Annotated in this window: 201 protein-coding genes and 2 tRNA genes (1 of these 203 only partly in view); 103 read left to right on the top strand and 100 right to left on the bottom strand. The window is 59.4% G+C overall.

Going from position 1 to position 230,686, the window contains the following annotated elements; all coding sequences use genetic code 11:
• Positions 1-43: 43 nt before the first annotated feature.
• The 8 genes from AU182_RS03025 (at position 44) to AU182_RS02990 (ending at position 9,218) form a co-directional block, all read left to right on the top strand.
• A complete protein-coding gene (locus AU182_RS03025; RefSeq protein ID WP_153039097.1) occupies positions 44-526 on the top strand; it encodes a DUF6795 domain-containing protein in 483 nt (160 codons plus the stop codon).
• Positions 527-556: 30 nt separating this feature from the next.
• Positions 557-1,717 (top strand): lipase family protein, encoded by a 1,161-nt coding sequence (locus AU182_RS03020; RefSeq protein ID WP_066960419.1) that lies wholly within the window; start codon positions 557-559, stop codon positions 1,715-1,717.
• 154 nt (positions 1,718-1,871) lie between these two features.
• Entirely contained in the window at positions 1,872-3,974 is a 2,103-nt protein-coding gene (locus tag AU182_RS03015) for an AsmA family protein (RefSeq protein ID WP_066960416.1), read from the top strand.
• 92 nt (positions 3,975-4,066) lie between these two features.
• On the top strand, positions 4,067-5,191 hold the full coding sequence (gene mutY / locus AU182_RS03010; protein ID WP_066960413.1) for an A/G-specific adenine glycosylase: 1,125 nt from the start codon (positions 4,067-4,069) through the stop codon (positions 5,189-5,191).
• A gap of 8 nt (positions 5,192-5,199) precedes the next feature.
• Positions 5,200-5,481 carry an oxidative damage protection protein gene (locus AU182_RS03005; protein ID WP_066960409.1) on the top strand — a complete coding sequence of 94 codons (282 nt, stop codon included), beginning with the start codon at positions 5,200-5,202 and terminating at the stop codon, positions 5,479-5,481.
• A 110-nt stretch (positions 5,482-5,591) separates the two neighbouring features.
• A tRNA-Phe gene (locus tag AU182_RS03000) sits at positions 5,592-5,667 on the top strand.
• 242 nt (positions 5,668-5,909) lie between these two features.
• The gene (locus AU182_RS02995) at positions 5,910-6,689 is read left to right on the top strand and encodes a hypothetical protein (protein ID WP_066960406.1); all 780 of its coding nucleotides are present in this window, start codon (positions 5,910-5,912) and stop codon (positions 6,687-6,689) included.
• Positions 6,690-7,058: 369 nt separating this feature from the next.
• The gene (locus tag AU182_RS02990; RefSeq protein WP_193754276.1) at positions 7,059-9,218 is read left to right on the top strand and encodes an Ig-like domain-containing protein; all 2,160 of its coding nucleotides are present in this window, start codon (positions 7,059-7,061) and stop codon (positions 9,216-9,218) included.
• A gap of 100 nt (positions 9,219-9,318) precedes the next feature.
• On the opposite strand, the gene AU182_RS02985 is transcribed toward AU182_RS02990, so the two are convergent.
• The 6 genes from AU182_RS02985 to AU182_RS02960 all read right to left on the bottom strand — a co-directional run bounded on the left by AU182_RS02985 (position 9,319) and on the right by AU182_RS02960 (position 15,519).
• Positions 9,319-10,479 (bottom strand): DUF3570 domain-containing protein, encoded by a 1,161-nt coding sequence (locus AU182_RS02985; RefSeq protein WP_227718097.1) that lies wholly within the window; start codon positions 10,477-10,479, stop codon positions 9,319-9,321.
• On the bottom strand, positions 10,466-10,663 hold the full coding sequence (locus AU182_RS02980; protein WP_153039129.1) for a DUF4266 domain-containing protein: 198 nt from the start codon (positions 10,661-10,663) through the stop codon (positions 10,466-10,468). Before AU182_RS02980 ends, AU182_RS02985 begins: the two co-directional genes overlap by 14 nt.
• Positions 10,664-10,699: 36 nt before the next feature.
• On the bottom strand, positions 10,700-11,185 hold the full coding sequence (locus AU182_RS02975) for a TlpA disulfide reductase family protein (RefSeq protein ID WP_066960394.1): 486 nt from the start codon (positions 11,183-11,185) through the stop codon (positions 10,700-10,702).
• Positions 11,186-11,233: 48 nt separating this feature from the next.
• Entirely contained in the window at positions 11,234-11,797 is a 564-nt protein-coding gene (locus tag AU182_RS02970) for an outer membrane beta-barrel domain-containing protein (protein WP_227718096.1), read from the bottom strand.
• Between the two features lie 188 nt (positions 11,798-11,985).
• The gene (locus AU182_RS02965; protein ID WP_082859173.1) at positions 11,986-12,816 is read right to left on the bottom strand and encodes an SH3 domain-containing protein; all 831 of its coding nucleotides are present in this window, start codon (positions 12,814-12,816) and stop codon (positions 11,986-11,988) included.
• Between the two features lie 3 nt (positions 12,817-12,819).
• Positions 12,820-15,519, bottom strand: a complete 2,700-nt coding sequence (locus AU182_RS02960) for a PD40 domain-containing protein (protein ID WP_082859172.1) — start codon at positions 15,517-15,519, stop codon at positions 12,820-12,822.
• 335 nt (positions 15,520-15,854) lie between these two features.
• Between AU182_RS02960 and AU182_RS02955 the strand changes: the two genes are divergently transcribed.
• The 15 genes from AU182_RS02955 (at position 15,855) to AU182_RS02885 (ending at position 33,761) form a co-directional block, all read left to right on the top strand.
• Positions 15,855-17,075 carry a hypothetical protein gene (locus AU182_RS02955; protein ID WP_153039096.1) on the top strand — a complete coding sequence of 407 codons (1,221 nt, stop codon included), beginning with the start codon at positions 15,855-15,857 and terminating at the stop codon, positions 17,073-17,075.
• A 4-nt stretch (positions 17,076-17,079) separates the two neighbouring features.
• Positions 17,080-19,596, top strand: a complete 2,517-nt coding sequence (locus AU182_RS02950) for a LamG domain-containing protein (RefSeq protein ID WP_066962054.1) — start codon at positions 17,080-17,082, stop codon at positions 19,594-19,596.
• A gap of 33 nt (positions 19,597-19,629) precedes the next feature.
• Positions 19,630-21,201 carry a general secretion pathway protein GspF gene (locus tag AU182_RS02945; RefSeq protein ID WP_066962051.1) on the top strand — a complete coding sequence of 524 codons (1,572 nt, stop codon included), beginning with the start codon at positions 19,630-19,632 and terminating at the stop codon, positions 21,199-21,201.
• A 29-nt stretch (positions 21,202-21,230) separates the two neighbouring features.
• Positions 21,231-22,235, top strand: a complete 1,005-nt coding sequence (locus AU182_RS02940; protein WP_066960390.1) for an FAD:protein FMN transferase — start codon at positions 21,231-21,233, stop codon at positions 22,233-22,235.
• Positions 22,236-22,385: 150 nt separating this feature from the next.
• Entirely contained in the window at positions 22,386-22,883 is a 498-nt protein-coding gene (locus AU182_RS02935) for an AraC family transcriptional regulator (protein ID WP_227718095.1), read from the top strand.
• 22 nt (positions 22,884-22,905) lie between these two features.
• A complete protein-coding gene (locus AU182_RS02930) occupies positions 22,906-24,972 on the top strand; it encodes a hypothetical protein (protein ID WP_153039095.1) in 2,067 nt (688 codons plus the stop codon).
• Complete coding sequence (locus tag AU182_RS02925) at positions 24,969-27,884, top strand: tetratricopeptide repeat protein (protein ID WP_227718094.1); 2,916 nt, start codon at positions 24,969-24,971, stop codon at positions 27,882-27,884. Before AU182_RS02930 ends, AU182_RS02925 begins: the two co-directional genes overlap by 4 nt.
• The gene (locus AU182_RS16170; protein ID WP_082859170.1) at positions 27,871-28,536 is read left to right on the top strand and encodes a tetratricopeptide repeat protein; all 666 of its coding nucleotides are present in this window, start codon (positions 27,871-27,873) and stop codon (positions 28,534-28,536) included. Before AU182_RS02925 ends, AU182_RS16170 begins: the two co-directional genes overlap by 14 nt.
• A 3-nt stretch (positions 28,537-28,539) precedes the next feature.
• Entirely contained in the window at positions 28,540-28,830 is a 291-nt protein-coding gene (locus AU182_RS02915; RefSeq protein ID WP_082859169.1) for a hypothetical protein, read from the top strand.
• 44 nt (positions 28,831-28,874) lie between these two features.
• Entirely contained in the window at positions 28,875-29,561 is a 687-nt protein-coding gene (locus tag AU182_RS02910; protein ID WP_066960381.1) for a MotA/TolQ/ExbB proton channel family protein, read from the top strand.
• A gap of 64 nt (positions 29,562-29,625) precedes the next feature.
• Positions 29,626-30,165, top strand: coding sequence for a biopolymer transporter ExbD (locus tag AU182_RS02905; protein WP_066960378.1), 540 nt, complete (start codon positions 29,626-29,628; stop codon positions 30,163-30,165).
• Positions 30,162-30,683: a biopolymer transporter ExbD gene (locus tag AU182_RS02900; RefSeq protein ID WP_066960375.1), complete on the top strand. Its 522-nt coding sequence runs from the start codon at positions 30,162-30,164 to the stop codon at positions 30,681-30,683. Before AU182_RS02905 ends, AU182_RS02900 begins: the two co-directional genes overlap by 4 nt.
• 18 nt (positions 30,684-30,701) lie before the next feature.
• Complete coding sequence (locus AU182_RS02895; protein ID WP_227718093.1) at positions 30,702-31,739, top strand: AgmX/PglI C-terminal domain-containing protein; 1,038 nt, start codon at positions 30,702-30,704, stop codon at positions 31,737-31,739.
• A 339-nt stretch (positions 31,740-32,078) separates the two neighbouring features.
• The gene (locus tag AU182_RS02890) at positions 32,079-32,864 is read left to right on the top strand and encodes a LuxR C-terminal-related transcriptional regulator (RefSeq protein WP_193754275.1); all 786 of its coding nucleotides are present in this window, start codon (positions 32,079-32,081) and stop codon (positions 32,862-32,864) included.
• A 93-nt stretch (positions 32,865-32,957) separates the two neighbouring features.
• Positions 32,958-33,761 carry a LuxR C-terminal-related transcriptional regulator gene (locus AU182_RS02885; RefSeq protein WP_066960366.1) on the top strand — a complete coding sequence of 268 codons (804 nt, stop codon included), beginning with the start codon at positions 32,958-32,960 and terminating at the stop codon, positions 33,759-33,761.
• A gap of 353 nt (positions 33,762-34,114) precedes the next feature.
• Here the strand turns inward: AU182_RS02885 and AU182_RS02880 are convergent, their stop codons facing one another.
• Positions 34,115-34,504 carry a DUF2237 family protein gene (locus AU182_RS02880; RefSeq protein ID WP_227718091.1) on the bottom strand — a complete coding sequence of 130 codons (390 nt, stop codon included), beginning with the start codon at positions 34,502-34,504 and terminating at the stop codon, positions 34,115-34,117.
• A gap of 2 nt (positions 34,505-34,506) precedes the next feature.
• A complete protein-coding gene (locus tag AU182_RS02875) occupies positions 34,507-35,121 on the bottom strand; it encodes a DUF2939 domain-containing protein (protein WP_066960363.1) in 615 nt (204 codons plus the stop codon).
• Positions 35,122-35,342: 221 nt separating this feature from the next.
• On the opposite strand from AU182_RS02875, the gene AU182_RS02870 reads away from it, so the two are divergent.
• The 7 genes from AU182_RS02870 (at position 35,343) to AU182_RS02840 (ending at position 43,312) form a co-directional block, all read left to right on the top strand.
• Positions 35,343-36,095: a hypothetical protein gene (locus AU182_RS02870; RefSeq protein ID WP_066960360.1), complete on the top strand. Its 753-nt coding sequence runs from the start codon at positions 35,343-35,345 to the stop codon at positions 36,093-36,095.
• A 112-nt stretch (positions 36,096-36,207) separates the two neighbouring features.
• Positions 36,208-36,972 carry an RDD family protein gene (locus tag AU182_RS02865; protein WP_066960357.1) on the top strand — a complete coding sequence of 255 codons (765 nt, stop codon included), beginning with the start codon at positions 36,208-36,210 and terminating at the stop codon, positions 36,970-36,972.
• On the top strand, positions 36,969-37,976 hold the full coding sequence (locus AU182_RS02860) for a stage II sporulation protein M (protein ID WP_066960353.1): 1,008 nt from the start codon (positions 36,969-36,971) through the stop codon (positions 37,974-37,976). Before AU182_RS02865 ends, AU182_RS02860 begins: the two co-directional genes overlap by 4 nt.
• Positions 37,973-39,553 (top strand): DUF4129 domain-containing protein, encoded by a 1,581-nt coding sequence (locus tag AU182_RS02855; RefSeq protein ID WP_066960350.1) that lies wholly within the window; start codon positions 37,973-37,975, stop codon positions 39,551-39,553. The genes AU182_RS02860 and AU182_RS02855 overlap by 4 nt, the downstream gene beginning before the upstream one ends.
• Positions 39,550-40,959 (top strand): DUF4350 domain-containing protein, encoded by a 1,410-nt coding sequence (locus AU182_RS02850; RefSeq protein ID WP_066960346.1) that lies wholly within the window; start codon positions 39,550-39,552, stop codon positions 40,957-40,959. Before AU182_RS02855 ends, AU182_RS02850 begins: the two co-directional genes overlap by 4 nt.
• Positions 40,956-41,975 (top strand): MoxR family ATPase, encoded by a 1,020-nt coding sequence (locus tag AU182_RS02845; protein ID WP_082859168.1) that lies wholly within the window; start codon positions 40,956-40,958, stop codon positions 41,973-41,975. Before AU182_RS02850 ends, AU182_RS02845 begins: the two co-directional genes overlap by 4 nt.
• Positions 41,972-43,312 carry a DUF58 domain-containing protein gene (locus AU182_RS02840; RefSeq protein WP_066960343.1) on the top strand — a complete coding sequence of 447 codons (1,341 nt, stop codon included), beginning with the start codon at positions 41,972-41,974 and terminating at the stop codon, positions 43,310-43,312. The genes AU182_RS02845 and AU182_RS02840 overlap by 4 nt, the downstream gene beginning before the upstream one ends.
• Positions 43,313-43,475: 163 nt before the next feature.
• Here the strand turns inward: AU182_RS02840 and AU182_RS02835 are convergent, their stop codons facing one another.
• The 5 genes from AU182_RS02835 to cysK form a co-directional block, all read right to left on the bottom strand.
• Positions 43,476-44,060, bottom strand: a complete 585-nt coding sequence (locus AU182_RS02835) for an outer membrane protein (RefSeq protein WP_066960340.1) — start codon at positions 44,058-44,060, stop codon at positions 43,476-43,478.
• A 100-nt stretch (positions 44,061-44,160) separates the two neighbouring features.
• A complete protein-coding gene (locus AU182_RS02830; protein ID WP_066960338.1) occupies positions 44,161-44,436 on the bottom strand; it encodes a type II toxin-antitoxin system HicB family antitoxin in 276 nt (91 codons plus the stop codon).
• Between the two features lie 309 nt (positions 44,437-44,745).
• Positions 44,746-44,964 (bottom strand): hypothetical protein, encoded by a 219-nt coding sequence (locus tag AU182_RS02825; protein WP_153039094.1) that lies wholly within the window; start codon positions 44,962-44,964, stop codon positions 44,746-44,748.
• Between the two features lie 134 nt (positions 44,965-45,098).
• Complete coding sequence (gene cysQ / locus AU182_RS02820; RefSeq protein ID WP_066960336.1) at positions 45,099-45,935, bottom strand: 3'(2'),5'-bisphosphate nucleotidase CysQ; 837 nt, start codon at positions 45,933-45,935, stop codon at positions 45,099-45,101.
• Between the two features lie 111 nt (positions 45,936-46,046).
• The gene (gene cysK / locus AU182_RS02815; RefSeq protein WP_066960335.1) at positions 46,047-46,964 is read right to left on the bottom strand and encodes a cysteine synthase A; all 918 of its coding nucleotides are present in this window, start codon (positions 46,962-46,964) and stop codon (positions 46,047-46,049) included.
• 162 nt (positions 46,965-47,126) lie between these two features.
• Between cysK and AU182_RS02810 the strand changes: the two genes are divergently transcribed.
• The 11 genes from AU182_RS02810 (at position 47,127) to AU182_RS02760 (ending at position 58,021) form a co-directional block, all read left to right on the top strand.
• Positions 47,127-47,816, top strand: a complete 690-nt coding sequence (locus AU182_RS02810) for a lysoplasmalogenase (RefSeq protein ID WP_066960334.1) — start codon at positions 47,127-47,129, stop codon at positions 47,814-47,816.
• 62 nt (positions 47,817-47,878) lie between these two features.
• Entirely contained in the window at positions 47,879-48,541 is a 663-nt protein-coding gene (yrfG, locus tag AU182_RS02805) for a GMP/IMP nucleotidase (protein WP_066960333.1), read from the top strand.
• Between the two features lie 214 nt (positions 48,542-48,755).
• On the top strand, positions 48,756-49,136 hold the full coding sequence (locus tag AU182_RS02800) for an RNA-binding S4 domain-containing protein (RefSeq protein WP_066960330.1): 381 nt from the start codon (positions 48,756-48,758) through the stop codon (positions 49,134-49,136).
• A 281-nt stretch (positions 49,137-49,417) separates the two neighbouring features.
• Positions 49,418-50,938 carry a serine protease gene (locus AU182_RS02795; protein WP_066960328.1) on the top strand — a complete coding sequence of 507 codons (1,521 nt, stop codon included), beginning with the start codon at positions 49,418-49,420 and terminating at the stop codon, positions 50,936-50,938.
• A gap of 52 nt (positions 50,939-50,990) precedes the next feature.
• The gene (locus AU182_RS02790) at positions 50,991-51,425 is read left to right on the top strand and encodes a DUF4124 domain-containing protein (RefSeq protein WP_066960325.1); all 435 of its coding nucleotides are present in this window, start codon (positions 50,991-50,993) and stop codon (positions 51,423-51,425) included.
• A gap of 184 nt (positions 51,426-51,609) precedes the next feature.
• Positions 51,610-52,488, top strand: a complete 879-nt coding sequence (gene hslO, locus AU182_RS02785; RefSeq protein ID WP_066960315.1) for an Hsp33 family molecular chaperone HslO — start codon at positions 51,610-51,612, stop codon at positions 52,486-52,488.
• Positions 52,489-52,859: 371 nt separating this feature from the next.
• Positions 52,860-54,407: a phosphoenolpyruvate carboxykinase gene (locus AU182_RS02780; RefSeq protein WP_066962035.1), complete on the top strand. Its 1,548-nt coding sequence runs from the start codon at positions 52,860-52,862 to the stop codon at positions 54,405-54,407.
• A gap of 268 nt (positions 54,408-54,675) precedes the next feature.
• The gene (locus AU182_RS02775; RefSeq protein WP_227718090.1) at positions 54,676-55,272 is read left to right on the top strand and encodes a D-Ala-D-Ala carboxypeptidase family metallohydrolase; all 597 of its coding nucleotides are present in this window, start codon (positions 54,676-54,678) and stop codon (positions 55,270-55,272) included.
• A 41-nt stretch (positions 55,273-55,313) separates the two neighbouring features.
• Positions 55,314-56,048, top strand: a complete 735-nt coding sequence (locus tag AU182_RS02770; RefSeq protein ID WP_066960309.1) for a D-Ala-D-Ala carboxypeptidase family metallohydrolase — start codon at positions 55,314-55,316, stop codon at positions 56,046-56,048.
• Positions 56,049-56,123: 75 nt separating this feature from the next.
• The gene (locus AU182_RS02765; protein ID WP_066960291.1) at positions 56,124-57,257 is read left to right on the top strand and encodes an AI-2E family transporter; all 1,134 of its coding nucleotides are present in this window, start codon (positions 56,124-56,126) and stop codon (positions 57,255-57,257) included.
• A gap of 224 nt (positions 57,258-57,481) precedes the next feature.
• Positions 57,482-58,021: a DUF3833 domain-containing protein gene (locus AU182_RS02760; RefSeq protein WP_066960289.1), complete on the top strand. Its 540-nt coding sequence runs from the start codon at positions 57,482-57,484 to the stop codon at positions 58,019-58,021.
• A 95-nt stretch (positions 58,022-58,116) separates the two neighbouring features.
• Here AU182_RS02760 and AU182_RS02755 read toward each other — a convergent pair whose 3' ends face one another.
• From AU182_RS02755 to glnA, 5 genes are all read right to left on the bottom strand, one after another.
• Positions 58,117-58,452, bottom strand: coding sequence for a zinc ribbon domain-containing protein YjdM (locus AU182_RS02755; RefSeq protein ID WP_066960288.1), 336 nt, complete (start codon positions 58,450-58,452; stop codon positions 58,117-58,119).
• 181 nt (positions 58,453-58,633) lie between these two features.
• The gene (gene glnG, locus AU182_RS02750; protein ID WP_066960286.1) at positions 58,634-60,046 is read right to left on the bottom strand and encodes a nitrogen regulation protein NR(I); all 1,413 of its coding nucleotides are present in this window, start codon (positions 60,044-60,046) and stop codon (positions 58,634-58,636) included.
• 49 nt (positions 60,047-60,095) lie between these two features.
• Positions 60,096-61,181 (bottom strand): nitrogen regulation protein NR(II), encoded by a 1,086-nt coding sequence (gene glnL, locus AU182_RS02745; RefSeq protein ID WP_066960277.1) that lies wholly within the window; start codon positions 61,179-61,181, stop codon positions 60,096-60,098.
• 238 nt (positions 61,182-61,419) lie between these two features.
• Positions 61,420-62,082, bottom strand: a complete 663-nt coding sequence (locus tag AU182_RS02740; protein ID WP_066960265.1) for a DUF4124 domain-containing protein — start codon at positions 62,080-62,082, stop codon at positions 61,420-61,422.
• Positions 62,083-62,321: 239 nt separating this feature from the next.
• Positions 62,322-63,728, bottom strand: coding sequence for a glutamate--ammonia ligase (glnA, locus tag AU182_RS02735; RefSeq protein ID WP_066960262.1), 1,407 nt, complete (start codon positions 63,726-63,728; stop codon positions 62,322-62,324).
• Between the two features lie 360 nt (positions 63,729-64,088).
• On the opposite strand from glnA, the gene thiI reads away from it, so the two are divergent.
• Positions 64,089-65,555: a tRNA uracil 4-sulfurtransferase ThiI gene (gene thiI / locus AU182_RS02730; protein WP_066960259.1), complete on the top strand. Its 1,467-nt coding sequence runs from the start codon at positions 64,089-64,091 to the stop codon at positions 65,553-65,555.
• 15 nt (positions 65,556-65,570) lie between these two features.
• On the opposite strand, the gene AU182_RS02725 is transcribed toward thiI, so the two are convergent.
• From AU182_RS02725 to AU182_RS02715, 3 genes are all read right to left on the bottom strand, one after another.
• Positions 65,571-66,572, bottom strand: coding sequence for a hypothetical protein (locus AU182_RS02725; protein WP_153039093.1), 1,002 nt, complete (start codon positions 66,570-66,572; stop codon positions 65,571-65,573).
• Positions 66,573-66,659: 87 nt separating this feature from the next.
• Complete coding sequence (locus tag AU182_RS02720; protein ID WP_066962030.1) at positions 66,660-67,589, bottom strand: glycosyltransferase; 930 nt, start codon at positions 67,587-67,589, stop codon at positions 66,660-66,662.
• Positions 67,590-67,594: 5 nt separating this feature from the next.
• A complete protein-coding gene (locus AU182_RS02715) occupies positions 67,595-69,262 on the bottom strand; it encodes an alkaline phosphatase family protein (RefSeq protein ID WP_066960253.1) in 1,668 nt (555 codons plus the stop codon).
• 796 nt (positions 69,263-70,058) lie between these two features.
• Here AU182_RS02715 and AU182_RS02710 point away from each other — a divergent pair.
• The 3 genes from AU182_RS02710 (at position 70,059) to AU182_RS02700 (ending at position 73,863) form a co-directional block, all read left to right on the top strand.
• A complete protein-coding gene (locus AU182_RS02710; protein WP_066960250.1) occupies positions 70,059-71,405 on the top strand; it encodes an oligosaccharide flippase family protein in 1,347 nt (448 codons plus the stop codon).
• Between the two features lie 45 nt (positions 71,406-71,450).
• Entirely contained in the window at positions 71,451-73,346 is a 1,896-nt protein-coding gene (locus tag AU182_RS02705) for an acyltransferase family protein (RefSeq protein ID WP_066960247.1), read from the top strand.
• 133 nt (positions 73,347-73,479) lie between these two features.
• Positions 73,480-73,863 carry a VOC family protein gene (locus AU182_RS02700; protein ID WP_066960245.1) on the top strand — a complete coding sequence of 128 codons (384 nt, stop codon included), beginning with the start codon at positions 73,480-73,482 and terminating at the stop codon, positions 73,861-73,863.
• A 107-nt stretch (positions 73,864-73,970) separates the two neighbouring features.
• Here AU182_RS02700 and ppc read toward each other — a convergent pair whose 3' ends face one another.
• The gene (gene ppc / locus AU182_RS02695; protein WP_066960238.1) at positions 73,971-76,628 is read right to left on the bottom strand and encodes a phosphoenolpyruvate carboxylase; all 2,658 of its coding nucleotides are present in this window, start codon (positions 76,626-76,628) and stop codon (positions 73,971-73,973) included.
• Between the two features lie 225 nt (positions 76,629-76,853).
• Between ppc and AU182_RS02690 the strand changes: the two genes are divergently transcribed.
• A tRNA-Leu gene (locus AU182_RS02690) sits at positions 76,854-76,940 on the top strand.
• Between the two features lie 175 nt (positions 76,941-77,115).
• Here the strand turns inward: AU182_RS02690 and AU182_RS02685 are convergent.
• The 4 genes from AU182_RS02685 to AU182_RS02670 all read right to left on the bottom strand — a co-directional run bounded on the left by AU182_RS02685 (position 77,116) and on the right by AU182_RS02670 (position 87,685).
• On the bottom strand, positions 77,116-77,616 hold the full coding sequence (locus AU182_RS02685; RefSeq protein ID WP_066960231.1) for an energy transducer TonB: 501 nt from the start codon (positions 77,614-77,616) through the stop codon (positions 77,116-77,118).
• Positions 77,609-79,684, bottom strand: a complete 2,076-nt coding sequence (locus AU182_RS02680) for a S9 family peptidase (protein ID WP_066960230.1) — start codon at positions 79,682-79,684, stop codon at positions 77,609-77,611. Before AU182_RS02680 ends, AU182_RS02685 begins: the two co-directional genes overlap by 8 nt.
• Positions 79,685-79,753: 69 nt before the next feature.
• Complete coding sequence (locus AU182_RS02675) at positions 79,754-82,543, bottom strand: TonB-dependent siderophore receptor (RefSeq protein ID WP_066960229.1); 2,790 nt, start codon at positions 82,541-82,543, stop codon at positions 79,754-79,756.
• Between the two features lie 96 nt (positions 82,544-82,639).
• On the bottom strand, positions 82,640-87,685 hold the full coding sequence (locus AU182_RS02670) for a hypothetical protein (RefSeq protein ID WP_066960228.1): 5,046 nt from the start codon (positions 87,683-87,685) through the stop codon (positions 82,640-82,642).
• 422 nt (positions 87,686-88,107) lie between these two features.
• On the opposite strand from AU182_RS02670, the gene AU182_RS02665 reads away from it, so the two are divergent.
• From AU182_RS02665 to AU182_RS02650, 4 genes are read left to right on the top strand one after another with little or no spacing between them, the layout of a single operon-like run.
• A complete protein-coding gene (locus AU182_RS02665) occupies positions 88,108-88,962 on the top strand; it encodes a MipA/OmpV family protein (RefSeq protein WP_082859164.1) in 855 nt (284 codons plus the stop codon).
• Between the two features lie 2 nt (positions 88,963-88,964).
• Positions 88,965-89,330 carry a DUF3019 domain-containing protein gene (locus AU182_RS02660; RefSeq protein WP_066960224.1) on the top strand — a complete coding sequence of 122 codons (366 nt, stop codon included), beginning with the start codon at positions 88,965-88,967 and terminating at the stop codon, positions 89,328-89,330.
• 11 nt (positions 89,331-89,341) lie between these two features.
• The gene (locus tag AU182_RS02655) at positions 89,342-90,094 is read left to right on the top strand and encodes a response regulator transcription factor (RefSeq protein ID WP_193754274.1); all 753 of its coding nucleotides are present in this window, start codon (positions 89,342-89,344) and stop codon (positions 90,092-90,094) included.
• Positions 90,094-91,293 (top strand): ATP-binding protein, encoded by a 1,200-nt coding sequence (locus tag AU182_RS02650; protein WP_066960222.1) that lies wholly within the window; start codon positions 90,094-90,096, stop codon positions 91,291-91,293. Before AU182_RS02655 ends, AU182_RS02650 begins: the two co-directional genes overlap by 1 nt.
• A gap of 23 nt (positions 91,294-91,316) precedes the next feature.
• On the opposite strand, the gene AU182_RS02645 is transcribed toward AU182_RS02650, so the two are convergent.
• From AU182_RS02645 to AU182_RS02635, 3 genes are read right to left on the bottom strand one after another with little or no spacing between them, the layout of a single operon-like run.
• Entirely contained in the window at positions 91,317-92,438 is a 1,122-nt protein-coding gene (locus tag AU182_RS02645) for a radical SAM protein (RefSeq protein ID WP_066960220.1), read from the bottom strand.
• Positions 92,438-92,992 carry a hypothetical protein gene (locus tag AU182_RS02640; RefSeq protein ID WP_066960218.1) on the bottom strand — a complete coding sequence of 185 codons (555 nt, stop codon included), beginning with the start codon at positions 92,990-92,992 and terminating at the stop codon, positions 92,438-92,440. Before AU182_RS02640 ends, AU182_RS02645 begins: the two co-directional genes overlap by 1 nt.
• Positions 92,993-92,997: 5 nt before the next feature.
• The gene (locus tag AU182_RS02635) at positions 92,998-94,176 is read right to left on the bottom strand and encodes a TIGR03032 family protein (protein WP_066960217.1); all 1,179 of its coding nucleotides are present in this window, start codon (positions 94,174-94,176) and stop codon (positions 92,998-93,000) included.
• Positions 94,177-94,617: 441 nt separating this feature from the next.
• Here AU182_RS02635 and typA point away from each other — a divergent pair, with 441 nt between their 5' ends.
• A complete protein-coding gene (gene typA / locus AU182_RS02630) occupies positions 94,618-96,426 on the top strand; it encodes a translational GTPase TypA (protein ID WP_066960216.1) in 1,809 nt (602 codons plus the stop codon).
• Positions 96,427-96,494: 68 nt separating this feature from the next.
• Here the strand turns inward: typA and AU182_RS02625 are convergent, their stop codons facing one another.
• The 3 genes from AU182_RS02625 to AU182_RS02615 all read right to left on the bottom strand — a co-directional run bounded on the left by AU182_RS02625 (position 96,495) and on the right by AU182_RS02615 (position 101,151).
• On the bottom strand, positions 96,495-99,029 hold the full coding sequence (locus AU182_RS02625) for a TonB-dependent siderophore receptor (protein WP_066960215.1): 2,535 nt from the start codon (positions 99,027-99,029) through the stop codon (positions 96,495-96,497).
• 636 nt (positions 99,030-99,665) lie between these two features.
• Positions 99,666-100,229, bottom strand: a complete 564-nt coding sequence (locus AU182_RS02620; protein WP_066960213.1) for a glutathione S-transferase family protein — start codon at positions 100,227-100,229, stop codon at positions 99,666-99,668.
• A 163-nt stretch (positions 100,230-100,392) separates the two neighbouring features.
• Entirely contained in the window at positions 100,393-101,151 is a 759-nt protein-coding gene (locus tag AU182_RS02615; RefSeq protein WP_066960211.1) for a VIT1/CCC1 transporter family protein, read from the bottom strand.
• 343 nt (positions 101,152-101,494) lie between these two features.
• Between AU182_RS02615 and AU182_RS02610 the strand changes: the two genes are divergently transcribed.
• Entirely contained in the window at positions 101,495-102,595 is a 1,101-nt protein-coding gene (locus AU182_RS02610) for a diguanylate cyclase (RefSeq protein WP_066960208.1), read from the top strand.
• A gap of 26 nt (positions 102,596-102,621) precedes the next feature.
• Here the strand turns inward: AU182_RS02610 and AU182_RS02605 are convergent, their stop codons facing one another.
• A complete protein-coding gene (locus AU182_RS02605; RefSeq protein ID WP_066960206.1) occupies positions 102,622-103,011 on the bottom strand; it encodes a thioesterase family protein in 390 nt (129 codons plus the stop codon).
• A 271-nt stretch (positions 103,012-103,282) separates the two neighbouring features.
• On the opposite strand from AU182_RS02605, the gene AU182_RS02600 reads away from it, so the two are divergent.
• Positions 103,283-104,962: an NAD-dependent malic enzyme gene (locus tag AU182_RS02600; protein ID WP_066960202.1), complete on the top strand. Its 1,680-nt coding sequence runs from the start codon at positions 103,283-103,285 to the stop codon at positions 104,960-104,962.
• Positions 104,963-105,041: 79 nt separating this feature from the next.
• On the opposite strand, the gene AU182_RS02595 is transcribed toward AU182_RS02600, so the two are convergent.
• The 6 genes from AU182_RS02595 to AU182_RS02570 all read right to left on the bottom strand — a co-directional run bounded on the left by AU182_RS02595 (position 105,042) and on the right by AU182_RS02570 (position 113,663).
• Complete coding sequence (locus AU182_RS02595; protein WP_066960200.1) at positions 105,042-105,926, bottom strand: polyphosphate kinase 2 family protein; 885 nt, start codon at positions 105,924-105,926, stop codon at positions 105,042-105,044.
• Between the two features lie 390 nt (positions 105,927-106,316).
• Positions 106,317-107,093: an outer membrane protein gene (locus AU182_RS02590; RefSeq protein ID WP_066960198.1), complete on the bottom strand. Its 777-nt coding sequence runs from the start codon at positions 107,091-107,093 to the stop codon at positions 106,317-106,319.
• A 234-nt stretch (positions 107,094-107,327) separates the two neighbouring features.
• Positions 107,328-109,217: a DUF885 family protein gene (locus AU182_RS02585; protein ID WP_066960196.1), complete on the bottom strand. Its 1,890-nt coding sequence runs from the start codon at positions 109,215-109,217 to the stop codon at positions 107,328-107,330.
• Between the two features lie 179 nt (positions 109,218-109,396).
• Positions 109,397-110,251 (bottom strand): mechanosensitive ion channel family protein, encoded by an 855-nt coding sequence (locus AU182_RS02580; protein ID WP_227718088.1) that lies wholly within the window; start codon positions 110,249-110,251, stop codon positions 109,397-109,399.
• Positions 110,252-110,463: 212 nt separating this feature from the next.
• Entirely contained in the window at positions 110,464-111,477 is a 1,014-nt protein-coding gene (locus AU182_RS02575; protein ID WP_066960192.1) for an NAD-dependent epimerase/dehydratase family protein, read from the bottom strand.
• Positions 111,478-111,524: 47 nt separating this feature from the next.
• Positions 111,525-113,663, bottom strand: coding sequence for a prolyl oligopeptidase family protein (locus tag AU182_RS02570; protein WP_066960189.1), 2,139 nt, complete (start codon positions 113,661-113,663; stop codon positions 111,525-111,527).
• Positions 113,664-113,759: 96 nt separating this feature from the next.
• Between AU182_RS02570 and dtd the strand changes: the two genes are divergently transcribed.
• Positions 113,760-114,206: a D-aminoacyl-tRNA deacylase gene (dtd, locus tag AU182_RS02565; RefSeq protein WP_066960186.1), complete on the top strand. Its 447-nt coding sequence runs from the start codon at positions 113,760-113,762 to the stop codon at positions 114,204-114,206.
• On the opposite strand, the gene AU182_RS02560 is transcribed toward dtd, so the two are convergent.
• Positions 114,137-115,219, bottom strand: a complete 1,083-nt coding sequence (locus AU182_RS02560) for an aminopeptidase (RefSeq protein ID WP_227718087.1) — start codon at positions 115,217-115,219, stop codon at positions 114,137-114,139. The genes dtd and AU182_RS02560 overlap by 70 nt on opposite strands.
• Positions 115,220-115,313: 94 nt before the next feature.
• Here AU182_RS02560 and AU182_RS02555 point away from each other — a divergent pair, with 94 nt between their 5' ends.
• A complete protein-coding gene (locus tag AU182_RS02555; protein ID WP_066960184.1) occupies positions 115,314-115,547 on the top strand; it encodes a hypothetical protein in 234 nt (77 codons plus the stop codon).
• A gap of 18 nt (positions 115,548-115,565) precedes the next feature.
• On the opposite strand, the gene AU182_RS02550 is transcribed toward AU182_RS02555, so the two are convergent.
• The 9 genes from AU182_RS02550 to ubiE all read right to left on the bottom strand — a co-directional run bounded on the left by AU182_RS02550 (position 115,566) and on the right by ubiE (position 122,422).
• The gene (locus AU182_RS02550) at positions 115,566-116,399 is read right to left on the bottom strand and encodes an alpha/beta fold hydrolase (RefSeq protein WP_153039091.1); all 834 of its coding nucleotides are present in this window, start codon (positions 116,397-116,399) and stop codon (positions 115,566-115,568) included.
• Between the two features lie 69 nt (positions 116,400-116,468).
• Positions 116,469-117,209, bottom strand: coding sequence for a twin-arginine translocase subunit TatC (tatC, locus tag AU182_RS02545; RefSeq protein WP_066960181.1), 741 nt, complete (start codon positions 117,207-117,209; stop codon positions 116,469-116,471).
• A complete protein-coding gene (gene tatB, locus AU182_RS02540) occupies positions 117,206-117,952 on the bottom strand; it encodes a Sec-independent protein translocase protein TatB (protein ID WP_066960179.1) in 747 nt (248 codons plus the stop codon). The genes tatC and tatB overlap by 4 nt, the downstream gene beginning before the upstream one ends.
• Positions 117,953-117,994: 42 nt before the next feature.
• Positions 117,995-118,246, bottom strand: a complete 252-nt coding sequence (gene tatA, locus AU182_RS02535) for a twin-arginine translocase TatA/TatE family subunit (RefSeq protein WP_066960177.1) — start codon at positions 118,244-118,246, stop codon at positions 117,995-117,997.
• Between the two features lie 64 nt (positions 118,247-118,310).
• Positions 118,311-118,658, bottom strand: coding sequence for a phosphoribosyl-ATP diphosphatase (locus tag AU182_RS02530; RefSeq protein ID WP_066960174.1), 348 nt, complete (start codon positions 118,656-118,658; stop codon positions 118,311-118,313).
• A gap of 8 nt (positions 118,659-118,666) precedes the next feature.
• Entirely contained in the window at positions 118,667-119,065 is a 399-nt protein-coding gene (gene hisI / locus AU182_RS02525; RefSeq protein ID WP_066960171.1) for a phosphoribosyl-AMP cyclohydrolase, read from the bottom strand.
• A gap of 81 nt (positions 119,066-119,146) precedes the next feature.
• Positions 119,147-120,784 (bottom strand): ubiquinone biosynthesis regulatory protein kinase UbiB, encoded by a 1,638-nt coding sequence (gene ubiB, locus AU182_RS02520; protein ID WP_066960168.1) that lies wholly within the window; start codon positions 120,782-120,784, stop codon positions 119,147-119,149.
• Between the two features lie 4 nt (positions 120,785-120,788).
• On the bottom strand, positions 120,789-121,451 hold the full coding sequence (locus tag AU182_RS02515; RefSeq protein ID WP_066960164.1) for an SCP2 domain-containing protein: 663 nt from the start codon (positions 121,449-121,451) through the stop codon (positions 120,789-120,791).
• Between the two features lie 221 nt (positions 121,452-121,672).
• Positions 121,673-122,422: a bifunctional demethylmenaquinone methyltransferase/2-methoxy-6-polyprenyl-1,4-benzoquinol methylase UbiE gene (gene ubiE, locus AU182_RS02510; RefSeq protein WP_066960161.1), complete on the bottom strand. Its 750-nt coding sequence runs from the start codon at positions 122,420-122,422 to the stop codon at positions 121,673-121,675.
• A 339-nt stretch (positions 122,423-122,761) separates the two neighbouring features.
• Between ubiE and AU182_RS02505 the strand changes: the two genes are divergently transcribed.
• Positions 122,762-125,644 carry a TonB-dependent receptor domain-containing protein gene (locus AU182_RS02505; RefSeq protein WP_066960160.1) on the top strand — a complete coding sequence of 961 codons (2,883 nt, stop codon included), beginning with the start codon at positions 122,762-122,764 and terminating at the stop codon, positions 125,642-125,644.
• Between the two features lie 115 nt (positions 125,645-125,759).
• Here AU182_RS02505 and AU182_RS02500 read toward each other — a convergent pair whose 3' ends face one another.
• From AU182_RS02500 to hslV, 5 genes are all read right to left on the bottom strand, one after another.
• Positions 125,760-127,379, bottom strand: coding sequence for an alkaline phosphatase (locus AU182_RS02500; protein ID WP_066960158.1), 1,620 nt, complete (start codon positions 127,377-127,379; stop codon positions 125,760-125,762).
• A gap of 14 nt (positions 127,380-127,393) precedes the next feature.
• A complete protein-coding gene (locus AU182_RS02495) occupies positions 127,394-128,953 on the bottom strand; it encodes an alkaline phosphatase (protein WP_066960156.1) in 1,560 nt (519 codons plus the stop codon).
• 123 nt (positions 128,954-129,076) lie between these two features.
• On the bottom strand, positions 129,077-129,457 hold the full coding sequence (locus AU182_RS02490) for a gamma-butyrobetaine hydroxylase-like domain-containing protein (RefSeq protein WP_066960154.1): 381 nt from the start codon (positions 129,455-129,457) through the stop codon (positions 129,077-129,079).
• Between the two features lie 113 nt (positions 129,458-129,570).
• Positions 129,571-130,884, bottom strand: a complete 1,314-nt coding sequence (gene hslU / locus AU182_RS02485; RefSeq protein WP_066960152.1) for an ATP-dependent protease ATPase subunit HslU — start codon at positions 130,882-130,884, stop codon at positions 129,571-129,573.
• Between the two features lie 208 nt (positions 130,885-131,092).
• Positions 131,093-131,632 carry an ATP-dependent protease subunit HslV gene (gene hslV / locus AU182_RS02480; protein ID WP_066960149.1) on the bottom strand — a complete coding sequence of 180 codons (540 nt, stop codon included), beginning with the start codon at positions 131,630-131,632 and terminating at the stop codon, positions 131,093-131,095.
• Positions 131,633-131,752: 120 nt separating this feature from the next.
• Here hslV and AU182_RS02475 point away from each other — a divergent pair, with 120 nt between their 5' ends.
• On the top strand, positions 131,753-131,992 hold the full coding sequence (locus AU182_RS02475) for a DUF2798 domain-containing protein (protein ID WP_066960147.1): 240 nt from the start codon (positions 131,753-131,755) through the stop codon (positions 131,990-131,992).
• A 55-nt stretch (positions 131,993-132,047) separates the two neighbouring features.
• Here AU182_RS02475 and AU182_RS02470 read toward each other — a convergent pair whose 3' ends face one another.
• Together AU182_RS02470 and AU182_RS02465 are read right to left on the bottom strand one after the other, a co-directional pair.
• On the bottom strand, positions 132,048-132,614 hold the full coding sequence (locus AU182_RS02470) for an SPOR domain-containing protein (RefSeq protein WP_066960144.1): 567 nt from the start codon (positions 132,612-132,614) through the stop codon (positions 132,048-132,050).
• Between the two features lie 76 nt (positions 132,615-132,690).
• On the bottom strand, positions 132,691-134,901 hold the full coding sequence (locus AU182_RS02465) for a primosomal protein N' (RefSeq protein WP_066960142.1): 2,211 nt from the start codon (positions 134,899-134,901) through the stop codon (positions 132,691-132,693).
• A gap of 283 nt (positions 134,902-135,184) precedes the next feature.
• Between AU182_RS02465 and AU182_RS02460 the strand changes: the two genes are divergently transcribed.
• From AU182_RS02460 to AU182_RS02405, 12 genes are all read left to right on the top strand, one after another.
• Positions 135,185-135,760: a hypothetical protein gene (locus AU182_RS02460; protein ID WP_066960139.1), complete on the top strand. Its 576-nt coding sequence runs from the start codon at positions 135,185-135,187 to the stop codon at positions 135,758-135,760.
• Complete coding sequence (locus AU182_RS02455) at positions 135,757-136,071, top strand: transcriptional regulator (protein WP_066960136.1); 315 nt, start codon at positions 135,757-135,759, stop codon at positions 136,069-136,071. The genes AU182_RS02460 and AU182_RS02455 overlap by 4 nt, the downstream gene beginning before the upstream one ends.
• 146 nt (positions 136,072-136,217) lie before the next feature.
• Complete coding sequence (rpmE, locus tag AU182_RS02450; RefSeq protein ID WP_066960134.1) at positions 136,218-136,430, top strand: 50S ribosomal protein L31; 213 nt, start codon at positions 136,218-136,220, stop codon at positions 136,428-136,430.
• A 23-nt stretch (positions 136,431-136,453) separates the two neighbouring features.
• Positions 136,454-137,302 (top strand): thermonuclease family protein, encoded by an 849-nt coding sequence (locus tag AU182_RS02445; RefSeq protein WP_082859161.1) that lies wholly within the window; start codon positions 136,454-136,456, stop codon positions 137,300-137,302.
• A 165-nt stretch (positions 137,303-137,467) separates the two neighbouring features.
• Positions 137,468-138,721, top strand: coding sequence for a malic enzyme-like NAD(P)-binding protein (locus AU182_RS02440; protein ID WP_066960130.1), 1,254 nt, complete (start codon positions 137,468-137,470; stop codon positions 138,719-138,721).
• A 123-nt stretch (positions 138,722-138,844) separates the two neighbouring features.
• On the top strand, positions 138,845-139,315 hold the full coding sequence (locus tag AU182_RS02435; RefSeq protein ID WP_066960127.1) for a hypothetical protein: 471 nt from the start codon (positions 138,845-138,847) through the stop codon (positions 139,313-139,315).
• 180 nt (positions 139,316-139,495) lie between these two features.
• A complete protein-coding gene (gene gshA, locus AU182_RS02430; protein ID WP_066960123.1) occupies positions 139,496-141,088 on the top strand; it encodes a glutamate--cysteine ligase in 1,593 nt (530 codons plus the stop codon).
• 155 nt (positions 141,089-141,243) lie between these two features.
• Entirely contained in the window at positions 141,244-141,852 is a 609-nt protein-coding gene (locus tag AU182_RS02425; protein ID WP_066960120.1) for an ACP phosphodiesterase, read from the top strand.
• A gap of 4 nt (positions 141,853-141,856) precedes the next feature.
• Complete coding sequence (locus AU182_RS02420) at positions 141,857-142,357, top strand: disulfide bond formation protein B (RefSeq protein WP_066960117.1); 501 nt, start codon at positions 141,857-141,859, stop codon at positions 142,355-142,357.
• A 13-nt stretch (positions 142,358-142,370) separates the two neighbouring features.
• Positions 142,371-142,769, top strand: coding sequence for a CidA/LrgA family protein (locus AU182_RS02415; protein WP_066960114.1), 399 nt, complete (start codon positions 142,371-142,373; stop codon positions 142,767-142,769).
• A complete protein-coding gene (locus AU182_RS02410) occupies positions 142,759-143,505 on the top strand; it encodes an LrgB family protein (RefSeq protein WP_227718086.1) in 747 nt (248 codons plus the stop codon). Before AU182_RS02415 ends, AU182_RS02410 begins: the two co-directional genes overlap by 11 nt.
• A gap of 184 nt (positions 143,506-143,689) precedes the next feature.
• A complete protein-coding gene (locus tag AU182_RS02405) occupies positions 143,690-144,157 on the top strand; it encodes an Rsd/AlgQ family anti-sigma factor (protein WP_066960111.1) in 468 nt (155 codons plus the stop codon).
• 80 nt (positions 144,158-144,237) lie between these two features.
• Here AU182_RS02405 and AU182_RS02400 read toward each other — a convergent pair whose 3' ends face one another.
• Entirely contained in the window at positions 144,238-145,026 is a 789-nt protein-coding gene (locus AU182_RS02400) for an FKBP-type peptidyl-prolyl cis-trans isomerase (protein ID WP_066960108.1), read from the bottom strand.
• A gap of 482 nt (positions 145,027-145,508) precedes the next feature.
• Here AU182_RS02400 and AU182_RS02390 point away from each other — a divergent pair, with 482 nt between their 5' ends.
• Positions 145,509-146,507, top strand: a complete 999-nt coding sequence (locus AU182_RS02390; protein ID WP_066960102.1) for a hypothetical protein — start codon at positions 145,509-145,511, stop codon at positions 146,505-146,507.
• Position 146,508: 1 nt separating this feature from the next.
• Here AU182_RS02390 and AU182_RS02385 read toward each other — a convergent pair whose 3' ends face one another.
• Positions 146,509-147,072 (bottom strand): TIGR02444 family protein, encoded by a 564-nt coding sequence (locus AU182_RS02385; RefSeq protein ID WP_227718085.1) that lies wholly within the window; start codon positions 147,070-147,072, stop codon positions 146,509-146,511.
• 78 nt (positions 147,073-147,150) lie between these two features.
• Here AU182_RS02385 and AU182_RS02380 point away from each other — a divergent pair, with 78 nt between their 5' ends.
• A complete protein-coding gene (locus tag AU182_RS02380) occupies positions 147,151-149,067 on the top strand; it encodes an ATP-binding cassette domain-containing protein (RefSeq protein WP_066960099.1) in 1,917 nt (638 codons plus the stop codon).
• 19 nt (positions 149,068-149,086) lie between these two features.
• On the opposite strand, the gene AU182_RS02375 is transcribed toward AU182_RS02380, so the two are convergent.
• The 7 genes from AU182_RS02375 to ftsY all read right to left on the bottom strand — a co-directional run bounded on the left by AU182_RS02375 (position 149,087) and on the right by ftsY (position 155,829).
• Positions 149,087-149,938: a porin family protein gene (locus AU182_RS02375; RefSeq protein ID WP_066960096.1), complete on the bottom strand. Its 852-nt coding sequence runs from the start codon at positions 149,936-149,938 to the stop codon at positions 149,087-149,089.
• 89 nt (positions 149,939-150,027) lie between these two features.
• A complete protein-coding gene (gene trmB, locus AU182_RS02370; protein WP_066960093.1) occupies positions 150,028-150,765 on the bottom strand; it encodes a tRNA (guanosine(46)-N7)-methyltransferase TrmB in 738 nt (245 codons plus the stop codon).
• Positions 150,766-150,978: 213 nt separating this feature from the next.
• A complete protein-coding gene (locus AU182_RS02365) occupies positions 150,979-151,356 on the bottom strand; it encodes a DUF423 domain-containing protein (RefSeq protein WP_066960090.1) in 378 nt (125 codons plus the stop codon).
• Between the two features lie 268 nt (positions 151,357-151,624).
• On the bottom strand, positions 151,625-152,479 hold the full coding sequence (rpoH, locus tag AU182_RS02360) for an RNA polymerase sigma factor RpoH (RefSeq protein WP_066960087.1): 855 nt from the start codon (positions 152,477-152,479) through the stop codon (positions 151,625-151,627).
• 299 nt (positions 152,480-152,778) lie between these two features.
• Positions 152,779-153,792: a permease-like cell division protein FtsX gene (gene ftsX / locus AU182_RS02355; RefSeq protein WP_066962010.1), complete on the bottom strand. Its 1,014-nt coding sequence runs from the start codon at positions 153,790-153,792 to the stop codon at positions 152,779-152,781.
• On the bottom strand, positions 153,776-154,459 hold the full coding sequence (gene ftsE, locus AU182_RS02350) for a cell division ATP-binding protein FtsE (RefSeq protein ID WP_066962007.1): 684 nt from the start codon (positions 154,457-154,459) through the stop codon (positions 153,776-153,778). Before ftsE ends, ftsX begins: the two co-directional genes overlap by 17 nt.
• Positions 154,460-154,662: 203 nt before the next feature.
• On the bottom strand, positions 154,663-155,829 hold the full coding sequence (gene ftsY / locus AU182_RS02345; protein ID WP_369802049.1) for a signal recognition particle-docking protein FtsY: 1,167 nt from the start codon (positions 155,827-155,829) through the stop codon (positions 154,663-154,665).
• 267 nt (positions 155,830-156,096) lie between these two features.
• On the opposite strand from ftsY, the gene rsmD reads away from it, so the two are divergent.
• The 3 genes from rsmD (at position 156,097) to ggt (ending at position 159,141) form a co-directional block, all read left to right on the top strand.
• Positions 156,097-156,693, top strand: coding sequence for a 16S rRNA (guanine(966)-N(2))-methyltransferase RsmD (rsmD, locus tag AU182_RS02340; protein ID WP_066960082.1), 597 nt, complete (start codon positions 156,097-156,099; stop codon positions 156,691-156,693).
• A 119-nt stretch (positions 156,694-156,812) separates the two neighbouring features.
• Entirely contained in the window at positions 156,813-157,292 is a 480-nt protein-coding gene (gene coaD / locus AU182_RS02335) for a pantetheine-phosphate adenylyltransferase (RefSeq protein WP_066960078.1), read from the top strand.
• Positions 157,293-157,362: 70 nt separating this feature from the next.
• Positions 157,363-159,141 (top strand): gamma-glutamyltransferase, encoded by a 1,779-nt coding sequence (gene ggt, locus AU182_RS02330; protein WP_227718084.1) that lies wholly within the window; start codon positions 157,363-157,365, stop codon positions 159,139-159,141.
• 90 nt (positions 159,142-159,231) lie between these two features.
• Here the strand turns inward: ggt and AU182_RS02325 are convergent, their stop codons facing one another.
• From AU182_RS02325 to radC, 6 genes are all read right to left on the bottom strand, one after another.
• A complete protein-coding gene (locus AU182_RS02325; protein WP_227718083.1) occupies positions 159,232-159,804 on the bottom strand; it encodes a disulfide bond formation protein B in 573 nt (190 codons plus the stop codon).
• A 47-nt stretch (positions 159,805-159,851) separates the two neighbouring features.
• On the bottom strand, positions 159,852-160,010 hold the full coding sequence (locus tag AU182_RS16610) for a DUF5993 family protein (protein WP_193754273.1): 159 nt from the start codon (positions 160,008-160,010) through the stop codon (positions 159,852-159,854).
• A 61-nt stretch (positions 160,011-160,071) separates the two neighbouring features.
• Positions 160,072-160,887, bottom strand: coding sequence for a bifunctional DNA-formamidopyrimidine glycosylase/DNA-(apurinic or apyrimidinic site) lyase (gene mutM / locus AU182_RS02320; RefSeq protein ID WP_066960075.1), 816 nt, complete (start codon positions 160,885-160,887; stop codon positions 160,072-160,074).
• Between the two features lie 234 nt (positions 160,888-161,121).
• Positions 161,122-161,277, bottom strand: a complete 156-nt coding sequence (rpmG, locus tag AU182_RS02315) for a 50S ribosomal protein L33 (protein ID WP_066960071.1) — start codon at positions 161,275-161,277, stop codon at positions 161,122-161,124.
• 32 nt (positions 161,278-161,309) lie between these two features.
• Complete coding sequence (gene rpmB / locus AU182_RS02310) at positions 161,310-161,546, bottom strand: 50S ribosomal protein L28 (RefSeq protein WP_010132080.1); 237 nt, start codon at positions 161,544-161,546, stop codon at positions 161,310-161,312.
• A 400-nt stretch (positions 161,547-161,946) separates the two neighbouring features.
• A complete protein-coding gene (gene radC, locus AU182_RS02305) occupies positions 161,947-162,621 on the bottom strand; it encodes a DNA repair protein RadC (RefSeq protein ID WP_066960067.1) in 675 nt (224 codons plus the stop codon).
• A 142-nt stretch (positions 162,622-162,763) separates the two neighbouring features.
• Between radC and coaBC the strand changes: the two genes are divergently transcribed.
• From coaBC to slmA, 4 genes are all read left to right on the top strand, one after another.
• Complete coding sequence (coaBC, locus tag AU182_RS02300) at positions 162,764-163,978, top strand: bifunctional phosphopantothenoylcysteine decarboxylase/phosphopantothenate--cysteine ligase CoaBC (RefSeq protein WP_066960063.1); 1,215 nt, start codon at positions 162,764-162,766, stop codon at positions 163,976-163,978.
• Positions 163,979-164,095: 117 nt separating this feature from the next.
• On the top strand, positions 164,096-166,423 hold the full coding sequence (locus AU182_RS02295) for a phosphomannomutase/phosphoglucomutase (protein ID WP_066960061.1): 2,328 nt from the start codon (positions 164,096-164,098) through the stop codon (positions 166,421-166,423).
• 39 nt (positions 166,424-166,462) lie between these two features.
• Positions 166,463-167,386 carry an acetylglutamate kinase gene (gene argB, locus AU182_RS02290; protein ID WP_066960058.1) on the top strand — a complete coding sequence of 308 codons (924 nt, stop codon included), beginning with the start codon at positions 166,463-166,465 and terminating at the stop codon, positions 167,384-167,386.
• 242 nt (positions 167,387-167,628) lie between these two features.
• Positions 167,629-168,240: a nucleoid occlusion factor SlmA gene (gene slmA, locus AU182_RS02285; protein ID WP_066960055.1), complete on the top strand. Its 612-nt coding sequence runs from the start codon at positions 167,629-167,631 to the stop codon at positions 168,238-168,240.
• A gap of 44 nt (positions 168,241-168,284) precedes the next feature.
• Here slmA and AU182_RS02280 read toward each other — a convergent pair whose 3' ends face one another.
• Complete coding sequence (locus AU182_RS02280) at positions 168,285-168,881, bottom strand: hypothetical protein (protein WP_066960051.1); 597 nt, start codon at positions 168,879-168,881, stop codon at positions 168,285-168,287.
• Positions 168,882-168,977: 96 nt separating this feature from the next.
• Positions 168,978-169,634: an orotate phosphoribosyltransferase gene (pyrE, locus tag AU182_RS02275; protein ID WP_066960048.1), complete on the bottom strand. Its 657-nt coding sequence runs from the start codon at positions 169,632-169,634 to the stop codon at positions 168,978-168,980.
• A gap of 123 nt (positions 169,635-169,757) precedes the next feature.
• Here pyrE and AU182_RS02270 point away from each other — a divergent pair, with 123 nt between their 5' ends.
• Entirely contained in the window at positions 169,758-170,525 is a 768-nt protein-coding gene (locus AU182_RS02270; protein ID WP_066960044.1) for an exodeoxyribonuclease III, read from the top strand.
• Between the two features lie 92 nt (positions 170,526-170,617).
• Here the strand turns inward: AU182_RS02270 and AU182_RS02265 are convergent, their stop codons facing one another.
• Both AU182_RS02265 and rph read right to left on the bottom strand, forming a co-directional pair.
• A complete protein-coding gene (locus AU182_RS02265; protein ID WP_082859159.1) occupies positions 170,618-172,375 on the bottom strand; it encodes a hypothetical protein in 1,758 nt (585 codons plus the stop codon).
• A 103-nt stretch (positions 172,376-172,478) separates the two neighbouring features.
• Complete coding sequence (gene rph / locus AU182_RS02260; protein ID WP_066960041.1) at positions 172,479-173,198, bottom strand: ribonuclease PH; 720 nt, start codon at positions 173,196-173,198, stop codon at positions 172,479-172,481.
• Between the two features lie 161 nt (positions 173,199-173,359).
• Between rph and AU182_RS02255 the strand changes: the two genes are divergently transcribed.
• Complete coding sequence (locus AU182_RS02255; protein ID WP_066960037.1) at positions 173,360-174,244, top strand: YicC/YloC family endoribonuclease; 885 nt, start codon at positions 173,360-173,362, stop codon at positions 174,242-174,244.
• A gap of 110 nt (positions 174,245-174,354) precedes the next feature.
• Here AU182_RS02255 and AU182_RS02250 read toward each other — a convergent pair whose 3' ends face one another.
• Genes AU182_RS02250 through AU182_RS02240 form a run of 3 tightly spaced genes read right to left on the bottom strand, consistent with a single transcriptional unit; the run spans position 174,355 to position 177,619 of the window.
• Complete coding sequence (locus AU182_RS02250; RefSeq protein WP_066960034.1) at positions 174,355-175,269, bottom strand: SDR family NAD(P)-dependent oxidoreductase; 915 nt, start codon at positions 175,267-175,269, stop codon at positions 174,355-174,357.
• Between the two features lie 56 nt (positions 175,270-175,325).
• On the bottom strand, positions 175,326-175,784 hold the full coding sequence (locus AU182_RS02245) for a MaoC family dehydratase (RefSeq protein ID WP_066960031.1): 459 nt from the start codon (positions 175,782-175,784) through the stop codon (positions 175,326-175,328).
• 32 nt (positions 175,785-175,816) lie between these two features.
• Complete coding sequence (locus AU182_RS02240) at positions 175,817-177,619, bottom strand: acyl-CoA dehydrogenase (protein ID WP_066960028.1); 1,803 nt, start codon at positions 177,617-177,619, stop codon at positions 175,817-175,819.
• 169 nt (positions 177,620-177,788) lie between these two features.
• Between AU182_RS02240 and AU182_RS02235 the strand changes: the two genes are divergently transcribed.
• From AU182_RS02235 to AU182_RS02220, 4 genes are all read left to right on the top strand, one after another.
• Positions 177,789-178,622, top strand: coding sequence for a helix-turn-helix domain-containing protein (locus AU182_RS02235; RefSeq protein WP_066960025.1), 834 nt, complete (start codon positions 177,789-177,791; stop codon positions 178,620-178,622).
• 86 nt (positions 178,623-178,708) lie between these two features.
• The gene (locus AU182_RS02230; protein ID WP_066960022.1) at positions 178,709-179,947 is read left to right on the top strand and encodes a glycosyltransferase; all 1,239 of its coding nucleotides are present in this window, start codon (positions 178,709-178,711) and stop codon (positions 179,945-179,947) included.
• A gap of 36 nt (positions 179,948-179,983) precedes the next feature.
• Complete coding sequence (locus AU182_RS02225) at positions 179,984-181,204, top strand: MFS transporter (RefSeq protein ID WP_066960019.1); 1,221 nt, start codon at positions 179,984-179,986, stop codon at positions 181,202-181,204.
• Positions 181,205-181,497: 293 nt separating this feature from the next.
• Positions 181,498-183,579, top strand: a complete 2,082-nt coding sequence (locus tag AU182_RS02220) for a S8 family peptidase (RefSeq protein WP_066960016.1) — start codon at positions 181,498-181,500, stop codon at positions 183,577-183,579.
• Between the two features lie 96 nt (positions 183,580-183,675).
• On the opposite strand, the gene AU182_RS02215 is transcribed toward AU182_RS02220, so the two are convergent.
• Entirely contained in the window at positions 183,676-184,683 is a 1,008-nt protein-coding gene (locus AU182_RS02215; RefSeq protein ID WP_066960013.1) for an NAD(P)-dependent alcohol dehydrogenase, read from the bottom strand.
• 171 nt (positions 184,684-184,854) lie between these two features.
• Between AU182_RS02215 and AU182_RS02210 the strand changes: the two genes are divergently transcribed.
• The 5 genes from AU182_RS02210 to AU182_RS02190 all read left to right on the top strand — a co-directional run bounded on the left by AU182_RS02210 (position 184,855) and on the right by AU182_RS02190 (position 190,276).
• Positions 184,855-186,099: a sterol desaturase family protein gene (locus tag AU182_RS02210; RefSeq protein WP_066960010.1), complete on the top strand. Its 1,245-nt coding sequence runs from the start codon at positions 184,855-184,857 to the stop codon at positions 186,097-186,099.
• Positions 186,100-186,317: 218 nt separating this feature from the next.
• On the top strand, positions 186,318-186,938 hold the full coding sequence (gene gmk / locus AU182_RS02205) for a guanylate kinase (RefSeq protein ID WP_066960007.1): 621 nt from the start codon (positions 186,318-186,320) through the stop codon (positions 186,936-186,938).
• Between the two features lie 297 nt (positions 186,939-187,235).
• Entirely contained in the window at positions 187,236-187,499 is a 264-nt protein-coding gene (gene rpoZ / locus AU182_RS02200; RefSeq protein WP_066960004.1) for a DNA-directed RNA polymerase subunit omega, read from the top strand.
• Positions 187,500-187,567: 68 nt separating this feature from the next.
• Positions 187,568-189,685: a bifunctional (p)ppGpp synthetase/guanosine-3',5'-bis(diphosphate) 3'-pyrophosphohydrolase gene (locus AU182_RS02195; protein WP_066960001.1), complete on the top strand. Its 2,118-nt coding sequence runs from the start codon at positions 187,568-187,570 to the stop codon at positions 189,683-189,685.
• 207 nt (positions 189,686-189,892) lie between these two features.
• Positions 189,893-190,276, top strand: a complete 384-nt coding sequence (locus AU182_RS02190; protein WP_066959998.1) for a RidA family protein — start codon at positions 189,893-189,895, stop codon at positions 190,274-190,276.
• Between the two features lie 87 nt (positions 190,277-190,363).
• On the opposite strand, the gene AU182_RS02185 is transcribed toward AU182_RS02190, so the two are convergent.
• Together AU182_RS02185 and AU182_RS02180 are read right to left on the bottom strand one after the other, a co-directional pair.
• Positions 190,364-191,242, bottom strand: a complete 879-nt coding sequence (locus AU182_RS02185; protein WP_066959995.1) for an NAD-dependent epimerase/dehydratase family protein — start codon at positions 191,240-191,242, stop codon at positions 190,364-190,366.
• A 209-nt stretch (positions 191,243-191,451) separates the two neighbouring features.
• Positions 191,452-191,709, bottom strand: coding sequence for a GlsB/YeaQ/YmgE family stress response membrane protein (locus tag AU182_RS02180; protein WP_066959993.1), 258 nt, complete (start codon positions 191,707-191,709; stop codon positions 191,452-191,454).
• 236 nt (positions 191,710-191,945) lie between these two features.
• Between AU182_RS02180 and AU182_RS02175 the strand changes: the two genes are divergently transcribed.
• The 4 genes from AU182_RS02175 (at position 191,946) to lptE (ending at position 196,912) form a co-directional block, all read left to right on the top strand.
• A complete protein-coding gene (locus AU182_RS02175) occupies positions 191,946-192,869 on the top strand; it encodes a hydrogen peroxide-inducible genes activator (protein WP_066959990.1) in 924 nt (307 codons plus the stop codon).
• Positions 192,866-194,971, top strand: a complete 2,106-nt coding sequence (gene recG / locus AU182_RS02170) for an ATP-dependent DNA helicase RecG (protein WP_082859158.1) — start codon at positions 192,866-192,868, stop codon at positions 194,969-194,971. Before AU182_RS02175 ends, recG begins: the two co-directional genes overlap by 4 nt.
• 252 nt (positions 194,972-195,223) lie before the next feature.
• Positions 195,224-195,898, top strand: a complete 675-nt coding sequence (locus AU182_RS02165) for a hypothetical protein (RefSeq protein WP_066959987.1) — start codon at positions 195,224-195,226, stop codon at positions 195,896-195,898.
• 339 nt (positions 195,899-196,237) lie between these two features.
• Positions 196,238-196,912, top strand: a complete 675-nt coding sequence (gene lptE / locus AU182_RS02160; RefSeq protein ID WP_066959984.1) for an LPS assembly lipoprotein LptE — start codon at positions 196,238-196,240, stop codon at positions 196,910-196,912.
• A gap of 109 nt (positions 196,913-197,021) precedes the next feature.
• On the opposite strand, the gene AU182_RS02155 is transcribed toward lptE, so the two are convergent.
• Entirely contained in the window at positions 197,022-198,332 is a 1,311-nt protein-coding gene (locus AU182_RS02155; RefSeq protein ID WP_066959981.1) for a dicarboxylate/amino acid:cation symporter, read from the bottom strand.
• Positions 198,333-198,551: 219 nt separating this feature from the next.
• Here AU182_RS02155 and AU182_RS02150 point away from each other — a divergent pair, with 219 nt between their 5' ends.
• From AU182_RS02150 to phoR, 4 genes are all read left to right on the top strand, one after another.
• Complete coding sequence (locus AU182_RS02150; RefSeq protein WP_066959978.1) at positions 198,552-199,127, top strand: chorismate lyase; 576 nt, start codon at positions 198,552-198,554, stop codon at positions 199,125-199,127.
• 19 nt (positions 199,128-199,146) lie between these two features.
• A complete protein-coding gene (gene ubiA / locus AU182_RS02145; protein ID WP_066959975.1) occupies positions 199,147-200,028 on the top strand; it encodes a 4-hydroxybenzoate octaprenyltransferase in 882 nt (293 codons plus the stop codon).
• A 133-nt stretch (positions 200,029-200,161) separates the two neighbouring features.
• Positions 200,162-200,866: a phosphate regulon transcriptional regulator PhoB gene (gene phoB, locus AU182_RS02140; protein WP_066959972.1), complete on the top strand. Its 705-nt coding sequence runs from the start codon at positions 200,162-200,164 to the stop codon at positions 200,864-200,866.
• A gap of 140 nt (positions 200,867-201,006) precedes the next feature.
• Positions 201,007-202,320: a phosphate regulon sensor histidine kinase PhoR gene (gene phoR / locus AU182_RS02135; protein WP_066959969.1), complete on the top strand. Its 1,314-nt coding sequence runs from the start codon at positions 201,007-201,009 to the stop codon at positions 202,318-202,320.
• A 23-nt stretch (positions 202,321-202,343) separates the two neighbouring features.
• On the opposite strand, the gene AU182_RS02130 is transcribed toward phoR, so the two are convergent.
• The 3 genes from AU182_RS02130 to AU182_RS02120 all read right to left on the bottom strand — a co-directional run bounded on the left by AU182_RS02130 (position 202,344) and on the right by AU182_RS02120 (position 204,197).
• Positions 202,344-202,703 (bottom strand): hypothetical protein, encoded by a 360-nt coding sequence (locus AU182_RS02130; protein ID WP_066959965.1) that lies wholly within the window; start codon positions 202,701-202,703, stop codon positions 202,344-202,346.
• A gap of 130 nt (positions 202,704-202,833) precedes the next feature.
• Positions 202,834-203,613 carry a peroxide stress protein YaaA gene (gene yaaA / locus AU182_RS02125; RefSeq protein ID WP_066959962.1) on the bottom strand — a complete coding sequence of 260 codons (780 nt, stop codon included), beginning with the start codon at positions 203,611-203,613 and terminating at the stop codon, positions 202,834-202,836.
• A 92-nt stretch (positions 203,614-203,705) separates the two neighbouring features.
• Entirely contained in the window at positions 203,706-204,197 is a 492-nt protein-coding gene (locus tag AU182_RS02120) for a DUF4265 domain-containing protein (protein WP_066959959.1), read from the bottom strand.
• 101 nt (positions 204,198-204,298) lie between these two features.
• Here AU182_RS02120 and AU182_RS02115 point away from each other — a divergent pair, with 101 nt between their 5' ends.
• The gene (locus tag AU182_RS02115) at positions 204,299-205,591 is read left to right on the top strand and encodes a M48 family metalloprotease (protein WP_066959957.1); all 1,293 of its coding nucleotides are present in this window, start codon (positions 204,299-204,301) and stop codon (positions 205,589-205,591) included.
• Between the two features lie 84 nt (positions 205,592-205,675).
• Here the strand turns inward: AU182_RS02115 and AU182_RS02110 are convergent, their stop codons facing one another.
• The 6 genes from AU182_RS02110 to AU182_RS02085 all read right to left on the bottom strand — a co-directional run bounded on the left by AU182_RS02110 (position 205,676) and on the right by AU182_RS02085 (position 212,367).
• Positions 205,676-206,476 carry a putative porin gene (locus tag AU182_RS02110; protein WP_066959955.1) on the bottom strand — a complete coding sequence of 267 codons (801 nt, stop codon included), beginning with the start codon at positions 206,474-206,476 and terminating at the stop codon, positions 205,676-205,678.
• A gap of 344 nt (positions 206,477-206,820) precedes the next feature.
• Complete coding sequence (phoU, locus tag AU182_RS02105) at positions 206,821-207,516, bottom strand: phosphate signaling complex protein PhoU (protein WP_066959952.1); 696 nt, start codon at positions 207,514-207,516, stop codon at positions 206,821-206,823.
• 24 nt (positions 207,517-207,540) lie between these two features.
• A complete protein-coding gene (pstB, locus tag AU182_RS02100) occupies positions 207,541-208,281 on the bottom strand; it encodes a phosphate ABC transporter ATP-binding protein PstB (protein ID WP_255359339.1) in 741 nt (246 codons plus the stop codon).
• A 207-nt stretch (positions 208,282-208,488) separates the two neighbouring features.
• Positions 208,489-209,775 (bottom strand): phosphate ABC transporter permease PstA, encoded by a 1,287-nt coding sequence (gene pstA, locus AU182_RS02095; RefSeq protein ID WP_066959949.1) that lies wholly within the window; start codon positions 209,773-209,775, stop codon positions 208,489-208,491.
• On the bottom strand, positions 209,768-211,147 hold the full coding sequence (pstC, locus tag AU182_RS02090; protein ID WP_066959945.1) for a phosphate ABC transporter permease subunit PstC: 1,380 nt from the start codon (positions 211,145-211,147) through the stop codon (positions 209,768-209,770). Before pstC ends, pstA begins: the two co-directional genes overlap by 8 nt.
• Before the next feature lie 152 nt (positions 211,148-211,299).
• On the bottom strand, positions 211,300-212,367 hold the full coding sequence (locus AU182_RS02085) for a PstS family phosphate ABC transporter substrate-binding protein (protein ID WP_066959942.1): 1,068 nt from the start codon (positions 212,365-212,367) through the stop codon (positions 211,300-211,302).
• Between the two features lie 234 nt (positions 212,368-212,601).
• Between AU182_RS02085 and AU182_RS02080 the strand changes: the two genes are divergently transcribed.
• Together AU182_RS02080 and AU182_RS02075 are read left to right on the top strand one after the other, a co-directional pair.
• Complete coding sequence (locus AU182_RS02080; protein WP_193754271.1) at positions 212,602-213,222, top strand: TRAP transporter small permease subunit; 621 nt, start codon at positions 212,602-212,604, stop codon at positions 213,220-213,222.
• The gene (locus tag AU182_RS02075) at positions 213,219-214,580 is read left to right on the top strand and encodes a TRAP transporter large permease subunit (protein WP_066959939.1); all 1,362 of its coding nucleotides are present in this window, start codon (positions 213,219-213,221) and stop codon (positions 214,578-214,580) included. The genes AU182_RS02080 and AU182_RS02075 overlap by 4 nt, the downstream gene beginning before the upstream one ends.
• Before the next feature lie 44 nt (positions 214,581-214,624).
• Here the strand turns inward: AU182_RS02075 and AU182_RS02070 are convergent, their stop codons facing one another.
• From AU182_RS02070 to AU182_RS02050, 5 genes are all read right to left on the bottom strand, one after another.
• Positions 214,625-215,599, bottom strand: a complete 975-nt coding sequence (locus tag AU182_RS02070; protein WP_066959936.1) for a lysophospholipid acyltransferase family protein — start codon at positions 215,597-215,599, stop codon at positions 214,625-214,627.
• Between the two features lie 78 nt (positions 215,600-215,677).
• On the bottom strand, positions 215,678-218,818 hold the full coding sequence (locus tag AU182_RS02065; RefSeq protein ID WP_066959933.1) for an efflux RND transporter permease subunit: 3,141 nt from the start codon (positions 218,816-218,818) through the stop codon (positions 215,678-215,680).
• A complete protein-coding gene (locus AU182_RS02060; RefSeq protein WP_066959930.1) occupies positions 218,815-220,389 on the bottom strand; it encodes an efflux RND transporter periplasmic adaptor subunit in 1,575 nt (524 codons plus the stop codon). The genes AU182_RS02065 and AU182_RS02060 overlap by 4 nt, the downstream gene beginning before the upstream one ends.
• An 18-nt stretch (positions 220,390-220,407) precedes the next feature.
• Positions 220,408-221,712 carry a TolC family protein gene (locus tag AU182_RS02055; protein ID WP_066959927.1) on the bottom strand — a complete coding sequence of 435 codons (1,305 nt, stop codon included), beginning with the start codon at positions 221,710-221,712 and terminating at the stop codon, positions 220,408-220,410.
• Positions 221,713-221,793: 81 nt separating this feature from the next.
• Positions 221,794-222,165, bottom strand: coding sequence for a hypothetical protein (locus tag AU182_RS02050; RefSeq protein WP_066959924.1), 372 nt, complete (start codon positions 222,163-222,165; stop codon positions 221,794-221,796).
• Between the two features lie 223 nt (positions 222,166-222,388).
• Between AU182_RS02050 and AU182_RS02045 the strand changes: the two genes are divergently transcribed.
• A complete protein-coding gene (locus AU182_RS02045; RefSeq protein ID WP_066959920.1) occupies positions 222,389-222,778 on the top strand; it encodes an acyl-CoA thioesterase in 390 nt (129 codons plus the stop codon).
• A gap of 191 nt (positions 222,779-222,969) precedes the next feature.
• Here the strand turns inward: AU182_RS02045 and AU182_RS02040 are convergent, their stop codons facing one another.
• Positions 222,970-225,852 (bottom strand): hypothetical protein, encoded by a 2,883-nt coding sequence (locus AU182_RS02040; RefSeq protein WP_066959917.1) that lies wholly within the window; start codon positions 225,850-225,852, stop codon positions 222,970-222,972.
• A 258-nt stretch (positions 225,853-226,110) separates the two neighbouring features.
• Positions 226,111-226,707: a hypothetical protein gene (locus AU182_RS02035; protein ID WP_066959914.1), complete on the bottom strand. Its 597-nt coding sequence runs from the start codon at positions 226,705-226,707 to the stop codon at positions 226,111-226,113.
• 232 nt (positions 226,708-226,939) lie between these two features.
• Between AU182_RS02035 and groES the strand changes: the two genes are divergently transcribed.
• Both groES and groL read left to right on the top strand, forming a co-directional pair.
• Positions 226,940-227,260, top strand: coding sequence for a co-chaperone GroES (gene groES / locus AU182_RS02030; RefSeq protein ID WP_066959911.1), 321 nt, complete (start codon positions 226,940-226,942; stop codon positions 227,258-227,260).
• A complete protein-coding gene (gene groL / locus AU182_RS02025; protein ID WP_066959908.1) occupies positions 227,257-228,885 on the top strand; it encodes a chaperonin GroEL in 1,629 nt (542 codons plus the stop codon). The genes groES and groL overlap by 4 nt, the downstream gene beginning before the upstream one ends.
• An 89-nt stretch (positions 228,886-228,974) precedes the next feature.
• On the opposite strand, the gene AU182_RS02020 is transcribed toward groL, so the two are convergent.
• Complete coding sequence (locus AU182_RS02020; protein ID WP_066959905.1) at positions 228,975-229,886, bottom strand: hypothetical protein; 912 nt, start codon at positions 229,884-229,886, stop codon at positions 228,975-228,977.
• A gap of 146 nt (positions 229,887-230,032) precedes the next feature.
• Positions 230,033-230,686, bottom strand: the 3' portion of a protein-coding gene (locus AU182_RS02015; protein ID WP_066959902.1) for a hypothetical protein. Its footprint extends 54 nt past the window's final position; the window shows 654 of its 708 coding nt (coding positions 55-708); its start codon lies off the right edge, out of view — the gene reads right to left on this strand; the stop codon is at positions 230,033-230,035.

The following is a 230,686-nucleotide window of genomic DNA, read 5'->3' as shown; positions in this document are numbered from 1 at the left end:
CTTACAATCAACCGCTCAACCTGAAACCAAGGACGCGGAATCAGTGCAAAAATTTCTTATCGCCTTGCCTGCTGCACTTCTGATTCTTTCACTGCCCTGGCCTGGAGCTGCCATGTCCAAAATGAATCCATTGAAAGCCTGCACTTTTTCCGAAATGGAAATTTCCATTCTATTCAAAGGTGAGCCCGCCAGAGGAGCAAAAATCACCCGAACCATTGAGTGGAAAGAGGAACGCACAGATCAGTTCACTACTGATGACAATGGCCACGTAACCTTACCGGCGGAATTCGAAAATCACTTTCTTAAAGCCTTCCCCATGGAGTTTGTCTCGGCGCAACATGTGACGGTGCAATTTGAGGGTGAGGAGTATGAAATTTGGAATTACGCAAAACGTGATGCCGATCTCAATAGTGAAATGCAGGGGGCGCCCCTGCAGCTTACCTGCGAACTGACCAGCGAATCGAGGACCCAGCGAGCATTTGGTTCTATCCTCGGGACACGCTGCATCTGGCAAAACAACGAATAACCCTACAACCTACGCTGAAAAGGAATTCACGTGACGCACCTTACTCCAGAGCTCAGCGCCAATATTGCCAACGATATATATCTGATCAAGAACCAAAACACTCGAAAACTGTTCTTTGACCTCTACTCCGACCAATTCAATTTCGATACAAACAGTGAACTCAATGGAAAGACAGGCGCGTTTATTCTGCTCAAGAAAGAGCAGTCGCTGGGGCTTGCAGCCACCGGGATTAAACAGCGTACGGGAGAAGCCCTGATTGCCCTGAAGGGCACCTCCAACGGTTACGATGCACTTACTGATCTGAATGCAGGCCTTAAACAGTTCAAAACAGGCGGGCTTGTACATCAAGGTTTCTTTTACACTTTCCAGACATTTCTGCCGGATCTGGATCGTTTCCTAGGCAGTATCCCCGACAGCGTCCACACGATTCACTGCGTTGGCCATAGCCTGGGTGGTGCCCTCGCCACGCTCACGGCGGATTACCTGAAATCGGCAAGCGGCCGTACTGTAAAGCTGTACACTTTCGGCAGCCCACGCGTAGGCTTGAACTTCTTCTCTGACGGCGCCCGTCGACGCCTGGGAAATCAAAACATCTTCCGCGTATATCACCGCACCGATCCGGTTCCCATGGTGCCCACCTGGCCGTTTATTCATGTCCCAGATAGTGGCCTGGGAGACCTGCTGCTCGACTCCAGCGCAGCACTCAATCCGGCGGAATATCATAAAATGGCCAACTACATTGCCTCTCTGTCGGGCACCGAGGAAAAGCACAATTGGGAGCTAGTGAGAAGGAAAAGGCCACCTACACCCGTTCAGCGCAGCATTCAGAGTTGGCTCGAGTCAGATGGACCGCTCTCGTTAACCCTTAACACTGCCTGGGTAGCCGCAGAGGCGGTTATGTGGGTGCTGAAAAAAGTGGTCGAGCTGGCAGGTATCGCGCTGGTGCTCGGCGGTGCCACGACATTTACTTTGATGGATCAACTGGCAATTTTTCTCAAAAAAGCCCGCGACTTCGGCAAGAAGGTTTCTCATTGGGTCACCCGACTGCTGATCCGACTCGGCAGAATGATCGGTATCGTGGTTGCCGATGGCACCAATATCACCATCGCGCTCATCCGGACAATTTTTATTCGCATGCACAATGCTGTGTCTGAATTGGTGCTGCGTGCCGGACGCCACACCGAGCACTGATCCGCTCATCCGGGGTGGCGCCTTCAAGGTCCTCGCCGGATGAGGTTTCATTTCCTACCGGCAACTGCTTCAATAGTCGCATCCGCGGCGCCCGGGTAATTTGAGACCCGGGCGCCGCCTGTTCTCGCCAACTCCCGTTAAGGATGCGCTCTTTATGGCTTGGATCAAACGCGGTCTTATTACCCTCGTTGTTCTCTTCGTGCTTTTTGCCGGCATCATTGCCTGGTTCCTTTCCGGCCTCGACGCCAACCAGTACAAGCCCAAAATCGTGCAACTGGCTGCGGACCAGGGGATCGCCCTGACACTCGACGGCGATATCGGCTGGCAAATCTGGCCCAACATCGCCCTAAAGCTCGAAGGCGTAAAACTGGCACCGCTGGCCTTGCCCAGTGAATCTCTGCTGGAAGCCGATAAGGTCGCGGTCGGTGTGGCGCTGATGCCGCTGCTGGACAAACGCATCGAAGCCCAGGAGATTGTTCTGCTCGGCCCCCAGGTCGCACTCACCGTCGACAAAAACGGCAAGGGCAACTGGGAACTGATTACCGACGCGATGGAGGCGAAAGCCGCCCAGGACGCTAAGACCCAGCGCGAAACTCCGCCCACACTGGATGTTCCCAAGGAGAAAGAGGCCACAGCCGGTGGCCTTGAGCTGGCACTGGAACAGCTGCGCCTGGAAGACGGCGTGCTGCGTTACACAGACAAGCAAACTGGCACCGAGTACGCCGTAAGCAAGCTGCGCGTAACCGCCGACAACCTGGTGCCTGGCGGCAAGCCCGGCGACGTGCGCGTAACCGCTGAGCTTGCGGGCAGCGATCTTCCCGAGCCCATCCAACTCGATATCCACAGCAGCCTCGCCATCGACAAAGGGCTGAACGGGCTGCGCCTGCAGCCGGCCAACATCAAGCTTACCGGCGCCGACGGCGCGACTGCTGAAGTCAACCTGCGCGGTAACGTGCGCCGCCCCAAAGCCGATGCCCCCTGGCAGATCCAGCTCAACCTCAAGGTCGATGTAGACCCGATTGCCGGCTGGCTTGCGAGCGTTGGCAGTGATTACAAGGCCCAGAGCAGCAGCGCCTTGCAGAGCCTCACGATCGAGTCCGATATCAGTGGCACCGACAAGCAGATGAGCCTGCAACCACTGGAACTGTCACTGGACGGCCACAAGTTCAACGGCAGCGCGAGCTATCAGGCCGGTGATATTCCCAGTGTTTCCCTGAGGCTCAAGGGCGGCGAACTCAACGTGGACGACTACCTGCCGCCCCCCGCCGCAACCCCAGAGCAAAGTGAGCTCAGCGCCGACATGGCCGCCGCACAACCAGTGCCGCTACCCCTCGAGTCCATGCGCGGCTTCAATGCCAAGCTGGACCTGACCCTAGAAAAACTGCACGCACTGGACTTCGAAATTGACCAGCCGCAGCTGGCGGTGAACGTCAACAACGGCCTGTACCAGCTGAACAAGCTCGCCGCCGGGCTCTACGGTGGCAACCTGAACAGCACCGGTGTATTCAATGCCCGCGGCAACACCGCCCGCGGCGAATTGAGTGGCGGCCTCAGCGGCGTCGAAATATCCAAGGTTCAGGAAGCACTGTTCGCCAGCGACGAGCCGGAAGCCGCAGACCAGAAAAAGGTCACCCTGTCCGGCAAGACCGATCTTACCTGGGTAGCCCAGACCAGCGGTGCTGACACCCTGGCGCTGCAGAAAAACCTGCGCGCCGCAGTGCAGCTCAACGCCAAGGAGCTGGCGCTGGCGCCATTCAATCTGGAAAAAGGCATGTGCCAGCTGGTGAGCTACGCCGAGAAAACACCGCTGCCAGAAAGAGAGTGGCCCGCACAAACCCGCCTGCAAGACCTGCGCACCAGCGTGAACCTGAATGGTGACGTGGCCAAGGTGGAAGGCATCAATGCCGGCATCGAAAATATCGCGCTCAGCGGCGACGGCACCGTCAATCTGGAACAGCAAAACTTCGACTTTGCCCTGGGCCTGGCGCTGGTGGGCGAGAAGACATCCGGCAACGGCTGCTCGGTACAGAACAGTCGCTGGCGCAACCGCCCGCTGCCACTGCGCTGCAAAGCCAAGTTTGACGAAGCCGGCGCCACCACCTGCAAGCCGGACAGCCGCCGCCTCGACGACCTGATCCGCGATGAACTGAAATACCAAGCGGAGAAGAAGTACGGCGACAAGGTAGAGAAGAAAACCGAAGAGCTGAAAGACAAGCTCAAGGACCGGTTCAAAGGCCTGTTCAACCGCGGGGACTGACTGGCCAGAACGACAGCGACGCCGGGCTATCTCTCCCGATTCGATCCCGTTAGCATGGGCACCCTTCGCGGTGCCCATTTTCGTTGATATCTATGCCTTCCAAACCGATTGCCAAACCCAAGACCCCAGCCCGCTTCCAGCAGGCCCTGCTCAAATGGTTTGACCAGCACGGCCGCCACGACCTGCCGTGGCAGCAGAAGATCACCCCCTACCGGGTATGGGTCTCAGAGATCATGCTGCAGCAGACTCAGGTCAGCGCCGTCATTCCTTACTACCAGCGCTTTATGGAGTCCTTCCCCACCGTGGACGCCCTCGCAGCCGCCAGCCAGGACCAGGTGCTGGCCCACTGGAGCGGCCTCGGTTACTACGCCCGCGCGCGCAACCTGCACAAGTGCGCGCAGACGGTGGTTGATGAGCACGGCGGCAAGTTCCCGCGCAGTGTGGAGGCACTGGAAGCGCTGCCCGGCATCGGCCGCTCCACCGCCGGCGCCATCGCCAGCATCAGTATGGGCGTCAAGGCCGCGATTCTGGATGGCAACGTCAAGCGCGTACTGGCCCGCATCCACGCCGTCGAAGGCTGGCCGGGGCAGACCGGTGTGGCCAAACAGCTGTGGGCGATTGCCGAGCGCTACACCCCCGACGCCCGCACCGGCGATTACACCCAGGCAATGATGGACCTGGGGGCCACCCTGTGCACCCGCACCAGGCCCGCCTGCGAGCACTGCCCCTTCGCCGATCACTGTGTCGCCCGCGCCCAGGGCAACCCCACCGATTACCCGGGCAAGAAGCCCAAAAAGGAAAAGCCGGTACGCCAAACGACACTGTTACTGATGGAGCACGATGGTGAACTGTACCTGGAACAGCGTCCGGCCAGCGGCATCTGGGGCGGGCTGTGGATTCCCCCGCAACTGGAAGGGGACGACGGCGGCGAAGCCAGCGCGCAAGAGTGGCTTGCCGCCCAGGACCTGCACGCCAGCGAGGTACAGGCGATGCCCGCCCTACGCCACACCTTCAGCCACTTCCACCTGGACATCCATCCGGTGTGGATCCGCCTGCCCAATAAGCCCGGGCAGGTGGCGGAAGCAGCCAGCGGCTGGTATAAACTGCGCCAGCTCGACCGACCGAGGTCCGCCCAGGATCTCGGCCTGCCCGCCCCCATCGCCAAGCTGGTCAAACAGCTGGTGGCACTGCGGGCCCCACTATTGGCACCCTGTTAGGAGAAACCATGTCCCGTACCGTCTTCTGCCGCAAATACCAGGAAGAACTCGAAGGCCTCCCCAACCCGCCCTTTCCCGGGCCCAAGGGCCAGGACATCTACGACAACGTCTCCGCCAAAGCCTGGCAGGAATGGATGGCCCACCAGACCATGCTGATCAACGAAAAGCGCCTCAACATGATGGAGCCCTCCTCCCGCGCCTACCTGGCCGAGCAGATGAGCAAGTTCTTCGCCGGTGAGGACTACGACGACGCGGAAGGCTACGTGCCGGAGCAAGACGGCGACAAGTAAGCGGCCACTCACAAACCGCAAAAACTATTTATCAATCAAGGGGTTGACTCCCCCCGGAAGAGCAGGTTTAATACGCGCCTCGCTGCCGGGGACAACCCGAATCAAGCGAAGCCCAGATAGCTCAGTCGGTAGAGCAGGGGATTGAAAATCCCCGTGTCGGTGGTTCGATTCCGCCTCTGGGCACCATACAAAAAAAGCCCCATCCGCAAGGATGGGGCTTTTTTTGTATTCGTTGCCTGGAGGCCGGATGAGAACCACCGATGTGGTTCGACTAATCGCGCCAGCGATTTGCAACGAGCGCGCGAGCGCGATGCCCGCAGGGTCGCAATAGCCCCTAGGCTATTGCGATTCTTCCGTCCACCACCAAAGCCTCATATCACTCCTCCTCGACTATCCTGCACTTAAGCCGCCAACTCCAAAGTGCACTCATGAACAAGTTCACCCAAGTTCTGCTGTTCCTCTGCTATCCCCTTCTGACCCAGGCAGAAAACCTGTTCCAACAAGTAACTCCAGAAGAGGAGGCAAGGATATATCTCTACAACCAACCCTCAATAGACCGTCAAATCTACTACGCCTCTCGATACCGAATAGTCCGGGTCAACACGAAACTACTAGAAACTGAAAACTCCGAATTCACCATCAATCCATTCCAAGATATACAAATGGACGTGGTAACGCTCAATGTCGACAACAGCGGGCCATATTCGGTGCGCTGGCAGGGAATTTGGAATGAGTGGCAAGTGGTAACCGGCAGGCGCCGACCATCAGCCGATGATCCGGCTGGAAGAGCTCTCGGGAAAGAAGAAATCCGGCGTGCGCTTCAATTTGAAATCGATCTTCAATCTTGGCACCTGAATCCAAATACTGGAGAAGCAATTGCTTCAGGCAATATGCCAGGCAAATACAATTCACTAGCAGAAGATGATTTAGAGGGTATCCAGAGGCTGGGTGAATTCAAATCCGACGCATTTAAATCGGCGCGGGGGAGGTTCTTTATATTCGGTAGCGGAAGCTTTGTGTTAACTCCCCTTCAATACACACCAAAGTATCATTTGATTTATATACCACACCCAGATCGGCACCAAGGATTTGATACACCCCACGATCGATTAAGCGATGAGAATAAACGCAGACTGCGAGAACAACAGGCATTCATCAACAGCCTTCCCCCTGAAGCCCCGGAGAAAAGAGTCCTGGGAGACATCTAAAAGATGGCGTAAGTTTTTATCTTCTAAAGAACACTCTTTCGCGAGCATTCTCCGCCAGCAGGAAAGACGTCAGAATTGCCGACCGGCAAATCGAGGGAGCCTGATTGTTGAGATTAAGTCCCTGCAAGACACCGCCTGCGGCCATAGAGCGTCAAAAAAGTCAGCTTAGTTACGTATTGTAGATTTATCACTCTGCGGGACTGTTTAGTGCAACGCTAAGTTCGCTGAATCACGAGTAGCTCACACCATCGAACTTCCATCCATACCCAAACACTTTCGGGTACCGCCTTTGGTCTACCTTCCCTGGCGGCAAAAACCCCATATAATCGTTCGACCATTAACAACAAAATAGTCATGAAGAAAAACATAATGATCAAGCAACAAAAGTTCTGCGCAGTGCTACTTGCGAGTATTGCGCTGCCGCTATTTCTCTCCGGTTGTGGCGGCGGGGGAGGCGGTAACGATACCCCGGCACCACCGAGTGCAATTTCGCTAAGCATTAGCCTGGATGAAGACACCACTATCGACGGCCAGGTTGCCGGTACTGCGCAAGCTGGTGGCGCCCTGTCGTTTGAGCTTCAGCAGGCGGCGGACAATGGGCAGGTTACCCTGAACGGAGCCGCCTTCACTTATACCCCTAATCCCGATTTCGCAGGCCAGGATAGCTTTCGCTTTACCGCGTTAGAAGATGGCCGACGTTCAACACCGGCGACCGTAACCATCACTGTCAACCCGATTAATGACGCTCCAATTGCGACAGGTGGCAACTTCTCCACGGACGAGGATATTGCGTTAACCGCGATGCTGCCTATTGAGGACGTAGATGGGGACCAGCTGACCTACTCGGTAACCGTAGAGCCTGCAAATGGTGAACTGCAGATTTCCGCCACTGGCGAATTCAGCTATCAGCCTGCGAAGGATTTTTTCGGCGCGGATGAGTTCCGCCTCACCGCCAGTGACGATGAATTTGAAACCGACGAAGTCACCATCACACTCAATATTACAGCGGTGAACGACGCACCGGAAGTGCCCGAGCAGATTTCCGCGAGCCTGGTGGCGGGTGCCACACAAGGGTTCGATTTACAGATTGTTGATGTGGACAGCACGGATCTAACCACCACGGTGATCGAGCAGCCGGAAGTGGCTAGCTTGGCGAGTATCGACAACGAGCTGGGTAATATAAACCTATCCGCGACCTACGGTACCTGGGGCGTAGATCAACTGTCGTTTATCACCAACGACGGTGAGCTGGATTCCAATACCAGCGTAATGACCATCGACATTGCTGTTGGCCAGACCACGACCGAGGAATCCGTAGTGACCCTGAGTTCCGCAGGCAGCACGACGGTCGATCTGCTTGCTGATGGTCCGGAAGGTTTGGTGGCCATGACCGGCCTGTCCCACGGGGAACTGGGTAGTACTGGATCTGGCCTGCACCAGCAGTTTATAGCGTTTGCCGATACTGCGGGCGAACCAGCGGCTGCCGGCTATATTCAGGCGGCCAACGGCATACCCATCCCACTTGCGCTGGGGGTAAATGACAGTACCGCCTTTACCATTGCCATGGACGGTAGTAACCAACTCCATTTTGGTGCGCTTTCCGCGGCCGGTGCGTTTACCACCAATTCGGCACTACCGTCATTTGAAGGCGACAACCACATCCAGGTTACCGCCCGCTATGTGCCTGGTAGCGGGTTTCTCCTGTTCAGTAACGACGGCGTTATCCGCTACTACGATCAGCAGGGTAATACGCGCTGGAGCAAGCCGGTTACTCACAACCTCGGCTTTGAAATTGGTGCTTGGCACAGCCATGACATCAAAGTGGAAGGGAACACGGCCCACCTGGTGGGCATGTTGATGTCATGTGGCGATGACGGTTGTGGATCCATGACGAGCTCGGGAAGCTTTTCCTTGAAGCTCAACCTGATAACCGGAGATATCACGGAGCTGTATCAACCGAAGACCAGCAGTATGGCTGGCTATCATCTGCAGATCACCAGCGATGGTCGCGTTTTGATGGCGCACCGCCACCAGCTTACGCTGTTCGCAGCCGACGGCACCACCGAGTGGGAGCAGAGCGTCAATTCTGCCAACCTGTCACGCATCGGCCTGACGGAGTCGGAAGACATCATGTGGTGGAGTCATGACACCAATAATGACTTCTCCACCATGACCCGTTTGAGCATCGACAGTGAGCTGCAGGCGCAGAGCACGTATAGCCACGGTATTTCTTACCCATGGGCCGAGGATATTATCGTCGACAAATACGGCAACACGTTTATCAAACTGACCGACCGATACAATGATCCGGACTATAACGGGGACCATGTAGTTCTACATTACGACTACAGCACCGGGGCGCAGTGGGTACAGCGCAGCAATGGCCAGTATCAACCACAGTCGAACATCCCTGCGGTGATGGTGCTGAAAGACGAACGGCAGTTGTTTTCGGGGTTTTATGACTATTACGGTGTTTCCCCTGGCGATGCCTACCTGCAGAAGCTCACCATAGACCGAAATATTCCTTAATCCGCTATCAACAAAAAAGCCCCCGCATTGTGCGGGGGCTTTCGCGAACCGGTGCCCAAGCGTCTGGGCTACGACCTTCACTTCTGCCAGAGCAGTCCCGTCAGAACCACATAGACCAGAACAGGCGCACGACGTGTGCATTGAAGCTATACGAGGGCTCCTCTCCCGGGAGAATACTGGCATCACTGGAGTGTACGCGCACATCGCGGAAGTCGTCGTAGTCGAACAGGATGTAATCCCAGTACAGGTTCAATGTGTTCTTGCGATCAAACAGCGCCCAGCGCTCGGGTAACTGATAGGACGCGCCAATGCCGATGGCGGTACTGGCGAAGTCGCTCAGCTCCTTATCACGCGCGAGAAAGGTGCTGGCGTCGGCGTAGGGAAACAGGTCGCTGTAGAAATCCGCACCATTCTGTTTGTAAAAACGCAGCTTACCCTCAAGGATCAGGTTTTCCTGCTCCAGCGGGTGGGTATAGCGCAGCTCCAGGTTGTCGGAATCAATTCCCCAGCTATCGGCGTAGCGCCGGTACTCAGTCTTGATGGCGGCGCGGTAGGGGAGCATGTATTTAGCCCGCAGGGCGACCGCATCACTGTTGCGGGTGCGCGGGTATCTTTCCAGCTGATAGGAAAAACCGAGCTCGGTGGCCGGATTGACGTAGCGCACGCTGCGATACGGGTTATTCAGGAAACCCTCGTCGGAGACTGTTTCAACGCTGAGTTCGGCGATCAGTTTGGTGGTGAGAATCTGGCTCCAGCCAAGGGAGTAACGGCGGTGCTCGGCGAAGTCCGAGAAGTCGCTGTCATCATTGCGCATCACCGTGTCGCTGCCGAAGCTCACCCGCATGGACAGGTTGCTCAGGTCACCGAAGAAGTCCTGGCTGATACCGAAGCCTACCGTCTCCGCCTGGTAATCACTTTCACTGGAGTTGGTGTAGTTCAGGCTCATGGTGGTCTTGTCCACCAGATAATCGACACCCAGAGAAAACTCGTCCCGCTGCTCTTCATACGGGCTGGCGGTGGCCTGTACGTCAATGGACGCACCGGAAATCATGTCGACATAGTAATTGGCAGACAGCGAGACGGTGTTGCCAATATTCTTGCGCACCAGTACGGAGGGACCATCGATGGTGACCCCGCCGCCGCTGTAGGCGTGGTACATGGTATCCGCACGCTCTTCGGGCAATACGGCGGCGGCTGCGTTGCCGGCACTCAGCGAGGCCGCGAGCAAGCCCAGCCATTTTTTACACTCAGTTACAGCCACAGCCGCCTCCGGAGCCACCCTCTGCACCACGGGCGGCCTCACGCGCTTCGTACACATGGTTCATATATCCGGCCGCGACCGGGTCCCGTTCAAAGCCCATAATCGGGTCGGCAAGATAGTGCCGTTCGTAGGGCTGCACCCAGGGTTCCGGCATCAGGGTTTCACAACCGCCGAGGAGCAGCATTACCGGCAGCAACAGAAGCGCGCGTTTGCTCATGATTTATTCCCGGATGAGTTCCTTGATAATTTTTTTGTACTCGGCCTCATCGCCACTGCGGTATCCCTTGTGCACATAGCGCACATTGCCGTCGCGGTCGATGAACACAGAGCTGGGCATGGCCTGTACGCCAAACATTTTGCTCACCTGGCTTTGGGCGTCGAACAGCACCGGGAATTCCACCGGGATTTTATTCAGCATGGCCTGCGCGTCTTCACGATTGGCATCCACATTGACACCCCAAACCTGGAAACCGACGGGCTCGTAACGGGCGTGCAGGTCATTCAGCAGTGGCATTTCTTCACGGCAGGGGCCGCACCAGGAAGCCCAGAAGTTGAGCATGATCACTTCACCGCGCTGCTCGCTCAGCTTGAGGTTGCCGTCTTTCAGGGAGGCGAGGGTGAAGTCTTCAGCGGGCACTTTGGCGGAAGCTGGCGCGCCCGCCAGCAAAGCGGCACTGGCACAAAGAGCGGCAATCAGTTTACGCATGAAATTTCTCCGGTACTTTCTTGTTGAAATTTTATTGGAATTTATTATTCAGAAATAAATAGAAACACCCAGCTGAGCAGAAAGATTATTGGTGACGATCGGCTCACCAAAAATCTCATGCTCAAAAATGTGGTCGCGCACGTCCAGACGCACAGCCAGCCAGTCTTGTGCCAGCATGCGCACACCCACCCCCACGTTGTAGGTGAAGTGCTCTGCGTCCGCAAAGCTGGTGTTGCCCACACCACCGATCAGGTACAGGTTGCTGTTCAGTGCCCACTTGTCAAAAATGAAGATTTCACCGGGCAAAAAATTCCACGCCAGTGACAGGTTGTACATGGAGAGCTCGCGCTCTTCATCGGTGAGCAGCGGTGCGGAACCACTGAGGCGTTCGTAACTGGACTCCCCCAGGGTGGTCTGGCCGTAGGCCGCTTCCATAAAGAAATCTTCGTTGATGTGGTACGCCAGGCTGCCGCCATACAATGCGTTGCTGCCGAAATCTTCCACATTCATGATACCGCCCAGATAGGCGGTAAACTCGAAATCTTCCGTATCGATGTTGGCCTCGCGGATTTCGCGGCGCTCAAGATCCGGAGAAATAATTTCGTCAATCACTGCATCGCCCTGGGCAATTGCGATCGAGGAAAACCCAGCGAAGGACAAGGCGCAAGCGATACTTCTAAAAATCGTAGCGAGCGGGTGGCTGGTGGTGGCCGCCGGAGCACAGGAAGCGGAGTGTATATGTGATACATGAGCATTCCGAGCACCGCCGGACGCCGCCAGGCGCACGCGCAGTAGATTTTTCACATGAATACGTCGAATCCGAATTTCCATTCGACTATCTCCTGGTTATTTTCCCGCGAGGTCAGCAGGTAATGATTGGCAACTTCCGCGCGCAGCGCAAAGCGGCGGGATAAATAGGTGGTAACACCGATGCCGGCCAGCATGGTGGTGTCCTGGCGGTCTTCGGTGGCGACAATAGTCGCGTTGGGCGAGGTGATGTTTACGCCGCTGCCGAGCATGAAATACGGTGCAATCCGCCACTCGGGAAAGGGTTTGTGCAGCAGGGCCAACTGGTAGGTCTGGCTGTCGGAGTAGGCACCGATGGTCTGGGTAGCACGCAGTTCGGCGGAGATATTGCCGGTGAAGCGGTAGCCGAGGGAAAGGCCGAGGGCGTTGGCACCTTCGAAATCGCCGTAGGCGAAGCCGAGGCGGAAGCCCTGCTCACGGTAGTCGTCGATGCCGGGGGTGGGCACGGCGACCTGCTCGCCCTCTGCGGCGAAGATTTCGTCCAGATCGGAAATCTTCGCCCAGCCGGTTTTTCCACTGCGGGTCATGACTTTGACCCAGTCGGTGCGGCGCTTCAAAAGCCACAGAGGCTCACCGTATTCCACCACCTGGTCGATTACATAACCACGCCCGGGGCCGGTGTACAGGTTGAGGTACTCGGCACCGTTGACGACCTGCTCGGCATCCTTCGGCAGATTGTCCGGGATGTGCTCGCCAAATTGACTGGCGGAGAAGCTGTCGACCACCGGCGCTTGTTGTGCGGTCACCACAGGCGCAACCATCAGCAGGCTGGCAAGCGCCGCGGCCCTCAGGCTGATCGAATATTTTCCGGGCTGGCAATTCATTATCTAGTCGACCGGTGCTTCAAAGGGATTGTTGTAATACTGCGCACCGATATCCAGCCATTCTGAAATCAAACGCAATTCTTCCGCGGACAGCGCGCCCTCGTGGAACCCGCCCGCCTCAAAGATACTGAAGAAACGGCTGGCGTTGGCCCCGTTGGGGTTCATGATGCGCTGAATATTGACGGTAACCATAACAGGAATCGGGTTGCCATCGGCATCCAGAATCAGCTCCCCGTTTTCATCGGTCTCAAACAGCGGGTTGCCATCGTCGTCGGTGTCCTGCACCAGCACATCCTGCACCGCCCCGTCGCGCAGTTCTTGGGTCGGGTTGTCGAACAGCAACTCCACATACGAGGTGCTGAAATTGTTGTTCACGCCGGACTGGTCGCCGCGCAGGTCCAACTGGCCAGGCGGGACCTGGGTCATGCCGGCCGCGTCGCGGTTGGTGTGGCAGGCCGTGCAGGTGTGATCTTCCAGTACCGAACCGTCGACAACGTCGGTGACTTGGCGCGGCAAATCCCAGATCGGCTGGATATGGGCCTGATAGTGGATCACGGTGCGACAGGTACTATTCCACTCGCTCTGGCAAGCGAGACTGGTGGGTGCCATTTCCGGCACGGGCAAGTCGCTGATACGCAGGGCGGTGGTCGGGTCTTTTGCCCGCAGGGCCGGATCTGTCCAGAAATCCGTGAACAGGAGATCCCCTTCCAGCGCCGGGTGTCCGGCCACGCGCGCCAGCACTTGCGCCATGGTTTCTCCCATTTGCGCCTGCAGTGCCGGCTCGGTATTGGCAAACGGGGCCGCGCTGGTGGGCGCACCGGCCCATGCGGATTCAGGTTCTTTATCGGTACGTCCGTGGGGCACTTCACTGTCGCGGCTGTGGCACCCCTGGCAGTTGCGCACCTCACCGGCGCGGAACTGCAGCCAGTTGCGGTGGCGACCGACAATGCGACGGCCATTGGCATCCACCACGGAAATGGCCAGGGGCATGTCCGCTGGCACTTTGACACGCACGGAGCCGTCCGGCTGGATCGGGGTATAACCAATGATCTCCCGCATCAATTGCGAGCGGTTGCGGCCGAAGGCGGAGCGGTCGAAATCACGGATATCCTCATCGGGAATGCCCACCGCTTTCACCACCCGCAAAAATCGCGCGGGGCGCTCGGCGGCGGTGGTCTGCAGCGGGTCTGCCAAGGCGGCAATATCCAGGGCCGCGCTGCCATCGAAGTCGTACACGCTGCGAATATCCAGCACCGCCATGCCCTCATCAAACAGGTCGCGGTCGATGTCAATTCCGGGGATGGGCTGGGGGATAAATTCCGGCACCGGGCGGGTGTCGGCGGTGACCGCTTCGCTGATCATCTCACCCTCGACCGGCTGGATGATCGGGCGTTGGGTGCCTTCGACGTAATCGTAGATCCACAGACCGTATAGCGGGTCGGCGGGCACAATATCCGGGGTCGCCAGCCACTCGTCGGTGCAGGGTTGCGGCAGCTCGGTTGCCGGGTCGATTACGCGGCATTCGCTCCAGCTCACCAGCAGGCGGCTGGTGCCATCGTGAAACGCCCAGGCATTGGCGAACAGGCCATGGGGCGACAGCCCGCCGTCGATAATCACTTGCTCGACCGACAGCGACTCCTGCCCCTGCAGGACACCCTGCTGCTCCGGCTCGCTGTAGGCCTCGGTGAAATTCTCTGCATCGATCACCACCATGTCGCCACCGTAGGTGATGCCCTCCGGGGCGCGCAGAGTGACGAGTATGCGGCCGTCCGGCATCTGCTGCGGCTTGGCAAAAGCGGCGGGTACCGGATCGGTGCCGGCACCCGTGCCGGTTGCCTGGCTGTGGTAACCGTAATGGAACTGCAAGTCGCTGCCATCCGGCTTCACGGTATACAGGCTCAGGCGATCAACACCACCCATGTTGTCCCAGCGGGTAAACAGGATACGACCGTTGAACAGCACCGTGGGCGAGAGATCGTGGCTCTGGTTGTAGGAAATCTGCTGGATTTCGCTGCCATCCGCTTCCATCACGTGCAGAACAAATGCGGGCTCTTCCAGATCTTCCGCGAGGGCGGAAAACTGGGGTTTGTTGTCGTCGAGCAGCAGCGCACGGGAGCGGCGCTGGCGAGTAGAGGTGAATGCGATGCGACCATCCGGCAGGAATGCCGGGGCAATATCGTCACCCTCCTCGGCAATCAGATCGGATGCGATGACACGCGTTAGCTCGGCAGACTCGAATTCGTAGAGCCAGATATTCCAGCTGGGCTGCTCATCGTCATCGAGACCCTCAATATTCGGGGCGCGCATGGCGAATGCCAGCTGCGTGCCATCCGCGGAGACGGCAAGGTCTTTTACATCGTAGCCGCCTTCAAAGACGATACCCGCCTCTTCATCACTGACAAACAGGTCTTCCGTCAATACCCGTTCGGGAGCGGTGGCGGTGGCGCGATCGCGCAGCACCAGCTCCGCACCGGGGTTGAACGCCGACGGTGCGTAAAGGTCGTCCACCACCAGCATCTCGTCTTCGTCACGGTTCAGGGTGCGGCGCACATAGACCACCGGGTAATCCACTACCACCGGATCTTCCGCCTGCTCACCCCCACCGAGACTGGAACCTTCACCGCTGCCCGCCGAGCAACCAGCAAGCAAAAGCAGCGACAACAGCCCACCAGCGGTGGCCGCCAGCGTACAAAATTTATTCAAGGGAAGTCCTCATCTCAGTTACCTCCGCGCTACCACAGGCCACTTTGCTACAGCGCTATTGGTGAAGAAAGTGCTTACTCACGTTGTTGGTGGCGGATTGACTGAATCTGTGTCCGGCGAATTTACCGTCGTATTATGCTCTGATTTTCGCGATTGCCCCGCTCAGGCTCAAGCTGCGCACAAGGTTTTTGCCAACCAGTCCTCGCTTTATCTTATTGCCGCTGGCGAATCATGCCGCTTTCTTTAGTATCACTGGTCGGTCTATAGGCATCATAAAACGCGCAGCGCGGAGTTTCTTCCCTATTGCGCGACGAGAACCCAACGCGAACCTGCCCATGAAAATAAAATCGTCCGCTGCGCGCCTGCTGCTCGCGGCGACCACCTGCGTCACTGTCTCGCTGTCTGCACCCGCATTTGCCGGCCCGGAAGAACAGGCGGCCCGAATGCACAGTCGGATTACCGGCGTGAAGCCCAGTGTCGATGTGCTCAAGCAAATGGCCGCCGAAATCGCCAATGGCAATGCGGATGCCGCGGCCGAAATGGCCATGCAGCACGACGCCTTCTACGACGTCACCCTGAAAAACCTGGCAACTCCCTGGACCAACCGCGACGGCGACAACTTCGCACCGCTCAACGATTACACCGCGACGGTGATCGGCATGGTGCGCGACGATGTGGATTTCCGGGAGATTCTTTCTGGCGACATCATTTACACCGGTGCTTCCGGCTTGGGGCTGCCCAGCTACAGCAACAGCAACAACAGCCATTACGAAGCGCTGGAGCGCAGCGACTATCCGCTGCAGACAGCGCTCGAACAACGTGCCCAGTCCTCGGTCACCGGCCTCCCCAGCGAGGCAACCGCCGGCGTGATGACCACTCGCGGCGGTGCCAAGGCGTTCTTTTATGCCGGCACTAACCGCGCCATGTTCCGTTTTACCCTGATGAATCACCTGTGCCGCGACCTGGAGCAGGTGCACGACACCTCCCGGCCACCGGATCGCATCCGCCAGGACGTCAGCCGCAGCCCCGGTGGCGACAGCCGTGTGTTCCAGAACAACTGCGTGGGTTGCCACAGCGGTATGGACCCGATGGCCCAGGCTTTTGCCTATTACAACTTCGAATACGACGTTGAGAACGATCCCACCGGCGAAAACGGCCAGCTCGACTACAACCGCAGCGGCGATAGCGACCCGCTAACCGGCACCCGCGTTCAGGCCAAGAACCACATCAACAGCGCCACCTTCCCCTACGGCTACGTCATTCCCGATGACAAGTGGGACAACTACTGGCGCGAGGGGCCGAACATGCACCTGGGCTGGAGCGGGGAACTGCCGGGCTCCGGCTACGGCGCCAAATCCATGGGCCGCGAGCTGGCCAACAGCGAGGCCTTCGCCCAGTGCCAGGTCACCAAGGTGTTCGAACAGGTGTGCCTGCGCTCGCCGGAAGATGGCACCGACCGCAATCGCATCGCCAGCATGACCGACCGCTTTACCGGCAACGGTTACAAGTTGAAACAGGTCTACGCGGATGCCGCAGTTTACTGCGCGGGGGAATAACACCATGAAACAGACAAATACGCGCTGGCAACAAACTGCACTGCTCTCCACCCTGTTCGCTTCCGTACTGCTGGCAGCCTGCTCTGGTGGCAGCGGTCAGTCCACGGAAGATCTGCCCAATACCAATCCGGATTCCGGTGATACCAGCTACACCGGGCCGGCCCCGGAAAGCGAAGACGTACAGAACTACAAACGCTATATCTGGGACAACCTGGCGGCGGAAAATCGCTGCGGCAGCTGTCATATTGAAGGCAATCAGAGCCCGCGCTTTGTGCGCAGCGACGATATCAACCTGGCCCACGGCGAAGGTCGCGACCTGGTCAACCTGGGCAGCCCGGAAGATTCCCGCCTGGTCACCAAAGTCGCCAGCGGCCACAACTGCTGGTTGGCCAATGCCAGCGCCTGCGGTGAGATCATTACCAATTACATCCAGGAGTGGGCCGCAGCCGCGGGCTCGGTGGCCAGCACCATTACCCTGACACCTCCCACCGAACGGGACGTGGGCGCCAGCAAAAGCTTCCCCGCGTCCAGCGGTAACTTTGCCACCACCGTCTACCCGCTGCTGGAACAGTACTGTGCGAGCTGCCACAGCGAAGACGCAGACACCGCCCAGCAGCCCTATTTCGCCAGTAGCGACATCGATCAGGCCTACGAAGCGGCAAAGGCGCGGATGGATCTGGACACTCCGGAAAACTCGCGCTTTGTGGTGCGCCTCGGCAATGACTTCCACAACTGCTGGAGCAACTGCACCCAGGACGCCGACACCATGGCAGCGGCGATCCGCAACTTTGCCGACGGCATCACGCTCACCGAGGTGGACCCGAACTGGGTAATCAGCAAGGCGCTGTACCTCACCGACGGCGTGGTGGCCAGCGGCGGCGGGCGTATCGAAAATAACGCCATTGCCCTGTACGAATTCAAGTCCGGCAGCGGCACCATTGCCTACGACACCTCCGGTATCAATCCGGCCATCGACCTCAACCTGTCGGGGAATGTGGAATGGCTGGGCTCCTGGGGCATTCAGCTCAATGGCGGCAAGGCGCAGGCGGCCACCGCCACCAGCAAGCGTCTGTTCGACACCCTGACCGGTACCGGCGAGTACTCCATCGAAGCCTGGGTGGCGCCGGCCAATGTGGTACAGGAAGGCCCGGCGCGGATCGTGACTTACTCCGGTAATAACGACACCCGCAACTTTACCCTCGGCCAGGCTATGTACAACTACACCTTCCAGAACCGCAACGATGCCAGCACCGACGCCAATGGCATGCCGGCGCTGATTACCGACGATATGGCAGAGCGCGCACAGGCGACCCTGCAGCATGTGGTTGCCACCTTCGATCCGATCAACGGGCGCCGCCTGTACGTCAACGGCGTATTCACCGATGACCAGGACCCGGTCGCGGCGGGCCTGCTCTCTACCTGGGATGATTCTTTTGCCCTGGCGGTGGGCAGCGAGGTCTCCGGTGATAATGTGTGGCAGGGGTCGATGCGACTGCTGGCAATCCACTCCCGCGCACTCACCCAGGACGACATCCTCACCAACTACGAAGCCGGTGTCGGGGAAAAATTCCTGCTGCTGTTCAAAGTGGAAGCGCAGACCGATGTACCCCAGGGCTACGTGATGTTTGAGGTACAGCAGTACGACAACCACGGCTACCTGTTCAGCGAGCCCAAGTTCATCACCCTGGAAGACGGCGTGACTCCGGATGGTGTGATCATCCAGGGCATGCGTATCGGCATTAACGGCCGCGAGGCAGTGGTGGGCCAGGCCTGGGCGAACCTCGATACCACGGTGACGGCCAGCGAATACGACCCGGAAAGTGGCCAGAAGCTCTCCCCGCTGGGCACCATTATCACTCTGGAAAAAGGCCCAACGTCCGACGAGTTCTTCCTGACTTTCGAGCGTCTCGGCAACGAAGAGTTCGTGCGCGTGGAAGCCACTCCCGCAGCTCCTGCCGCGCCGGCGGACCTGACCCCGCAACCGCGCATCGGCATCCGCCGTTTCGAGCAGATTAACGCGGCGCTGTCGGCCACCACCGGTGTGCCTCGCTCACATCCGGCAGTGGCCGATACCTGGGAGAAGATCAAGCAGCAGCTGCCAGTGGAAGCGGATGTGCGCGGCTTCCTCGCAGCCCAGCAAATGGGGATTACCCAGCTGGCGGTGAAATACTGCAACACCCTGGCCAATGACGAAGTGGCCAGAGCCAACTTTTTCCCGGGTTTTGATTTCAGCGCAGGCGTGACCGAGGCGTTTGATACTGAAGCCAAGCGCGATCAGATTATCAACCCGTTGCTCGACCGCTTGCTCGGCCGTCCCATCGACTGGCCGGCAATCATTGGCCATGGCGAGCAGCTCGACAGCGCGCCGGATGCCAGTATCGTACGCAACGAGTTGAGCACACTGATCGACAAGGCATCCGTCTGCACGGAAGGCGACTGCAGCAAGCCCGCCACCACGATCAATACCGTTACCGCCACCTGCGCCGCAGCCATGGGCAGCGCGATGATTCTGATTCACTGATAACCGGCGCTTTTGCACCGGGGAATGGAAAAAATGAGCAAGAAGAAACATTTCGAACTGGATCAGCCCCTGCGCCACCCGGATCATCACCGCCCGGTCAGCCGGCGGGATTTTCTTGGGCAGGGTTTTCGCGCGGGTATGGCGACGGTGCTGGGTGGTTCAATATTCAGCCTGTTTGCCAATCCACGCTCGGCGCAGGCAGCACTGTCGTCCGACCTGGAGGCCATGCGCGAATTGTGTGGTGTGAGTAAATTCGGCGCAGGCAAGATTCCGTTTATCTGTTTCGACCTGGCCGGCGGCGCCAACATTGCGGGCTCCAACGTGCTGGTCGGCAAACAGGGCGGTCAGCTGGATTTCCTCAGCACTGCCGGTTACAGCAAGCAGGGCCTGCCCGGGGACATGGTGCCCTCACTCACGGACGCCATGGGCAACAGTTTCGTCAACAACGAGCTGGGGCTCGCCTTCCACAGCGACAGCCAGATGCTGGCCGGCATTCTGGAAAAAGTGGCCATCGGCAACCGCGCCGCCATTAACGGCGCCGTGATTCCGGCGCGCTCCGAAAACGATACCGGCAACAATCCGCACAACCCCATGTACGGCATCAACCGCGCCGGCGCCAATGGCTCTTTGCTGGCACTGATCGGTTCGCAAACCAGCGAATCCGGCGGTAATTCCATGGCCCCCGCCGACCTGATCAACGCGGAAGTGCGTCCCACCAAGGTGGATCGCCCGAGTGACGTGACCGGCCTGGTGGATGTGGGCGATCTGGTGGGATTGCTTAACCAGGAAGATACGGTTCAGGTCATGGAATCCATGTACCGGATTTCCAACGCCAAGCTGGGCAAGGTCAACACTCGCGTGACCAATGATGCAGTGATCAAAGATCTGGTGAAGTGCGGTTACATGAAAAGTGCCGATCTCGCCGACCGCTTCGGCAATCCCACTGCGCTCGATCCGGCGCTGGACCCGGATATCGTCGGCCCCAATGGCATTTTCTCCACCGCCGAGTTCGAGAGCGATCGCGAATTCCGCAAGGCGGCCTCCACCATGAAACTGGTGATCAACGGCTACGCCGGTGCCGGCACCATCACCATGGGCGGCTATGACTATCACACCGGCGACCGCGCCACGGGCGAAATCCGCGATCTGCGCGCCGGCCGCTGTATTGGCGCCTGCCTGGAATACGCCGCGCGCGTCGGCCAGCCACTGATGGTTTATGTATTCAGCGACGGCTCGGTATTCAGCAACGGTATGGTCGACGACTCTGTCGAGGGGCGCGGCAAGGGTGTATGGACCGGGGACAACCAGCAGACCGCTGCGTCTTACTTTCTTGTTTACAATCCGACTGGCCGCCCGCAACTGCTCGGCGGCACCGCGGATGAGCAGGCACGCCACCAGCAGCTGGGCTATATGCGCCCCTCCGGTGACGTTGAGACCGCCGGTAGCCCCGCCGCCAACAACGTTAACCAACTGGTGCAGACGGTGGTACTGAACTATATGGCGTTGCACGGCGAGCAAAATAACTTTGCCAGCCTGTTCCCCAATCATGGCCTGGGTAACGCCAGCTTGATGGACAGCCTGACCGCCTTTGCGCCGATTCGATAACCCAGTAGCTGCCGATAAAAGAAACTCCGATGTACCTTGTGCGCCCCCTCGTGTTGTTGGTCAGCCTGTTCAGTTCCGCGCTCAGCTACGGTGACTGGCACTACCACAAGCAGTCCATTATGGGCACCGAGGTGCACCTGCAGTTCTGGCACGAGGGCAGCGCAAAGGCCGACGAAATCGGTGCATCGGTGATGAACGAATTCCGGCGCATTGATGCGGCGCTTTCCCCCTACAAGGAAGACAGTGAGCTGTCGCAGGTCAACCGCACCGCCGGTCTTGGCCCGGTACCGGTCACGCCCGAGCTGACCTCAATCATTGAAAAGTCGCTTTGGTACAGCGACAAAACAGCCGGGGCTTTTGATATCACCTATGCCTCTGTGGGCAGCCTGTACGATTTCCGCAAGGGCCAGCGCGCAGATCAGGCAACCACCGAGCAACTGCTACCGGCGGTGAATTACCGCCACCTTCAGCTGAACCCCAAACAGAATACGCTGGCGTTCGCCGATCCGCGCACCAAAATTGACCTCGGCGGAATTGCCAAGGGCTATGCGGTCGATCGCGCGGTGGCCATCCTGCAACGGTACGGCGTCACCCACGCCAGCGTCAGCGCCGGCGGCGATGCCCGCCTGCTCGGCGACAAACGCGGCAAGCCCTGGCTGATCGGCATTCGCCACCCCCGCGATAAATCAAAAAATGCCGCGGTCATTCCGCTGGAGAATACGGCCATCTCGACGTCCGGGGATTACGAGCGCTTTTTTATCGATGACGACGATCACCGAGTACACCATATTTTCAATCCGTCCACCGGTAGGCCCGCGGCAACCGATCCCGATGGCGATGCGTCTGACAACCAAAAATTGATCAGCGTCAGCGTCATCGGCCCGCGCGGATTTGATACAGACCCGCTCTCCACCAGCGTGTTTGTGCTTGGCAAGCAAAAAGGTTTGGCGCTGGTCGAGGAACTGGACGGGTTTGAAGCGATCGTGATCGATGCGAATCACCGGATGTTCTTTACCAGCGGACTACAGCAGTAATTGCCAACTGGATCACATCGGAAACGCGGTACCCTGACATAATTTCAGGGCATACTGTGTACACCGTTACACAATAAATTTATCGCTCACAAACTCTCAGGCTTTAGCATGTTTTCCCCCCGTCGCCCCCGATCCCTCAGTGCCCCGTTAATGGCATTCACTCTGACGTTGACCGGCAGCGTGTTCGCGCAGAGCGGCGACTTCCCCGGCGCAGACCTCGAAGACCTGAAGCAGGAAGTGCTCAAGCTGAACCGGGACCTGCTGGTGCTGGAAGAAGACCTGCTGTTCCCCGCCCAGAGCCAAGTGGCCGTGTACGTGTCCATGGATGTGGGTCACTTTTTCAACCTGGACAGTGTCAAGCTGCATATCGACAACAAACTGGTGGAAACCCACCTGTATACCGAACACCAGAAAAAAGCCCTGTTCCGCGGCGGTATCCAGCCGCTGTTCAAGGGCAACCTCAAGTCCGGTGAACATACCGTGACCGCCTACTTCACCGGCATCGGCCCGGAGCAGCGGGAATTCAAGCGCGCCGCCACCCTCGAATTGAAGAAAACCGACGAGCCCGCGGTAATCGAGCTGCGCATTTCCGATTCAAGCAGCAAGCAGCAGCCGGAGTTTACCGTCGTGCAGTGGCCGGCTCCCTGAGCGCACCATGTGGTTTTCCGCTGTGAACAAGATAACCCCCGCACAACTGGCTCTGACACTGGCCGCCGCGATTGCCGCTGCCGTATTGCCGGCTGCGGCTGATACATCCGCAGCCGCCGCACCGCAGTCTTTGGGGGAGGTAAGCCAACCGCCCCCGCTAAAGCCCGGTGAACAATTTCAGCAAGCGCAGGACATGCGCTACGGCGCGGCGCTGTACCACTATTTCCAGGGCAATACCTTCGATGCCCTGAGCACCCTGATGGTATCGGACCTGCGCGGCGGCATTGCCTATCATGCGGACAATGCCGATCTGATTCGCGGCGGCATCAGCCTGGCGTTCGGCCTGGAGCGACAGGCGGCGGAACTGTTTGAAAAGCAATTGCAGAAAGCGGCGGATACCGACAACCAGCAACGTATCGCACGCTTTCGGGAAATTGCCTGGCTCAAGCTGGCGGAACTGAATTATCGCCACCAGAACTGGGATACCGCTGCGCTGCAGCTGCAAAAATCCGGCGCCATCCACCAGTCCACCCTCACCCTGAATCTGGCGATCCGCGGCGGCGACCTGGTCCAGGCGCGGCAACTGCTGGCGATGGCAGACCTGCCGCTCGCCGAGCGGGTGCTCGGGCACAACAATCTTGGCGCGGCGCTGGCGCGGCAACAGCAATTGCCCGCCGCTGCAGAAGAATATCGTCGCGCAGCCGCGCTGGTAGAAGAGCATCTGGACGCGGGCGAGGAGCTGCGCATCCTGCGCGACAAAGCGCGTATCGGTGCCGGGTACGCATTGGCACTTGCCGGAGACCACGCCGGCGCCGCGCAGGAATTCCGCGGGGTGCGCCTGGATACGCCCTGGTCCGCGGATGCGCTGCTCGGCCTCGGCTGGGTGTCGGTCAACGGTGGCCAGCATCAGCAGGCGGTGGACGCGCTCGGTTACCTGATCAACCGCAACCCGCTGTCCCCCCAGGTCCAGGAAGCACTGCTCGCACTGCCCTACAGCTATGAAGCCCTGCAACGCCCGAAACTTGCCCTGCAGTCCTACCTGCACGCGGAACAGCGCTACCAGCAGGCACTCGACGATCTCCAGGCACTGGAGCAGGCCTCGTATCGCCTGCAGTTCCCGCTGCCACCGGAAAACGAAACCCTGGACCTGCAGCGCTACGGATGGCTCGAAGATGCGGAAACCCCCGCATTGATCCGCGACAACCAGCGTTATCTGCTGCGTATGATGCAGAGCGACCGCCTGCAATTGCAGCTTGCGGAACTGCGCGACCTGCAACAGCTCACGCGAGTACTCGAGCGCTGGCAGCAGCGGCTACCGGAATTCCACAACCTGATTGACGAACGCGAGCAGCGGCATACGGCCATCGTGCAACAACACGACAGTGCCCAGTACGACCAGCAGGTACAGATCGCCGAGCAGGAACTGCAACGGCTGAAAAATTCTCTGGTGCGGATCGAGGCAGACCAGGACGGCCTCGCGATGCTCGCCAGCAGCGATAGCGCAGCGTCCGAGTACCTGGAAATGGTGCGCGCCGCCGAAGCGCGCTATCAGCGTCTGAGCAAGGCCGGCAAAACCAGCCGCTACCAGCAGCAGACACTGGCGCGCGCACGCGGCCTTCTTCAATGGCAGGCGGCGGACCAGTATCACCAGAACCTGTGGCAAACGCGCAAAACGATCGCTGCACTGGAAGAGCAACTGGCCGAGGCCGCGCGCCGCCAGCGCAGTGTGGCCCGTATCGCCGCGGAAGCACCACAGCTCAACCTGCTGGCTGGCAGTGTGGATGACGCCGGGCAGCGTCTGGCGCAACAGCAAAATGCCATCGAACGCGCTAGCAGTGCCCTGCAGAACCAGATTCGTCAGGACCTGCGTGACGCGCTCGGCGCCGCCACGCAGCGGGTCGCGCAATATATGGCGCATACCCGCCTCGCCATTGCCCGCATTCAGGATGCGACGATACAGGGTGCTTACGAGGTGCCCACCCCGGCACAGCCTGAGGCCACACCTGAGACCGCAACGGAGACCACTCCCGAGCCAACCCCTGAGCCCGCGGTTGAAACCATCCCGCAAGCAGCGGAGGTGCAATCGTGAAGCCAGGCTGGCCGCGTATAAAACTCCTGACCCTGGCAATTTGTGCCAGCGCTACCCTGGGCGGTTGCGCCACGCAGTTCGATCCGGGCACCACGCTGGCAGACCTGCCAGCCGCTACCCTGCCACCGGAACCGCAGGTAGAGCTGCCGAAAGTGGCGCTGCCGGTGTTGATCCAGAGCTATGAAAAGGCCCTGGCGGCCAACCGCGACCCGAAAACCCGTCGCCAGATCCAGTTGCGCCTTGCCGATCTGGAAATGGAGCGCCTGGAACAGCTGCAGGCGGATAGCCCGGAGATGGTCGTCGCTTACGGTGAAGCCGTGCGGCACTACGAAGCCCTGCTGCAAACCTCCGCCGATGACGACTACCTGGCCTATCGACTCGCCCGCGCCCGCGCCCTCGACGGCAATCTGTCCGGCTCCCTTGCCGCGCTGGAAAACATCGTCGAGACAGCGCCGCAGTCCCCGTTTATTGCCGAGGCCCTGTTCCGCCGCGGCGAAGCGGCCTTCAGCCAGAAAAAATACCGAGCCGCAGAGCGTGACTTCCGCGCGGTGCTCGCGCAGGGGGAGTCTCCCTTTGCGCAAAACGCGCGTTATATGCTCGGCTGGAGCCAGTTCAAGGACGCGCGCTACCGGGACGCGAGCAATACCTTCCTGTCACTGATGGATCTGCTGTTGGCGGAAGACCAGGTAGAAAAGCGTCCGCTGGAAACACTGCAGAAAGGCGAGCGCCGCCTCGCCGACGATACCTTGCGCGTGCTGGCGCTCGGGTTTAACTATCTCGGCGGTGCCGAGGTGATCGAATCCTTCAGCGTTGCGACCGACACCGGCGTCAGCGACGACACCGAAACCCGTCACACTCGCAGCTATCAGCATCTGCTGTACCGCGCCCTCGGTGACTGGTACGCAGAAAGTGAACGCTACCGCGATGGGGCGCAGACCTTCCTCACCTTTGTGGCACAGAATCCGCAAAGCCCTGAGGCACCGGGCATGCATGTGCGCGCGGTGGAGATCCTGCAGCAGGGCAACTTCCCCAGTGAAGTGGTGCCGGCAAAACGGGAATTTGTTACCCGTTATGGCATTCGCAGCCTCTACTGGCAGAACGCCGACGATACGCTGCGGGGAGAGCTGCGCAGCCAGCTGAAACCCTGGCTGGAAGAACTGGCCCGCTTCGATCACGCCCGCGCCCAGGCACTGCGGAACGAAGTGCGCAACCCCGGGAACAGCAAACGGGCCGCAGCGCGCGCCGAGCGTGAATCGCGCAGCGCATTCCTCGCCGCGGCCGCGCTCTACGCAGAATTTATCGAGACCTTCCCCGGCGACGAAAAGGCACCACCGCTCACCTTCCTGATGGCGGAAAGCCTAAACGATGCCGGCGACCATGCGCGAGCCTTCGACGCCTATACCCGGGTCGCCTGGGAGTTCACCGAAGAAACCGGCAAGACCCCGGCCAATGCCACCGAGGCAGGCTATGCGGCCATCCTGATGGCAGGGGAAATGCACAAGTCCGAGCGCAACCCGGAACTCGCAAACCTCTGGCTCGATCGCAAAACGGAAACCAGCCTGCGCTTTGCCGACACCTGGCCCGGCGACCAGCGCGCACTTGCGGTACAGCTGGCTGCGGCCCAGAACCTGTTCGCCCAGTACCGCCACGCGGAAACCATTGCCGCCGCGGAAAAAGCCGCAGGCTGGCAACCACCCCCCAATCTGGCGCAGCGCCGCAACATCCTGATGCTGCTGGGACACAGCCATTTCGAGACGAATAATTTTTCCGCGGCGGAAAGCGCCTACGCACAGCTGCTTGCGGGTATGGCCACCAATGACCCGGAGTACGTGAATACCCGCGACCGGCTGCAGTCGTCGATCTACAAGCAGGCGGAGCAGATTCTCAAGCAGGTGCACCTCACCACAGACAGCCTGGAATTTGTCGCGCCCACCGAGGAAGCCATTGTGCTTCTGCTGCGTGTGCGCGCAAGCGGCCGTTCGGCAATCGCAGCCACCGCCCAATACGATGCCATCAACCAGTTGATGCGCCTGCAGCGCTGGCCCCAGGCACAAGCGGAACTGGCTGACTTCCGTCAGCACTATCCAGAGCACAAGCTCACCCCATCGCTGACCGCCAAGGCCGTGGCCATCTATCAGGGGCTGGATATGCCGGAGGCGGCCGCCAACGAGCTGATGGCACTGGCCAACAGCGACCCGGACCCGCGCGTGCGCCGCGATTCGCTTTACCTGGCGGCGGAACAATTTGAGCAATCTGGCAACACCGCCCGTGCCATTGAGGCCTATCGCCAGTACGCCCGCGATTGGCGCGAGCCCGCGCTGCAGAATCTGGAGGCCCAGTACCAGCTGGTTTCCCTGTATGAAAAGGTGGGCAACCCCCGCGAACGGAATCTCTGGATCAACAGCCTCGCCGGCAACCGGGTCTCCGAGCCGCGGGGTCGCTATCTGGCGGCTTACGCCAGCAATGAGCTGGCCGCACAGAGTTACGCGCGCTTCGAACGGCAGAAGCTGAACCTGCCACTCAAGCAGAGCCTCAAGCGCAAAAAGCAGGCCATGGAAGAGACCGTATCCGACTACAAAAAAGTGCTGGATTTCGGCATTGCCGAATTCACCACTGCTGCCAATTTTCGTCTGGCAGAAATCTATCGCCAGCTCAGCCGCGACCTGATGGACTCACAGCGCCCCAACGGACTGAATCCGCTGGAACTGGAGCAGTATGAAATCCTGCTGGAAGAGCAGGCCTACCCGTTCGAGGAAAAAGCCATCGAACTGCACGAAGCGAATGTAAAACGCACCGCAGACGGCGTGTACGACGACTGGGTGAAGAGCAGTTTCTCGTCGCTGGAAAACCTGTTGCCGGCGCGCTATCGCAAACCGGAAACCACAGTGGAGTGGAGCGATGCGGCTTACTGATCGAAATTTATTTAGCAAGCACGAAAAGCTGCTAGTGGTTTTTGCACTGGCGGCCACGCTTCTCGCCGGCTGTGCGGGCACCGCGACTGACCCGGGGACCGCAGGTGACACGCCAGTGACCAGCGACGCATCCGGCAAGCGTGTGCCCGGCCCCAATCCTTATCTCACGGAAGCCAGCAGCGTACCCGCCGGCGCCCAGCAGGGAATCAACCGGGCGCGCGACTACTTTATGCAACAGCAGTACACGGCCGCAGAAACGGAATTGCAACAAGTAGTCACCCAGTGGCCGGCACTGTCCGGCGCCTGGCTTAACCTGGCAAAGGTACAACTGAAGCTCAACAACCTGGAATCGGCAGAAGCCAGCCTGAACCAGGCGATAACCGTCAATGCAAACAATGTTTTTGCCTGGAATGCCCTCGGCGTATTCCTGCGCGACCAGGGTCGCTTTGAGGAAGCGCAGTTCGCCTATGAAAACGCGCTGACGCACTGGCCCGATTTTGCCGCGGCACATCGCAACCTGGGGATTCTTTTTGATCTTTACCTGCACCAACCGGAACGGGCTTTGCATCACTACCGCGAAGCGCGCGCACTGGAGCCTGAAGAAGACCGCGTGCTGGCGGGCTGGATTGTGGACCTGGAGAGGAGACTGTAGCCGGTGAATATATTACGCAATGCGATTCCGGTGTTTGCGGCGCTGCTCGTCTCCAATCTGTGCATCGCCCAGGAAGAGGGCGGTGAAGTAATCACCTTGGAGTCCACCATCATCGGCAGCCAGGAACAGCCCAAGGTGCTGTACATTATTCCCTGGAAGCAGGCCAACAGCCTGGAAAAAATTGACAGCACCCTGCCCAATGCCATCAACCACACGTTCCAGCACCAGGAATACTCGGAGCTGCAACGAGAGATAAAACTGCTCGAGCAAAAACGCTCAGATCAGCAACCGTAAGCCATTTTTATAACCAGAAATCTTTACGTCCCGGAGATTTGACCATGGAATTTTTCAATACACTGCTGCGTTTTTTCCAGAACGGCGGCCCGTTCATGTACCCCATTGCGCTGGTGCTGGTGATCGGCCTGGTACTGGTTATCGAGCGCTGGGTATTCCTGTCCCGCGCCAAACTGGCCAACCGCCGCGCCTACGGGCAAGTACTGCCGATGATGCAGCAGCGTAACTTTGCCGCCGCGCTCAAGTTCTCACAAAACGAGAAAGCACCGGTGAGCCAGATTGTCGCCGCTGGTATTTCTACCGCCCAGCACGCGCGCAAAGACGAAAACATCGCCATGGCCATCGAGGAAAGTATTCTTGAAGCGGTGCCGCGCCTGGAAAAGCGCACAAATTACCTGGCCACCCTGGCCAACATCGCCACACTGCTGGGTCTGCTGGGTACCATTATCGGCCTGATCGCAGCCTTCACCGCGGTCGCCAATGCGGATCCTTCAGAGAAAGCATCCATGCTCTCCTCCAGTATCTCCGTGGCCATGAACACCACCGCGTTCGGCCTGATCTCCGCCATCCCGCTGCTGCTGGCCTACTCCATGCTGCAGAACAAAACCAATGAAATCATCGACAGCCTGGAGATGGCCGGGGTCAAGTTCCTCAATCTGATTACCCTCACACGCGGCCAGAAAGCCGAAGCCGCCGCACGCCCCGCCGCCAAGGCTGGCGCTACCGCTTGAGCCGCGGCGTGCACGTATACCAGTGTGTAACAACCGAATAAGAGTCAGATAACAAGAGAGAGCCATGGCTATCCGACGCAGGCTGGAAACCGACCCGGATCTGGACATCACCTCGTTTATGAGCCTGATGACCGTACTGGTCCCCGTATTGCTGCTGAATATGGTGTTTTCCCATATCTCCGTGCTGAACCTCAACCTGCCCGGTCTGAGCGACCCCAGTGTGGCGGATCAGAAAGAAAACCGGCAGCTGGAACTGGTGCTGCGCAAGGACTACATCGACATCAACTATCCGGCGGGAATTCGCGTAAAGCGCATTGCCAACCGGGACGGACAGCCGGATTTCAAGCTGGTGTCGGATGTATTGCAGGAGGTGAAGCGCAGCCTGCGTGAGAGGGATATCGACAAGAAAGACCTGGTAATCCTCTCTGAGCCCGGCACCCCATACCGCACCCTGGTGAGCGCCATGGATACCGCACGCTCTTTCCGCGCGGTGGTGGCCGCCTCGGTGGTGGATGCGGAACTGTTCCCGCAAATTTCCCTGGGGGATGCGCCCGTGGCAGACGCACCGGCAACAGACAATCAGCTGGCAGGCAACGGAATATGAAAGCGACGATCGGCGGAAAGCTGAAAGGGCGCAAACAGCGTCGGCACAAACAAACCAAGCTGAATCTGGTTTCACTGATGGATATTTTCACCATCCTGGTGTTCTTCCTGCTGGTGAACTCTTCGGATGTTGAGGTACTGCAGGCAGACAAGACCATCACGTTACCGGAATCCACCTCGACAGAGAAACCCGACACCACAACCGTGGTACGGGTAAATGGCGACCAGTTGCTGGTGGGCAATCGCATGATCGCGAAGGTGGCGGATATCCCCGCGGACCAGGAACAGATTCAGCCCCTGCTAAATGAACTCGAGTACCTGGCCAGCCGCGCCGAGCCGCTGCCAGAAGAAAAACAGGCAGTGGGCCGCCCGGTAACCATTCTCGGGGATGAAGAAGTGCCCTACGCGCTGCTCAAGCAGATCATGAACACCTGTGCCGCAGCGGACTATCGGGATATTGATCTCGCTGTCACGCAGACGACACCCCAGGACCCGGCCACTGCGGCCGCCGGTCGCTAACGGGAGGGGCAAAACATCATGACTACAGCCACCTTCCATTCAGCAGCTACCAGTGCACCGGGTCGAACGGCCTTGATGCCGTGGCACTACTACAACTCCACTCTGCCGTGGACGTCCAGCGAGGAAGAAGACCAGCGCTTTCAAAAATTCCTCAAGAGCGGCATCGCCGCCTTTGTGGTGGTGGGCGCCCTGTTTACGTTTATCCCCGCGCCGGAGCTGACCCGGGAGCAGGCGGAAAAACTGCCTCCGCAGCTGGCACGGGTCATCCTGGAGAAGAAAGAGCTCCCCAAACCGGTGGAGAAACCCAAACCAAAGCCGGTTGAGAAAAAGCAGGAAAAACCCAAAGAAGTTAAGCCGGAAAAACCGAAGCCCATCGAAAAGCCCAAGCCGGAGCCCATCAAAACCGTAAAGCCGAAACCGCTCAGCGAGAAGGCACCCGCCGCGGAAGTGGCCAAGGCCCGTGAGAAGGCAGCCAATAGCGGCCTGATGCAGCTTCAGGACGACCTGATGGATATGCGGGACAGCCTGGATGTGTCCGCAGTGGCCAGCGCCAACAGCCTTGCCAGTGGCGCGGCCAAGGCGCAGAAAATTGACCGCTCACTGATTAGCGACAAGTCCAAGGCGGGCAGTGGCGGCATCAATACCGGCCAGCTGAGCCGCAACACCGGTGGCTCGGCACTATCTGGTCGCGAGACCACGCAGGTGCAGGTCGCAGAAGCTACGGCAGCAGCACAATCCAGTGGCAAAGAAGCGCGAAGGGAGCGCGGCACCCGCGGTGAGGAGTCGATTCGCCAGGTCATGGAGGCCAATAAGGGGGCCATTTTTGCCATCTACAACCGCGCATTGCGCCGCGACCCGACCCTGGCCGGCAAGGTCACCGTGAAACTGGTCATCGAGGCCAATGGCACCATTTCCGCGGTGACTTTGGTCAGCAGCGAGCTGGACAGCCCGGACCTCGAGCGCAAGCTGCTGGCCCGTATCCGCCTGATCAACTTTGGCTCTGCCAACGTGGAGAAGTCCACGCTCAACTACTCCATCGATTTTCTGCCCTCCTGAGGGCAGGCGTTAGCACGCTGTGTGAAAAACCGCAGTCTCCGTTCAAAACCTGCCCGGGTATTGAACGGAGGCTGCACCGCCCTCGCCCTCGCCCTCACCCTCGCCTACAACCCACTTCAACGTCCCTTCAAAACATTCAATGCTGACTAAGCTGCACCGCTGCGGCGCGAATAGGCACATTCGTACCAAATAACATTGGAAAATGGCGTCAAAGCTGATAAAAAAGTCTCAATTGTTTTGTGATAGCAGTCACATATTCCGGGTGCCGGCGGTGTCCCTGGATCATTCGAGCCAATGCTCCCTAAATTTGGCATTAAAAACGTAGAAGGACTTCCAGGCGTGGCCGAACAGACCCCTCAGACCCAGTTGTTGAAGAACGTCTGGCAGAGCCGCAAGGCGCTGTTCGCCAAGCACCAGACCGAGCTGGGGAAGTTCAGGGTAGATGCGCTGGTTAGCTCTATTTTCAGCAATGGACCGTTTTATCACTATGTGTTTGATCTGTGTGACCTCAACCTGCTGTACTGCAGCGCGGAAGTGGAGCAGATTCACGGGCTGAAGCTGGAGTCCCTCACCTTCCAGGATATTCTCGATCAGGTGCACCCGGAGGATATGGATTTCGTCTCCCGCGCCGAGGCGACCGCCATCCGCCTGTTCCAGGATAAAATCGGCATGCACAAGATTACCGATTACAAGATTTCCTACTGCTTCCGGTTTCGCGTCAAGGACGGTGACTATCACCTGTTCAATCACCAGGCCATCGTGTTAACCACCGATCAACAGGGCAGGGTGGGCAAGGCGCTCAACGTGCATACCGACATCTCCCACCTGACCGACAGCAACAATCGTCGCCTTTCACTGATCGGAATGAATGGTGAGCCCTCCTACCTGGACCTCAGTGTCGACGGCGAAGTCACCAATCCCGTGCCTCAGCCTCCCAGATTCACCCCGCGCGAGGTGACCGTTATCCAGCGGATCGCCAAGGGCATGACCAGTGCAGAGATCGGGCGCGAATTGCTGCTCTCGGAGTACACCATCAAGAATCACCGCAAGCGAATCCTGAAAAAGGCCGGCTGCCAGAACATGAGCCAGCTGATTGCTCTGTGCATCACAGAGGGCCTTATTTAACCTGTGCAAACCGCCAGTTACCGATAAATTCGTACGCTGAAAATAACAAATGCCAACACAGGCAATAATGAAATACCGACTGGGGCTGGCCGAATGGCAGACGATGTTTTACAACCGGAAGAAATCCTGACGCAGCAGGCGTCGCCCACCATTCCCGAGCTCTTCACCAGCGGCCGCTTTGGCACACTGCATCAGCGCAGTGAGCTGGACCGCTTTGTTGCTACCGTCTTTGGATCGGGTGGCACTTTTTACTATGCCATTGATCTGTCTGTGCAGGAGCAACCGCTACAAGCAAGCCCATCTATGGAGGCCATTCTTGGCCTTGCGCCGAGTGCAACCACGATCGAGGCCATTCTCGACCGAATCCATCCGCAGGATATGACATTTGCAACGCAAGCAGAAAAAGCGGCGCTGGTAGTTCTGCAGCAAAAAATTGGTCCGCAGCAGATAAAAGACTACAAGGTCTCGTTTACCGCCAGGATGCAAACCGCCGATGGACGTTACCGCCTGTTCAATCACCAGGCGATTGTGCTGGCCACGGACAATTGCGGCACACCCGTCAGACTACTCCGTATCCACACGGATATTTCTCACCTGGCCAGTCACAATAATTACAAAGTGTCTTTGCTAAGCCTTCTCGGCGGTGAAGATTATTTAAATTTGGATGTGCCCGCCAAAGCGGAGCATTCTGCAGAGATGCACGCAAAATTCACCAGGCGGGAACTGGAAATCGTGGACCTGCTAGCCGCAGGAAAAACCAGCCTGGAGATCGCCAGGCTCATGAACATTTCTCCACATACGGTAAAGAATCACCGGAAAAACATTCTCCGCAAGGCCAACTGTAAATCCACCAGCCAGCTTGTTTCCCGATATATCAGCGAGGGAATGGGGGAGTGAGGAACGCGCAGAACGTGACCAGCACCACACGCATTATGAATAAAAAGGCGCAACCCGGTCACAGATTTTCACGCAATGCAACCATTTTGGCTTGAAAGAGCTATTGTTTGCCCGCCGCTAAACGCGCACTCTTGGTACTGAGCAGGCTGACGTCTCAATCAGGGATGCCAGCCGGTACGGACACTGCGCTCACCAACAATGTTCATCCTGTGAGTTGGTTATCAGTCGAAAGGCTGGCTCTGAGCAGGCCAGGACGGCTTGCTTCAGGGCACTTTGACTGCCGGGCTCTAGTGCCGGATTCTAGTGCCGGGCACAAAATACTACCGCTTTTTTCACCGCCTCACCGGTGGTTCCTAGTTCAAATCCACCGCGTACTGGCGCAGCAGCTCTAAAGGAACAATTTCCAGCGCGCGCTGGTGGGTGCGCTGCAGGTAAACCCGCGGCGCCATGTCCGCCTGCTGTGCCTCGAGCCAACGCGCGGCGCACAGGCACCAGCGATCGCCCGGATTCAGGCCGGGAAAACCGAACTCTTCCACCGGCGTGCTCAGGTCATTACCGCGCTCGCTGGAAAACCGCAGAAAATCCTTTGTCACCTCCACACACACCGTGTGCGACCCCATATCCTGATCATTGGTATTGCAACATCCATCGCGGAAAAAACCGGTCAGGGGATCGCGGCTACAGGGGATCAGCGCCTCACCAAAGACGTTTTTTGATTCGTGCATTTCCAGTGCTATCGCCATTGTCAAATTTCCCCGTTTTCTGTATCGATCAAAACCATATCCACCAATTGCCAGCGCCAACCATTCCGTTGCAGTGACAGTTTTACACCCGTTTCATCCACTTTGTTGCCACAGATTACCGACACGGTATTGGGCCCGCTGAAGTACCAGCGGCGCAGTTGCCAGTGATGGTCATGTTCAGCGGCTGTCGTGTCTTCGACCACTTCCTCGCGGCGCTGCGGCGGGGGCGTTTGTGGCTGCCGGCCGGTGCCGCCAAATACCCGCTCCAGATCCCGCTCGAACGCCCGCCAGTCCTTCTGCCCCTGAATCAGGTCGGCAATGCCTTGGGCGCTGATCAGCCGGTCCACCAGCGGCCCCAGCAGCAGATCAGCGCCGGCCGCAAACAGACCACCCAGATCCGGGGGGATATCTTCACCCATGGATTGCTGCAGTTTCGCTTGAATACGCGCGCGTATGTTCGCCCGCAACACCGGGAAATCTACATACCGCTCGAGTGCCGCGGTGTCTTCGTGATGGGCGGCCTCGATCAGCCGGTGCGCGGAGTACCAGGGCAACGCCGCATATACACCGCCCACTAGCACTACCGCCAGCCCGGTACGCAACAACCACTTTCCCATTCCCTTCTCACCATCGCCATCGGATAACTGGAGGCAATAGTAGCGTTGCGCCGCTCGCAATTACAGACGCTTACACCAAGGGGTTTATGACGCCAATACCCGCTGCGCCTGTGGTATTGTTGCAGGTCCTGTTGCCGATACCGGCGTATCGCAGGAGAAACCGGGTTCTGGATGTAGCACCGGCAACAATAAGGTAAAAATTAGATCAAGGAATTTCGACCATGAGTAGTGATATTTACAGCGCGCCAAAATCCGAGCTGGCGGGGGATCAGGGTGACAACCCCAAGATGGGTTCGATACCCGGTGCGCTGGCGGGGGACTATCAGGTCGCCATCGGCGATACCCTGAATGAAGCCTGGGCCAAGACCAAGGGCAACAAGGGCACCGTTTGGCTGGGTGTGCTGCTGTATTTTGTGGCCTCGATCGCCATTGCCATTGTGGCTTCACTGATTTCCGGGCAGTCCCTCACCGACCCCGAAACCAACCCGGGTATCGGCAGTATCGTGTCGGACCTGATTGTTCTCGTGGCCTCCGCACCACTGGCAGCGGGCATGATCATGATCGGCGTGAAAATCGCACGGGATGAAACAGTCTCCGGCACCGAGGTTTTCGCCCACTTTGACAAGATCCTGCCGCTGGCTCTGGGTATGATCCTGATGTACCTGCTGATCGGCATTGGATTTATTCTACTGGTGCTGCCCGGTATCTACCTGATGATCGGCTATTTGATGATGATGCCGCTGATCGTGGACAAGAATATGGGCCCCTGGCAGGCTCTGGAAACCTCTCGCAAGGCGATCACCAAACACTGGTTCCCGGTATTTGGGTTCTTTATCGTTATTGCGCTGCTGTATATCGCGGGTTTCCTGGCGCTGTTGATTGGCCTGATCTGGGCTATTCCAACCCTGAGCATTGCCTACGGCATCCTGTACCGCAATATGTTTGGCGGCCATGAAGCCAATCCGGAAATTTGATTTTCCCACCGGTATAAAGGCGGACTTCTTCTGCCTTTATGCCGGCGTTCATTTTGCAAAAGCCAAAGATTCTCTGCCGCCCAAGCGGTAGCTCTGCCCGATGCACAAGACTATGCCAGCCACGTCCCAAATAGCGGCCGATATCCAGGGTCTCGACACCCTGTTCGAGATCGAAACGCCAGAAGGGATCGACCTCACCTCCCGCGTTGCGGGGCCTTTGCCGCGTATACTCGCCTACTCCGTGGACCTGTTCTACCGCACGCTGATTCTGCTGATCCTCGGTATAGCAATGAGCGTGGCCGGCGATGCGGGTGTGGGCATGTGGCTGCTGGTGTCGTTCTTGCTAGAGTGGTTCTACCCGGTTTTGTTTGAGGTGTTGCGCGGTGGACAAACCCCGGGCAAGCGCGCGTTTTCCATTGCAGTGATCAACGACAACCTCACCCCCATCGGCTGGGGGCCGTCGATCATGCGCAACCTACTGCGGTTCGCAGACTTCCTGCCATTCGGCTACTTCGCCGGTATTATCAGCATGACCTGCAGCCGGGATTTCCGGCGCCTGGGCGACCATGCCGCTGGCACCCTGGTGGTGTACCGGGAATCCCCCGCGGCATCCACCGATTTGCCCGCGGTGCCGCCGGTGCCCCCACCCCGGGGGCTGGCACTGGAAGATCAGCAGGCCATCGTAAGCCTCAGCCAACGTCACCGCGCACTGAGCCGCCCGCGGCAACAGGAGCTGGCAGACCTGCTGCAGCCGATCACCGGCAAAACCGGTGACGCGGGGCTCGGCCGGTTATACGGTATTGGCCGCTGGCTGCTTGGCGAACGTGCCGCAGAAGAGGTTGCGCCGCGCGCAACAAGACAGGCAGGTGACCAGTGAAGCAACGGGATTTCGAGCAGCGCCACCAAAACCTGTGGCTACAACTTGAAAATACACTCGCCGGCTACCGCAAGCATGCGGTGGTAACAACCACCCAGCAGGCGGACGTGGACGACCTGCCGGCCAGTTACCGGCGGCTGTGCCAGCACCTCGCAGTGGCGAAGGAGCGACAGTACACCAGCCAGCTGATAGGCCGCCTCAACCAGCTGGTGATGGACTGCCACCAGCGGCTCTATCGGCAGGAGCCGGTTTCCAGAAGCCGCTGGCTCGATTACCTGTTTGCCGGCTTTCCCCAGGCCCTGCGCCAGCAGGCGCGCTTCGTGTGGCTCGCCTGTGCGCTGTTTCTCGCCCCCGCACTGGTGATGGGCTTTGGCAGTTACTCGAACGACGCGCTGATTTACGCGGTGATGTCGCCGGAGCAGGTGCTGCAAATTGAATCCATGTACGACCCGGCCAACCGGGTGCTGGGGCGTGAACGCGGATCAGACACCGACCTGCAGATGTTCGGGTTCTATATCAAGAATAATATCGGTATCGCCTTCCGCACCTTTGCTGCAGGCATACTGTTCGGGCTGGGCTCCATCTTTTTCCTGGTGTTCAACGGATTATTTCTCGGTGCGATTTTCGGCCACATCACCCGCGTGGGATTTGTGTCCACCTTCTATCCGTTTGTTATCGGTCACGGCGCTTTCGAACTGACCGCCATTGTGTTTGCCGGCGCGGCCGGGCTGCACCTGGGGCACTCCCTGATCAACCCCGGCAATCAGCGCCGCCGGGATTCCCTGCGCGGGGCCGCGCGTGAGTCAATGAAAATAATGTACGGCACCTTCCTGATGCTGGTGATCGCCGCCTTCCTCGAAGCCTTCTGGTCGTCGAGCACCCAGGTGAGCATTGCGGTGAAGCTCGCGGTGGGGAGTTTTTTCTGGCTACTGGTCATCAGCTACTGCGTGTTTGCCGGGCGCTCTCAGCGACCCAGCCCCGCCATCGCTGGAGGTAAACCTTGAACCTCGACCGTCTCGCCGTGCGCGCACGACCGCGCTCCGGCTGGGAGTCGGTTGACCTCGGCATCCTGCTCGCGCGCCCGCTGTGGTGGCAACTGGCGGCACTCTGGTTGCTGCCGGCCGCTGCCCTGTTTTTACTGCTGGGGCTCATCTTTCCGGGCAGCCCAAACTGGGTAATTTTTGCGGTCTGGTGGATGAAGCCGGCGTTTGAGCGGCTGCCGCTGCTGGTGGCAAGCCGCAAGCTGTTCAACGAACCCATGCGTAACCGCGCAGCGTTGGCACAGTTTCGCGCTGCCAATCGCCACGACTGGCTTGCCTGGCTGACCTGGCGACGACTCAGCTTTACCCGCGCCTTCGATCTACCGGTGACGGTGCTGGAGCATGCACAGGGAAAGACACGCGCGACCCGCATCGCCCTGCTGCACCGCAATGCCGCCAGTACCGCCAGCTGGCTGCATATCGTCGGTGTGCATGTGGAAATGATCCTGGTGATGGGCCTTGCGGCCTTGTTTTACCTGATGCTGCCGGCACAGCTGGAGATTGACTGGATACCCCTCGTCAGCGACAACAGTGTGCTGTCTGCCTGGATCGCCAATGGCCTCACCCTGCTGGTGATGGCCGCGGTCGCGCCGTTTTATGTGTGTGGCGGGTTCATGCTGTATATCGGCCGGCGCGTTGAGTTGGAGGCCTGGGATATCGAAATCCAGTTCCGAAAATTGCGCGCCCGTCTCGACGCACAGCAGAAACGCCCGCGCAAAGCCCCCACTACCCGCGCCGCGACCGTCGCATCGCTCGCCTGCGCTGTGACCCTGGTATGGATGAGCGCAATGCTCGTACCACAGCCGGCGCACGCGGATATCGTCACCCCCGGCCAGGCAGAAACCGTGATCGACGAGGTGCTGGCAGACGAGGATTTTCACCAGCGCGAGCAGGTCAGCCACTGGCGCTTGAAAACCTTTGAATCCCGCGAGTATCCCATCCCCGCCTGGTTTATCGCGTTTATCGAGTGGCTGGAAGGGCTGGGCGGTGATGAAGAGGTTGGCAGCGAGAGCGCATTCTGGCCCTTGCTCGCCGGTATTATTGAAGTGCTGCTGTGGACCACGGCCATCGCCCTCGTGGCCTACTTGCTGTGGCGTTACCGCGATCACCTGCGCGCACTGCTCGGCTACCGCGCACCGGAGCAGGCCGCCGCGCGTCCGCACCCACAAACCCTGTTCGGGCTGGATGTGCGCCGCGAGAGCCTGCCGGAAGATGTGACCCGCGAGGTACTGGCTCTGTGGCAGGCCGGCCACCAGCGCGACGCCATGGGGCTACTGTACCGCGCCAGCCTGTCGAACCTGATCTCGCAATTCGATTGCGCCTTCCGCGATCACCACACGGAAGCGGAGTGTGCACAACTGGTGCGGGATGAAGCCGGGCAGGACCCGCGTTTGCAGCCGGCACTTGTGCATTTTTTCAGCCAGCTTACCGCTGTCTGGCAGCGCCAGGCTTACGCACATCAGCCACCTGCGCGCGCGCAACTGGAATCCCTGTGCACACAGTGGCAACAGGTTTTCCGTGAGCGGGAGGCAGCATCGTGAAACTGAGCCGGCTCGCTATCTTCATCACCCTGCTGCTGGTCGCCGTTGCCAGTGGCCTGTTTTTGGTTTTTTTCGAGCGACACACCGAGGAGGTGGATCGCGGGTTTGGCCCCGAGGCACGGCGCAACCCCTATCTCGCCGCTCATCGCTTCCTCGACCGGGTCGGCATTCACCATCGCCGCGCCGACAATATTTCCGTGCTCGCCACCCTTAACGACGGCGATGCCCTGTTTCTCGCCAGCTCCAGCCAGATCTACAATGCTGATCGCCTGCGCGAATTCTTGGACTGGATCGAATCCGGTGGCCACGCCATCGTCATCGCCCACCAGGGCACCGGCGACCACGAGCAGGATCTGTTGCTGCAGGCTCTGGAGCTGGAAGTCACCGAGGGCGACCTGGATCTCTACTTTAACCGGCAACTGCGGGAAGTATTCGGCGAAGAGGCCAGTGAGCTGCAGGGCAAAACGGTGAGTGAACTCATGCGCGAGCACAACCGCAAACTCCGCGCAGAGCAACGCAGCAACGGTGACAGCGGTGGCAACGGCAACGATAAGAGCGAACACAGCAGCGCGCCGCAGGAGGGAGCCGCATCCTTCGAAGCTTCGTCTGCTGGCTCCGAGCCGCACGACGCTCAGCCACACGAAGCGGAGCCGCGCAACCCGGATATCGACCCCGAGCGCCTGATCAACCTCACCAGTGACGGTGGCAGCAGCTACGCGCTCTATTTCAATCCACGCACCGCGCTCACCCACGAAATGATGGGCCAGACCAGCGATGTCGATGTAGACGGAGAGCCTCTGCACTGGGTGGCATTCCAGAATATTCCCACCCTGTCACCGCTGGTGTACTACGAGCGTGGCCGCGGCCGACTGACACTGATGACCGACGGCAGCCTGTGGCAAAACGATCGTATCGGGGAATTTGACCACGCCTATTTTCTCGCCCATCTAGTCGGCGAGCGCGACCTGGTGATGGTCACCCGGCCGCGCTTCGACACGCTGGGCACCCTGATTCAGCGCTATGCCCTGGAACTGCTGGTTGCCGGGCTACTCGCACTGGCGGCGTGGATCGCCAACCGCAGCCGGCGCTTCGGACCGCTGGCACTGGCGCCCGCCAGGGAGCGGCGCTCCCTGCTGGAACACATCCGCGCCTGCGGACAATTTTACTGGCGCCAGAACCGGGGTGAGCGGCTGTTCGAGCGCGCGCGTACGCCGCTGCGTACAAAGCTCAGCGGAAGCCGCCCGTGCGATGGCACAGAACAGCAACAAGTTGCTGCCTCTGTGGCAGAAAAAACCGGCCTCGCCGCAGCAGAAATCATCCACACCCTGTGGGGGCCCGCACCCCGCACTCAGGAAGACTTTACCGCGCGCCTGCGCAGCATTCAGATCATTGAGGCCGCCCTATGAGCGAAACCACTCTGGAAACAACACCCGCCCATCACGCAGACACTCGCCCCGCTGGTGTCGATCACTGGCAGCGTGCCAGCGACCAGGTCAACACCTTGCGCGCACGTATCAACCAGGTGGTTATCGGCCAGCAACCGGTGGTGGATCAGGTGCTGATCGCACTGCTCGCCGGCGGCCACGTATTGCTGGAAGGAGTACCTGGGCTCGGTAAAACCCTGCTGGTGCGAAGCCTGGCGCGCGGCTTTGGCGGTGCATTCCGTCGCATCCAGTTCACCCCCGACCTGATGCCCGCGGATGTCACCGGCCACGCCATTTACCACATGGCAGAGAGCCGCTTCGAAGTGCGCCGCGGCCCGGTGTTCACCAACCTGCTGCTGGCCGACGAAATTAATCGCGCGCCGGCCAAAACCCAGGCGGCGCTGCTGGAAGTCATGCAGGAGCATCAGGTCACCATCGACGGCGAAACCCATGCCACCCCCCGACCGTTCATGGTGCTCGCCACCCAGAACCCGGTAGAACAGGAAGGTACCTATCCACTGCCGGAGGCTGAACTGGACCGGTTTCTGCTCAAGGTCCTGATTGATTTCCCCAGCCAGCAGGCGGAAGAACAGCTTGCGGCCGCCGCCAGCGGCGGTCATATCGAGCGCACCCTGCGGGACTCGGTACAGCCGGTGTTTGACGCCGATGCACTGCAACAACTGCAGGCGCTGGTACCGCAAATCCAGGTGGATCAACAGGTGCTGGCGTACGCCGTGCGCCTGGTACGGGCCACCCGGGAATCCTCGCAGTTGCGCCGCGCCGCCGGGCCGCGCGCCAGTATCGGCCTGATCCTCGCGGCCCGCGCGCACGCCCTGCTGCAGGGACGTGACTTCGTGCTGCCGGACGACATCAAGGCCATGGCTATCCCCGTGATGCGCCATCGGGTCGCGGTCTCCCCAGATATGGAGATCGACGGCGAAACTGCCGATTCGGTGCTGAGCCAGATCATCGAATCCGTGGAGGCCCCGCGGCTGTGAAGCCCTCGCCACTGCTCATCCGCTTGCTGCTGATTGCCGCCGCCTGTGCCCTGCTGGTCAGCGCCGCGCGCATCTGGTGGCCGGCGGCCGCGGGATTGCTCAGCAGTGCCTGGTGGTTTGGATTGGCCGCGCTGACACTCGCTGCGCTGCTGGACTTTGCCACCGGGCGACACATAGATGGCCTCAGCGATGGCCTCAGCGGGCACCGCCACCTGCCGGGCAATCTCGCCCTGGGTGTGGAGCAGGTGATCGGTGTGCGGCTGCACAACCGCGGTACCCGTCCACTTAGCCTGCTGGTATCCGACCAGCTCCCCGCGCAGCTGCGCAGCAGCGACTTACCCCTGCGGGTTATGCTCAACCCGGGCCAGGATATTCACACCCACTACCACGCCACGCCGGTGCAGCGTGGGCGCGCGGGTTTCGGGTATCTGGAACTGCTCGCCAGTTCGCCGTGGAAATTGTGGCAACGCCGGGTGCTGCTTGGGGAACCGCAGGAGGTCAAGGTCTACCCGAACTTCCTCGGCATCTCCTCGCTGCAGGCATTATCCACCGAGCAATCCCTGCGCTATCTGGGCGTACACCAGCAACAACGCCGCGGCGAAGGTCTGGATTTCCGTCAGCTGCGGGAGTACCGCCGTGGCGACAGCCAGCGCCAGGTGGACTGGCGGGCCAGCGCGCGTATGCAGAAGTTGATCAGCCGGGAGTATCAGGACGAACGGGACCAGGAAATCATTTTCCTGCTGGACTGTGGCCGGCGTATGCGCGCGCGAGATGGCGAGCTGAGCCATTTCGACCACGCACTGAACGCGCTGCTGCTGTCTGCCTACGTGGCCATTCGCCAGGGCGATGCGGTTGGCCTGCAGTGTTTCGCCGGCACGCACAGCCGCCTGCCACCGGTGAAGGGCGAGGGTGGTATCAACCTGCTGCTAAACCACGTTTACGACATCCACTCCGGCACCGCACACAGTGATTACACCGCCGCCGCCGAACAGCTTTTGGCTCGTCAGCAGCGGCGCGCACTGGTCATCCTGCTGACCAATGTGCGGGACGAAGACAGCGAAGACCTGACCAGCGCCGTGCAACAGCTTTCCCGCCACCATCTGGTGATGGTGGCCTGCCTGCGGGAGCGCGCGCTGGATCAACTGCTGGAACAGCCGGTAGCGGATTTCGACAGCGCACTGCTGTACAGCGCGGGGCGCGACTTCAGTGCGTGCCGCGAGCGCCTGCTGCAGCAATTGCGCGCGCGCAACACCATTCTGGCGGACGCCCTGCCATCGGAGATGCATCTGTCGCTGGTGGAAGCCTACTGGCAATTGAAACGCAGCGGCCGCTTGTAGCCGCGCGACCGCATGACTCTGTGACTGCGTAATGGAGGAATGCAACCGGCAAAGGAGAACCGGGGAGGGGGAAGTGGTGCGAGCGGGTGCCCGGACCGGGGCGTGCGGGAGTAACACCCTGTCCGGCGCCACTTCAGCGCCGGGTGGCATTTACCCCAGGCGGTTAAAACCGATAACTGAAGTTGACGGTGAGCGTGCGCATATGACCGAAGTTTAAGCGCACATCGGACACGCCATCGTTGACCCACAAACGGGCATCCACGTCGTTGTAGTTGTATTCGATGGAGGTATCAAAGTCCTGGGTCCACTTGTAGCGGTAACCCACGCCAGCGTTCCAGTAGTTGTCATCCGTGTCGTCATCGATCACATACAGGACATCGCGCTTTTCAATGGTGTCGACGTCGAAATTACCATAGTTCCAGCCCACCATCCAGTAGAAGCACTGCACGTCACAGGTCATGGTGAAATCGACCTTGGCGCCAATACCCCACTGGTCCACGGAAATACTGCCGTCGTCAAAACCGGTATAGCGCAGCTCTACCTGCCAGATACCCGCATCCGGGGTCACGCCGATACTGGCATAACCGGCAAAATCCTGTTCATCGTTGATTTGCAGTTCGCCGACGCCCAACCCAACCGTGCCGACGATGCGATATTCACCGTTGCAGTAGCCGTCGATGGGATTGTTCCACTGGGCCAGTGCGGCACTGGAAGCGAACAGAGCCAGAAGGAATACCAGGCCTTTCATTGTCACCGTCCTTGGTTTCTCAATTCGGAATTTTTCTTAGGGTTCTCAAACCCTGTTGTCACTCGATGGAAGCGGGTGGTGGAGACTGCGCTCACGCCATTTAAGGTTTCGGGCTCATCGCATTTTGCTCGATGTCGATGATTGCCCAGACGCCGCCGGCAAACGCAGGATTTTTTCGCAGCAAATCCAGCTCGCCCGCTTGTGGTGGTGGATCGCCGGCGGCTTGCAATTCATCCAGTCGATCCACAATGGTTTCCGCCATTTTTTGCAGCGCGCCTTCGAGCGTTTCGCCCTGGCAATGGCAGTGCGGTAAATCCGGCGCGATGGCACCGTAACCGGCAAATTCGATGTTGTGGACCACGACCGGATAGCGCATGGGGATTTCTCTTTTCAGTTAACTTTTATCCCACCAAGCGTAGACCCAATTGCCAGAAAAAGAACAAAATTCTCGGGCAGGGAAATATTTACGCGACGTTTAGCGGCATCGTTCCGATTTTGCGTTTTTTCACAGTCCACGTAAAAAGACGAACATGGCGGTAATCGCCAGATACGCCACCGACGCAGCTGTCTCGTCGGTGAAACTTCGAGGATGAAGCTTCGAGGGTAGAAGTTTCATGGGTGAAATTTTGGGACCGCGAGGGTGCCCGCTTGCGCGGTTATCGCAAGAGTGCCGGTGGGTCGAGAATCAGCGGGGAATTCGCCCGAGGAGGGCGCGGCGGGAAAAAATCATTTCCCGGTAGGTCTGGACGAGAGAGAGGTCAATCGACTCATGCGCCCCCTGCAGTTCCTGCATTTGCCGGGACAGCCAGGTAATCTCGATTTCCAGGCGATGGCGCAGGTGGCGGGTTTCCAGCTCGCTGATATTCACATGCGAACATCTGGCGGGGCTTTGAGCTCTGGTCATAGGCGTCGCCTCTCAATCGCTTGGCCAATTCCTGAAACAGGGTGGCGCATTGGATGGCGTCGGCCGTCGTCAAAAGCAACACGACGACCGAGGCATAAGGTTAAGCCTAGACCATATTGGGGACTTTGCCGGACTCAGCCCAGCAGCAGGGATTTCCAGTCGAAGCTGCGATCGCCAATCACATAGAAAAACGGGTTCAGCAGCGCTTCCTTCTGGTTGTAACGCAACAGCGCGAACTGGTCATCCACCACCGTACCGCCGGCGGCTTCCACCACCGCCTGGGCGGCAGCGGTATCCCATTCGCAGGTGGGCGCGAGGCGCGGATAGAGGTCTGCAGCGCCCTCTGCCACCAGGCACAATTTCAGCGAGCTGCCCATATTCTTGAGCGCGGTCTCGCCCAGGCTGCCCTCGATACGCGACAACAGGGTATCGACGGCACCGGCACCGTGGCTGCGGCTGGCCACGACTTCGATCGGCTGCTTGGATTCCAGACGCGGCTTCATGCTGCGCACGGAGATGGAGGTTTCTCCAGCGCTGTCGCGCTTGAACGCACCGAGGGACTTGGCCCCGGCGTAGGTGATATCCAGCACCGGCACATGCACCACCCCCAGTACCGGCTCGCCCTGTTCGATCAGCGCCACATTGACGGTGAACTCGCCGTTGCGGCGGATAAATTCCTTGGTGCCATCCAGCGGGTCAATGATCCAGTAACGCTGCCACTGGCTGCGCTCCTCGAAGGAAGGCATTTCGCCCTCTTCCGACAATACCGGAACGCCCGGCACGAGGGCTTCCAGCGCCGGCGCGAGAATTTTGTGCGCCGCAAGATCCGCCGCGGTAACCGGGGAATCGTCAGATTTGGTATCGACTTCGATATCGCCGTTGGCGTTGTACACTTCCAGAATGGCCTCGCCGGCAGTAACCGAAACAGCGATGACCTTATTCAGCAGTTCCCTGCTCACTACATTTTCCATGATTCCCCCACTAAGCACTGATACGTATCGAAAGACGATTGAAGCGGGAGATTATACGCAGCTCGCGGCGGAATTTGTTGCCGGATACCGCCGCCAGCTCCGGTCAGCGGATCAGGCGCTGAACAGATCCTCAATGGAGAGGTAACGCTCGCCGGTATCGTAGCTGAACACCAGCACGCGGCTGCCCGCTGGCAGATCGCTCTCCCGCTGCTTGAGCGCTGCCAGGGAAGCGCCGGAGGAAATGCCCACAAAGATGCCCTCTTTGAGGGCGCACTGGCGGGCCATTTCAAAGCTGTCCTCTTCGGTCACGGGGATGGTGCCATCCAGCACCTCCCTGTTGAGCACCTCCGGCACAAAGCCGGCACCAATGCCCTGCAGCCGGTGCATCCCTTTTTCCTTGCCGGCAATCACCTGGGATTTTTCCGGCTCCACCGCGTACACCTTCAGGTTGTCCATGGACGCTTTCATCACTTCGGCACAGCCGGTGATGTGGCCACCGGTGCCCACTCCGGTAATCATGTAGTCGAGGCCCTCCGGGAAATCGGCGAGGATTTCCCGCGCGGTGGTATTTCGGTGGGCGCTGACATTGGCGGGGTTGGTAAATTGCTGGGGCATCCAGCTATTGTCGTGTTGCGCGAGAATTTCCTCGGCCCGGGCAATGGCACCCGGCATACCATTTTCCTTGGGAGTGAGCACCAACTCCGCACCCAGCGCCTTCATGATCTTGCGCCGTTCGACGGACATGGATTCCGGCATGGTCAGGATCAACCGGTAGCCCTTCACCGCGGCAACCATGGCGAGGCCGATACCGGTGTTACCGGAGGTGGGCTCGACAATCACCCCGCCGGGCTTGAGCGCACCACTGGCTTCCGCATCCTCGATCATGCTCAGGGCAATCCGGTCCTTGATACTGCTGCCGGGGTTGAAGCGCTCCACCTTCATCCACACCTCGATATCATCCCGAAACAGGTGATTGAGTCGCACATGGGGGGTATTGCCGATGGTTTCGAGAATGTTATTAGCCTTCATCTGTCGCTCCGTGAAGTGATGGTGTGGTCAGTATTGTTATCGCCTGTCGGGGGATTGCAAGCCAGTCGATTGAACCGCCAGCCGCTTTGACGAATACTCGGGGAAGCATACTCGCAAGATCGACAAACCCGAACATCCAGAACAATAAATCCGGAGAACACTATGTCCGACACCGCGATGACCACACCGCCTGAGGCCTCCCTGCCGCGCCTCGCTCCCGCCGCACTGTTCGCTGCTGGCTGCATCCTGTATATGGCCCTGGACGCATCGGGCGTGGAAGCCCTGTGGATGGCGGCGTTGAAAATTGTGCCGATCGCCATCCTGATGTGGCTCGCGGCGCAGTCCCTCACCGGCGGCACGCGCACACTGACTCTCGCCGCATTGGCGCTGTCCGCCACCGGCGATGTACTGCTGGCGGTGCCTTTCGACAACCATTTTGTGTTCGGTCTGGGTGCCTTTTTACTGGCACAACTGACCTATGCGGGCAATTTTCTGCGCGCCGCCGAGTTTGGCAGCCGGCACTTTGCACTGCGCGGGATTGCGGTGGTGGTGGCGGCACTGTTTCTGGCCGGGCAGGTCTTACCGGGAGCCGGGGCGCTGGCGATGCCGGTGGCGTTCTACATCATCGCCATCGTGGTTATGGCGCTGTCTGCCGCCGCCCACCGCAGTGGTTCGTCCCTGCTATTTGCCGGTGCGGTGACGTTTATGGTGTCGGACGCGCTGATCGCCATCAACCGGTTTGTCGACCCGATTCCCCTGGCGGGGACCTGGATTATGCTGACCTACTACGGCGCGCAGGCACTGCTGGTGATTGGCCTGGTGCGCGCGGATTTGGTGCTGCGCCGGGCTTGAGGGCATAATGGCCGGCCATTTTTTGTGCAATTGCGGGCCTGAGCCCGCGGAATAGGTTGGATATGCTGGACTGGAGCCGGATCGATACGGTGCTGCTGGATATGGATGGCACCCTGCTGGATTTGCATTACGACAATCACTTCTGGATGGAACATCTGCCGCAGCGCTATGCGGAGGCGAATGATATCTCCCTGTCGGAAGCGCAGCAGCTGGTGATCCGCATGACCGACGAGTTGCGGGGCACCCTGGACTGGTACTGCCTGCGCTACTGGTCCGATGTGCTGAAGCTGGATGTGCTGGCGATCTACCGTGAAATCGAGGATCGCATCGCGGTGCGCCCGCACACCGACCACTTCCTGCGCAGTCTGCGCACGATGCAAAAGCGGGCGCTACTGGTGACTAACGCCCATCCTGATGGGTTGAGCCACAAGCTGGCCATTACCGGCATCGACCAGTGGCTGGACGAAATCGTTTCCTCCCACGACCTCGGCCACGCCAAGGAGAGTTCACTGTTCTGGCACTCGCTGCAGGAGCGCCAGCCATTCGACCCGTCGCGCACCCTGTTTGTGGATGACAACCTGCACGTACTGGGTGCGGCGCGGGAATACGGTATCGAACACCTGCTGTGCATCCGCCAGCCAGACAGTAAGAATCCAGCACGGGAGATTACCGAGTTCCCGGCGATTCATGACTTTGATGAGATTGTTGGGCCCCGGGAACGCTGAGCCCAGCTAAGTGCTACTAGGAAGTTCCGTGGCGGAAGAGTGCCGGGTGCGGGTTTTCAGGACCGCTGTGTATACATCCCTGTACGCTGCGTCGGCGGCGTCCATGCCGCCGACGCTCCTGAAAACCCGCACCCGGCACTCTGCCTTCACATCAACTATTTACTTCGGAATAATCCATTGGTCTTTTCACGTTCATCATTGATGTAGGGTTTTGATGGAAAAAGTACGTATCGACAAATGGCTGTGGGCCGCACGCTTTTTTAAAACCCGCAGCCTTGCCAAGCAGGCTATCGAAGGCGGCAAGGTGCATGCCGAAGGCCAGCGTGTAAAAGCCAGCAAGGAAATCGCGACCGGCACCCTGCTGACCATTCGCCAAGGCTGGGATGAAAAAGTGGTGGAAGTGATCGCCCTCTCCGACCAGCGCCGCGGTGCCGACATTGCGCAGACGCTGTACCGGGAAACCGAGGACAGCATCGCCAAGCGGGAACAGTTTGCCGCGGACCGCAAGGCCAACAACGCAAACATTTCCCACGAACGCCCCAACAAGAAACAGCGACGACAAATCCACCGATTTATCCGGGAGTCGCAGGACTGACTTCAAACAAATCCAAAACTCCTAACGAAGTATCAATCTCAGAATTGAAGCCCGGGCGCTGGGTGGAGCTTTTCAGGAGCGTCGGCGGCATGGACGCCGCCGACGCAGCGTACAGGGATGTACTCGCAGGGGGGCGCCTAGCTCGGTCCTGAAAAGCTCCACCCAGTGTCCGGGCGCCACCATGGGCCCGACGGAGCGCCGATACAACTAACTCCCGCCCGGAGCATTTACCGGCCAAAGTGCTAAACTGCCCAAAACCAACGAATAACCAAGACGCCGCGATGAAACTCCTGCTGAAATTCTGCCTGCTGATCCTCTGCTTCTCCCAGCTCGCCCACGGCGACAGTCGTGAACGGGAGCAGCTAAAGCGCTCGATCATCAAGATCTACACCACCGCCGCCGCCCCAGACTATTTCAATCCCTGGGCCCTGCTCAACGCCCAGCAGCTGTCCGGTTCCGGCGCGGTCATCAAAGGCCAGCAGATTCTCACCAACGCCCACGTCATCGCCAATGGCAGCTTTATCCAGGTCCAGCGCCACGGCGATGCGCAGAAGTTTCGCGCCAGGGTGAAGTTCGTATCCCACGACGCCGATCTCGCGCTGCTGGTAGTGGAAGACGAAAGCTTTTTCGACGACACCCGCCCGCTGGCCCTCGGCGAACTGCCGGACCTGCAGGAAGAAGTCACCGTGTACGGGTATCCAATCGGTGGCAAATCCCTCTCCATCACCCGCGGTGTGCTGTCGCGGGTAGAGCACCAGTATTACGCCCACGCCGAAAGCTACCTGATGGCCGGCCAGATCGACGCCGCCATCAACCCCGGCAACAGCGGCGGGCCGGTGATTTCCGACGGGCGCATTGTCGGCGTAGCCATGCAGACCAACCACAGCAAGGGCGCGGAAAACCTGGGCTATTTCGTGCCGCCCAGTGTCATCAGCCACGTGCTGGAAGATGCCGAAGACGGCGTGCACCAGGGGTTCCCCGAACTCGGTGCGGTGACCCAGAGCCTGGAAAGCCCCTCCATGAAAGCAGCCGCCGGCCTGAGCGAAGACCAGCAGGGCGCGCTGGTGGTGCGCGTGTTTGAGGATGCCCCGGCGGCGCTGGTGCTGCAGCCCGGCGATGTACTGCTGCAGGTGGACGGCTTCGATGTGGCCGCCGACCGCACCATCGAGTGGCGCCCGAACCAGCGCACCAACTACCACTACGCGGTGGATCAGTATCACGTTGGCGACCGGCTGCCGGTGCGTATCGCCCGCGACGGCGAAATCCTCGAGGTCGAAATCACCCTCGCGGCCACCCCGCCGTCGCGCTCGCTGGTACAGGGCGAGAAGTTCGACCAGCGCCCGCGCTATTACATCTACGGCGGCGTGGTGTTTGTGCCATTGAACATGAACCTGATCAAACGCTGGGGCAACAACTGGCACTCCAAGGCCCCCATCGAATACCTGTACGCACGCAACCAGTGGTCCAGCCCGGAGCAACAGGAACTGGTGGTGGCGCTCAAGGTACTGCCGGCACCGGTCAACCTCGGTTACCACGACTGGAAGAACTGGATTATCGAGTCGGTCAATGGCGAGAAAATCAGTGACTTCCAGCAGTTCGCCGAGCTGATGGAATCCTCCCAGGCAGGCTATGTGGATATGCGAGACAGCGCCGGCTACCGCATGGTGCTGGACGCCGCCGCCGCCGGAGAACAGCAGCCGTTTATCCTGCAGACCTACCAGATTCCCGAGCGCCACTCACAGGGGCTGTTCAGCACCCTGGCAGAGCGCGATGCGCAGGAAGCCCTGGGGCAGGTGCCGTAGCCGGCATCGCAGCGGCGATCATTCACACAACAGGAGTTTCGGGGGGACACGGATGCCGGGCAGATTGTTGATTCTGGGCCTTGCCCTGCTGGCGGCAAATGCCGGTGGCGGGGAGCTATACCGCTGGGTGGATGCCGATGGCAAGGTGCACTTCGGTGACCGTCCGCCACAGGAGGCTCAGGCGGAGTCCCTTGATAACAAGCTGAAACCCATCAACAGCGCCGAGCCCACCCGCCAGCAGGGTTTCCCTAACCGCCGCGGCGCCGAGCAGATCGAACAGGATTACGCCAAGCGCAAGCAGAAGGAGCAGCACAAGCTCCAGCGGCAACAGCAGCAGGCCTGTGCCCGCGCGCGCAAGCAACTCAACATCCTCAAGGGGCCGGTGTACTTCGTGGATGCCGATGGCAACGAATCCACCATCAGCGAGCGCCAGCGGGTGATCGAGGCGCGCAAGCTGGAACAGCAGATCCACCAGCACTGCGGCTAGCCGGGGCCACCCGCTGACCATCGGCCGCCCGGGGGCACTATCCTGTATGTCCTGCCCTGCAAGACCTGGCCTGCAAGACCAGCCCTACAAGAACTGGCCTGCAAGACTTGGGTAAAGGGGCGCGACAGGGTGGGCAACAGGCACTAAAATCGCCCTCCCCAGATTTTCAGTGAGGCAGTCACTCATGTCGGACCAGTTGGAACGCTTCATCTTCTCCAAGCACGATATTCGTGGCCAACTGGTCACGCTGACCGATGCCTACCGGGAAGTGCTCGAGCACAACCCCTTGCCGCAACCGGTGCAACGGCTGCTGGGCGAGTTCCTCGCTGCTGCCTGCCTGCTTTCCACCACCCTCAAGTTTGACGGCCTACTGATGTTGCAGGCCCGCGGAGAGGGGGATGTACCACTGCTGGTGGCCGAGTGTACCCATCACAGCGATGTGCGCGGCCTGGCGCGTGTGGCCGAGGGTGTGGAGATTGCCGAGGGCGCCACCCTGCGCGAGCTGGTGGGCGATCGCGGCGCTCTGGTAATCACCGTGGACCCACAGCAGGGCGAACGCTACCAGGGCATTGTGCCGCTGGAGAAAGACACCTTGGCGGAGTGCCTGGAAGACTACTTTACCCAGTCGGAGCAGTTGCAGACCCGCTTCTGGATCGAATCCAGCGCCGATACCGTGGGCGGCATCATGCTGCAGGTGCTGCCGGGTAATAACGCCGCCACCGAAGTGGAGAACGAGGACGCCTGGGAAACCGGTGTCCACCTGGCCTCCACCGTCACCGCCGACGAGCTGCACAACCTGCCCCACGAAGAGCTGCTGGTGCGGCTGTTTCACCAGATGGAACCGGCCAGTCTCGGCACCGCCAATATCCGCTTCAAGTGCAGCTGCACCAACGAGCGCAGCGCCCGTGCACTGATCGCCATGGGCCCGGAAGAGGTTTATCAGCTGCTGGAAGAGCAGGGTGGGGAAATCACCGCGGACTGCCAGTTCTGCAACAAGACCTACCGTTTTGACCGCGACATGATCGAAGCCCTGTTCAATGCCCCCCCACACACCCTGCACTGAACGACACATGCCCAAATAAACAAAAGCGCGCCACTCGGCGCGCTTTTTTATGTCTGCGCGGCTACCCGCACACCCCGCCCATCCCCAGGACGCTGACTGTAGTAAAAACTACAGAACACCCAATATTCCCCAAAATTATGAAGTAAAAAAACTACATCATCATTTTGAATAAATTTAAGTGAAAAATTTCCCTCACAAAGCGAATTTCGATCAAAAATTATACGCTTTTTCCTGTGATCGGCATTTGAAGTTTGCCATAATGCGCCCGCCAGCAGGCCAGTCGCGCATTTTGCCGCGGCAGTTTGTCGCGTTATTAGGCGGCACCCCCTACTATTTATTTCAGTGATACAACTTTCATGGGTAATAAGCGAATGGCACAGCAACACGAGACGGTGCAGGCGTTCTCCAACCTCTCAGCGGCACAATTGGTGGAGCAGGCGCTGCAGCGCGGCGAAGGTCACCTCACGCATACCGGTGCACTGCTGGCGGTAACCGGCGCGCGCACCGGCCGCTCTCCCGCAGACCGTTTTGTGGTGGAAGAAGCCTCCACCGCCGACAGCATCGAATGGGGCAGCGTGAACCGCCCCTTCTCGGCAGACAAGTTCGATGCCCTGTGGAACCGTGTTGAGGATTTCGTTGCCAGCCACGACAGCTTCGTGCAGCAGCTGCATGTGGGCCAGGACGAAGACCACTATATTCCCGTGAAAGTGACCACCCAGACCGCCTGGCACAACCTGTTCGGTCGCAACATGTTTATCCGCGCAGAAAAGTACAACCCCAAGGGCAAGGAAGAGTGGCGCATTCTGCACGCGGCCAACTTCGAGTGTGACCCGTCCCGCGACGGCACCAACTCCGAGGGCTGCGTGATCATCAACTTTGCCCAGCGCAAAGTACTGTTGGCGGGCATGCGTTACGCCGGCGAGATGAAAAAAGCCATGTTCTCCGTGCAGAACTTCCTGCTGCCGGAAAAAGACGTGATGCCGATGCACTGCGCCGCCAATGTGGGCAAAGACGGCGATGTATGCCTGTTCTTCGGCCTGTCCGGCACCGGCAAGACCACCCTGTCTGCAGACCCAGCACGCTACCTGATCGGCGACGACGAGCACGGCTGGGCCAAGGGCGGCGTGTTCAATATGGAAGGCGGCTGCTACGCCAAGACCATCAACCTGAGCCAGAAGAATGAGCCGGTGATCTGGGACGCCATCCGCTTTGGCGCCATCGTCGAGAACGTGGTGACCGACGATGCCGGTGTGCCGGACTACGACGACACCAGCCTGACCGAAAACGGCCGCTGCTCCTACCCGCTGGAACACGTGGAAATGCGCCAGCTGGAAAACCGCGCCGGCGAACCGAAAAACGTGATCTTCCTGACCTGTGACGTGACCGGCGTTCTGCCGCCCGTCTCGATCCTGTCCAAGGAAGCGGCGGCGTACCACTTCCTGTCCGGCTACACCGCCCGTGTGGGCTCCACCGAGCTGGGTGCGGAAGCGGGCATCCACCCCACCTTCTCCACCTGCTTCGGCGCCCCCTTCATGCCGCGCGCGCCCCGTGAGTACGCGGACCTGCTGATGAAGCGCATTGAAGACTTCGACTCCAAGGTCTATCTGGTGAATACCGGCTGGACTGGCGGTTCCGGTGAAAAAGGCAAGCGCTTCCCGATTCCGGTTACCCGCGCAGTGGTCGCGGCCATCCAGAGCGGTGCCCTGGAAAATGCCCCCACCGAACACCTGGACATCATGAACCTGGATATTCCGGTGGAAGTGCCGGGTGTGGACAAGTCCTACCTGAACCCGCGCAATGCCTGGGCGGATGCCAGCGCCTACGACGCCGCGGCCAGCAAACTGGCGGCTCTGTTCGCCGACAATATCGAGAAGTTCGCTGTCAGCGACGAGATCAAGGCCGCCGGCCCCAAGGCGTGACGGATTGATCTCCCCAGCGGTGGCAACGCCACCGCACGAAGGCGGCCCACGGGCCGCCTTTTTTGTGCCCGACGTTCCTGCCGCAGCTGGCTCAGGTGGCTATAGTCTTTAAAAGGCCATTTTTTTCCGTGCAGGGAGAACCGGCCTAGCGCACGCAACCGGGCAAGGACAAACAGGCACAGGCATGCCGTTAGGCAACCCTTTTTCTATTTTCAGGCGACGCTACGAGCACCTCCCCCCGAACCAGCAGACCAACTGGTGGGTCATCGTGGGAGTAGCGCTCCTGCTGTTGCTGTTGCTGTTCCTGCTGTGGCTCTACCTGTTCCTCAAGGAGCGGGAAAAACCCTACTACGAATTGCAGGGCTACCGCGTGGCCTCGCAGGCAAGCCTCAAACAGTTCTTGCGGCAGCGGGAAAACCGGCGCGCGTTCGGACAGCTGGCGGATTTTATGCAGGAAGCCAAGGTCGCGGATGCGATAGAGCCGCAAAACCTGCTGCGCCAGGGATCGGACTGGCTGGACATCAACGAGCCGCCTTTTGCGATACCGCCCCGGGATTACTGGCCCAACATGGTCCCCACCCTGCAGCTGATCCGCGACGAGCTGGTGCCGAATATTGGCCCGGTGGACGTGGTGTCTGCGTTCCGCACTGACCATTACAACCGCAAGGCCGGTGGCTCGGGCAAGAGCAAGCACAAAACATTCTGTGGGGTGGACCTGGTGCCGCGTTCCAATATCAGCCGCAAAGAGCTGGTGGAGGAACTGCGCAATCTCCACGCGCGCCTGGGCCCGGAAAGCCACATGGGCCTCGGTATTTATAGCGGCGTGCGCTTTCATGTGGACACCTGCGGGTTTCGCAGCTGGTAGCCCGAGTCCCCGTTTATCCGGAGTTAAGCGAGCAGTACACAATGGATATCAAGGAAACGCCCGATCACGAATTTGTCGACATCCACATTGAACGCCGCCGTGTAATCTGGATTGTCGCCCTGCTGCTCATCCTGTCACTGGTGTTGATCGTACTGACGGTGGAAAAAGTGCGTGAGCTGGCGGAGCGCATCGTCAGCCCGGTGGAATACATCGAGCCGGAGCCAGAACCCATTCCCGTTGACCCCGATGTGCCCCTGATCTATCGCATCAAGGGCTATACCGCGGCCAGCGCCATCGCGTTTGACAAGTTTCTCGACGAAGGCGACCACCGCGCGCACTTTGAGAAACTGGAACACTTTCTCAAGATCAACGATGTGGACGATGTGGTGCCATCGTTCGAGCTGATGCGCCAGGGCACGGACTGGCAGAAAATCGGTGAGCCCCCGTTTGCGATCCCCCCGGAAGACACCTGGGAGACCATGGTCGATACGCTCAAGGTACTGAAAAACTACATCATTCCGGAAATCGGACCGGTGGTGGTACTTTCCGGCTGGCGCACTGCGCGCTACAACGCCAAGGCGGGCGGCGCACGCACCAGCAAACACATGCACTTCTGCGGCCTGGATATGATTCCGGAGGACGAATACACCCGCAAGCAGCTGCTACCCAAACTGCGCCGCATCCACCGCAAAGTGGGTCGCAAATGGAACATGGGCCTGGGGATATACAGCGGTATTCGCTTTCACGTAGACACCTGTGGCTACCGCCGCTGGTAAAGCATCCTGCTATCTGGTTTCATAGCCGCTGGTTCCAAAACGCTCGACCAAATAACAACAAACAAGGACGCTCCGGTGCAGGAAAGACTGGAAAGACGCTCGTTTATCTTCACCCTGTTGCTGGTGACCATTGCCTTTGGCTTTTTGCTGAAGCCATTTTTCACCGCTATTTTCTGGGCCTGCGCGGTGGCGCTGATCTTTCACCCGCTGTACCACTATTTGCTGAAGCGCTTTCCCAAGTGGCCCAACCTCACGGCACTGGGCACCTTGCTGCTGTGTATCGTGGTGGTGGTAATTCCGGTGCTGGCGGTGGCAAGCTCATTTGTCAGCGAGGTCGCCAACCTTTATCAAAAAGTGCAGTCCGGAGAAATTAATCTCGGCGCCAAGGTAGAGCAGGTACGCGCGGCCTTCCCGGGCATTAACGCTGCACTGGAACGCGTCGGAATGGATTTTGACGGAGTCAAGGAACGCCTGCTGGGCGGCCTGATGACCGCCGGCAGCCTGATTGCGAAAAATGCCCTGGCACTGGGCCAGAACACACTCAACTTTTTCGTCAACCTGGGCCTGATGCTGTACCTGACCTTTTTCCTGATCCGGGATGGCAATTCGCTGACGGCGCTGCTGATTCGCGCCCTGCCTCTGGGGGATGAGCGGGAAAAACTGCTGCTGGCGAAGTTTGCCGAGGTCACCCGCGCAACCATCAAGGGCAACCTGGTGGTTGCCGTCACCCAGGGCACCCTGGGGGGGCTGATATTCTGGGCGCTGGGGCTGCCCGCCCCCTTGCTGTGGGGGGTGGTGATGACGGTGCTCTCGCTGCTGCCGGCGGTGGGTGCGGCAATCATCTGGTTCCCCGCCGCCCTCTACCTGTATGCCACCGGGGATGCAGTCAAAGCCACGGTGCTGATGGTCTTCGGCGTCGTCGTGATTAGCCTGGTGGACAATATCCTGCGCCCTATCCTGGTAGGCCGCGACACCAAGCTGCCGGACTACATCGTGCTGTTTTCCACCGTCGGCGGCCTGTTTATGTTCGGCATCAGCGGCTTTGCCATCGGGCCATTGCTGGCGGCGCTGTTTATGGCGTTCTGGGAGATCTTCATGCGGGAATTTATCAGTGGCGACCAGCCCCTTGTTCCACCGCCGCTCGAGTCACCGCTGGATGACTTGCACGACGAGAGGCACTCCGCAGAGCCGCGCCAATCCGGCGACTAGGTACGCCAAAGCCGGCGGCTCGTGGCCGAGCTGTTAATAGCCAAGCAGCGACAGGCAGGCGGACATGCCACACCGCAAATCCGTCTGCCTGAGCCGTTCGCTCACAAGTGCATGGGCCTCTAACGTTCCTCATGTCCGGACAGCTTTATACACATCCAATTCCAAGCCTTTTTCGTATTCTTCGTATACTCACTGTGCGTACACCCGAACATCAAAGGCAGTCCATGAAAAATTCCGTGTTACTGCTGCTGGTTATTGCATTTATATGTTCTGCCTGCAGCGCCCCCACTATCGAAAACTATGCCAACAACACGCCGCGTTTTGTGGCGGAAAACTTCTTTTCCGGGCCCATGAAGGCCTACGGAGTGGTGAAAGACCGCGGCGGTAGTGTTACCCGCCGCTTCGTCGCCGAGATCGATGGCAGCTGGGAAAACGGGCGCGGTGAGCTTCGCGAGAAATTCGAGTTTGACGATGGGGAAATACAGTACCGCACCTGGCAGATGGTGCCGATGGCGTCCTCCGGGACAGGCCTGCGCCAATACGCCGCCACCGCCGGCGACGTTGTTGGTACATCCACCATGTCGGTGGCCGGCAATGCGGTATTCATGAAATACGTTTTGCAGGTGCCCTACAAGGGCCGCACCATTAATGTGAATGTGGACGACCAGATGTTTCTTGTGGCGCCAAATGTGCTGATCGCCGAGTCGAAGCTGAGCAAATGGGGATTCAATGTGGGCGAGATTCAGCTCACCATCGTGAAGTAACTCACCGGCGCGGCCAGCCCATAGGCTGCCGCGCCCCGCCCGCAGCGCCTCACGTCACTCCGAGCAACTGGCGCAGCTTTTCTGCCAGACATACGTCAGGCCTTTTTCACAAACTCCGACTTCAATTTCATCGGCCCGATACCGTCAATTTTACAGTCGATATCGTGGTCGCCTTCGACCAGCCGGATATTCTTCACCTTGGTGCCCACTTTCACCACCAGGGAAGAACCTTTCACCTTCAGGTCCTTGATCACCGTTACCGTATCGCCATCGGCGAGCGGATTGCCATTGGCATCGTTAATCTTCAACCCTTCCTCTTCCGCGGTTTCTCCCGCAGCCCATTCATTGCCACACTCCGGGCAGACGAAAAGATCGCGATCTTCATAGGTATAGGTGGATTGGCACTTGGGGCAATTGGGGAGATCACTCATGGTCGCTGTCACTGATAATGATTGTTACGGTTGGCTGTTGCCGATCATCGTTTTACCGGGAATACAGGCAGTAAAGCAGAGTTGAAGTTGACGCTGGCTGATCAGGGTCAAAAATTGCGCGTACTATAACGAAAATGGGCACCTGCAGGTGCCCATTTTGGTCGTCGACATCAGTCAGCACTCAATCATCGGCGCCGTTCATCCCCAGCTCTTTCAGCTTGCGGGTCAGGGTGTTGCGCCCCCAGCCAAGCAATTCTGCCGCATCACGCTTGCGACCCGCTGTGTGCTTGAGTGCAATCTCGATCAGGGCGCGCTCAAACGCCGGCACTGCTTCGCTGAGAATTTCCCGCTGGCCGGTGGCCAGCGCCTGATCGGCCCACAGGCGCAGGGCCTTCTGCCAGTCCTGCGGGGCCTCGCTCGCGGCACCCTGCTGGTGCAGCTCCGGCGGCAGGTCGTCGACCAGCACTTCACGGCCGGAAGCCATTACCGTAATCCAGCGGCAGGTATTTTCCAGCTGGCGCACGTTGCCCGGCCAGTCGAGTCCAGACAGGTATTCCTCGGTCTCCTTCAGCAGAATCTTGGGCTCGACGCCGAGATCCTTGGCGGCACTGTTAAAGAAGTGCCGCACCAGGCGGGGAATATCTTCGCGGCGATCCGCAAGCCGTGGAATGTGGATGCGGATGACGTTCAGGCGATGGAAAAGGTCCTCGCGAAATTTGTGCTCTTCCACCAGGCGTTCAAGATCCTGGTGGGTAGCGGCAATAATGCGCACATCCACCTTGACCGGAGTGTGGCCACCGACGCGGTAAAACTCGCCGTCCGCCAGTACCCGCAACAAGCGGGTCTGGGTTTCTGCGGGCATATCCCCAATCTCATCCAGGAACAGGGTGCCGCCGTTGGCCTGCTCAAAGCGCCCGGCGCGCTGCGCGCTGGCACCGGTAAAGGCACCCTTCTCATGGCCAAACAGTTCGGACTCCATCAGGTCCTTGGGAATCGCCGCCATGTTGAGCGCGATAAAGGGTTGGTTCTTGCGCGGACTGTGATTATGTAGGGCCGCCGCCACCAATTCCTTACCGGTACCGGATTCACCGTTGATCAGTACGGTGATGTTGGAATGGGAGAGACGCCCAATCGCGCGAAACACTTCCTGCATCGCCGGCGCTTCACCGATGATCTCCTTATTGGCAGTACCGTTTTCGACGATCACCGGTTCTTCGGGCTGCTGCTCGTTGGCGTGGGCCAGGGCACGGCGGGTGACGGCCACGGCCTCATCCACATCAAAAGGTTTCGGCAGGTACTCGAAGGCACCGCCCTGATAGGCAGCGACAGCACTATCCAGGTCCGAGTGTGCCGTCATGATAATGATGGGCAGGGATGGACGCTCTGCCTGAAAGCGTTGCAGCAATTTAAAACCGTCGGAGCCCGGCATGCGGATATCACTGATCACCACATCCGGTGACTCGCTATAAAAGTCATCCAGGGCGCGGTCCCCGTTTTCGTAGCAGGTGGTATCGATCCCCGCCCGGGAAAGGGCGCGCTCCAGCACCCAGCGGATGGAGCGGTCGTCATCAATGATCCATACGCGATTATTCATAATCTCTTTCCGGTTCTGTTATTACGTTCTAATAATTTTTCTCTGCCGCTCAACCGTCATTGGCCAGCGGCAGGTATATCTGAAATTCTGTCTGTCCGGGCCGGCTCTCGCATTTGATCAGCCCGCGGTGCTGATTGATGATGTGCTGTGATATCGACAGCCCCAAACCCGAGCCTTCAGCGCGGCCGGAAATCATCGGGTAAAAAATGCGCTCGCGAATGTCTTCCGGAATACCCGGGCCGTTGTCCACAACATCGATACGGCATACCAGCGGGCAGTGCCTGCGGCCGATGGTAAACTGGCGCTGCACCCGGGTGCGGATGGTCAGGTCTCCGTCTGCGAGGCCCACGTTTTCAGCAATGGCCTGCATGGCATTGCGGGCAATATTCAGCACCGCCTGTATCAACTGCTCGCTGTCGGCAGGGATATCCGGGATCGACGGGTCGTAATCGCGCTTGATCTCCAGCGCCCCATCGCACTCCGCCTCGATTAACTGTGCCACTCGTTCGGTAATCGTGTGCACATTCACCGACTGCAATCGCACCGGCTGACGCGGACCCAGCATGCGGTCCACCAGGTTGCGCAGACGATCGGCCTCTTCGATGATGATCTGGGTGTATTCCGCCAGATCTTCGCCACCGGACTGCTCCAGTTCTTTCAATTCCCTTTGCAGCAACTGTGCCGCCCCGCGTATGCCGCCCAGTGGATTTTTCACTTCGTGCGCCATACCCCGCACCAGGTTGCGGGTGGTCTCCTGGGCGGAGATCAGCGCGTCCTCGCGGGCAATACGCAGCAGGCGATCCATGGACTGGACCTCCAGCAATAACAGGCCGAGCTCGGTGAGCGGCGTCACCGAGTAATCCACCGTGCACTCTTCCAAGTTGTGCAGCAGCCATAACGCACGCCGCACGGTGTACTTCTCCCCGCTTTCCAGCGCCGAGCGCAACGCCTGCTGCGCAGAGCGAGACTCGCGGACCACGTCTTCCAGAGGCAAGCCAATGGAGCGCGCACTGGACGCCGCCACCAGGTCTTCGGCCGCCGAATTCAGGTAGCGCAGGGACAGATGCTCATCCAGCACGAGAACGGCCGAGGTCAGGTTGTCGAAAAGCAGGCGTAACTGGCGATCATTGAGCATTCGGGGGGATCCGACTTCATTCATTTCTTCGGGTCGCCTAATGGCAGTGCAAAAAGCAAACCAAAATGGCGCAAAAAACCGGACTCTTTCGGGGCTTAGAATTCGAGGAACGGCATTTCAGTACAGAGGATGCACCAAATTTGTGCATAGATCAAAATATGCGCTGCCTGAGGCCCAGAATAGGGCTCGCGGGAGAGGAAGAGAGGGGCCACGCCTTATGGTGGCCCGCGCAGAAAGATTACCGCTTCGGCTTGGGCGTGAAACCCGGTGCCTGCTGAGCCTTGGGCATCGCCGGTGCCTGACCCGCGGGGAAGTCCGGAACCTGACCACCCGGACGCTTCACGTACACCTCGATTGCCTGAGAGCGGGCCAGTGGCTGCCCCCGGGAACCCAGCAGCACCGCCTGTATCGTATGTGCCCCCCGCTCCAGCGCAGAAATATCCAGGCTGGTACCGGAGGAGCTGCCCGACCAGCGCTGGCCGTCAACCACCACAAAAAACTCGTAGCCATCCCGTGGTACCGGGTCCAGCGCTACCTGCAACACGATAAACCGCTGGCCCGGAGGGATGGTGGCCCCATTGACCGGGCTCACAATCGAGAAATTCACCGGCCCGGTGTCGTCGCCAGCGCGGTTTTCGTCTCGGTCGCGGGGAGACAGTCTGCGTGTCGGCAGGGGCTGCCGGGGTGCAATGGGCTGCACGTTGATGGGACCAATCTCCACCTTTTCGGCCTTGCCGTCCGGCGGTGGGCTGTCACTGAAGGTGATACGGCCGTCCGGGCCGACGATCTTGTACACACTGCCAGGGGCGCTGTCCTTCTGATTCTCGCTGGCGCCCGAGTCCTGCTGCGCCAGGACCGGCACGGCGAGCGTAAGCGCCAGCGCTGCTATCCACCTGTTCATGGGCTTTCCTGCCTCTCGCATTCTGTTGGAGGTTGCTTGTTAAAGGCTAGTGTACTCCGGTCTGCGCTACCGGCATAAAAAAAGCCCACACCGCAAGGTGTGGGCTTTCTCGTCATCTTTGCACCGTTCTCACCAGACCTTGCAGATGCATGGGCCGGCGGCGGCGCTCCGATGATACTCCGTTTTAACCCCAAATAGGATTTTAAAAGGAGGCGCCTGCGGCGTCTTTATACTGATCTTTATACTGAATAGTACAGTTCGAACTCAACCGGGTGAGTGGTCATGTTCACACGCTGTACTTCTTCGCGCTTCAGCTCGATGAACGCATCGATAGCGTCGTCGGTGAATACGCCACCTTCGGTCAGGAAGGCGCGGTCCTGATCCAGTGCGTCCAGGGCCTGCTCCAGGCTGGAAGCCACGGTCGGGTACTCGGCCAGCTCTTCCGCCGGCAGGTCGTACAGGTCCTTGTCGGCTGCGTCGCCCGGGTGGATCTTGTTCTTCACGCCGTCGAGGCCAGCCATCAGCAGGGCTGCGAAGGCCAGGTACGGGTTGGCGGTCGGATCCGGGAAGCGAGTCTCGATGCGCTTGCCTTTCGGGCTCGGCACGAACGGAATGCGGATAGACGCAGAGCGGTTGCGCGCAGAGTAGGCCAGGATAACCGGCGCTTCGAAGCCCGGAACCAGACGCTTGTAGGAGTTGGTGGAAGAGTTACAGATCGCGTTCAGGGCGCGCGCGTGCTTGATGATACCGCCGATGTAGAACAGGGCAGTTTCAGACAGGCCAGCATAGGCGTCACCGGCGAACTGGTTCACGCCATCCTTGCTGAAGGACTGGTGCACGTGCATACCGGAACCGTTGTCACCCACCAGCGGCTTGGGCATGAAGGTAGCGGTTTTGCCGTAAGCGTGGGCTACGTTGTGTACCGCGTACTTCAGGATCTGTACTTCGTCCGCTTTCTTGGTCAGGGTGTTGGCGCCAACGCCGATTTCACACTGGCCCGCAGTACCCACTTCGTGGTGGTGCACTTCGATTTCCAGGCCCATGGCTTCCATGGCGGAACACATGGCAGCACGGATGTCGTGCAGGGAGTCGACCGGCGGAACCGGGAAGTAACCGCCTTTCACGCCCGGGCGGTGGCCCATGTTGCCGTCAGTGAAAGAGGCACCGGAAGACCAGGCTGCTTCTTCAGAGTTGATCTTGTAGAAGGCGCCGCCCATTTCGGCACCCCAGGTGATGTCGTCGAATACGAAGAACTCGGGCTCCGGACCGAACAGCGCGGTGTCGCCGTAACCGGTGGACTTCAGGTATTCCTCAGCGCGCAGTGCGATGGAACGCGGGTCGCGCTCGTAGCCCTGACCGGTGATCGGGTCAACGATGTTACAGCGAATGATTACAGTCGCTTCATCGGTGAAGGGGTCCAGGAAAGAGGTTTCATCGTCCGGCATCAGGATCATGTCGGATTCGTTGATACCCTTCCAACCTGCGATGGAGGAACCGTCGAACATCTTGCCTTCTTCGAAGAACTCGCCGTCAACTTCCTTGGACGGAAGAGAAACGTGTTGTTCCTTACCTTTGGTATCGGTGAAGCGCAGGTCTACCCATTTGGCTTCGCTCTCTTTGATCAGTCCGAGCGTTTTCGCTGACATTGCAGTCCTCCAAGAATGAAAAATTATGTTTCGCGCCAATTCGCGTTGTCTTGTGGCAACAGTAAAAGCAAGGAGTGTGCCAAATTGGGGCAAACCGGCATAAGGCGGCCTCGGGCCCACGAAATCCGGTGGCAACCACGGGTTCTCGGCGATTAACCAGCAGTGAACCCTCACGATAGTCACAATATTGGTGCCCGCCAACACAGGAATGCACCAATTTGGGGCCATCAGGTCACCGCAAGCACCAAACTGGTGCCGCAAGCAAAATCCGGATAGCGAGTTTATAATTCGCCACCTTTGCCGGAAAGGCTATAACTCCTTTCCTGGCCTCACATTCAACCGCGGTTCCGGCACACTCCCATGCACTTTGTCGTCAAGTTTTTCCCAGAGATCACCATCAAAAGCAATCCCGTGCGCAAGCGCATGTCGCGGCAGCTCGCCGACAACCTGCGCAAACTGATGCGGCAGCTGGATGACCGCATCAAGGTGCTCAAGGACTGGGAAAAAATCGACGTGATTGCACCGGATGCAGTATCCCACCTTTCCGAGCGCATTGAAGAGGTACTGGCGCACACTCCAGGCATCGCAAATTTTGCCCGGGTGCAGCAGTTTCCCCTCGGCGATCTGGACGACATCTACCAGAAGACCCTCCCGATCTGGGGACCGCAACTGGCGGGCAAGACCTTTTGTGTGCGCGTCAAGCGGACCGGTAAACACGATTTCCAGTCACTCGATGTGGAGCAGTACGTGGGCGGCGGGCTGAACAAAAACACCGATGCCATCGGGGTGAAACTGAAAAATCCCGATGTCACCGTAAAACTGGAAGCCCGCCACGACAAACTCAACGTGATCGAGGAACTGCATCAGGGTCTGGGCGGTTTCCCGCTGGGCACCCAGGATCCGGTGCTATCGCTGGTTTCCGGTGGCTTCGATTCCACGGTTGCCAGTTACCTGACCATGAAGCGCGGCATTCGCACCCACTTCCTGTTCTTCAACCTGGGCGGCCGCCAGCATGAGCTGGGCGTCAAGGAAGTCGCCTTTTACCTGTGGGAAAAATACGGCGCTTCCCATCGGGTAAAATTCATCACCGTACCGTTCGACGAGGTGGTTGCTGAAATACTCGAACAGGTCGATGACTCCTATATGGGTGTCACCCTGAAACGCATGATGCTACGCGCCGCCTCGGTGGTTGCCAAGGAACTGGACGTGGACGCAGTGGTGACCGGCGAGGCCATTGCCCAGGTTTCCAGCCAAACCCTGAAAAACCTATCGGTCATCGACAGTGTTACCGATACGCTGGTGCTGCGCCCACTGATTACCTCCGACAAAACCGACATCATTCGCACCGCTCGCGCCATCGGCACAGAAGAGTTTGCAGCGAACATGCCGGAGTACTGCGGGGTAATTTCCGTGAAGCCCACCACGCGGGCAAAAATGGAGAAGGTGGAGCACGAGGAAACCCGCTTCGACTTCACGGTGCTCGATCGCGCTATCGGCAACCGCGTGATGCAGAACATCGACGAAGTAATGCAAGATCTGGGTGAAGATGCACCGCCGGTAAATATTGTTACCGAACCGGGCGATGCCATCGTCATCGATATCCGCCACCCCACAGAAGAGGAAGTGAACCCCCTGGAACTGGAAGACACCGCGGTGGAGACCATTCCGTTCTTCCGCCTCAGCACGGCCTTCCAGAAACTGGACAAGGAAAAGCACTATCTACTGTATTGCGATCGCGGCGTAATGAGCCAACTGCATGCATCGCACCTGCTGGATGAAGGGTATCGCAACGTTGGGGTCTATCGGCCGGAGAAACCGAAGCATTGACACTGAAGAGCGCGCTTAGCTTACCCGCTCCAGAGAGCTCGTCGATCGCTTCGCGGTCGACTTGGATCTCTGGATGACCCGACGAGCCGCATTATCGCGGGTGGCCCCTGCATCTGGGGACCCGGGTATTCCCTGAAGCTCATCATAGAAACTTGCGGGATTTTTTATCAAGTCCTGTCGAATAGTCCGGTATAACCACGCATTCCGCTTCGCAATCCTGTCAGGAAAAATTTTCTCCAGCCAGAACACAATACGCTTTGCCTGCCTTGAAAGCAGCGGAATCCGACCAAGCCATTCGCCGAATTTCTTGGTCCAATGCCTGCCTTCTGCTCTGAACCTCTTTACACGCGAAGAGGAACCCATATGGAAAATCAAGCCGCCGTATACACCACCCATCAGGAAGTGATATTCCACAGCGTTGGAACGCAGCAGCTTCAACCAGGGTACCCCACGCTTCCAAAGCTTGTAGCCCACGCCTATACCCGTATCAAACGGCTGCTTTGTTGCCTCAGAAAACTGCGCAAACTCAACTGCATCAGCCTCCTCCATAGGCTCACCAAAGCGCAAATCCGCATGGCGGTAAAGCTGTGCGGACGCAAATATGAACGAGGGATGCGGCAAATAGGTATCACCGTTTTCCTCCCTCTGAATCGCCATCAACTCCACGTTGTGCTCTTTGAGTAATGCCAACGCGCGATCAAAAACGTCCCATGAGATAGGCCAACTGTCGACATCCAGTGTACAGATGTAGTCGCAGCCATCATCCAGTGCGACAGATTTTAGCTGATCGAGATACCAGATATGCTCCAGGCTCCCCCGGAGATCGGTTCCCTCCACAGGTACCGGCTGGAGATACTCCCTTTCGGAGAGGTAGTGCCGCAACTCTGGGGCTAACCGGTTGAACGCCGCATAGATTTTAAACTGGTTTTTGTAACACGCCTCTAACCTACGAAAATGCTCCTGAATTACCCACTCTTCTTCTGGGTCCAGGTAATAAACAACCAGAATACCGATCATAACTTTCCTGCCTCGCATATTTGCCTTCCTTGAGCCCCATTAGCCTTTGGCTAATGAGGGGACATCAAAATTTATGACCTACCCTGTTCACCCAAGTGCACGATCATGCGTCGACTTTACCGACCCCCTGAGGACACATGCGAGAAGCTTCCACGCATCCCGTGAGAGTATATTTCCGGCAAGTACCCTTGCCGTATAATGTCGGGCAGTTGCCAAATGGCCGGCAGACAACGCCCACCATGCCCACTTTGAAAACACCATCCGCTCGGTAACAGGCTCTGCATCCTCAGGCTCATACACGATAGCGTCCGCAATACCCCTTCGTGTATATGCATCCTGGATTGCATTGAGTGTCGAGCGCCGTTGTTGCAACCTGTTCGAATACCCAATGCTACTGAAGTGCTGCCGGTAACGAAGCAACGTTAACGGTAGATTGGCAAGTCGGCCGAGCTCCGCCAGTCTGAGAAAAAGATCGATATCTTCCGCGTGCGTGTATTTTTTTCTATAGCCACCCACCGTTTTGAAGGCGCTCGCGCGTATGATGCTTGCAGGGTGAATAATGGCACCACCTGCCCCAGCGAGGTGTGCGGCATCAATCTTTTCATGCATCCATTTTTCACCCATTTTTCGCAGTGGGCGATCACAGGGATCAATAAGTAGAACCTCACTTCCACACGCTACGCAGTCATCATTCTTCTGCATAAACTCAACAAGCTCGGCGAAGCGCTGGGGTTCACAGATATCATCTGCATCCATCCGAATCAGATAACTTGCGCCGGTCATTTCCGCCAACTCGTTGAGGGTGTCAATCAACCCTCTATTTTCACGTGAACGGAACCGGATGCGAGAGTCTTTCGCGGCATACCTCTCCAGCACGCTACGGCTTCCATCAGTGGACCCGTCATCAATGATACAGAACGTGAAATCCGCATGTGTCTGGCTGAGAACACTCTGCATCGCAGCATCCAGATAATGCCCCGCATTGTAGACCGGCAAAATGACCGCAACGTCTTCCACCGGCCTCACTCCGAAGTTGCAACTGCAGCAGCCGTGCTGACAAGAGATATCCCTTCCGTATCACCGCTCGGCGCACCATTGACCAGCGTTATAAACGTTTCGCCAAGATCGATAACATGCCCACTATCGCGGAAAGCGACGCCATCCGTGTTATCGCCGTATAGAACCGCAAACCCGTTGGCACGGTGGCTCCCTGTCCGCCAAAAGGGAACCGGACCAATTTCCCCCACGGAGCCACAGGCTGCATGATTTGACACAACATCCTCACTCCAAATAACCACCAGATCGGCATCCGGAAGATTGGGGTCCGCATCCAATGGATTGCTTCGTGTCTTGACTACTCGATCAACCAGCTTCGCTTGCGTATTCACATCCTTCAACTCAGAAAGCTCTCTGATCAGCTCATTGCAGAGTTCTTCATACTCGTCCGGGGAAACTATTCCATTGCGATCTCGACCGATCAGATTAATTCGAATATAGCCTTCCGAAAAACTGGGAAGTGAAAACGCCTTCATTTCAGGACGTAGATTTTCATACCAATTTGGACACTGAAAAGGCTCATCACGGCCAGCTTTTCGCAGAAGCACAGGATCGAGAATTGAGTCAGATAAGGTGTTGAGCGACAAATACGATTCAATTTTTCGATAGGTATTCGGAGCTGCCAAGCGCTTTATCCAGTTCTTTAGCCAACCACTTTCCCTTGTTGCAGACCACAGCGCGCTAGCCATCCCGTATTTTTTCTGGAATTTCTGGCTTATGGATCTTCGATTTACTTTTGACGAGATCCCACCAATTGCTTTCTTACCGGGAAAGTTCCATCGGTAAAGAAACTCCGGCAAGAATACGATACTTGGAAGGTCCATCGTATTCGGACCCATGCCATGGGCCGAGAACAGTACCAGCCTTCCATTCTTGGGAATTACGTCAAGAATCCGGCCTACCGCCGTGTCGATCTCCTTGAAAGCCTCCAGAAGGAGATTCCGCGGTGCCGCTTCTATCAAAAACTCATTGATCGGATGGCTATTGCCTAGATGCCAGAAATAATGTCCGGCTACGTGACTCTCGCCAAAGATTGTCAAAAAAAAGTCCCACCGATTATTCTTGATGAGATCTACGCAGGCGTCGGCGCGACGCCGAATGCCGGTCTTCATGTCTTCGAAGAGCTGTAACATTCGTTCGTAGTTGTAACAATTGCCGCCGTCGTTATTAAGTAGCGGATGCGGGCCGTACTTTCGAACGATATCGTCCCAAAGCTGCGGAGGTTCAGAAACACTATCGGTCTGCCCCGAATGTGTCCCCCACGCCAACACCTGAATACCATCCACGGACTTGTCAATTGCGGTCTGTGGCATATCAAATACTGCTACTTTTTTTCCCGGCATCTTTGCGTAAAACGGACGATGCTTTTTAAAATCAAAACTATGAATAAGTTTCGTTTTGTAGGCATTAGCGTCATATTTAATCGGCGACCAATATCCTGTAGCGGCAGGGGAGGCGCCCGTGAGAAACGTCGTCCAGGGGGTTTCTGCTCGATACCAGTCATAATTTCGCAATGCGCAATATTTACCTGCACGGTAGATCTTGGCGATATTGGGCAGCTCTCCACTTTCGACCCAGCGCTCAATAGCCACTGAATCGGCGGAATCTAACCCCAAGGCGATAACCGGATGCATCACTAACTCTCCCTGTTTCGTGATTATTTGATGAGATTTCTCAATAGCACTGGCACGTATTGAAGTAGAATCGCGTACGCCCTGAACTCTTAGCGGGGCTCTTTGCGGCACACTTTGCGTGTTAGCGCGGGCAGAAAATCGGCAACCCAAAAGGGTGACGAAAACCGGGCAACCGGTTCAGCACCTCCCTTGAAACTTCCTTGTCGCCGAGATATTACCCACCATGGTACGGTCATGCCTGTTGAATTTGAAGAAAAAATGTGACGTAATTCGCCTCAATTTCGGGCGGTGGATAGGAAGCCCTCAGACTTCAGGCTGTTCAATCGAGTGGTGCGCGCTTTTTAAGAACCGGTATTTGCGGAGCAATGCAGTAACCTTGCCCCGCTTGGCGCGGCCTGCATCTTTTTGGCGCTCTTTTTCTCCAGGTGGCCATTGGGGGGATTGCGCACAAAGGAGGCGTACGCCTTTTCTGTTGGCTCACTTCTTGCTGGCGATTCTTTTACTGACCTCCGGTGACCAGAACATGGGGAGCCTAAGGTCTTTGCATTCCGCACTAATCCCGTAAGTACGCGCTCTTTTCAAGCCGATCTGCTTGCTGGCAACCAGGCCAATGATGCTTCAGCGATAACCTGGAAGTTATCGCGGCATCGCGGCCAGGCGAAAAGCGCTGGATAGAAGCCCGCGCTGTCCGTACCCGATACGGACGAATCATATGTAGGCCGGACGGACTTCACGTGGGCTTGCCAAGCACAGCTCTACTGGCCCATCAGGCAGTTGAGATAACAAGGACGTTTTCATGTTAATTGCCAATCGTGGCTCGGCGCTTCTACACAGCCTGAGGCACAGCAACTCGACCAAGGTTCGCGGTATTCGCAGTGCGGGCTGGACCTTTATTGGCTATGGTTCGGGACAACTTATCAGGCTACTCTCCAACCTGATACTCACTCGCCTGCTTGCACCTGACATGTTTGGGTTGATGGCGCTCGCACAGGTGTTCATTACCGGCATGGTAATGTTTAGCGACATCGGAATAAAAACCTCCATAGTTCGGCACAAATCAACCAGCGACGACGACTTCCTCAATACCGCCTGGACGGTTCAGATTATTCGGGGAGGCTTTATATTTCTGATTTGTCTGCTGCTAGCCTATCCGATTTCGGTTGTTTATGAAGAGCCCACGCTTTTCCCAGTGCTGGCGGCACTCGGTATTAGCGCATTGATTCAGGGCTTCCAAACCACCGCATATGCGACGGCAGAGAAAAATCTTGCCATCGGCAAGCAGACCGTAATTCAAATTTCGACGCAGATCTTTGCCACGCTGGTTATGGTTGTCTGGAGCTATTTTTACCCCACAATTTGGGCGCTAGTCGCCGGAAGCATTCTGAGCACAATGCTTTCGGTCATTCTTAATCACGCTTATCTAAATGCCGAACACAGGCACAGAATCCGTGTCAGTGGACCACACCTCAAAGAAATAGTCCGGTTTGGCAAATGGATATTTATCTCGTCCATTATCGGATTTTTTGCCAATCAAATGGATAAGCTTTTCCTGGGCAAGGTTTTGACAATGAGCGAACTTGGCGTGTATGTAATCGCCTTTACCTTGGCCCAGCTTCCGGAGAGCATTTCCAACACGATCAGTAACAAGGTGATGATGCCTCTATACTCCAAGGTTCAGGATGCAGACATCGAAACCATCCGTTCTCATGCATTTAAAATGCGCCTGAATCTCGGAAGCTTTTGCCTTTTTATAACTCTATTTTTTGTGATTTTCGGAGAGAAAATAGTATCGTTTTTGTACGATGAGCGATATATGGACGCGGGGTGGATGCTAGAGGCGCTTGCTCTGGGCGTTGCCATCCGTGTTGCGACAAAGGTAGGGCCCTTTCTTTTGAGCAGAGGTGACTCAAAGACCTTTACCACAATTGTCGCCATGAAAACCGTAGTCGTATTTACATCAATGCTTATCGGATGGATTAACTTTGGTGTACCGGGTGTCATATATGCGACAGTCGTTGCCAGTATTGCCAACTATTGCCTCGAGACCTTGATCTATCGCCGCCACAATCTGTGGCTATGGAAACTAGATTTTTCATTTTTCTCGGTTATCGCCCTATGCTTTGCGCTTTCCAGGCTGATCTAAAAAATCTTTAAACGAAAAACGGTTTTCATGCGGGGAGGTTAAACGTTGGCTAGCAGTGGGTTCCGATTCGACATAAACGGTCTGCGCGGCTGGGCCGTTATCGCCGTTGTCCTGTTTCATTTTCTGCCCGACCTATTGCCCGGCGGATTCGCTGGCGTTGACGTGTTCTTTGTAATCTCTGGCTTTCTAATGACTGGAATCATCCTTTCCGGCATCGAGAATCGCACTTTCAATATCATCGGATTTTATGTCGCACGCGCCAATAGGATAATCCCGCCACTTGCTATACTTTGCATTATCATGCTTTCTTTGGGGTACTGGTACCTGTACCCCCCCGAGTTTGAGACGCTCGCTAAACATGCAATAGCCAGCCTGGGATTCTTTTCGAATATTTTATACTGGGGCGAGTCTGGATATTTTGAAGCGGCCTCGCATAAAAAATGGTTGCTGCATACCTGGTCACTGTCCGTTGAATGGCAGTTCTATATTCTGTATCCGTTAATACTCGCGGGGTTAGGCAGCTTTCTATCTCTGTCGAAAATCAGGTGGGCGCTACTATTCTGCACATTAGCTGCATTCGTCTCCGGCTGCGTTGCCACGTTCAGCTGGCCAGATGCGACCTATTTTCTCCTGCCCACCAGAGCATGGGAACTGATGCTTGGCGGCCTTGCCTATGCGTTCCCGGCCAATTTTTCACTGCTTTTTCGGCGCTCTCTGGAGGCAGCCGGGCTTGCGCTCATCGCACTAACGTACCTTCTGGTGGATAGCGACATTCCGTGGCCAGGCTACCATGCCGCAGCTCCCGCGCTGGGAGCGTATTTGCTCATACTGGCCAACCGGCAAGACAGCCTGTTTACCAACAACGTCGCATTGCAGTTTATCGGCAAGCGGTCCTACTCGGTTTATCTTTGGCATTGGCCTGTTGCTGTTCTGGGGCTGCACCTCACCGTGGCGCACTGGTGGGTCCCGGGTTTCGCTCTAACGCTATTACTGGGCTGGCTTAGCTATCGATACGTGGAGACGATACGGCTCCCCAGCTATCAGCAATTACACAAGGCAGCCGTGTCCAGGCCGACACTGATCTTGTTAGCGTCTGGCTGTTTTGCGCTTGCGGTTTTCAGCACTGGTGGCGTAGAGACTCGCTTCCCGCAGACATTCATGGATTTGCACAAGCAGGCGGGCCTGACCAGTCCACACCGCTCACAATGCCATATTTCGGAATACCGCCCACCAGAGGATTCTTGTGAGTATTTTGTAGAAAACATCCGGTGGGCGACCCTGGGTGATAGCCATACCATTGAACTCGCGCACGAGCTCGCAAAGCGATTGCAAGACAAGGGAGAAGGGCTGAAGCACTTTAGTTTCTCTGGTTGTCCGCCGTCGTTTCAGCTCAGGAATGTCGTCAGTGAGTGCGCCGAGTGGTACGACGCTTCGCTGCAATATATCGTTGAGCACCCGAGTATAGAAAATGTGGTCGTCGGGCATCGCTGGTCTTTTGCCTTTTGGGGGGACAATGTCGATGCCTATCCGGACCTCCCGCCGCAACCCGTCTCACCTGCGGTCACCGCCATGACCGAGTCCCTGGAAAAGATTATTCGCACCCTGGCCAGCAACAAGGAAAATGTGTTCGTCGTCTATCCCATGCCAGAGCTCGGCACTAGCATCCAAAGTTTGATCAATAAGGCGATGGACGACGACAGGTCACTTTCTGAGATTCCAGGCATCACCGTGGATTATTATCGGAGTAGAAACAGCTGGATATTGCGTCATTTTGATACCACTGAGTATCCGGAGAACGTGCATTTTATCGAGCCCGAGAAATTATTTTGTGACAGCACTTTCTGCTACGCGGTCAAGGACAGCGAGCCACTGTACTACGATGATGACCATCCATCCCTGGCAGCAGCGAAGATTCTGTCGCGCGAAATCATCAGGCAGTAACCGGGCTCATTTCACTCGCGGTGCCTCGTATGGCTTCACTGGGCGATTTTCCGTTGATGCCAGATTGCGGTTTTCCTCTTCCCGGGTTTCCACTAAGCTCAACGGCACAATCTTTCAGCCAAAAGGAATGACGATGTTCAGTCACATCATGCTCGGCGCAAACGATATTCAGGAATCCAAGGCGTTCTACGATGCCATTCTCGGAGCGCTTGGCTACAAGCCCGGTGTAATCGATGAGAAAGGGCGCTGTTTTTATTTTACCGATACCGGCGTGTTTGCGCTTTCCAAGCCTATTAATGGAGAGCCGGCAAGTGGCGGTAACGGCAGCACTATCGGGTTCGCGGTGAAAAGTCCGGAGCAAGCGGATCAATGGCACGCCGCGGGTCTTGCCAACGGCGGGACCGCGTGTGAAGACCCGCCCGGGGTGCGCGAAGGAGGCGGTATGAAGTTGTACCTGGCGTATTTACGCGATCCTGCAGGCAACAAGATTTGCGCATTGAAGCGCCTGGAGAGCTGAGTAAGCCTTCGCTTCCGACGCCCGAGAAACAAAAAAGCCCGAGCGAGTCGCCGGGCTTTTTTGTTTCGGAATGGTACCGGGCCGAGTCCCAACCCGGCCCAATCTACTCACCCGGTATTGCGCATTCCCGCGGCGATACCGGCAATGGTGACCATCAGGGCGCTCTCGAGCACCGGATCGTCCTCGCGGGTACGCAGGCGCGCCATCAATTCCGCCTGCAACAGGTGCAACGGATCCGTATAAGGGTCGCGCACGCGAATGGACCAGCGCATGACCGGGTTGTTGTCCAGCAGGCTGTCGCGTCCGGTGAGCTCGCTCAGCGCGGCAACGGTACGCGCCAGGCGGCTGCGCAATTCCACCCCCAGGCGCTGCAGCTCGGCATCATCCGTCAGGCGTTCCTCATACCAGAGCGCCACGCGCGTGTCGGATTTGGCCAGCACCATCTCCAGCATATCCACCACGGTCTGGAAGAACGGCCACTGGTCACTCATGGCGCGCAGGGTCTGCGGCGCTTTTTCCAGGCCGGTTTCCAGGGCCGCGCCGGTCCCCAGCCACGCGGGCAGCATCAGGCGCATCTGCGTCCAGGCAAATACCCACGGAATCGCCCGCAGGGTTTCCACACCACCACCGGGCTTGCGGCGCGCGGGCCGGCTGCCGAGGGCGAGGCGGCTCAGCTCGGTTTCCGGGGTAACCGTGCGCAAATAAGAAACCAAAGCCGGGTCATCCTGCACCACCTCCCGGTAGGCGCCCACGGAAGCCTGGGTCAGGCGATCCATTTCCGCGCGCCATTCCGGGCGCGGCTCTGCCGGCGGCAACAGGGTGGCCTCCAGGGTCGCCGCAATATATTGCTCCAGATTGTAGGCGGCCACGGATGGGCGCCCGTATTTCACCCGGATCATTTCCCCCTGCTCAGTGACGCGGATACGGCCGGCCACGGACCCCGGAGGCTGGGACAGCAGCGCCATGCGGGTGGGGGAGCCGCCGCGGGAAATAGAACCGCCGCGCCCGTGGAACAGGGTGAGCGGTATGCCATGCTCGCGGAAGATTCCGGTGAGCGCTTCCTGGGCGCGGAACTGGGCCCAGGCGGCACCGAGGAAGCCGGCATCCTTGGCGGAGTCGGAGTAGCCAATCATGACTTCCTGACCACCCTTGACCCGCTCGCGGTAGAACGGGATCTCCAACAGTGCACTCATGGTGGCGAAGGCGTTGTTGAGGTCATCCAGCGTTTCAAACAGGGGCACCACCCGCATTGGTGCTTTTACCCCACCTATTTTCTGCAGCAGCATGACCGCGAGTACATCGGATGAGGTTTTCGCCATGGAAATCACATAGGCACCCAGCCCCTCCGGGCCCTGCTCGGCGATCACCCTGCAGGTATCGAGCACCTCGCGCACCTCATCGGTACAGAACTCGCTTTCGAAAAAGGCGCCATTCACCAGCGGGCGACGGCTTTCCAGTTCGCTCAGCAGAAACTTCTGCTTCACCTTTTCACCCCAGCTGGCGTAGCTGCCCAGGTCGAGGAAGCGGGTGATGGCATCGATGGCATCCGTATGGCGGGTAGACTCCTGACGGATATCCAGGCGCAGCAGGGTGATGCCAAAACAGTTCAAACGGCGCAGGGTGTCTTTCAGCTGGCCGTCGGCAATGGCGGCGAGGCCGACCTCACGCAGGGAGCGGTCGATCAAGCTCAACTCGTCATACAGCTGGCTACCGCTGGCATAGATTTCGCCCTCAGGTTCTGCAGTGCCATTGACCCTCGCCTCCATCACCTCGCGGGTGAGGCGCAGACGATCACGCACCGCGCGCAACAGCACCCGGTAGGGCTCGGGGCTGGGGCCGGTGCGGGCCAGCAACTCGTCGTTGGCGCGATGTATGGACAGGTCTGCCAGTAGGTTTTCCACATCCCGCAGATACAGGTCGGCGGCCATCCAGCGCGCCAGAGTCAGCACCTGTCGGGTTACCCCGGCGGTGACATTGGGGTTGCCATCGCGGTCACCCCCCATCCAGGAGGCAAACCGGATCGGCACCCAGTCGGAGGGCAGCGGGTCCAGACCAGCCAGCGCAAGCTCCTCCTCGATATCCCGCATTCCCTGGGGTACCGCCTGCCACAGCGATTGCTCAATGGTGGCAAAGCCCCACTTGGCTTCATCCACAGGGGTGGGACGCTCGCGGCGGATTTCGTCGGTGCTCCAGGCGGAGAGAATCTGCTCGCGCAACAGGCGACGCAGGTTGTCGCGCTCCTCCGGGGTGGCGTCGGGCCTGTCCAGCTCCGCCAGCCGGTCGGCAATCTGGTCGTATTTGCGGATCAGGGTGCGGCGAGTCACCTCGGTGGGGTGGGCGGTCAGCACCAGCTCGACAGAGAGATTGGAAAGCACATCCAGTACCTGCGACTGGTCCAGATTTGCTTTCTTCAGCTCAGCCAGTACCTGGCGCAGACCGCGGTCGGTGTCGGGGTCTCCGGGGAAACGCTCATGCCGGCGGCGCAGGCGCTCGCGGTGGCGCTGTTCGGCGAGGTTGGCCAGATTGAGGAACTGGCTGAAGGCCCGGGCGACTTCCAGCAGGGTCTCGTCATCCAGCGGATCCAGCAATTCCCGTAATTTTCCTACAGGCATTTCCCCGTGGCTGCGACTCTCCACCGCCACCTGGCGGATGGTCTCCACCGTTTCGTACAGGGAGTCACCCGCCTGCGAGCGCAATACCGCTCCCAGCTCCTCGCCCAATAGACGAACATCTTCCCTCAAGGGCGCATTTTGGTCTTGATCCATGGAATATCTCCCCCTGGCCGGAATAAATTTTCCCGTTATTTTTACATATTTCTCACGCCTTTGAGATGCCTCGGCCGCATTTTATGTAAAAAAACTACAAAACTTGTCCGGTACGACCTGCCAATTCTTTCTGCGATCCGGAACTCACTGTCGGGTCACAACAGACAATTGACTCGCGCAAGAAAATCGCTATAGTGCGCAGCCTCAGCGGCACACGCTGTTGATGCCCAGGTGGCGGAATTGGTAGACGCGCTAGCTTCAGGTGCTAGTGACCTTACGGTCGTGGAAGTTCAAGTCTTCTCCTGGGCACCATCTCTTATCTTTCTATTTTTATATCCCCGATACCCCTTGCGCCCGGACGCCAGAGCTCTTCGTCCGCGATCAAGCCGCGTGCGCGCACAAAAAAGCCCGAGCGAGTGCCCGGGCAAAACTGGGGGTCCGGCAGCTGCGGCCGCCGTTATATCTCGACCAAGAGAGTTTTTAGTGTTCAGTTGTTGAAAGCAGAATCTGCATCGCAGTCGCTTTCCCTCGAGCCTTCTTCACAGTTTTCGGATTCGAAGAAAAACTGGTAGCGCCACTCCTGATCCGGCCAGGACGTTTCCGAAGGCACAAACTGCCAGTTTTTCATCGCGGCCAGGATCGGCGCCGCATAGACCTGCACTTCTTCACTGCTCTGATCCCTGAGCGCCACAGCGGAGACACTGCCGTCACGCTCGACGGTGAATGAGAAAAACAGCACACCCTCTACCTTGTCTTCCAGCGCCTTTTCCACCACTTGGTTGTCGCTGAAATCCGGACGTTCGAAGTACCAAAAGGACAGCCCTTTATCGCGCAACTCCTGCTGCTTCTGACGGCGGTAGTCATTGCGCTCCGCATTGCGGCACTCCCTGAAACTATCGAACGCGGAACAGTCCGGACGCTGCCAGTCCAGGCTGAACGCCTGGCTGACGGCAAGCAGGGAAGCGGCGGCTATCAGGGTCTTAACCACGCTTCACCCCCTCGTAGTATTTGTATTCAAGGCCCAGAGCACCCGTAGGCACACAGTCGCTCGCCGGCGGGTCGGTAGGCTTGCCATCGCCAATATGGCGATCGAAGAAGTCGATCATGCGGCAATAGATTTCCTTCTGGCTATCCTGCTCTCGGGCACCGTGGCCGGCACGGGGCGCCACCAGGGTTTCCAGTGCATGCTCCTGCTCTACCAGCGCATCGCGCATCGCGTCGAAATGGGCCCAGTGCACACGCACATCACGCTGGCCCTGAATCAGAAACACCGGCGCTTCAATACGATCGGCATTGGCCGCGGGCGAACGACGTGCGCGCTCTTCGGCATCAGTGCCGACAGCGGCTTTCAGGTAGTTGCGGCCAGCCTTGCGCAAGGGGATATCACCCTCGGTCATAAAGACGTTCAGGTCGTACACACCGACGTAGCCGATACCACACTTGTACAGGTCGGGCTCCTTGGTAATACCCATCATCGCCGCGTAGCCACCGTAGGAAGCGCCGTAGATACATATGCGTTCCGGATCGGCGATACCGGCCTGAATCGCCCAGTAGGTCGCATCGGTCAGGTCGTCCTGCATCTCGCGGCCCCATTTGCCATAGCCACCGAACAGGAACTCGCGCCCGTAGCCACCAGAGCCACGGTAGTTCACGTGCATCACCGCGTAACCAGCATTGGCGAACACCACGCGTTCCTTGTTGTAGCCCCAGTAGTCGCGCGGACCGTGTGGGCCACCATGGGGCAGGATGATCAGTGGCAGCTTCTTCGCCTCTTTGTTCACAGGCAAAGTAATGTAGCCATTGATTTCCAGTCCGTCACGGGCGTTGAAGCGCACCGGGTGCGTCGCCGGAATTTTAGTGGGGTCAATCCACTCCGCCTGATTGGCAAGGAATTTAAGTGCACCGTCAAACTGGTTGTACACGTAGTAGCTACCGGGGTGGCGGTCATCGCCCACATGCACTACCCATTCATTGCCGTCACTGGTGCGGTTCAGAATCTGAATCACCTTGTTGGGGAAGGTTCCCTGCAGGCGCTTATGGGTCTTGGCGTAGTGATTGTCCTCGTCGATATACACGACCTGAGGATAATCGTAATGAATCAGCGCGCCCCATGGGTTGCCGTTGTCATCACTGAAGGTTTTGTCGTAATCCACTTTAGGATGGCGGTAAACCAGTTTTTTCGCACCGGTTTTCACGTTTACCCTGTATAGACCTTTTGTAGGCGCTTCGACGCTATCTGTGTACCACATCCAGTCGTCTTCGCGGGTCCAGGCCACGGGCGCAAACACACCCTTGGCGTTGTGAAATACTTTTTCTTCCCAATCACCACTGTCTCTCCGGGTGGCAACGACCGTGTGATCGAAGCTGTCCGGCAGACGACCCACCCAGTGGGTAATATCGCCATCTTTGTTGAAGATCGGTTTTGCCAGGCGGATCGGGGAACGCGCGATGCGCGAGTTCTTACCAGTGTAGATATTCAGCTTGTAGATATACTGCAGCGGAAAATTGAGCCCGGAACCGGATGGATAGACCACAACCCGATAGTGGTCGTTGTCTATTTTACCCGCCAGGGAGGCGTGCTCGTTACCGCCGTAATCATTGGTTCCACTCCAGATGACTCCCTTGCGCGAGCCATCTACGTTCATCGCAGCGATGGAAGACGAACCGGCACCTTCGGAAGTGGCAGATTTCCTGCTAAAGCTGAACAGAACGCGCTCTTTGTTCGCCCACTGAATATTAGTAACGCCCACCGAACCATCCATCTGCAGAGTGGATTTAATGTTCATGGTGCGGCGATCAATAATCACCCCGTCGGTCAGGCCGTCTTCACGCACTTTGCCAGCGGCAAAGTGTCGGCCGTCGGGGGAGATGCGAACATTGGTATACGCTACCGGGAGGAACAGGTCTTCCATGGGCACCGGCATTTCACCCAGGCTTGCGGCGTAGCTGCCGACGCCCTCGCTATTTTTATCTTCCTTTGCCTGCGCCCCTTGAAGGCCGGTAAAGACGACCGCACCAAAAACCAGTGCGGCGGCTGCTATTTTTCGTATTTTCATCGCTTAACTCCTGTGGCCGGCGCCTGACAAACTAAATTGCCGGACACCGGCCGACACCTCAACAGGAACTCAGTTACTCAGGAAGTAACTGAAAGAAACGTTCACGCTGCGTCCCAGCGGGCTCTGCAGGTGACTCCAGTAGTACGGCCAGCGCGGGCTGCTGCTGTCTGTGGTAGGCATAGCCTTGGTCAGGTTCTGTACCGTCAGGCCCATGTTCAGACGCGCACTCGCCTGGTAGAACGCACTCAGGTTCGCCGTGTAATGAGGCTCCATTGCGTTGGTACCGGTGAAGTTGTTCACGCGTCCCTGGCGCTGGATGAACAGTGCCGCGCCCACCGTTTCAAATGCGGTCAGCGGGTTACTCCAGCTGAACGTCATATTGGTGCGGGTGGAGGGCACCGACTGACCCGGCAGGCCACTGCTCATGTCGATCGGCGCATCGCCTTCGAACTGCAGCCAGTCATAGGACAGGGTATTAACGTACTTCAACTGCACACCAAAATTGCCGTACTGTACCGAATCGAACGTTGCATTGACGGTGGCATCCAACCCCTGCAGCTCGGTGTAGGCATTGTTTTGCGGCTCGATAATGATGCTCTCTACACGTCCGGTCGCATCGCGAACCACACGGTTGCTGACGTCCTCACACAGGCGGCTACTGTCCTGCAGCGTGCCAGAAGCACAGCGCCACTCGGTTTCCATCAGGCCAAAGGCGCTCTCGGTCACTACCAGATCGTTCAGGCGAACCTTGTACCAGTCCAGCGCCACGTTGACGTTGTTGGTCGGGGTGAAGATCAGACCCAGCCCCATATCCTTACCGCTTTCCTCTTCCAGGTCGTCGCGGCCGCGGCGGGTAGAGACCACGTTGTACGACGGGCAGGCACCGGTGAAGTTCTCACCGTCAAAACAGTCGCCGCCAAGTAAATCGGTCACTACCTGATAGCCAGTGGACTCACCGTAGATATTGAACATATCCGGTGCGCGGAAGGTCTGCGCGTAGCTGCCGCGGAACTTCAGCGTGTCGAACGGGCTGTATAGAAACTTCAGCGAGGAGGTGTTGCGGCCGCCAATCGCGGTGGAGTCGTCGTAACGATCCATACGCGTGGCAAAGGTCAGCTCCAGATCTTCCACCACCGGGATCAGGAACTCGGCCCCGATCGCGCTGCGGTCGCGGCTGCCGCCCGCCTCAATGGCACCGACGTTGAGCCAGCCGTTGCCATCCAGGTTCAGTGAGCGTTCGTCCGGGTTGATCGCGGTAGACTGGCTCGCCCAGTCAGTGACGATTGCCATGGTCACCGGGTTGTACAGCACACCGAAATCGCTCAGCTCGCCTACCACCTTGAAGCTGATGGAGTCCGCACTGGAGCTGGCAAAGGTGGTCGCCTTGCCCATCAGCGCATCGCGATCCACAGAGGCATCGCGGAAAATGTTGTCGACCAGTTGACTCTCAAAGAAGCTGTTGTCGACCTGGTAGATATTCGGTGCCAGCTCGTTGACTTCGCTGGCACCGTCCATAAACCATTCGCGCAGTACTTCCTCGCGGATGGCACCGTATTGCTGAGTCATGTTGTAGCGGGCCTTGGAATAACCGACGTCCCAGCTCCAAGTGTTATCCCCCAGTTCTACCTCACCTTCCAGGCCCATCATCAGGGTCCACATTTCCTGGTCGTAGGACGAGGTGGTGTAACCCAGGTCATGGGAAAAGGAGCGGCCGATATCGACGGCCTTGGTAAAGTCGGCGTTGATCACACGACCGCTCCAGTTTGACGCGCTCACCGAGCTACCGACATCCTGCTTGGACATCAGGACAGTAGCGAAGCCCTGGATGTTGTCGGTGAACTGATAGCGACCATCGACAAATGCCGAGGTCCGATCCAGATCCGAACTCATGGCAATACCGCGGGAGGCATCGAAGTTACAACGGGTGGCACCATCTTCGCTGAAAGTCTCGGTGGTGATCAGGCCGTTTTCTTCACAGCTGTAGCCCAGGGGGGAAACTGCACCGGTGTAACCGTTCTCGAAATCCTGAATATTGGCACCGATACCGGTAACCTGGAAACGACGGTCATCCAGATATTCCACCTCGTCGGCAGAAATGGCGTTGGCGGTACGCTGCTCCAGACTGACGGTAACAGAGCCGCGCTCGAAGGCCTTACCGGTAACGAACGAGAGATCCTTGTTAAAGCCGTAGCCATCTTCAAACGCGCCGACATTGGCAGTGACCAGAGTCTGCTCCATATCGCGCTTGGTGATGACATTGATTACACCACCCACAGCGTCGGAGCCGTAGATTGCAGACGCGCTACCGGTGAGCACTTCCACACGGGACATGGCCGTACCCGGAATGGTCCCCAGATCCGCGCCGTTCTGCTCGCCACCAAATGGCAGCGGGTAATCCGCGATGCGCCGGCCATTGACCAGCACCAGAGTGCGACCGGAACCGAGGCCGCGCAGGTTCGCTTCGCTGGCGCCAACGGTGAAGCCGGAAAGCAGGTTGCCGGAGCTACCTTCGGTATAGCCGTTGTTAGCCGCCATCGAATCAATGACCTCAGCAACGGTCGTCAGGCCGCGCTTTTTCATATCCTCTTCGTCGATCACGGTCATGGGATCGGGACCGTCGAAGGTGCTGCGCGGGATCAACGAGCCCGTGACCACCACGGTTTCGATTGCCTCAGAACCGCGTACGATCAGGCCCTCTTCCGCATTCTGTACCTTGCCGGAGCGCTGCTCTTTTTTCTCTTCTTTTCCGCTTTCGGCTTTCTGCTGGTCGGCAGCAGCCTCTTGGGCGTGCAGCGGCATGGCGACCGCCAGCCCGAGCACCGCCGCTACGCAAAGCGAGAGTCTCTTTTTCTCAAACATATTCAATTCCTGTGGGCGCTAGCCCATGCGAATTCTTTGACTTACCGGATACGGGGGCGCCCGGCGCCCCCCGTAGTGCAACGATTAGCTGTGGGATTACAGGCTGCGAGAGATGGCAAAGTGCCCGCTCAAGCCGTTTTTGTCGGTGTCACCGCTGTGCACGCCAAGTCCACTCTTGATGGACCACAGCTTGTACTTACCGTCCACACCGAAGTCGATATTGAAGCCGGTGCCGGACACATCGCTGTTGAACACAACACCATTGGCGTGCAGGTCGTGCACACTGTGGTTATTGCTGTCGGCAATGCTGAAGGTGGCGTAAGGCATGGCAAAACCTTCACTTAGCTTGAAGGACTTGCGCATGCTCAGGCCAAGACGGGTCGTCTCTGTGCTGCCAAGGTTGTAGGCATAGTCAAAGTTGCCGTCGGAAGAGGTGAAGCCATCGATTTCAGACTTCACATCGCTCCACTGGGCAAACGAGGTCATAGCGACACCGGAGTCCATCAGGTAGGTCCAGCCACCTTCGAGGCTATAACCTTTTGCCTTACCGGAGGTCATCGCGGCGGAGTCGTAGGCCCGGACGCGTGCATCGAAGTCCACCTGCTGAACCATGGCGCTCGCGTAGAAGTCACCCATGCTCAGAGAGCCATTCAGTGCGAAGGTTTCGGTATCCAGGGAAGCACTCGACTGCTGCGCCAACTGATTGCCGTCTGCGTAGCCTTTACCCACCATCGGGCTGATAGACAACCAGGTGCTGCCCAGTTTGGTGGAGTAAGTGGCGCCGGCCATCTGGCTGCTCAGTAGCTGGGTAAAGCTCAGGTCCTGAGCAGCGATTTCGCCCTTGCTTTCGATGTCGCTATCACTGTGAAAAACACTGGACCAGACCTGCAAACCTTCCACGCGACTGCTTTCACCGCGGTTGGCACCGCGCTCACTGTCCAGGAACACGGACGCGGAGCGGGCCCAGAAGCTCTCGGCCAGATGTGAAACAGAGCTTGCAGCCGTACCGAGGTCGGACAGACCGGCGGTGTAGGCGATTACCCAGTTGCCGTTACCGTCCTGCTGCATTTTTGCTTCGAGGATGGTATCGGCAAAGTCACCGCCCAGTGCGGCCAGGGATACGCTGTCCACATCCTGGTTGCCGTTCACGGTGAGGATCGCATCGGTGGTCTGCGCACCCTTGCTCTGGTCGGTCACGTTCATCGCAACACGCAGACCGCTGGTCTGGGTGTCACCCGCCTGGTTCACCACATCCACCGCGCTCAGGTCACCATTGATGGTGATGCTGTCGCTGACCGTAGAGCTGACGTCCACCAGCAACAACGCACCTGTGCTCTGGAAATTGGCGAAGGTCACATCGCCGTTGATGGTCAGGCTATCGCCCACCTGGTTATCCAGGCTGGAGATGGTGACGTAGTTGGCGCCGCCGGAATAATTGACCATGGCACCCTGCGCACCCAGCTCGATCGCACTGTCGCCGGAGAAGACGATATCACCCGCTTCGTTGATGAAGGTGTTACGGCCGGCACCCATGTCGATGGTCGCATCGCTCAGGGTGATCTTGCCAACACCGGCGATGATGCCGCTGCTGTCATAGCGGAAGCCATTGCGCAGAATATCGTCGCTGTCACCAGTGATGATGGAGCCGGTGATGTTACCGGCGTTGAAGATCAGGTTCGGAACCACCTGGCCAGTTTGCAGATTCAGGTAATCCTGGCCAAACACTTCCAGCGCTACTCCGTTGGTGCCGGTAGTGATGCTGCCAGTGTTGACGACCACCGTCGGGGCACCCCCCGAGAAAACATCGATTCCGGTGCTGTTGGCGCCGGTGTGGATGTCACCGCTGTTGCGCACATAAGTGGCGGCACCCACAACGCTGATACCGGTGGAATCGTTGCCCACATTGATGTCACCGGAATTGATGCTCTGGGCATAGATCGCATACGTGCGCATGCCGGTGCTGTTGTCGCCAGTCTGAATAGTGCCGGCGTTCTGGGTGATGCCTTGGATGTAGCCAATGGAGCGCATACCGTAGGTGTCATCCCCGGTCACCATCTGACCGTTTTCACCCTGCGCGGCCACAGACAGCACAAAACCGGTGGCATCGATACCGGAAGTCATGTCGCCGGTGGTGATGCTGCCATCGTTCACCAGTACGGAGTAAAGGCTTGTATCAACACTACCAAGGTTCATCATCGCCGCAGAACCGGAGGTATCGGAGAGACTGTATAGCGGACCGCTACCGATAGTGATGTCGCCAGTGTTCTGTGCGAAGTTGGAGGCGCCGGCAATGGCAATACCGGCACTGTTATCACCGCTGGTGATACTGCCGGTATTCACCGCCAGGGCAGTGTAGTTGTGGTCAAAAACCTCGGTGAAGAAGGCCGGGCTGGTGGCATTGCTCACCAGCATACCAAAGGACTTGTCACCCGTAGTCACGGTACCGTTGTTCACGGCTCCGGCGTATGCGTCTAACCCCAGTACCGTGCTTGAATGGATGCCGGTGGCGTTTACAGTCCAGTCGGTTTCACGGGTCTCACCGGCCTCAATCGTCGCACCGCTGCCCACGGTTACAGTGCCGTTATTCAGCACCAGGGATTCCCCATGGACAGAGTCCGCCACCAGGCCTTGGCCGATATCACCAGCGGTGACCACGCCATCCGCGGTATTGATGACGGTATTGTTGGCCCAGCTGGTGCCACCCGGATCAGCGGCAATAGCGCGGGAATGCGTGCGGAAGGGTGAGTAGTTACCAGCGCTCTCGCCGATAAAACCATTACCCACGGAAACGGAGCCGCTGTTGATCACGGTCACATCACCATAGGTGGCCGAGACACGGATGCCTTCGGACAGGTCGCCCAGGGCGATATCACCGGTGTTGACGACCTTGGTATCGAAGAATTCAATTTCCTCGCGGAATGAAATCGAACCACTGGTCTGCTTATTGCGTGCGTCAATGGTCTCGGCGCCGTACATGGCCAAAGGCACATCAGTACCCTTCAGGTTGCTGCCAGTGGCCGAAACGTTGATGCCGGTGCTGCGTGCCAGGTTGGGATTGGAAGTGAATGCCCCATCCTCGTTGGTCTCGATCACCTCGGACAACAACTGGTCACCGCTAATGCTGCCCGTGTTGTAGACAGTGACCGGGCCGCCAAAGCCGGCATAGGCAGCATTGACTTCCTCATTGCTGAAGCCACCGTAGATCTCCTCGGGGGTGATGCTGTCATTGCCCAGCAGGCGGTGGCGAATCAGGGCATTAACATTGATGGCGTCACTGCCGGAACCATGCAGCGCGATATCGCCGCTGTTCAGCACCAGCGTTTCACCCGCGCCGGCGGAGGAGATGCCAGTGCTGTCGCTGCCCACCAGGATCTGGCCGCTGTTCTCGATTGCAGTGCTGCCCAGGGTGGCCGCGTGAATACCGGAGGCATCGCTGGCCGCAGAAATGTCGATGGTGCCGCTGTTAACGATGGTGATATTGCCCACGTCGGCCACGTAGCCGCGCCCCTCTTTCACATCCTGGGCGTAGTAATGCTTGGTGGGCGTGTCCACGCCATCACCATTCAAGTCATGGGTATACCAGCTATCGCCAGCCTCAACACCCTCACCCGGTACAACATAGGTTTCGTAGGGGAGCGGCTCACAGGGGCGGAAAAAGCCACCGCAGCCCGGGGTCTGGGCATAGTCAACGGTGTACTGACTCTCGAAACCGGCAGTGGCATCAGCGTGGATGCCCGCGCCGCCCGCGCCGGCAGCAACAATGATGTCACCGCTATTTTCGATGATGATCTCGTCACCGGAGGGGTTGGCGGCCCGGATGCCGGTACCGCCAGCGCCCACAGTAATACTGCCAGAGTTCGCAATCTGGATGATGCTGTCAACGCCGTCGGCGTTGTAGATCTTGCCTACATATTCGGTACTAGTGTGGGTATAGGAAGGGGCTTTGTACTTGAACGCAGAGGCGTTACCCGAATCAAAGCTTACGCCGTTGTCGACGGAGTAGCCGTACTGCATCGCCAACTCGGCGTTGGCGGCAGTGCTGGCAGCAATACCCACAGAGTCAGCACCCAGGTCGATATCACCAGTGTTATTAATGGTGATGTCACCGGAGTCGGTGTGGCTGCGGATGCCGTAGGCAACGTCACCGGCATTGATGCTGCCATCGTTCGCGATCTGGATATCGCCAGCGATACTCTGCGCATCAATACCCACCACGGAGGCGCGGGAGGTCAGCTTATCGCCATTGACGAATACCTCGGCGGCATCGGAATACAGCTGCAGGTCGACCTCGCCGTCACCATCGATATCCACCCAATGGCGGTTACCCGCGCTGTCAGAAGTGGTGACGGAGGTGTAGTAATCGACTGACAGGCCATTGCCCAGGCGCAGGTCGCCAGTATTCTCGATGGCAATGGAGCCAGCATCGGTTTCGGCCGAGATCGCAGCCACGTCATCGAACACCAGTGAGCCCTCGGCGGCCACGATCACGTCAAGCTGGTCTTCTCGGCCCACACCGAAATCAGTGTTGGAGAGATCGTAACCCAGGCCGGCCATGTATTCGGCCATATCGTCGGCGTCGACACCCTCGGTACCAAAAGACTGCTCGGAACCGGTAATCGGAGCACGGTTCTCATCCAGCTGCACCATGCCGGTGAAGTTGAGGCCGGCACGCTGTTCACCCGGGAAACGCAGGGCGCGATCGTAGTAGGTCTTGACGAACGACGGGTCGATGGCGATGTCGCTGTCACCGGACTGGGTCACATCACCGTGGTTCTCAATGATCACCGAGCCCTCGGCTGCAATACTGGCAGGTTCTGCTGCCACAGCGGTCACCGAGATACCGCTGACGGTGCTACCTTCCGCAACCACCACCTGGATGTCGTTCGGGACCTCAATACCGTTCACAACGGTAAAGTCTTTCACCTCGTAGTGGATGGTCTCATCGAACTCGCCGCTGCACTGAACAGTGCCACTGGTGAACTCAGTAGAAATCGGGTTGCAGGCGCCGGCCTGCTGGGCGTAGGCGTTATGACCGGGCGTACCCGCCGCAATGGCGGCAACGGTCGCAGATGTAAACAGGGCCTTGCGAACGGCTGAAGTCAGCTGGCGCTGGGCGCTGGGAAAGCCTTTGTTATCGGCCATGGATTCTCTCCCCCAAGGTGAGTGGTTGCGTTTGACGCTGTTATTGGAAGTTTCTGAGCGACCGATAAAACCACGGGGCGAATCAAGCACTCCAAGAGTTTCACGTAACAGTTTGTAAGCGCACCAGCCGTGTGCGCGAACGAAAGCACCCGCCCCGAACGGGGCGGGTGCTTCAGGCTGTGGTGCGATTAACTTTTTTAGAAAGGGGAGGACGGACAAATCCTGACTGAAAAGTCTGGAAATTCACACAGGCAATTTGTTCGACAAACGCACAATATGGCGAAAATTAATCCGGAAAATACGGTTTTGTAACACATTGTAAGGATTACAGTAGGGCGCTGGAGCGCTTGGTTACGCTGTGATACAAACGTTCAAAATACAAACAGCACGATACCAATAACAGCGTCCGACCCAGCCCACAGATGATCAGAAGTACAACACTACTCCCGCTGATTCTGCTCAGTGCCCTTACCTTGGGTGTTACCCAAGCCCGGGCCGCCGAGCCGGCGGCTGTGCCGACACATGAGTGGAAGATCAGCCTGGCCGGTGGTTACGGTTTTCTGGAAAACCCGATCGCCGGAAAGCAGGATGCCGAAACCCATGTACTACCTTCCTTCAGCTACTACGGAAAACGTTTCTTTGTAAGTAACCTGACTGTTGGCTATAGCCTGCTGGAAAACGAGCGCGTTTACCTGGACCTGGTGGCGCGCCCCAATGAAGATGGACTCTTCTTTCAGCTGGACAAGAACAATGCCGCCAGCAATGGCCTGATTACCAGTTGGCTGACCCAGTTCCAAGCCGCAGACCCCGCAGATGTGGAACGCAAAGTCTCCCTCGTCGGCGGCCCCAGTGTGACTCTGGTTTCGGACTGGGTGGACGTTTCCTTCTCCTGGTTCCACGACCTGAGCAACGTGCACCACGGCAGCGAAACCCATTTGAGCTTCGATAAGCAGTACCCACTGTTTGGCGGCGCTGTAGGCTTTGGCGTTGGCGCGGTCCAGAAAGACATGGACCTGGTGAGCTACTACTACCAGTTCACCGAAGAGGAAGCGGGGGTCTTCTACAGCCGCTACGCGCAAAGATATCCGGCAGCCGACGCCACCGATACCTACGCGCGGCTGCACTTTTCCTACCCTCTGGGCAAGCACCTGGAGCTGCGCCTGGCGGCGCGCTATAACGATTACGATGAAGCGGGAAGAAACCTGCGTTTTATCGAGAATCCGCACACACTCAGCTGGTTTGCAGGCCTCCAGTACTCATTTGGCAGTGGGCACTGACCATGAAGCTGAATGTTCTGATGCTGTTGCTTGCTCTGGTGCCCGGCCTGACAACGGGTGCAGAGTTACGGGTTACACCCAGCATGTGCGCACTCGATGAAAGTGAGGACCAGTGCAGAGTGCTAGTAAGGCTGAATTTCGATGCGGACGACGAAGCCCGTTACTGCCTGTCGATTGTCGGCCGCGGCCTGGTGCGCTGCTTCTTTGGGGACAGCGAAGACCTCAACGTCTACGTCAATAGCCCCGAGGATATTCGCTTTCAGGTGACCGCAGACGAAAGCGGCAAAAGCGTTGCCGCCGCCGTGCTCAAGGTCGCCCAGTATCAACCCAAGCGCCATCGCCGCCGATACGGCTGGGGGCTCCTGTGATGAGTCCTGTGATGAATAACGCAGAAAACATCGCAAGCTGCGCCGCAGCGGCCGATAACGACAGCAAACCACAAACTTACCGGATATTACTGCTTGAAGACGACACTCAGCTGGCCGAGCTGATTGTGCGATTTCTCACTGAACGTCACTGCGAAGTGACTTATGCAGCCAGCGGCAGTGATTTCATGAAAGCGATCCATCACAAGGATTACGACCTGATCATTGCGGATGTGGTGCTGCCGGATGCCAGCGGCTTTCGCCTGCTGGAACAGTTTCGCAGTCAGTTGAGCTGCCCACTGATTTTCCTCAGCGCGCTCAGCTCCGTCGACGATCAGGTTGCGGGTTTACGACTCGGCGCCAACGACTACCTGGTAAAACCCGTCGATCCACATCTGTTGTGGGCAAAAATTGAAACGCACCTGCGCGCTACGAAAGGGCATGCGCCAGCCAGCTCCAGTATTGAGTTTGGCCCCCTGCGCGTCGACCTTGTGAGCCGCCAAGCCACGGTAAACGATCAGCCCTTGCCGCTCACTACCAACGAGTTCGACCTGCTGCAGATCTTCGCTGAACAACCGGTGTGCCTGTTGAGTCGCGAATACCTGTTCCGTCGCGTTATCGGACGGGAATTTGACGGGCTGGATCGTGTGATCGACATGCGCGTAAGCCGCTTGCGAAAAAAACTCGATGCAATCCCTCATGGTGTTGCCATACAGTCCATTCGCGGCCGGGGCTATTCCCTCACTACCGTTCACAGTACTTCCTGATGCGTCTGCAAATGTTGCGTTTGGTCAGCGTTCTGGCGCTGGCCCTGGTGGTGGTTTACTCGTCGGTTGCGGCACTCTACAACCTCTACTCCGCCGCCCCTCAGGAATACACCATCAGTGCCGCCCAGTTGGCCGAAGCACTGGAACGTGGCGACGCACCGCTGGCGCAAAGCTACCCTGCGGACGCGATCCATTTCTCCAGCGCCCTACACCAGCGGCTAAATGGTGGCGAGGTTGTCGGGCTGGATGCCGGCGACGGGAAAATCCTGTTTTACCATCGCAACGGCAACACGGTACTGGAAATCGGGCCCTTCCCGCACGAACCGGCACACAGTGTTACCCAGTGGCGCCTGCTGTTTATCGGCGCCATGCTGGTGGTTTTGCTGTTGCTGATCTGGCCAATGTTTAGCGACCTCAATCGGCTGCAGAAGCAGGCCATCCGTTTCAGTAAAAAGCCTTTTCATATTCCCGAGCAGCTCAGCCGCCGCTCGCCCATATTTCCGCTGGCGGAGACCTTCCGCCGTATGGCGAATATCGTTACCGGCCACTTCCAGATGAACCAGGACCTGGCCCGCACCATCGCCCACGAAATCCGTATGCCGCTAGCGCGGATCAAGTTCCAGCAGGCCCTGTCTGCGGGCGACTCGGAAAGCGAATCTGATAGTGTACAGGTCATCGACCGCGCGACGCGGGATATCGAACAGCTGGTAGAAAAATACCTGAACTTTGCCCAGGTTGAGGTGCACGAGCAGTTTCTTGCACGGAAAACCGTTGCGCTTGAGCCCTTCTTCTCCGAGCTGGGTTCGCACCTGGAAAACCAGCGCCTGGCGCTGGAAATCGGTTACTACTTTCCCGATGACCAGGCCTGGCTGGAACCGGATTCACTGACCATTGCGATCCAGAACCTTGTGGTGAACGCGGCAAAATACGCACATGACCGCGTCGATATACGGTTCGAGTTCGATGAACAGAAAGGTTTTTGCTGCCTTGCGGTGGAGGACAATGGCCCCGGGCTTGGCGGTGATGCGCTGGAACTGACCGACGCCTTCACCCGCTCCGCCACGGATGAGCAGGGGTACGGCCTCGGGCTGTATATCGTAAAGAAAGTGATGATGTGGCACGAAGGCGAACTGCGCCTGGACCAGTCCCCGCACCTCGGCGGCACCCGCGCGACGCTGCGCTGGCCCAACCGGCCCTGACACCGCCTGCGTTACAGGCGAGGTCAGACGGCGACAGTGTCAATCAGCTCAACGCCGGTGCGCACCTCCGGCGCCGCACTCCGCTCCACCGCTCGCATCGGCGTACGCGCCTTTTTATCCTTTTCCTGCATGATGAACTGGTGCACCAGGTTGGTTTCACCCAGCTCCGGCATAAACAGCGCGTAGGGTGGAGACTGCAGGTGGTTCAGGTTTGCTTCTTCCACACCGGGGAAGTGGATCAGGCGGAAGAACTGCTGCTCCACCCGCACCATCACGTGATACGGGTTGTTGTCAGCGGGATACCAGACCACCTTCTTGCCCTCGACATTGGCCTTGCGCACAAATGCCTTCACCAGATCGGAGAGATAAAAGGGCTCATCATCACAGCGCCCCACCTGGGATGGCGTGCGGATACGGAAATGGTGTGGCACGCCCCAGAACTGACCGCAGTGCTCCCAGACTTCATCCAGGTCATCCAGGTCGCGGAGGGAGAAACTGATGTGGTTAATCGGGACCTTGCGCGCAATCACATTCTGAAGCGCTTTGAGCTTTTTCTCGAACAGTACCGGCTGCGGCAGGTAATCCCGCATATGCAGTGAAAAGGCAACGGAATAGAGATGGGGCAAGACCTCATCGCAATACTTTTCGCTCGCCAGCCGTATACCGTTGGTATACATGGAAACCGGTTTTCCGGTTTCCCGCTGCAAGGTCTGGATCAATTCCGGCAAGTCGCGCCGCATGGTGGGCTCAGAGCCCATCAATATCAGCGTTTTACTTTTTTCTGCGGTAGATTGTTTCGCGATCTGAACGAGCTCATCGATCTCCGGATCCTGAGCGCCGTTTTCAGGCAACGCATAGCAGCTGGGACAAGATACGTTGCAACGCTCGGTCACCTCGAGTGCCGTTGTGCCGATTACACTGTACCAGTAGTCCCGGCCGGGACCAGTCACCAAACTGCGTTGGTAAAAATCCGCATCGGTCTCGATACGAATATCCTGGCGCCCGTGTTCGGGACACGCCTTGAGCAGGTAGACGCCGTCTTCCCGCACCGTGACCTCTGCGTCGACCTCACCGTAACAGACATTACAGAGACCGCGGGTTGCGCCCTCCGCCGCGGGGTGTCGCTCTACAGGTACAGGCTTCATTACAGCGCCTCCGGTTCCGGCGCGGCGAGGTTTTCCGTCACCGATTCGTCGAATTTCCGGCCGTAAACCGGGTCGCCATTGGGAAGATACCCAATGGTGTAAAAGCCGATCTTGTTGCCGGCACGCAACACGCTCTTGCGCGTCAGCTTGCGATTTTCCGGTACCACGATGATTCCCATAGGTTTGCGTGGCAGATGCAATGGCTTCCACGCTTTCAGTATCGTGTAAGTCTGCGCCAGCATCTCCCGCCACATCAGGTAGATACGATGCCCGGGTTCGACAAACTTGCGATAGAAATAGTAAGGCTGGCCATCGCGCGGCGCTCGCGCGACGTACACCGATGCAAGGGCTGCAATCCGACCATCGCGGACCACCACTACCGCCACTTGCGCGGCGCGACCCAACGCTTCGGCTTCCGACAGCCCCTTGGGCAGGGCGTCGTTTCGCCGCCAGAAGTCAACCACGTCAGTAAGGTCGGCCGGCGCCAGCTTGCGATAGACATCAAATAGCGCGTAGTCGTTGTAGTCAGCGACCTTGTGGTAATTTCCAATCATGGCGATCAGACCGGACTGGCACTTCCGGCACTGGTGGCATCCTCGAAGGTCACCATGCTCAGGTTTTCCTTGCTCTGCTGACCAATCCCCATGGGGCAGCGCACGCCCGGCAGCACGGTGAGATCGAACAGTTCGCTCACCGGGCCATCAAGACGGATCCAGTGCTCCACATTGCCGTTGGTCAGGTTGATGAACTGCACCCCGCACCAGGCTTCGGAATCTTTGTCGGCCAGATTCTGGTCCAACTCCAGACCTTCGAAACGCTCGTAGCGCGGCTTGGACAGGCCAACGATGGCGTAGTTACCATGGATCGCGAGGCCGCGCATAAAGCCGGGGCAGAAGGTGTGCGGCACGAACGCTTTGCTTTCGAAGTCCACGGTGCCCAGATAGCCGGTACCGCTGTTCAGCACCCACAGCTTGCCGTCGACCCAGCGCGGGGAGTGCGGCATAGACAGGCCTTCGCAAACAATTTCGTTTGTTTCGACATCGATCACCACGCCGCCGGTGTCACGGCGCTCGCGCCAGCCGTCGATGGTGTCGGACTTGCACACGGCGGTAACGTACTTCGGCTTACCGTCCACCATCGCCAGGCCATTCAGGTGGCAGCGATCTTCCGGCGCCAGCTTGCTGATAAATTCGGGCTTCCAGATGGCGCGGAAGCTGTGGGTCAGGCTCAGCTCCGCCAGGCAGTTGTACTTGGTGTTGACGAAAATGATCTTGCCGTCTTTCTGGATACCCAGCTCGTGGATATCCACCTCACCGGTGAACTGGGCATTGCGCGGTACATAACAGGCATCAAAAATATTGTTTGCCACCTGTCCGGGCTGCAGTACGTTCTCAAAGCGCCACACCTGGTAGAGGCCGCCCATGTAAATACGTTTGCGGTTGCCCACAATGCCCATGGCGCGCTGGAAGATACGCTCGTGGAAGGACAGTTTGCCACCGGGCTCGGCACCCACCATATAGACGCGGCCAGACTGATAGGAGGTAAACGCTATGGACAGCTGTCGCTGATGCATCCACTGCGCGAGGCCCGGAGAACAGGACTTTCTCACCGGCTCCGGCTCTGCCTTTTGCGCCTCGCCGGCGGTCGGCTCCGCCGCTTGGGTTTGCGCCACCGCGCCGATTGCCCCTGCATCATCCTGCGCCCGCGCAGTCGGCTCTGTTACTTGTGAATCAGTCATGTCTGCACCATTTACCTCATTGGCGGGACCGCTTCGACGGCGGTAACCACTATTTATTCTCTTCACCGGTAAATTCCGGGTAGATGGCACTGTACCTCGCGATTACTTCAGTAAGGGGCACGCGACTGTAACAGTTTGTTGCGAAATCCAGCCTTCGCGCCGATCGCAGCACAAGGTTTTCGGCGGACCGTGAAGTCGAGAACATCTTTGCGCATGGCGTGATGGTCACTATTTCGACACCCGTACCGTCCGGGGTGTCATATCCACGAAAAACTACTCCTCACTGTCTTTTTTTTGTGCAAAATCTCTCCCAATTGTCACCTTGGGCCTCTATAATCGCCGCCCTTGGCCGGATCGCCGCTGTAACAACCCCACAGCCCCCGCCCGCATTGAATTCCCGCGACACACACGATTTCGCGCTTTACCCGTTAGAGGCCCCCAGTGATAGACAATCTTCGCAATATCGCGATCATCGCCCACGTTGACCACGGCAAAACCACCCTGGTGGACAAGCTGCTGTCCCAGTCCGGCACCCTTGACCGCCGCAGCGCCGACTCCGAGCGCGTGATGGACTCCAACGATCAGGAAAAAGAGCGCGGCATTACCATCCTCGCCAAGAACACCGCGATCCGCTGGAATGACTACCGCATCAACATCGTGGACACCCCCGGGCACGCCGACTTCGGCGGTGAGGTAGAGCGCGTACTGTCCATGGTGGACTCGGTACTGCTGCTGGTGGACGCGGTTGACGGCCCCATGCCGCAAACCCGCTTTGTAACCTCCAAGGCCTTCGAGCAGGGCCTGAACCCGATCGTGGTGATCAACAAGATCGACCGCCCGGGCGCGCGCCCTGACTGGGTAATGGACCAGGTATTCGACCTGTTCGACAGCCTTGGCGCCACCGAAGAGCAGCTGGACTTCCCGGTCATCTACGCCTCCGCCCTGAACGGTATCGCCGGCCTCGACGAAACCGATATGGCCGACGACATGACCCCGCTGTTCCAGATGATCGTCGACAAGGTCAAGCCGCCGGAAGTTGACCGCGACGGTCCTTTCCAGATGCAGGTTTCCGCGCTGGACTACAACAGCTACGTTGGCGTGATCGGCGTTGGCCGTATTACCCGCGGCACCCTGAAGCCGAACCAGCAGGTTGTGATCCTCGACCGCGACGAGAACAAGCGCAAAGCCAAGGTCCTGCAGGTGATGGGTTACCTGGGCCTGGAGCGCGTGGAAGTGGAGCAGGCCAGCGCCGGCGATATCGTATGTATCACCGGCGTGGGCGAGCTGAACATCTCCGATACCCTGTGTAACCCGGAGCACCCGGAAGCGCTGCCGCCGCTGTCGGTAGACGAGCCCACCGTGAGCATGACCTTCCAGGTTAACGACTCCCCGTTCGCCGGTAAAGAAGGCAAGTACGTAACCTCGCGCAATATCAAGGACCGCCTGGACCAGGAGCTGATCCACAACGTGGCACTGCGTGTGGAGCAGGGCGATTCCCCGGACAAATTCAAGGTATCCGGCCGGGGTGAACTGCACCTGTCGGTACTGATCGAATCCATGCGTCGCGAAGGCTTCGAGCTGGGTGTATCCCGCCCGGAAGTGGTACAGAAAGAAGTCGACGGCGAGATCCACGAGCCTTACGAGCAGGTGGTGATCGACGTTGAAGAGCAGCACCAGGGTCCGATCATGGAAGAGCTGGGTCTGCGCAAGGCCGACCTCACCAACATGGAACCGGATGGCAAGGGCCGTGTGCGCCTGACCTTTATCGTGCCGTCTCGCGGCATGATCGGTTTCCGCTCCCAGTTCCTGACCATCACCAGCGGCTCCGGCATCATGACCAGCATCTTCGACCACTACGGTCCGGTGAAGGTGGGTGATGTGGCCAAGCGTATCAACGGCGTACTGGTGTCCATGACCAAGGGCAAGACCCTGGCCTACGGCCTGTTCGCGCTGCAGGATCGCGGCCGCCTGTTCCTGGGCCACGGTGAAGAAGTGTATGAAGGCCAGGTGATCGGCATTCACTCCCGCGGCAACGACCTGGTGGTCAACCCCACCAAGGCCAAGCAGCTGACCAACGTGCGCGCTTCCGGCACCGACGATGCGCTGACCCTGTCACCGCCCATCCGTCACACCCTGGAGCAGGCACTGGAGTTCATCGAAGACGACGAACTGGTGGAAGTGACGCCGGAGAGCATCCGCATCCGCAAGAAGATCCTGCAGGAAAACATGCGCAAGCGCGCCAAGAAGTAATTCTTCAGGAAAACAAAAAAAGCGCCCCGAGGGGCGCTTTTTTTTAACCTGTAAAACAGAGCAATGAATTAGAACTCATAGCTTGCTTTCAGGTAGTAGAAGCCACCGCCAATACCGTACGGGGAGGTTTCGTAGTAGACACCACCCAGCACGTTATCCGGCGCTCCGACGATGGAGCCGTCGATCTTGCCGCCTTTCTCATCCAGCAGGTTGGATGCACCGGCAGTCAGAAATACGGATTCCGTAGCCTGGTAGGAAGCTTCCATGTCCAGGGTAAACTCGGAACCCAGCTGCTCGCCAAACCAGTCGGCGTGCACCCCGACATACTCACCATAGAAGTTCGCACGCACGAAGGCGCTGAGCTTGTCCCAGTTTTGCGCCATGGTGAAGGAAGCGCGGTGCTCTGGCAGACCACGCTCCAGACGGACCGCTTTACAGATTTCACCCTGGTTATTCACAAACGAGCCGCCACAGGTGGCATCACCACCTTTTACCTCGGTCTTGGTCCAGTTGTACGCCATGCTGAAGTCGGTGGCACCGCCAAACAGGTCTGCACCATAGGTGGCCACCACATCAACACCGGTGGTTTCGGTATCGAAATCATTGGCGAAGTAGTTGATCTGTCCGATCAGCTCCGGGTTGGGCACACCGGCGGCCGCCATCGCCGCGCGCTGGGCGTCGGTGGGTGCGGCGTTATCGGTCAGCGCAATACGGTCTTCCACTTCGATGTAGAACGCATCGATGGTCAGATCAACCGGACCTGCAGACATAACGAGACCCGTAGCGAAGTTCACCGACTCCTCTGGCGTCAACTCCGCTTCACCCAGCTTGGGTGCCGGCAGGGTTTGCGCCTGGGTCAGCTGGCCGCCCACGATGGAGGTCTGGGTGTTGACCACAGAGGCCTGCCCCATGGTCGGCGCACGGAAACCGGTGCTGTGCGAACCGCGCCAAGCGATGTTATCGGTCAGCTGCCAGTTGAACACCAGCTTGTAGTTGGCGGTATCACCGAAGGTATCGAAATCCTCGTAGCGCAGCGCGCCGCCCAGCAGCAGGTCGTCAGTTACCTGATTCTCCACATCCATATACAGCGCGTAGTTGCGACGCTCTGCAGTGCCGGCGGAATCAATGGAGAAGCCCGCAAAACCGTGCGAACCGATATTGAAGCCCTGCTCGGCCAGTGGGCCTACCTGCCAGGACATGCCTTCACCGGCAATAATCTGGAAGGACTCTTCGCGCCACTCGGCACCCATTGCCAGACTCATGGAATCAAACTGCTTTTGCAGGTCCAGGTTCAGGGTCTTTTCCAGCTGGATGTAAGCGCCGGTTTTGAAGTCGCGCTTGCTGTCCGGGCCAAACGACGGATTGATGGTGTTGTTCAGGCCGAACTCCGCTTCGTTGCGGCCCACAGAACCGCTGACGTCGTAATTCCAGCCCTGCATGAAGCCGTCGGTCAGCTCACCGCGACGACCCGCGGTAATGGAAGTGTCGGTGATATCGCCGACAAAGCGCGGCGTGTAACCACCGGGAATCATTTTGTTGAAGACGAAGCAGTTATCGTCTGCCGTCAGACCTGAATTCACCATATCGGAGCCATCCGCCACCGGCGTTGTGCGGTAGGCATCACAGCTCGCCGCATTGCCGTCCAGTGCGCCGACCAGTCGAATGCCATCGCCGTCGGTGTAAACACCTTCACGACCATTGGGGTTACGGTAATAGAAACCACCGTCGACCATACGGTTGGAGTAGTTGGCGAACGCGTAAATTTCGCTGCCATCTTTCAGGTCGATGCCGAAATTACCGAACAGGGTCAGGTCGTCTTCGATCTTGGGCGAGCCCCAGATTTGCGCGGGATCGGCAATCGCGGTATTGCCAGCGTCGATCATTTCCTGCGCATCCGGGCGCTGCACCGAGCGCGAGGTGTCGTCGGCATTTTTCAGCTGGAAGCTTAAATTCAGGAAACCGGAGTCGGTCATGGGCATGCCATAGTTGCCCGACATGGTTGTGGTCTGGCCGTCGCCCTCGAAAAATTCACCGGATTTAACTTCCAGGGAACCGCCCTCGGCGTCGTCTTTCAGCACAAAGTTCATTACCCCGGCGATGGCGTCGGAGCCGTACTGGGCCGCCGCACCGTCACGCAGCACTTCGACCTGCTTGAGCGCGATGCTGGGGATTACCGAGATATCCGGTCCCTGGGCACCATCGTTCAGACCGCCGCCCTGGAAGGCAATCACGGACGCGCGGTGACGACGCTTGCCATTCACCAGAATCAGGGTGGAGTCCGATGAAAGACCACGCATATTTACCGGGCGGATCATTGAAGCGGCGTCGCTGATCGGCTGGTCGTGAACATTAAAGGAAGGCACTGAGCCCTTCAGCAGGTCGAGCATGTCGCTGCTGCCAGATTTGGCCAGGTCGTTCGCGTTCAGTACATCCACCGGCACCGGCGACTCGGTTACTGAACGGGGCTTGGTTCTGGAACCCACGGTAACCACTTCTTCGATCACCTGCTGGCTCTCGTCGCCAGTCTGTGCAAACGCAGGCACGCCCAGGCTGCCAGCCAGCGCTACCAGCGAAAGTGAGGTAACAAGTTGTTGGACCTTCATAGTATCTCTCCTTTGACCGTTTATTTTTTTGTGGAGCAAAATCTCTAGGTATAGGTTTTATTAGCGAAATTGTCACAATTTACATATCAGGGTTAGGTTAACCCCCTAAGAGCGAATTTATTGGAAAACATTATTCCCATGAAGTCTACCGAAAAGCGCATTTGCCAAACTTATAATAAACATCACCGAAGTCGTTCAGGGCAGTGCTGTTGACAAAGTTGAGAAAGGGCGTATCTTCGGTTAGCGGACAATTGTTCAAGCAATCATTAATAGCTCTTTCGCTGCACATTAGGCAGCGGAATTTGCGGCTGTGCGATTTTTTCCCGTGATAATGTCCGACGCGGTTTTGCGCAAACGCGCAAATAAATATTTTTTCGCTAGCAAAAAAAAACGGGCCAACTGGCCCGCTTTTTCTATGTTCGCAATCCCCCAAAATCAGAAATTAAAACCCGTTCCGATTTCTGCCACGAAACTGCTCATTTCCATTTCAAAGCTGGCATCAAACAGGTCGGCAACGCTGACGCCAAGATTTGCGGGCGCACCACTCACCAGTACTCCGACATTCTCACCGCCAAGATCGATCCCGGCTGCAGAGCCGGACTTGAAACGGACTCGATCAGCAGTGCGAGGCGGCGACTATCCGGCCGGCGGCGCGGTTGCGGCAAACGCGGCGTCCTCGCCGGCGATATCCAGCAAGCGCTGCAGATTTCGGTGCGAATCGATCGCAAACCGCTTGCGGAATTTTCCCCAGGCAACGCCCACTGCCACCCGGTAATCGGCGTCACTCAGCTGCCCCGCTTCCGGGAGTGGCGCGGAATCCAGCTCGGCAAGAATCCGTTCGATGCGCAGCTGCTGCCGTTGGGTATAGGCATTTACCTTCAGATCCAGGCCGCTGCGCTCCAGCAGGAACAGGTTAATGGCCGAGTCGAGCAGGGTATTGGCAAGGCAATAGCGATCGAGATCCTGCACATCCGGAATGAAAACCTGACCGGCTTTTTCCCGCACGTATTTCACAATGGGTGTGGAGTCGGTCAATTTCAGTGCGCCATCTTCCAGGAAGGGTACCCGCAAGGTGGGGGTACCCGGCGCCTCGTTTCCATGGATATCCAGTTCGACCATTTCCCAATTGAGGCCGGATTGCATGAGCGCGATACGGCAATGGCGAACATAGGGCGAGGTAAAGCTTCCGAAAAGTTTCATGCTGTGCGTATTCCTGATTCTTTGGTGGGCATTGTTGAGAGCAACCGCTGATCATGGCGAAAACACACAGCATCGGCAATCAGTAAATCCGGTCGCGCCACAGACGGGAGCAGCGGGAAACACGGTGCAAAGTGTCTCATCCCCGCGGCTACGTTATGGGCATTTATCCGAGGCCACCAAAGGCCTGCTGCACCAGATGACCAACGACAAAAGCCACCGCCGCGGCACAGCCACCCAGTAAAAATGTGGTCAAGCCCGCTCGCAGTGGAGAGCTGCGGTAAACCCAACCTTTCAGCAGACCAATGGCGAAGAACACCAGCCCCGCCAGCAGGCTGCTGGCGATGAATTGCTGCGAGAATGTAAACCCTGGCAGCAGAAATGGCAGTAGCGGGATCACCCCCACCACAATAAACGCGATAAACGTCCACCATGCGGAGGCCAGCGGATTCGGGGCGACGGCACTGAGCCCATACTCTTCACTCAGCATGGTCTCTATCCACAGGCCCCGATTGGCCGTTACTTTATCGACGATTTGCTCGAGACTTTCTCCGCTGAAGCCTTTTCTTGCGTAAATTTGTCGCACTTCTTCCCGCTCACCCTCGGGTACCAGGTGAATATGCTCCTCTTCGGTACGGCGGGCGTTTTCCACAAAGCGCTGCTGCGCATTGACCGCTTCATAATTACTCACCGCCATACTGATGCCATCGGCCAACAGGTTGGCCATGCCCATGACCAGCACCACCAGCGGTGAAAAGCCGGCCCCAAACGCACCGGCGGCAATGGCAAACGTGGTGATGCAGCCATCAATCCCACCCAGCACCATATCTGACAGGCGCTCGGGCCTTGGTGGCTTGGCGAGACGGCGCGCAATATTTTCTGGCCGATGCTCACGCTGCAGTTGTTGACGTCGAGAGGTATTCATCGCCAGGCCAGGCCCCCAGTTGAGACACACAAAGTTACCGCACACATTACGAGATGGAGGATTACGACACGCAAAACCCACGCCTCAGGTGGAGCAGATTTTGCACGGATAGTACAGGCGCGTAATTAGCGGACACCGGGGCCGGCGGGCACTCTGGCAACGGCGAGTACTTACTGACCGGAGCCTCCCCCAATATTGAGAACAGCATCACAAATCGGTTGACCGCGCCCCACGGCGCTCTCTGCGCCAAACCCGTTCGCCTTTACTATAGCCCGCTGGCGTCCCTCTACCGGGACTGGTATCACCTGCCCGATGTAGTTGGCCGGAACGCATTATTGAGATTATGGAATTCGCAGCGACATCGACCAATAGCGCGCACGATCGCGACACCAACAGCACCGATCCGATCAGCCGTGTACGGGGTCTGGAGCTGCGCCGCCGCATCCAGGCCTCCGGCTACATGCTAATTTTTTCCCTGGCCATTACCGGTGCCATGGGCGTGATCGCACTGATGGGCGCCGATCTATTTCTGGCCACCACACTGTTCGCGGTTGCGGGCATCATCCTGCTGGCCTACATCGGCGTGAACGTGGCGGGCCCGAGCCGCAAGACGCCGCTGCTGGTGGGCGCCCTGCTCCTGGTGCTCTATTTCTACCTGCTGTTGTCGGGCGGCGTGAACAACACCGGCTTGATGTGGGCGGTGATGCTGGTGCCGGGGTTCATCAACCTGTACGGCTATAAATGGGGCACGGTCACCCTCGCCGGTATTGGTGGTGCAACCGCACTGATCCTGTTCTACCCGGACTTCCCCGGCCTGCTGGCGCAATACGATACCGCTCACCGCGCGCGCTTTATTGCCGTGTTCGGCGCGCTAACCGCGCTGACCGCGATTCTCGACAGCAGCCGCCACCAGACACAAAAGATGCTGCACCAGCTCACCGCCGAGCTGGAGAATCACGCCTGTACCGATGCCCTGACCGGGCTGTCCAACCGCCGCGAAGCCTACAAGGCCATTTCCGAGCTGGAGCGCCGCAACCGGGAGCTGGCCGGGCGTTACTCGGTGCTGATTGGCGACCTGGACAACTTCAAGACCATCAACGATACCTTTGGGCACAGTTTCGGTGACCGCGTTTTGCAGGATGTGGCAAAGGTGTTGCGGGAGAACACCCGCAGCGACGACATAGTCGCACGCTGGGGCGGTGAGGAATTTCTGATCCTGCTGCCGAATACGGACGTCGAAGGCGGCGGCATACTAGCGGAAAAATTGCGTAAAAAAGTCGCGGCGCTCAGTGACAGCTATGCGGAGAGTGCGCGCATCTCCATCAGTTTTGGCGTGGCCGAGGGCGGTGCGGCGGAACCGAACCACAGCCACCTGCTGGCAGAGGCGGATTCACGCATGTACCGCGCCAAGACGGCCGGGCGCAACCAGGTGGTTGGCGCCTAGTCATTCTCAATCCCCGTAACATCCACTCAGGCAAGATGCGGGATCAGCTTTTCCCGCACCTCGTCCGGAATCGGCGCCTTCGTCTGCTTCTGGTAATCGAAGTGCACCATCACGCAATCCCCCTGCGCCACCAACTTTTCGTTTTGCCAGATCTCCTGGTGAATGGTCATCGAAGTATTGCCCACCGCACTCAGGGTGGTGCGGATCTCCACCGGTGAATACAGATAAATCTGGGCCACAAAATCCACTTCCATCTTTTTCAGGATCAGGTTCCACTGGCGCAGATTGAGCTCCGGGTTGAACAGCTGGAAAATGGGCGTGCGTCCCTGCTCGAACCATACGGGCACGACCGTATTGTTGATATGCCCGAGGGCGTCGGTTTCGCTGAAGCGTGGCTCGACCTGGTAAGTGAACATCGGTGTCCTCATTTGCGGATGGATAGGCCGTCATTTAAGCAGCCCAGCGCGATATGGGCCAGTGGGGCCGAAACGGCGGGCGTTTTCGCCAATTCAAAAGACACATAGCGTCACTCCAGCGTAAAATGCCCGCCCCTGATCCGCTACGCTACAAAGAGCCCGTAGCGCGTCTCTTGCGCGCCGTCTGCGTGCCTCTTGTGCGTCTCTTGTACGACAACGCGCAACACTGCGCAGAGCCCAAATTTCAACTGCCGAATTCCTTGCTGTTTTTATGAGCCAGAAAGACAAACGTCCACTGTATATCCCCCATGCCGGCCCCTCCCTGCTGGAAATCCCATTGCTCAACAAGGGCAGTGCCTTCTCCCTGCAGGAGCGCATCGAGTTCAACCTGATTGGCCTGCTGCCCAACAACGTGGAATCCATCACCGAGCAGGTGCGCCGCGCCTACCACCAGTACCAGCAGTGCCGCACGGACCTGGAGCGCCACATCTATCTGCGCGCAATCCAGGACGACAACGAAACGCTGTTCTTCCGCCTGATCGAGCAGCATATCGAAGAGATGCTGCCGATTATCTACACGCCGACGGTGGGTGCCGCCTGTGAGGAGTTCTCCAACATTTACCGCAACCACCGCGGCCTGTTTGTGTCCTATCCGGACCGCAAGCACATGGACGACATCCTGCGCAGCGCCACCAAGGAGAATGTGAAGGTAATTGTGGTCACGGACGGCGAGCGCATTCTCGGCCTCGGCGACCAGGGGATCGGCGGCATGGGCATCCCCATCGGCAAGCTGTCGCTGTACACCGCCTGTGGCGGCATCAGCCCGGCCTACACCCTGCCGGTCACCTTGGATGTGGGCACCAACAACCGCACCCTGCTGAACGACCCCATGTACATGGGCTGGCGCAACGAGCGTATCTCGCAGGAGGAGTACGACGAGTTTATCGAGGAGTTCATCGCCGCGGTCAAACGTCGCTGGCCCAAGGTACTGATCCAGTTTGAGGACTTTGCCCAGACCAACGCCATGCCCATCCTGCAGCGCTATCGCGACAAGGTATGCTGCTTCAATGACGATATTCAGGGCACCGCATCCGTGGCGCTCGGCACCATGCTGGCGGCGTGCAAGGCCAAGGACGAGTCACTGGCCAAGCAGAAAGTACTGGTGGTAGGTGCGGGCTCTGCCGGCTGCGGCATCGCCGAGCAGGTGGTGTCGGCGATGGTCAACGAGGGCCTGAGTGAAGCCAAGGCCCGGGAACGCATCTTCATGTTCGACCGCTACGGACTGGTCACCAGTGACATGAAGGGCCTGCACGATTTCCAGCAGAAGCTGGCGCAGAGCACCGACAAGTACCCGCAGTCGCCCGAGTGGGACCTGCAAACCCTGATCGAGCACGTAAAGCCCACCATTCTCATCGGTGTTTCCGGCCAGGGCGGTCTGTTTACCCAGCCGGTGATAGAAGCCCTGCACAAGGGCTGCAAGCGCCCACTGGTGATGCCGCTGTCGAACCCCACGTCGCGCGCGGAAGCCACCCCTCAGGAAGTGCTGGAGTGGACCGGCGGCGAGGCCATGGTGGCCACCGGCAGCCCGTTCGAGCCGGTAGAGCTTAATGGCAAGAAGTACCCCATTGCCCAGTGCAACAATGTGTACATCTTCCCGGGTATCGGCCTCGGCGTGATCGCCGCCAACGCCAATCGCGTGACCGAGAATATGCTGATGGCCGCGTCCAATGCGCTGGCGGAACATGCACCAGTGGTACAGAAAGGCAGCGGTGCGCTGCTGCCCTCGCTGTCCGACATCCGCGCGGTGGGCAAGGCCATCGCCATGGCCGTGGGCCTGCAGGCCCAGGAAGACGGCGTTGCGCCGGGGATTACCTCTGAGAAACTGGCGATGAATATCGAAAAGAACTTCTGGTCGCCGAATTACCGGCGCTATCGCCGCGTGGCGTTCTAGGCCCTGCTGTTCCGCCAACCGTTGTTGCTGCCCGGCGCTGTCCGCACCGGGCAGCGCGCTTGCCGCACGACGCTGCCGATTATTTTTTACGGCCCTTGTTTTTCCTGTCCGGGCGCGCGCCCGCATCCCCATCCACAGCGGCATTCAGCGCATGGTATTTCTGGCGAATGCTGTCGATATCCACGGTGGGCTTGGGGAACTGCATATCCAGGGATTCCAGCGCCGACACCACGATCTGTGATATGGCCAGATTGCGAAACCATTTTTTATTCGCAGGAATAATGAACCAGGGCGCATATTCGGTGCTGCATTTTTCCAGAACATCTTCAAACGCATGGGTGTACTCGTCCCAGTAGTGCGCCTCGGAATAGTCGCTCGCACTGATTTTCCAGTGTCGCGCGGGATCGTCGATACGCTTCTTGAAACGCTCCAGCTGCTCTTGCGCATCGATATGCAGATAAAACTTGAGCACCGTGGTGTCGTTATCGGCCAATAGCTTTTCAAAGTTGTTGATGTGCGCGAAGCGGCCCGACCACACTTTTTTCGGCACCAGCTTGTGTACCCGCTGCACCAGCACATCCTCATAATGCGAGCGGTTGAATATGGCCACATGTCCGCGTCGGGGAGTGACCTTGTGGCAGCGCCACAGGAAATCATGCTCGGCCTCGGCTTTCGATGGCTGCTTGAACCCGGTTACGGTGCACCCCTGCGGATTCATCGCACCCAGCACATGGTTGATGGCACCATCCTTGCCGGCGGCATCACGTCCCTGTAAACAGATCAGCAGGGAGCGCTTGTGCTCCGCATACATCCGATACTGCAATTCGCGCAGTTTCTTTTTGTATTCTTCAATCAGCGGCAAGGCCGCGTCGCCATCGTCGAGATCACCATGATAAGAGGCGTCGATTTTATCCAGCTTTACCTTGCTGCCGGACAATACCCGGAATTCCTTGTAAAAATTCAATGCGCCATCCTGTGTCGTTCAATGATACCGGTGAGGAAACTTGCGGTGACCAGCCCCTGATATGCCCGGATTTACATGCGAATTTGGTGCGTACCACCGATTCAATTTAGCAGGATGTAGCGACTGCACTCGTGGCGTATTCGCCAAACTAGACGCCGGATGCTGGGGAAAAAGAAAGCCGCCTTGAAAAGGCGGCAAAAGGGGCAACTCAAAGATGCGCAGGGGGATGCGCACCCGTAAGGGAGGGTTTGGGCCGGGAACGGCATCCATGCCTTTCTCAACCCTGATTGCAACGGCAGGATGCAATCATTTTTCGAAGCGCCAAACGGGGGAGAGGGGCACTTCGATCCAGCGATCCATCGCTGGGTTTTTTGGGCTTGTCACCCAAATTCAGAAACTCCAGCGTACGCCTACTTCAGCTAGCCAGCTTTCATTTTCGATGTCGAAGCTTGCGGGCAGTAAATCGGCATTCACTTCAATGTCATCGGTTTGACGCCAGCGCAGACCACCGAAAAAGCTGAGCTGCTCACTACACCAGTAGTTCAGGCCCGCCATTACCTGATAGGCAAATACGCTGTCGTCGTCATCGATAATGCCAACACCAGAGGGGTTGTATTCCACATCCACCCAGGCATTGCCGATACCGGCACCGATATAGGGCTTGAGCGTCCAGCTGGCATCAAAATCGTAAAACACATTAAAAAACAGATAATCGGTAGAAAAATCACCGCGTCCATCCGCAACCAGGTCGGCCACAGAGATACCGAGATTGCCCGGAGCACCGCTGACCAGTACCGCCGCATCTTCGTTGCTGAGGTCGATACCCGCCGCCATCACATTTTTGTGGGTATCCACATCGTGACTGGCGTATGCGTATTCCGCCTCAAAGCGCAGCTCGTCCATCTGCCAACCAATGGCCAAGTTCGCACCTGCGCCACTGTCTACGTCGGTATTCCAGCCCACAGCGGTACCGGCGGGAAGCGCAACACCGGCGGGGATGGTTGTGCCGGGCCCGGTAAAGAAGGCCTCGGTAAAGCTACCGTCGTTATAGGTGTCGTCCATGTCGTTGTAGCTGAGACTGCCGGACAGATAGAAACCATCCGCCAACGCATTGGCACTTGCCAATCCCACAGCAACAGCCAGTGCACTCTGTTTGATGTTCAACATATTTCATATCCGTATGTGTTTTCGTGTGGGGGTATCTACGGGAGAATCTGGAGAGCGGATCAAAATAATTTTTCAGTTGTGGCTAACTGCGCCTTTAATCACAGAATCCATGATTGGCGCGGCTTTTGTGATCCAAATTTGAAATTCGACGTGGCGCCAGGTCAGGCAAACCAAAGGAAATTGCAGGCAAAAAAATAGCGGGCACGAGGCCCGCTATTGTCATCCTGGATCGGATCAGTTTTTAACGCTGTCGACCCAGCTGTTCACACGCTTTTCCAGCAGCGGCAACGGCAGGGCGCCACCACCCAGTACCGTGTCGTGGAAGGCGCGGATATCGAACTGGTCACCCAGTGTTTTTTCCGCGCTGGCGCGCAGCTCTTCGATTTTCAGCATGCCGATTTTGTACGCCGTGGCCTGGCCCGGGTAGGTCAGGTAGCGACGCACTTCGGAGCGCACTGCACCCTCGGGAATCGCGGAGTTTTCCAGGAAGTATTCCACCGCCTGGTCCTGGCTCCAGCCTTTCGCGTGCATGCCGGTGTCCACAACCAGGCGAATCGCACGCCACATTTCTGCGGTCAGGCGGCCGAAGTCGCGGTAGGGATCTTTAAACTGGCCCATTTCCTTGGACAGCTTCTCTGAATACAGCGCCCAGCCCTCGATATAGGGGGTAAAGCTCGCCTGGGTGCGGAACTGCGGGATATTCTCCAGTTCCTGGGCGATGGAGATCTGCATGTGGTGACCCGGGCTGCCCTCGTGGTAGGTCACGGTTTCCATGTCCGCCGTGGAGAGTGCCGTCATGTCAGACATATGCACATAGTAAGTACCCGGGCGGGCACCGTCCGGGGTGCCGGGTACGTAGTGCTGGGCACCACCGGGCACTTCGCGGAACGGCTCAACCCGTTTTACCACCAGTTTCGCCTTGGGCAGGATACCGAAGTATTCCGGCAGCTTGGCTTCGATATCCGCCAGGTAGCCTTCCACTTCTTCGAGGTATTCCTTGCGACCCTCATCGGTGTTCGGGTAGTAGAACTTGTCATCGGTACGGATATAGGTGAAGAACTCCTGCAGGTTGCCGTCGAAACCAACCTGCTCCTTGATCGCTTCCATTTCCTTGCGGATACGTGCCACTTCATCCAGACCAATCTGGTGCACTTCTTCTGCGGTCAGCGGCAGGGTGGTGTAGTTGGCGAGGCGGTTGGTGTAGTAGCTTTCGCCGTCCGGCAGGTTGGAGACACCTTTCGGCACTTCGTCAGCGTTGACACGGTCTTCCTTCAGCCATGCGATATAGGCATCGTAAGACGGCTTCATTTCACCGGTGAGGGCTTTTTCTACCGCTGACTGCAGGTCCTTGGCGGTCGCGTCATCGATGGTGCCTGCCTCTTTCAGCGCGGCGATTTTCTTTTTCGCGTCGCTCATCAACGGCGCGTCATCACCCTCACCAAACGGCTGGCCAGCGGTGACCTTCTGTGCGCGCTCGATCGCCAGGTCATAGGCGAACTGGGGCGGACGAATGCCTTTCCCGGCCGAACCCTGTGCGCGCTCCAGCAGCTGACCCAGGGCGCGGCTGATACCGCCGATGCGGCTGATGTAGTCGCGCATGTCCTGCTCGGTATCTACCTTGTGCTGGTTGATCAGGAAGGTGGGAAACTGCGCCTCCGGGCCACCCAGCTCGCTGGCAAAGTAGCTGTGATCCCAGAACGGCTGGTTGGCTTTCGACTGCTCATACTGCTGAATCCACAGGTCGTAGGACTCTTTGCCTTCGGTGGTCAGCTTGTCGTAGTCGAACTGCTGTTTCATTTCCTCGACGGTGGCCTTCTTCCAGGCCAGCTCGCGCTCATTGGCGGCCTTGCTCATGTCGTCGATCTTGCCGTACTGGTCTTTGCGACCCAGATAGCTGAGCTGGATCGGGCTGAACTGCAGCTGTTCTTCGAACTTGGTATCAAACCACTCGGTCAGGCGCTTGGTCTCGTCCTGCTGGTGGTCTTCCGGGGTCAGCGGCAGCTGGGTAGCCTGCTCACCGGACTGGGCGGCGTTGGCCTGTTCGGTTTGTTTTTTTGGATCTTCGCTTTGCTGGCAACCGGCCACCGCGGCCGCAATCACCAGACTCAGGAGCGCCTTGCGCATAGTCTTGCCTCTTCGAAAGGAATGTTGAAAGGAACGTTTTATAGGTTTGGACAAAAGTGTTCTGTTTAAAAAAATTCAGCCGGCTACCATGACACCGCGCCGTGTTCTCGTCGACCGGCCTGCGATGAAACTGCTGTCACACGGGATCAGTCGCCGGCCAGTTAAGGCCGCCGGGCACCTCACTCCTGTTCCAGCACCTCCGGCCGGGTTATTTTCTTTTCGTCACCACGGACAATATGCAGCTCGCGCTGCGGGAACGGAATGGTGAGCCCTTCGGCCTCCAGCGCCGGCTTGAGCTTTTTCATCAGGTCCCAGTACACATCCCAGTATTCGTCGGTCTTGGTCCAGGCGCGCAGGTGAATATTCACCGAGCTGTCCGCCAGGGCGCGCACCGCGTACGCGGGTTCCGGGTCGGTCAGGATACGCGGGTCTTCCGCCACCAGCTGGCGCAACACGCGCATGCCGGTTTCGATATCGTCGCCGTAGGCAATACTGGCAATGATCTCGATACGACGGCTGGCATTGCGGGTGAAGTTGGTGAGAGTCTCGCCCCACACCTTGTCGTTGGGTGCCGAAATACGCAAGCCATCCGGTGTATCCAGCTCGGTGGTAAACAGGCCGATTTTGCGCACGGTGCCAATAATGCTGCCGAACTGTATGGTCTCACCCACTCGGAAGGGGCGCAGGCCCAGCAGCACAAAACCGGCGGCGATACTCTGCAGGGTATCCTTGAGGGCCAGGCCGATCGCCAGGCCAGCGGCACCCAGCAGCGCCACCAGCGAGGTGGTATTGGCACCGAAGATATCCAGCACCACCAGACCACCCACGACATAGGTGGCCCAGACGGCGAGGGTCTCCAACACCGGCACCAGGGTCTCGTCGATGCCGCGCTCGGTAAGACGGTTGACCGCGCGGGAAACCAGCTTGGCGGCAACCCAGGTCACCAGTAGCGCCAGCAGTGCCCACAGCAGGTTCAAGCCTACCTCCAGCACCACGGGCCACAGCTCTTCCAATTGCGCTTTCAATCCATCCACAAAGTGTTCCCCCATTTTGACGCGTCATTGGCGCACAAGAGTATGCCAGGGGTCGGTGGCAATGCCAGATCCTTGACCCAGTGCCAGCGAAATCCCCGGAGCGCCATCAAGCGCCAGAAAAGAAATAGTGTTGTAACAGCTGCAGAACCAGCAGCGTCATCACCAGTATGAAAATGATATTGCGGCGGATCATCGACTTACCCTTGTGATGGTCATGGTCTGGACGGCGGCAGCTTCAACAACCCCTCGGCTACCAGCCAGTCGCGGGATTCCCGCAGCATAGCCTCAAGCGCTATGTCATTGCGATAACCCAGTTCACGCTGTGCCCGGCGGCAGTCGGCCACGGCGCGATCGGTCAGCATACGGGCCTTCTGCGGCGTAACCGCGGGCTCGCGACCGGTGACACGGGAAACCAGGTCCGAGCAGGCGGCGAGTGTGTGTATCACAGGCGCCGGCGTGGTGCGCCGGGGTGCGGGGACCCCTAGCAGTCTGGCGATTACGCCAAAGAACTCGAGAAAACTGGCATCGGTACCGGCCAGAATATAGTTCTCCCCCCGCTGCCCGCGCTGGAAGGCATCGATGTGCGCACGCGCCACCGCCGCCGCGTGGCAAAAGGAGCCCGCCCCCGGTGGCACACCGGGCAGGCGGTTTTCCGCCATCAGAAAAAAGGTCTGCGCCCAGCTCGATACATCGTACTTGCCAACGATCGCGCAGGGATTCAGGAAGACCGCATCGAGGCCGTGGGCAATTTCCGCCTGCACCGCCTGCTCTGCCTGGAGTTTTGAGTAGTGGTAGTGATCGCGGGGTTCCAGCGCGCGCTTGGGGCTGGCCTCACTGATCACGCCCTTGTGGTAGCCATAGGCCGAGATGGAGCTGGTGACGATCATGCGTCCGGGCTTGGCCTGGCGATCGAAATGCGCGCGGGCGACGCGCGCCAGATTCGCTGACCCCACCACATTGTCCTGCCACTGCTGCGCATCGCCGCCACGCCACATACTGGTGTTGCCGGCAACATGGAACACCGCATCGAGGTCCGCTGGCAGCGCCGCGCGCAGGGAGTCCACATCGTCGAGCGACGCCTGCACCGGCATTGCCCCAAGCCGCCGCAGCCGCCCGGTATCCGATCCGGCCCGGTGCATCGCGGTCACCTGCCAGCCGTCGCCGACTAACTGCTCGATCAGGTTGGCACCGAGAAAGCCGGTGCCGCCGGTCACAAATGCGCGCATACAATCTCCCGCTCAACGGGCGCGGGATGCGCCCGGGAAATAAGAGATTACTGGATCTCCAGCCCCAGTTCATGGGCAAGGAACGCATACTGGTTGGTAAAGTCTTCCACCTGCATCCACACCGGCTTGCCGGCGCCGTGGCCCGCACGGGTTTCCACGGCGAGGTAGATGGGGTTGTCGCAGCCTTGGTCGCGCTGCAGGACGGCGGCAAACTTGTAGCTGTGCCAGGGCACCACGCGGTCGTCGCGATCCGCGGTGGTGATCAGGGTGGCGGGGTAACAGGTACCTTTTTGGGTGTTGTGCACCGGTGAGTAAGCGTACAGCGCTTCGAATTCGTCTTTGTTTTCCGACAAACCGTAATCGCTGGACCACTGTCGCGCGTTGGCCGAGGCGGTGTGATAACGCAGCATATCGAGCACGCCAACAATCGGCAGCGCTACCTTGAACAGGTCCGGACGCTGCACTTCGGTGGCCCCGACCAGCAGGCCGCCGTTAGACCGGCCCATGATGCCGAGCTTTTCCGGTGAGGTGATTTTCTCGTCGATCAGCCATTCCGCCGCGCCGATAAAGTCATCGAATACGTTCTGTTTCTGCAGCTTGGTGCCGGCCTTGTGCCAGGCGCCGCCGTACTCGCTGCCACCGCGCAGGTTCACCATAGCGAAGGTGCCGCCCATATCCAGCCAGCCGGCAAAGCGGGTGTAGAAACTCGGCAGCTGCGCCGCGTTGAAGCCGCCGTAGCCGTACAGCAGGGTCGGGTTACTGCCGTCTTTTTTCAGGCCTTTTTTATGCACCAGGAACATGGGCACACGGGTGCCATCCTTGCTCTTGAAGAAATGCTGGCTGATGGTGTAATCCGAGAAATCCGCCGGATACCGGGGCGCTTTCACTTTCTCGCTTTTACCACTGGCCACATCCAGTTTGTAAATGCTCGGGGGCGTGAGGAAATTGCTGAACGAGTAATAGGTTTCGGTGTCCTCCGGGTCGCCGTAGAAACCTGCCACCGTGCCGACGCCGGGCAGCTTCAGTGCGTACTGCTGATTGCCGCGCAGGTCGGTTACCACCACCTTGGATTTTGCGTCTTCGAGGTAATGCAATATAAAGCGCCCACCGATCAGACTCGCGCCCTGCAGGGCATTTTTCTGCTCCGGCACCAGGGTTTTCCAGTGGGGTCGGTCAGGCTTGTCCAGGTCGATGGCGATGATGCGGCCGTTGGTGGCATCGGCATTGGTTTCAAAGTAAAACGTCTTGCCGGTATTGCCCAGGTAGGTGTACAGGCCGTCCCAGCGATCGAGCAACTTGACCACTTTCGCCTGCGGGTCGGTGAGGTCCTTGTAGTAAACACCGTTGCTGTCGTAGCCATCGAAAATACCCAGAATCAGATAGTTTCCGTCATCACTGACTTCGGCACCGGGGTTGCGGGTGGGGTGGTCGGTGATTTCATAGATGAGCTGGTCTTCACTCTGCGGGTCGCCGATTTTGTGGAAGTACACCGACACCTGCTTGCTGTCATCTGCGCTACCGTCCTTGTTGAATGGGTAGCGGCTGTAGTAAAAGCCGGATTCATCCTTGGCCCAGCTGGCACCACTGAACTTGATGCCGGTCAGGTGATCGTTGATCATGCGCCGGGTTTTCAGGTCGCGCACATGGAAGTCGGTCCAGTCGGTGCCGCCATCGGAAGTGCCGTAGGCGAGGTAACGGCCTTCAGGGCTGACGGAGTAACGCTTGGCAGCGATGGTGCCGTCTTCGCTCAGTGTGCGCGGGTCCAGCACCACGCCGCCCTGCTTGCCGATATCGCGGGTGCTGTAAAAAACATTCTGGTCCCAGGTGCCATCGTTGTATTCGTAGAATACCTGTCCGGCTTTCTTGTAGGGCACACCGTAGCGTTCGTACTGCCACAGTTCGGTGAGACGGTCATTGATCTTCTGCCAGCCAGGAAGCGCTTTCAGCCGCGGCAGCGCAAAATCATTCTGCGCGCTGACCCACTGCTTTACCGGTGCCGACTCCTGCTCTTCGAGCCAGCGGTAGGGGTCGCTGACACTTTTGCCAAAGTAGTCATCTTTTTGCGCTACGGTGTCGGTTTTGGGGTAGTCCAGCGCAGGCTGGTCGCCGCCGGCGGCGATGGCAGCAACCGCGGCGAGCACGGGGATGGCCGCTCCGGCAATCAGGGTCAAAGCTGTTTTGTTCATGGCGATGTCCGGTTTTTCAATGACGATGAGTGGGCTAATCTAGAAAATTCGCCGCCCGGCATCCAGCGGGCCACAGCATTTTAGAAGAGGTGATCGATGAAAGGCCTGATCCAGCGGGTAAAACACGCGAAAGTGGAAGTCAGTAGTGAATCTGTCGGCGCCATCGACCACGGTATCCTGCTGCTGCTCGGCGTAGAGGCGACCGACTCGGAACAGACCGCCGACAAGCTTCTGCACAAGGTGCTGCACTACCGCATTTTCAGTGACGCCCAGGGCAAGATGAACCTGAACGTGCAGCAGGCCGGCGGCGGCCTGTTGGTGGTCAGCCAGTTCACCCTGGTGGCGGATACCGCCAAGGGGCTGCGCCCCAGCTTCAGCCGCGGCGCCTCGCCGCAACAGGCAGAAACTCTGTACAACTACTTTCTCGCGCAGGCACAGCAGAGCATTGCCGAGGGTTGCGCTGTCGCCGGGGGTCAGTTTGCCGCGGACATGCAGGTATCGCTGTGCAACGACGGGCCGGTGACCTTTTTGCTCGAAGCCTGAGCCCGCGTGTTCAGCACCTCCAGGCGCGCCTTGCGCTCGGCCTTGGGCAGCGCGCCCAGCCGCTCCACCGCGCTATAAAACGCCTCCCAGTCGCGACCACTGTCTTTGTACAGCTGCACAAAGGCCGGCACCTGAGATTGGTACTCACTCACCAGCGCCAGGGTCGCATTGTTGGTCTTCTCAATCATGCGGGAAAATTTTTCGTCCTGTACCCAGCCGGCGGAGGCCTGTCGATAGCAGCGGCGCAGTTGCTGCAGGGTCTGCGCCTTGCGCTCGCGTTTCTCCGTTAAAGGCTGATCAGACTGGTAGATGGCTTGCAGTTGTTTGCGCGCGGCCACCATCAGGCCGTTCACCCGGCGCGCCTGTTCGACACTGGCCACCCGCGGTGCCGGCAGGCCGTTGCGGCGGCGCCAGTCGGGCAGGGCAATACGCGATACCGCCGTTGCAAAGCTCTCGTTAAAGCGGGTATCCCCGGCGATATACACGCGCCGGTGCGCCAGCTCGTGAAATAGCAGGCTCGCAAGCCGGTCGGGTTTCCAGTTGACGAAGCTCGACAGCACCGGGTCATCGAACCAGCCGAGGGTGCTGTACGCGGGTACCGGGCCGAGATACACATCGTAACCCTCTGCGCGCAGGCGCCCCGCATGGAATTCCGCATCCGCCTTGGCAAAGTAACCGCGGTAACTGGCACAGCCGGCAATGGGATAACACCATTTCTTTGGCGACAGGGAGAACTCGGGGGCCGCCACCAGATTCCACAGCGCGTATTCACCCTCCAGCTGGGTAAACGAACTGTACGCACTGCCCACCGGGAGATGCAGTTCACCAGCGGCATAGGCACGGATGGCGCGCACCCATTCCAACTGCTGTTTTAGCTTTGCATCGGTTTGCGCATCGACCACCAGGCGATCGATCGATTTGCGTCCGGCGAGAATCTTCAGCTGGCCAGTGGCTGCCTGGGAATAAAACTGCACGGTTTCGCAGCCCGCCAGTGGCAGCAGTGCGAGCATCATCAGGATTGCGGGCAGGGTCGCGCGCCTACGGCGACCATGTGCCGCAGAACCAGCTAACTTTAGGGAAACGAAAAAACGTTTTAGGGAAATTTCCATGCAGCCCGTGGCAGCGGTCTCACTGGTTTTTACACTTGTTGTTGGCGCCATTCTCTGGATTCAGGTGTTGCGCATGAGCTTTGCCGCGTCTTCCGGGTTCGGCGTGCTGGCGATCTTGTGCCCGCCGATCCCGCTGGTGCTGCTGCTTGCGGATCACCGTTGTCGCAAAACTCTGCTGCCACTGGTGTTAATGGTGGCCGGCCTCTCCAGCATAGTCGCTCTGTATTCTTGAGGCACAGGCTGCAGGGGTCTAATCTGGCGCGCTTTCCGCGCAGGGGAATGACTCCACGCCATCACCCGCGAAGGTCCCGTTATCGAGAAAATGCACCACTTGCTGGATCACCCGCGGGTCGTCGGTCAATCCATCGTGGCTCAGCGGGTATGTCACCCGTGCGCAGGTGCCCTCCACGTAGGTGCTGGGCAGGCCTACCCGCCCATCGTCATCGCCATCGATAATGGCGGCAAACAGCGGATTGAACGAGCGGGTGCCGGCGATGACGCCGAGGGGGAAACGCACCGGCCCCAGGCGGTTGGGCAGGCTACGCGGGTCTATCCCCATCTGCTTGCCGGCCGGGCCATTGAGATCTTTTATCCACGGAATACAGGAAAGGAAATTGCCCAGGCGACTGCCCTGGTTGGGTGTGCCCAGCATCACCACACTGGCAATGGCCGAGGTATCGCGCTGTTCAAAGTAGTAGCGAACCAGCAGGCCGCCCATGGAGTGGGCTACAAAATGCACCCGGCTCGCACCGCGTTCCTCGCATTCAGCAAGACCGCGCGGGATTGCCTCGGTGGCGAGTATTTCGATGGGGTTTTCCCGCGAGGGGTATTCAAGATTGACCGTGGTATAGCCGTCCGCGACCAGAGCGCGCTCGATTGCCTGCATCGACATAGCGTCTTTGGTAATGCCGTGCAGCAATATGGCGCAGGGCTTTGGCTGCGCTGCAGTGGCGGCCGCGCTGAAGTGCCGGGCTGATGCCGGAGCTGCCAGGCTGAACACCAGCAGCAGGGCGCAAATGACCGGGAAGCAGACATTGCGAAAAACGATGTCGGCTGGCACTGAAAAAGCGCGCGCTGAAATCACCTGAAAATCTCCTTGTGCTGCGCCGTGCCCCGGGGCCGCTTCACTGCGACCGCAGATGGTCAAATGAGCTCAGGGGCTCTCGACCGGCTTTCCCCGGCCGCGCTTGATCATGCGTCCGAATATGATCCCCACCTCAAACAGAATCCACATGGGTACCGCCAGCAGCGTCTGCGAGATGACATCTGGTGGCGTCAGCAACATGCCCATGGCAAAACAGGCGACAATGACATAAGGACGCTTCCTGGCGAGTTCCTTGGCACTGACCGCGCCGCTCCAGATCAACAGGACCGTCGCGATAGGAATTTCGAAGGCAAAACCAAACGCAAAAAACAGCTTGAGCGCCAGGTCCAGGTAGCTGCGGATATCCGGCATCACCTTGATATCAGCGTGGGCTGAGCTGATAAAAAATTCGAAAATCAGCGGGAACACCACAAAGTACGCAAACGCCATACCCGCGTAAAACAGGAAGACACTGGAAAACATTAGCGGCGCGATCAGCCGCTTTTCGTGCTTGTACAGCCCCGGCGCAATAAACGCCCAGAATTGATACAGCACAAAGGGAATGGCGACAAAAAACGCCAGAACGAAGGTGGTCTTGAACGGCGTGAGGAAGGGTGACGTCACTTCGGTGGCGATCATGCCGGCGCCTTCCGTCAGGCGCGCCTGCAGCGGGTCGGCGACAAAGTTATAAATGTCGTTGGCGAAGGGCACCATGCAGGCGAAGATCGCCACCACCACCAGCAAGGTTTTCAACAGGCGGTCGCGCAATTCGATCAGGTGCTCAATAAACGGCTGGTCTTTTTCACTCATGGACGCTTATCTTCCGACTCGGTGGGGCTGTCGCTGTTTGACGCATCGGAACCCTCGCCATCCGCTCTAGCAGTGGATGCGGGGCCCGAGCGCGAACCTTCGTCGTGGTCGGCGGGGTCCAATCGGTCTACCTCCGCCCAGGCCTCGTCTTCCTCGTGCTTGAAGTGATCCGGATGGTGGGGATTGTGCTCGGGATCGCCGTGATCGTGCAGATGCTCGGGATATTCGGGGTCTTCCTGATCCTCGTCGTCCTCATCTTCCTCCGGCAGGTAGTCCTCCTCCGGCCGTTCACCACCGGACCCGCCGCGCTCTTCTTCCGGCAGATAGTCCGCCGCCTGTCGACGCTGGTCGGCGGCCACATCCGGTTCCGACGGCGCCTCGAGCGACGCGGCGTCGCCGGCGGCATCCGCGCTCTCGCCCGCGCTGTCTTTTAACGCCTTCGCCTGCGCTTCAACAGATTTCAGATCCTGTTCGAACTTGCGCTCCGCTTCACTGAGGGTGCGCTCCATTTCCTGCTGGCTCTCGCGCAGCTCCCTCAGCACCCGTTCGTTGTGCAGCTCGCGACGGATTTCGTCGGCGCCGACTTCCCGCTCAAGTTCATCCTTGGCACTGCCCAGTGTCTGCTTCAGCTGCGTCCACCAGCGCACGGTGGTGCGCACCGCATCCGGCAGCCGCTCGGGCCCGATGACCACCAGGCCGACGACACCGATCAACAACAGTTCAAAAAATCCGATATCAAACACGCGTGCTCGCTCTATCAGTTGCAGACGATGGCGATCATCTGGTTACTTGTCCTGAGACTGCTTTTCTTCGGTGGAGGTCTTCTGTTGCGGCTTGGCGGACTCGTCCTTGGTCAGCAATTCCGGGTCTTTATCCTCGCCTTCTTCGTCCTCTTTTTTGCCCTCTTCCTTCATGGCTTTCTTGAAGCCCTTGATAGCGCCACCCAGGTCGCCGCCGAGATTGCGCAGACGCTTGGTGCCAAAAATCAGCAGTACGATGACCAGCAGAATCAGTAGTTGTTGCCAGCTAATACCCATAATGAAATGCTCCTGAATCAACGCTTGAGTGCGTTTGTAACTAAAATTTTGTTGTATCCCGCGGTCAGCTCTGACTTCGCGATGCTTTTTCTTCCAGCCCAGAAAGCCCGAAGCGACGCCCCAGCTCATCCAGCACTGCGCGCGAGTCCGCCCCCAGGTGGTTGAGCATGACCAGCGAATGGAACCAGAGATCGGCGGTTTCCGAAATCATGGCTTTGTGGGCCTCACTGTCGGGCGGGGCCCCTTCCGCATCCTTGGCGGCGAGCACCAGCTCGGTCGCCTCTTCCCCGACTTTTTCCAGGATCTTGTTGAGCCCCTTGTGATGCAGGCTGGCAACATAGGAAGAATCTGCATCACCCTGCTGCATGCGCAAGCGCAAAACCCGGTCCAGTTGTATCAGCATATCGCTCATGACGCTGCCTATTTCTCCCCTGCGTAGATCTCTTTCGGGTCGGTGATGACGGGCTGGCGAATCTGCCACTGGCCGTTTTCCAGTACCTGGTAAAAACAACTGGTGCGCCCGGTGTGGCAGGCAATGCCGCCCAGCTGCTGCACCATCAGCACGATGGTGTCGCCGTCGCAGTCCAGGCGAATTTCCCGCACCTGTTGCACATGGCCGGAGGACTCGCCCTTGCGCCACAACTTGCCGCGCGAGCGCGACCAGTAGACCGCTTGGCCTTCCTCAACTGTCAGGCGCAGGGATTCGGCGTTCATCCACGCCATCATCAGCACGCGGCCGGTTTTGATGTCCTGTGCGATGGCAGGCACGAGTCCGTCGCTATTCCAGCGCACTGCCTGGGTGAAATCGTTTTCGCTCACGGTATGCGTCCTTACTGCATCAGTTATTGTAGGCTGCCAGGTCGGCGCCCCGGTGGCCATTTTGCGCCGGTGGCCCGTGCCTCAGGGCCACAGCAGCAGGGCCAGAGCCGCGGCCCCGAGGGCCCAGCTCGCCGCCGGTATCTGTGCCAGCAGCCCGGGAGAGGCGACCAACGCGGCACCCGCCGCCAGCAGGCCGCCGACCACCATGCGCGCATAGCGGGCGCGCCCGCGCTGGCGACTGCCGGCGAGCTGGTCGCTGAGCTGCTGCAATTGCGGGCCCAGCTCTCGCCCCTGCTCCAGGGCAGAAAATACCATTTGCGGCATTTGCGGGAATTTTTCCAGCCATTCCGGCCCATATCGGCGAATTTCGCCGACAATCGTCTTGGGATGGATACGCTCGCGCATCCACCGCTCCAGAAATGGATGGGCAGTCTTCCACAAATCCAGCTGAGGATACAGCTGTCGCCCTAATCCTTCTATATTGAGCAAAGTTTTCTGCAGCAGCACCAACTGAGGCTGCACTTCCATATCAAAGCGCTGGGCCGTCTGGAACAAACTGATCAGTACCCGCGCAAAGGAGATTTCACCCAGCGGCTTTTCGAAGATCGGCTCGCACACGGCGCGAATCGCCGATTCGAAGGCGTTGACCGGGGTGTCTTTGCTTACCCAGCCACTTTGTACATGCAATTCCGCCACCATGCGGTAATCCCGGCGGAACATCGCCAGGATATTGCGCGCCATATAGTACTGATCCTCGCGGGTCAGGCTGCCGACAATCGCAGTGTCGATGGCGATATACATGGGGCGATCGGGATGCTCGCGGGAGACAAAGATATTTCCGGGGTGCATGTCCGCGTGGAAGAAGTTGTGCTCGAACACCTGCTTGAAGAAGATCTCCACCCCGCGCTCGGCCAGCAGCTCCATATTGGTATGCTGCGCGCGCAGCTGTTCCAGGTCGGTCACCGGAATCCCGTGGATACGCTCCAGCACCAGCACATTCTCGCGGGTGTAGTCCCAGTAGACCTCGGGGATGTACAGCAGGGGCGAATTGGCAAAATTGCGCTTCAGCTCCGAGCCATTGGACGCCTCGCGCACCAGATCCAGTTCACCCTCGATGGTATGCCGATAATCCTCGACCACCTCCACCGGGCGCATCCGGCGACCGTCGGGCAAGTAGCGTTCGATCCAGCGGGCGATATAGTGCAGCAGCTCCAGATCCTGCGCGATGACCTTGTCGATGCCGGGCCGCAGCACCTTCACCACCACGGCCGGGCCGGGCTCGCCGTTTTCCCCCTTCAGCCGCGCACCGTGCACCTGCGCAACAGACGCCGAGGCCAGCGGCTCGCGCTCGAACTCTGCAAACAGCTCATCCACCGGCGCACCCAGTGCCTCCTCGATGCGCGCAATACACTGCGCCGCCGGATAGGGCGGCACGTTGTCCTGCAGATGATTGAGCTCCTGCACCATATCCGGGGGGATCACATCCGGGCGCGTCGACAGCAGCTGGCCGAACTTCACATAGATGGGGCCGAGGTCTTCCAGCGCGCGGCGCAGCCGTTCACCGCGCCCCATCTGCTTCACCCGGGCACTTTGCGGCAGCAGCTTGGCCGGCGCCCACAGGGCCCGCAACCACAGGGGCTGGTGCTCGGCGGGGACGATCTCATTCAGGCGGTAGCGCAGGAATACCCGCGCAATGGTCAGACTTCTCGCTACTGGCACGCCGCTACTTACCCTCACCGTCTGGCTGGTTCCGGCGCTCCAGCTTGCGACGCAGAATATCAATGCGCGCCTCCAGCCGGTCCACCCCCTGGGCAAATTCCGCCACATCTTCCGCAAACGCCTCAAACTGCGCCTGCGGCGGCGTCACCCGCCACTCCTCGCTCACCGCCTCGGCACCCGCCTTCGGCGCCGCGCCCAGGGCATCTTTCAGCCAGCTCGCCGCCATGCGCACCCCGCTACCCAGCTGATGCGCGGGAGAATCACCGATCAGCTTCGCCAGCGGCTCCTCCCAATCGATATCCAGATTCCGCATGATTGCCTGCAACTCCGCCAGCAGCGCGCTGGAACCGCGCACTTCCACCCCCAGCTTGGCCGGTGTCGCGTCGCGATTTCTCAGCAATTGCACAAAGGCCAGCGCAGAGCCGGACAGCTCCGTGGTCACCTCGCCACTCCAGCGGCTGTGCACTTCTATATAGCCACCCTCTTCACCGTCCTCATCATCGATCGCCAGGAACAGGGTCAGCGCAGGCGCGGTGAGATCCACCCGCAATACCTTGCCCGCCAGCTTGGCCAGGCGCGCGCGGCTGCCCGGGTCATAGCGCAGGGCGGTGTTGATGGCGGTTTCCAGGGTGGCATCGAAGCCGGCGCGGAAGGTGGGGTCGGTCATTATCTTCTGAAATCGTCCATGTCCGGATCGTCGCTGTGCTTCTAAATCGTGTGTTTGCAATGCTGAAGTCACACGCTAAGGCGTCGATACCGGGGTCTGTTTGCGGGACCGTCTGCGGCCTGGATGGCCGCAGCCGAGCCCCCATGGATGGGTTTACGGCGTGTCCCGTAAACAGACACCGGTAGCGGCGGCGCCACGGGACAAGGACCGAAGCCCAAGCGTTAGGGCTTGATGCCCTTGTGCAGGGCCACAATGCCACCGGTCATGTTGTGGTATTCGCAGTCCACAAAACCGGCCTCGCCCATCATGTCTTTCAGGGTCTGCTGATCCGGATGCATGCGGATGCTCTCGGCCAGGTAGCGGTAGCTGTCTGCATCGTCCGCCACCAGCTTGCCCATAAACGGCAACAGGCGGAACGAGTATTGATCGTAGACCTTCTCCAGCAGCTTCGACTGCGGCTTGGAAAACTCCAGCACCAACAGGCGGCCACCGGGCTTCAGCACCCGCAGCATCGAACGCAGCGCCAGATCCTTATCGGTGACGTTGCGCAGGCCGAAGGCGATGGTAATGCAATCAAAAGTATTGTCCGGGAACGGCAGGTACTGGGCATCTGCCTGTACCGTCTCCACATTGCCCGCAATACCGCGATCCAGCAAACGATCGCGGCCGACTTTCAGCATCGACTCGTTGATATCTGCCAACACCACCTTGCCGGTAGGGCCCACAATACGGGAAAAGCGCGCCGTGAGATCCCCGGTACCGCCGGCGATATCCAGAATGGTCTGCCCCGGACGCGCCGCAGAAAGCTCGATGGTGAAACGCTTCCACAGGCGGTGAACGCCACCGGACATCAGATCGTTCATCACATCGTAGCGCGCCGCCACGGAGTGAAACACATCCGCCACGCGCCCGGCCTTCTCTTCAACCGGCACCTGCTGGTAACCGAAATGGGTGGTCTTGCGTTCCGTCATCTTGCGCCTGCTGTACCGAATTCAGTTCGGTATTGTACATGGGGCTATTTGGAATGGGATATGCATAAGGTAATTTGCATCAGGCGATGCCATACGGCCCCGGTGCAAGCCGGATTGCCGACTATTTAGTCAAGCACGCTCGGCAATTAGCACTGAAAGCCATTTAGCCCCTTTTTGGCGCAATGTTTATTAAAGTTTCACCTGAAACAAAAAATATTTAATTTTGCCAAAAACCTTTATGAGGGCACTTTCCTCCCATTCGTTACAGTCCTACGGCATAAAACTCTAATGCCGACTTTCTGACCAAGAAACGAGCACCCTTTGGGGGGGAATAACAATATGAAAGGCAACACACTCTCCATGGCCATCCGTGGCGCTATTCTGGCGACCGTTGGCATCACTCCTGCATTTGCGCAGGAAGATACCCAAGTTGTAGACGCTTCCACAATCGACGACAGCACCATCGAGCAGGTCACGGTTACCGGCTCTCGTATCGCGCGTCCAAACGCTGTCAGCGCAACACCGGTCACCACGCTGACCGCCGAAGATATCAGCCTCAGTGGCGAAACCAACTTGGGCGACTTCCTGAACACCATGCCCGCGTTGCGCTCCACTTTCTCCGGGCAAAACTCCGGTCGATTTATCGGCACTGTGGGCCTGAACCTGCTAGACCTGCGCGGCCTGGGCACCTCTCGCACCCTGGTACTGCAGGATGGCCGTCGCCATATATCCTCTTCTGTCGGCACCTCCGCGGTTGACGTAAACACAATCCCGGAAGACCTGGTTGAGCGCGTTGATGTCATCACCGGCGGCGCTTCCGCCATTTACGGCGCAGACGCGGTTTCCGGCGTAGTCAACTTCATTCTGAAGGACGACTTCGAAGGCGTGAAGATAAGCGCATTCGGTAGCGACACCGAGCGCGGTGGTGCTGAAACTACGGAACTCTCCGTCACTTTTGGTAAAAACCTGTTCGATGGCCGCGCCAATATTGCCGGTAGCGTTCAGCACACCACTCGCGGTGACGTGTACGGTACCGAACGCGACTGGATTACCAAGGGCTACGGCACATTGGTGAACCCGGACAACATCGACCCCGAAACCGGAACCGTGATCCGCGGGGATGGTATTCCCGATCGTATCGTGGTCGAGGATTACCGTATCCCCTTCATCAGTGACAATGGTATCGCTTTCCTTCCATACGGCGATTACACGTTCAATGACGATGGTACCGCACGCCCGGTCATTCCCGGCGATATTTGCGATATCAACGGCCGCTGCTCTGGCGGTGATGGCTACGCCTTTGTAGGCCAGTACCAGATGTACCCCCGCATGGAAACAGCGAACGTTTTCGTTAAGGGCCACTTTGACATTTCCGACTCCATGCAGTTGTTTGGGGAAGCGAAATACGTTTCCCATGAAGCGGAAAGCTGGGGGCAGGCTAGCTTTAGCTACAATGGCTACTCGTCTACCAACCCGTTCCTGGACAAAGACCTTTCGGACCGCCTGGTTGCCGATGGCATTCCCGCCTTCGGCATGTACCGTATGCATTCCGACCTGGGTTACCGCGGCGACCTCGCCGAGCGTGAAACCATGCGCTTTGTCACCGGCCTGAAGGGCGACCTGGGCGGCAGCTGGAGCTATGAGGCCAGCCTGGTTTACGGCGAATACAACGCCGATATTTTCTACGTGAACAACCGTTACAATGAGCGCTTCAACCAAGCAATCGATGCGGTCGAACTCGACGGTGAAATTGTCTGTGCGGATGCTGATGCCCGCGCCGCTGGCTGTTTGCCGCTGAATATGTTTGGTTTCGGTCTCAATTCCCAAGAGGCTGTCGACTGGGTCATGCTGGACGACACTGGCTCTGAAGAAAAAATGACTCAGACCGTCGCTTCAGGCTTCGTCACCGGCGACCTGATTGATCTGCCAGCAGGTCCGTTGTCCGTAGTGGGTGGTTTTGAATATCGCGAAGAAACCAGCTTCGTGGACTTTGATGAAATCATCAAAAATGGTGATACCTTCATGAACGCGCTGGCCTCTACCGATGGCGAGTACGACGTAACCGAAGCTTTTGTGGAACTTTCTGCACCGCTGGTTTCCGGCCTACCCGGTGTACAGAGCCTTGTTTTCGATACGGCTTACCGCGCCGCCGACTACTCGACCGTGGGTAGCACAGGGGCATGGAAGGCTGGACTGGATTGGACCATTGTCGACGATGTGCGCATTCGTGCCACTTCCTCGCAAGCGGTTCGCGCGCCAAATATCGACGAACTTTTCGCACCGCTGGGTGAAAATTTCTACAACGTCAATGACCCTTGCGACTACCGTGAGATTGGCAGCCCTGAGGACCCAGCAGTACGCGCCAATCGTGCAGCAAACTGCGCGGCGCTCGGCCTGAGCCCTGACTATGTTTCACCGTGGAATGGCGGCCCGACTCTCGGTGGATTCAGCGGTGGCAACCCTGGTCTTCAGGAAGAAACCGCTACCACCCTAACCTACGGTATGGTGATCACTCCTCGCTTCGCCGATGGTCTGACACTGACTGTGGACTACTGGGACATCGAAATTGAAGATGCGATTTCCTACTACGGTGGCCAGACTATTCTGGACAAGTGTGTTGACGGAGCCTCTATCGATAACGCCTTCTGTGGCAATATCGAGCGCGCCGCCAACGGCGATCTGACCTCCCTGACCAGCTCTGCACTCAACGCCTCCAAACTCACCGCCCGCGGTGTGGATTACGAGTTGCGTTACGAGTTGGCTCTGGCCGACCTGTTCCAATCTGAACTGGGCAGCCTGACCCTGAGCGTACAGGGCACTCGCCTGCTGGAACGTGACGACTACTCCTTCCAGAACGAGCCCGATAGCGTTGACCCGATCGCTGGCGAGCTGGGTGACCCGGAAGATGCCTACAACATGAACGTCACCTACCGCTACGGTGATCTGTCCGTGAACTGGGGGCATCGCTACATCGGCGACCAGGCACTGTATGACATCGGTCAGGAAACTGGTGAATACGCTGCCCCCCCCGTCACCGGTGAAGTACGTTACAACAGCCTGCGCACCAGCTGGCTGTACCAAGACACCCTGGAAGTGTTCGGCGGTGTAAATAACCTGGGCGACAAGGCTCCCCCCGCATACCTGACCGGTACCGGTGGTGGCTCCGGCATGTACGACACTATGGGTCGTAGCTTCTACGTAGGTGCGAATTACACCTTCTAATTAGCTAACTCTTGATCTTGGCTGCATCCACATCCGCAGCCACAAAAAAAAAGACCCTTCGGGGTCTCTCTTGATAGCCGCCCCCCTGGGTGCGGCTTTTTTATTGGCCGCAGATTTACTCAGCGCCAAGCAAACCGCCGGAATGCGCCATCACATGAAAGATAAAGCTCTGCTCGTTGGTGCCAGACAGCAGGTGTGCGCCGGGACCGCGCGCCCAGACGCCGACGTCTTCACCGCCATGGGTTTCGCTGCCCAGCGGCACCAAGGCCTCCTGGTGGTAGCCGGCTGATTCGGTGTCGCTGGCGCTGATGTCCTGACGGCCGGCGCTGATCGGGTCTTCGTAGCGGTCGTCTGCATCGGTGCTGGCACCATAGTGTGCGTGGCCGAGGCCGTTGGCATAGGTGATGGTGGTGTAGGGCAGGCCGTCGGCGGCGAGCGCCACACCGGCTTCCGGCTGGCCGCGGCTGTCGTTGTTCACGACTTTGCCCAGAATCGGATTGCCGCGGGTGGGGTAACCGGCAATGGTCATTACGTGGCTGTGGTCGGCGGTCACCACGATCAGGGTGTCTTCCGCACTGGTGTTGTCCATCGCCACCTGCACCGCTTTCGCCATTTCCACTGCGTCGGTGAGCGCGCTGTAGGCACTGCCGGCATGGTGACCGTGGTCGATACGGCCCGATTCCACCATCATGAAATAGCCGTTTTCGTTATTGCTCAGCAACTCGATGGCCTTGCCGGTCATTTGCGACAGGGAGGGTTCGCCGGCCACATCGTTGTCGCGGTCTTCCTCGTAGCGCATGTGTGAACTTTCAAACAGGCCCAGCAACTTGTCGGTACTGGCCACCTCTATTCCATCGAAACCGGACTGATCCTCGATATACCGCGCATTGGTCACACCGTCGTTGTAGCGCGCCTTCCACGCGTCGATCAGGTTGACCCCGTCGGTGCGGCGTCCGGCTTTTCCCTCGAGATCGGTGACCTCGGCGGGCAGGAAACTGCGGCGGCCGCCGCCCATCACAACGTCGATCCCATCGCCGGCGGCCAGCTCCACCAGCTGCGTGGCAATATCCTTACAGCCTTCCGGCGCCGCGTATTCCCAACCGCGCTCCGGCACCTTGGCGTAGGTGGCGGCAGGGGTGGCGTGGGTGATGCGCGCGGTGCTCACGATACCGGTGCTCTTGCCTAGGCCTTCCGCCAGCTCCAGCGCGGTGGTGAGTGGTCGCTGCAAGCTGCCAGCGCAATCGCCGCGCGCCACCGTTTCATCCACATTCAGCACGCCGGCCTTGGTTTTTACGCCGGTGACCATAGCGGTGGCGGTACCCGCAGAGTCCGGGGTCTGCTGGTTGGTGTTGTAGGTTTTGATCAGGCCCGCAAACGGCATTTTCTCGAAGCTGAGCTGGTATTCCTCACCACTCTGGCCCTGTAACTGCCCGGCGAGAATGCGCGCGGCGGTGACCGTAGAGATACCCATGCCATCGCCCACAAACAGGATGACATTCCTGGCCGCACCGCGGTCGTTGTTGATCGTCACATCGCGCGCACTGGCGATGGCCGCGGCACCATTTTTGTACCAGTCGCTGCTGCGCTGGGCGTCCGGCAGCACCAGACCCGGGGCTTCTGGCTCGGGTTGCGGGGCCGGGGCGTCCGGCGCCGGTGTGGAATTGTTGTCACTGCAGGCGGCCAGTGTCAGTCCGAGAAGCGCCGCAAAGGCGGCGGAAAGTTTGTTCAGTTGCATGGTTTACCCCCAAATTATTCTGCGCTGACCGGCAGCCCGGTGGCGCCGATCATCAGATGAAATACCGCGTTCTGCTCCAGGGTGCCCTGAACCAGCTGCGCACCCGCGCCAATGGCGTGCAGGGTGATGTCCTCGCCCGCGTGCGACTCGGATCCAAGCGGCACCATGGCCTCCTGATGGAAACCCGGCGCCTGGGTATCGGTGGCCGTGAGATCCTTGCGGCCTGTATCTGCGGACAGATAATACCGGGCATCGGCGTTGGTTTCGCCGCCCAGATCGGCAAATCCGAGACCATTGGCATAAGACAGGGCGGTGTAGGGCAGGTCGTCTTTGGCCAGTGCGGGCGCACCGGTGGGCGCGCCGTGGCTATCGTTGGTTTCTACCTTGCCAAGAATCGGATTGCCGCGTGTGGCGTAGCCGGCAATGGTCATCACATGGCTGTGGTCGGCAGTCACCAGTATCAGGGTGTCATCGAGATTCACCGTTTCCGCCGCGGCCTTCACCGCTTCGGCAAACGCGATGGTGTCATGCAGGGCGGTGTAGGCACTGCCCGCGTGGTGGCCGTGATCGATGCGACCGGATTCCACCATCAGGAAGTAACCCTGTTCATTTTTCGACAACAGCTCAATCGCACGGCCGGTCATTTCCGCGATGGAAGGCTCGTCCTTGGCTTGTGCGGTGCGGTCAGCGTCGTAACTCATGTGGGAGGCAGTGAACAGGCCGAGCAGTTTGTCGGTGTTGGCAAGATCGGTGCCCGCCAGTTCGCTGCCACTTTGCACATAGGCTGCGCGCTGCTCGCTGTAGCGATCGCGCCATTCGGCGGTGAGGTCGCGCCCGTCGGTGCGCTTGCCGCCATTGTCGGTGGTGATGAAGTGACGGCGACCACCGCCGAGAATCACATCAATGCCATCGCCCACATCGAGGCTTACCAGCTGTGCGGCGATATCCACGCAGCCATTTGCCACGGCCTCTTCGCTCAGGCCATCGTTGGATTCCCAGTTGCGCTCCGGCGAACGCGCATAGGTGGCGGCCGGGGTAGCGTGGGTGATGCGTGCGGTGGAAACAATGCCGGTGCTGCGCCCTTGGTCCTCCATCAGCTCGATGAAGGTATTGAGTTCGTTCCCGGCCACGCCCGCACAATCGGCACGCAAGCCATCGCTGTCGACATTGATCATGCCCGCGCGGGTTTTCACGCCGGTCATCATGGCGGTCATGGTGCCGGCGGAATCCGGGGTCTGCTGGTTGGTGTTGTAGGTTTTGATCAGCGCGGTATGGGGAAATGCTTCGAACGAGAGCAGGTTTTCCTCGCCGCTCTCGCCGCGCAACTGACCATCCAGAATACGCGCGGCGGTGAGTGTGGAAACGCCCATACCATCGCCCACAAACAGAATGACATTTTTCGCGGATTTTTCGGTGCGGGTATCCGCCAGCTTGGCCGCTAGTGCGGCCTCTCCATTGGCGTACCAGCTACTGGTCTGCTGGTAGGTCGGCAACTCCGCGAGCGCAATCGACGACATCGCCGTCACTGTGCCCGCCGCCAAAATACGCAGCGCGCGATTAACCTGTTTACCCATGGTGCTTGCCCCCCTGGCAAATTTCACAAAGAAGCGCGCATTAAAAACGCCGCAGGGTTACCGGGGTGTTACCGATTGTTCACAGCTTTGTGACAGGAGGGAATAACGGGGATGGGTTGGGCGCTAGCCGCCGATGAATTTTACCGCACTCTCGTCCGGGTCACGGCCCTTGCCGGCCGCTTTCAGGCGCGCCAGATAAGCCGACCATTTTTCGTCGCGGGTATCGCAGAGTTCGCGCAGGTAATCCCAGGTGTAGATACCGCTGTCGTGGCCGTCGTCAAAAAAAATCTGCAGGGCATAGCGGCCGGCGGCAGCGACCCGGTCTATGCCGACATGCAGCTTGCCCTCTACCAAAGTGCCTTCACCGATACCGTGGCCGCGCACTTCGGCACTGGGGGAGTAGACCCGGAGGTATTCGGCGGGAAGTACAAACTCCGAGTCCTTGTATTCAAGGGTCAGAGCTTTTTCGGCTTTATTCAAACGGATTTTCTGGGGTGGGGACATTCGGTTTCCGCTAATGCGCACGTCGTAGGGTAGATAAGCGCAGCGCATCTACCATGGGGGCGGTGGATGCGCTGCGCTTATCCACCCTACGGGTGGTTATTTCAGGATTATGTTTAAAGAATAAAGCGCGAGAGGTCTTCGTCTCTGCTCAGCTCGCCCAGATGCTGGTCGACATACGCGGCATCAATGGTGATATTGGTGCTGCCATCGCCGCCGGCGAAAGAGATCTCTTCGAGCAGGCGCTCCAGTACGGTATGCAGGCGGCGCGCACCGATATTTTCGGTGGATTCGTTCACTTCAAACGCCACTTCGGCAATGCGCTGAATCCCGTCTTCGGCGAATTCCAGGTTCACGCCCTCGGTACCCAGCAATGCCTTCTGCTGCTCGGTGAGCGAGGCGCTGGGCTCGGTGAGAATGCGTTGGAAATCCTTGGAGGTGAGCGAGCTCAGTTCCACGCGGATCGGCAGGCGGCCCTGCAGCTCCGGTATCAGGTCGGAGGGCTTGGACAGATGGAAGGCGCCGGAGGCAATAAACAGGATGTGGTCTGTTTTGATCATGCCGTATTTGGTGGTGACGGTGCAGCCTTCGATCAGCGGCAGCAGGTCGCGCTGCACCCCTTCGCGGGACACGTCGGCACCGCCGCTTTCCTGGCGCTTGGCCACCTTGTCGATTTCATCGATAAATACGATGCCGTTCTGTTCGGCCGACTGGATGGCTCTGGTTTTGATTTCTTCGTCGTTGATGAGCTTTGCGGCTTCGTCGTCGGTCAGCTGTTTGAGGGCCTGTTTGACGGTGAGCTTGCGCTTCTGGGTTTTGCCCTTGGACATGTTGCTGAACATGCCCTGTAGCTGGTTGGTCATTTCTTCCATGCCGGGGGGTGCCATGATTTCGACACCCATGGGGCTGGCGGAAACATCGATTTCGATTTCCTTGTCGTTCAGCGCACCCTCTCGCAGTTTTTTGCGGAAGACCTGACGGGTGCCGGAGTCTTTTTCGCTGGGTTCGGTGTTGCGCGCGGGCGGCAGCAGGGCATCGAGAATACGGTCTTCGGCGGCGTCCATGGCGCGCTGCTTGACGCCTTCGGTGGCGCGCTCGCGCTCGAGTTTGATGGCCATTTCGACGAGGTCGCGCACGATGGACTCGACGTCGCGACCGACGTAACCGACTTCGGTGAATTTGGTGGCTTCGACTTTGATAAACGGTGCGCCGGCCAGTTTGGCGAGGCGACGGGCGATTTCGGTTTTACCGACGCCGGTGGGGCCGATCATCAGGATGTTCTTCGGGGTGATTTCCGCGCGCAGCTCTTCGTTCACCTGCATACGGCGCCAGCGATTGCGCAGGGCGATGGCGACGGCGCGTTTGGCGTCGTTCTGGCCAACGATGTGACGGTCGAGTTCGTGGACGATTTCTCTGGGGGTCATGGACATGGTCTTTCTCGAATTCTTTCGTTTATCCCGGCGCTCGTTAAATTGAAGCGCGGTGGCGGCGGGGCACCGGGTACTGATTTTTGAAACCGCTGTGAATACATCCCTGTACGCTGCGTCGGCGACGTCCCTGTCGCCGACGCTTTCAAAAATCAGTACCCGGCACCCCGCCTTCAATTTGGGTTCGCTTACTTCGTTAGCGAGTGGCCACTCAGTAACTCAGCTCTTCAATCGTGTGATTCTGGTTGGTGTACACACAGATATCACCGGCAATTCTCAAACCCTGTTCCACAATGGTTCTGGCATCCAGCTCAGTGTTGTCGAGCAGCGCGCGCGCAGCGGATTGGGCGAAAGGGCCGCCGGAACCTATGGCGATGAGGTCGTCTTCGGGCTGAATCACGTCGCCATTACCGGTGACGATCAGGCTGGCGGTTTCGTCGGCGACGGCGAGCAGGGCTTCGAGGCGGCGCAAGGCGCGGTCGGTGCGCCAGTCTTTGGCGAGCTCGACGGCGGCGCGGGTGAGCTGGCCGTTGTGGGCCTGGAGTTTGGCTTCGAAGCGCTCGAACAGGGTGAAGGCGTCGGCGGTACCACCGGCGAATCCGGCGATGACCTTGTCGTTATACAGGCGGCGCACTTTGCGGGCGTTGCCTTTCATGATGGTGTTGCCCATGGAGACTTGCCCGTCACCGCCGATGACGACTTTGCCGTTTCGGCGGCAGGAAAGGATGGTGGTGCCGCGATATTGTTCCACGTGTGCCTCGGTGTTTTACATTTCGAGAGCACTAAGTGTGGTCGATGAGGCTGAATTTCAACTTTGGGATTGCGGCTTTATACTCCGCGCCTACTTTCAGGTGTATCGAGAGGACTGCCTGTGACCCGTATTAAGCGCCGCTATTACACCCTGGTATTTGCCCTGTTTATGTCGTTTTTCATGTCGACATTGATGTCCGGGGTGGTGACGCTGATCAATACGGGGCTGAGCGAGGGGTTTGTGGAGCGCTGGCTGCGCGCGGGTATTGCGGCCTGGGTGATTGCGTTTCCGCTGGTTTCGCTGATTGCGCCGTTGGCACACAGGCTGACGCGGAGATTGGTGGAGCCAGGTGGGGACTGATTAGTCCGATGGTTCTGTGGTGGATAAGCGCAGCGCATCCACCAGATTCAGCACACTATCCTTGCGCAGGACGCTTGAGCACCAGCGGCATCAGGCGGTGTTCGGCGAGCACGCCGCGCGCGGCGGCCATTTTGGAGCGGTTGGTGTAGGGGCCGACGAGGACCCGGTGCCAGGTGCCGCGGCTGTCAGTGGCAGATTCTACTTTGACATCCAGGTTGGCGAGCATCAGCTGGGCGCGCAGGCGCTCGGCTTCGTCCTTGTCGCGGAAGCTGGCGGCCTGAAGGATGTACACCAGGTCGGACTTGGGCTCTACCCGTTCCGGGGTCTCGCTGCTTTTCTGCTCGCCGTCACGCACCCGCACCTGCTGATTCTTCGGCTCGGGGACCTTCACTTCATTCTCTTCCAGCAACTTGTAGAAATCGAAGCGCGGCTTGGACTCGCCGGCCGCAGGCTGTTGCGCCACGGGCTTTTCGGCGCGCTTGACCGCTTGTGTCTGCGCGGTTTTGAGGTCGTTCAGCAGGAATACAAACACCGCAAAGCCGCCGACAAAGCTGCCCAGCACGAACCAGACCCAGGCGGGCTTTCCGGTTGATTGTTGGCGGCGGGTATTGCGGCGGGCCATGGTGTTCTCTCGTTTTTTTAAGCGTTATCTCTGCAGGCGGGAAATTGTAACGCCTGCGCGCGGCACTGTGCGGATTTTAAGACAGCTCCTGCGCATCCATGTCCACCGCCCACCGCAACCGCCGGTTGCGATTCCCCTCCGCCCACTGACAGAACTGCGCCAGTATTCGCTGCAACAGGCCGCGTTTTTCCGCGGTGATCTGGAGATAGAAGCGGAAGCGACCGGACTTGCGCTCCAGTAACGCGGGCACCGGCCCCAGATACTGCAACTCCGGCGAAGGTGGCGCCATGGCCTGCAGGTACTCGCGGGCATTGACCAGGAACTCTTCTGCCCAGCGCGGCTCCTCGCATTCGGCGCGCACCAGCGCCATGGCGCGGACCGGTGGCAGCTGGGCAATCTTGCGCTCCTCCATCAACTGGCGCGCGAAGGCGCCATAGCCCTTGTTCAGCAGCAATTGCAGCAGCGGGTGCTCCGGATAGCGGCTCTGCACCAGCACCTTGCCGGGCAGGTCGCCGCGCCCGGCGCGGCCGGCCACCTGTTCCAGCAACTGCCCCATGCGCTCGGGGGCGCGGAAGTCGGCGCTGAACAGGCCGCCATCGGCGTCCTGGATCACCACCAGGGTGACCTTCGGCAAATGGTGGCCCTTGGCCAACATCTGGGTACCGAGGAGCAGGCAGGGCTCGCCGTTGCGCGCGGGCTCCAATAATTTGTCCAGCGCCTGTTTGCTCGAAGTGGTATCCCGGTCCACACGGATTACCGGGAAGTCCGAGAAGCTGTGGGTAAGGAAGTCCTCACTGCGCTCGGTGCCGGCGCCCAGGGCATTCAGGTTGCGGCTGTGGCACTGGGGGCAGCTGTGCACCTCGCGCATGCGATAGTCACAGTGGTGGCAGCGCAGGTGGCGCTGGCGCCGGTGCAGGGTCAGCTTGGCGGAGCAGTGTGGGCAATCCGCCAGCCAACCGCAGTCGTCGCAGGTCAGTGCCGGGGAATAGCCGCGCCGGTTGATAAACACCAGCGCCTGCTCGCCGCGCTTGAGGGTATCGCCGATATGCCGCAGCACCTGCGGGGCAAAGCCCTCCTGCAGCTGCTGGTGGAAGGTTGGCACCACGCTGATTTCCGGCGGGCGCGCGTTGCCGGCGCGGTGGCGCAGGCGCAGGTGCTGGTAACGGCCGCTCAGTGCGTTGTGCAGACTCTCCAGGGACGGCGTGGCCGAGCCCAGCAATACCGGCACTCCGGCATTTTTAGCCAGCACCACAGACAGGTCGCGCGCGGAATAGCGCACCCCGTCCTGCTGCTTGAAGGAGCCGTCGTGCTCCTCATCGATCAGGATCACGCCGAGGCGCGGCAGCGGGGTAAAAATGGCGGAGCGGGTGCCGATGACAATGTCCGCAACGCCGCTGGCGGCCGACAGCCAGGCGCGGGCGCGCTCGCCATCGGCGAGCCCCGAGTGCAGGGCGGCGATACGGAAGTCGGGAAAGCGGGCGGCAATCCGGCGCAGGGTTTGCGGGGTGAGGCCGATCTCCGGCACCAGCAGCAGCGCCTGGTTGCCCGCGCGAAGAGCGCGCTCCATCAGGCGCAGATAGACCTCGGTCTTGCCACTGCCGGTGGTGCCTTCTAATAAGGAAGCGCTGAATCCGCTCGCCGGGACGGCATCGATCACCTGGCGCTGCTCGTCGTTCAGTTCTGGCGCCGGTCGCGGCGCCACCTCCTCCATCGGCGGCGGCGCCGTGGGCCCGGTCACCCAGTGCGCCAATCCGCGCTCGATCAGCGCCTTGCACACACTGCTGTTGAGCCCGCGGGCATTCAGCGCGGTGCGGCTCTGGCGGCCGGAGCGCAACAACAGCTGCAACAATTCCTGCTGTTTTTTAGCCCGTGCCAGCGCCGTTTCCGGCAACCCCTTGCCCTCGGTGGTCAGCTCCAGCCACTGCTCCGCCCAGTGATCCGCCGGCTTGCCCTTGCGCAGGGCCACCGGCAGCGCGGCAGCGTAAAGTTCACCAATAGGGGCCTGATAGTAGTCGGCGGCCCATTGCAGGAAGTGGCGGCTGCGGGTGTCAAAAATAGGTTGGCGGTCGATACGCTCGCTGGCGGGCTTCAGCTCCGCCAGTGGCGATTCCGCCACCACCTCCACCAGCACCGCCACCAGATCGCGCTTGCCAAACGGCACATGAAAGCGCTGCCCCGGGCGCAGGTCATCGGCGCTGAGCCCCGCCGGTGGCAGGTAGTCAAACAGGCGGCGCAAAGGGACCGGGACCGCCAGGCGCAATATGACGCGCGGGCGCTCAGCTGCCATGCCCGAGCGATGCTGTTCCGGTTGTACCTGCAAGCGGCCCCCAATTGACGGTTTCTTGTGCGCGGATTTTTGTGCGCGCGCTAGTTTACCGGCTGATGCCCGCGGTTACAGCCGGCACGGGCAAACCGCTGCGCACAAATTTCTGGCGCCCTGTCCCACACCGGTCTCTCTCGACGGTTGCAAACTCTGATATTTAGAGTACTCTATAAATCAACTCTACATTTTAGAGTGTCAACCCGGAACCCCACGTAACCGGCCTCTTATTCGACAAGGACCTGTGATCATGACCGATGTGCATAAGCTGCAAAGTGACCTGGACTATATTCGCGGAACCATCCGCGAGGACGCCACTACGGGTGGCATACCCGCACTGTATTTCCTGTGGGCCGCGCTGATTGCGGTGGGTTTTAGCCTGCCCGACTTCGCGCCCCGGCTTGCCGGTTTCTACTGGCTGTTCGCCGGCATCGGTGGTGGCCTGTTCAGCTGGTGGCTCGGTGCCCGCCAGAGCCGTCGCGACGGGTTCAATAACTCGCAACTGGGACGGCGCTACGGACTGCACTGGTGCCTGGTGGGCGCCGCCTTCCTGCTGTGCTTCCTGCCGCTGATGCTGGGGCGCGTTTCACCCGAGATGGGCGGGGCCAATTTCCTGCTGGTCACGGGCATTGCCTATGGCCTCGCCGGCGTACACCTGGAGCGACCACTGCTGTGGTGCGGCCTCCTGATGCTGGTTGCCTACGGTGTGCTGGTGGTGCTGATGCCTCCATATATGTGGACCATCACCGGGATCACCGTGGGCGTCGCCCTGTGCTGGGCCGGCTTCAGCCGCCGCGCGGCGCGCAACGTGGGCGCAACCCGATGAAGGCACTGACCTCCCTCGACCCGCTGCTGGAGCACCGCATCCGGCTGGGCGCCTGTGTATCGCTGGCCAAGCACGGTGAACTGACCTTCGCCCGCCTGAAGAGCCAGCTGCAGGCGACCGATGGCAATCTGGGGGCACAATTGCGCAAGCTGGAAGAGCAGGGCTACCTGCAAAGCCGCAAGGATTTCGTGGAGCGCAAACCAACCACCTGGTACCGCCTGAGTAGCGTGGGTCGGTCCGCACTGGAGTCCCATCTGGCGGCACTGCAGTCACTGATCGACGCGGCGGGTGCCAGCGGTGCAACCTCCTGACTCCGACGCCGCATTTCCGCTTGAATCGGCGGGCTAATCTGATAGTATGCGCCGACTTTTTAAACAGCCCGGGGAATCCTCCCCTGCACCAATGACGATCCCGTGCTCAGCAAATGACTGGGTGGCGGTGTCGAAAAGAGGCCATCATGAAGAACGATATCCACCCGAATTACGCCGAAATTACCGCAACTTGCTCCTGTGGCAACACCTTCAAAATGGGTTCCACCCTCGGCAAGGACATGCAGCTGGACGTATGCTCCAACTGCCACCCGTTCTACACCGGCAAGCAGAAGCAAGCGAGCACTGGTGGCCGTGTCGACCGCTTCAAGAAGCGTTTCGGCAGCCGCATCTCCAAGTAAGCGCTTCCGAGCCGCAAACCGGAGTGAACCAAGTCGTTCCGGCACTGACCGGCTCGCCGCTTAAAAAAAAGACGCCCTGGGCTTCCCTTGGCGTCTTTTTTTGCGCCTGTCTTTTACTGCTCGGCGCGCTCCGGCCTGCCCACGCCCTGGCCGACTGCGTGCTGGGGGAGGCAGACGAGATTGTGGCCCTCAGAAAGGTGGTGGATGGCGACACCCTGCGCCTCAAGGATGGCCGCCGCGTGCGCCTTATCGGGGTCAACACACCGGAGCTGCGCCACGGCAAGCGCCCGGCCCAGCCACTGGCGGAGGAGGCCAGGGAATTTACTGAGCGCTTTCTGGCCGGGGGCGACCTTGAACTGGTGTACGACCGGGATCGCCACGACAATCACGGCCGCGTGCTGGCCCACGTCTACAACCATCGCGGCGACAGCCTGGAAGCCGCTCTGCTCGCCGCCGGACTCGCCTTCCATATTGCTATTGCGCCCAACTTCGCCCTCGCCGAGTGCCTCGCCAGCCGCGAGGAGCTTGCCCGTGAGCAGCAGCGCGGCCTGTGGGCGCCCGGGGTCTGGCCAGTGCTCAGGGCCGACCAGCTGCGCCCCGGCGACGGCGGCTTTGTGCTGCTCACCGGCACCGTGAAAAAAACAGACCGCAACCGGTACCTGTGGCTTGAGCTGGACGGTCCGGTGGCGGTGCGTTTGGATCCGAAATGGGATTATGGCCACCGGAACGGGCGCAATTGGCAAGGCCGCAAAATAGTGGTCAAAGGCTGGCTGGTGGACCGAGGAGAGAAATATTCATCCCGAAACAGACGAAATAAACGCTGGTTTATTGCGTCTGATTCCGAATTTACTATCGAAATTAGTAGGAATTAACTGCTCAGCTCAGTTTTTGAGCTTGTGAACTTCCGGTCGTCTCGGTTATTCTTCGCGCCTCGGATAGGGCGCCCATTTGCCCCACAATAAAATCAAAAATCCGCTGTAACCTGCCGCCAGCCACAGAACGCCGGCCGCCTTGCAATTCAACGAGATGACACCCTGATGACCGACTCACTGCGCCAGGCAGCGCTCGATTACCATGCCTTGCCGACACCGGGCAAACTTTCGGTGGAACTGACAACCCCCGCCCACACCCAGGAAGACCTGTCCCTGGCCTACAGCCCCGGCGTGGCCGAGCCGGTGCGCGAAATCGCCAAAGACCCGGAAGCGGCCTACCTGTACACCGGCAAGGGCAACCTGGTGGCGGTGATTTCCAACGGCAGCGCTATCCTCGGCCTCGGCAACCTGGGCCCACTGGCGTCAAAACCCGTGATGGAAGGTAAATCCCTGCTGTTCAAACGTTTTGCCGACATCAATTCGGTGGATATCGAAGTGGATTGCCCCAGTCCCGAGCGGTTTATCGAAACCGTCGCCGCGATCGCCAATACCTTCGGCGGTATCAACCTGGAGGACATCAAGGCGCCCGAGTGCTTCCATATCGAAGAAGCGCTGATCGAGCGCTGCTCGGTGCCCGTCTTCCACGACGACCAGCACGGCACCGCGATCGTGACGGTGGCGGGCATGCTCAATGCGCTGGAGATTCAGGGCAAGCAACTGTCCGATGCGCGCATCGTATGCCTGGGCGCCGGCGCTGCGGCCACCGCCTGCTGCAAGCTGCTGCTTGCCGCAGGCGCCAGAAAAGAACAGATCACCATGCTCGACAGCCGCGGCGTGATTCACTCCGGGCGCAGCGACATCAATGCCTATAAAGGCGAATGGGCGCGCGACACGGAAATGCGCACACTGGACGACGCCATCGAGGGCGCTGACGTGTTCCTCGGGGTTTCCGGCCCGGACCTGCTCACCGCCGAACAGCTGGCACATATGGCCGCGAGGCCGGTGGTGTTCGCCTGCTCCAACCCCAACCCGGAAATCTCCCCGGAGCTGGCCCACGCCACGCGCGACGACCTGATCATGGCCACCGGGCGCTCGGATTATCCGAACCAGGTGAACAATGTGCTGTGCTTCCCGTTTATTTTCCGCGGGGCGCTGGACGTGCGCGCCACCCGTATCAATGAGGACATGAAGCTCGCCGCCATCGAGGCGATCCGCAAGCTGGCACGCGAGGAGGTACCCGAAGAAGTGCGCGCGGGCTACGGCGGCGTGGAACTGAGTTTTGGCGCCGACTATATCCTGCCCAAGCCTACGGATCCGCGCCTGCTGCCGGAAGTGGCGGCGGCAGTGGCCCGTGCCGCGGTGGACAGCGGCGCGGCGCGGCTGCCGTATCCGGCACACTATCCGTTGAATGCGATCTGAAGCATCGCTCATTTGGCCCCGGTGGCAGCAACGCTGCCGGGTGCCGGCTTCATTCTCAATCCTTGAGCCTCCCCCCCACCGCCGCTAAACTGCCCCCATGTCTGAGCAAAGATGTCCCCACGCATGAGTCACGTCTATGTGCTGACCAATCAGCACCAGCAGTTTTTAAGCAAGAGCAACGAGTGGATCGACGGCCGCGAAAGCACCAAGCTGTTCCGCACCGAGCACAAAGATGTCGCCATCAATCAGATGTTCGAGGCCAACACCCGCGACGTCAGCCTGCGCATCGAACTCCTCGAGTGCCCGCTCGACAGCAAAAAGCACCCGCAGGTGCCCGCTGAAGCGCTGAGCGACGAGCCGCTACTGTCCGCGGACGAGGCCACTGTGAACGCGCAGGGCGCCGGTGACCCGGACGAACTGCCGCAACCCGCTCCGGTCGAAACACCACCGGAACACAACCCGGAAGCGGACCCTGCACCGGCGCCGGAAGTGGCTCCTGAGCCGCAACCCGAGATAGAACCCGAGCAGTTTCCCGGTAGCACACCGGAAATCCAGCCGGACCAGCCGCCGGAGTCCATCGCCAGGCAGGCCTGAGCATTGAAAGTCACCGCACCAGGCCACCGCCACTGCCCCGCACAAACCCCTTGAGTTGGGAGGCGGCGCCCCCATTTAGGCGGGACTGCCTTTAAACCGCACCTGCGAGCGTCCACCAACGGCGCATCCGGCCAACCAGCCTAGCGGCTGCCACAGGAGATTCCCTTGTCGACGTTCACTATGGCCGAGCTGGCCCAGCCGGAAGCTTTAGCCCTGCTCAAGGGCATCCGCCGCGGCATTGAAAAAGAAGGCCTGCGCGTTTCCCCAGAGGGAGAGCTGGCCCAGACCGGACACCCCCAGGGTCTCGGCTCCGCGCTGACCCACGAATACATCACCACCGACTTCGCGGAAGCACTGCTGGAATTCATTACCCCACCGGTGGCCACCCCGGAGCAGGCACTGGAACAGCTGGATCATATCCATCGCTATACCTACAGCCAGATTGGCGATGAGCGGCTGTGGGTAAACAGCATGCCCGGCCGCATCGGCCGCGACGAGGATATTCCCGTGGCCCGCTACGGCAGCTCCCACAGCGGCACCATGAAGACCATCTACCGCCTGGGCCTCGGCTTGCGCTACGGCCGCGCCATGCAGACCATCGCCGGCATTCACTACAACTTTTCCCTGCCGGATACCTTCTGGCGCTGGCTGCAGCAGAAAGAGGGCGGCAGCGACCAGTCCGGGACAAATGAGTCACTGCAGGACTTCAAAACCCGCCGCTACTTTGACCTGATCCGCAACTTCCGCCGGCACTACTGGCTGCTGATCTACCTGTTCGGTGCCGCGCCGGCGGTGTGCGGTACCTTTGTGCAGGACCGCGAACACAAACTGCAACCGTTCGATGGCGACGGCCGCAGCCTGTATGCGCCCCAGGCCACTTCCCTGCGTATGGGCGACCTTGGCTACACCAGCGACGCGCAAAAATCCCTGATCGTCTGCTACAACGATCTGCCGAGTTACCTGTCCACCCTGTGCGCCGCCATTAGCAAGCCGTATCCGGAATACCACGCGCTGGGAGTGAAGGACGAAACCGGCAACTACCAGCAGCTGTCCACCGGCCTGCTGCAGATCGAGAACGAGTTCTACTCGCCGATCCGCCCCAAGAACCCCGCCGGCATGGGCGAGACCGCACTCTCCGCCCTCGACGCTCGCGGTGTCGAATACATCGAAGTGCGCTGCCTCGACCTCAATCCCTTTGTGCCGCTGGGAATCGAAGCCCCGCAAATGCGCTTCCTCGACGCCTTCCTGCTGCACTGCCTGCTCAGCGACAGCCCCATGACCGATGACGCCGACTACCGCGCCATCCAGGAAAACCAGGCGCGCATCGTGTATCAGGGCCGCGACCCGGAAGTACAGCTGGTGCACAACGGCCGCGAGCGCAAACTCACCGACTGGGCCAGCGAGCTCCTCGACCAGATCCAGCCGATGGCCGAACTGCTCGACCGCGCCTGGGAGAGCGACGATTACCAGCGCGCCGTCGCCGCCCAGCGCGACAAGATCGATGGCAAGGTCCCCACCCCCGCGGCACAGATGCTGGCGGAAATGCACGAACACAAGCAGACTTTCTTCCAGTGGGCCCAGGCCAAGGCCGAGCAACACCGGCAGTATTTTCTTGAGCGCCCGTTGAGCGAGCAAGATCAGGTCGAGTTTGAACGCCTGGCGAAAGAGTCGCTGGAAAAGCAGAACCAGGTGGAAGACGCGGATAGCGGGAGTTTTGAGGACTTTCTCGGCAAGTACTACGCACAGTATGTGTTTTGTCAGAGAGGGCTCTGAACTCTAATGCTTAGGCGTCGATCCCGGGTATTGGTGTGTGAGACCTTCAAAAACAGGATGTTTTTGCAGAGCCCCCATGGATGGGTTCACGGCGTGTCTCACACACCAATGCCCGGGATCGACGCCGCCACAGGATACGTTCGAGCCACTCAGGAATGAACTACTTGGCCCACTTGCTCCTCTCAGGCCCCGACCCGGACTGGCAACTGGGCGGGCTGCTCGGCGACTTCGTCAAGGGGCCCATGAAGGGCGAGCGCCCGCAGGCCATCGAAGACGGTATTCGCCTGCACCGCCGCATCGACCTGCTGAGCGACCAGCACCCTGCCTACCTCCGAGCACTTCGGCGGCTCGGGCCTGAATGGCGTCGCCTCGGCGGTATCGCCCTGGATATCTGGTTCGACCACTTACTCGCCCGCGACTGGCAACACTGGCATCCACAACCCCTCGAAACCTTTACCCACCACTGCTGGTCCAACTTTCGCGCGCGCCAGCCATGGATCCCGGAAAACGCACGGGCATTTATTCAAAGGGCCGAGCAATTTAAACTGCTACCCGGCTACCGCGAGGTAGCAGTTATCCAGCGCACCCTCGAACGGGTCGGAATGCGCCTGCGACGCCCCCAGCCACTGGCGGACGTGCTGCCGCTGCTGCGCGCCGATCGCCCGGCGCTGGAAACGGATTTTCAACAACTGTTTAGCGACCTGACACTCCAGGCCGAAGAATTCCGCCGACAGCTCGATCCGCGGACACCATCCGGACAATAAATTTATGACTCTGCCGACACCCCGCACCACCTTCCTGCTGATGTTTCTTGCCGTTATCTTCGTACTCGGTGTCGCCTTCTACATGGAATACATCATGGGGCTGGAACCCTGCCCGCTGTGTATTACCCAGCGCGTCATGTTCCTCGGTGTCGGCCTGATGTCACTGATCGCCTTTCTGCACAACCCCAGCGGTGCGAGCCAGATCGGCCGCCGGCTGTACGGCCTGCTGGTCTCGCTGTTCGCCATCGGCGGCCTGTATTTTTCCGGCCGTCAGCTGTGGCTGCAAAGCCTGCCGGAAGACCAGGTGCCGGCCTGCGGCCCGGGTATCAGCTACATGGTGGATGCATTCCCCATGGCCGAAGTCATCAAGACCCTGCTGACCGGTGACGGCAACTGCGCCGAAGTGCAGTGGACCATGCTCGGGCTCTCCATTGCTGGCTGGGCCGCGGTGGGCTTCGTCGGCCTGATCCTGTTCGGTGTGTGGCAGGCATTCCGCAAAAACTGAACCGGCGCACACCATGGCGCTCGCGAAGAAACCGCTCCGCTGGCTGCTGGGAGCAGGCCTGCTGCTGGCCTTTGACCTCGCCGGCCGCGGCCTGACCGCCGTTTTCGCACTGCCGGTGCCGGGCCCGGTGCTCGGCATGCTGCTCCTGCTGCTGTGCCTCATGCTGTACGGCGGTGTGCCGCGCGGGCTGGCAGAGGTGGCCGGGCAGATGTTGCGCTTCCTGGTCCTCATCCTGTTACCGGCGACGGTGGGCATCTACTTTTTACGCGACCTCTCCGGGGTCGACTGGGTCGCTCTGGTCGTGGCCATGGTGGTCGGCACACTGATCAGCTTCACCCTCACCGCATTATTGCTCAACAGCCTGATCGGTCGTATTGGCAACACGCGGGGCGAGAATACCCGTGTGGAGTGAGTGGCAACGCTGGATCGCACAACTGCAACAGGTGGCGAACGATTTCGCGGCGCCGTTCAGCGCAGCGCACCCGCTGGTGATCCTTCCCCTGAACCTGGTGTGTTTCTGGGCCGGGCTAAAAATCTATCGCCGCCTCGGCAGCCCACTGCTGCACCCGGTAGTGGGCGCCAGCCTGCTGGTATTCGCCGGGCTGGTATTGCTGGGTGTGGATTTCAGCGGCTATCAACGGGGCAGCGGCCTGCTGAATCTGCTGCTGGGGCCGGCGGTTGTGGCCCTGGCCATTCCACTCAAACAGAACCTCGCCGTGGTGCGTAAAGTCGGCTGGCCTTTACTACTGGGCCTGCTGGTTGGCGCAGTACTGGCACCAGTGATCGCGGTGCTCATCGCCCTGTTGCTCGGCGGCAGCAAAACGGTACTGATTGCGCTCACCACAAAATCGGTGACCACGCCGGTGGCGCTGGCACTCGCACAGGAAATGCACGGCATCCAAAGCCTGGCTGCGGGCGTGGTGGCCTTTACCGGCATTGTCGGCGCCGTATGCGGCCCGGGCCTGCTGCGGCGGCTGAGGATCACCGACGAGCGGGTGGTGGGGTTTTCCATGGGCATCAATGCCCACGCCATCGGCACCGTGCGCGCGCTGGAGATCAGCGCCCTGTGCGGCGCGTTTTCCGCCCTCGCCATGGGCCTGTGCGGGGCACTCACCGCGCTGCTGTTACCGCTCTTTGTGACCGCCTGAGGACTATCCGTCAGCACTCTCCGCCAGCACTCTCCGCTGGCGCAAAAAGTCCTCGCCTTCACGCGCCTGTCCTCCTGGCTCCCGCACCTTTCTGGCGCCTTTTTGCGGCCTGTTCCTTGCTCGCGGCGGCAGAAGCTTCTACATTCCTAAGAGCGGTTATAGATTCACAAAAGGAAACTTGGAGATGTTGGAAAACTGTAAAAATGCGCAGGAGCGCTGGGGTGGCGTGAGCCAGATTATTGACCGCTGGCTGCAATCCCGTCAGACGCTACTGGTGAGCTTTTGCCAGCTCTCGGACAAGAAGGCCTTCAACGATGGTGACCGGGAAGCCGGAGCCAATGTGCGCACCCTGTGCCAGCAGCTGGTGGACTATGTCTCCGCCGGACACTTCGAAGTCTATGATCAGCTTATTCAGGAGGGACAGGCGTTCGGGGATACCGAGGGCCTGCAGCAGGCCAAGGCGTTGTACCGGGAAATCGACGAGACCACCGATGTGGCTGTGGACTTCAATGACAAATATCTGGAGACCGACGACCTGACGTCGCTGCCCAAAGACCTCTCCGAGCTGGGCGTCGCCCTGGAAACCCGCTTCGCTGCAGAAGATCGCATGATCGACACCCTGCACACCGCGCACAAAAACCAGCTGGCGTGAATCGATCTTAAATTAAGAAAAGCAGACTGCATAAAAAAAGGGGCCGTTGGCCCCTTTTTTTATGCGCTGATTTGACCAGGTTATTCTGTACCCTGATCTTCCTCCGCTGCCTCTTTTTCCGCTGCCGGCGCATCGCTGTTAACGTCGGCCTTGTGCAGTTCCACTTCAAAAATCAACGTGGAGTTGGGGCCAATCAGGCCACCCGCGCCACCCGGGCCGTAGGCCAGGTCGGAGGGGATATACAGCTCCCACTTGGCGCCTTCCTTCATCAACTGCAGGGCTTCGGTCCAGCCCTTGATCACGCCATTCACCGGGAACTGAACCGGCTGGCCGTTTTTGTAGGAGCTGTCGAACTCGGTACCGTCGATCAGAGTTCCTTTGTAATCCACTTCGACCACGCTGGTTTCTGAGGGGCTGGCGCCAGAACCTTCAGTGATCACTTTGTACTGGAGACCGGAATCCGTGGTTTGAACACCGTCTTTCTTGGCATTCTCTTCCAGGAATTTTTTACCCTCTTCCATATTCTTGTCGGCGGAGGCTTTGAAGTCGGCTTCCTGCTTGGCCATCAGTTCTTTCTGCTTGGCCTGCATGCTCTCCTGGAACACTTGAATGACTTTTTGCTTTTCTTCTTCATTCAGGCGGGACTCGCGACCAGCGGCCACATCATTCAGCGCCATGGCAACAATGGCCGGGTCCAGGCTAACGTCCTGGCTTTTCAGGCGGTTCGCCATATCTTCGGCAATGATGTAGCTGACCTTCTGCTCCTGGGACTCGAGCGCGATATCGGCAGAGCCTGCAGGCTCCTGTTTGTTACAGCCAGCCAGTGCAATACCCAGTGCAACCGCAGCGGCCAAGGAAGTTTTATTCATGAGAATGGTCTCTTTATTTCCGTGAAGCATTTATTCATAGGAGCAGGGTTTCCCCTTCTCTGCTGTTGTACACCCGAACCGCCACACACTTTGTGCGATAGATCACACTGCCGCGGGCCTGGCCAGCGTCAGGCAAGTCTAACCTATGCAGGTTAGCGCTGCACACTGCCCGCTGGGACCATACATAGCGCCATTCGTTTCATCTTGCGTTGACTCGTTCCATCAGCAATGGATCATCACGCACAAGGTGTGCGACCAACCGCAGAAGACCGTTTTCAGTGTGGCGCTGCAAATGGGCATAGAAAAAGCCTGCATCATTCTGCGTGCAGGGATGCACTTCGCAAATAACAGCGCTATTATCAGCGTTCTACCCTGAACTTTATTCTCCCGCAGAGAGGTGATTCTGCGCTACAAATGGGAGAGTTCCGGGGGCTCTTTTCGAACCGATACCCACAACCGTTTCAACTGCAGGATCTCAACTCATGGCCGCCAAACGCAAAGCCGCTGTATCCATTGCCGATCTCGAAAAACAGATCGCCAAGATCACCACTCAACTCGACAAGGCTCGGGCCAAGGATGCGGCCGATGCCGAAAAAGCCCTCAAAAAAGCCACTACCGCAGCGAACAAGGCGCAGGCCCAGGTGAAGCAGGCCAAAGCTAAACTGGCGACTGCACGCACTGCGGCAGGCAAGGCAAAGACTCCCGCAGCGAAAACTTCAGCCAAGAAGAAGGTCGATGCAGCCAAGGCAGCCGTAGCCAAGGTTGAGAAAGTCGCCAAGGACACAGCCAAGACCTTAAGCGAATCCAAAGCGGCCGCCACCGCTGCCAAGCTCGCCGACAAGACCGCACAAACCATCAAGAAAGCGGGTGAGGCAGCGGCGAAGAAAATCCAGGCTGCAACCAAAAAGAAGAAGACCGCTGGCAAGAAGGTAACGGCAAAAAAATCGGCAACCAAGAAGACCGCCGCCAAAACCACCGCCGCCAAGCCCGCCGACAAGAAAAAGGCCGCAAGCAAAAAAGCCGCACCGAAGCAGAGCGCCGCAAAGAAAGCTACGACCAAGAAGGCCGCCATCAAGAAGGCACCCGCGAAAAAAGCGGCAGCTGACAAACCGGCCGCCAAGCCAGCGACCACAAAAAAGGCCACCGCTAAAAAGGCTGCCACCAAAAAATCGGCGCCCAAGAAAGCAGCCGCAAAAGATGTGAAGGCGGCGAAGGCCAACGGCAGCACGCCGGCCGCAGCACCCCAGCAGGAGCCGGCGAAAAAGCCTCAGGACAAGCCGGCAGCAGCACCAGCTTCTGCGAAAACGCCCGAACCCATCATGGGGAAAACCTCAGAGCCCAAGCCCCTGGTACCGGAATCAAGCCCGGCGGCAGTAACACCGGTAACGCCGACCATCACCCCAAGCACACCGGCCAAGAGCCTGTTTTCCACTGAGGAAAACCCGCATTACGGCCCGGAAGAGCACAAGCACAAGCACTGAGTCAGGGTGCCGCACCCGGCTCCGGTGAGCCACCCCGGGGATGCTCGCCGCTAGCGGCCGCACTTTCCAGCGCGGCTGCGCCCCCGGTACTGTAGGCATCGATCAGGCCCGCCCAGCGGGCCTGATCTTTTTGCAGCAACCCATATTGTTGTCCTGCCAGCTCCAGCGGGGATCGGGTTTCCGGCCAACTCTCGCTATTCAGCTTCCACAACGCCGCGATCTGCCGTTGCTCCATACGCAACTCGCACCGCTTGCACCAGGCATACAAGCCGGTGTGCTTTTTGATCCGGCCCAGTAGTCGGCGCAGGTGACGCACACTGGTGATCATCCGCCTGCGTGGCGCAAGGCCGCGATCCGCTACCCGCCAGCTTTCCTCGCTCAACTGTCGCCCGCACGCACTGGTATAGCTCGCCCACAGCAGCAGACAGACATCCGCACCGCGGGTGTCCTGACACTCCAGCAGGAAGTCCGCCACGTGCGGCTGCTGGTAGAACTCAAGGCTGAATTGCCACAGTGGATTTTGCAGCGGAGACGGCGGCGCTGATGGAGGTGCGGTTTCTGTCACGGTAGAATCCCGGCGGTTTGTTATAGCCGATAGCTTAGCAGGCTGCTAAATACCCCGGCGAACTCCAAGAGGTTTCCATTGATTAATCTGCAAGGCGTATCGCTGCAGGTGGGCGGACGGGATCTGCTCAACAACGCCAGCTGCCGCATCTTCCCCGGTCACAAGGTGGGCGTCATCGGCGCCAACGGCTGCGGCAAGTCCACCCTGTTCAAAATGCTACTGAAGCAACAGGAGAGTGACGCCGGCACCATCGAGGTGCCCGCAGGCTGGGAAGTGGCGCACATGGCCCAGGAAGTCTCCGCCACCGATCAGAGCGCGCTGGACTATGCACTGGACGGCGACCACCGCCTGCGCGACCTGCAACGGGCACTGGATGCCGCCGAAGCCGACGGTACCGACGGCAAGCGCATTGCCGAGCTGCACGAGCAGATGGCGGCGATCGATGGCTACAGTGGCCCGGCCCGTGCCGCGCAACTGCTGGACGGGCTCGGCTTCTCCCACACCGAGCAACAGCGCCCGGTAAAGAGTTTCTCCGGTGGCTGGCGTATTCGCCTCAATCTGGCGCGCGCACTGATGTGCCCCGCAGACCTGCTGCTGCTCGACGAACCCACCAACCACCTGGACCTCGATGCCACCCTGTGGCTGGAGCAGTGGCTGCAGCGCTTTCCCGGCACCCTGCTGATCATTTCCCACGACCGGGATTTTCTCGATGCGGTGGTAGACGGCATCATCAGTTTCGAGCAACAGGACCTGGTGCTCTACAGCGGCAACTACACCGCGTTCGAACGGGCCCGCGCAGAACGCCTGGCGCAACAGCAGGTGCAATACGAGAAACAGCAGGCGCAGCGGGCACACATGGAAGACTTTGTGCGTCGCTTCCGGGCCAAGGCCACCAAGGCCAAACAGGCCCAAAGTCGCCTCAAGGCACTGGACCGTATGGCGGAGATCGCGCCCGCCCACGTGGACTCCCCGTTCCGCTTTCGCCTGCCCTGCGCCGACAAGGTGTCCAACCCGTTGATCGACCTACGTGAGGCGGAGATCGGCTACCCCGGCAAAACCATTCTGCCGAACGTCGAGCTCGGCATTCAGCCCGGCCGCCGCATCGGCCTGCTGGGCCCCAACGGTGCCGGCAAGTCCTCGCTGATCAAGACCCTCGCCGGCGAGCTGCCGCTGCTGTCCGGGGTGCGCCAGTGCGGTGAGCACCTGAAAATCGGTTACTTTGCCCAGCACCAGCTCGAAGCGCTGGACACCAACGCGTCGCCGCTGCTGCATCTGCAGCGGCTCTCTCCCCTTGCCAGCGAACAGCAGCTGCGGGATTTCCTTGGCGGCTACGGCTTTTTTGGCGACCGGGTGTTCGAACCGGTAAAAGGCTTTTCCGGCGGTGAGAAGGCGCGGGTGGCGCTGGCACTGCTCGCCTGGGAGAAACCGAACCTGTTGCTGCTGGACGAACCAACCAACCACCTGGACCTGGAAATGCGGCATGCGCTCACCCTGGCGCTGGCGGAATTCCCCGGTGCCATGCTGCTGGTGTCCCACGATCGCCACCTGCTGGCGAATACCACCGACGAATTCATCCTCGTGGCCGACGGCCGTGCCGAGCCCTACGACGGCGATCTGGAGGATTACAAACAGTGGCTGCTGTCGTTCAAGCGCGACGAAAAGCGCCGCCAGGAAAGCGATTCCGATGCCGCACAGTCGGCCGACAAGCCCGTCGAAGACAAGAAGGCCCAGCGCCGTGCCGCGGCCGCTCTGCGGGAACAGCTGAAGCCGCTCACCAACAAGCTGAAAAGCATCGAGCAGAAAATGGCGAAGGCGGAACAGGAACTGGCCACCCTGGAAACCCGGCTGGCAGATGAGGACCTTTACGCGGGCGGGCAGCAGGATGAAATTGCGCGCCTGACCAAAGCCCAGGGCGAGGCGCGGGAATCACTGGAGGAGTTGGAGATGGCGTGGCTGGAGGTATCGGAACAATTGGAGCAGGCACGCGGCGACTGACTGGGGCCTGTCTCGCAGCTCACTTGGAGAAGTCACCGGGGTCGTAGTCCTCCAGCGGGCAGCCGTCTTCATTCACCGCCACGCCCATGGGTGTTCCCGGGCACTGGTCGAGGTAGTCCGGCACACCATCGCCGTCGCTGTCCACCGGGCAGCCGCGCATGTCCACATCAATACCCGGCGGTGTTTGCGGGCACTGGTCAATGTTGCTGTAAATACCGTCGCCATCCCAGTCACGCGGCACCACCTCGTCTTGCCACTGGTAGCCAATGGCGAAGCTCAAGAAGCCATCCATGCCACCTTCCTCGACCCCCTGGAAACCACGCAGATCCCCGCGCACCTGCCAGCGCGGTGCGAGCTGGTATTTGATACCGGCACCGAAGTTGACCATCGTCTGACGCTGGTGCCAGTTGTCCGGATAACTGAAAGAATCCTCGTCCACCCGCAATTCACCGGCACCGAACACCACATAGGGCTGCCACAGGTAATTGCCACAGAACTGCCCGCCAAACTGGTACATGAGGTCGAGGTGATAGTTCTGTACCGCAACGTCTTCGCGGACATCTTTCAGGTCAGCACTGAAGTAATCAAACACCCCCTCGATGGCCCAGCGGTCGGTGATGTTGTAGCCGAAACCAATACCGCCACCGGAACTGTCTTGCAGCTCCTCAAGAAAATACGGGGTGCCCGAGAGGCGCTCTTCATCGAACCAGTATTGGCCACCGTTGAGATGGAGGGTGAGGGTGCCTTCATTGTCGGCGAGAGCCGGGGCACTGATGAGCGCCAGGCAGCTGCCGAGCACCAGGTTACGCTGGCAGTGACGCCGAATACGGCTGCACAGGTGTTTCAGGGCGGGGGCGGGGCTTGTTGTCATTGTTGCTCCGGAGCATCCATTTACCGGTAGACAGAAGATAGCACAGTGGGCCGGGCGCCCCTGTTGGAGGCGCCCGGCCAAGGGGTGGTTTATTTGCGCTGGTACAGCAGGTCCCACACTCCGTGCCCCAGGCGTTCGCCGCGGCGTTCAAACTTGGTCTGCGGGCGGAAGGCCGGGCGCGGGGCATAATTGCCCTTGCCGGCGGTGTTTTCCAGCAGCTCTTCCGCTTCAAGCACTTCGAGCATCTGCTCGGCGTAGTTTTCCCAGTCCGTGGCCATGTGCATCAGGCCACCGGGTTTCAGTTTGCTGCACAGCAGTTTTACAAACTCTGGCTGCACGATGCGACGTTTGTTGTGTTTTTTCTTGTGCCAGGGATCGGGGAAATACAGCTGGAAGCGATCGAGGCTGGCATCTGGAATACAGTCGTTCAATACATCGATGGCATCGGCCATGTACACGCGCAGGTTTTTGACGTCGGCTTTACCGGCGTTGTTGATCAGTCGGCCAACACCGGGCGGGTGGACTTCGATGCCGATAAAGTCCTTATCCGTTTCGGCTTCGGTCATTTCCAGCAGGGAGTCGCCCATGCCAAAGCCGATTTCCAGTACCACTGGGGCTTCGCGGCCAAAAATTTCTTGCGGCTCGATGGCGCCATCGTACAGGGACAGGCCAAACGGGCCCCAGTAATTATCGAAAGCCTTGCGCTGACCTTCGGTCATGCGGCCGCCGCGAATCACGTAGCTGCGGATGGATTTCTTTTTGAATTCGGTGCGGTAGGGGAAGTCTTCTTCCTCGTTACCTGCCTCGTTGTTTGGTTCTTCTTGCATCTTAGCTTGGTTACCTCTTTGCCCCGGAGCACCGATCTTGTGTGCTTCGTAGCTCTTTCTGTGGCGGCCAATCACCGGGTGTCTGTTTTCGGAACCGCTGTAAACCCATCCCTGGGCGCTGCGGCGCAAACATCCTGTTTGCGACGCTTCCGAAAACAGACACCCGGCACTTGGCCTTCGATTCGTAGTTTTTTGCTTCGTAGTTGCCAGTGCTTACTTTGTATAGCCGAGTGCGCCGATAAACAGTGCGATCCAGCCGCCGATCAGCAGGGTGCCGCCCAGTGGTGTGATTGGCCCCAGAATTCTTGGGCCCCCAAACGTCAGACCGTAAAGGCTGCCGGAGAAAAACAGGATGCCGATGGCAAACAGGGCACCGCTTACCACCAGCGAGGTTTTTGCGCCGATCTGATGAATCAGCACAGCTACGGCGATCAGCGCCAGGGCGTGAATCATCTGGTAGTGCACACCGGTTTTGTAGGCTTCTAACAGGTTTTCTGCGACTTTATCGCGCAAACCATGCGCACCAAATGCCCCGAGAATAACGCCGGTACCACCAAAAAAAGTGGCGAGCAGCAAATACAATTTAGCCATATCTAATCCTTTCTAACTTGGCTTACGAAGCAGTTTGGTTCAATACGAAGGGGGAGCACTGGGTGCGGGTTTTCAGAAGCGTCGCAAACAGGAAGTTTGCGCCGCAACGCCCAGGGATGGGTTCACAGTGGTTCTGAAAACCCGTACCCAGTGATCCCCCGCCACCGGGCCAGCTTCAAAGCAAATACCACGGACCCAAAACCCCGCACCACATACGAAAAAACCGCGCCAGTAGCGCGGTTCTTGAATCCGGTCGGTGAGAGGGCTATCAGGCCTCCATCGCCACCCGGACTTTTTTCATGGCGTTCTTTTCAAGCTGGCGGATACGTTCCGCAGATACGCCGTATTTATCGGCCAGCTCGTGCAACGTCGCCTTGGACTCGCTCAACCAGCGCGCCTCGATGATATCGCGGCTGCGGTCATCCAGTTGCTCCATCGCCATGGTCAGATTATTAACGCTGGTTTCCTGCCAGTTATCGTTTTCCAGCATGGTGGCTGGATCGTAACGGCGATCTTCCAGGTAATGCGCCGGAGCCTGCCACGCGGAATCTTCGTCGTCGTCCACGCCGGCATCAAAGGCCGCATCGTGGGCCGAGAGACGGCCTTCCATATCGTGTACATGCTGCACATCCACGTTCAGCTCCGCGGCAACGCGCTTGGCTTCATCGCTGGTCAACCACGCCAGTTTCTTCTTCTGGCCACGCAGGTTGAAGAACAACTTGCGCTGCGCCTTGGTGGTGGCGATTTTGACGATACGCCAGTTGCGCAGGATGAACTCGTGAATCTCCGCCTTGATCCAGTGCACCGCGAAGGACACCAGACGCACACCCTTTTCCGGGTTGAAACGCTTCACCGCCTTCATCAGGCCAACGTTACCTTCCTGGATCAGGTCGCCCTGGTTCAGGCCGTAACCGGAGTAGGATTTGGCGATGTGCACAACAAAGCGCAGGTGAGACATGACCAGCTGGCGGGCTGCCTCAAGGTTTTCGTGATAGTAGAGGTCCTCCGCCAGCTTCTTTTCTTCCTCGGCGGAAAGTACCTCGAAGCCACTCACTGTCTGGATATAGGCGTTCAGGTTGGCGCCCGGCGACAGTGTATGGATCGGCTGTAAACTGGTTCCCATTCAGGATTCTCCTCGTAACTCGCTATTGCCCCGCTTGGCACTTGCTGCCCGGACTATTACTTACCGGGACCAGTAGTTTGCGGCGGCTTGTTCTTCCGGCCCTGGGCTGATCAGCCCTCAAGCGGCACCGGCAGAACAAAGTTGGCCACAGTGTAGCACCCGCAACAGGAAATGGAACCCCGTGCGAGGCGGGCCGGCAAACCGCGCCAGCCCTTGATTTCCGGGTGATTAGAGCAGTTATCCACAGGGGAAGTTCCGCGGTGGCGGGAGGGCTTTACCATTCTTGACTGACCATGAGGTCAGCGTGGCTGAATCGCCGAAATATGCCGTGCCACCGCCAGCCAGGCACCCGTAAGACCCAGCAGGGCAGCCCCGCCACCAAGCCCCACCAGATAAGGGAATCCCGGCCCTTCGAGCCGGAAGCCACTGCCGTAAAGATTCGCCAGCCCGCGCACCGGCCCCGCCAGCAACCAGACCCCGAAACTCACCAGCAGCCAGGCGATCAGGCCGCCCACCAGCCCGTACACCAGCCCGGTATACAGGAAGGGGCGGCGCACGAAGGCGTCCGTAGCACCGACCAGCTTCACCACCAGAATCTCGTCCCGCCGGTTTTCAATGTGCAGGCGAATGCTGTTCACCACCACCAACAGCACCCCCAGCGCCAGCAAAAACGCCAGCCCCAGGCTCATGCGCCGACCCAGCTCGGTCAGGTTCGCCAGCCGCTGCACCCAGGCCATATCCAGTACCACCGAGTCCGTCAGTGCACTCTCGCGCAACTGCGCGGCAAGCGACTCCAGTGACGCGCTATCGGAACCCTGCGGCCGCACCAGCAACACCGCCGGTAACGGATTACTGTCCATACCCAGCAGCGCATCCCCGAGCCCCGAGGACTGCTGGAACTCCGCCAGCGCCTGCTCCGGGGAAATGTACGTCACATCCGCCACCAGCGGATCACCGCGCAAATCGTCCGCAAAGGATGTCACCGCCTGCTCCTTGGCGCGCTTGTGCAGGAACACCGAAATCTGCGGCTGCCCATCCCAACCGGCCACCGCCTTCTGGAAGTTGTTCAGCCCCAGCTGCAACGCCGCCGGCAGCGCCAGCGCAATGGCGATCACCAGCGCGGTCATGAAACTGGACATGGGGGACGCGAAAAAGCGCACCCAGGACTCCCGCCACATCTCGCGGTGGTGATCCAGCCAGCTGCTGAAACGATCACCGGCACCGGTACGCGCGGCAACCGCGCCGGCCGAGCGCGTGCGCTCGACGGCTGGGGAGGCAGCGCGGGATGAAGAGGGCTTAGTACGCTGGTTCACGGCTCGGGTATCCATCGTAAATGAGTTGTCCCTGCTGCAGGGTCAGCACCCGCTGGCGCATGCGGGCAATCAGCTCCAGGTCATGGCTCGCGATCAACACCGTGGTACCCACGGCATTGAACTGGCGGAACAACCCCATAATTTCTTCCGACAGCTTCGGGTCCAGGTTACCGGTGGGCTCATCTGCCACCAGTAGCGCCGGCTTGTTCACCACCGCCCGCGCAATCCCCACCCGCTGCTGCTCACCACCGGAGAGCACCATCGGGTTCTGCTTCTCCTTGTGCAACAACCCCACCTTATCCAGCGCCGCCCGCACCCGCCGGCCCACCTCGCGCTTGCTGCAGCCCGACACCGACAAAGGCAGGGCCACGTTGTCGAAGACACTGCGGTCAAACAGCAGCTGATGGTTCTGGAAGACGATGCCGAGATTGCGGCGATAGTAGGGGATCTGGCTGTTGCGCAGCCGGTTGAGGTTCTGGCCACCGACAATGATGTTGCCGCGGGTCGGGCGCTCGATGGCGGTGAGCAGTTTGAGCAGGGTACTTTTGCCCGCGCCGGAATGGCCGGTGAGGAACACCATCTCCGCGCGGTCGATTTCCAGGCTGACACGCCCCAGCGCATCCTGGCCGGACTCGTAGCGTTTGTTGACGTTATCAAACTGGATCATGGGCGCATTTTTGTTGTTTTTAGTTTGTTCGAGAGCGCGTTTAGTGCACTTCGGTTTAATGCGAAGGCGCTGATAGCGGGTATAGCCTTGCAAGACCTTCCGCGAGAGGGACCTCGCGGAAGAGCCCCCTGGGATGGGTTTACGGCGCGTCTTGCAAGGCTATACCCGCTAGCAGCGCCGCCACCTAGTTTATTCCAGCGCTATCAACCCTGAGCGCGATTAAACAGCGCCGCCACAAAGTCCTTCGCCACAAACGGCTGCAAGTCCTCTGCCTGCTCCCCGACGCCAATAAAGCGTACCGGAATCCCCAGCTTCTGCGCCAGCGCGAAAATCACCCCGCCCTTGGCCGTGCCATCCAGCTTGGTCAGCACCAGCCCCGTCACGCCCGCGGAGTCGCGGAAGGTCTCCGCCTGTGACAGTGCATTCTGGCCGGTGCCTGCATCCAGCACCAGTAGCACCTCGTGGGGCGCCGAGCCGTCCAGCTTGCCCATCACCCGGCGCACCTTGGACAATTCTTCCATCAAGTTGGCCTTGTTGTGCAGGCGCCCGGCGGTATCCGCAATCACCACGTCCACACCGCGGGACTGCGCCGACTGAATCGCATCAAAAATCACCGAGGCGCTGTCCGCACCGGTGTGCTGCGCCACCACCGGCACATCGTGGCGCTGGCCCCACACCTGCAACTGCTCCACCGCCGCCGCGCGGAACGTATCCCCCGCCGCCAGCATCACCGACTTACCCTCATTCAGGAAGCGGTGCGCCAGCTTGCCAATAGTGGTGGTCTTGCCCACACCGTTGACCCCCACCACCAGAATGACAAACGGCTGCTTGGCCAGGTCGATCGCAAGTGGCGCTTCCACCTTGTCCAGCAACCCCGCCAGTTCTTCCTGCAGCGCCTTGTACAGCGCCTCACCATTGGACAGCTCGCGACGGGACACGCGGTCGGTCAGGCGGTCGATAATTTCGGTGGTGGCATCTAAGCCTACATCCGCCATCAGCAGCTGGGTCTCCAGCTCCTCCATCAACTCTTCATCAATCTCCTTGGCACCCAGGAACAGATTCCCCATGCCCTCGGCAAACTGGCTGCTGGTGCGGGAGAGGCCACGACGAATACGGGCAAAAAACCCTTCTTTCCTGGGTTTTTCCTGCGTCTCTGGCTGGAGGGCGGACTCCGCTGCCTCTTGGGTTTGCGGTGCTTTTGGTGCTTTTGGTGCTTTTGGTGCTTTTGGTGCTTCCGCCTCTGCGGCAACCGCTGCCGCCGGATCGAACCCGGATTCCGGAGCCTCTTCGACAGAGAGCGTTTCCTCCGCCGACGGGGATGCTTCCGGCGCAGCCGCATCCGCGTGTTCGGGACCGCTGTCGGCCCGCAGATTCTCCGGGATTACCAGTTCCGGCTCGTCAGCTGCCGGCGCAGGGGCCGCGTCCTCGCGCTCTTTGCTGGGTTCGTCCGCCTCGGGCTTGTTCTTACGCAGGAAATCAAAAATCATCGGGTGTGCGTTCTTTGACTGGAGAAACGGTAGATAAAGAGGTCACCGGCAGCGGCTGGCGGCCAGTGGCAGAAAGGCGCTAATCTTAGCACCGCTGACTGTTTCGCACACAGAGATGACCGCCTTAATTTCCCACCGACCGGATACCAAATGTCCAGAAACCGCCGCCCACGCACCGACCAGCGCGCCAAACCCGCCGCCACTTCGCACCTGCGTATCATTGGTGGACGCTGGCGCGGGCGCAAAGTCCCCTTTGCGCCCATCGAAGGCCTGCGCCCCACCGGTGACCGGCTGCGCGAGACCCTGTTCAACTGGCTGCAGTTTCACCTGCAAGGCGCCCGCTGCCTGGACCTGTTCGCAGGCTCCGGAGCCCTTGGCCTGGAGGCCCTGAGCCGGGGCGCTGCTGCGGTGGACTTTGTGGAAATGGACCGGGGCGCCGCCAGCATGTTGCGCCAGCAACTGGACCTGCTGCAGGCCGAGGGGGCGCAGGTACACAACTGTCCGGCGGGGGTGTTTCTGAGCCAACCGGCGACGGCCTACGACGTGATTTTCGTGGACCCACCGTTTGCCGGCGACCTGTGGCAGCAAACCCTCACTGGCCTGCTGGACGCGGGCTGCATCGGTGAACACACCCTGATCTATGTGGAATCGCCGCGCACTACGCCCATTACCGCACCCGCGGGCTGGCAACTGGAAAAGGAAAAACAGGCCGGACAGGTCTGTATGCGGCTATTTAGCGCCTGTTAGCGGCTGACTTGCCGCCTGAATGTACCGCCTGCCCCCCGGGAATTCAGCAGACTTTTTGAGGGCGAGGCCTAAATTGTTTAACATGCGCGTCCCTTCTGGCCCGCAAGGCGAATTGGCTTATGAAAAAAGTGGTTTACCCGGGTACCTTTGACCCCATCACCAATGGTCATATGGACCTCGTTGAACGGGCCTGCCGCCTGTTCGATCACGTGGTGGTCGCCGTTGCCGCCAGCACCCGCAAGAATCCCCTGTTCACCATGGAAGAGCGGGTGGAACTGGCCCAGCAGGAACTGTCACACCTGAAGAATATCGAGGTGATTGGCTTCGACATCCTGCTCGCCGACCTGGTGCGCCAGCTCGACGCCTACGGCGTAGTGCGCGGCCTGCGCGCCGTATCCGACTTCGAGTACGAGTTCCAGCTGGCCAACATGAACCGCCAGCTGGCGCCGCAGATGGAAAGCCTGTTCCTGACCCCGGCGGAGCACCTCTCGTACATCTCTTCTTCACTGGTGCGCGAGATCGCGTCCCTTGGTGGCGACGTCACCAAGTTCGTGCCCCCGGGCGTGCAGAAGGCCCTGAAAGAAAAATACAGCCAGTAAACGCTGCCCGCTGCTTCCCTCAGTGGCGGTCTGATACACTCGGGCGATCCTATTTACGCCGGATCGCCCAGTGAAACGATTGCCACTACTCCCCCTCGCCCTGTCGACCGCCCTGTGCGGACTGCTCACCGTCTCCGCCAGCGCGGCGCCGCCCTCGGCCGTGCGCGCGATGCAGGCCGCAGCGGAAGTGCAGCCGGAGATCACCACCGGGCGCACGGCAATCAAGTCCGCCACCGCGGAGCGTTACATGGCGGTAACCGCCAACCCACACGCCTCCGCAGCCGCAGCTCAAATGCTCGCCGACGGTGGCACTGCGGTGGACGCCGCTATCGCCGCGCAGCTGGTACTGGGCCTGGTGGAACCGCAATCCTCCGGTATTGGCGGCGGCGCTTTTATCCTGAGCTACCGCGCCGACGACAAGACACTCTATTCCTACGACGGCCGTGAAACGGCCCCCATGGCGGTGGACGAAAGCTACTTTGTCCGCGACGGCAAACCCCTCGGCTTCCTGCAGGCGGTGATCGGTGGCTACTCCGTGGGCGTGCCCGGCGTGATGCGCGTTATGGCGCTGGCCCACGAGCGCGATGGCAAACTGCCGTGGAAAGACCTGTTTCAGCCCGCCATCCAGTTAGCGGAAGACGGTTTCGCCATTTCTCCGCGGCTTTACCAGCTCGCGGACAAGCTGCCTCGCGTTGCCGCGCGCCCGGCCATCCGCGACTACCTGTTTGGGGACGACGGCAAGCCCTTACCCGTGGGCCATACCCTGAAAAATCCTGCCTACGCCGCCACCCTCAAACTGCTGGCAGATAAGGGCGCGGCACCGTTTTACGAGGGCGAAATCGCCGAGGCCATCGTCGATGCAGTGCGCAATGACCCGGTTAATCCCGGTGTAATGACCCTGCAGGATATGGCCAGCTATACGGCCAAGGTCCGCGAACCGGTGTGCAGTGAATTTTTCGAATATCAGGTGTGCGGCGCCGCGGCGCCGTCATCCGGCGGCACCACTGTGGGGGCGATTCTCGGTATGTTGCAACACCTGCCCACGCAACAGTTTGATGTGGGCAGCGCCGCACTCACCCACCTGTTTGTGGAAGCCTCCGAACTGGCCTTCGCCGACCGCAACACTTACGCCGGGGACAGCGATTTTGTCGAAGTGCCCACCGAAGCGCTGGTGGCCCCGCACTATCTGGCCCAGCGCGCCAAACTGATCAATCTGGAAAAAGCCCAGCCCGCACACTCCGGGGTACCGGGCGAATTTTCCGGCAAGCACATCGAAGCCAAGTCACCGGAAATGCCCAACACCAGTCACCTCTCCATCGTGGACCAGTACGGCAATGCGGTGAGCATGACCACCAGTATCGAAACCGGCTTCGGCTCGCGGCTGCTGGTGAAGGGCTTCCTGCTCAACAACCAGCTCACCGATTTTTCCTTTGTGCCGCGCAATGCCGACAAGGCACTGGTGGCCAACCGCGTACAGCCGGGCAAGCGCCCGCGCTCGTCCATGTCACCCACCATCGTTTTCAATCGCGATGGCAGCCTGCGGCTGGTGGTCGGCTCCCCCGGGGGCTCGCGCATTATCGATTACACCGCGCGCACGATTCTGTACCACCTGGCCAAAGGCATGCCCATCGCCGAGGCCATTCATGCCGGTAACATTGGCGCCATTGGCTATCGGGTGGAAGTGGAACCGGAAGTCCTTTCCGACAAGGAGCTGGATAAGCTCGAAGCCATGGGCCACAAGGTGGTGCGCAGGGAATTGAACAGCGGCATTCACGGCATCGCGCTGCGGGACGGAAAGCTCTACGGCGGCGCAGACACCCGCCGTGAAGGCAGTGCGGTGGGGCGCTAAGCAGGACAGAAAGAGAGACACATCAAAATGGCCAATCCCTGGCTGCTGTTACTAGTCGCCGGCCTGATTCCAACACGCCTCACGCTTCCATCACCTTCCGGGCAACCACTGGTAGCTGGTCGGATTATCCGGACAGGGACCAACCCCGCACTCCAACAGAGTGGCAATCACCGTAACCAGCACTATGGCGAGGAAGCTATACATCGCGAGCTTGCCAAGCCACCCCGGGCTGCGCGGCACATTGGCCGCCTCCTTCAGTTTCATCTGATCCAGCAGTAATAAACCGCCGATAAACAATCCCAGCAGAAAAAACGCAACCAGCGCCCAGGTATAAAAATGCATCCCGAAAAAAGGGGAGCCGTAACCCGGGTCTCCCGGTGCGATGTGCAGCAGCACCTGGCGCGCCGACGACACCATGCCGGCGAGTGTCGACAACAGTGCAATTCCGTAGTGAGCCGGGCGGCTGCCGAAACTGACGTTCAGCATCAATCCAATACCGACCATGGCAAACGCCACCCTCTGCAACAGGCACAGGGGGCACGGCAGTTCGTTGAGTACGATTTGCCAGGCAAAGGCAAACCACAGCACGCCACTGATGCCGAGCAGCGCCAGGGCGTTCAGGCAATCGGTCCAACGGCGCACGCCAAAAACAAAGTGAATCACTACGCAGCTTCCTCGGCCCGGGCTTGGGGCGGGCTTCACGGTGTGTGTTACAGGGAAATCTTCAGCGAGGAGGTCATGTGGTAGCAACACCAGGCCACATAAATAGCCGCGGTGACCGCCCACCAGAAGATGGCGGTGGTACGGTGGCCCCGCCAGGTAAACCAGGCGGAAATGAGTGCCGTGAGGAAGGGCAACATCATAATCATGGGTTCGCGTCCAACGGGAATATCGGACTCAAACCTAGTGTGAGGGCGGACAGATTCCCAATCAGCGCTGACAGCGGGGACAGAAGAAGGTGTTGCGCTGGCCGATAATCTGTTCGCGGATAGTACCGGGGCAGCGCGGGCAGGGCTGGCCTGCGCGGCCGTAAGCATTCAGTTGCTGGGCGAAGTAGCCGGGCTTGCCGTCGCCGCCAACAAAGTCCCGCAGGGTGGTGCCGCCCTGTTGAATGGCACTGCCGAGGACGGTTTTGATGGCTTCCACCAGTCGCTCGTAGCGCGGACGGGAGATTTTACCGGCGGGGGTCTGCGGGCGGATGCCGGCCATGAACAGGGCTTCGGAGGCATAGATATTGCCGACACCGACGACGATGCGGCCATCCATGATGAAGGTTTTTACCGGGGCCTTGCGCCCTCTGGATCGGCTGAACAGGTAGTCGGCATGGAAATCGTCGCCGAGGGGTTCGGGGCCGAGGTGGGCGATGAGTTCGTGCTCGTCGATCGGGTCGGTGGTCCACAGCAGGGCGCCGAAACGACGGGGATCGTGGAAGCGCAGGCGCTGGCCACTATCAAGCAGCCAGTCGATATGGTCGTGTTTTTTCGCAGGCTCTGCACCCTCGACGATGCGCAGGCTGCCAGACATACCCAGATGCCAGACGGCGAGACCTTGATCGGTTTCCACCAGCAGGTATTTGGCGCGGCGGTCGAGACGCTGGATGTGCGCCCCCTGAATCTTCTCAGCAAAATCCGCATCCACCGGCCAGCGCAGACTGTACTGGCGGATCTCACACCGCATTACCTTGCGGCCTTCCAGGTGGGGGGCCAGGCCGCGCTTGGTGGTTTCTACTTCTGGTAGTTCGGGCATCGATCAAGTTTCCGGGTGGCCACTAGTGGGGTTAAGTGGCGGCTCCGCTACCGATGATCTTTTGCCAGACACGCCGTACACCCATCCCTGGGGGCTCTGCAAAAACATCCATGTTTTTGAAGGTCTGGCAAAAGGTCATCGGTAGCGAAGCCTTCGCATCAAAGCTATTAGCTTCTATCGGACACAAAAAAGCCCGGAAAACCGGGCTTTTTCGCGAACTAGCAAGGCTATCAATTACTTGATTTTGCCTTCCTTGTACATAACGTGCTTGCGAACAACGGGATCGTATTTTTTGATCTCCATTTTCTCAGGCATGTTGCGCTTGTTCTTGTCAGTGGTGTAGAAGTGGCCGGTGCCGGCGCTGGAATTCAGGCGAATCTTGTCACGCATTGTTCTGTCTCCAATCTGCGGTTAAGCAGTAATTAAACTTTCTCGCCGCGCTTGCGCAGCTCTGCCAGTACGGTATCGATACCTTTCTTATCGATAATGCGCATACCTTTAGTAGAAACACGCAGTTTAACGAAGCGCTTCTCGGCTTCCACCCAGAAACGGTGGGACTGCAGGTTCGGCACGAAGCGACGCTTGGTGCGGTTTTTGGCGTGAGAAACGTTGTTTCCGGTTACCGGGCGCTTACCGGTTACCTGACATACCTTGGACATCTGATTGGCCTCTTAAAAACTCTCGTGCCCTCAGCGCAAGGCGGGGCAGTGCAAAATTCGTTATCCAGCGGACCGCGGGATCTGTACAGAATCTAGCCCGGCCGCAAAGAGCGGCGTTTTATACCAGAACACCCTGGGTGGGGCAAGTTTTGACCAGCTTTTTTGCTGTCTGGGCGGACACTTTAAGTCGCAGGCGGGGAATACCCCAATATGCTACGGAGTTCGACGCTTGATGAAAAGGTGTCGATACCGGGTACAGGCTTGCGAGACCTTCCGCGAGAGGGACCTCGCGGAAGAGCCCCCAAGGATGGGTTGAGGGGGGGCGCCTAGCTCGTGTCTCGCGAGCCTGTACCCGGTAGCGGCGCCGCCACTGGAGCCCCTACAGAGCGAACAGGAGAGGTCAAATCAACCCCCGCTCCGCAAAAGAACAACCTTCGCCCTCACCAACAATCAAGTGGTCCAGCACTCGGATATCCACCAGGGCCAGGGCATCCTTGAGCCGACCGGTAATATGAATGTCCGCCTGGCTGGGCTCGCTCACCCCGGACGGGTGGTTGTGGGCGAGGATCACCGCAGCCGCGCCTCGCGCCAGAGCCGCCTGCACCACTTCGCGGGGATAGACGCTGGCCGCGTTCAGGGTGCCCTCAAACAACTCATCATAGGCAATCACCCGGTGCTGACTGTCGAGGAACAGACAGCAGAAGACCTCGCGGGCGCGGTGCCGTAGCTGTGCGGCCAGATAGTCGCGCACCGCTTGCGGACTGGTCAGCGCATCCGAGCGCTTCAGATCCTCCGCCAGATGACGCCGGCCCATCTCCAGCATTGCCTGCAACTGCACAAACTTGGCATCTCCCAGCCCCTTGCCGGCACAGAACACCTTGCGCTCCGCCTGCAGCAAAGGCCGCAAACCACCAAAATCCGCCAATAACTGCCGCGCCAGATCCACCGCCGAAACACCCGGCAGGCCCGTGCGCAAAAAAATCGCCAGCAGTTCAGCATCCGACAGCGCCGCCGCACCTTTTGCCAGCAACTTCTCGCGCGGCCGCTCTTCCGCGGGCCAGTCCGTAATTGCCATCTCCCCCTCCCTGGACAAGACCAATCAGTCAAAGTAAACGCTCGCTTCCGCTGCAAGCCACCAAGCGCTCCCGATTGGCCATATTGCCACCGGCGCTAAGATGGTAATCTTACGCCCTCTCAGAGTTCCGGAACCACAGAATATGCCCTCTCTGGCCAACAAACGGATACTGCTTGGCGTTACCGGCGGTATCGCCGCCTATAAAAGCGCCGACCTGGTACGCAGGCTCCAGGATCATGGCGCCAACGTGCGCGTCGTGATGACCGCCGGCGCCCGCGAGTTTGTCCAGCCGCTCACGTTTCAGGCGCTCTCCGGCAATCCGGTGCATACCGACTTGCTGGACACCGCCGCCGAGGCCGCCATGGGGCACATTGAGCTGGCCAAGTGGGCCGACGTAATCCTGATCGCGCCCGCCAGCGCCAGTGTCATCGCGCGACTGGCCGCCGGCATGGCCGACGACCTGCTCACCACCCTGTGCCTCGCCAGCGAAGCACCACTGGTACTCGCGCCGGCGATGAACCAGGCCATGTGGCGGCACCCGGCCACACAAGCGAACACCCAGACCCTGCAAGGCCGCGGCGCAACCCTGTTGGGGCCGGGCGCCGGTAGCCAGGCCTGCGGCGATGTGGGCCCGGGACGCATGCTTGAGCCGATGGATATCGTCGACGGCCTGACCCGCACCATTGCCCCCGCGCAGGTACTGCAGGGCAAAAAAGTCACCATCACTGCCGGCCCCACCCGCGAGGCGCTGGATCCCGTGCGCTACCTGAGCAACCACAGCTCCGGGAAAATGGGCTTCGCCATCGCCGCCGCCGCCGCACGTGCCGGCGCCGAGGTCACCCTGATTGCCGGGCCGGTACGCCTGGCAACCCCAGCTGGGGTCACGCGGGTAGACGTGGTCAGTACCAACGACATGCTCGCGGCGGTAGAGCACGCCGCCGACGACTGCGATCTGTTTATTGCCGCCGCCGCCGTAGCCGATTTCCGTCCCGCCGTCGTCGCATCGCAGAAAATCAAGAAACAGGACGGGAATGACAGTGACGTACTGCGCCTGGTAAAAAACCCGGACATCGTCGCCACCATTGCCGCACGGCAAGTTAAGCGACCGTTTGTGGTCGGCTTCGCCGCGGAGACTGAGAAGGTGTCCGAACACGCCGCAGGCAAGTTGCAGCGCAAGAACCTGGATATGATCATCGCCAATGATGTCAGCGACCCGCAGTCGGGGTTTAACAGCGACCACAACCAGGTGACGATCATCGACAAAAATGGGGAATTGCCGCTGCCGGCAGCGCTGAAAACCGAACTGGCCGCAGAGCTGGTCACACGCATTGCGGAACGGGCATTTCCGGCAAACTGACAACAAAAACAAGCAGTATCGGCAATAACACACAAGATTCAGAAACACACAAGATTCAGATAGTTACTGAACCGGTCCGGGGGCTGGTCTGAGAAGACTGGGAGACAAGAGTTAGCTGTGGCTTCAAACATTCAAACAGAAAAAAAACCGCTGTGGCACAGTGGCATGAGCCTGCCTGCACTGCTCGCCGCTGCCCTGTGGCTGGGCGGCGCATACCTGCTGATGACGCATGTGGTCGATGGGCGCAACGCCAACAGCGTCCAGCGCGCGGCACAGCAGGTCGCCGAACAGCAGGCCGAACAGCTCGGCGGCTTCTTTGCGGCACAGCAGCGAAAGCTCGCCACTTTACAGCCGGCACAAACGTCCAGTACCGCCAGCGCCATCGGCCAGACGGCGCTGCAATCCTTCACCCCCGAACAACTGCACGTGGGCGCAGGTCGACCACCGCTCAACTTTGCCCTGGTCGACCTGTTGAAGCGCAGCATGGAGCAGCCACCTAAGCCGGAGTTTTTGCGCGACAGCAATAACCAGTGGCGCCTCTACCATGCGCGTACGCAAGGCGAGGGCGTACTCCTGGCGAGCCAGCCGTTCACCGCGTTCGAGCGTGCATTGTCGGAGCTCGACCAGCGCACCGGCCATATTCTGATTCAACAGCAGTTCCTTGATGGGCCGCCCCAGGACCTGTGGCGCTCACCGGTGCACCCCGCCGGCGGTGCGGCGGCCAGCGCGCCCGTTGCGGGAAGTTATCTCAAGGTATCTTTCACACCCTCAGCGGGATTCGCCGCAGATCACAGCATTTCAGCGAGCTGGATTTACGGCGCCGCCCTGATCGGCCTGCTGGCGAGCCTGTTCGGACTCTGGAAAACAATGCCCGCCGATGGTGGTGCTGCGCCCTGGGAAAAGTCTGCCCGCTCCGGCCGTGCGCCGGTGAAAAAAGGCCTGAGCAAAGACGACCTGGCCCCCAAGCCAAACCCCAGTGCGCCAGCCGTCGCGGAAGGGGCACCCACAACCGCCGCTGCCGCGCCCAAGCTAGAAGAAGCATCAAGTCGCGACCTGATGCGCACACCGAGCACCGACATTCCGCAACACGTATTCCGCGCGTACGATATTCGCGGTATCGCCGGGGAGGAAATCAACGAGCCCTTCGCCTATCAGCTGGGACGCGCACTGGGCACCATCGCCCTGCAAGCCGGCGAGAAGCTGCTGCTGATCGGGCGCGACGGCCGCAACAGCAGTGAACTGCTGCGGGACTGCCTGATCGAGGGCATTCTGGAAAGTGGCTGTGATGCCGTGGATCTGGGCCTGGTCCCCTCGCCGGTGCTCTACTTCGCCTGCGCCAAGGGTAAAAACACCAGCAGCGGCGTGATGGTGACCGCCAGCCACAACCCCGCCGATTACAACGGCTTTAAAATCGTCATGAACGGCCGGCCCTTGGCGGACGAGAAGCTCACCCAACTGCGGGCGCTGATGCAATCCGGCCAGTTTGCCAGCGGCGAGGCCAGCAACAGCCAGCAGGACGTACGTGAAGCGTATATCGACGAAATCTTTAATGACGTCGCCCTCGCCGGCCAGCCCCGCATTGTGATCGACGCGGGCAACGGGGCCACTTCCGAGCTCGCGCCGGAACTTTTCGAGCAACTTGGCTGTGCCGTGGACACACTGTACTGCGAAGTGGATGGCAACTTCCCCAACCACGCGCCGGATCCCTCGCGCCCGGAGAACCTGCAGGACCTGATCGCCCGGGTCACAGGCGAAGGGGCCGACCTGGGTATTGCACTGGATGGCGACGGCGACCGCGTTACCCTGGTGACCGCGAGCGGCCGCATCGTGTGGGCAGATCAGCTGGTGATGCTGCTGGCGCGGGATGTTCTCGCGCGCAACCCCGGCTCCGATATCGTGTTCGATGTGAAGAGCACCCGTGCACTGGCCAACCTGGTCACCCAGTACGGCGGTCGCCCGATCATGTGGAAAACCGGTCATGCGCCGATGAAAGAAAAAATGCTGGAGACCGGCGCACTGCTCGGTGGCGAGCTCTCCGGGCATATCTTTATCAAGGATCGCTGGTACGGCTTCGATGACGGTGTCTACGCTGCCGCGCGGATTCTTGAGATCATGGCCCTGCGGGAGCAAACCCTCGACGAGCTGCTGGAATCTCTGCCACACATGGTAAACACCCCGGAGATTTTGTTGCCGGTCGCCGAGCAGGACAAATTCGCACTGATCGACCGCTTGCGTGCCGAGGGCCAGTTTGAACAGGCCGACCTCAACACCATCGACGGCCTGCGTATCGAGTTTGCCGATGGCTGGGGGCTGGTACGCGCCTCCAACACCACCGCCGCACTGACCCTGCGCTTCGAGGCGGACGATGAAACCGCCCTGGCGCGCATTCGCGACCAGATCGCCCAGCAACTTCAAAAGATTGATCCGGCCCTGGTGCTGCCATAGCACCGGCGGGCCGAAGCCCACAGCAGTAAGGAAAACGCTATGTCCCTGGATCAGAAATCCGCCCTGCGCGTTGCGCAAGTTCTGAATGAAGCCCTGCCCTACATCCAGCGCTTCATCGGTAAGACCGTGGTGGTCAAGTTCGGCGGCAACGCCATGGTGGACGAAGCGCTGCAGAACAGCTTCGCCCGCGACGTGATCCTGATGAAACTGGTGGGCATGAACCCGGTGGTGGTGCACGGTGGTGGACCGCAAATCGGCGACCTGCTGAATAAGCTCAGTATCGAGTCGCGCTTTGTGGACGGCATGCGTGTCACCGACAGTGAAACCATGGACGTGGTGGAAATGGTGCTTGGCGGTACCGTGAACAAACAGATCGTCAACCTGATCAACAAAAATGGTGGCCGCGCGGTGGGCGTGACCGGCAAAGACGGCCTGCTGATCCGCGCGCGCAAGCTGCGCCGGCCGGAAGACAGCGCCGGCCTGCATGCGTCGGAGATCATCGACATCGGCCATGTGGGCGAGGTGGAGAGCGTGGACACCGGCGTGATCGACATGCTCATCAACAGCGACTTTATCCCGGTGATCGCCCCCATCGGGGTAGGCAACAATGGCGAGTCGTACAACATCAACGCCGATTTGGTCGCGGGCAAAATCGCGGAATACCTGAAAGCGGAAAAGCTGATGCTGCTCACCAATGTGGCGGGGCTGCAGGACAAGCAAGGGGAGGTGCTCACCGGGCTTTCCACCCTGGAAGTGGACGGGCTTATCGCCGACGGCACCATCTACGGCGGTATGCTGCCGAAAATCGCCTGCGCACTGGACGCCGTTAAAGCCGGTGTTACCTCCGCGCATATCATCGACGGCCGGGTACCCCATGCGGTACTGCTGGAAATCTTTACCGATACCGGCGTCGGCACCCTGATCAGCAATGCCGATTTCGACAGTAAAGTGGGCGAAGATTGATCGAGCGGTGGCGTGACACGGGTCACAGAACCGGTGTTAACGATCACTAACAATTGATGCCGCGGCGCCGAATCGTTAGGATTCTGGCGCCGGACGAGAAGCTTTTCGACGACCGCTTCCAGCAGCAAATTGCGGGCTTCTGACGCCCCAGCTCACACCTGCTGCACAGGTCGCACGACACACGCCAAACCGGCACAACAACAAAAGCAGATCCCGGCTGAATACCCGGGCAAAGGCAGTTCATGAGCAGCGAAAAAATAAACCGGCGCCAGCAGATTCTCCAGGCGCTCGCCCATATGCTGGAAGCCAGCCCCGGCGCCCGCATTACTACCGCCGCCCTGGCCAAAGAGGTGGGTTTCTCGGAAGCCGCCCTCTACCGCCACTTCCCCAGCAAATCCAAGATGTTCGAAGGCCTCATCGAGTTTATCGAAGAGACCATCTTCAGCCGCATCAAGATCATCATGCAGGATGAACCGAGCGCGCTCGCCCGCTGCCAGAAAATCCTGCACCTGCTGCTCGCATTTTGTGAGCGCAACCCGGGAATCACCCGCCTGCTCACCGGCGATGCGCTGACCGGTGAAACCGAGCGCCTGCACAGTCGCATTCTGCAATTGTTCGATCGCCTGGAAACCCAGCTCAAGCAAATCCTGCGGGAAGCGGAGCTGCGCGAGCAATTGCGCCCCGCCATTCCGTTGACCGCTGCGGCCAACCTGCTGCTGGCCAGCGCCGAAGGACGCATCGTGCAATACGTGCGCAGCGGTTTTAAACGAAAGCCCACCGAACACTGGACGGAGCAATGGCCGGTACTGGTTGCGGGGTTCTTCAGGGAGAGTGCGCTGACTGCGCAAAACTGAGCGGGGCCAGAACGGCCCCCCAGATAGAGGTAAAACCGGCTGGCTTACTTGCCGGCGATTTCCTGGTAACGGCTGGCCGCCTGATCAAACTCACTGTTGATCGCCACCGCTTCTTTCTCACGCAGTGACAGACGCTCGTTGACCACGTTGACTTCCTCGCGCAGGGCCTTGATGCGCTCCAACAGTTCCGCTGACACGGTACCGCCGTTGCGCTGGGTGCGCGCCGCCGCCGACTCCTCGCTCTGAACCTGACGATTCAGGGACGCAATATTGGAGCGCAGGATCGCTATATCCTGCCGCACGATGGCGAGCTTGCGCTTACGCGCGGATTCGATGTCGGCGATGCTGTTGTAACGCCGCAGAAGTTGCAGGTCGGCCTCCAGGCGCGCCTCGCGGCGCTTCTTCTCCGCCAGCTCTTTGCCAGTCAACTCCGGTGCCACCACTTCCAGGATGCGCCCGGAAGGGGTCAGCACTTCATAGCCACCGGCCACGTATCGGGGAGGCACCACATCATCCAGCACCTGAACGCCGTGTTCGTTGGTATAGCGGTACAGCTTCTTGCCATCCCACCCCTGGTCTGCAGCGCCGACATCCATTGTCAGTAGGGCACCGGCCAACGCCAGCGCTATTGCGGTCTTCACGCCTGCCTCTTTTCTATATCTTCCATAAAATGCTCAATATTTGACCTTTCACACCAGTCCTTTAGTGCCCGGCGGTAATGTAACGCACAAGCGGGCCTAGCCCTCAGTGCTTACGCCATAACGTTGCCGGTAGTCGATGATCTGCTGCACCAGCACATCGCTGGCAGCTTCCGCCTTAAGATAGGCAATAATATCGTCCAGTTCCACAATGCCGATCACAGGAATGCTGTATTCCTGCTCCACCAGCTGAATTGCGGACAGGTTGGTGTCCTCGCCGGCCTTTTCTTGCCGATTCAGCCCAATCACCACACCTGCCGGCGCCGCACCCTCGGCCTGAATGATCTGCATAACCTCGCGCACCGCCGTGCCCGCAGTAATCACATCATCAATAATCAAAACCTTGCCTTTGAGCGGCGCACCCACTAAGGTTCCGCCCTCGCCGTGGTCCTTGGCCTCCTTCCGGTTGTAACAGAAGGGCTTATCGATGCCTTTTTGCGCCAGTGCCACCGCGGTTACCGCTCCCAGCGGGATGCCTTTATAGGCCGGCCCGAAGATGACATCAAACTCCACTCCAGAGGCTATGATCGCCTCCGCATAGGCATTACCCAGAGCGGCGAGTGCCGCACCACTGTGGAATCGACCGGCATTAAAGAAATAGGGGCTCTGGCGCCCGGATTTCAGCGTAAAATCCCCGAAACAGAGCACATCGTGCTCCAGGGCCAGTTGGATAAAGTCGCGCTGGTACTGCTGCATGGCAATTTGATAACTATTGGCTAAGGTGAAGGAAGGTCCCCACGGAATGGGGAGCGGCAATCGAAAAATGTTCAGACGAATAACGACTGCAATTTTACACAGTCCGCTGGTAAGGGGCTAATAATGCGAATAGTGAGTTTGTCCGTTGATGGTGTGCACCAGGCTGCACAGCGCGGGCTCTACGATTGGTTGTCAGATCAGGACGCGGATATCATCTGTCTGCAGGATCTGCGCTCACTGGAACCGGAGCTGGATCACCCCATCTTCCATCCGGACGGCTACTACAGCTATTTCTTCGATTCAGGCACCCCCCACGAAAATGGCGTTGCCATCTATACCCGTGCCCAGCCGAAAGCGCTGATCTACGGTATGGGCTTCGCCAATGGTGTGGACATGTACGGCCGCTATTTGCAGGCGGACTTCGAGCGTCTGAGCGTTGGCTCGCTGCTGGCACCGGTGGCAACCGACGAGAGCTCCCTGGAAGTCAAGGTACAGTTTTTCGACGACATGCAGGCGCATCTGGCCAAGATCAGCCGCAAGCGCCGGGACTTCATTTTCTGCGGCAACTGGGGCATGGCCCACCGTCGCGCAGATGTCGAGAACTGGCAGGATCATCAGGATACCCCCGGCTTCATGCGCCACGAACAGCGCTGGCTCGACCAGCTGTTTAACGATATTGGCTATGTCGACGCGTTTCGCCGGGTGGTGAAAGATGCAGATGAATTTTCCTGGTGGCCCAGCGGTGAGGTAGGCCAGGGCGACGGCTGGCGCACGGACATGCAGATCGTCTCCCAGACCCTGAAGAACAAGATCGAGTACGGCGCCATCAACAAGAACGTGCGGTTTTCCAGCCATCTGCCGGTGATCATGGACTACGACCTGGAAGTTTGAGCTTCCGGCTTCCCGGAACGACCGCAATAAAAAGGCGCAGCGATTTTTCCGTCGCTGCGCCTTTTTTGTGTGCGATCGGGTGCCTGACCGCACTAGTGCATGCGGGAACTCGTTAATTTCACGTCCGCATCCCGCCAGGCGCGCTTAAAGCGCGCATCGATCAACGCCGCCTCCGCGTCTTTCCCCTGCGCGCGCATCGCCTTTGCCAGACCAAACAGTGCCCAGCCGTTGTCCGGGCGACGCTGCAGGTCCTGCCAGTAAACCGTTTCCGCTTCATCCGCGCGCCCCGCATCGAGCAAAACCGCGCCGAGTGCGAGCCGCGGCGGGTAATGCCACTCCGCCGGTTCCGTGTATACCAGCCCATCTTCCAGGCGCACGGCACGGCTCAGGTGCTTAATTGCGGTATCGTAGTCCTTGCGCGCAGCCGCCAGCTCGCCGGCGAGCACTTCCGGCGCAATGGTCAGGATACGCTTGGCGGTATTGGGGGAAAACAACGGATAATCCAGCGCCGGATCCGCCACGCTGTTCTGTAGCGCCTTGAGCTCGCCTTGCGCCTTGTCGAGCTGACCCTTGCTGATCAACCCGAGGCCGCGCACATAGTGCCAGGCAGCATTGAGGAACAGGTCCTGCGGCGGTTCCGGTAGTGCCAGCACCTCATCCCATTTCCCGAACCGCGCCAGCGTCCAGTAAGGCAGCACCCGGAAGCTTGCCAGCATCGGCATTGCCTGCAGGGTTTCATCGGAAATCTGGCTAGCGGTTTTGTTCGCCGCGTCGATGGCTTGGGCGCTACGCCCCATGGCCGTGTTGGCAAACCAGAGGAAGTGAATGTTGTGCGGGTAGTACGCCATCGGATACAGGCCCTGGGCGCGGCACTGGGATATATAGTCTTCATCCGCGACAATGGCGCGCTCATTCGCCATCACCGCATCATGGTAGCGACCCACACGCTGATAGATGTGTGCCGGCATGTGCACAATATGCCCAGCACCCGGCATCAGGTCTTTCAGGGTATCTGCGGCCTTCTCTGCGCGCGCCGGGTTGTTGGTGGGCTCGATAAGGTGAATGTACAAGTGCAGGGCGCCGGGATGCTTCGGGTTCCTGGCCATCACCTGCTCCAGCAGCGTGACGATTTCTTCGGTCCCGTCATAGGGTGTACCGTCGCGCATCCAGTAATTCCATGGGCGCAGGTCCATCATCGATTCTGCGTACAGTGTGGCGATGTCCAGGTCATCCGGATACTGTTTCGCCACACTGGCCATGGCAGCAGCGTATTTCTCATCAGCTGCCTCACGGTCTGACGGGTCGCCGGTATAGCGATGGGTCAGCGCTTCGATCAGCGCCCGCTCCCGCGCGTCACTCCCCTTTCCAAGGGATTTGGCCTTGAGCACCAGCTCGCGCGCTTTCGATTCGGCTTCCGGGTCCATGGGCGCGTTGATATTTGGACCCAGTACCAGGGCTTGCCCCCAGTACGCCATGGCGCACTCAGGATCCAGGCGCGCGGCCTCGCGGAATGAACGCCCGGCTTCCGCATGGTTGAAGGCATAGGTCAGATTGATGGCCTGGTTGATGTATTGCTGGCCTTTTTCCGAGGCGCAGCTGACAGGAAAGGTATGTTTGCCCAGGTTCTGCAAGCGCGGCGCAATATTGCCACTGGGCGAGGGCGTGTCGCCACCCTCCGGCTCCTCGTAATGCTTGTGTACGGTTCTTGATTCCTGCGGGCCCTGTGCGGGCTTTACACTGGCTTCTTGGCGGGTGTCAGTAATAACTTTGAGCGGGACGCCCTGTGCAAACACATGTGCTGAGCAAGCCAGCAACACAGCAACGGTGGAAACCAGGCAGGTTGTGTTCATCGGCTTTCTCGCAATCCTTGTTGGCGCGTATGAGAGCAGCCTAAAACAAAACCGGCAGGGCTCCAAAGGATCCGTGGCAACACCCGCCGGTTTCTCCGTTTGGTTATTCAGCCAGTGCCTTTTTCTGCAACTCGATCAGCTGTTTGATACCCGCCTTGCCCAGCGCCAGCATTTCGGCAAACTGATGCTCGGTAAAAGGAGCGCCTTCGGCCGTGCCCTGTACCTCGATCATGCCACCGTCCTCGGCCATCACCAGGTTCATATCGGTATCGGCGTTTGAGTCTTCCGGGTAATCCAGGTCCAGCACCGCAGCGCCGTCGTAAATACCCACCGAAATCGCCGCGACCATGTTGTTCAGCGGATCGGTGGTGATCATCTTCTCCCGCTGCATATAACGAATGGCATCCACCAGCGCCACACAGGCACCAGTAATGGAAGCCGTGCGGGTGCCGCCATCCGCCTGGATCACATCGCAGTCGAGGGTGATCTGGTGCTCACCCAGTGCCTTCAGGTCTACCGCGGCGCGCAGGGAGCGACCGATCAAGCGCTGAATTTCCACCGTGCGCCCGCCCTGTTTGCCACGCGCTGCTTCGCGACCCATGCGCGAGCCCGTGGAGCGGGGCAACATCCCGTACTCCGCCGTGATCCAGCCGCCGCCCTGGCCACGCAGAAAACGCGGCACTTCTGCCGCCACCGAGGCATTGCACAGCACCTTGGTGTCGCCGAACTCCACGAGAACCGAACCCTCTGCATGGCGGGTATAGTTGCGGGTAATGCGCACATCGCGCAGTTGCTCCGGTTTGCGGCCGCTGGGTCGCTGCATATTTGCACCTCTAGTCTGTGGGGGAATATAGGAAGAGTATGAACATTTACTTTCAAGGCCCGGCATTATAGCCATCAAAGCACACAATCACCCTGTGCTATGATTTGCCGCTCTTTTTTCACACCCCATTTGCACAACGAATCTTTCGGGAGCAGGGCATTATGGCCAACAACAAAGTGCGCAGCATGACCGCTTTCGGACGTGCCGAAGTCAACTACGCCACCGGCACCGCCGTGTGGGAGATGCGCTCCGTCAACCATCGCTACCTGGAGCCCCATTTCCGCCTGCCGGAAGCCGCCCGCCCACTAGAGCCGAAGTTGCGCGAGTTGCTGCGTAAAACCCTGAGCCGCGGCAAGGTGGAGATGACCCTTAACCTGAAGGCCAACAGTGGTGAAGTGGCGGCCATTGAAGTCAACCAGGCACTGGTGGAGCAACTCCTCAAGGCAGCAAAAAAGGTATCGCCGGGCATGGGCGGGCTGGACAGCCTGCCGCTGAACCCACTGGAAGTGCTGAAGTGGCCCGGTGTTATCGCCGAGCCAGAAACCGACGCGGAAGAGCAGGCCAGCGCCATACTCGACGGTTTCAAGCAGGCACTGGAACAGGTTGCGGATAACCGCCAACGGGAAGGCGCCGAACTCGCCGGCTTTATCGAGGCACGCCTTGCCGGCATTACCGAGCAGGTCACCACCGTACGTGCACTGCTGCCGCAAATTCTGCAAAACCAGCGCGAAAAACTGAAAAGCCGCCTGGAAGAATTGCTCGAGGAAATCGACAAGGACCGCATCGAACAGGAAATTGCCCTGCTGGCACAGAAAGCGGACGTGGATGAAGAACTCGACCGCCTCGACGCCCACATCACCGAAACCCGCCGCGTACTCAAAAACGGCGGCCCCATCGGCCGCCGCCTGGATTTCCTGATGCAGGAATTCAACCGCGAGGCCAATACCCTTTCTTCAAAAGCCGTGGTCACCGATACCACTCAGGCAGCGGTGGAATTGAAGGTGCTGATCGAACAGATGCGGGAGCAGGTGCAAAACATCGAGTAACCGGTGCGTAGCGCGGATACTGCTCCAAAAAAAGAAAGCACTTTTATTCATCGGCACTGCGGCAGCGCGCCTGCAGTGCGATAAATAATTGGCCGTTACCGGTAACGCGCTCAGGCCGACTGGGTGTTGGCCATTGCCATCTTGAGGAATTTTTCCGTCTGCCCCGCACCGGCAGGTAGCTCGGCCTGCGCGGACTGATCGCAGATCTTGTCCCAGTTCTCTAAGACACTCTCAGGGGTTTGTGCATCGGCAGGAATGAAGGTGCCAGCGGTTTCGAACAGGCGCGTGCTGGCATAACCGCCGGCACCGGCGCAGAGGATGAAGCGGGTGGGCGCATCCCGGTGGCACAGGGCAAGCGCACCGGCTGTGACCGCCTCCGGCGTGAGCATTGCCAGGAATTCTTGCGGCATCAGGTCCTCGGTCATGCGGGTGCCGGCAGTGGGCGACAGCGCGTTGACACGGATATCGTACTTGCCCCCTTCGAGTACCAGGGTATTCATCAGGCCCAGAACAGCCATTTTTGCCGCGCCATAATTCGACTGCCCGAAGTTACCGTACATGCCGCTGGAGGAAGTGGTCATGACGATGCGGCCGTAGTTCTGTTCCCGCATGATGTCCCAGACGGCCTTGGTGCAGTTCACGGAACCCATTACGTGCACGTCCATCACCAGCTGGAAATCCGCCAGCTCCATCTTGGCGAACGACTTATCGCGCAGGATGCCGGCATTGTTGATGAGGATATCAACGCGGCCCCACTTGGCCATGGCCTGCTGAACCATGTCCTGAACCTCGTCGAACTTGGCCACGTTGGCGCCGTGAGCAATAGCCTCCCCGCCGCTCGCCTCGATCTCACGCACCACTGCGAGCGCCGCGTCAGATGAGGCACCACTGCCATCGCGGGCGCCGCCCAAATCATTAACTACTACTTTTGCACCGCGTGCCGCCAGCGCCAGGGCATGGGATTTGCCCAGGCCGTTGCCGGCGCCGGTTACGATGGCCACCTGGCCTTCAAAACGTACCGTCATTACCTTTCTCACTTTTATTTATCGGAACTTGCCTTGTCGGGTATGCCCGGGCGCCTTCAGGCAACCATTTGCATGGTCAGCCACTCCGCCTTTAGGGCCGGCTTTTCCTCGCCCTCTATTTCGATGGCGACGTCAAATTTGAGCATGAACTGGCCGGGGTTTTTTTCTTCGCACGCAGAGAGCCTGGCTTGGGCGCGAATGCGACTGTCGACCTTTACCGGGGCAATAAACCGCACCCGGTCAAACCCGTAATTGATCCCCATGTAAGAACCCTCAATGGCAATGCCAAAGGTTTCCGCAAAATGGGACAGCATCGACAGGGATAAAAAACCATGGGCAATGGTGGAGCCGAAGGGTGTTTGCGCCGCGCGCTCGGGATCGACGTGAATGAACTGATGATCGAGGGTTACCTCGGCAAACAGGTCGATCTGTTGCTGGCGCACGCTGTGCCAATCGGTGGCTTTCAAGTCCATACCTACATAGTCCGGCAGGGATTCTTTGCTAACAGTGATCATGATGCTTCCTGATTCTTCGTTTGTGGCAGGTATTAAAACCAGTCGGTTTGCATATCGAAGCTGGTACTGTCGATATCGCGCACCAGCTTTGACCAGTGGTAAATTTTTGGCAGTTCAGAGCGAAAGAAATACTGCATCGTCTGCAGTTTTCCGCGATAAAAGTTTTCGTCTTCTATGTGCGGGTCACCCTGCAGTCCAGCGTCGGCGACGAGGCCCTGGCGCAGCCAGATCCAGGCGATGACGATATGCCCGAACATCTCCAGATAACTGACGGAATTCGCGAACACAAGGTCGGGATTTTTCTCCGCCATGGCACCCTGCACAGCGCTGGTGGTTTCCTCCAGCTCGCCCAGCGCCGCTTCCAGCTGTTCTGCGAACAGACTCACTTCGCTTTGACGCGCCTGTGCAATAGTGGCCCGTATTTCCGCGAGCATCGCGCGGTAACCAGAGAACTGGTTCATCGGCACTTTGCGCCCGAGAAGGTCCAGCGACTGGATGCCCGTAGTGCCCTCATGAATGGGGTTGAGACGGTTGTCGCGGTAGAACATTTCCACCGGGTGCTCATTGATATAACCGTGTCCGCCCATCACCTGAATGGCCAGATTATTCGCTTGCGGCCCATATTCTGAAGGCCAGGTTTTGATGATTGGGGTAAGGAAATCCAGCAGGGTATGTGCGTGGGCGCGAGCCTCTGCCGTGTCGGCGGTTTTCTCGTCGTCCGCCAGCTGGCTGCCGTACAGGCACAGGGCATAGGCGCCCTCCGCATAGGCCTTTTGCGCCAGCAGCATGCGGCGCACGTCCGGGTGCTCAATGATATTGATGGGTGCGGCATCCGGGTCTTTATTGGCGAGCAGGCGGCCCTGGGGGCGTTCGCGGGCATAGTCGAGGGAGTACTGATAGCCGGTGAGGGCGGTGAGGGCAGCACCGGTGCCCACCATGATGCGTGCCTCGTTCATCATGTGGAACATGTACATCAGGCCCCGGTTTTCTTCGCCTACCAGGTAGCCCACAGCACCATCTTTTTCACCGAAGCTGAGTGCGGTGGAGGTGTGTCCGCGCCCACCCATTTTGTGGAACAGGCCGGCCAGTGCCACGTCATTGCGCTCGCCGATGCTGCCGTCGTCGTTGAGCAGGAATTTGGGCACGATGAACAGCGAAATACCCTTCACACCTTTCGGCGCACCCTTTATCCGCGCGAGCACCAGGTGCACGATGTTTTCACTGAGTTCGTGGTCGCCGCCGGAAATAAAAATCTTGTTGCCGGTCAGTCGATAGCTGCCGTCGGCCTCGCGGGTAGCCGTGGTGGTGAGATCGGCCAGGCCCGAGCCGGCGCCGGGCTCGGTCATTGCCATGGTGCCCATAAAGCGGCCCTCGCGCATGGGGCCCACCCAGGTGGCAATCTGCTCCTCGGAACCGTGTGCCTCGATCAGGTTCGCATTGGCATTGGTCAGGGAGATATAGCCCAGTGTAGTGCTGGCGACCGCCGACAGATGCGCCTGAGCGACATTGGCGACGATCAGCGGCAGCTGCATACCGCCGACAGCAAAGTCACTCGCCGGTGCCGCCAGTCCCGCTTCGATCACCGCGTCCAGTGCCGGTTTTATTTCCGGCAGCAAATGTACCTTTTCACCGTCAAAGGTTGGCTCATTGGTGTCGACCTTCTGGCGGATCGGCAGAAAGTGCTTCAGCGCCACGGCCTTGCCTGTTTCAATGGCTGCGTCAAAAGTCTCACGGCTGTGCTCCGCATAGCGCGGGCGCGCGGTAAGCGACTCTGTATCGAACAGCTCATAGAGCATAAATGCCAGGTCGCGTTCACTGAGTATTTTTGCTGCCATAGGTCACCGGTTATCTGTAGCGCACTGGCGGTTGTCGGATGTGTGCCGCCTGTGCTGTTGGATGTTTGGGTATTGTCGACCCTGTTGTTAGACTCGGCCATGACGTGTCAGGTCAAGTTCGATCGGCCGGTGCAAATGTCGCGATGGTGGTTTTATACAGGCGGGGGATATGAGCGATTCGGCTTACCAGGCATTTGGTCACCTGTTGCGCTTCTGGCGCAAGGTGCGCGGCATTAGCCAGGAAGCATTGGCGCTGAACCTGCAATCCTCCACCCGGCATATCAGTTTTCTGGAAAACGGGAAGGCGCGCCCCAGTGAGTCGCTGGTGGAGGCGATCGGCGAGACGCTTAAGCTCGGCGAACGAGACACCAGTTACCTGCGCCTCGCGGCGGGTTATCTGGCACGCAGCCCTGCGGTCGATTTCGCGGCTCCGGAGTTCCGGTGGTTGCGCAAGGCCATGCTGCTTTCCCTCAAGGCGATGGATCCTTATCCCGCAGCATTGATAGACCGATACGGGCGTCTGTTGATGGTGAACCGCAGCTGGGTTGCCTTCTATCGAGACTCGGTCGGTGACGAGGCACTGGCCCGCATTGAGAACCACTTTGAATTCCTGTTTCGGCGGCCACCGGAGGGGGCTGCGCAGGAGCCCTGGCACCACATGCTGGCGATGGTCCTCATGTACACCCAGCAAGAGGCATTGCTTACCAACGACCCCATTTACCACGCTATGGTGCGCGAGCTGTCAGCCCATCCGGGCGTGCCAGAGGATTGGGCCGATATTGCCTCCGGCCTGGAGCCGATGGCGAGCTTCCGGGTGCAACAGAGCTACCAGGGTAAAGTCCGGCACTTTTTCAACGTCAGCCTCAATGTGGGTGCCGTGGGCCCGGCGTCCTATGTGTCGGAACCGCGACTGGCGATCAACACCCTGTATCCGGAAGGTGATGAACTCGATCTCGGCGAGGCGCTCACCAGCGACCTGTCACATCCGCTGCTGTTTTACTGACACCCGCAGTCGGGCCGATATCGGTTGCGTCGGTTCGGCGCCATCCCACTGACCGGGCACCGGCTTTAACTGGCATAATCCTGCAGATGTTATCCGATACCCCTGCAAACCGTGCCCTGCTGATTGCCAAGCAATGGCCTGAGCCCGCCTCCACCGCCGCCGGTCGGCGCACCCTGGATATTCTCGACCTGCTCAGTGACGCGGGTTACACCATTGAGATTGCCAGCCCGGCGCAACCCACACCCTTTCAGGCGCACACCGGTTACAGCGAACACCAGATTGAGGTGAATGACTCCAGCTTCGACGACTGGGTGCGCGCACTAGACCCCACGCTGGTGATTTACGACCGCTTTATGATGGAAGAGCAGTTCGGCTGGCGGGTGCGGGCGCAGTGCCCGCGCGCGGTAACGCTGCTGGATACCAGCGATTTTCACAGCCTGCGCGAGGCCCGCCACCTGGCGCTGAAAACAGGCCAGCCACTCAACCTCTTTCATCCGGTGGCCGAGCGCGAGATTGCCGCCATGGCGCGCTGCGATCTCACCATCATGATTTCCCGGGTTGAGATGGATCTGCTGAAAAACCATTTCGGCCTGCCCGACTGGCAATTGCACTATCTGCCGTTTCTGGTGCGGGAAATGCCGCAGCCGAATTTGCTGCCCGGTTTCGCGGAGCGTGAACATGTGGCGATGATCGGCGGTTTCAAGCACGCACCCAATCGGGATGCGGTGAGCTGGTTTGCCGAGGCGGTCTGGCCGCAGCTGCGCGCGTTGCTGCCCGGTGTGGAGTGCCATGTGTATGGCGCCTATGCGGACCACGCCATGCAGCGTTTCCACAACCCCAAAGCCGGCCTGCGCATCATCGGCCGCACCGACGACGCACTTGCGACGCTCGCACGCTACCGGCTGAACCTGGCACCGCTGCGCTTCGGCGCGGGGCAGAAGGGCAAAATTCTCGATGGCTGGCTTGCCGGTACGCCTACCATCACTACCCCGATCGGTGCCGAGTCGATGGCGGACGACGATGCCTGGGGATACCCGCTGACGGAAGAACCGGATCAGTTTGCCAAGATTGCCGCAGACATTTACCAGAACCAGGAGCGCTGGCAGACAGTGCAGGATGCGGGTACTCGCGCACTGGTCTCCGGTTTTTCCCATGCGCCCCATGCACGTGACTTGATCGAGCGCGTGGCGTCGGTGACGGCCGATCTCGACGCCCATCGCAATCGCAATATCTGGGGCCGCATTTTGCGGCGCACCGAACACCGCGCGGAAGAGTTCATGAGTCGCTGGATCGAGGCGAAAAACCAATTGCCGGGCAACGGGTAATTCCCGGCTCCCGCGCCCAGAACAGGCTTCGATTCCATGCGACTGTTTGGCCCCGTTACGCTGATTGCGCTCGCGCAGCTCTTCGGCACCTCCCTGTGGTTCAGTGCCAACGGTGCCGCCGATGATCTTGCCCTGCGCTGGCAGGTGACCGCTGCGGATATGGGTTGGCTGACGAATGCCGTGCAATGCGGATTTATTCTCGGCACCCTGACTCTCGCTCTTGGCGGTATCGCCGATCGTTTTCGTGCGAGTCGTATTTTTGCGGTGAGCGCCCTTGCAGGTGCCCTGTTCAACGGGTGCTTTGCCTGGTTGGCCGATGGGCTGGGCAGTGCGCTGGTATTCCGTTTTCTGGTCGGTATCTGCCTTGCCGGAATTTATCCCATGGGTATGAAGCTGGTGGTGAGCTGGGCGCCAGAGCGGGCCGGTGCGGCGCTGGCGCTACTGGTGGCAATGCTGACTCTGGGCACCGCGCTGCCCCACGGGCTGCGGGAAGTCGGCGCGACACTGCCGTGGCAGTGGGTTGTCAGTGTGTCCTCGCTACTTGCGCTACTCGCCGCGCTGTGGATTGCGCGACTGGGGGAGGGCCCGTATCTGCCACAGCCAGCGAGAACAATCCCAACACCGCACTCGCGACCAGGCTTTCATACGCCGGCGGTCTTACAGGCGTTTCGTATTCCCATGTTCCGCGCTGCCGCACTCGGTTATTTCGGGCATATGTGGGAGCTCTACGCCTTCTGGACAGTGGTGCCACTTGTGGTGTCCAGCACCTTATTAATTGAACAGTTTCCCGGCATGGGCGTTGCCGGCCTGTCATTCGGCATTATTGCGATCGGTGCGCTGGGCTGTGTGGTGGGCGGTGCCTTGTCCCGCAAAATTGGCAGCGCGCCGGTGGCGCTGGGCGCACTGGCCGCCTCTGGTTGCTGTGCGCTGATTTTTGCTCTGCTGTGGGATGCTTTACCGGCAATCTCGCTTGTGATTTTGCTGTTGATCTGGGGGGCCACGGTGATTGCGGATTCTCCCCAGTTTTCTGCGCTTGCTGCAGCCGCCTGTCCACGACAACTGGTGGGCGCTGCACTGGCCATTCAAAACGCGATCGGCTTCGCCATTTCTGTCATTTCAATCGCCGGGGTCAGTGCACTGTTTGAGCTGAGCGGGCCGGATGCCGTCTGGTTACTGCTGCCCGGGCCGGTGTTCGGCCTGCTGGGTTTTATTCTGTCACTGCGGCGGTCGCCCACAGTCACGGATCAGAACCGCTAAACGTTCGTCTGAAAACAAAATGGATGCCAGCGCGCGTGACCCCCGTCACGCTCGTCACCCAATGGGTTACAAGCGTACCAAGTACACCCTAAATTTGGCGCGAATTCCAAAGAGTTGTCCTGTTATACGATTGTGGCCGCAATCATTCTCCTCGTTAAACCAAGACCCAGCGAGATTAATCCGCAACACAATTGCGACATTTCTCGCGGGTTGCCGCTCAGGATTTCCGCGGTATTTAGCGGCGGCTCTATCCAGCTCCGTCGATAAAAATAATTATGGAGAAATTCGCAACAATGAAATTATCAGCATTACTTAGACCAGGGCCCGGCGCCGTGCTCGGCGCGGCCACGCTTTTGCTAACGACCACCTTCGGTGTCAGCTTTTCCGCCCAGGCGGTGGAACCGGAGTTATCGGCCATGTCCGTGGCGGCCGATGAAGTGATCACCGACCGCATTATCGTCAAATACAAAAATACGCTGCCCGGCGCCAATGCCATGTCTATGTCGCAGACCGCAATGGACCGGGTTGCCCAGACCGCCGGCCATCGCTTCAAGCATATGCGTCGTCTCGCCACCGGCGCCCAGTTGATGAAACTGGAAAAGCGCGCAAACAAGGCAGAATTGAACGCCATCATCGCCCGCCTGCAACAGGACCCGCAGGTGGAATATGCAGAACCCGACCGCCTGATGCAGCCTATGGCCACCCCCAACGATGCCAACTACAACCAGCAGTGGCATTACTTTGAAGCCACCGGCGGCCTCAACCTGCCAAGTGCCTGGGACGTCACCCAGGGTGAGGGCGTTGTGGTGGGTGTGATCGACACCGGCTATCGCCCGCACGCCGATCTGAACGCCAACCTGCTGCCCGGCTACGACATGATCTCCGACACGACTGTGGCGCAGGATGGCAATGGCCGCGACAGCGATGCCCGCGACCCGGGCGACTGGTCTCCCGCCGGCGCCTGTGGAGCCGGCCAGCCGGCGCGCAACAGCAGCTGGCATGGCACCCATGTGGCGGGCACCATCGCCGCCGTCACCAATAACGGCACCGGCGTCGCCGGCGTCGCCTACAAATCCAAAATCGTACCGATCCGCGTACTGGGCCGCTGCGGTGGTTACACCTCGGATATTGCCGACGGCATCATCTGGGGTGCCGGCGGCAACGTCAGTGGCGTGCCTGCCAACGCCAATCCGGCCCAGGTGCTGAACCTGAGCCTCGGCGGTGGCGGTGCCTGCGATACCACCACGCAAAATGCGATCAACACCGCGCGCAGCCTCGGCACCACGGTGGTGGTGGCCGCAGGTAACTCCAACGCCAACGCCGCCAACTACAGCCCGGCGAGCTGTAACGGGGTAATCTCCGTGGCCTCTACCAACCGCGCCGGCAGCCGTGCCTACTACTCCAACTACGGCAGCGTGGTGGACGTGGCCGCACCGGGCGGTGAGACGTCCACCAACTCCAACGGCGTACTTTCCACCCTCAACAGCGGCACCCAGGGTCCGGGTAGCGACAACTACGCGTTCTACCAGGGCACCAGCATGGCGGCCCCGCACGTGGCCGGCGCCGCAGCCCTGCTGTACGCGGTAGACAGTGGCATTACCCCCACGGAAGTGGAAACCATCCTGAAAAACACTGCGCGCAGCTTCCCCGGCAGCTGTAGCCAGTGCGGTACCGGTATTGTTGACGCGACTGCGGCGGTGAATGCGGCCAACGGTGGCGGCGGTGGTGATCCCACCCCGGGTGATGGTGAGCTGAGCAACGGCGTCGCCGAGACTGGCCTTGCCGCCTCCAGCGGCCAGGAACTGCAGTACACCCTCGAAGTACCTGCCGGTGCATCCAACCTGAGCTTCCAGATCTCTGGCGGCAGCGGCGATGCCGACCTGTATGTGCGCTTCGGCAGCCAGCCCACCACGTCGGCCTACGATTGCCGCCCCTACCTGAACGGCAACAGCGAAACCTGTTCCATCAATAATGTGCAGGCCGGCACCTACTACGTGATGGTGCGCGCCTACAGCAGCTTCTCTGGCGTGAGCCTGGTGGGCAGTTTCGACGAGGGCAGCAGCGGTGGCGGCGCTACCGGCTGGACCGAATCAAACCTGTCCGGCGCAAGCGGTAACTGGCAGCACTTCACCCTGGATGTGAACAGCGGTATGAGTTCGCTGGAAGTGCTAATGAGTGGCGGCAGTGGCGATGGCGACCTGTATGTGCGCTACGGCTCTCAGCCCACCACCAGCAGCTACAACTGCCGCCCCTATCGCTGGGGCAACGACGAGAGCTGCAGCATCAGCAACCCGCAGGCGGGCACCTGGTATATCAGCATCCGCGGCTACAGTGCCTATTCCGGGGTGACCTTGCAGGCAGAAGCGGCACCCTAGGGCACCGCACCACGAGCTCTCTTTGTATTGAGGTGTCGTAATACAAAGATCCCCACCTTGATTTGGCCGGCATTTGCCGGCCTTTTTTATCCCCGCCTATTTACCCGCCTCCAGCACGATCCGGTAACGCGCCTCGCCACTTTCCAGACGCGCGAACGCTTCATTGATTTTGCTCATGGGGAAGTGCTCCACTTTCGGCGCAATCTTGTGCCGGGCAGCAAACTCGAGCATATCGGCAATGGTGGCCGGGCTGCCCACCGGGGAACCGGAGACCTGGCGCTGGGACAGCAGCAGGTTAAATACATTGAGGTCCAGCGGCTCGGTGGTGGCGCCGACAAAATGCAGGCGTCCGCGGGGCTTGAGGATGGTGAGGTAGGTGTTCCAGTCCAGTTTCACGTTGACCGTGGAAATAATCAGGTCGAACTGACCGGCTGCGGCCGCAAGTGCTTCCGGGTCGCGGCTGTTGAGGGTGTGATGGGCACCCAATGCCAGCGCTTCTTCCCGCTTGCTGTCGCTGGAGGTGAAAGCGGTCACCTCGCAGCCCCAGGCGTTCAGGAATTGCAGCGCCAGGTGGCCAAGGCCGCCGATACCGATCACCGCCACACGGCTGTTGGGTTTGATGTCGAACTGTACCAGCGGGTTGTAGACGGTGATGCCCGCGCAAAACAGTGGGCCAACCACCTTCGGGTCCAACCCCTCCGGAATGGGCACCACGCTCTCGGCGCTGGCGCGCACCGTATCGGCAAAGCCGCCGTGGTGACCGATAATGGTGGGCTGGGCTTCGGCACACAGATTCTGGTTGCCGGTATCGCACTCGCCGCAGTGGCCACAGAAGCCGGCGTGCCAGCCCAGCCCCACGCGCTGACCTTTTTTCAGATGGGTAACGCCCTCGCCCAGCGCGGCGATCTTTCCGACCACCTCATGCCCCGGCACCACCGGGAACGCGGTCATGCCCCATTCGTCGTTCACCACGCTCAGGTCGCTGTGGCAAAGGCCGCAGTACTCAACCGCGATTTCCACCTGGTCCGATTTCAGCGCACCCGGTTCGTAGCTGAAGGGTTTGAGTTCGGCACCGGCGCTGTCGGCCGCATAGGCATTGATCATGATCACTCCCGATTGGTGTAGAAACTGGGTTCAATGGCTGTCATACGTTGCATTAAAGCGTACGGATTTCGGAATCCGGTCGCTCAGGACATTGCCCCCATCCCGGCCTGTGGCAACATGACTCTCTGATTCGGAACAACCATAACGATATAGACACATTCCGAGGTAACCGTGGGACTCATCACTGCCGCCATTCCATTTTTCCTGCTCGCCGTGCTGATCGAACTGACACTGGACCGCTGGCGCGGTTGGGGCCTCTACCGCCTGAACGACGCCATCGGCAGCCTCGGCGCGGGCATCCTGAGCCGCATTCTGGGGCTGGTGAAGGTCGGTATCCTGATGCTGCTGTACATACCCCTGTATCAGTGGCTGGAACCTACCTACCAGAGCCTCGGGATCCACTGGTCGCTGGAAAACCCCTGGCACATGGTCCTCGCCGTGATCGCCTACGACTTCTGCTACTACTGGAAGCACCGCATCAGCCACGAGATCAATATCTTCTGGGCGGAGCACCTGGTGCACCACCAGAGCGAGGACTACAACCTGACCACCGCGTTGCGTCAGTCCAGCGACCTGGTGCCGCTGGGGTGGATCTTTTACCTGCCCCTGCTATTGCTCGGCATGCCCCCCGAGGTTCTGATTACCGCCGGCGCCATCGACCTGATTTACCAGTTCTGGGTGCACACCCAGAAGTTTCCCAAGGTGCGCTGGATGGAATGGATTCTGGTCACCCCCTCCAACCACCGGGTGCACCACGCCCAGAACACGATCTACGTGGACCGCAACTACGGCGGCATATTGATTATCTGGGACCGTTTGTTCGGCACCTATCAGGAGGAACTGGACGACGAGCCCTGTATCTACGGCGTCCGCAAGCCACTGAACACCTTCGACCCGCTGGCGGCCAACCTGCAACACTTCAAGCGCATGTGGCTGGACGCGGTGTACACCAAGCGCTGGAAGGAAAAACTCACCCTGTGGTTCCGCGCCACCGGCTACCGCCCGACGGACGCGGAAGCGGCAATGCCCGTGCCCAGTGGCGACCTGAGCAACTTCCGCCGGTTTGACCCGCAAATCGACCGGGGACTGCGCTGGTACGCTTTGATTCAACACCTGATCTACTCGGGCGCCACCCTCGCGCTGCTGTCAAACGCGGGCGACTTTTCCTATGCATCGCTGGCGTTGATGGTGCTGATGCTAGTGATTGGCCTGGTGGTGAACGGGCGGGTACTCGATGGCGATGCACGCAGCCGTCACTGGGAGCTGGGGCGCCTGGCACTGCTGGCGGCGACCCTGCCGCTGCTGCCAGCAGGCACCTGGCCGGCGCTTATCGGCTACTGCCTCGCGAGCGCAATCGCCTGGTGGGTGTTGGTTTTTGTGCATAAAGACGATACAGTCACTTCCGTTCGCAATTAGCAACAGGAATCCGCAGTAGCCCGAGCCTTCCCCAAAGGCGAGCGGTTGAGATTCCGCAGGCACTCCCGGCCGGCTTCGGACTGCTCGCCTCCCCGTGGCACGCAGTCTGAAAAAGCCCAACACTTTGCCCCCAGCACCGGTCGGGGGACTGCCTGTCTTCCTTTCGCTATAATCCCCGCCCACCCAACCACTTTACCAACACAGCAGCAGGGTTCGCCGTGTCCACAGGTACTCTCTATACGGTCTCCGCGCCTTCCGGCGCCGGTAAAACCAGTCTTGTCAAAGCGCTGATCGAGGCAGACTCCCAGGTCACCGTATCCGTGTCCCACACCACCCGGGCCATGCGCCCCGGAGAGGTTGAGGGCATCAACTATCATTTTGTGGATCGCGACGAGTTCGTGGCGATGCTCGGCGAAAGCGCCTTTCTGGAGCACGCCCAGGTGTTCGACAATTTCTACGGCACCTCCAGAGCCTGGGTTGAAGAGACCCTGGCCAGCGGCCGTGACGTGATCCTGGAGATCGACTGGCAGGGTGCCGAACAGGTGCGCAAGCTGATGCCGGAAACGGTGGGGATTTTTATTCTGCCGCCGTCACAACAGGCACTGCTGGAGCGCCTGACCGGGCGCGGCCAGGATGATCAGGCGGTGATCGACAAACGTATGGCGCAGGCCATCGACGAGATGTCCCACTATGTGGAGACCGATTACCTGGTGATCAACGACGACTTCACCACCGCCCTCAACGAGCTGCGCTCGATTATGGTGGCGGAGCGCCAGCGCTTGGTGAGGCAGCAGGAGCGTCACTCCGGGCTGCTGCAGTCGTTGCTGCGGAGCCAGTAAGCTCGAATCTAGTTTTGTGGCGGCGGCGCTGCCGGGTATGGGTTTACCAGACACGCCGTGAACCCATCCATGGGGGCTCTTCTGCGAGGTCCCTCTCGCAGAAGGTCTGGCAAACCCATACCCGGCATCGCCACCTTCGCATCTTACTTTATGCGTCTTTAACCACTGTTCGATTTGCGTACACCGCGCGGTCCGGTAGAATAGTCAACCCCGTCCGCGCCGGCACTGACCGGGCAGACAACAGAATTCGTCAATTTTGCCCAGCCGGGCAAACTTACACACTGGAATAGAAGATTTATGGCACGTATTACCGTTGAAGATTGCCTCGACCACGTAGACAACCGCTTTGAGCTGGTGATTGTAGGCAGCAAGCGCGCCCGTCAGATCGCCACCGGCGGCCGCGACCCGATGGTACCGGAAGAAAACGACAAGCCCACCGTGATCGCCCTGCGCGAAATCGAAGAAGGCTTCGTTGACGCCAGCATTCTGGACGAGCCGGAAGAAGAGCCGGTACACCACGCCGCACCAGCGCCGGTGTTCCTGTCAGAGCAGGACATGTAATCTGAAGTTGACCGATTATTGACGCAGTAATGCAGGATTTGCTGGAAATTTAAGAGGCGAGCGCGGCTTTGCACACCATCGACAGTCTGGCCCATCGCCTCTCGTCCTACCTTTCCCCCGACCAGATCCAGTTCGTTCGCCGCGCCTACTTCTACGCGGAACAGGCACACGAGGGCCAGAAACGGCGCTCCGGTGAGCCTTACATCACACACCCCCTGGCGGTTGCCACCATTCTGGCCGGCATGCATATGGACGCCCAGAGTCTGGCGGCAGCCATGCTCCACGACGTCATTGAAGATACCGGTATCCCCAAGGCGGCGCTGGCGGAACAGTTTGGCGGAGAGATTGCCGACCTGGTGGACGGCGTCTCCAAGCTGACCCAGTTCGAAACCGACAGCCCGGCGGAAAAGCAAGCCGAGAACTTCCAGAAAATGGCCCTGGCCATGGCGCGGGATATCCGCGTGATTTTGGTCAAGCTCGCCGACCGCCTGCACAACATGCGCACCCTCGGTTCGCTGAAGCCGGAAAAGCGCGCACGCATCGCCCGCGAAACCCTTGAAATCTACGCACCCATCGCCAACCGCCTGGGCATGAACGATGTGCGGATCGAATTCGAAGACCGCGCCTTTTTTGCCATCTACCCGCTGCGCGCCAGCCGCTTGCGCGCCGCACTGGTCGCCGCGCGCGGCAACCGCAAGGAGCTGCTGGAAAAAATCCAGAATGCCATTGAGTTGCGCCTGGAGCGGGAGAAAATCGATGCGCTGGTGATCGGCCGCGAAAAGCACCTGTACAGCATTTACCAGAAGATGCGCTCGAAGAAGAAGTCGTTCAAGGAAATCATGGACGTCTACGCCTTCCGCATCATCGTTGACAGCGTGGACACCTGCTACCGAACCTTCGGGGTTATCCACAACCTGTACAAGCCGGTCATCAGCGAATTCAAAGACTATATTGCCATCCCCAAATCCAACGGCTACCAGTCGCTGCATACCGTATTGCTCGGGATGCACGGGGTGCCGATTGAGGTGCAGATTCGCACCAAAGAGATGGACGAGATGGCCAACAGCGGTATTGCCGCCCACTGGCTGTACAAATCGTCCGGGGATGAGGTGCTCAACACCGGTGGCACCAGCCAGGTGCGCGCGCGTCGCTGGGTACAGGGCCTGCTGGAAATGCAGCAGCGTGCCGGCGACTCACTGGAATTTATCGAAAACGTAAAAATCGACCTGTTTCCGGACGAGGTTTACGTGTTCACGCCCAAGGGCAAGATCATCGACCTGCCCGCCGGCGCCACCGCCGTGGATTTTGCCTACTCGGTGCACACGGATATCGGCAACTCCTGCGTGGCGGTGCGCATCAACCAGCGCCTGGCCCCCCTGTCGCAGCCACTGGAAAGCGGCCAGAAGGTGGAGATCCTCACCAGCAAGAATGTGCAGCCGAACCCCAACTGGCTCAACTTTGTGGTCACCGCCAAAGCGCGCAGTGCCATCCGCCACTACCTGAAGCACCAGCGCCATCACGACTCCATCGAACTGGGCCGCCGGCTGCTGGAAAAGGCACTGGTCAAATTCCGCCTGAAAATTTCAGATCTGGACGACGCGCAGATTCGGCGCGGGGTCAAGGAAGCCCGATGCGAGAGTTTCGACAATCTGCTTGAGGAAATCGGCCTCGGCAACCGCGCCGCCTTCTCCGCCGCCAAGCTGCTGATCCCCCCGGGCACCACCGAAACCGAGGCAAGCAATATTTCATCGCCTCTGACCATCGACGCCCAGGAGGGCATGATGATCAGTTTCGCGCGCTGCTGCCGGCCGATTCCCGGCGACACCATCATCGGCCATATCAGCTCGGGCAAGGGTGTGGTGGTCCACCGGGACACCTGCCGCAATGCGCTGGAGCTGCGTGAACATCCGGAAAACATCATGGCGGTGGCCTGGTCACCGGATGTGAAGGGGGATTTCCTCGGCGATGTGCGCGTGGAAGTGGAATCCGAGCGCGGCATCATCGCCCGCCTGGCCACCCGCATTACCGAAGAGGGCGCCAGCATCGAGCAGATCCATGTGGACGAGAAAGATGCCCAGCACAGTGTCATCGCCCTGACCCTGGAGGTCACCAACCGGGTGCACCTGGCACAGATCATGAAACGCCTACGCAACCTGCCGGCGGTAATCAAGATCGCGCGCCCCTGATATCCAAAGCGGTCACGCTGGCGGATATCTGTTGCGATCAGGCCGCAAAAGCGGGTGTGGTTTTGCGCGAAGACCGGTGCAATGTGGACAGGGCGCGCATATCGACAGCCCGCCGCCGGCATTACTCCCCAAACCCAAAAAACCGCGCTATATTTTCCCGCTTTATTTTTCAGCAAGCAGGCCCTGTCAGGCCCGGAGAAGTAACCTATGCCCAATCGTGCCGTGATAAAAACCGATAAGGCACCGGCCGCAATCGGCAGCTACTCGCAAGCGGTCAAAGTCGATAACACCATTTATCTTTCCGGCCAGATTCCACTGGTGCCCGAAACCATGGAGCTGATTTCCGACGACTTCAGGGAGCAGGCTGAGCAGGTGTTTAAAAACCTCAAGGCGGTGTGTGAGGCAGCCAACGGTTCCCTGGACTCGATCGTCAAGCTGAACCTGTACCTCACGGACCTCAGCAACTTCGCCACCGTCAATGCGGTAATGGAAGAGGTGTTTACCAAGCCGTTCCCCGCACGCGCCGCCGTCGGCGTCAGTGAGTTGCCCAAAGGCGCGCAGTTTGAAGCCGAAGCGGTGATGGTGATCTAACAGGGGATGTCAGGGTTGCTGCGCCGCCCGAAGCGGGTGGCGCGGTGTAGGTAGCTAGATTGGTAGCTAGATTGGTAGCCAGATAGCTCAGTCGTTTTCCAACAGGGTACTGTAGCCCGCACGATAATCCGGATACAGCATCGTATAGCCGCTCTCCAGCATGCGCTTGTTGCTCATTTTCTTCGAGCGACGCTCACTGGTCGCCACCTCTTCACGCAGGTGCGCGCTGGTGTACCCCATAGACTTCGCCAGCCAGCTCTGTAATTCATACATGGGTACCGGCGTACAGTCGGCGCCGATGTACAGCTTCTCCAGCGGCATTCCTTTCTTCTGGCCCTCGATCAGGTGCGCCAGGAATCCCACGGCATCATCCACATGAATCCGGTTACTGTACTGGGGTGGTGACGGCGGCGCACAGCGGCCGGCGCGTACCTGGGATAACAGACGGTCGCGGCCCGGACCGTAAATACCGGCAAAGCGCACCACACAGGTTTCCGTGCCGGAAGACTGCACGATTTTCTCTGCGGCGAGTAGCGCCTCACCCTGATAACTGCCCGGCAGGGGCTGGGAGCGCTCATCGAGCCACTGGTCACCACTCTGGCCGTACACGCGGGTGGACGATATCCACAGAAACAGACGGGGGGGCTTATCCATGGCCGCGAGGCTATCGCGCATGGCGGTGGCGGTTTCTACGTAGGCACGCTGGTAAGCCTGCGGCGTACTCGCGCCAGGGGTAAAGGTAGCAATCACAATATCGGCACCGTTGCTCAGGTGCCGCTGGATATCTTCCGGTTTGGTGGCATCGCCGCGACGCCAGTTGACCACATCGGCGCGGCGCTTGCGTGACAGCGCCTGCAGGGGATTGCGTCGCACTCCGAATACATCGTATGCATTGCGATCCAGCTTCAGTGCCAGACGAGTCCCCAGGTCACCACAACCGAAGATCCAGACGTTTTCCTTTGCCATAACCGCTCGTATCAACCCCCGGGGTACCGAACTTCAGTCCCCACAATACACGATGCCGCAGCGGAAACTGCGTCGCACCGAAATAGTTTTTATGAATTACCGCGAACATTCAGTCAGCAGCGCTATTTATAGCTTGTTTGCCAACCGCAATCTGTGAACCGGGCCCGCAGTATAACGCGGGCCCGGGTATTGAAAGCACTAGTGACGGGTCAACTGCGCGATTTCACCATGCGGTAAATGAAAAGTAGTACGATCGCACCAATTACCGCGGTAACAATGTCTCCCAGTGAGAAGCCGGTTACCGGGCCACCAATGCCCACCAGAGAGCCCAGCCAGCCACCAATAAAGGCGCCGACAATACCGATGACCATGGTGACAATCCAGCCACCGGGATCCGGGCCGGGCATGATCCACTTCGCCAGCGCGCCTGCGATCAGGCCCAAAATAATCCAAGACAATATACCCATAGAGCGTTTCTCCGCTTTGTGTGTTTTGAACACTTGCCCTTACACGTATAGCAAAAAAAGCGCCATGCCACCGGGTCCAGTGGCACCTTAATAGCAAATTTTACTAACTGAGTTTTTAATTAATAGCATTTTTTTCTAGATTGAGACATTCATACGCGGTAGCAGCAGATTTGCTGGCCGCCCAGGGGGGTTTATGAATAAACTCTATCGCCAAGATTTCTCTGATTGCGTTTACCATGACCCTCAACGAACTGCGCTATATCGTCACCCTGGCTCAGGAGCAGCACTTCGGGCGCGCTGCAGAACGCTGTTTTGTGAGCCAGCCCACCCTGTCCATTGCGGTTAAAAAGCTGGAAAAAGAGCTCGGCGTGGCGCTTTTCGAGCGCTCCAAGACCCGTGTGCAGGCCACGCCACTGGGCGAGCGTATCGTCGCGCAGGCGCAGCTGGTGCTGGAACAGTCCGCGGCCATCAAAGACATCGCCAGTGCCGGTAAGGATCAGCTGAGCAGCCCCCTCTCCGTTGGCGCAATCTTCACCATCGGCCCCTATCTGTTTCCGCACTTTATCCCGCAGCTCCAGCAGCGCGCGCCGCAGATGCCCCTGTTCGTGGAGGAGGGCTACACGTCCACCCTGCGCGGACGGCTGCGCAAAGGCGAGCTGGACGCGGTCATTCTGGCGCTGCCGTTTACCGAACCCGACGTGGTCACACAGCCGCTGTACGATGAGCCCTTCGTGGTGCTGATGCCTTCCGACCACCCGCTGGCCCAGTACGAGGCACTGACGCCGGAACAGCTGTGCGAAGACAATGTGCTGCTGTTGGGGGAGGGGCACTGTTTCCGCGACCAGGTACTCGAGGCCTGCCCGCAGTTGCAGCAGTCGATCGAAAAAGAAGCCGGTAGCGGCCATATCCGCACCGCCGCGGACGGCAGCTCCCTGGAAACCCTGCGCCACATGGTCGCCTCGCGCCTGGGCATCACCGTGCTGCCGCTATCGGCGGCGGCTGCGTCCCAGTACGCCACCGGGGTACTGGTCACTCGCCCGTTCGTGGCGCCGGCGCCCCAGCGCACCGTAGCGCTGGCGTGGCGCGCCAGTTTTCCACGTCACCGCGCCATCGATATGCTGCGCGACGCCATTAACCAGTGCCAACTACCGAGTCCGTGAAGCAAACGCACACACCGTCACCACAACCGCTGGCAGAAATTCCGGTGACCGCACTCAAGGGTGTCGGCGCCAAACTGGCGGAAACCCTCGCCAAACTGCACATCAGTTCCCTGCAGGACCTGCTGTTCCACCTGCCCGCCCGCTACCAGGACCGCACCCGCGTGGTTCCCCTGGCAGGGCTGCGCCCGGGTATGGACGCGGTCATCGAAGGCGAGGTGCGCGCCGCCGATGTGGTATTCGGCCGCCGCCGCAGCCTGGCGGTGCGCATTCAGGACACCACCGGCAGCGTCACCCTGCGTTTTTTCCATTTCACCGCGGCACAGAAAAATCGCCTGACACCTGGCTCCCGGGTGCGCTGCTACGGCGAGGCCCGGCGAGGCAGTGCCGGCATCGAGCTGTACCACCCGGAAACCGAAATTGTTGGCGAAGATGTTTCACCCACCGCGGAAACCCTGACGCCGGTTTACCCACTGACCGAAGGGCTGGGCCAGGGGCGCCTGCGCGCTCTGATCGGGCAGGGGCTCGACTGGTTGGCGGAGGGCAATGTCACCGAGCTGGTGCCCGCGACACTGCTGCCGCAGCGGCTGCAAATGCCGCTGACCGGGGCCCTGATGTACCTGCACCGACCGCCGGCAGATGCCGATATTGTCCAACTGGCCGAGGGCCAGCACCCCGCACAGCAGCGCCTCGCCCTGGAAGAGCTGCTGGCCCACCACCTGAGCTTGCTGGAGCTGCGCCGCAGCGCCTCCACAGTAGCGGCGCCCCCGTTGCAGCCGAACGCCGCGCTGGAACGGGATTTTCTCGCGCGCCTGCCGTTTGCACCCACCAATGCGCAACAACGGGTTGGGAGGGAAATCGCCAGGGATCTCGCCACGAGTACCCCAATGATGCGCCTGTTGCAGGGGGATGTGGGTGCCGGCAAAACCCTGGTCGCCGCCCGCGCCGCACTGCAGGCCATCGGCGCCGGTCACCAGTGCGCGGTCATGGCACCTACGGAAATTCTCGCGGAGCAGCACCGCATCAATTTCAGCGCCTGGCTCGAACCCTTGGGAATCACCGTTGCCTGGCTCACCGGCAGCATGAAAGCGGCCGAGCGTCGGGCGCAGTTGGCGGCCATCGCCAATGGCGACGCACAGCTGGTGGTGGGGACCCACGCCCTGTTTCAGGAGGGCGTCGAGTTTCACCGCCTGGCGCTGGTGATCATTGACGAGCAGCACCGCTTTGGCGTCGCCCAGCGTTTGCAACTGAGGGAAAAGGGCGCCCAAGACGGGCCCACACGCACCCAGCCCCACCAGCTGATCATGACCGCCACACCGATCCCCCGCACCCTGGCCATGTCCGCCTTTGCCGACCTGGACTGCTCGGTGATCGACGAGCTGCCTCCCGGGCGCCAGCCGATCAATACCGTGGCCATTTCCAACGAGCGCCGCTACGACGTGATGGCACGGGTGCAAAGCGCCGTACGCGAAGGGCGCCAGGCCTACTGGGTGTGCACCTTGATTGAGGAGTCGGAGACCTTGCAGGCGCAGGCCGCAGAGTCCACTGCCGAGGAGCTGGCCGACACTCTGGACGGCGTGCGGGTGGCGCTGGTACACGGGCGCATGAAGCCGGACGCCAAAGACCTGGTGATGAAAGCCTTCAAGGCCGGTGAAATCGACCTGCTGGTGGCCACCACGGTCATCGAGGTGGGTGTGGATGTGCCCAACGCCAGCCTGATGATTATCGAGAACCCCGAGCGTCTGGGGCTTGCCCAGCTGCACCAGCTAAGGGGGCGCGTGGGCCGGGGCAGCGTTGCCAGTCACTGCGTGCTGATGTACTCCACACCGCTGTCCGCCAATGGTCGCGCGCGCCTGCAGGCCCTGCGCGATCACGCGGACGGCTTTGCCATCGCCGAAGAGGACCTGCGCCTGCGCGGCCCGGGAGAAATTCTCGGCACCCGTCAGACCGGTGAAATACAGCACCGCATCGCCGACCTGCAGCGAGACGCCCACCTCTTGCCCCAAGTGCAGAAGATGGCGGCAGCGCCCCAGTTGAGTAGTGAGAACCGCGCCGCGCTGGTGCGACGCTGGTTGCACAATAAGCCGCGCTTTGCCGAAGCCTGACCTCCCGCTTCAATTACCCGTCGCACGCACTGCCCCCCGTTAGCCAGACGCGCTTCACAGCGCTCATTGGCGTACCCCCCTCAATCTATATGACCTATTGGTCATGTCCGGTCACCAATAATTTTGCACTCCCGTGTCAGTGGTGGCAGCCTGCATAGAAGCTAGAAAACGCCCGAAATCAGTGCGAGCCGGCTAGCCCGGCGCAGCCACGACAGCCTTTACCCTCAAAATGACTATCAACGGAAGATTCTCTTGAACATATCCATCAAGCACTCTGCCGTACTGATCAGCCTGTTATTTACCGCCCAGTGTTGGGCGCAGGGCCTGTTTGGCGGCAGCGATACACCAGCGCCGCACATCACCCTGGCGCACACCAAAATCGCCGCGGACATTCCCACCCCACTACAGGGTAACGATTTCGATGCGCTGCTGGCCCAGGCCACATCTGCCGAGGGTCTGAGCGCCACCCGCGAGAAAGCCATCACCGCGTTTAGTGACCAGCTGCGGACAAAGCTGGAGGCCGCGCTGCGCGAATTTTTCGTCGATGAAGAAGTGCCATTGGTCACGGACAACACCTCACTCACCCTGCAAAACAGCATCAATATCTCGATCGTTAAACAGCTGAGCGGCCTCAAGAACCGGAGCGGCTATGAAGTGGAGCGGGGCAACCTCAGCGCTTCCGGCGATTACCAGTTTCTGCTGAACGCCCCCAGTGGCGAGGTGCTGGCGGCAAAACGCCTGGATATCGCCGATCTGCGCCTCAAGGGCAACTATCAGATCAAGACACCTCTGGGGGCCGGGGAAGCCGAAGACAACACGGATGCGCAACTGGAAAAAATGATCGACACGCTGGTGGACCGCATCATCGACCGCATTGAGGACGACCTCGAAGCAGACAGCCTGCGGGATCTGGTGGGCCGCGGCTAATCCCCTCATCCGCCGAGCCCTTCAGGCGGGCGTACAGCGCGAAGGCCGCGCCTTGCGCGCTGTACACTTTTCCCTTGCAAGCACGCCAAGGCGCTGCCGCTCCGCCCCCTTCACAACGCAGACCCAGCCCGCCCCCTACAGAGCCATACCGCAAAGTAAAGCCCCACACTGCGACACAGCGCACATAACTGACCGCCGCCAAGCCGAAAGTCACGGAAATTTTTTGCGCTCGATCACAATAAATGGCAGCCTTTGTTTGTCATAAGAGCAAAACAGAGCGAATTCATTCGCCAGCTGCCAATGAAATCCCGTTATAAAAAAGAAAACAGGGAACGATGCATGAGAACTTTCAAGTTACGCGGCCTGATGTTCGCCGGCCTGCTGGGCATGAGTCTGTCCACCCAGGCGACGGCGCAGATGTGGGGGGGTGACGAGCATATCCCCAGCCTGGTCATTGCCCCGACCGAAATTGATATCGACGTGCCCATGCCCATTTCCAGTGGCAACCTGGAGCTGATGCTGGCCCAGGCCAGCCGCGGGGGCGGCCTCGCTGAACTGAAGCAGCAAGCCGTGCGCAGCTATACCCAGCACCTGCACAGCGAACTGGCGCGAGAGCTCCAGCAATATCTGGAAGACGAGGAGGTTCCGCTGGTCGCCCGTGACGGTGTCCTGAGCCTGCACAAGTCACTCAACCTGAAAGTGATCAAGCACTTGAGTGCCATGAAGCCGAAAGGCGATTACGATCTGGAGCAGGGCAATGTGCGGCTCACTGGCGAATTCCGCTATACCCTCAAAAACCAGCAAGGCACCGCGCTGCGCGAACAGGGTGTCAACATCGACGAGCTCAAGATCGAGCAGAAGTACCGGGTGCGCAGCTACCACGATGGCCGCGCCGCGAATGACAATACCGAAGAGGCCATCAGGGAGGCGCTCAGCGAACTGGTCGAGGAGCTGGTGGAAGCCATGGAAGACACCCTGGAGGCGGATGAGCTGCAGGAAATGGCGTCGCTCTGAGTTTGCCCGGGACAGGCAACCAGGGAAAGACGACCCGGGACAGGCAGACAAAAAAAGGGCGGGTCCTGCAGGACCCGCCCTTTTCATTGAAGACCACAGATTGAAGCGATCACGACGCCGCGCGCTGCTCCTCCCCGTTACTCACCACGCTGTTGTAGTTCGCATCGTTAAAGGTGTTCACGTTCAGCGCACCCTCACTTTTGGCCACGATCGTGCTCACCACGGAATCACCGGTGATGTTCACGGCCGTGCGCACCATATCCAGCAGTCGATCCACACCCATCACAATCGCGATGCCCTCCAGCGGCAGGCCCACCTGCTGCAGCACCATCGCCAGCATGATCAGCCCAACCCCGGGCACCCCAGCGGTACCGATGGAGGCGAGGGTTGCGGTCAGGATTACCGTCAGATAGCCCATCAGGCCAATCTCGATGCCGTACAGCTGGGAGATGAACACCGTCGCCACCCCCTGCATGATCGCTGTGCCGTCCATATTGATGGTGGCACCGAGGGGCACGGTGAACGAGGCCACTTTGTTGTCGACACCCAGGCGCTTTTCGACAGTCTGCAGGGTGACCGGGATGGTGGCGGCCGAAGAAGCCGTACTGAAGGCAAACACCATCGCCGGGCGCATTTTCTTCAGTAGCTGCCACGGATTCAGGCCGGATAGCAACTTGAGCAACAGCGAGTAGACCCCGAGTGCGTGCAGCAACAGCGCCCCCAGCACCACCAGGAAATATTTCAGCAACAGCAAAATAGTTTCGAAGCCGAGCTGCGCAATCTTGTTCGCCAGCAGTGCAAAGACACCGTAGGGGGCAAAGATCATCAGCACGCTGACCATGCGCAGGATCACGTCATTCAGGTCGTTGAAGAAGCCGGCGATACGCTGACCCGGCTTGCCGCTGCGGGAAATGGCGTAGCCCATCAGCAGGGCAAACACGATGATCTGCAGCATATTGCCCTTGGCCATCGCCTCCACCGGATTGGTGGGGAAGATATTGACCAAGACCTCGGACAGCGGCGGGGAGGGCTTTGGCTCGAAGCTCGCGTCACCGGCAATGCCCTCCATGCCCACGCCAGGCTGGAACACCGTGGCCAGTAGCAGCGCCAGGGAAATCGCGGCCGCGGTGGTTACCAGGTAGAGCAACAGCGTCTTGCCGGCCAGTACCCCCACCCGGCTGCCTTCCGACAGCGCACAGGAGCCGCAAATCAACGACACCAGCACCAGCGGCACTACCATCAGCTTCAGGGATGCAATGAAAATCCGCCCGACAATATCAAACAGGCCATTGGTCAGGTAATTATTGATAAAGCCGGTCACACCGGCCCCCAGCACCTGGCTGGTATTCAGCACATTGAAGAGCACGCCGACGGCGATCCCCACAACCATGGCCAGTACGATTTTTTTAGTAAGCCCCATGTTCCATCCTGTTAACACGCACTTTGCAGTGGCGAATCATTATTCTGGTGAAAAAACACTAACCCCGACAGGAAGGCGGCGCTGCCGCCAACCAACACGATCCAGCGAATGCGCCACTATATCGACCCCACTCCCGCGGGGCAAAGCGAGTTCCACTGCTGCCAGCGTCAGGTACAATGCGGTGAACTCAAACCCGCTTAACCCCGCGTGGAGTCTGCGTTGTACCACTCCCCCTTTGAAGCCATCGGCGACTGGCACCCACAACCGCTGGAAAGCCTGCACGGCCATGCCCCGCCGGAACATCTACTGCCCTGGCTGCAGCACCCGGGCTCCCTCACGGCGGCCCTCAAGCACCTGAGCAAGGGCCAGTTTAGCGTACAAATACTCCACCAGGGTTGGCATACCCCCCAGCTGGAGGAGCGCCGCGCGCTTAAACTGAAAGACCGAACCCGCGCGCTGATCCGCGAAGTCCTGCTGTATGGCAACAGCGAGCAGCCCTGGGTTTATGCGCGCAGTGTCCTGCCCGAGCGCACCCTCGCCGGCAAGTGCCGCTACCTGCGCAACCTCGACAATCGCCCCCTCGGCGAATTACTGTTCAGCCAGCCGGACATCCGCCGCGGTCCCATCGTCCTCAACCGCCTCGCGCGCAACCCGCGCTGCCAGAGGGCCGAGCTGGATACCATGGACAAGCAGGCCTGGGGCAGGCGCTCCACCTTCTGGCTGCAGGGCAAGCCGCTGCTGGTTGCCGAGACCTTTCTCAGCAGCTTCCAGCCGGGCAATCCGCCCCTGGCCTGAGTCGACACAGAGAGAAACCATGATCAGTCAACAGATCCAGCAACGCTGGCCCGCCGCACTTCCGTACTGGCAGCTCGCCCGGCTCGACCGGCCCATCGGCTCGTTACTGTTGCTGTGGCCCACCTGGTGGGCGCTGTGGATCGCCGCCGGTGGCTGGCCCGGGCTGCACCTGTTTGCGGTATTTACCCTCGGTGTCGTCCTGACCCGTGCCGCCGGCTGCGCCATCAACGATTTTGCCGACCGCAACATCGACGGCCACGTGAAACGCACCCAGCAGCGTCCCCTTGCCACCGGCGCGGCGACCCCGAAAGGCGCCCTGCGCCTGTTTGCCGGGTTGATGCTGCTCGCCTTCCTGCTGGTGCTCACCACCAACAAGCTCACCATTCTGCTCTCGCTGCCCGCGCTGGCACTGGCGTTTTGCTATCCCTTCGCCAAGCGCTACACGCATCTGCCACAGGTGGTGCTGGGGGCGGCCTTCAGCATGGGCATTCCGATGGCGTTTGCCGCCGTCACCAACGAGGTGCCAGCGGTGGCCTGGCTGATCTTCACCGCCAATCTGCTGTGGACCGTGGCCTACGATACCTTCTACGCCATGGTGGATCGCGACGATGACCTCAAGATCGGCGTCAAATCCACCGCCATCCTGTTTGGCGACATGGACCGTGTGATGACCGCCAGCCTGCAGGGCATGGTGATCCTGGCGCTACTGATGCTCGGCAGCCGCGCCGAACTGGGGGGCCTGTTTTACGCAGGGGTCACTGCCGCCGCGGCGCTGTTCGGCTACCAACAATGGCTGGTGCGAGACCGGCAACGGGAAAACTGCTTTAAGGCCTTCCTGAACAACAATTGGGTGGGTGCGGCGGTTTTTTGCGGGATATTTTTCCATTTTCTTGCCAACTGACCCAGGGGAAGCCCCTGCAGAGTCGTGACCACTGGCTGCGTGTCATATATTTGTCATTAAAGTGACGTTAAATGGCCAGTCTAGGAAGGTATCCGTCAATCGGTACGCACATCAGTTAGGGTAAGACAGGCAGATGCATAGCAAAACCATTCTCATTGTCGATGACGAGGCCCCGGTACGGGACATGTTACGCGTGGCCCTGGAGATGGCCGATTACCGCTGCCTTGAGGCGGAAAATGCCCAGACCGCACACGCGCTGGTGATTGACGAGAAGCCCGACCTGATCCTGCTGGACTGGATGCTGCCGGACGTGTCCGGTGTGGAGCTGGCGCGCCGCCTAAAGCGCGACGAGCTGACCGCCTCTTTGCCCATCATCATGCTCACGGCAAAGGGCGAAGAGGACAACAAAATCAAGGCGCTGGAAACCGGTGCCGACGACTACATCACCAAGCCGTTTTCCCCGCGCGAGCTGGTGGCTCGCCTCAAGGCGGTACTGCGCCGGGCCGGACCGAGCACCCCGGAAGAGCCTCTGACCGCGGGCGGTCTGGTGCTGGACCCTGTCTGCCACCGGGTAACCATCAACGGCAGCCCGGTAGAAATGGGCCCCACGGAATTTCGTCTGCTCACGTTTTTCCTGTCGCACCAGGAGCGCGCCTATACCCGCGCCCAGCTGCTGGATCATGTCTGGGGCGGCAACGTTTACGTTGAGGAGCGCACCGTGGACGTACACATCCGCCGCCTGCGCAAGGCGTTGACCGTGGATGGCCACGAGCGCTACATCCAGACCGTGCGCGGCACCGGCTATCGCTTCTCCGTGCAGACCGCAGAACGGGCATAGCCTCCGGGTCCGCATACCGCTGCGGGCCGGGGTGAGCGCCCACAGCGACAAAGCACCGGCAGAAGGGGTTCGGCCAGCGCTTCGAATCCGGTATATTTCCCGCAATCGGTTTCGCTCAACCACAAGATGGCCAAACCATCATGCTCGATCGCAGTATTGGCGAGTTCTCGCGTTTTATCGTCATCGCCCTCGGCACCACCATTCTTGGTTTTGTCACCAACCACTGGTGGCTGGCGCTCTGTGCCGGCCTCACCCTGTACCTCTTCTGGCTGCTGTACCAGCAAAAGCGCTTTGACCGCTGGCTGGCCAATGGCCGCCGCGGCCCGGCGCCGACGAACTTTGGCGTGTGGGGCGATATCTCCGACGATTTCTACCGGCTGCAGCGCCGGCACCGCAAGGAAAAACAGAAGCTGCATTCCATGCTGCGCCGGGTGCAGGACAGTACCAGTGCCCTGCGCGAGGGTATTGTCGCGCTGGAAGATGAAGGCAATCTGGCCTGGTGGAACCCGGCCGCGGAGGAGATGTTGCGCCTGCAGCCGGATGACGCAGGCCAGCCTCTGATCAACTTTGTCCGCGACCCGCGCTTTGTCGAGCATATGTACCAGCGCATGCTGGAGCAGAACAACAAGACCCAACACCCGATCACGCTGCCGGCACCCGGTGATGAATCGCGCACGCTGCAAGTGGAAGTAACCCGCTTCGGCCAGGATGAGGCGCTGGTGATCGTGCGGGATGTCACCCGATTGCATAATCTGGAGCAGATGCGGCGGGATTTTGTGGCGAACGTATCCCACGAATTGCGCACCCCGCTCACCGTGATTGCCGGCTATCTGGAAACCCTGCAGGCCAGCGGGCAGGCCCCGCGCAACTGGGAACGGCCACTGGGACAGATGAGTGAGCAGACGGTGCGCATGACCAGCCTGGTCAACGACCTGTTGCTGCTGGCCCGACTGGAGACGTCGGAGCGCGGCCGGGGGCGAGACAAAATTTCCGTGCGCTCACTGATGGAGCAGGTGGGCGAAGAAACGCGCTCCCTCAGTGGCGGGCGCCACCAGGTTTCGGTGCACTGTGCGGAGGATTGCACGATCACCGGGGATGCGGGCGAGCTACACAGCGCCTTCGCCAACCTGGCGTTCAACGCCGTGAAGTACAGCCCCGACGGCGGCCCCATCGAGCTGCACTGGCGAGTCGACGCCGCCGGCGGCCACTATTCGGTCAAGGATTCCGGTATCGGTATCGACCCGGTACATATTCCACGCCTGACGGAGCGCTTTTACCGGGTGGACGCCGGCCGCTCGCGGGAAAGTGGTGGCACCGGCCTCGGCCTGGCCATCGTCAAGCACGTGTTACTGCGCCACAGCGCCAATATGAGCGTGAGCAGTGTCCCCGGGCGCGGCAGTACCTTTACCCTCAATTTCCCCACACAAAAGCTGGCCCTGCCCAGCTCCGCCTGAGCCCGGATTGATTCAGCTCCGAATCAATCCAGCTCCTGCAGGGTGCGCGCTTCACCACCGGCCTGGAACTGCACGCTGCCGCTGTCGGCTACGGGTTCCGCCTGTTTCTTCAGCTTGATGTGCACCGGTTTGCGGGCACTGTTGCGAATCAGCACATGCTCGTAGCCCTCATCGTCGACGGGCAGCGTGCGCTCGCCAATCAAACCGTCGCGCAGCGCCCGCAGCTGCGGTACATCGCGGTAGCGATCCAGGTCCTTGGAAAGTTTGTGCTTCATGCGCTCGGACTCGTGCAGTGCCGCCGCCGTCTCGCGGTACTTGCCAAAGAAAAAGACCGCGGCGATGGCGGCGCCTATGGCGAGGGCGGTTTCAAACCATGGGGGCATAATGCGCTCCTGTTTTCCTGATTAGCGTTGCCACACCAGCAGCGGGTTGTTGGCGGGCAGGGATTTGTTTTCTATGCCGGCCTGGCTCTCGGCCAGTCGGTGCAGCCACTCCAGAGTACGGATGCGCTGCTCACGCCGGCTGTTCGTCGCGCAGGAACACCCAGTCGTTGCCTTTGGAGTGCTCCTCGCTGAAATAATAACCGGCGACGTCAAAGTCTTTCAGCTGCTCGGACTTCTTCACCCGGTTGTCGATGGCCCAGCGGCTCATCATGCCGCGGGCTTTTTTGGCAAAGAAGCTGATCATCTTGTACTGGCCGTTTTTCCAGTCCTTGAAGTGCGGCGTGATGATGTCGGCTTGCAGGTTTTTGGGCTGCACGGATTTGAAATACTCGTTGGAAGCGAGGTTCACCAGCTCCTTGCTTTTCAGCGCTGTAAGCTGCTCATTCAACGCCGCAGTGATCTTGCCGTCCCAAAACTCGTACAGGTTCTTGCCACCACTGTTGGCAAAACGGGTACCCATTTCCAGCCGATAGGGTTGCATCAGGTCCAGCGGGCGCAGCAAACCGTAGAGGCCGGACAGCATGCGCAGGTGTTTTTGCGCAAAGGCAAAATCCCGCTTGCCCATGGTTTCCGCCGCGAGCCCGGTGTAGACATCACCCTTGAACGCCAGCAGGGCGGGGCGGGCATTTTGGTCGCTGAAGGGACGCTTCCAGCTGTGGAAACGGTCGTAGTTGAGCACGCCCAGCTTGTCGGAGATTTTCATCAGGCTGGAGATATCCTGCGGACTCAGGGCCTTCAACTCCTTGATCAGGGCTGCGGATTCCTTGAGGAAATCCGGCTGGGTCGTTTCCAGCTGCGGAATCTCGCTCTCGTAGTCGAGGGTTTTTGCGGGGGAAATTACGATCAGCATACGGCAAACTCTATGTATATTTTTCTCGCTGCAGAGGACTCGGCAAGCGTGACGAGCATGTGACTGATGGCCGCCAGGCGCGCGCAGTCGCTTTATTCTGGTTTGAGGATGTCTTGCCACCAGTTCAGTGGCGTCTGACCATCCACCGGGTCGTATACGTTCCCGTAGTACCAGACACTGTTGGCGCCATCGCACGCGCTGTTCAGGATCTGCTCGATTTCGGCAAAACCGCAACTCACGTGAATGCTGTACACCAGCAGGCGCGGGCTCTCCAAGTCCAGTTCGCCACCGAGTTTTTCCAGTTGCGGCGTCAGCTGGTCGGAGAGTTTGGTGCTGTCGCTGCGGCAGAAAATCCGCACTGCCAGGTTGCCCGAGCGCTTGATCAGCTCGAAGGTGGGCTTGTCCGGATCTTCGCGATTGACCTTGATGGTATCACCGCTGGCAATGCCCTTGATAAACGCCGGCGAACGCACCAGCTGAACGCTGTCATCCTCGTTGACGCGAACCTGCATCCGCTCCACCACCGGCTCGCCATCTGGGTTGGTGCCGGCAAAGAGTTCGATAATCTGCAGTGCGGTCGTCATAACCTCGGTCTCCGGACTGTGTAAAATAACCGTTCGCTGCCGGCCGGGTGCAAGGTGCCTGCGCCGCAGCAATGAACCGAACATTATACAGGGAGTGATCTATGATTCCGCGCTCAATCTCTAACCGCCTGGGGGCCCTGGCCCTGACGGCTGCTGTGATCACCGGGCTGGCCGGCTGTGCCGTGAACCCGGTGACCGGCAAGAAAGAGCTGTCACTGATGTCCCAGAGCCAGGAAGTGGCGCTGGGCGAGCAGCAGTACCCCAAGGCGCAGCAGACCCAGGGCGGTGAGTACCTGATCGATCCCTCCCTGCAGCGCTATGTCAGCGACGTGGGCCAGAAGCTGGCCAGGGTCTCCGACCAGCCCAGCCTGCCCTACGAATTTGTGGTGCTCAACAACGGCACACCCAATGCCTGGGCACTGCCCGGTGGCAAAATCGCGATCAACCGCGGCCTGCTGGTGTTGCTGGAAGATGAAGCGGAGCTGGCGGCAGTGCTGGGGCACGAGATCGTCCACGCCGCGGCGCGCCATTCCGCGGCTGCCATGTCCCAGCAGCAGATTCTGGGTGCGGGCCTGGCGATTCTCGGCGCAACCACCCAGGACACTGCCTATGGCGACCTGATATCCCTCGGCAGCCAGTTCGGTGGCTCCGCGTATATCGCCAAGTACGGCCGTGACAACGAGCTGGAGTCAGACCGCTATGGCATGAAGTACATGGTGGCTGCGGGTTACGACCCCTATGGGGCGGTGCGCCTGCAGAAGAAATTTGTCGAGCTTTCCAAAGGCAAGCAGGCCGGTGGCCTGGAAGCGCTGTTCGCCAGTCACCCCCCGTCACAGGCACGGGTGGATGCGAATATCCAGCACGCCAAGAAGCTCGGCGGCGGTGTCACCAAGCGCAATGAATACCAGCGCGCCATCGCCCAACTCAAGAAAGATGCGGATGCCTACAAGAGTTACGACGAGGCCGTGGCTGCGGTACAGAAAAAGGAATACGACCGCGCCCTGACCCTGACCCGCCAGGCACAGAAGCAGCAGCCCAAGGAAGCGGCCTTCTTTGCGCTGGAAGGGGACCTGCTGGCACAGAAGGAACAGTACCAGGCAGCGCTGCAGTCCTACGAGACCGCGGTGCAGAAAAATCCGACGCTGTTTTCCAACTGGCTGATGCGTGGCCTGCTGAACGCGCAACTGAAAAACTACACCGCCGCGGAACGCGACCTGCAGCGCTCCACGCGCTATCTGGAGACGCCACACGCACACTATTACCTGGGGCAGGTGTATGAGGAGCAGGGCAACACCAAGGGTGCCCTCAGCCACTACCAGATCGCCGCCAAATCCTCTGGAGATATCGCCAGCAAGGCACAGGCGCGGGTGCAGGCGTTGAGCAACAAGGGCTAGCGGCGCACACAAAACTGGCAGACACAAAAAAAGCGGGTGAAGAACTTCACCCGCTTTTTTTATCTGCGTGATTCCGTCAGCAAATTACAGCTGCACGGTTACGCCAATACTGAACACATCCAGTTCGTCAAAATCGCGGTTGGAGGCATAGGCAACCTTGGCCGCCACGTTGCGATTGAAGAAGTGGGTGGCATCGAGGAAATAGGATTCATTCTCGGCGTACCCACCACCGACCGAGGTGTTTTCGTTGAAGTAAAACTCCACTGCACCTTCCCAGTACAAATCGGAATCATCCGTGTCGGTCAGGCCCAGTTGCGCCGTGAGGTACTGACCACCGGACAGAGCGGTGAAATATTTGCTAGAAACACTACGGTAATCGAAGTCGTCGTCAATTTCGGCAGTGAAGCCAATGTAGTCGGTGCCGCTCAGCTGGTGGTTGTACTGTCCGCGAACCAGCAGAACGGTATCCAAATCTTCTATTTTGCGCGCTTCAACTTCGGCAAGCAGGTTTGGAGTAAACAGGAAGCCCGCACCGGCGCGGTATGCGCTGGTGGAGTCAAAATCATTTAACTCACCGAACAACTTCCACTGACCGGTGTAGTATTCACCACCCAAAGTCAGTTCATCGGCATCATTGCCTTCCGCGTCGATGTAATCAAAGCCACCATAGATATTGGAAACCGGCAGGATGTAGTTGAACTCCTTGCGCGGGCCCAACGTCTCCAGTGCGCCGAAATAGTACTGAGAGTTAAAGCTCAGTGTGTCGACATCGAAGTTGCCGTAATCGGCAGCGGTATAATCGACATCGGTAAAAGAATTGTATTGATCCGCAGAAACCGCGGCAGAAGCCAGCATCAAAGGCAGTGCGGCAAACTTGAACTTCATGGAAGTATTCCCTGTTTAATTTACATCGGTACGCTGTGTACCCGTCCCAACCTGTCCCTGAGGCCGGCTGGCCCGAGGAACAAATTCGGCGCGGATTCTAAGCGCAGAAAAATGGATGTGCAATGAAAACACTGAGTTGTGACGGACGTGCCAAGTTCATCCGGGCGCGGCCGCTCAACCGACATTGCGGCGCGATTGTGCGGCAGGGCGAATGAACAGATCCTGAATGCCTACTGCCCCGGTTATTAACGGCGCGCACAAAAAAGGCCGCTTGCGCGGCCTTGTCTGCAGACACAACCTGGTGACTTCACGCTCATCCAGGCGATGCTTCTTCGGAGCTAATGTCAGCGCATGTTTTGTTGGTTACCGTGGCGGATGTCGGCACCTTTCACCAGATAGACCACCTGCTCGCAGATGTTCTTGGCGTGGTCACCGATGCGCTCCAGGGAACGCAGGGTCCACAGCACATTCATCACGCGGGAGATACTGCGTGGGTCTTCCATCATGTAAGTGACCATTTCGCGAATGGCGCTGCGGTAGTCCATGTCGACCTGCTCGTCTTCGGCGAGGGTTTCCATGGCCGATTTGACGTCGAACCGGGTGTACGCGTCGAGGGCGTCGTTCAGCATCTTGCGCACAGCGTTGGCGATGTGACGAATCTCGGTGTAGCCGCGCGGTGCGGTGCCCTCGTCGTTCAACGCGATGGCCATCTTGGCAATTTTGCTGGCTTCATCACCCACGCGCTCCAGGTCGCGGGCGATGCGGATTACCGACATCACCATGCGCAGGTCGGACGCCGCCGGCTGGCGCTTGGCGATGATCAGGGTCGCGTGCTCGTCCACTTCCATTTCGCAGCGGTCGATATCCTCTTCCACGCGCAAAACCTTTTCGGCCAGCTCGCTGTCGGCGTTGGCCAGGGCCTCGACGGCGTCGGCCACCTGACGGGCGACCAGGCCACCCATTTCCAGCATTTCCGTCTTGAGACTCTCAAGATCTTCGTTGAACTGGCGGGAGATGTGTTGATCGAAATGCATTTCCATAATCTTTTGCGGGCTCCCCCAACCTTAGCCGAAACGGCCGGTAATGTAGGCTTCGGTGAGAGCGTGTTCCGGGTTGGTAAACACGGTCTCGGTATCGTTCACTTCCACCAGCTTACCCAGGTGGAAGTAGGCGGTGCGCTGGCTGACCCGCGCGGCCTGCTGCATCGAGTGGGTCACGATGGCGATGGTGTAGTTCTCGCGCAGCTCGTCGATCAGCTCTTCGATGCGCGCGGTGGCGATGGGGTCGAGTGCCGAGCAGGGTTCGTCCATCAGGATTACTTCCGGGCTCACGGCGATGGCGCGGGCAATACACAGGCGCTGCTGCTGACCACCGGAAAGGCCGGTGCCAGGCTTGTCCAGGCGATCTTTCACCTCATTCCACAGGCCCGCGCGACGCAGGCTGTTTTCCACAATTTCGTCCAGTTCCGCGCGGCGGCTGGCGATACCGTGAATCTTGGGGCCGTAGGCGACGTTCTCGTAAATGGTTTTCGGGAAGGGGTTCGGCTTCTGGAACACCATGCCCACGCGCGCACGCAGGGGCACCACATCCACCTTGGGACCGTAGATGGCTTCGCCATCCAGGGTCAGGTCGCCTTCCACACGACAACCTTCGATGGTGTCGTTCATGCGGTTGAGGCAACGCAGGAAGGTGGATTTACCACAACCGGATGGGCCGATCATGGCCACCACCTGGTTGCGGCCGATGTCCAGGCTCACATCGTGAATGGCCTGGGCCTCGCCGTAAAACACATTCACATTGCGCATGCGCAGTTTGGCGTCGTCGCAGAAGGGGCTGCCGACGGTCTCGTTCACTTCGGCGCTGGGGCTCGCCTCTCTGTTTTTCACAGCATTCGACTCCGCAGCCGGATTGGCTTTGTCTTGCGCCGGTGTGGTTCCACCGGCGTTCAGGGTCATGGTTGTCATGGCTTACTCTCGATTCGCAATCTTAGCATTCACCGGTAACGCAACGCGCTACCAGCGGCGCTCAAGTTTTTTACGCAGCCACACTGCGCAGGTGTTCATGGTGATCAGGACTGCCAGCAGTACCATGATCGCGGCGGAGGTGCGCTCTACAAAGGCGCGCTCCGGGCTGTCGGCCCACAGGAAAATCTGCACCGGCAGAACCGTGGAGGGGTCGGTAATGCCGTGGGGCACATCGACGATAAACGCCACCATACCGATCATCAGCAGCGGGGCGGTTTCACCCAGGGCCTGTGCCATACCGATAATCGCGCCGGTGAGCATGCCCGGCATCGCCAGTGGCAACACGTGGTGCAACACCACCTGCATGCGCGAAGCGCCCATGCCCATGGCCGCTTCGCGGATGGACGGCGGCACCGACTTGAGCGACGCGCGGCTGGAAATAATGATCGTTGGCAGGGTCATCAGTGTCAGCACCAGACCGCCCACCAGCGGTGCCGAGCGCGGCAACTCGAAGAAGTTGATGAAAATCGCCAGGCCCAGCAAGCCGAACACGATAGATGGCACCGCTGCGAGGTTGTTGATGTTCACCTCGATCAGGTCGGTCCAGCGGTTTTTCGGCGCGAACTCCTCCAGGTAGATGGCCGCCGCCACACCGATGGGGAACGACAGGGTCAGCGTCACCAGCAGGGTGAACAGAGAGCCCATCAGGGCTGCGCGGATACCCGCCTGTTCCGGTTCACGGGAGTCGCCATTGGTAAAGAAGGTGGTGTTAAACCGCTTCTCCAGCTCGCCGCTGTCGTACAGGGTGCGAATCCACTGGGCCTTCTGCTCCGAGGTGCGCCCGAGGAAACCCTCTTCCGAATCGGACAGGCTTTTCACATAGGTGTCCACGTCGTCGTCGGCGTTGAACCACAGGGTTTCGGTTTTACCCAACAGCGACGGGTTGGCCTCCAGGCGCTCGCGCAGCTCGAACACCGCACCGGACGAAACCATCGAATAGAGCTCGCGCTTGTCGCGGCGGCCGCTGACATCCGGGAAGCGCTCGCTCAGCGCATTGCGGATGACGCCGTCGAAGTTGGCCCAGGCCAGGCTTTCCTCATCCACGGTTTCAATGCCGAGGATGGCCGGGTCGTAGGTTACCTGTAGCTGGATATCCGTCTGCACGAAGGCACTACTGCCCTTGCTGATGATATCGGTGAACAGGACCAGTACCGCCAGCACGCCAAAGGCAATACTCGCGATACCAAAGCCACGGAAGATCTTTTCCTTGCGGTGGCGATTGGCGAGCCGCGCTTCGATACGCTCGCGCACCTGGGTTTGAGTCAGATCAGTCATACTGTTCCCGGTATTTTTTCACTACATGCAGGGCGATAAAGTTCAGAATCAGGGTGCTGATGAACAGCATCAGGCCGAGGGCAAAGGCGGCGAGGGTTTTCGGGCTATCGAATTCCTGGTCGCCCACCAGCAGGGTCACAATCTGTACCGTGACGGTGGTCACCGACTCCAGCGGGTTGGCAGTCAGGTTGGCCGCGAGGCCCGCGGCCATCACCACAATCATGGTTTCACCGATCGCCCGCGACACCGCCAGCAGTACGCCACCCACGATGCCGGGCAGAGCCGCCGGGATCACCACCTTGCGCACGGTTTCCGAGCGGGTGGAACCGAGGCCCAGTGCGCCATCGCGCAGGGACTGCGGTACTGCGTTAATCACATCGTCGGACAGCGACGACACAAACGGAATAATCATCACCCCCATCACCAGGCCCGCCGCCAGCGCACTCTCACTGGAAGCCTCCAGCCCGACGGACTGGGCCAGGTCGCGGATAAACGGGGCCACGGTGAGCGCGGCGAAGAAGCCGTACACCACCGTGGGGACACCAGCGAGAATTTCCAGCAGTGGCTTGGCCACGGAGCGCACGCGCTTGCTGGCGTATTCGGCGAGATAAATCGCCGACATCAACCCCACCGGTACCGCCACGAACATGGCAATGGCGGAAACCATCAGGGTACCGGTGAACAGCGGCACCGCACCAAAGGCGCCACTGGAGCCAACCTGATCCGCGCGCAGTGCCATCTGCGGGCTCCATTGCAGACCGAACAGGAATTCGGTCACCGGTACCGACTGGAAGAAACGCAGGGATTCAAACAGCACCGACAGCAGGATACCGACGGTGGTGAAAATCGCCGCGCAGGCGCAGATCAACAAAATCGCGCGCAGTACTTTCTCGACGCGCTCACGCGCACGCATCTCCGGTGAGATACGCAGCATGGCGTAGGCACCGAGGCCGACCGCCAGAATCAGGATAATCGCCGTCTGCATCCAGAGACCGCTCGCGCGCAGACTGGTCAGACGTTCCGCCGCCGCTTGCAGTTGTGGCGAGGTCTCTCCCACCAGGTTGCCCGCCGCCAGATTCTGGATCTGCGCGTACAGCAGGTTCTGGCCGGAAATGGATTCCGGCTTGTCGGCAATCGCACCCATGACCATGGCGCGGATGATGGCGTCATCAAACGCCAGCCAGAAGCCGAGAATGATCAGCGCCGGCAGGCCGCACCAGAGTGCGGTGTGCACACCGTAGTAGCTGGGCAGGGAAGCCAGGCTGCGGACACCACCGCGACTGCGGGCGGCGGCGATGGCGCGGCTGAAGCCGGTGCCATAGGCCACCAGGATCATCAGTAGCAGCAGGGCGAAGAGAGTGGGAGTCTGCATCGATTCGCTCGGTTATCTCTTGAAACGGTGGGCCATTCTGGTGGGTTATGGCCCCGATTACACGACCTTTAAAAAAGGCGTTGTTTGCATACGTAAAAGGCCAAGCCCTTGCGGGCTTGGCCGGTAAATCCTTTTACCAGGGTTGGCTGCGTTTACTTGGCGGCCAGGTTCGTCAATGCGTTCAGTTTGCGCACGTTGGTGGCAACCTGCTGACGCTGCGGGGTCGGCAGGGGAATCATGCCTTTGTCGGACAGGTAACCTTCCTCACCCCAGGCGCGCTCGCTGGTGAACTCCGCCATGAACTGCTTGATACCCGGTACCACATTCACGTGGGCCTTTTTCAGGTAAACAAACAGCGGACGGGAAACCGGGTAGCTGTTGTCGGCGATGGATTCGAACGTCGGCTCCTGGCCTTCGATCAGGGAACCCTGCACCTTGTCGGCGTTCTGGTCGAGGAAGCTGAAGCCGAAGATGCCCAGCGCATTCGGGTTGGCGGCCAGCTTGTTCACGATCAGGTTGTCATTCTCACCCGCTTCCACGTAAGCGCCGTCTTCACGGATGTTGTGGCAGATGGATTTGTAGGCGTTCTTGTCAGAAGATTTCTTTGCTGCGATCCAGTCGTACTTCTTGCAGCCACCTTCCATTGCCAGCTCCACAAACGCATCGCGGGTACCGGAAGTGGGGGGCGGGCCCAGTACTTCGATTTTGTGTGCAGGCAGAGTCGGGTTCACGTCTTTCCAGGTTTTGTACGGGTTGGCAACCAGAGACTCGGAACCGTCCGGGTTCGGGACGTCTTTGGCCAGGGCCAGGAAGATGTCCTTGCGGGTCAGCGCAAATGGCTTGGCGGTCTTGGCATTGGCCAGCACGATACCGTCGTAGCCGATCTGAACTTCCACCACATCGACGCCGTTGCCGTTACACATTTCCAGCTCGGACTGCTTGATGCGGCGGGAAGCACCGGTGAGGTCCGCGGTATTTTCGCCAACACCCTGACAGAACAGCTTCATGCCGCCGCCGGTGCCGGTGGACTCCACAACCGGAGTCTTGAACTGGGTGGAGCGGCTGAAGCGCTCGGCAACCACGGTGGTGAACGGGTAAACGGTGGACGAGCCCACAATGCTGATGTGGTCACGGGCCGCCAGAGCGGCATTGGAGGCCGCGAAAGTGAGTGCTGCCAGGGCCGAAGCCAGGACTTTTTTGTTCGCAGAACGGTTGTTCATAACTATCTCCAGGGGATCAAATTTGCTGCACGCGGCGCATGTTATGTCCAGCTGGTGACGATTCTATGAATGGAAGGTTACAGAAAGATGACAGTGCGCCATTTCGCCCGGTATCACCTGTACCGCGGGGTCCGGCCAGCCACCCTTTCTCCCGGCACTGGCGCAATTTCTGACCAGCAGGTACGCTCTATCTTCTTGCTAGCACAACAATAATGATGACTTGAGAGACCCCCGATGCTGTTTCTGCTACGCACCGCCGGCACCCTGGACCGGTTTGCCAACCGCTGTGGACGCCTACTGGGATGGTTCACCCTGGCCATGGTCCTGATTCAAAGCCTGATCGTGGCCCTGCGCTATGGTTTCGATGGCGGCTCCCTGGCCATACAGGACGCCGTCACCTACCTGCACGGCGCGGCGTTTATGCTCGGCCTCGCCTATGCCCTGCAGGCCAATGCCCATGTGCGGGTGGACGTGTTCTATCGCACCCTGTCCGCGCGGGGTAAGGCCTGGGTGGATGCCAGCGGGTGTCTGATATTCCTGCTGCCGCTGTGCGCGTTTATCGGTTACGGCAGCTGGCAGTTTGCCGCCAGCAGCTGGGCGGTGACCGAGTCCAGCAACAGCGCCGACGGGCTCGGCGGCGTGTACCTGCTGAAAAGCCTGATTCCACTGGCCGCGGCCACCCTCATGCTGCAGGGCGTGAGCCAGCTGGCGCGCGCGCTGCATACACTGATGCAGGTAGAAAGCGGCGGCGAGGCCCGGGCAAGCGCCACCGACACCGCGACGGAACCCACAACCGATACCAAGCCCGAACCCCGCACGCTGGTGCGTGAAGTTGCCGGGGAGGCCAGCGCATGATGGAACTGATCCCCCTGCTGATGTTTCTCGCGGTGTGTGCCGCGCTGATGTTTGGCTACCCGGTGGCCTTTACCCTGGGCGGCACCGCGCTGCTGTTTGCCGGCTTCGGCATCGTCGGTGGCGTGTTCGATGCAGAACTGCTGCGCGCCTTCCCCGACCGTCTCTACGGCATCATGCAAAACGGCACCCTGATGGCAGTGCCGCTGTTTGTGCTGATGGGCGTGATGCTGGAGCGGGCGCGCATCGCCGAGGAGCTGCTGGTGAACCTGGCGCGGGTGTTTTCCGGAATTCCCGCGGGCATGGCGGTATCGGTGGTGGTGGTGGGCGCACTGCTGGCCGCCAGTACCGGTATCGTCGGCGCCACCGTGGTGACCATGGGCCTGATGTCCCTGCCCACCATGCTGAAGCGCGGCTATTCGCCCAAACTGGCCACCGGCACCATCTGCGCGACCGGCACCCTGGGGCAGATCATCCCGCCCTCTATCGCGCTGGTGCTGCTGGGGGACACCCTGTCCAACGCTTACCAGCAGGCACAGCTTTCCCAGGGAATCTTCAACCCCAAGCCGGTCAGTGTCGGCGACCTGTTTATGGGGGCGATCATTCCGGGGCTGCTGCTGGTGGCCGCGTATATCGTGTACCTGTTGTTTATCGCCCGTCGTGAACCGGCCATGCATCAAGCCGGCAAGGAAGAAGTGGATCTGCTGCAGACCCTGAAAAGCCTGGTCCCGCCGATTGCCCTGATGCTGCTGGTGCTGGGCTCCATCATCACCGGTGCCGCAACCCCCACCGAGGCAGCCGCGGTCGGCGCGCTGGGTGCGGGTATTCTGGCCTGGGGGCGTGGTGCGCTGAACTGGGCACGGGCCGGGGAAGTGGGGCAGAGCACCCTGCAGGTGACCGCGATGGTATTCGCGATTTTGATCGGCGCGTCGTTGTTCTCGTTGGTATTCCGAGGATTTGGCGGTGAGGAAGTGGTCACCCACTTCTTTGAGAGCCTGCCGGGCGGCGTGGTCGGCGCGACCCTGCTGGTGATGCTGGTGATCTTCCTGCTGGGCTTTATCCTCGACTTTATCGAGATCACCTTCGTGGTGGTGCCCATCGTCGGCCCGGTGCTGCTGGCCATGGGGCTGGACCCGGTGTGGCTGGGCGTAATGATCGCCCTCAACCTGCAAACCTCCTTCCTCACCCCACCGTTCGGTTTTGCGCTGTTTTACCTGCGCGGTGTGGCCCCGGCGGAAGTGGCCACCGGGGCGATTTACAGCGGGGTGGTGCCGTTTATTGCCATCCAGCTGCTGGTGATGTTATTGCTCGCCGTTTGGCCTTCGTTGGCGACCTGGTTGCCTGCGCTTCTGGCGGGGTGAGATTGCCCGCGTAAGCCGATCGCGTGGTGACAGGTCCCCCGCGGTTAGGTCGCGGGCACCGGAAAGACCGGGTCGTAGGGGCTTTCATCACCGTCAGGACGCGAGTGGAACCAGCGGAAGGTCCACAGATACTGTTCCGGAGCCTGTCGGATCAGCGACTCCATCGCGCTGCAAATGGCCTTTGCATCCGCCACGGGGTCGTCACCTTTGACCTCTGTCAGTGGTGGCGTGAAGGTGCCGTAATACTTGCCGGTGGCAGGATCAAGCCGCGTAGCGCAAACGGTAATGACTGCCCCGGTGGCTTTGGCGATGCGCCCTGGCGTCGTAAGCATCGCCCGGGGAACGCCAAAGAAAGGTACGTACACCACGTCTCCACCGCGGAATCCAAAATCTTCATCGGGCAACAGAATGCACTGCCGGCCCGACTTCAAACCTTTGATGAGCGGGCGAATTCCCGCCTCCCGGGGCACCAGATCCAGATCCGACATGTGGCCGCGTCCGCGGGCGATCACCCAGTTCAGCAACGGATTTTTCAGCAACTTCATCATCGACACCGATGACCCTGCCATGGTCATCAGCAGCCCGCACAACTCCATCGTGGTCAGGTGCCAGGTAATAGCCAGCACATTTTTCTCGGCCACCAGTTTTCGCTGCTCCTCAAACCCTTCCAGCTGGACGAGTTTTTTGAGGCGCTTTTCACTGCCCCACAGCGCCAGCCCCATATCCATCATGCAGCGTCCGTGCGTGTGGAAATGTTCGACCAGCAGCCGGTTTCTTTCCTCCGCTGTCAGCTCGGGAAAACACAGCTCAAAGTTGACCTCAGCGATACGCCTTCGCTTCCGGTTGCTGCGGCGGAAGTAATCACCGGCGCGCGCCCCCAAAAACATCACCCAGCGTCTAGGCAACACCATCATCAAGCGCAACAATCCCAGCAATAACCAGGTGCCCCAGAAGCGGGGAGCGAGGAAGGACAGCTGAAATTTAACCGGCACAGCACCGGAGCAGTTTTTATTTTTCATTGCAGGTCTTACAGCCAATCAACAGGGCATTCGACTCGCGAGCACCCGTTGCTTCGACGGGCGCCCAGCCAGGGGATGCTAGGTTGTGACGGCCAGACTGCGCCCTCTCCACAACCGGTACACTGCAGGCAATACCATCAGCGTCAACAGCATGGCGCTAACCATACCACCAACCATGGGTGCCGCAATCCGCTGCATCACTTCCGAGCCAACCCCCGAACCAATCATCACCGGCACCAGGCCGATAAACACCGTAGCGGTGGTCATCAACACCGGCCGCATGCGCTGGCCCGCACCGGCGCGGATCGCATTGCGCAGGTCATCCAGCACCGGTTTGCGGTCAGCGATGTCACAATCGGCCAGCGTCTGTTGCCAGGCCTGATTGAGATACACCAGCATGATCACCCCAATCTCCACCGCCACCCCGGCCAGTGCAATAAAGCCCACGCCCACCGCCACCGACAGGTTGTAACCCAGCCAGTACAGCAGCCACAGGCCGCCGATCAGTGCCAACGGCAGGGTGCCCATGATCACCAGTACCTCACCCCAGTGGCGGAAGCTGAAATACAGCAGCAGCACAATAATGCCGAGGGTGATCGGCAGCAGCAGGCCCAGGCGCTCGCGCGCGCGCTCCATGTATTCGTACTGCCCCGACCAGGCCAGGGAATAGCCCGGCGGCAGGTCCAGCTGCTCTGCCACCAGCTGCTGCGCCTCTGCCACCCAGGAACCGAGATCGCGATCGCGGATATCGATGTACACCCAGCCATTGGGGCGCGCGTTCTCCGTCTTGATCATCGGCGGGCCGCTTTGCACCTCAATGGTGGCCACATCCCCCAGGGTCAGGTGGGTACCGTTCGGGGCCACCAGCGGCAACCCCCGCAAACGCTCGGGGGAATCGCGCCAGGCCTGTGGATAACGCAGGTTGATGGGATAGCGCTCCAGCCCCTCCACGGTCTCGCCGACTTTTTTGCCGCCCACGGCGGTGTCGATCACCGTCTGCACATCCTGAATATTCAGGCCGTAGCGGGCGGCGGCGGTGCGGTCGATGTCGATATCGATATAGCGGCCGCCCTCCACCCGCTCGGCGAACACCGACGCGGTGCCAGGCACGGCCGGGAGCAGGGCTTCCAGGCGGGTACCGATCTGCTCGATCTGGTGCAGGTCGGCGCCGGCAATCTTGATACCCACCGGGGTCTTGATGCCGGTGGCCAGCATGTCGATGCGGGTCTTGATCGGCATCACCCAGGCATTGGTGACCCCCGGCAGCTGCACCGCCGCATCCAGCTCCGCGCGCAGTTTTTCCGGGGTCATGCCCTCGCGCCACTGGTCGCGGGGCTTGAAGCGGATGATGGTCTCCACCATGGTCAGCGGTGCCGGGTCGGTGGCGGTCTCGGCGCGGCCCATCTTGCCCCACACCTGCGCCACTTCCGGCACCTGCATGATCATCTTGTCGGTCTGCTGCAGCAGCTCGCGGGCCTTGCCGATGGAAATACCCGGATGGGTGCTGGGCATATACATCAGGTCGCCTTCGTCCAGCGGCGGCATGAATTCACTGCCGGTGCGGGACAGCGGATACAGGCTGCTGGCGAGCAGCAGCAGTGCTGCCGCGATGACCCAGCGCGGATGGCGGATCGCCAGTTCCAGCGCCGGGCGATAGGCGGCGGCGAAGGCGCGGTTGATGGGGTTGGCCTGTTCCGGCTTGACCCCGCCGCGCACCAGGTAGCCCATCAGCACCGGCACCAGGGTGATGGCAAGCCCGGCGGCCACCGCCATGGCGTAGGTCTTGGTGTAGGCCAGTGGCGCGAACAAGCGCCCCTCCTGGCCCTCAAGGGCAAACACCGGCAGAAAGCTGAGGGTGATGATCAACAAGCTGAAGAACAGCGGCGGGCCCACTTCGCTGGCAGCCTCGCCCACCACCTTCCAGCGCGCCTCCGGGGACAGTGTGTCGTAGCGCGGGTTGCGCTCCATATGCTTGTGCAGGTTCTCGATCATCACGATGGCACCATCCACCATCGCACCGATGGCGATGGCGATGCCGCCGAGGCTCATGATGTTGGCGTTAATGCCCTGCAGGTGCATCACCACAAAGGCACCGATGATCCCCAGCGGCAGGCTGATGGCGATTACCAGGGACGAGCGCAGGTGGAACAGGAACAGGGCGCACACCAGCGCCACCACGATGAATTCCTGCAGCAACTTGTGCCACAGGTTATCCACCGCGCTGTCGATCAGCTCGCTGCGGTCGTAGGTGGGCACGATTTCCACACCCTGCGGCAGGCTGCGCTGCAGCTCGTCCAGCCGCGTGCGCACGCGATCGATCACCGCGCGCGCATTCTCACCGAAGCGCATCACGATCACCCCACCCACGGCCTCGCCCTCGCCGTCGAGTTCCGACAGGCCGCGGCGCATTTGTGGCCCCAGGTGCACATCCGCCACATCCCGCAACAGCAGCGGCGTGCCGCTCTTGTTTACCATCAGCGGCAGCTGGCGCAGGTCCTCGACGCTCTGGATATAGCCGCTGGCGCGCACCATATACTCGGCTTCCGCCATTTCCACCACCGAGGCACCGGATTCCCGGTTGCCGCGCTCGATGGCCGCCTGCACCTGCGCCAGGGTCAGGTCGTAGGCACGCAGCCGCAGCGGGTCCACCTGTACCTGGTACTGGCGCACCATGCCGCCAACCGTGGCCACCTCGGAAACCCCGGGCAGGGTCTGCAGCTCGTACTTCAGGAACCAGTCCTGCAGCGAGCGCAGCTGCGCCAGATCGTGCTTGCCTCTGCGATCCACCAGGGTATAGCTGTAGACCCAGCCCACCCCGGTGGCGTCGGGCCCCAGTTCGGGGCTGGCGGCCGCGGGCAGGCGCGGCGCCACCTGGCTCAGGTATTCCAGAACACGGGATCTGGCCCAGTACAGGTCGACATCGTCGTCGAAAATGACGTAAACGTAGGAGTCGCCGAAAAACGAATAACCGCGCACCGTATGCGCCCCGGGCACGCTCAGCATGGCGGTGGTGAGCGGATAGGTGACCTGGTCCTCCACCACCTGCGGCGCCTGGCCGGGGTAGCTGGTTTTGACGATCACCTGCACATCCGACAGGTCCGGCAGCGCGTCTACCGGCGTGTGGCGCAGGCTGTAGAGGCCCGCTAACGTCAGGGCCAGTGCACCGATCAACACCAGCGCGCGGTTGTGCAGGGACCAGTGGATGATACGTGTGATCATTTCACCGGCTCCTGCTGCGGGTCATGGTTCATGTGGTCATGGTTCGACGACCCGTGATCCTTCTCCCCATGATCCATCTCGCCGTGATCGGTCGAGCCACCGGCCATGGCGCGAGTGGCGATTACTTCGAACTTGCCATCGGCGCGCTTGCGCAGCTGCACCATGATCGGCGCCCCGCTGGTCAGTGCTGCGCGCAGCCCCTGCTGCGCGGCTTCGGCCACATAAAACCCCATCACCATGCCGGGCCAGTCCCAGGCGGCCACCGGACCGTGCTCGAGGCGCGCGTAGTGGTTGTCGTCGGGCATACTCAACACCCGCGCCTCGGCCCAGGGGTTGTCTGAATTTTGTGTGGTTTCGCTTCTGTTCGTGCTGTTTTCACCGGCGATGCGCGTCAGGTCCGCGCTGATACTCGACTCCGAATCGAGCAGGAACTGGGCCGAGGTCACCACCCGGGTGCCCGGCTCGATACCGGCGAGGATTTCCACCCGGTCATCCAGCTCGCGTCCGGCACGCACCCGCACCGAGCGGTAGCGGCCTTCGCCCTCGGCAATCACCACGCGGTCCATGTCACCGGTGCGGATCAGTGCGCTGCGTGGCACCGTGAGGGTATCCACCTGCGGACCCTCCAGCTGCAGGCGCACGAACATGCCCGGGCGCAGGGATTTGTCCGGGTTATCCACCAGTACCCGCACCCGCAGGGTGCGGGTCTCGGGATCCAGGTCGGGCAATATGTGCACCAGCTCGCCGCGCCAGCTGCGACCCGGGGCAAATTCCCCCTGCACCGTGGCGGTGTCCCCCACCTGAACCTGGGTGCCCTGCTTGGGGAACAGCTCGCCCTCCACCCACACGGTCTCCAGCGGACCAATGCTCATCAGGGTAGTGGCGGGGGTGATGTACATGCCGTCGCGCGCGGCAAACTCATTCACGTAGCCATCGGCTGGAGCATATAGGGTGATGTTCTGGCTGACCCGGCGCGAGCGGCTTACCTCGCGCACCTGCTCCGCCGGTACCCCGAGGCTGTTCAGGCGCTCGCGGGTGGCCTCGATCAGGGTGGTGTTACCGCTCTCCAGCGCGGCGACCAGTTCACTCTGGGCCTTCACCAGCTCCGGCGAATAGATCTCCACCAGTGGCTGGCCTTTTTTCACGTGATCGCCCACCGCGGTTACCCAGCTTTTGTGAATCCAGCCGCTGAGCCGGGTGTGCACATGGTGCAGTTTGTCTTCATCCAGCTGCACCAGTCCCACGGTATCCACGCGGGTAGTGAGCGGGCCTTTTTCCGCCGGTGCGGTGCGCACGCCCAGGTTGTTCTCCACCCGCGGGGCAATGGACACCGTGCCCGGTGCAGAGGCATCTTGTTCTCCCTCGTAGACCGGTACCAGATCCATGCCCATGGGCGATTTTCCCGGGCCGTCGCGGCGGTAGTTGGGGTCCATGGGGGCCACCCAGTAAAGGATTTTCTTCTCCCCGGCGGCGCTGCCTGCGGACTCGTCTCCGGAGGTCAGACCGCGCCCGATCAACACACCCAGTACCAGCGCGAGTATGGCCAGGGCAGACATCATTACTTTGTTCATAAGGTTACGGACCGCTGTTTATTTGCTGTTGTCACGGGTTGCAGAGGCATGGCTTTCGATGGCGCGGAAGTAGCGAATACGGGCCACCGCGCGGAAATAACCGTAAGTGAGACGGGCGGCGCTGATCTGCGCCTCGATGGCATCCATACGCGCGGCGATCACCGCTTCCAGGTCAGCGGTATTGCTGGCGTAGCCCTTGAGCACCGCGTCGGCGGTGGCCTCGGCCTGAGCCAGTAATTCGCCCTGGTACTCGGCGCGACGGCGCTGCAGGGTCTGCGCCATGGCCACCGCACCGTTCAGCTGCGCGTGCATCTGCTGCAACAGGTTCTGGCGCTGCAGGATGCCCACACTCTCCCGCGCGCGGCTGGCAGCAACACGGCGATCCTGGCGGTTGTGGCGCAACAGGGGCAGGTCAAAGGTGACCATCACGCTGGCAAAGTCCGAGCCGTCACTCATCGGGGTGCGCTCTCGCTGGCCGTAGCTGACGTCGACCCCGAACTGGGGCTTGTAGGCTTCCTCCGCGAGCGCCACATTCACCCGCTCCGCCGCGACCTGCGCGCTGCTGGCGGCGATCAGGGGGTGCGGCTCGACGACGGCCAGTGGCACCGGCAGGGTCTGTGCCGCGAGCCAGTCGCGGGTGTCCCGCCAGGCCGGGGGCTCCGGGTTCAGGGGCTGCCACGCGGCATTGCCAATCCAGCGGCTGAGGTCACCGCGGGCGCGATTGATTTCCCCATCCACCTCGGCGATACGATCGTCCAGGCGCGCCAGCGCCAGCTGCGACTGCAGCAGCTGCTGGGACTGGATCTGGGCGCTGGCCAGGCGTGCGCGGTTATACCCCACCAGCTCCTGCATCCAGCGGCGGTTTTCCATGAGCAGTTCACGCACCCGCAGCTGCTCCGACAGGGTGAGAAACGCGAGGCCCACATCCCGCTCCAGCGCCAGCGCCATATCCGCAGCAGCGGCAAAGCCCGCCTCGGCGGCCAGGGCTCCGCGCTCACCGGCCAGTGCCGCGGAAGCGCCGCGGGGCAGTTTCTGGCGGATGCCGATGACTTTCTGGGTCATCGGCTGATCGTCGAAAGCGAAGGAGTCGGTGGGCAGGTTGGCGATGCCCAATTTCAGCTCGGGGTCGCCCCACTGGCTGTCGGCCACCGCGGTTTCCGCGGTCGCCTGCGCCGCGGCGATGGCCGCCGCGGTCTGCGGGTCCTGTTCCCGCGCGAGCTGGACCGCGCTTTCCAGGCTCAGCTGTGCCTGCGCGGGCAGGGCGAACGCACAAACCAGCAGCGCCGGGGCCAGAGGGCCCAGGGCGCGCAATGCATATCCCATGGAGTAATCCTGTCTGTCTGATACTGGGTCGATGGCTCGACCGTTGAATTCAACGCCAAGCGAGGCGTCGAGCGGGCAGCATCAGGCGCTTATGGGTGGGCGCAACAGGTTGCGCTGCGAGGCAGCGAGCGGGGAGGGGGAGATCGACTGGAACAGGGCGGCACTCGCCAATTCCGTGTGTTGCCATTCCTGCGAAAGCGGCACGGCAGCACCACAACCGCCAACGGCGCAGGTCAGCTGGCACAGCTCGGCCGAGGACATGTCGCCAGCTTCATCACAGCAGGGCATGTCGTGGTGGTCGTCGGCGTGCATGTCATGCGCGCCGTCAGTGGCCATCATGGCGGCGTGATCGCCGTGGCCATCGGCACCCGGATCACAGGCAGGCGCCAGCGCCAGAGCCAGGCTCTGGGCGGTAAAACACCACAGGATCAGGGTAAAAATCAGTGCACGCATGCAGCGCAGTCTAGGAGATGTTGGAAAATCAAACAAGATGGCGCAGATTATGCTGGGTTTTGGCCAGAGTTTCTTCATGAGAGTTTTTTCGCAAAACCTTCGCAAGAATTTACTCGACCAACGCTGGCTAATTAGTACCCAGTTTGTGCTAGAATGCGCCACCCGCCGGCGGCTCAGGCCTTGCCGACGGATCAATAAATCTAAGAATTTGTGAGCTTTTGCGATGTCCGCCATTGATGAAGAACCGCAACCCAGCGGTACCCTGACACTGCAGACCCAGTCCATGCCCCGGGACACCAACCCTCAGGGCGACGTCTTTGCCGGCTGGCTGATGTCGCAGATGGATGTGGCCGGCGCCATTCTCGCCCAGGGCATCGCCCGCGGCCGGGTAACCACCGTCGCCGTCGGCAGCATGGTGTTCCTGCGCCCGGTACCGGTAGGCTCCACCGTGAGCTGTTATGCCGAGGCCACCGAAGTGGGGCGCTCCTCCATCAAAACCATGGTGGAAGTGTGGCTGACCCGGGTGGATACCGGTGAGCAGGTGAAAGTCACCGAGGGCGAATTCGTATTCGTCGCCATAGACGACCGCGGGCGCACCCGGCCGCTGCCTTAAGCAACGCTAGATCACTTACAAAAGCGGGGCCGAGTGGCCCCGCTTTTGTTATCAATGAACGATTTCGCGTTTCTGGCGACACGCTACCTCAATGTCCCGATGACGAGGGACGAATAGCTGCACAAGTGCACCATTCATCCGCAGTCATGCATACCTCGTCCTGAGGGCACTCCAACAAAGCGCGGAGCTGATCAGTTATTCGTTTCGACAAATAGAGTATCGGGAATCAACAGCATCTCGCCGCGTCCCGCATTCTCGGCGATAACGCCGACTGCCCCAGAGTTACTCACAAACGCCAACTCACCTTGATACCACTGAGCATCCGTAGGAGCCTCGAAGACTCCGAGTCGATCCCCGGTGGAATATTGATACTTCACAATGGCGGCCGGCCGTCCGGAATAGCTGTTATACAGCAAATAAATCAGATCCCTTTCAACATCCACTAGCCGTCTGGCAGGATCTTCTTGCTGAAATGGTAGGTCCTGGAGAAGGGTATACACGACTGATCCATCCACTAGACTAACCAACTGACCACAACGACTAAGCATAAAACCGGGCGCCGCTAAGTCAGTCAAATCACAGAGCTCAGGGTAATCAAATGCCTGCACAAGATTGAGTTCATTACCCGTCAGCACATACTCATCGACACCCCTCAAGTGCCCGTTGTTGTTGTAGATGGCGCCTGCGGAATCGAATTGGAAAGTTTCAACATACATAGGGGAGGCAGCTGTGATTAACGTGTCTCCATCGATACCAATCGTTCCTCCTGTGGATACCATACCTACGTCACGGTCAAATAGCAGGAAATCATTATCGACAGGGGATAGTTTGAAATCCGTAACTTTGAGCCCATCGAGGCGGTCGCCAGAGAGCTCTGGCTGGAGAAGGATTGGCGACAATGCTTGCCAGCTTGCTGTGTCGATTCGGCCGATTGCGGTGGAGCGCTGATGGAAGTAGAGCGTACCGCTATCTGCAGATAAGCCCAGATTCTCTGGCATGCCGGGAACTGCGTGCTGGATAACCTGCATATCTGCCGCCGAAATCTCGATGATGTTTGCAATACCCTCGTCGTATTGCCCTACGCCGCCATCCGACAGCAGAAAAATCCTGTCTTCAATGCTGTCGTAGACCGCATCTTTTACCAAACAATCTGCGCGGTAGATCGTCTGCTGGTCAACGATCACTTGCTCCAGATCACATGGCGCTATCTCGGGCAAACCAAACTCGGAAACCTGAAAAATCTCCATGCGCGCAGGTGTCGTAACGAGTAAATCATCTCCGAGCACCGCAAGCTTGGCATTGTAGAAGCGATCGTAATCACCCGAGACGCTGGCGAAACAACGGTAGTACTCCAGGTCACAGACCTCGATCGCCCTACCTGCAAAAAACGCCAATCGGTGCTCTGATGAATGCGCAAATGGAGCGCCGTATACCCCATAAAATTTACCGACACGCGCTAACGTTACAGAATCGTAAACAGCTCCTCCAAGAAGGTATCGATCATCGAAAAATACCCCGTTTTGACCTATTGAAATATCGCTGTAGATGTCCAGCGATTCAACTCCCGAGTCTGTCACTGAATATACAGACAATCCGCCGTCACTAAGTATCAGACGCTCTCCGGACGGGTCGAACTGAAAAACCGACGCGATCTCGGTTCTGAAGTAAAGATCCACTCTGCCTGGACGTGCAATTCCTCCGTCTATAATAAGTAATTGTTTGTTGGCAATTTGCGCAGGTCCTGAGATAACCGCCAGCACATCTGAGGCGACTGTAGATGGCGCGAAATCGGAAACTGGCTCGGAAACTCGAATAGTCCCAATTTCAGCAAAAGTATCTGCGTTATAGCGAACGATTTCGCCACTTACAGGATTTAAGGCAAGCAGCTCGCTGCTATCCGCGTTTAGTGCAATGCGCGTGGGCAGGTAATTGATTGTGTATTGACGCTCTAGACCATTGGCAGTGGAGTAAGTGCTCCATACATACTGGTCAGCTTCGACATCCATAGCCTGGACGAGTAATACACGTTGTCGACTTACGTCTTGCAGGAGAAGCTCAGCACCCTCAAGCAGCACGCGGCTTGAGTATTGGAATTTGAGCGTGCTCGACTGGTAAAGTGGCCATGAATACATCGCACCCTCATACAGTGCCCCTTGTTCAAGGCTATATGTTCTCTTGAAGGCTTCTTCACCGACCAGCTTGATATCGACACCAGCACTAGCGGTTATCCTAACCTCACCAAAGGAACCGATGCACTGATAATCGGAAGCAGACATCGTACTCGTGGTAGGCCGCGAAAATTGCAGTCTTTCTGCCTCGCAAGAAATGGCTTCGTCTAACAGGGCGCTGTCGGCGGAAAGGCTCAGGCTAATGTCTACCGCACCATAATCGCGCGCTTCTCCATTCTCGATTTGCACGCTTCGGGCCAGGGTAAAGCTCGTGACCACTTCCGCTATGGATGCCGATTCCAGGGTGATTTGCGAAGTGCTCAATGAAAAGCGCTCCTCGCTCTCGGTCAATTGGTACTCCACTAGGAGCTCGCCAGAAATGCGGGTAACAATGTCTTCGCTCACTACAGAAAGCGGCGAATCTGGATCGAAAGTCATCGATACGCTGGCATTCACTGTACCGTCACCTGCTGCATCGACTTGGATAACATGCAAGCTGAAACTTCCGTTTACATCCGCTTCGAGGATAGAGTTTCGGCAGTATTCACCGACAACTTCAATACTGTCACCCGCTCCCAGGCGCTGGTCGTCATTTTCGTCATTGATAGAAAACTGATTACTTCCCGTGCATTGCGAGGCGGGATCGATAGACAGCCCAGAAAGTAGCAACTGCGTATCCACGGTATAACGCACTGCGGATTGAGCTAACTGAAGCAGGCTCTCTGATACCGATATACCGTACACGGCCGTATTCGCGGCTTGCTCCAGGCGGACCTCGTCGCGTGCTGGTGCGGGATCCGGCTGATTACCCGTTCCGCTGCCACCACTATCGCTGCCGCCACCGCCACACGCGGTCAAGAGGCCGGCCATTGAGAGTGCCCATAGCTTTTTGCGAATAAAGCTCATTTATTATCCCTTTCAGCACAAATCATTATTACGTTATTTTCTAGGAAAGATGACAGTTTGGCGAACACCCAAGCCAAGATGCCATTCAGCGTCATTCATTGTATCGCCCAACATGCGGCAGACACTACTTCGCAACAGCGACCGATCGAACAAAAACCACCAGTCAAACCTGCTTATGCGGTCATTCCGAAGCCGTGGAAGTATGGCTGACCCAGCTGGATACCAGCGTGCAGGTGCATGTCACCGAGGTAGGCGGCCTCAATGCATGCCGCCCACCTCAGGTAGCACCACACCCAGACCACGCAGCTGCGCCGCCAGCTGTGGATCCTTGGTTTCCCGCCAGCGCTGGAACAACTGCAGGATATCCGTGGCATCCATCTCCCGCCCGCGACCGCATACCTCAGCTACCAGCTCCAGCAAACGACCGAAGCGCTCGGCGAGTTCACTGAACACCTCGCGGTTGTGCCGCGCGTTTTCGCCGAGATAGTCGTAGGCGCCTCCACCCATACCGATAAAGTAATCCCGGCTGATGCCGCGGCGGCGGTAATTTTCCGGAAACAGCGCGCCCATAAATAGTGCCAGGTCGCCGAGCTGGCGCAGAATCAGGCAGCGGTGGTAGTGGTCGTCCACCTCCACCGCATCCCGGTACAGCAACGCCAGTGGGCGCACGGAGACTTCGCCCTGGTCATAGCTGAACACCTGGCCACTGTCACCGAAGCGCGCCAGCAGGCTGCCCAGATACCACAGGGTTTCTTCCTTGGGGCGGGGATCCAGATCATCGGCACCGGCCTGCAATCGCTCGCGGAAAAAATCTGCCAGAGTTCGCTCAAAGGTGGTTTGCGATACAGATGGCATCAGCTCCTCCTTCTTCTATCCTTCACTACAACTATAAATCTGCCTTTATCTCGCTTCTATTTTTTGACCCCGGTTTTTTATAAAAAATTTTTATAAAAAATTCGTTTTTGCCCCCCTTGAAAACCGTGCAACGGATCCTATTTTCGCGATTGTCGGGAGGAACCCAGATCCGGCCCCGGCACACCAACCTTTAACCATTGAAACATCCAAATGCTTATTGGGAGGAAATCCGATGAGTATCAAACCGCTCTACGACCGGGTGGTTGTGAAACGCCTTGCCGCCGAAACCACCACCAAAGGTGGCATCGTTATTCCGGACAAGGCCGCAGAAAAACCCACCCAGGGAGAAGTGATTGCCACCGGTAGTGGCGCCCAGCTGGACAACGGCGAGTTGCGCCCCCTGGCGGTCAAGGTGGGAGACCGGGTGCTGTTTGGTCAGTACGCCGGTACTGAAATCAAACACGACGGCGAGACCTATCTGATCGTGAAAGAGTCCGACATTCTCGCCGTGCTGGAAGAAGTGGCAGACAAACAACAGGAGAAAGCCGCATGAGTGCCAAGGTAGTCAAGTTTTCCGATGACGCCCGCGAACGCATGCTGGCGGGCGTGAACATTCTCGCCGACGCAGTGAAAGCCACCCTGGGCCCGAAGGGCCGCAACGTGGTACTGAGCAAAAGCTTTGGTGCACCGCGGGTCACCAAAGATGGCGTGTCCGTGGCCAAGGAAATTGAGCTGAAGGACAAGTTTCAGAATATGGGCGCGCAGATGGTGAAAGAGGTCGCGTCCAAAACCGCGGACTTGGCCGGCGACGGCACCACCACCGCGACTGTACTGGCCCAGGCGCTGGTGCGCGAAGGGCACAAGTCCATCGCCGCCGGCATGAACCCCATGGACCTGAAGCGCGGTATCGACACCGCGGTAAAAGCGGCGGTGGAAGAACTGGCGAAACTCGCCAAGCCCTGTGACGACACCAAGTCCATCGGCCAGGTGGGCACCGTGTCCGCCAACTGGAATGAAGACATCGGCCAGATCATCGCCGAGGCCATGGAAAAAGTCGGCCGCGATGGTGTGATTACCGTAGAGGAGGGCAAGTCCCTCAACAACGAACTGGAAGTCGTGGAAGGCATGCAGTTCGATCGCGGTTATCTGTCGCCCTACTTCGTTACCAATCAGGAGAAGATGCAGGCGGAACTGGACAACCCCTACATCCTGCTGTTCGACAAAAAGATCAGCAATATCCGCGACCTTGTGCCGGTACTCGAGTCCGTCGCCAAGGCCGGACGACCGCTGGTGCTGATCGCCGAGGACATTGAAGGGGAAGCCCTCGCCACCCTGGTGGTCAACAGCCTGCGCGGTACCATCAAGGTCGCCGCAGTGAAAGCGCCGGGCTTCGGCGACCGCCGCAAGGCCATGCTGGAAGATATCGCGACCCTCACCGGCGGCACCGTGATCTCCGAGGAAGTGGGTCTCACCCTGGAGAAGGTGGAACTGGAACAGCTGGGCAGCGCCAAGCGCGTGGTGATCAGCAAGGACAACACCGTGGTGGTGGACGGTGCCGGTGACAAGACCGCCATCGATGGCCGCGTCAAACAGATCCGCGCGGAAATCGAAAACTCCACGTCCGACTACGACAAGGAAAAACTGCAAGAGCGCGTGGCCAAGCTGGCCGGCGGTGTTGCAGTGATCAAGGTGGGCGCCGCCACCGAAGTGGAAATGAAAGAGAAGAAGGACCTGGTGGACGACGCCTTCCACGCGACCCGCGCGGCGGTGGAAGAAGGCATCGTTGCCGGTGGTGGTCTGACCCTGGTGCGGGTTGCCGACAGCCTACGTAAGAATGGCCTCAAAGGCGCCAACGACGATCAGCAGGTGGGTATCAATATCGCCCTGCGCGCGATGGAAGAACCTTTCCGCCAGATCGTCGCCAACGCTGGCGTCGAAGGCAGTGTGGTGCTGAACAAGGTGCGCTCGAGCGACAGCGCCAACTACGGCTACAACGCCCAGACCGGCGACTACGGCGATATGCTGGAATTCGGCATCATCGACCCCGCCAAGGTTACCCGCTCTGCACTGCAGAATGCCGGTTCCATCGCGGGCCTGATGCTCACCACCGAGGTAATGGTGGCAGACAAGCCCGAGGCGGAAAAATCAGAAGCGGCGGCCGCTGCCTACGACTACTGATTTTTTCACCAACCCATCCCCAGTGCTTTTCTTTCGGGGCCGCAAGGCCCCCTTTTTTATATAAAAATCGTCCTCCCGGATAATGCGGATTATATCTCCACCGCCGAGTCTGCACCCGCACTCAGACCTTCTCCGGAAACTACTTTTTCAGCCAGGTCACAATCTCCGTTTGCACGAGGCACAGACTTGATCCAGCCACGTAACGAGCGGAAAGTCATTCGATCACACTGTTCTGACAACACCACACCGCGCTCAAATTTCTTGTGCCCGCCGTGGATATAGCTCAAGGTTTTCTGTTCCGATTTACCCGCATGGCTACCTTGAAGCTCATCTTCGAGAATAAGAAGTGACGTAGTGAAGAGATCTGCGGTTGTAGCAGCTACCGCGTCGTGGGATAGAATTTCGCCTGACCCGTCAGCGATCGACACCACCTCAATAAGGTTCTGGTAAGCGGGAGCCTGCTCATTCCCGTTGGCAATCAGGGTAACCGCATTTTTCAACGTCAGGGTTCGTTGGTCCTGAGACATAAGGAAAACCGGCTTGACTACAACAGATAAGCTGCTGTCGGCAGTCTCTGTCCACGGCATAAACTTGTAGGCAGCAAAACTCGTATCGCGTAATGCACTTTCCACCAGGCCTGCTTCGGTCATCAACTCAATGACGGCGGCATAAGGTAAGAGCACCTGATTTGCTTCTTCCTGCGCCTTGGCCTTTTGACTGTCGTTCGCGGAGCCGGCGATTACTGCGTGCGCCAAAATGGATGCGGCAAAAACACCCGGGGTGTTTGCTACATACATCATCGACCCGTGATCGGCATTCACATTGTCGAGGTCAACCTCGCCATAAAACTCCAGTGGCGCGTCGCCTTCCAGTTTGACTAGCAACATTGAGCCAGGCGAAACATCAGATGTACGCTTGACATGCTCCACATAATTCTGATTTTTGGAACTGGCGCAGGCGGCAAGGGCCAGCGACAGCCCGATAGCAAGAAGTCTTTTCATGATTAATCTTAGATTTATTGTATATAGCGTTTAAATTGGACCAAAGAAACGCGCGCAATCCCAGGCGACACGTTTTAACGGGTCTATTTCCAAAAAAAAGGTACACCTGAGTAATCAGGTGTACCTTTTCGTCAAGAACACGGAACTTAGTTCTCTGCGGTTTTACTATCCAGCGAAGAAATTATGATTTCTTTGCCTTCGGCAATGGCCTGGTAGTAGGCGTTGGTCAATGCCGGGAAAGTAGGGGCTTCATCCCATTCCTCGGTCACTGCTTTGGTCACGGATACTGGCTTGTACCACTTGTAGGTATTGTCGTTCAGGTCCACGAGGTATCCCAGTGCACTGAAATACCCTTTCGGATCGCTGGTGGGTATATAGCTGGAATAGGGGCGGTGCATACCAACCGCATAGATGTCCAAAACCAGCAGGTGGCTGATATTGTAACGATTCTTGTAGGCGGTGAAGTCGCGCTTGGCGGTATTCGGCACTTCCGATTTGTATTTAGGGAGCTTGTTGACCACCAGCGGCTCGGCCACCTCAATGACCTCCACATTGTTGGATTCCAACAGTTGTTTCAGATCACTCTTCAAGGTTTTCGCATCGTCAACCGACAAAGACTCGGTGTGCTTGCTCAGAGAAGAGTTTGCAATCTCGGCGGCTGCCAGGCATAGCAAGCAGCTGGCGCCAGGCAAATATACGTCCGGACTAGGCACATCGGATACGACCACGCCGATACGCTTGCTAGGCTGTTGCCAGAAAACAGTATCCGGCGTAACCGGCATTTGCGGTGTACCCGCACA

Source organism: Microbulbifer sp. Q7 (genome assembly GCF_001639145.1).
Taxonomy (GTDB): Bacteria; Pseudomonadota; Gammaproteobacteria; order Pseudomonadales; family Cellvibrionaceae; genus Microbulbifer.
The sequence above is the reverse complement of the archived record's forward strand: the minus strand, read 5'-3'. Positions and strand labels throughout refer to the sequence as shown.

Coding starts and splice junctions, on each gene's coding strand:
- AU182_RS03015 (WP_066960416.1), top strand. CDS start 1,872: ATGGCTTGGATCAAACGCGGTCTTATTACCCTCGTTGTTCTCTTCGTG.
- mutY (WP_066960413.1), top strand. CDS start 4,067: ATGCCTTCCAAACCGATTGCCAAACCCAAGACCCCAGCCCGCTTCCAG.
- AU182_RS03005 (WP_066960409.1), top strand. CDS start 5,200: ATGTCCCGTACCGTCTTCTGCCGCAAATACCAGGAAGAACTCGAAGGC.
- AU182_RS02995 (WP_066960406.1), top strand. CDS start 5,910: ATGAACAAGTTCACCCAAGTTCTGCTGTTCCTCTGCTATCCCCTTCTG.
- AU182_RS02990 (WP_193754276.1), top strand. CDS start 7,059: ATGATCAAGCAACAAAAGTTCTGCGCAGTGCTACTTGCGAGTATTGCG.
- AU182_RS02980 (WP_153039129.1), bottom strand. CDS start 10,663: ATGCTGCTCCTCGGCGGTTGTGAAACCCTGATGCCGGAACCCTGGGTG.
- AU182_RS02975 (WP_066960394.1), bottom strand. CDS start 11,185: ATGCGTAAACTGATTGCCGCTCTTTGTGCCAGTGCCGCTTTGCTGGCG.
- AU182_RS02965 (WP_082859173.1), bottom strand. CDS start 12,816: ATGAATTGCCAGCCCGGAAAATATTCGATCAGCCTGAGGGCCGCGGCG.
- AU182_RS02955 (WP_153039096.1), top strand. CDS start 15,855: ATGAAAATAAAATCGTCCGCTGCGCGCCTGCTGCTCGCGGCGACCACC.
- AU182_RS02950 (WP_066962054.1), top strand. CDS start 17,080: ATGAAACAGACAAATACGCGCTGGCAACAAACTGCACTGCTCTCCACC.
- AU182_RS02945 (WP_066962051.1), top strand. CDS start 19,630: ATGAGCAAGAAGAAACATTTCGAACTGGATCAGCCCCTGCGCCACCCG.
- AU182_RS02940 (WP_066960390.1), top strand. CDS start 21,231: ATGTACCTTGTGCGCCCCCTCGTGTTGTTGGTCAGCCTGTTCAGTTCC.
- AU182_RS02935 (WP_227718095.1), top strand. CDS start 22,386: ATGGCATTCACTCTGACGTTGACCGGCAGCGTGTTCGCGCAGAGCGGC.
- AU182_RS16170 (WP_082859170.1), top strand. CDS start 27,871: ATGCGGCTTACTGATCGAAATTTATTTAGCAAGCACGAAAAGCTGCTA.
- AU182_RS02910 (WP_066960381.1), top strand. CDS start 28,875: ATGGAATTTTTCAATACACTGCTGCGTTTTTTCCAGAACGGCGGCCCG.
- AU182_RS02905 (WP_066960378.1), top strand. CDS start 29,626: ATGGCTATCCGACGCAGGCTGGAAACCGACCCGGATCTGGACATCACC.
- AU182_RS02900 (WP_066960375.1), top strand. CDS start 30,162: ATGAAAGCGACGATCGGCGGAAAGCTGAAAGGGCGCAAACAGCGTCGG.
- AU182_RS02895 (WP_227718093.1), top strand. CDS start 30,702: ATGACTACAGCCACCTTCCATTCAGCAGCTACCAGTGCACCGGGTCGA.
- AU182_RS02885 (WP_066960366.1), top strand. CDS start 32,958: ATGGCAGACGATGTTTTACAACCGGAAGAAATCCTGACGCAGCAGGCG.
- AU182_RS02880 (WP_227718091.1), bottom strand. CDS start 34,504: ATGGCGATAGCACTGGAAATGCACGAATCAAAAAACGTCTTTGGTGAG.
- AU182_RS02875 (WP_066960363.1), bottom strand. CDS start 35,121: ATGGGAAAGTGGTTGTTGCGTACCGGGCTGGCGGTAGTGCTAGTGGGC.
- AU182_RS02870 (WP_066960360.1), top strand. CDS start 35,343: ATGAGTAGTGATATTTACAGCGCGCCAAAATCCGAGCTGGCGGGGGAT.
- AU182_RS02865 (WP_066960357.1), top strand. CDS start 36,208: ATGCCAGCCACGTCCCAAATAGCGGCCGATATCCAGGGTCTCGACACC.
- AU182_RS02845 (WP_082859168.1), top strand. CDS start 40,956: ATGAGCGAAACCACTCTGGAAACAACACCCGCCCATCACGCAGACACT.
- AU182_RS02835 (WP_066960340.1), bottom strand. CDS start 44,060: ATGAAAGGCCTGGTATTCCTTCTGGCTCTGTTCGCTTCCAGTGCCGCA.
- AU182_RS02830 (WP_066960338.1), bottom strand. CDS start 44,436: ATGCGCTATCCGGTCGTGGTCCACAACATCGAATTTGCCGGTTACGGT.
- AU182_RS02825 (WP_153039094.1), bottom strand. CDS start 44,964: ATGACCAGAGCTCAAAGCCCCGCCAGATGTTCGCATGTGAATATCAGC.
- cysQ (WP_066960336.1), bottom strand. CDS start 45,935: ATGGAAAATGTAGTGAGCAGGGAACTGCTGAATAAGGTCATCGCTGTT.
- cysK (WP_066960335.1), bottom strand. CDS start 46,964: ATGAAGGCTAATAACATTCTCGAAACCATCGGCAATACCCCCCATGTG.
- AU182_RS02810 (WP_066960334.1), top strand. CDS start 47,127: ATGTCCGACACCGCGATGACCACACCGCCTGAGGCCTCCCTGCCGCGC.
- yrfG (WP_066960333.1), top strand. CDS start 47,879: ATGCTGGACTGGAGCCGGATCGATACGGTGCTGCTGGATATGGATGGC.
- AU182_RS02800 (WP_066960330.1), top strand. CDS start 48,756: ATGGAAAAAGTACGTATCGACAAATGGCTGTGGGCCGCACGCTTTTTT.
- AU182_RS02795 (WP_066960328.1), top strand. CDS start 49,418: ATGAAACTCCTGCTGAAATTCTGCCTGCTGATCCTCTGCTTCTCCCAG.
- AU182_RS02790 (WP_066960325.1), top strand. CDS start 50,991: ATGCCGGGCAGATTGTTGATTCTGGGCCTTGCCCTGCTGGCGGCAAAT.
- hslO (WP_066960315.1), top strand. CDS start 51,610: ATGTCGGACCAGTTGGAACGCTTCATCTTCTCCAAGCACGATATTCGT.
- AU182_RS02780 (WP_066962035.1), top strand. CDS start 52,860: ATGGCACAGCAACACGAGACGGTGCAGGCGTTCTCCAACCTCTCAGCG.
- AU182_RS02770 (WP_066960309.1), top strand. CDS start 55,314: ATGGATATCAAGGAAACGCCCGATCACGAATTTGTCGACATCCACATT.
- AU182_RS02760 (WP_066960289.1), top strand. CDS start 57,482: ATGAAAAATTCCGTGTTACTGCTGCTGGTTATTGCATTTATATGTTCT.
- AU182_RS02755 (WP_066960288.1), bottom strand. CDS start 58,452: ATGAGTGATCTCCCCAATTGCCCCAAGTGCCAATCCACCTATACCTAT.
- glnG (WP_066960286.1), bottom strand. CDS start 60,046: ATGAATAATCGCGTATGGATCATTGATGACGACCGCTCCATCCGCTGG.
- glnL (WP_066960277.1), bottom strand. CDS start 61,181: ATGCTCAATGATCGCCAGTTACGCCTGCTTTTCGACAACCTGACCTCG.
- AU182_RS02740 (WP_066960265.1), bottom strand. CDS start 62,082: ATGAACAGGTGGATAGCAGCGCTGGCGCTTACGCTCGCCGTGCCGGTC.
- glnA (WP_066960262.1), bottom strand. CDS start 63,728: ATGTCAGCGAAAACGCTCGGACTGATCAAAGAGAGCGAAGCCAAATGG.
- thiI (WP_066960259.1), top strand. CDS start 64,089: ATGCACTTTGTCGTCAAGTTTTTCCCAGAGATCACCATCAAAAGCAAT.
- AU182_RS02725 (WP_153039093.1), bottom strand. CDS start 66,572: ATGATCGGTATTCTGGTTGTTTATTACCTGGACCCAGAAGAAGAGTGG.
- AU182_RS02715 (WP_066960253.1), bottom strand. CDS start 69,262: ATGCATCCGGTTATCGCCTTGGGGTTAGATTCCGCCGATTCAGTGGCT.
- AU182_RS02710 (WP_066960250.1), top strand. CDS start 70,059: ATGTTAATTGCCAATCGTGGCTCGGCGCTTCTACACAGCCTGAGGCAC.
- AU182_RS02700 (WP_066960245.1), top strand. CDS start 73,480: ATGTTCAGTCACATCATGCTCGGCGCAAACGATATTCAGGAATCCAAG.
- ppc (WP_066960238.1), bottom strand. CDS start 76,628: ATGGATCAAGACCAAAATGCGCCCTTGAGGGAAGATGTTCGTCTATTG.
- AU182_RS02680 (WP_066960230.1), bottom strand. CDS start 79,684: ATGAAAATACGAAAAATAGCAGCCGCCGCACTGGTTTTTGGTGCGGTC.
- AU182_RS02675 (WP_066960229.1), bottom strand. CDS start 82,543: ATGTTTGAGAAAAAGAGACTCTCGCTTTGCGTAGCGGCGGTGCTCGGG.
- AU182_RS02670 (WP_066960228.1), bottom strand. CDS start 87,685: ATGGCCGATAACAAAGGCTTTCCCAGCGCCCAGCGCCAGCTGACTTCA.
- AU182_RS02665 (WP_082859164.1), top strand. CDS start 88,108: ATGATCAGAAGTACAACACTACTCCCGCTGATTCTGCTCAGTGCCCTT.
- AU182_RS02660 (WP_066960224.1), top strand. CDS start 88,965: ATGAAGCTGAATGTTCTGATGCTGTTGCTTGCTCTGGTGCCCGGCCTG.
- AU182_RS02655 (WP_193754274.1), top strand. CDS start 89,342: ATGAATAACGCAGAAAACATCGCAAGCTGCGCCGCAGCGGCCGATAAC.
- AU182_RS02650 (WP_066960222.1), top strand. CDS start 90,094: ATGCGTCTGCAAATGTTGCGTTTGGTCAGCGTTCTGGCGCTGGCCCTG.
- AU182_RS02645 (WP_066960220.1), bottom strand. CDS start 92,438: ATGAAGCCTGTACCTGTAGAGCGACACCCCGCGGCGGAGGGCGCAACC.
- AU182_RS02640 (WP_066960218.1), bottom strand. CDS start 92,992: ATGATTGGAAATTACCACAAGGTCGCTGACTACAACGACTACGCGCTA.
- AU182_RS02635 (WP_066960217.1), bottom strand. CDS start 94,176: ATGACTGATTCACAAGTAACAGAGCCGACTGCGCGGGCGCAGGATGAT.
- AU182_RS02625 (WP_066960215.1), bottom strand. CDS start 99,029: ATGAAGGTCCAACAACTTGTTACCTCACTTTCGCTGGTAGCGCTGGCT.
- AU182_RS02620 (WP_066960213.1), bottom strand. CDS start 100,229: ATGAAACTTTTCGGAAGCTTTACCTCGCCCTATGTTCGCCATTGCCGT.
- AU182_RS02615 (WP_066960211.1), bottom strand. CDS start 101,151: ATGAATACCTCTCGACGTCAACAACTGCAGCGTGAGCATCGGCCAGAA.
- AU182_RS02610 (WP_066960208.1), top strand. CDS start 101,495: ATGGAATTCGCAGCGACATCGACCAATAGCGCGCACGATCGCGACACC.
- AU182_RS02605 (WP_066960206.1), bottom strand. CDS start 103,011: ATGTTCACTTACCAGGTCGAGCCACGCTTCAGCGAAACCGACGCCCTC.
- AU182_RS02600 (WP_066960202.1), top strand. CDS start 103,283: ATGAGCCAGAAAGACAAACGTCCACTGTATATCCCCCATGCCGGCCCC.
- AU182_RS02590 (WP_066960198.1), bottom strand. CDS start 107,093: ATGTTGAACATCAAACAGAGTGCACTGGCTGTTGCTGTGGGATTGGCA.
- AU182_RS02585 (WP_066960196.1), bottom strand. CDS start 109,217: ATGCGCAAGGCGCTCCTGAGTCTGGTGATTGCGGCCGCGGTGGCCGGT.
- AU182_RS02575 (WP_066960192.1), bottom strand. CDS start 111,477: ATGCGCGCATTTGTGACCGGCGGCACCGGCTTTCTCGGTGCCAACCTG.
- AU182_RS02570 (WP_066960189.1), bottom strand. CDS start 113,663: ATGAACAAAACAGCTTTGACCCTGATTGCCGGAGCGGCCATCCCCGTG.
- dtd (WP_066960186.1), top strand. CDS start 113,760: ATGAAAGGCCTGATCCAGCGGGTAAAACACGCGAAAGTGGAAGTCAGT.
- AU182_RS02560 (WP_227718087.1), bottom strand. CDS start 115,219: ATGATGCTCGCACTGCTGCCACTGGCGGGCTGCGAAACCGTGCAGTTT.
- AU182_RS02555 (WP_066960184.1), top strand. CDS start 115,314: ATGCAGCCCGTGGCAGCGGTCTCACTGGTTTTTACACTTGTTGTTGGC.
- tatC (WP_066960181.1), bottom strand. CDS start 117,209: ATGAGTGAAAAAGACCAGCCGTTTATTGAGCACCTGATCGAATTGCGC.
- tatA (WP_066960177.1), bottom strand. CDS start 118,246: ATGGGTATTAGCTGGCAACAACTACTGATTCTGCTGGTCATCGTACTG.
- AU182_RS02530 (WP_066960174.1), bottom strand. CDS start 118,658: ATGAGCGATATGCTGATACAACTGGACCGGGTTTTGCGCTTGCGCATG.
- AU182_RS02515 (WP_066960164.1), bottom strand. CDS start 121,451: ATGACCGACCCCACCTTCCGCGCCGGCTTCGATGCCACCCTGGAAACC.
- ubiE (WP_066960161.1), bottom strand. CDS start 122,422: ATGACGGAACGCAAGACCACCCATTTCGGTTACCAGCAGGTGCCGGTT.
- AU182_RS02505 (WP_066960160.1), top strand. CDS start 122,762: ATGAAAGGCAACACACTCTCCATGGCCATCCGTGGCGCTATTCTGGCG.
- AU182_RS02500 (WP_066960158.1), bottom strand. CDS start 127,379: ATGCAACTGAACAAACTTTCCGCCGCCTTTGCGGCGCTTCTCGGACTG.
- AU182_RS02495 (WP_066960156.1), bottom strand. CDS start 128,953: ATGGGTAAACAGGTTAATCGCGCGCTGCGTATTTTGGCGGCGGGCACA.
- AU182_RS02490 (WP_066960154.1), bottom strand. CDS start 129,457: ATGTCCCCACCCCAGAAAATCCGTTTGAATAAAGCCGAAAAAGCTCTG.
- hslU (WP_066960152.1), bottom strand. CDS start 130,884: ATGTCCATGACCCCCAGAGAAATCGTCCACGAACTCGACCGTCACATC.
- AU182_RS02470 (WP_066960144.1), bottom strand. CDS start 132,614: ATGGCCCGCCGCAATACCCGCCGCCAACAATCAACCGGAAAGCCCGCC.
- AU182_RS02465 (WP_066960142.1), bottom strand. CDS start 134,901: ATGGCAGCTGAGCGCCCGCGCGTCATATTGCGCCTGGCGGTCCCGGTC.
- AU182_RS02460 (WP_066960139.1), top strand. CDS start 135,185: ATGACCGATGTGCATAAGCTGCAAAGTGACCTGGACTATATTCGCGGA.
- AU182_RS02455 (WP_066960136.1), top strand. CDS start 135,757: ATGAAGGCACTGACCTCCCTCGACCCGCTGCTGGAGCACCGCATCCGG.
- rpmE (WP_066960134.1), top strand. CDS start 136,218: ATGAAGAACGATATCCACCCGAATTACGCCGAAATTACCGCAACTTGC.
- AU182_RS02440 (WP_066960130.1), top strand. CDS start 137,468: ATGACCGACTCACTGCGCCAGGCAGCGCTCGATTACCATGCCTTGCCG.
- AU182_RS02435 (WP_066960127.1), top strand. CDS start 138,845: ATGAGTCACGTCTATGTGCTGACCAATCAGCACCAGCAGTTTTTAAGC.
- gshA (WP_066960123.1), top strand. CDS start 139,496: ATGGCCGAGCTGGCCCAGCCGGAAGCTTTAGCCCTGCTCAAGGGCATC.
- AU182_RS02425 (WP_066960120.1), top strand. CDS start 141,244: ATGAACTACTTGGCCCACTTGCTCCTCTCAGGCCCCGACCCGGACTGG.
- AU182_RS02420 (WP_066960117.1), top strand. CDS start 141,857: ATGACTCTGCCGACACCCCGCACCACCTTCCTGCTGATGTTTCTTGCC.
- AU182_RS02415 (WP_066960114.1), top strand. CDS start 142,371: ATGGCGCTCGCGAAGAAACCGCTCCGCTGGCTGCTGGGAGCAGGCCTG.
- AU182_RS02405 (WP_066960111.1), top strand. CDS start 143,690: ATGTTGGAAAACTGTAAAAATGCGCAGGAGCGCTGGGGTGGCGTGAGC.
- AU182_RS02400 (WP_066960108.1), bottom strand. CDS start 145,026: ATGAATAAAACTTCCTTGGCCGCTGCGGTTGCACTGGGTATTGCACTG.
- AU182_RS02390 (WP_066960102.1), top strand. CDS start 145,509: ATGGCCGCCAAACGCAAAGCCGCTGTATCCATTGCCGATCTCGAAAAA.
- AU182_RS02375 (WP_066960096.1), bottom strand. CDS start 149,938: ATGACAACAAGCCCCGCCCCCGCCCTGAAACACCTGTGCAGCCGTATT.
- trmB (WP_066960093.1), bottom strand. CDS start 150,765: ATGCAAGAAGAACCAAACAACGAGGCAGGTAACGAGGAAGAAGACTTC.
- AU182_RS02365 (WP_066960090.1), bottom strand. CDS start 151,356: ATGGCTAAATTGTATTTGCTGCTCGCCACTTTTTTTGGTGGTACCGGC.
- rpoH (WP_066960087.1), bottom strand. CDS start 152,479: ATGGGAACCAGTTTACAGCCGATCCATACACTGTCGCCGGGCGCCAAC.
- ftsE (WP_066962007.1), bottom strand. CDS start 154,459: ATGATCCAGTTTGATAACGTCAACAAACGCTACGAGTCCGGCCAGGAT.
- rsmD (WP_066960082.1), top strand. CDS start 156,097: ATGTCCAGAAACCGCCGCCCACGCACCGACCAGCGCGCCAAACCCGCC.
- coaD (WP_066960078.1), top strand. CDS start 156,813: ATGAAAAAAGTGGTTTACCCGGGTACCTTTGACCCCATCACCAATGGT.
- AU182_RS16610 (WP_193754273.1), bottom strand. CDS start 160,010: ATGATTATGATGTTGCCCTTCCTCACGGCACTCATTTCCGCCTGGTTT.
- mutM (WP_066960075.1), bottom strand. CDS start 160,887: ATGCCCGAACTACCAGAAGTAGAAACCACCAAGCGCGGCCTGGCCCCC.
- rpmG (WP_066960071.1), bottom strand. CDS start 161,277: ATGCGTGACAAGATTCGCCTGAATTCCAGCGCCGGCACCGGCCACTTC.
- rpmB (WP_010132080.1), bottom strand. CDS start 161,546: ATGTCCAAGGTATGTCAGGTAACCGGTAAGCGCCCGGTAACCGGAAAC.
- radC (WP_066960067.1), bottom strand. CDS start 162,621: ATGGCAATTACGGACTGGCCCGCGGAAGAGCGGCCGCGCGAGAAGTTG.
- coaBC (WP_066960063.1), top strand. CDS start 162,764: ATGCCCTCTCTGGCCAACAAACGGATACTGCTTGGCGTTACCGGCGGT.
- argB (WP_066960058.1), top strand. CDS start 166,463: ATGTCCCTGGATCAGAAATCCGCCCTGCGCGTTGCGCAAGTTCTGAAT.
- slmA (WP_066960055.1), top strand. CDS start 167,629: ATGAGCAGCGAAAAAATAAACCGGCGCCAGCAGATTCTCCAGGCGCTC.
- pyrE (WP_066960048.1), bottom strand. CDS start 169,634: ATGCAGCAGTACCAGCGCGACTTTATCCAACTGGCCCTGGAGCACGAT.
- AU182_RS02270 (WP_066960044.1), top strand. CDS start 169,758: ATGCGAATAGTGAGTTTGTCCGTTGATGGTGTGCACCAGGCTGCACAG.
- AU182_RS02265 (WP_082859159.1), bottom strand. CDS start 172,375: ATGAACACAACCTGCCTGGTTTCCACCGTTGCTGTGTTGCTGGCTTGC.
- rph (WP_066960041.1), bottom strand. CDS start 173,198: ATGCAGCGACCCAGCGGCCGCAAACCGGAGCAACTGCGCGATGTGCGC.
- AU182_RS02255 (WP_066960037.1), top strand. CDS start 173,360: ATGGCCAACAACAAAGTGCGCAGCATGACCGCTTTCGGACGTGCCGAA.
- AU182_RS02250 (WP_066960034.1), bottom strand. CDS start 175,269: ATGACGGTACGTTTTGAAGGCCAGGTGGCCATCGTAACCGGCGCCGGC.
- AU182_RS02245 (WP_066960031.1), bottom strand. CDS start 175,784: ATGATCACTGTTAGCAAAGAATCCCTGCCGGACTATGTAGGTATGGAC.
- AU182_RS02240 (WP_066960028.1), bottom strand. CDS start 177,619: ATGGCAGCAAAAATACTCAGTGAACGCGACCTGGCATTTATGCTCTAT.
- AU182_RS02235 (WP_066960025.1), top strand. CDS start 177,789: ATGAGCGATTCGGCTTACCAGGCATTTGGTCACCTGTTGCGCTTCTGG.
- AU182_RS02230 (WP_066960022.1), top strand. CDS start 178,709: ATGTTATCCGATACCCCTGCAAACCGTGCCCTGCTGATTGCCAAGCAA.
- AU182_RS02225 (WP_066960019.1), top strand. CDS start 179,984: ATGCGACTGTTTGGCCCCGTTACGCTGATTGCGCTCGCGCAGCTCTTC.
- AU182_RS02220 (WP_066960016.1), top strand. CDS start 181,498: ATGAAATTATCAGCATTACTTAGACCAGGGCCCGGCGCCGTGCTCGGC.
- AU182_RS02215 (WP_066960013.1), bottom strand. CDS start 184,683: ATGATCAATGCCTATGCGGCCGACAGCGCCGGTGCCGAACTCAAACCC.
- rpoZ (WP_066960004.1), top strand. CDS start 187,236: ATGGCACGTATTACCGTTGAAGATTGCCTCGACCACGTAGACAACCGC.
- AU182_RS02190 (WP_066959998.1), top strand. CDS start 189,893: ATGCCCAATCGTGCCGTGATAAAAACCGATAAGGCACCGGCCGCAATC.
- AU182_RS02185 (WP_066959995.1), bottom strand. CDS start 191,242: ATGGCAAAGGAAAACGTCTGGATCTTCGGTTGTGGTGACCTGGGGACT.
- AU182_RS02180 (WP_066959993.1), bottom strand. CDS start 191,709: ATGGGTATATTGTCTTGGATTATTTTGGGCCTGATCGCAGGCGCGCTG.
- AU182_RS02175 (WP_066959990.1), top strand. CDS start 191,946: ATGACCCTCAACGAACTGCGCTATATCGTCACCCTGGCTCAGGAGCAG.
- lptE (WP_066959984.1), top strand. CDS start 196,238: ATGAGAACTTTCAAGTTACGCGGCCTGATGTTCGCCGGCCTGCTGGGC.
- AU182_RS02155 (WP_066959981.1), bottom strand. CDS start 198,332: ATGGGGCTTACTAAAAAAATCGTACTGGCCATGGTTGTGGGGATCGCC.
- ubiA (WP_066959975.1), top strand. CDS start 199,147: ATGATCAGTCAACAGATCCAGCAACGCTGGCCCGCCGCACTTCCGTAC.
- phoB (WP_066959972.1), top strand. CDS start 200,162: ATGCATAGCAAAACCATTCTCATTGTCGATGACGAGGCCCCGGTACGG.
- phoR (WP_066959969.1), top strand. CDS start 201,007: ATGCTCGATCGCAGTATTGGCGAGTTCTCGCGTTTTATCGTCATCGCC.
- AU182_RS02130 (WP_066959965.1), bottom strand. CDS start 202,703: ATGCCCCCATGGTTTGAAACCGCCCTCGCCATAGGCGCCGCCATCGCC.
- yaaA (WP_066959962.1), bottom strand. CDS start 203,613: ATGCTGATCGTAATTTCCCCCGCAAAAACCCTCGACTACGAGAGCGAG.
- AU182_RS02120 (WP_066959959.1), bottom strand. CDS start 204,197: ATGACGACCGCACTGCAGATTATCGAACTCTTTGCCGGCACCAACCCA.
- AU182_RS02115 (WP_066959957.1), top strand. CDS start 204,299: ATGATTCCGCGCTCAATCTCTAACCGCCTGGGGGCCCTGGCCCTGACG.
- AU182_RS02110 (WP_066959955.1), bottom strand. CDS start 206,476: ATGAAGTTCAAGTTTGCCGCACTGCCTTTGATGCTGGCTTCTGCCGCG.
- phoU (WP_066959952.1), bottom strand. CDS start 207,516: ATGGAAATGCATTTCGATCAACACATCTCCCGCCAGTTCAACGAAGAT.
- pstB (WP_255359339.1), bottom strand. CDS start 208,281: ATGCGCAATGTGAATGTGTTTTACGGCGAGGCCCAGGCCATTCACGAT.
- pstA (WP_066959949.1), bottom strand. CDS start 209,775: ATGACTGATCTGACTCAAACCCAGGTGCGCGAGCGTATCGAAGCGCGG.
- pstC (WP_066959945.1), bottom strand. CDS start 211,147: ATGCAGACTCCCACTCTCTTCGCCCTGCTGCTACTGATGATCCTGGTG.
- AU182_RS02085 (WP_066959942.1), bottom strand. CDS start 212,367: ATGAACAACCGTTCTGCGAACAAAAAAGTCCTGGCTTCGGCCCTGGCA.
- AU182_RS02080 (WP_193754271.1), top strand. CDS start 212,602: ATGCTGTTTCTGCTACGCACCGCCGGCACCCTGGACCGGTTTGCCAAC.
- AU182_RS02075 (WP_066959939.1), top strand. CDS start 213,219: ATGATGGAACTGATCCCCCTGCTGATGTTTCTCGCGGTGTGTGCCGCG.
- AU182_RS02070 (WP_066959936.1), bottom strand. CDS start 215,599: ATGAAAAATAAAAACTGCTCCGGTGCTGTGCCGGTTAAATTTCAGCTG.
- AU182_RS02065 (WP_066959933.1), bottom strand. CDS start 218,818: ATGATCACACGTATCATCCACTGGTCCCTGCACAACCGCGCGCTGGTG.
- AU182_RS02060 (WP_066959930.1), bottom strand. CDS start 220,389: ATGAACAAAGTAATGATGTCTGCCCTGGCCATACTCGCGCTGGTACTG.
- AU182_RS02055 (WP_066959927.1), bottom strand. CDS start 221,712: ATGGGATATGCATTGCGCGCCCTGGGCCCTCTGGCCCCGGCGCTGCTG.
- AU182_RS02050 (WP_066959924.1), bottom strand. CDS start 222,165: ATGCGTGCACTGATTTTTACCCTGATCCTGTGGTGTTTTACCGCCCAG.
- AU182_RS02045 (WP_066959920.1), top strand. CDS start 222,389: ATGTCCGCCATTGATGAAGAACCGCAACCCAGCGGTACCCTGACACTG.
- AU182_RS02040 (WP_066959917.1), bottom strand. CDS start 225,852: ATGAGCTTTATTCGCAAAAAGCTATGGGCACTCTCAATGGCCGGCCTC.
- AU182_RS02035 (WP_066959914.1), bottom strand. CDS start 226,707: ATGCCATCTGTATCGCAAACCACCTTTGAGCGAACTCTGGCAGATTTT.
- groES (WP_066959911.1), top strand. CDS start 226,940: ATGAGTATCAAACCGCTCTACGACCGGGTGGTTGTGAAACGCCTTGCC.
- groL (WP_066959908.1), top strand. CDS start 227,257: ATGAGTGCCAAGGTAGTCAAGTTTTCCGATGACGCCCGCGAACGCATG.
- AU182_RS02020 (WP_066959905.1), bottom strand. CDS start 229,886: ATGAAAAGACTTCTTGCTATCGGGCTGTCGCTGGCCCTTGCCGCCTGC.